Source organism: Pseudoalteromonas sp. SWYJZ19 (assembly GCF_015864375.1).
Lineage (GTDB): Bacteria > Pseudomonadota > Gammaproteobacteria > Enterobacterales > Alteromonadaceae > Pseudoalteromonas > Pseudoalteromonas arctica.
This window is the reverse complement of record NZ_JADYXI010000005.1, coordinates 1-230,686: the sequence shown is the minus strand read 5'-3', so window position 1 is coordinate 230,686 and position 230,686 is coordinate 1. Positions and strand designations below refer to the sequence as shown.

The following is a 230,686-nucleotide window of genomic DNA, read 5'->3' as shown; positions in this document are numbered from 1 at the left end:
ATTATATGCAAATAAAATCTCTGAATCGGTTGATACTAATTCATCCGTTGTTTTTATTGCCATTGTTTGAGCTATAGCGCTAATGGGGGTAAGTAAAGTGATGAGTGAATAGCAAAGTGGTTTTATCATGCAAATCCCTTTTTTATATTTAGTTGTATCGTTACATTTTTATTATTCACTTATATAAGCAACATCAGCGCACAACTTAACGTAGGGTCCAGCGCTGGCGGTTTGCTAATTAGCGTAAATTTAAACGTAATACACTTATGTAAGTTGGTTTATATTTAGCCTACGCTAATAACTATGTACTGGGTGTAAGTAATTGTAAGATTATGTTTTAAGAAGGGCTTGTTGACCTTTCAGGATTGAACTTTGTTCAACCCAAGGAAGATTTAATCGCGGCGCGAGGTTTGTAACCTAGTAACAAAGAGTCAATCTCCCCTAGGCAGAACCCTTCGGGCAGCGAATGTTTGGCATTTATGCTGCGTTATCGCCTATTTATGGGGAATAACCACACTACATAGGCTCTGCATTGCCTAAATACCAAACAGTCTGCTGCAAATTTAACCTCGAAAGATAAACAAGCCCTAATAAGAAAGGTAGTGCAAAACTCATATGGCAGTTAAGCGCTTTTAGCGGGTTTTGGTTATCAACGGCACAGCTTATTTTGCTCATTTAAATAAGCATCTACAAAATCTACTTCCATCGGTTTTGAAAAGTAATAACCTTGCAGGTGAGATACACCAATATTAGTAAGCGTGTTTGCTTGTTCAATAGTTTCAACGCCTTCGGCAACAACAGTAAAATCTAAAGATGAGGCCATTTGTACAATTGCATGAATAATACTTAACCCTCTTTTATCCATATTTTGAATAAAACTTCTGTCTATTTTTACTATATCTACACCAATATCAAGCATGCTTGATAGTGATGAGTAGCCAGTTCCAAAATCATCAATTGAAATACAAAAGCCTTGTTTTTGTAGTGCTTTCACGGCTGTCAAAAATGTGAGTTTATCTTCGGCAAATACTGATTCGGTAATTTCTATATGCAGATCTTTAGGCTCTACTTGGTGATTGTTTACTATTTTTAATACCTTAGTTACAAAATTTGGATCTTGTAATTGTATTACCGATACGTTCACGCTTACTGCAATTTTTGTCGGTAAATGGTTGAATTTATTTGCTTGTATACATGCTTGTTCTATGACCCAGAGGCCCATTTGGGTTATTAAACCGTATTGCTCGGCAATAGTTATAAACTCATCAGGGAAAATATTTTCACCGTCTAGTTGCCAGCGTAATAATGATTCGAAAGAGGTTACTTTTGATGTTTTGCTATCTACAATTGGCTGAAATACTAGTCTTAAACTGTTTTCTTCTATGGCACTGGCTAGGCGTTGACTCAACAGGTACTCTCTTTCTTGTTTTAATTTGAGTGAATCGTTATAAATATTGATATTACCTTTAGCCATGCGTTTTTGGTGATACATTGCAATATCAGCAGAGCGAATTAAGGTATTTAAATCACTCCCGTGCTCAGGGTACATGGCCATTCCAATAGTTGCTGATACCCATTTTTGATATTTATATGTTTCATGCTCGGCGCTAATGCTTTGAAGCACTTTATTAGCAAACTCGATAAGCTCAGTTTGGCTTTGATACGTTGCTAAAATTAAAAACTCATCTCCGCCCCAACGGCATTTATAGAGTTGTTGGTTGCATACATTACTAATTCTCAGTGCTATTTCTTTTAATACTTTATCGCCTACTTTGTGACCCAACGAATCGTTGATTTGCTTAAAACCATCTAAATCTACAAATAATAAAGCAAAGGGTTCTTTAGGGTTATCTGCTAGTTGTTTGTTTGCATTTTTTAAAAATGCGGTGCGGTTTAATAGATTTGTGAGTGGATCGGTATTCGATAAGCGGTAAATTTCTTCAGTGCGTTGTTCGACCTTGTTTTCCATTTCATTAAGCAGCTCTCTGTTTTGGTTTTTGAGCTTGATTGCACTGTGTGTAAATGTGGCTGATTTGTACGAAGAGGCAATCATGATTGTGGCAAAAGTTAAACCTAATAACCCCAATACGTGTTGGTAGTGATCGTTTGAAAGCGCTAGCAAAAAAGAGTAGGGCGCCAATAAAGTAAAACTATATAGAACAGCGGTAAAACGACTTCCAGACAGCAAATTTGCAGAGCCACCGGCAAGCGCCGATAAAATAGCAATGGTCGTAGTAACTTCCACCGTAGATGAAGTGCTATGAAACCAAAGAGCATAACCACACCAAGACACGGCTGTTGATATACAGCCAATAGCAAAGCGATTTAGATAAGAATGTGTGTTGTAAGGTTGGCGAGAATTTTGAGCTTTCAAAAAAAGCCCTACATCAATAATACGTAAAGTAAGCACGCACATCATTATGCCTAACCAGACTACTTTATCGTGGTTAGTTTTCTCATTAGTTATATCAAAAGCAAATACTAAAGCAACGCTGACTAGTACAGAGACTGCAATTCCGGAAATAGCATTCGAGTATAAAATTTTGAGCGCTTCTTTTCGCTCATTATTACTTAAATTGTTATATGGCACTAATTAAAACCTTTTTCAAAAACAACCCCTAGGAAATTAAGTAAACCATTTAGCAAATTACACTAATGCAATACTGGTAATACAAAGAGCTTAATAAGCCTTTACGCAGCTAAATAAAACTTTAATGTAAAGTAAATATAGTTTATGGGAGGGATAAAAAAAGTTTAAAAAGTAAAAAGGCCCAAAATAAATATTTATTTTGAGCCTTAAAATTATCAAGCAGGTTAAAGTGTTAACGACTTTACTTGCTGTTCTATAGATTTAACCTTCGAAATCGCTATCGTTATGGCGCTCTGCCATTTGCTCTTCTTCAGGACCCCATGTGCGATTTACGCGACGACCACGCTTTACTGCGGGGCGCTCTGATATTTGCGTAGCCCAGCGTACAACATGGGTGTATGAGGCAACATCTAAAAACTCTGCTGCATCATATAAAGCTCCAAGCACTAACGATCCGTACCACGGCCAAATTGCAATATCGGCAATTGAGTATTCATCACCTGCCATGTATTCATTTTCGCTTAAATGGCGATTTAACACGTCAAGCTGGCGTTTAGTTTCCATGGTAAAACGGTCAATAGGGTATTGCATTTTACTTGGTGCGTAGCTATAAAAATGACCAAATCCGCCACCTAAGTAAGGCGCTGAGCCCATTTGCCAAAATAGCCAGTTACGACACTCAGTTTTAGCTTTTAAATCTTTAGGTATGAGTACATCAAATTTCTCAGCCAAATACTGTAAAATAGAACCAGATTCAAAGATGCGAGTAGGCGGCGTGGTTGAATGATCCATTAGCGCTGGGATTTTTGAGTTTGGATTAATATCAACAAAGTCAGATCCAAACTGATCGCCATCACCTATGTTTATTAAATATGCGTCGTAGTCTGCATCGGTGCAACCAAGCTGTAAAAGCTCTTCAAACATGATAGTCGCTTTTTGGCCATTAGGTGTCGCAAGAGAATAAAGCTGAAATGCGTGCTCACCAATAGGTAGAGTTTTGTCATGAGTCGCGCCTGCAATTGGGCGGTTAATGCTGGCAAACTTACCGCCACTTTCACTTTCCCACGTCCATACTTTTGGTGGCGTGTATTCGTTTTTATCACTCATAAATAACCTCTGTTAGATGAAATACATATATGGTAAATGTGGCCATAAAAAATTAATTAAAGGCCCTAATACTTAATTTACCGACCTTTTAATTTATCGGCTTTTGCTAATCTATAACCTAAAAACAATCCGCTTAGCGCTCCAAATAAATGGCTTTCAAACGATACATGATAGCGCTGGGGTAAAACACCCCATATAAAACCGCTATAAAGTATAGCCACTACAACAGCAATTATAATTGATTTTAATGAGCGTCTTACTAAGCCGTAGCATAGAATAAAGCCCCATAAACCATATATAACACCGCTTAAACCAACATGTATGTTACTGCGCCCAAATGCCCAAACTAACAGTCCACCAACTAGAGCGGTAAAAATAAATACGTTATAAAAACGTTTTACGCTGTACTGGCAAATTAGCCAACTTAACACTACAAATGGAATCATATTACTGGCGAAGTGCCACCAGCTACCATGTAAAAAAGGTGCGCATAGTATGCCAATTAAGCCTTGGATACTGCGTGGATATATGCCTAAACCATTTAGGTTTATACCAGGTAGGCTATTGATCACTTGTAGTACGAAGCAAATAACAACAATACTAAAAATTGCGAAGCGGGTACTCGTTAGTAATGACAGTGTGGTTGGCTTGGTTGCCATATAATCACCCTAATTGACTTTAAGAGTTGCCAGTATAGGAATTGTATTTGCTAATGAAAAGCAATTAAAAAAGCACAGCATAAAATGCTGTGCTTATTTTTAATTTTTACTCACTATTAACCTAGTTTGGTTAATAGTTTTTTGGCTGCTAGTTCAGAGCTTGCTGGGTTTTGACCGGTAATTACTAAACCATCTACTAGCGCTAATACGCCCCAGTCGTCAGTTTTTTGATAATCGCCGCCTTTTTTAATTAGCTCGTCTTCAACTAAAAATGGCACGATATCGGTAAGTTGCACTGCAGCTTCTTCAGAGTTAGTAAAACCAGTTACTTTTTTACCCGCTACTAATGCATTGCCATCGGCATCTTTAACATTTAAAAATGCAGCACTTGCATGACATACCGCAGCAACAGGCTTTTGCTCTTTTACAAAGCTTTCGATAAGTGAGATTGAGTCAGTGTTATCAACTAAGTCCCATAATGGACCGTGACCGCCTGGGTAAAATACAGCGTCAAAATCGCTAGATTTTACTTCACTCAACACTTTAGTGTTTGCCATAAGGGTTTGCGCTGCGCTATCTGCGTCATAACGTTTTGTTGCATCTGTTTGAAAATCGACAAGCGTACTTGTCGGATCAATGGGTGGTTGACCGCCAGCTGGAGACGCTAATGTTACTTCAACGCCTGCATCAACAAATGCATAATAAGGGGCTGCAAATTCTTCTACCCAAAAACCTGTTTTTTCGCCAGTGTTACCAAGTTCTGCGTGAGATGTAAGAACCATAAGTATTTTTTTAGACATTGAATATATTCCTTCTGATGATTTAAATTGGTTTATCTTGCTTACCAATTACTATATGCACTAACAGAGCTTTAAACAACGATGATAAATTTAACTTTATTGGTTTAATAATTGATACAATAGAGGGGTTGAATTTAAAACACGCTACGGAGCACATATGAAGGTGTCGTTTGAGCAGTTAAAGAGCATGGTTGTATTTGCGCAAATTGTAGAGCAGGGCAGCTTAACCGCTGCTGCCAAACAGCTAGGGCTTACGCGAGCAGTTGCAAGTTATCATTTAAAAAAATTAGAAACGCAGCTTGAAGTTACTTTACTAAATCGCTCAACCCGCACCATGGCGCTCACTGAAGCAGGCATTGCTTATTATGAGCGTTGTAGAATAATTACCGAACAAGCTAATGCGGCTAATCAGCAAATAGAAAATATAAAGAGCGAGCCACAAGGTTTACTTAAAATTAGTTGCCCAGTAAATGTGGGAATGCAGTTAATTGTGCCTGCAATAAATACGTTTAAGCGCCAATACCCTAAAATTAAAATAGACTTACAGCTTACTGACGATGTGGTTGATATTATTAAAAATGGGTTTGATTTTGCAATTAGGGGAGTGGCACTGAGTGACTCCAACTTGCAGGCAACCAAGCTGACTACAATGAGCACTTGTATTTGTGGCGCGCCGGATTACTTTACACATTTTGGTAAACCTAAAACACCTTTAGAATTGGCAGATCATCAATGGGTGGTTTATCAGCTAGGAAGTAAAACGTTAACACTTTCAAAAGATGGCAAAAAACACGACATTACAATGCAAGGCGCCTTAAGTACTAATAACGCAGCTGCACGTACTGCCTTTGTAGAAGCAGGGCATGGCATTGGGCGTATTCCGCTTTACGATGCGTGGCCTAAAGTACAAGCAGGGCTACTTGAAATAATATTAGATGATTATAAAAGCAAAGATATTGAACTGTACGGGGTATTTCCGCCAGGGGCTGCGGGTTCTAAAAAACTACGATTATTTATTGATTACCTAAAAGCATATTTTGTAAAACAGCATACCTCCTTGGGTATGCTGAAAAGCGTTTAATTATTTTCGCTTTTTAAATATTTATAAAGCATTTATAAAACACTTATAAAGTACGGCTAAATAATGCAACCGCTTGTTGATACATATTAATTGCAAGGGCTGCATCGTATCGCTCACCTTCATCACGCATAAAGGCATGCTGGGCATTAACTTCTTGCCATTGGTAATTAATGCCTGTGTTTACGCATTGCTGGTATATTTTAGTGCGGCCTTCTTGTGGCACATGCGGGTCTTGTTTACCCCATATAAAGTGAATTTCGCCTTGTATATCAGCCATGCGTTCAAATGAGTTATTACCTGATTTTGCCGGTAATGTATTGCTATGAATATCAGTCGCGTATAAGCAAAAAGCCGCTTTAATTTCAGGATTAAGCGCCGCTCTGTAAGCTAAATGCCCGCCAATACATACGCCCATAGCGCCTACTGTACCTGTGCAGTAATGTTGCTGCTTTATAAAGTCGATCATGGCTTGCGTGTCGCTATCATGATGCTCAAGTGGTTTTGCCCACTTATCTGCATTGCCTTTATCTTTACCTGCATCGTCGTAAGCAAGCACAGTGCCCATAGGATTTAACTCGTGAAATACTTCCGGTACTAATACCACAAAGCCATGGCTTGCTAAAATAGCTGCGCTGCGTGCAATAGGTGCAGTTTGCTGAAAAATTTCAGAATAAAAAATAATAGCAGGGAATTGCCCTTGCGCCTGAGGGCGATATACGGTTGTTCGCATTAAACCTGTAGGTGTTGGCAAGTCTGCGTTATGTTGTTGAATTATCATAAAAGCGCTCAGTTAAATAAAATTATATATAATGATATGGTAACTGAGCGCGATAAAATAAACGACTTTTGTTGTCGAGTATTTATACCAACCTGCATAAATCTTTGATCAATTTAACGAATTAAATTTCACTATAACGTCGTTAAAAATTTTTTATTTAGAACAACTAGATAAAAAATTTTTGCCTAGTTCTAGCGTAATTTTCTTAACGTTAAATAGACCCCATATATAAGCAGATTGGTATTAAATACTTGCAGGCATTTTATTACAACTAGCGTAATAACTTACGGTAGCCGGCCAATCTGAAAATATAGCCATTACACCCACGTCCTTTGCGAGTACATCAACGACCGTCATCATGTCGCCATCGTTATCTATAACATCAGCAATTGATTGATAGTAATAACCACCACCTTCATTAAGCGGACCTGAGCGCTCAAGGCTCCATGCAATAAGCTCTAAACCTGCTGCTTTTGCGTCAATGGCGTATTGTGATGGCACTATATTACTTTCGCTGTCTATTGTTAGCATCATCCAAATTGGAGGCGCTAAAATTTTAACGCCATCGGCAACAAGCTCATCCATGCTAGGTTGCCATGTTTGCGGGTTGTTTGGATCAAATCCTGCTTCGCTGTCGCGACCATCTAGGTATACGCTTTTATCTGCAAAATCAGGGTTGGTATTAATCCAGTATTTTACGTCATTAAGATTAAACGACTGCGGATAAACTTTTGAGGCTGGCACACCCATTTGTGTGTATTCGTCTAGCATTTTTTGCGCGTATTGCTCTTGGGTCATTCCATTAAATGGCATACTTACTTGCGGCGATTTAAGTTCTGGGGTCATTTTTACGCCCATCTCATTAAACAATGCAATACTTTGCTTATGAGTCATTAATGTCCCTTGGGTCGCATATAAGTCAGTGCGCCAATTGGGTGTACCATCCATGTAATCGGCAACGGTGGTTGCATTTGTGTTTGCACCATCCATTTTACCTTCAAGGGTTAAAAACTCCGCTAGACTTATATCACTGGTACAGCATTTAGCTGAAGCGGCAATACCATTAGTAGGGTCGGCTGGTGTAAATGGCACACTGCATTTAGCTGCAAGTTCAGGAGTGGCTAAAATATTAGTTGTGGTGTGTAAGTCGCATTGAGAGTGGCGACATACAAGCTCTTTGTCGTTTGTAAAAGTAACATCGCATTCAACAATACCTGCGCCCATTCTAGCAGCAGCAATGTAGGCTTCTTTAGTGTGTTCAGGGTACTGCATTGACGCACCGCGATGACCAATAGAAAAGTCAGTGCGGTAAAAAGGACCTTCACTACAAGATTCTAATTTTGTTTTTAAAGCGCTGTCGCTCATATCATTGACTAAATAATAAGGACGAGTGCCTAATTGAATATCTGGTGCATCACCACTTGGTACCTCTACAATAACAGGCGTAGGTACTTCAACAATCTCAACTTCGGTGTTGGTAACAACCACTTCTTTTTCTACTATTTCTACATCGTCATCGCAGCCTGCAAGTGTGGCTAACAATATACAGCTTGTAAGTAAGGTAATACGCTTCATTATTTATCCTTAAAAAGTAAAATTTGTACTACCTTAATGATTATTAATGACAATTTAGCTACAAGCTTATTAATTTACTTTTTATTAATTTACTTTTTTATTAATAATTTGATTCACTATTAATGCACCTAACATTATAGCTGCTCCAATATTTAGCCTAACAATGTCAGCGTCTCTGTTCCATATAAGAACATTAACTATAATACCAGCCGGAATAAGTAAGTTATTCATTACGGCTAAAGCTCCAACGTTGACGAGTGTTGCGCCTTTATTCCACATAAAGTAACCAAGGCCTGATGCAACAACTCCTAAATAAATCAGTATTCCCCACTGAGTAGAAGTGCTTGGTAATTTATTTGAATTACCAAATAATGCATAGCAAATTGTGGCAATAATAAGTGCGCCTATAAAAAACCATCCAAATATGGTTTTATCATCAAGCTGATTGTTCATCATTAAGCGTTTATAGGTTACTTGGCCTACAGCAAAACTTATGTTCGCACCTTGAACTAATAATAAGCCAATTATGAAATTGCTATTTAGATTTTCGTAACGAATGGTAATTGCACCAATTACAGCAATAAGTGCGACTATAAAAAAGCGTGGGTTAAAATGTTTGTTCAATGCATCATTTAGCATGGTAATGTACAAAGGAGTCATTACTGTAAATAGCAGTACTTCGGGGACGCTTAAAAATAAAAAGGAGTGGTAGTAAAAGCTATACATAACACCAAGTTGTATAGCGCCAATCAGCATGAGCTTTAAGGCTAAAGGTTTAGGTGTTTGTTTAAACTTTAAAAATGGTAAAAATACGAGGGTTGCTAGTGCTATGCGAATTAACACACTAAACCATGCATCAACCTGACCCGCTAAATACACGCCAATTAAACTAAATGAAAATGCCCAAAGTAGGGTAACCGCAAATAAGTACCGCATAGCTGTCGTCTTTAAATAATTAATGGCAGCAGTTTATCTTTTATAAATTAATGTATAAACAATAAAAGCCCGCAAGCGGGCTTTTATAAAGCAATAATTAATAAACTAAGTTACTAGGGCGTGTTGATCTTTGTGGATTGAAATTTGTTCAATCTAGGGGCGATTTAATCGCGGCGCGAGGTTTGTAACCCAGCGGGCTAAGTAAAAACCGAGTAACAAAGAGTTAATCGTCCCTAGAAAGAACCCAAAGGGCAGCGCATGTTTGGCATTTATGCTGCGTTATCGCCTATTTATGGGGAATAACCACACTACATAGGCTCTGCCTTGCCTAAAGACCAAACATACTGCTGCAAATTCAACCACGAAAGGTCAACATGCCCTAACTATTCAACTAAACCACGGCGCTTAAGTAGTGCGTCGGTCGTTGGTTTTTGACCTCTAAACTCAATGTAGCTTTGCATTAAGTCGCGGCTGTTACCTTTTGATAGGATTTCTTTACGGAACTTATCACCATTTTTACGTGTTAAGCCGCCGTTGTTTTCCATATGTGCAAAGGCGTCTGCTGCAAACACTTCAGTCCATAGGTACGCGTAGTAACCCGCTGAATAACCACCTGCAAATGTGTGGCTAAAGAAGTTTGATTTGTAACGCGGTGGAACAGGGTAGTAAGCAATACCGTGTTTTTCTAGCGCGTCTTGCTCAAACTTTTGAACGTCAGCTACTTTTTTATCAGAACCAAATGAATGCCATTCCATATCAAGTAGTGCAGCGGCTAAGTATTCAGTAGTGCCGTAACCTTGGTTGAATTTTTGCGATTCAAGTACTTTATCAAGTAAAGCTTGTGGAATTGGCTCACCTGTCTTGTAATGCTTAGCATAGTTTGCAAGTACTGTTGGTTCAATCATCCAATCTTCATTTGCTTGCGACGGAAACTCAACAAAGTCACGCGCCGTTGCAGTACCCGCTAGGCTTGGGTATTTAACATCTGAGAATAAACCGTGAGCAGCATGACCAAATTCATGGAACATAGTAGACACTTCATCAAACGTCATTAGCGTTGGCTCGCCTGCAGCAGGTTTTGGAATGTTCTGCGCATTGTAAATAACAGGTTTGGTGCCTTTTAAGCCGCTTTCGCTAACGTATGCACTCATCCATGCGCCGCCACGTTTACCTTCACGTGCATATGGGTCTAAGTAAAATAAACCAATAGCGCTGCCATCAGCGTTAAATACTTCGTATACGGTTACATCTTCATGATAAACAGGAAGATCTTTACGTTCTTTAAACGTAATACCGTACAGTTTGTTCATTGCAAAGAATAAGCCATCGTGAATAACCGATTGCATTTCAAAGTATGGTTTAACAAGTGCTGGGTCTAAGTTGTACTTTTCTGCACGTACTTTTTCAGCATAAAAAGTCCAATCCCATGGTTTAAGCTCAAAGCTTTCGCCTGAATCGTTAATCACTTTTTGAATAGCGGCTGCTTCAATCTTTGCTTTTTCAACTGCTTTTGGTGCTAGGTCATCAAGGATGCCGTAAACGTTTTCAGTTGTTTGCGCCATACGCGACGTCATTACATAAGAAGCCCAATCTTTGTAGCCTAAAAGCTCTGCTTTTTGAGCGCGTAGGTTGGTTTCTTTAATAATAATAGGGCCGTTAGTTTTTGCTGCACGGTTTGCAGAGGCTTTAAAAATTCGCTCACGCAGGTCGCGGTTTTCAAGGCTACTTAAAATTGGTTGTTGCGTTGTATTTACCAAAGTGATCATGTAGCCGTCTTTGCCCGCTTTTTTAGCTGAAGCTGCAAGGCCTGCAATTTCGCCTTCAGAAAGACCTGCTAATTCACTTTTATCTGTAACTACAATAACGTCTTCTTTAAACGATTTTAAAATGTTTTGTGAAAACGCAGTAGATAGCTGAGCTAGCTCTGAGTTAATTTCACGCATTTTAGCTTTTTCAGCGTCATTTAATTTAGCACCTGCTTTTACAAACTGCTTGTAGTAAAAATCAACTAGGCGTTTATCTTCTGCGTTTAATTTATCTTGATTGTCGTAAATTGTTTGTACGCGCTTAAATAATTCACCGTTTAAGTAAATATCATCTGAGTGAGCAGATAATACAGGCGCCATTTTTTCATCAATACGCTGGTATTCAGCATCTGAAATTAAACCTGATAAGTTATAAAAAGCAGCCGATACGCGATTTAATAGCTCCCCTGACAATTCCATTTTAACTAATGTATTTTCAAATGTTGCTGGAGCAGGGTTGTTAGCAATGGCTTGTACTTGTGCCGTGTGTTGTGCGATACCTGCATCGAATGCAGCTTCGTAGTCTTTTGTACCAAATTTATCAAACTCTGGTGCCATATATTGCAATGGGCTTGGCTTAAATAAAACATTGTTTGCGTTCATGTCTTGCACTTGTGCTGCGCCTTCTTTTGCCATGTTTTGTGTATCGTTAGATGAACAGGCCGATAATATTAAGGCACTAGCAATAGTAGTGGCGATCAGGGTTTTACGCATAATAACTCCATAGAAAGATTAGCCGGAATAGGCTTTGCGAGTCGAAAAACCTAGTTAACTTATCAAATTTTGGCGTTTATACAATAAAGTTTATCGGTATTAAGGGGGATTTGAACGCAAATTAGCTAATATTTAGCTTTAAGGGAGGTAAAAGTAGCTCTAAAAGTAAACACCTGAGCTACTTAATAAGTCGTTGAGTCATAATTGCTTAGTTATATCCAAGTACAAATTTTCTCTCAGAGCCAAAGTTGCTAGGTTGTTGTTGGCCAAACTCTTTGTTGATAGATGCCAGTGTTTGCTCTTGTTCTGCAAGAAGGCACAAAATTTTATTTCGGTAATCTAGGCTGCTTTCAAATAAATGTAAGTCTACCTGCGGCTGCAAAGTAGCGAGTCTTTGATTTAAAGTAAGTTGTGTCATATGTGATCTCCAGTGCTTGTACACTATTTATATAGCACTCGGTGCAATAAAGAGTTAATAAATTGTTCATAAAAAGTATATTGAACTTATTAACTTGGCGTTTTAGTTATATTATGACTGCTAAACTTACCCAACACTGAACCGCTTTCACTTTATAGCGATTTAAATTTAAAGCGCTCCTTTGCTTGTTTTGGAAAATAAATGACCTTAGAACACATAAACCAAATTCTTGCCTTTGTTGTATTTAGTTACAGCGATGTACACATTACCGTAGCAAAAATTATTAAAGTGCCTTTAATACTTTTCGCTATTTGGTTTATTGTGACGCGTATTGGCAAGCTAATAACAAAAACATTATTGGCGAAAAAGTTAAGCCAAGATGCCGTGCATTTATTTACACGTATCTACTTTATTTTAAGTATCGCTATTTTAATTTTTACATCTTTAGAAGTATTAAGCATACCGCTTACTGCGTTTGCTTTTGTTTCAGGTGCAATAGCCATTGGTGTAGGCTTTGGTGCTCAAAATATTATCAATAACTTTATTAGTGGCTGGATACTAATGTGGGAACGCCCAATACGTATTGGTGACTTTTTAGAGGTAGGCAATGCAAAAGGCGTGGTAGAAACAATTAATACTCGCTCAACGCGTATTCGCCGAAATGACGGCGTACATATGCTTATTCCTAATTCTCAATTGCTCGAAAATACAGTAACAAACTGGACGCTAATAGATGGCAACGCACGCTCATCGGTCAGTGTAGGTGTTGCGTATGGATCAGACGTGATACTGGTTAAAAAGCTTATTCAACAAGTGCTTGATGATCATGAAGCAATATTGGCTAATCCAAAGTCATCGGTGTTATTTGATGACTTTGCAGATAGCTCGCTCGTATTTAACGCTATTTTTTGGGTGTGCGCCGAGTCTGAAACCATGCTTAGAAAAGTACGCAGTGATATTCGTTTTAGTATTTACGCTGTATTTGAAAAGCATGATGTAGTGATTGCTTTTCCGCAGCGTGATATTCATATCGACGGTGAAATTGCATTTAAGCGCTCATAGTTCAAATATAGTAAATATTAAAAGTCGCTCTTGGGCGGCTTTTAATAAAAACACAGGTGTTTCTATTTTAGGTTAACATGTAAAACAATCCCTTCTTCCTACTCCATTTTATTAAATCCAATAAAGGACATATGTCCTTAATATTAGGATTTTGCATCTAAATAGTGATAAAAACACGTGATTTTGTAGTTAAATGTTGCAAAAAAGTTTCTAATTATGTCTATATTTATGCAGTAAAATTGTCACACAATGGTATAATCTTAATCGTTCGTTCAGCCTTATAACATCGTTTTTGTACTCTCGGTAATAAGGTCCGCGCGCATGACGCAAGTCGCGAAAAATTGAACGAGCCCGCAATGAATACATTGCGCAACACAAAAAACCGTTGAACAAGAGTGCACAAAAAAGGTTAAACCCAACATGAAAGCAATGAAAAGATCTACGTTAGCTACCTTAATCAATGCAACGTTGTTCTCTGCAGTAGCAGGTACTTCATTTTCTTCTTTAGCTGCTGAAGAAAAAACAGCTAAAAAAAGTAATCAACTAGAAGTTATTCAAGTAACAGCTCGTAAACGTGTAGAAAACGCTCAAGAAGTACCAGTAGCAGTATCTGCTCTACAAGGTGATAACCTTGATGCGTATAGCTCAGCTGGTATGGATATTCGTTTTTTAAATGCGAAAATTCCAAGTTTATCTATTGAATCTTCATTTGGTCGTTCATTCCCACGCTTTTACGTTCGTGGTTTAGGTAATACCGATTTCGATTTGAATGCATCACAACCAGTATCACTTGTTGTTGATGAAGTCGTTCAAGAAAATGCAATTTTAAAAGGCTTCCCAGTATTTGATGTTGAACGCGTAGAAGTATTACGTGGACCACAGGGAACTTTATTTGGACGTAACACGCCAGCTGGCCTTGTTAAGTTTGATACTGTTAAACCAAGCCAAGAATTTGATGGTTATGGCTCTGTTTCATACGGTAGCCGTGGCGCTGTAGACACAAGTGGTGCTGTAGGTGGTGCTTTAACTGACCGTTTATCTGCTCGTGTTTCATTATTATGGCAAGATAAAGACGATTACATTGATAACCAAGCGCCAGGCTTTGAAGCTAAAGACGAGCAAGGTGGTTACACTGAAAAAGCGGCACGTGTTCAGTTTTTATATGAAGGCGACGATTTTACTGCTTTATTAAACTATCACACACGTGATTTAGATGGCTCGCCAATTGCCTTTCGTGCAAATGTAATTAAAACGGGTACTAATGAGCTAGTAGATAATTACGAAAGTGATGTTGTTTATCAAGATGCGGCATCTCGCTCTACTCAACAAGTAGAATCTGAAGGTGCAAGCTTAAAGCTTGAGTGGGAACTTAAAAATCACACAATCACTTCAATTTCTGCATGGGAAAGTGCTGAAATTTATTCTCGCGCTGACATCGACGGCGGTTACGGTGCTTCTTATATTCCAGATTTCATGGGGCCTGGTTTTATCCCTTTCTCTTCAGAAAGTGCTGATGGTATTCCAGATCACGACCAGTTGACGCAAGAGCTACGCTTATCTAGTAACTTTGATGGCGATTTAAATTATCAAGTAGGTGTTTTTTACTTCGATGAAGAACTAACTATTGAAAACTACAGCTACGATACATTCTCAACACCCGATGCTGGTGCTTTAAATGGCTATGTTCGTCAACAGCAAGATACTACAGCTTGGGCTGTATTTGGTTCTGTAGATTATACTTTTTCAGATGATTTAAAAGTAACAGCGGGACTTCGCTACTCTGACGATGATAAAGATTTTGTCGCTGACCGAGCACTTAGCCCAATTGGCGGTGGTGCTTTACTAGTAGAACGTGATGTTAGTGACGACCATGTTAGCTGGGACTTATCTGCAAATTATAAAGTAAACGATGATGTTAACTGGTACGGCCGTGTAGCAAACAGCTTCCGCGCACCTAGTTTACAAGGTCGTATTTTGTTTGGTGATGATGTAACAACAGCTGAGTCAGAAACGGTAACATCGTACGAAACAGGCATTAAATCAGACGTGTTAGATGGCCAAGGTCGTGTTAACGCGACTGTGTTTTATTACACAATGGACGACCAGCAACTTACCGCTGTAGGCGGTGGTGCTAACTTTAACCGTTTAGTTAATGCTGATAAAACGACTGGCTATGGTTTTGAGTTAGATACGCAGTGGGTATTAAGCGATGAGTTTAATGCAACGTTTAACTTGAGCTACAATAAAACAGAAATTAAAGATAACGATTTAGCTGTCGCTGTTTGTGCTCAATGTACTGTAACTGACCCAATTAATGGTTCTGGTCTTGCTGTACTTGATGGTAATAGCTTACCGCATGCTCCTGAGTGGATCTCTAACTTTACGCTTCGCTACACTAAAGAACTTGCCGATGGTAACTTCTTCGCAAGCGGTGATATTTCTTATCGCAGTAAAATCAATATGTTCCTTTACGAATCAGTAGAGTTTGAAGGTAAAGAGCTTATTGAAACAGGTTTGCGTACAGGTTACACATGGTCTGAAGGCGATTACGAATACGAAGTAGCCGCTTTTGTTCGTAACTTATTTGACGAGCAACAAGTTATTGGTGCTGTAGACTTTAATAACAATACGGGTATTGTTAACGAAGAACGTTATGTAGGTGCTGAGTTTAAAGTTAGATTTTTCTAACTAATAGCTAAAAGTATTTATTTTAAAAGCCTGCATTGCGCAGGCTTTTTTATTTGTATAACCCCTTTTAGAGCTGCTAAAGTAGCGCCTAATTGGTTTATTTAAAGAGAAGAGCAATGGCTGGATTTTGGAATTACCGTGTAATTTTTTGTGAAGCAACGAAAGATGAAGCAGCGCAATATCAAATACACGAAGTAGAATATAACCTGAACGGTAAAGTGACTAACTGGTCAGAAACAGGCGCAGCCCCTTTTGGTACAACACTTGATGAGTTGAAAGATGACTCAGATCGTTTAAAAACAGCATTTGAAAAGCCTGTACTTAAAGTTATGCGTAAAACGCGTGGCTACGAGCTTGTTGATGTTGATACGGGTGAAGAAGCAACGGGTGAGCCACCAGCTGGCTTAACGCAATAACAACAATTTAATAAAAGGTGCTTAAGGCGCCTTTTTTATTGTCAAAATTTGGCTTAGGTTAAATAAGGAATGAGGATGACATTAGAAGCAGTATTATTTGATATGGATGGCACATTAGTTGATTCAGAAAGCATGCACTTTGTATGTTGGAGTAAACTACTTAAGCCTTATGGTGTTAGTTATTTAGAAAGTGATTTTTGTCAGCGCTTTTCAGGACGACCCACTTTAGAAGCTGCAATCGAAATTAAGCAAGAGCATAACTTATCAGTAAGCGCACAGTTTTTAGCGGATGAAAAATACCGTTTATTTGGCGAATATGTAATAACACATTTACCACCACTGATGCCGTTTACTGAGCAAACGTTGAAAGCTGTAAAAGCGAGTGACTTAAAAATAGCGCTAGTAACGGGCAGTGCTAAAAGTGAAGCTATGCCAATACTTAAAGGTTTAGGATTTTATGAGCTGTTTGACACGGTGGTAACAAAAGACGATGTAACTAATCCTAAACCTGCTGGAGACCCATATTTACTGGCACTTAAGCAGATAAATATACAGGCAGGCAATGCAATTGCTGTCGAGGATACATTTACCGGTGTTACGGCGGCCAACAACGCTTTGTTACGTGTTGTAGCCATTGCCAATAGCCATACTAAAGATCACGACTTTAGCCAAGCTACCTATAAAATGAGTAACTTAGATGAGTTTTGGCAATGGGTGCAATCTCAACTATAGTTTAAGCCAACTTTTACTTGCTTGGATGCGCCAATGTTTACTATTAAATACCTGTTTTTAATTGTTGTTGTACTTTTTACGCAATGTATAAGTGCAGCACAACCCTCTGTTTTACTGGCTAAAGTATATAACGAAACTAAACATTACGATGTAAGTAAGTATTTAGTCAGTGAAAAATATGATGGCGTAAGAGCTATATGGACCGGCACGCAGTTTGTTACTCGCAAGGGCAATATTATTAATGCGCCGAGTTGGTTTACAGCGCCATTGCCAAATGTATGGCTTGATGGTGAGCTATGGACCAAGCGTGAGCACTTTTCTAAGCTTAGTGGCATAGTAAGAACTAAAAAACCTAATAATCATGATTGGCAAACTATTACTTATAAAGTATTTGATATGCCAGATGAAAATCTGCCTTTTAGCACTCGTTATAAAAACTATAATGAGCTTATTACTAGCCTAAACTCGCCGCACATTAGCGTTGTAGTTCAATATAGCTTTACTAATAATGAGCAGCTCACAGAGTATTTTGAAAACATAACTAAGCAGGGCGGCGAGGGCGTAATGCTTCATTTGGCCAGTGCTAAGCACAGCAATGGTCGAAGCAATGCATTACTAAAATTAAAACCTTACTTAGATGCAGAAGCGGTTGTGATTGCGCATTTACCAGGTAAAGGAAAATACCAAGGTATGTTAGGGGCATTAAGGGTAAAAACAGCACAAGGGCAGGTGTTTTCTATTGGTACTGGGTTTAGTGATGCAGAGCGCTCCACGGCGCCTGAGATAGGTAGCACTGTAACGTACCGATTTCATGGATTAACAAAAAACGGTTTACCGCGTTTTGCTAGTTTTTTACGAGTAAGAGATAGTTTATAACATTTATAATTTTTACAAAGTGTGCTAAATTGCGCGGCCTTTTTGGTAATGTATGGTGAAGTATGTTTGTAGGTTTTGATTACGGTAGTTCTAATTGTGCTATGGGTGTAATGAGCGAGGGTAATGTTCAATTAGTACCGCTAGAGCAAGGAAAACATTACTTACCGTCTACACTTTACACTCATCACAGTGCCTTGGTTGTTGACTTTGTTGCTAAGCACTTACATGGCACAGCCCATGAGCATGACTTTTTAACGCAGCGCCAAGCATTATTAAATACCTTACCTCGTATTAAGTCAGACCTTGATTTACAACCTTCAGATGAAACCCTATTTATTGGTCGTGAAGCGATTAGCGAGTACGTGCAGTTTCCTGAAGAAGGCTACTTTGTTAAGTCCCCTAAATCATTTTTTGGCGCAACAGGTTTAAAGCAAGGTCAAATTAACTTTTTTGAAGATATTGCAACCGCGATGATCTTAAAAATTAAACAACGCGCTGAGCTCTCTCTAGGAAAAACACTTACACAAACAGTGATTGGTCGCCCAGTAAACTTTCAAGCTGTGGGTGGTGAGCAATCAAATCAACAAGCGGTCGGTATTTTAGAACGCGCTGCTAAACGCGCTGGTTTTAAAGACGTAGAGTTTTTATATGAGCCACTTGCTGCGGGTATCGATTACGAGAGTGATTTAACTCAGGATCAAAAAGTACTCGTTATTGATATTGGTGGTGGTACGAGTGACTGCTCGTTTGTACAAATGGGCCCGAGTTTTAGAGGAAATAGCCAGCGCGATGGCGATTTTTTATCTCACAGTGGTAAACGTGTTGGCGGAAACGATTTAGATATTGCTTTGAGCTTTCATGGTTTAATGCCGTTATTGGGTTTAGGCAGTACGTTTAAATCAGGTCTACCTTTGCCTAATCAAGCGTTTTGGCAAGCGTGTAAAATTAACGATGTAAACTTACAAAGCCAGTTTTATAGTGAAAGCCATACCCGAGAGCTAAATGCACAATTACGTGATGTAAGTGCACCTGATCTTTATAAGCGTTTAATACATTTACAGCAAAACAAGCAAGGTCATCAGTTAGTACAACAAGGTGAAGCGGCTAAAATAGCACTTTCATCAGCTAGTGCGTTTGATTGTGATTTAAGCTTTTTAGATAGTGGGCTGAATAAAAATGTATCGGTAAGCGATTTAGCTGTTGCCGTTGAGAGTAGTATTAGCCAAATAGTTACTTTAGCAAAACAAGCAATCAGCGACGCTGCGACCACGCCAGACATTATTTACTTAACAGGCGGTAGTGCACAGTCACCATTGATTAAAGCGGCTTTAAGTGAGCACTTAGGTAATATAAAAATGGTTAACGGGGACCACTTTGGTAGTGTAACTGCTGGCCTGACTAAATGGGCCAGCATGCTTTATAAATAACCTAGATTACAATTGAGGTTTAAAGATCTATTTGTCGGGTTGCGAGGTATTTTTCGTAATCTGGCAATGTACGTTCAAGCTCTACATCCATAAGCGGTGAGCTTAATAACATATCTGCACTTACCTCATTACACGCCACCGGAATATTCCAAACAGCGGCTAAACGCAGCAGTGCTTTAACATCAGGGTCATGAGGCTGTGATGCTAATGGGTCCCAAAAAAATATCAAAACATGTATCTCATGTTCAGCTATTTTAGCGCCAAGTTGTTGATCGCCGCCCATAGGACCACTTAAAAGCTGAACTACATCAAGTCCCGTGGTTTTTTGAATTAAATGCCCGGTAGTACCTGTGCCATATAAAGTGTGCTTACTTAGTATTTCTTTGTGCTTTTCACACCATAATTTTAATGCTGCTTTTTTACCGTCGTGGGCAACTAAAGCAATATTTTTTTGTGCGGGAAGAGATTGTGTTTTTTGTTCCATGCTGATTCTTTTTTATTAGTTAGCTTAAACTCTGGGTAATAAATCTCTTAACCAAAGTGCAGGTTAGTTAAAATAATAGATTGATAGCAAGGGCTATAAATACAATGCCGGTGATCCTATCAATCCAAAGTTGGCTATTTGGGTTACGTCTAAAAAACTGTGCAATTTTGTCGCCAAAATAAATATACGTGCAGTCAATCGGAAAAGCAAAAATAGGGTAAAGCAAGCCAAAAAAAGCGAGTTGAAAAGTAGCAGATGAAAGCGTTGGATCTACAAATTGCGGAATAAATGCAATAAAAAACAGCGCCACTTTAGGGTTTAGCACTTCAGTCATCATGGCTTGAAACATGACATTACTTTTTTTACTGGTACTTATATGCGGTTTATCGGTTTGCTTGCCCTCAGATATAGGCTCTGGCTGCTTTAGCGTGCCTTTAATCATCATAAACCCCAAGTAACATAAATATGCTGCGCCTGCATATTGCACTACGGCATAGGCACTTGGGGAAGCTTTTAGGACTGCGCTTAGGCCTACAACAGCAAAAAAAGTATGAACAACGCCACCTAATGCAAAACCAAAAGCACTTTGCATACCAGCGCGGCGACCATTAGCAAAGGTTTGTGCCATCAAAAATGCATTTGATGGCCCAGGTGCTACTGCCATTAAAAAACTAGCCAATAAAAAAGAAGCTAAAAAGTCAGGGTTGATCATTGAGTGCTGTTAGTTGGATGCAAAGTATGGGCTTTTTTGCTCATTAAAATAAACCAAAGCGGAGCTAGTAATAATAAGTGAAAAGCAATTAGCCATGGTGTGCTTAGCCCTAAATACTGGGTCAATACTACCAATATGCTAGCGCCACTCATTTGCATTGCACCGAGTAGCGCAGAGGCTGTGCCTGCTTGTTTAGGAAAGCTAGATAGAGCCATACCTGCAGCCGACCCTAAACTTAAAGCAAAGCCTAATGCTGCAATTAAAATAGGTAACATAAGCGCAAATGCAGTTTCTATACCGCTAAGCGCGAGCATTAATAACCCTGAGAAAACCAGTATACTTACGCCTACACGCAAAGCGCGCTGGCTATTTCGTTTAATGTACGTTGGTAATATAAAACTTGCGACAATACTTATTACGGCATTTAACGTAAACCAAAAAGTAAAGTCGGCTACAGTGCCGCCTAAATGCGTAATAAGCCAGCCTGGAGCTAGCGTCACATAAACTAATATTGCCGACATTGAGACCATGCAAATTAGGCTATTAAACAAAAATACCGGTGTTTTAATAATCGGTGTAAAGCGACGTAAATCTAAAATATGACCCTGGTAATGGCTATCAGCAGGACGAGTTTCTCTAAAAAAGAATAGGGTAACAATAAGACCCAAAATGGCAAACGCGGTTAAAAATAAAAAGTTCATACGCCAGCCAAATTGAACGGTAAGCCATGCCCCTAAAATAGGCGCCATTGCCGGAATAAAGCACACAATCCCGTTAAGGTAAGTGATCATTTGTCCGCTTCGTTCGCTCCCATATTTGTCACGCACTATCGCAAATGCAACAACAAATGTGGCACAAGCGCCAAAACCTTGAAGCGCACGTGCAATCATCAATATTTCAAAAGAAGGTGAGTAATAGGCAAGTAATGCTGAGCCTGCATATAAACTTATACCCACTATAGCCACTGGTTTTCGGCCAAATTTATCAGCCAAAGGCCCCGCAATTAACTGGCCTAAACCCACTGTTAGCATAAAAATAGCAACGGTTTGCTGTACTTGTTGTTCTGTTACTGCAAATTGTTCTGCAATAGTTGGAAAAGCGGGTAAGTAAATATCGATTGCCATAGGGCAAAATATAACGAGTAACGCTAAGATAAGTAATAAAGTCATATTTGGTTTAGCGGGCTGTGTTTGCATTGAGTCTCCTTTTGCCGAGTATTTTAGGTGGGCACTCGTAAAAAAGAAAGGGCTTATGGCCCCTGCATAGGTTGTCGTTCTCATTATTTGATTAGATTAAGCTAAAAAGGCAGTATAAATGCGCTTTTTAAAACTGGTCTGATGTGTTAATTTGAAAAAATTAACTGTTGATGGAAAAAATAATAATGAGTAATAAATCTGCACTTGTAAAAACATGGCATAAATTTAAGCGCCTACCTTTTGGGAATTGGCTTTTTACTAAAGCTGTTTGTTTTAAAGCGCCATACTTTGGCTCGATGAAGCCTTACGTACTTGACCTTCGAGAAGGGCATTGTAGCGCAGTGGTTAAAAATCGTCGTAGCGTTCATAACCATATTGGAACTATTCATGCTATTGCGCAGTGTAACTTAGCGGAGTTGTGTGCGGGCGTAATGGTTGATGCAACAGTGCCAGTTAAAACCCATCGTTGGATCCCAAAAGGGATGACTGTTTGCTACTTAGCAAAAGTAGATACTGATGTGACTGCAATTGCGGAAATTGATTTACCACATAAGTGGATTGATAAAGAAGATTTAGTAATACCGGTTAAGCTTTATAATACCCGCAATGAACTTGTTTTCACTGCAGATATTACCATGTACATTACTGAAAAAAGGTAGCTTACGTTAAGCTGATTCTACTTAGTTTTTATCAGCGGCTTGTTTATTTACAAACGATAAGTCGCTGCCATCTTCCTTCAACAATGCTTTAACTTCTTTTGCGGGTTTAAGCTCTTTCGAAATTAGTTCAGGCTCTTCTTTTTCAAAGCGTTGCTTTAAACTGCCTTCAATTACTGCACCTGCATCAATACTCAATGTATCGTGAAACACATCGCCATGAACATGAGCGCCACTTTGTACTTTTACTTCACTGGCATTAATTGAGCCAATAACTTTGCCTTTAACAATGACGCTTTTAGCTTCAACAATACCTTCAACAACACCCGTTGATCCAATAACTAAATGTTGTACTTTTATGTCGCCATCAATTTGGCCATCAAGCTGCACTTCGCCTTGGCTAACTAAAGTGCCGGTAAGGCGTACGTCTTGTGAAATAATAGACGGTGTGTGATTTACTCTTTTTAGATTAGAGCTCACTGTTTTTTGTTTTTTTCTACCAAACACGAGAAAGCGCCTTTGTTATTTTTAGAGGGTTGACTTGTTTACCGTTAAGTAATACTTCGTAGTGTAAATGAGTGCCTGTGCTTCTGCCTGTGCTGCCCATTAAACCAATTATGTCGTGTTTAGTGATCAGCTGACCTTTTTTCACTTTAATTTTATTTAAGTGTCCAAACCGTGTCACTAAGCCATTTTTATGTTCAAGCTCGATAAAGTTACCATAACCACCATTACGACCTGCACGAAGCACTACAGCGTCTGCTGGGGCAAATATTTCGGTTTTATGCCAACCAGCTAAATCAATTCCTTTATGAAAGGCATGATTGCTATTCATTGGATCTTTTCGGAGGCCGAAGTTGCTCGAAATATAATATTTAGCTTTAGCTAAAGGTAGGGTATTTGGTAGCTCAGTTAAAAAGTTTTCTAAATTATTTAATATTAATAACTTATCAACGATGGCTAAAAAGTGACTTGGTATTTTTGTTTCGTTAAAAGTATCAAGTGGTCCACCTTGTGCGGTTGTTTGGGCGCTTAATATTAAATGTTGCTCAAGCGCTGATTCAATTCCTGCGCCTTTGACCATAGCTAAAATGGCTTGGTGACGTTCACTAATTTGGTTATCTAAATAGGTAAAGCTTTGCTCATAATGATTATTTAAGTTGGCCACTCTTGTTGCGAATGTAATTGGAGCGATTAACTGCGCTTGTTTACCTTTTTGATTTTCATCGACTAATGGCTCATGAAACTCATTGCCATTTTCATTGATTGGTACGTCAAGTTCTGTATCAAGCTTAATGACATCTTTGCTAATTGAAGCGGGAAGGGATTCTATCATGCTTTGCAGTAGTGCCTGCTTTTGCTCAAGTATCGCAAGTTGTTCTAGCTGCGTTGCTTGAAGAGCTTGCTGTTCACTGACTTTTTGTTGCCAAAGTGTTTGCTCGTTTATTTGACTTTGTTCTATGTCAGAAATTTTATTTGTTTGTGTGTAAACACGAAAGCTAGAAATACTCAGCCAAGTGAAAGTGACTAAAATAAGCAATGCTACAAGAAGTTGAAACCAAGGTGCTAAAACAACGTGCTTAACTTCGCCATTTTGACGAATAAGTAGCTGTCGGGCTGGGAAAAATTTATGATAAAAAGACTTTATAAATACTGACATGGCATATAAACACTGGCTATTAACCGAATTAAGATAGCAATTTGAGTTAAAAAAGCTAGAAAAAAATTGTAACTGTTCAAAAATTAATAAAAAAGGGCTGCTTTTCACAAGCGGCCCTTTTGTATTTAATTTATGGAAATGTATTACTTTGTAGGTAGTACAGTGCTCTCTACTGAGCCAAAACCTATACGTACATAACCTTCTTTTTCACACCAGCCACGCATAATAACGTTATCGCCATCTTCTAAAAAGCTACGTTGTTCGCCATTGCTTAACGTAATTTTTTCTTTACCGCCACGAGATAGTTCAAGTAAAGAACCCGCTTCTTCGTGCGTTGGACCAGACTGAGTGCCCGAACCTAACATGTCACCTGGCATAAAGTTACAGCCATTTACTGTGTGGTGAGTAACCATTTGTGCCACAGTCCAGTAAGAGTGCTTAAAGCTAGATGTTGATACACGCGTTGGGTTATGGCCTTCGCTACGCATTTTTTGCGTTTGAATTTTAACATCCATTTGAATATCAAAAGCACCTTGGTCGCGATTCGCTTTTGATTCTAAATAGTCCATAGGCTGCGGATCGTTTTCATCACGCGTCCAGCTTGTTCTATAAGGCGCTAGCGCTTCGGTTGTAACAATCCAAGGCGATACAGTTGAAGCAAAGTTTTTAGCTAAAAATGGACCAAGCGGTTGGTATTCCCACGCTTGCAAGTCACGTGCTGACCAATCGTTAAATACACAAAAGCCAAATACGTGGTTTTCAGCATTTTCAATCGCGATTGCATCGCCCAGTGCATTGCCTTTACCTAAGTAAATACCCAGCTCTAGTTCGTAATCAAGGCGCTTACAAGGACCGAATGATGGCACTTCTGCATCAGGCGCTTTAGTTTGGCCTTTAGGGCGATGAAATGTTTGACCTGATACGTCAATAGATGAAGAACGACCATGATAACCAATAGGTACCCATTTATAGTTAGGTAGTAATGGGTTATCAGGGCGAAACAAACTACCCACAGCAGTAGCATGATAAATAGAAGTGTAAAAGTCGGTGTAATCACCGATGCGACAAGGTAGTGAAAACTCTATATCAGATTGTGCAACAAGTGTATTGCTAAGTGCTTGTTGGTGCTCAGAGCCTGCTCGTAGTGCTTTTGAAAGCGCTAAACGAAGTGCTGACCAATACTGCTCCCCTAAACCCATAAATGTATTTAGGGTTGCTTCACTTGCTGCATCAGCGGCTGTTTTTGCGTCACCTTTTAAAACGTCTAATTTGCTCAGTTTTGCTAAATCAATTACTTGGTCGCCAATTGCAACACCACCACGAAAGGCCTCATCAGACCCTTTACGACGAAACTCTGCAAACGGTAAGTTTTGAATAGGGAAGTCACAATTATCAACATTAGCTGACTCTACCCAGCTGGTTAAATTAATATCATGGGTTTCGTTAATTAGGCTCATTACATTTCCTTTGGATTTTACTGTATGGCGACAAGGTATAGTTTATTTAATCATACTTGTACTCAGCGCAATACTTTTTAAATATTAAAACGACAAAAAGCAGCGAAGTTCGCTGCTTTTAATTTACTCAAATATTTTATAAAACGCCGCGACGCTCTTGGTCGCGTTCGATTGATTCAAATAATGCTTGGAAGTTACCTTCACCAAAGCCACCATCATCAACACGTTGGATCATTTCTATAAAGATTGGACCGAATAAGTTTTTAGAGAAAATTTGTAATAAGTAGCAATTTTCACTTTGGCTATCTACGAGTATCTGATGCTGACGAATTTTTTCTTTATCTTCTGCAACCCAAGGTACACGGTCAAAAATAGTATCGTAGTACTCTGGAATAATATCCAAAGTAGCAATTGTTGATTTATCAAGCTTATCAAGAGAGCTTACTAAATCATCTGTTAAAAATGCTAAATGTTGAACGCCTGGGCCGTTGTACTCACCAAGGTATTCGTCAATTTGGTTATTATCGTTTCCTTTACCTTCATTAATTGGAATAGAGAAGGTGCCACAAGGGGACTTAAGTGCATACGAAATAAGCGCTGTTTTTTGACCTTTAATGTCAAAGTAGCGTACTTCTGTAAAACCAAATACGTCTTTATAAAAGTTAGCCCATTTTTCCATGGTGCCTTTATAAACGTTATTAGTTAAATGATCGATTCGGATAAAGCCTTTATCTTCTACAACATTTTGCGTTTCTAAATCTTCAAAATCACTTTCGTAAATAGTGCCTTTGTCGCCAAAATTTTCAATAAAGTAAATTAGGCTGTCGCCAATGCCATAAATTGCCGGGTAAGGCATGTTTTTATGTGTTGAATCAGTGGCTGGTTTTGCACCACGCTCTACTGCAGTTTCAAATGCTTTTTGCGCATTCTCAACACGCCAACCCATTGAACAAATAGCAGGACCATGGCTTTTAGCAAATTCGGCAGAAAAACCTTCACGCTCGTTATTCAGTAAAAAATGAATATCGTTTTGGTTGTAATAAACAATGTCTTTACCTTTGAATTTTTTAAGCTTAGAGAAGCCAAAATCAGTAAATACTTTATCCATATAATCAGCATCAGGTGTTGCGTATTCGGTAAATTCAATACCGACTAAACCTAAATAGTTATTTACTTCACTCATTATTATTACTCCCGCAATTAAGCACTGCGATTATGTGTTGTTGTCATATTGCAGTAGATAATCAACCAGATTTTTGATTTGGGGAAGAGGGGAGCACTATTTAGTAAATGTGGTACGTGTAAATTTAATAGGACGGTTATTATAAAGTTACGTGTTTGTAATACAGTTAAGTGAAATGAAAAAATATACCATAGGATTGAATGGTGAGTTTTTATTTTTAGCTTGTTGTTTTTAAATGATAAAAAGGGGATTTAACCTGCGTTAAACCTCCTTTTGTAATGAACAAGTTAAAGCCTATTTGTATTTAATTGTTTACACTTTGAGAGCCGTTGCCAAAAAACTTGTTTCGCTGCTCTATCCATAAGTTAGTTTTTATTGCTGGAGCTGCTTGATAATGGCGTCCAATGGTTTGATTTAACACACGCATCGGTTGCTCAAAGGTCAATTTTTTTTGCGCAGCGCCCATACTTTTAATTTCGCCACGGGTCATAGCACGACCAGCATAAAGTAATGCATTTAAATAACCAGGGACTGTTTCGTAGTTATTGTCAGTAAATAAGAGCGCTGCTTTGTTGAGAGCCCAGCGTCGGTCTATTTCCCCAAATTCTTTTACACCCACTAGTTCACCATCAATATATACTTCATATACGCCATTTATTGGTGCTGTGTAAAACACAAACGCTACACGATGCCATGTTTCTGGTTTAGTATCGCCAAAATACCCACTTTTAAACGTCGCTTCACCATAACCGCCACTGGGATCAATAAATATATCTGCATCATCGTCTAAATAATTTACTGTTTCAGTTTGCATTATTGCACGATAAGAATCGCTATCTTCTGATGGCCAATATAAATCCATTATTAGAGTGTAATCAGATACCATACCGTCACTTGCAAAGTCACCATTTGCTGGTGTGTTTAATTCAATTTTAAAACCCTCTGTAGGTGAGTGATCAGTAAAAGCCATTACACCAGAAGGGCCATCAGTTAAATCCGCAATATTAAGAGCAGTGGTTGTCTCATAACGGGTGTCTTCTGGGCCCCAACCGTCATTTTCTGGGTCAAAGTAGTTTAAAACCGATGGACCAAAGTCTGGGGCCAGTGGGTTTGTTGGATCGTCAAAGTTCCAAATTGTTATATTAGCCACATCTTGGCAAGCATTAAGTTGTGTGTCTGTATCAAGGTGAAGACATTGAGTTGTTCTAAAGCGCGCGTATAGATCAAGTAGCCACCATGCTTCGGCAATTGGTTTTACATCGTTAAAAGTAACACTACTAAAAAATAAATCAGGGTTAAGTGCTGCGCCCTTAAATAAAGCGACATTGTAATTTGTCGTTACTTGAATATCTTCTGGTTTGAGCACAAACCAATCGGGCTGACTGGCAATCATTGTATTTAAATCAGTGCCCGTAACAGTTACTTGATACAGTGAATTAAATCCTGGAGTATTTGATGGTTGTCTTTCAACATAAAATGCTTTGTGAAAATCTTCTTGTGTAACGGTACCTGGCGTCCATCTTTTTTGCACAAGCTCAGGATTGAGCAGTGCTGCATTAATTGAGATTGAATGTTTAGTTGCAAGTGCAGTAATACCCGCAACTTCAAAGTCACTTGGATAGTTTTCTGAAATAGCAATTTCGGTATCAGCATCGGGTGCGTAACGTCCCATTATTTCATCGATAGCTAGCTTAGTTTCTTTGTCAGGCTCTATAGATGTTCGTGTATCTACATGTTGATAGTCGTAGCGACTTAGTGCTTTATTAGCAGTATTAAATACTAAATTTAAATCGGTGACACCGCGTGCATAAAAATCTGGTTGAATGATTAAAGCGTTATTATCAAGCTCTATAAAATCCTCACCACCATGAGTATGCCCGCCAAGTACTAAATCTATACCGGGTACATTGGTTGCTATCTCAACATCAGTTCCTTTGCCTAAGTGGCTTAGCATAATCATGTAGTCAACTTCATCGCTGTATTGGCTTACAATACTTTGTGCGATTTGTTGCCATTTCCAACTCATTTTAAATTGTTTTATAAAGTCAGGAATAGGGTCATCTTCAATTGGTTCGTCAAGCTCATCCCATGGTACTGACGTCATCCCAAACACACCTAATGTTATGCAACCAACCTGTACCTTAGCAAAGTCGACACCACCAAAATTCTGACTATTTCCCCCCTCAAAGCGGGTATTACTGGCAAGTACAATAGCATTATCGTCTTGTGAAAATTCAAGTAGCTTTTCAGGACCCCACGCATAGTCATGGTTCCCTAAAACACGTAAATCAAAAGCCATTAGCTTTACGGTTTCATCAGAGGCTAACCCTTGTGATATTTGCTCTGCTACAGTTCCTTTTTCGTAATCATCGCCACCATCGGTAAATAATGTATGCGGTGATTCGCTTAGCGCTTTTTTATAATAAGCTTTAATGCGACTAAAATATTGTTCTTGATACCCAAAGCGAGCATGCATGTCGGCAACATGAACAAATCGTATAGATTGCTCTGTTGCATTAGCATCACATGTAGGGCCAACATCAGAAAACGCGATAGTACGTTGCATTTCTATAGCATAGCTACCTAGTTGGTTTACTTGTGCACTAACAAAGCCTTGCGATACCGTTGAATTAGTAATATTTAACCAAGAATCTCCGCTTAAACGAGCAATAGTTAATTGGCCGCCTAATACATAGTCGTCAGGTATTTTTATAGTGACAGTCATTGGGCTAGAAAGTTGAAGTGTATCTGGGGTAAGCGTATGTATATCTGAAATGATATTTTTTGCTTGATTACTCTCATCTAGGACTAATTTTTCGTAGGTTATTTCAGTATCACTAGCCACTATTTGTCCTGGGGCGTTTATAGTAAAGTTACCTTCATCTAATGACGTTTGTAAGCCATTAACATTGGTAATAATTAACCCACTAGGCTCGGGCTCTATAGGATCATTTGGATTTACTGTGACTTCATCACCGCCACCACAGGCAGATAAAAAAATAAGGAGAAATACTATTAGAGTGGCACGTGATAACGTTAATAAATGCATATACTGCTGTCCCTGAGTCTATTCAATAATCAATCAGGGCATAATATCAGTTAACGAGAGTGGGGCAAAGTTGAATAAAAAAATTCCCCCATAGACGCTATGGAGGAATGTTTAGGCTATGTTGTTATATTTAAAATAGACAACAATTAAGAGGCTTTCTCTTCTAACCCTTGTTTTTCCCATACTTTAGCTTTAAAAGTCATTAGTACTAAAACAACACCAACACCAATGCTAAATAATGCAATTTGTAAATATAAGTTAGGAATTTCATCAACATTATTCGGATCGAAATTACCAGCAAGTAAACCTGCAATAATATTACCGATTGAGTAAGTTAATACAAATACACCCATCATTTGACCTGTGTAACGTTTAGGCGATAACTTACTTACAGCACTTAATGCTACAGGACTTAAACAAAGCTCACCCACAGTATGTAAAAAGTACGTAGTAACAAGCCAGTAAGGCGCTACTTTTAAGCCTTCAGCTGCGTAATGAGCCGCCATAAACATAACTAAAAAGCCTGATGCCATGATAATTAAACCAATAGCACACTTAACGCTGTAGCTAGGTGACACTAAGCTTTTAGATAAGTTAATCCAAAGAGCTGCAAAAAATGGCGATAAAGCAATAATAAACAGTGAATTTAATGATTGAAACCACGTTGTAGGGATTTCAAAAGTACCAATAAGACGATCAGTATAATCGCGAGCAAATAAGTTTAATGATGAACCTGCTTGTTCAAAGCCAGACCAAAAACAGGCAGATGCAATACAAACTAAAAATAGTGCCCACATTCTTTGTTTTTCAGCATCTGTTAATTTACCTGTAAAGTAAATAACACCAAAATAAACAAAAAAGATAATCGTGAATACAACAGCAACATAGCCTGCAACCACTGTTGGGTTGATTACAATTGCGCCGGTCATTGCAGCCGTAGTAACTGCAGCTGCAGCAATTATAAATACAGCAATACCACCCCAGGCGCGTGAAGTGCCTTTTGGACCTAATGGATTAGCTGGTAAAGCGCTGTGCTCAGGTAAATTATTAAGTGAGCGTTTATACTGCACCAAACCAATAGCCATACCAACAGCTGCTGCACCAAACGCCCAGTGCCAACCTACGTTTTCCATAAAGTAACCACAAACGTAGTAACCAATTAAAGAACCTAAGTTAATACCCATGTAGTAAATAGCATAACCGCCATCACGACGCTCATCAGCATCACTGTATAGTTGGCCGACCATTGCGCTGATATTTGGTTTTAGCAAACCAGTACCTGTTGCTACAAATATTAAGCCAATGAAGAAAGAATAATCATGTGGAATAGCCAAAATAATATGGCCAATCATAATAATTATGCCGCCATACCAAACCGCTTTTTGACCACCGAATAACCTATCGGCAAGCCAGCCACCTGGTAAACCTAAAAAGTATACCGCACCTGTATATAGGCCATAGATTGCAGCAGCTGAAGCAACAGTAAAGGCTAGGCCTTCTTCTTGTAAGCTTGCTGTCATGAATAGTACGAGCATAGCTCGCATACCGTAATAACTCATTCGTTCCCACATTTCAGTGAAGAACAATGTTGAAAGTCCTTTAGGGTGGCCAAACCAGCCACTATCTGGAGCTGAACTCATATTTACTTCCTAACTTTAAGTATTGTTATGATGGCCTTATAATTTTTTGCTTTAGCTATTTTAGAATTTGTAACCACTAAAATGCTCGACCATCAGTATATTATTTGTAGCTAAGATAATGATTTGCTATATGGCAGTAACACCACAAGGTAAGAGACACACCCTTATCCTAGTTACAATTGCGCTCAAGTATACATATACCTTAGTGCTAGGGGAAGTATTCGCGGTATATCACCTTATGCCAAGTTAAAACTCAGCATAAGGAACAATAGGAGTACCCGGGAACTCAAGTGTTCCGTACACAGGATTAAAGTAATAACGTATATAAAGCTGACCAAAATTTGGTTCGTAAAAGTCAGAGCGATCAATAGCTAAGTAACCACCAAAGAACCAATTAGGCGTTATTCTATACTCAAAACTACCTTCAAGATTATATGAAACACCAGAACTTGTTTCACCTTCAAATACAGGATCAACACCTGTTATTGACTCTCTATCATATGCAGCTATTTGCAAATCGCCATCGTTAGGGAAAAAGTCAATAGACTGAGTTTTTGTTTGCGAATAAGAAACACCGGTTTTTAATCGATAAACAAAATCATCGCCCCAACGCGCGTCATAAGTGAGTGGCACAGATAAGCCTACATAGTTTTGTGGACTGTAATAACCACCATGGCCCCATGTTTCTTCACTTAAATTATACTTGTATGCCCAGTGTAATAAGCTCGCGCCTACGGTAAATTCACGCTCTTGATTGCTAATTACACGGTAATAAGTACCGCCCATCATACGGTAGCGTTGGTTGTCTTTTACATTTTGACCTTTATAAAGAGTAAAGTCGGCGCTTGACCAAAAACCCCATTTGCCGCCTAAGTCATGCGATACATTAGCAGTTAGGCCTGTAGAGCGAACACCACCCCAAACTTCACCTGTATTTACATCTTTAAGACCTGCATAAGAAAGTACTGAGCTTGTAACTGGGCGTTTTTCGAGCTCTAGGCTGTATCCAAAGTCGCCAAAACTGTCTGCGTAATTTACACCCCATACAATGTCTTCAATTAAAAAGCCAAGTGGAGTCGTTCCTACATCAATACGCCAGTTTTCATTTTGCCAACCAATACCTACATCTACACCACTTTCTTGTGGTGTTACTTCATCAATTGAACAAGTAAAAATACACAGTGCACCTTGTCCATAGCGGCTGCCAGCAAATTGCTCATCAAAGCGCGTTGTTTGTGCGCTAATAGTTGTAGGGTCTACTTTAATAAACCCTTGGCCTTGCCAAAGTGGAAAATAAGCTTCAATCGGGACTAAGCCCGCACCAAGTGTTGCTTCGCTTTCAGTACTTGTTTGTCCACTAAAGTTAACACCAATGGCAATGTAGGCTTGGTTTTTGTTTTGCTCGTTTACTAGCTCTCGTTTAGCACCGTTTACATACCATTCATCGTTTTCATTTATTTTTAAAAGCGCTCCGTAAAGCTCTTTTTCATTTAATGTACGATTAGGGGATAGGGTTTGTGCATACCAAGATTGTGCTTGTTCTGTTTCATTAAACTTACTGGCTACTTGAGCACCTAAATAACGTAGTTCTTGATCGTTGGGTGACTTTTCAACAAGTTGCTTAGCTAAGTAAAGTGCATCGCCTGAGTAATTAAACTCATTAAGAGATGACATGATTTGGCGTTGTAAATAACCTTCTTGCGACGTGGTTTGCGTTATCGCTTTTTGCGTTACTTCTTTTGCTTGAAAGTCGTCCCCAAGTTTTATGTATGCATTAGCAATAGCGAGTAGTGCTTGAGGCTCTATGGTTTTTTTGTTTTGTACTTTTTGTTGATACAAAATAACAGCCGCTTCGCGCTGTTCAAGTGCTAAGTTTGCATTAATAAGGGCAGTAGTTGTTGCTGGAGTATTTTTATATTTTTGATCCAGCTGGTTAAGCTTAGCGATTAAATCACTACCATTGTAATACTGAGTAATATAGCTATTTTGTAGCTGTACATATTGAGTTGTTTCATTTTCAGTGGCGCTCTCTGGTAGTACGTAATTTTCAAACCATTGCTTCGTTTTATTCTCATCGCCCTGATCTAGAAGCCATTCACCATAAAGTGTATGCCAATAAGCAGAAAGCGAAGGCTCAGCTTTCAGTGCTTTGTTTATAAGTTTTATAGCGTGTTTTTTTTCGTCGATTCTATACCAGCTTCGTGATAATTCCGCCTGCATAGCAGGTGTTAAGCTCTGTGCTTCTAAGTTACTTAAATGATAAATCGCAGTGGCTTTATCTTTAGCGTCAAGGTGGCGCTCACTTTGTGTTAAAGATTCATTAAGTTGCAGCTGTTGTTCAAGCGCAATAATATCTTTATCTCTGGATTTAAATGGAATGTACTGCAAGGTTTTAAGAGCACCTTGATAGTCATCAAGAGAGCGTAAAAAGAGCGCGTGGCTATAACGAATCTGAGGATTTAGCGGAAACTGCCACAGCACATTATTAAATAAAGCGCGGGCCTCTTCTGTCAGCCCTTTTTGTTGATATATAAAGGCTAAATCGTAGTATAACCAAGGCTGCTCTGGCGCTAGTTCAATAGCGTCTTTTAATACTTTTTCAGCTTGCTCTAAATCTCCTGACTGCGTAAACGCATTTGCTTTTGCACGGTACTGACTGCTTAAAGAGATAGAATAAGATTCTTTAATTATTTTTTTTTGATTAAATGATAGGCCGTTATAAAAAGAGGTTAGGGCTTGCTCATTTTGTTCTAATTCAGCTATTTCAAGTAGGCCTATTAAAGCGCTGCTATTAAGTGGATCACTTTTTAAAACAATTTGATAAGTAAGAGCTGCTTGTGAATATTGTCCTTGAGCAAATTGTAATAAACCTCTGTTATATACTACGGTATTAGTTTCTTGTCCTAAGGTAGCTGCTAAATCGAGCTTAAGCTTAGCCGTTTTAAACTCTTTATTATTAATAGCATTTTTAGCTTCGCGTATATAAAGCCAAAGCTTAGCTGTTTTTGCAAGCTCTTGTAGTGTTTCACGCTCAGCGAACTCAGTTGTGTACTTTTGTGCACGAGTAAAATATTGATACGACTTTTGGTTTTCACCAAGGCGTAAATAGAGTGTGCCAAGGCTTCGCATTATAGCGCCGTCTTGCGGGCGGCCTCTTAAAGCTTTTAAAAGTAGAGGTTCTGCGGCGGCAAGTTTATTTTTCTCAAGTAATCTATCGCCCCTAACCCAAAGCTGATAGGCAGGATCAGCAAGCAGTGTTTGGCGTTTTTTATAATCTTTTAGAAAATCTTGATATTGTAACTCACCTTTACTACTAAAAGGATAAAGAGTGAAATAACGCTGATACTGCTTAACTGTATCATTCGTTAAAGGCATTTCCGACAAAGCCCCAAGCCAAATGTATTCAACTTCATTTATAAAAGTAGGGCCAGCGCCATATTTACTTAAAATATCAATAGCTTTCTTATCTGTAAGATTACGCCTAAGTAAGTGGCGTGCATAAGCAACTTCTACCTGCGCAATACTTGGATAGTTTTGAGCTAATTTATCATAGCCTTTCTTAACACTTTCCCATTGGTCGCTGTCTTGTCCGTACCAGCTTAAATGCTCAAGTTCGTAATCTAATGTAGGGTAAACGTTTTTAAAAATTTGATTATAGATTTCGCGAGCTTGTTCATAACGACCGGCACGAGCGAGTAATCTAGCTTGTTGAATTGAAGATTTGTCTTTGCCTTCAGTACGAGAAAGTACTTTTAGCTTTTCAACGCACGGAGCCTGTTTGGTAAGCCCATTATCTATTTTACTTAGTAATTGGTTAGCTTTCGCTGATTCGCCATTAGCAAAATCATAACGCGCTACCGCGCACTGTGTTTCTATGCGGGCAGGTGCAATAGCAACTAACTTTCGTAAGCTATCTTCAACTAGTTTATTATTTTGCTGTGCTTCACCAATACCTATTTGGCTTAGTAACCAATCAACAGATTGCGTATCAATATCGTTGACTGTGTTAGCGCTTAATCCAGAGCTAAGCGCTAATGTGCAAGCTAGGGCAAACCTTAACGGCATTCAGTGCTCCATACCGGTTGTAGCGTCCCATCTGCTGTAATTGAAAAACGTTTATTTAAAGCACTTGCACCAAACAAGTTAAGTACGCTGTCGTAGTAACGAGTCTGGGTAAATGATTTATCAACCATTAGCTTTTGCTGAATTGCCATAACTGTAGAGTTATCGTTATTAGTCGCTAGTAAAGGTAATAGAGCTGAGTTAAAGCCTAGCGGGCCTCTTTTTTCAGATTTTCCTGACTTAGCAAAAGTATTTAAAGGCACGTAACCACGTTTATTAATTGTTTCTATAAAAGGATTAAATTGCGCTAATAGCTCTTTTTTATAAGGTGCGTTGTCTGCCATCATACTTGCCCATAAATAAACTCTAATAGCGTTGTAGCTTCCTAAATCGCTTGTTTTTTTATCGTAGTAAAAACCGTTATTTGCATCATACATTACCCAGTCAGGGCTAACACCTTGCTTTGCTGTATCTAAAATTAGCTTTGCTGAGCCTTCGTGCAATTGATGCCAAGGGGAGTGTGGGTAGAGCTTTTTAAACTGCTGGTAAATAAATAATGGTGAGTAGCTCGGGTTTAACTTAAAACGTTCATTATCAAATTCAAAACCGGTAGGAGCAGGTAGTAATGATAAGCCTAGGCCCGAAATATAGGCTGTTTCTTCACGCATTATTCGCTGTGCAAGTACGGCTGCTAATATGCTGTAGCGGCGGTCATCCCAAAGAATAGCAGCTTGCGATAAGCTATACGCTATCCATAGGTCAGAATCAGACGCTGGATTTGAATCTAAAATACCACCAATATTTTGATTGTTAACACCCCATTGCCATGCCGGTAAACGAGTGCTTAAATCACCCTCAGATAAATGCTCTTGGGTCCAATCCAGGACTAGGTCAAACATTGCTTTGTCATTTGCTACGACAGCAAAAAATAAGGCATAAGATTGGCCTTCAGAGGTTGTGATTTTTTGCTCACTCCCCAAATCAATAACGCGACCATCTTGGCTTATAAAGTTACTTTTAAACGTTTGCCATGCATCCCATGGTTGGCATTGCTCTATTTGTGCATTGGCATTAAAGGTAAATAATGCAATCACGGTAAAAAATACATTAATGAGTGACTTCATTACTTATCTCCTTCAGCTAAGCGCTTGTATGTTAATGCTTGTAATAATCGCCATATAATAAATGAGATCAGCAGTAGTGTTAAAATAGACAATAGTGCCAGTACAAATGGGTGATCCGATAAATGGAACCAAATTAGGGTATGCACAGGAATGTGACCAACAAAATATTGTTCATCAGTTTTAATTGTCTTAATGCCTTGAGAATTTATGACCGCAGCACTGCCTTTAATTTGCGCAAGAGCTTCTGAACTCATTAACGCATCATCTAGTAGAGTAAAGGCTTTTTGTGATGTTGCACTAAGCGATACAATTGAACGCTCTGAATCAAACGGTGATTGAAAGCCAGTAATAACGGCCATATCACCACTACTTTTTATACTTACTTGGACTTTATCTGTTGTCTGCTCATCGTAAGCACCGTTGTATATGGCTTGTTTTATAGCGCGCTGATTATTATCAAGCAGGATATTAGTTTGCGCATCTTCATCTAAGTTATTAGCAATGCTATTAGGTTTTGCGATTACTAAGATGTCTTTATCATCTAAGTTGGCATCTTCATTTAAATGAGCAACACTTATTCTATGAGCTGGGTAGCCTGTAATAGCACCAAAGTGGCCTGTTAAATTAAACAATACAGATAGTGCTTTAGGTGATGGAACTTCATCTATCAATACTAAAGTTTGTTGTAAGTCTGCGTATTTTGTAAATGGGAATCCGCTGTTTGCAAATACATTTAAATCAGGTAAAGCCATGTAATGATCAAACCCACTTACATCAATGTTAGAGTTTCCATCAATTACTCCGTATTCGCCACCAGGTGGAGCAATGGCACATTCGCCTTTTTTAAGTACTGCAAATCTAAAGTCAAAATTTAACTCATTTCGGCTGGCAAGATTAATACCGTCTAATGAAAAGTCTTCAGCGCTTTGCGTTGTGTCTGTATTAGCAATTAAAGGAAGCAACGTTTTAGCGGTAGTTAACGATGTGTCTTTTTTATCAAGTAAAAAACCACTTATAAATTCTTGGTTTATTAGCATGTTTAAACGTGAATTTAATGTTTCGCTCTCTGGCGTATTACGGTATTGCAAAGTAATAGGAATACCTTTTTCACGCCAAGTAAATAAATCAGGTGCAAAACGAACATTTAATTTTATAGGGCCGTTGTTAAGACCCTCAGCTTGTAACTGAGTTGGGTAGTCAATAAGCTCGTCAAAGTGCACGGGACGATCGTTTCTTAGCCATCTCGGCGCATCATAAGCTTTACGCAGTGGGAGTTTGTTAATAGCCTCGATGCTTGCACTTCGGCCAGTCATAATTTTATGACCAAATACAAGACCAGTGACCGCTGTTTTTAAGTCTTTTTCGTCACGCCCCAAAATTAACAGCATTTTATTGTATCTGTGAATAGGGCTTGAAATTAGCTCGACGGTTGGCTTTTCAACATCTGGATAATCTTTTAAAAAATCAGGTTTTGAGTCATTAGTAATAAACACCACACTGTGCTGCTCTGGTGCTTTATTTAAAACTACTGGAAAGTTAGCGCCACGCCAGTCAGCTTGTGCGCCAAACCAACTAGATAAAGTGGCTGCAGCTTCTATTGCTTGTGTATTAGGTGTGCTTGCAAATACAAAAGGTAAGTTTAATTTGTTGTAATCTTTAGCATCAAAAAATGGTTCTGGTAAATATTCAAGGCGGCTATCAATTGCTAACTGTTTTTGATCAAGCGTGATATGGCTTGATTTGTTTATTTCAGTCCAAATTGAGCGGCTAAAGTAATCTTGGCATCGTAAGTCGTAGTAGCCAACTAGTTCAAAGCGAATTTGGTTGTAGTCTTGAATGTATTTAGCATTTAGGTCTAGGCTATGACTTACCGTATTTTTTACAATACTTAATTGCTCATTAATAGGTAAAACAGTAACTAAGTTATCGTTAAAATAAACTTTTAAATGCGATACATTAGCCAGCAATGAAGGTGAGTTGGTGTACGAAAAGTTAAGCTTTAGATTAGTGCTTAATTTATCAATTCTATTTGTGAAATCGACTCGAGAATTATTATTCACGCCGTCGAGTTTATAGTCGTTAAACCCTAACTTTTCAAAGCTAAGACGTAAACTAGAAACCTGAGCGCTCTCAGGGTAGCCATTTACAAACATAGTTTTGTCGTGCATAGGCTCGATAGCGAGCACTTGATATGCGCTACTAATAAGCAACAATGTTAGAAATGTATTAAGTAACTTTTTAATCATAATTATTATGCACTATCGGTTTTTTTGGAGTAAATGAATTTATGTAAATGACGGTATTAGTCATAAACTTAATTATTGGTTGTAACGCTCTTGGAGCATGAAATAGTAAATTACTAAAGCCCCGTAAACTTGTTTTTTGCACTTCTTTAAAGCTATACGATGGACGGTCATGTCTAAAGTTATTTTGCCAATCTAGCCATGCATCTGCTCTTGAAAAAGTACATTGTATAAAAGCTCTTTGTTTTTCTAGCGATAAATCTTTAAGTGTAAGGCCAATTTGTTTTTTACGGGTATTACATACATAAGTTGTAAACGAAAATTGCTTGTTACCGCGACTCATTAATAATTCAATTTTATCGTTAACGCGGCATAAATGTGCGTGTTCAGTCTCTATACCTACACCGTTATCTGAATAATCCGTTATTTTTACTTTTAAAGTATGACCATTTGCTAAACGAACGCCGGCAGGGAAGTTTGCTTTGATACGATGCGAGTGCCTAACTTGGCGTGCTTCGGCAGCAACCGCAACCGCAGCGCCTAAAATAATAATATTATAAAAAGCCCAACCCATACTTATTATCAGTACGCCAATCTGGCTTGAGTCACCTAAAAACAGACGTAATATACCGACTATTATGCCTAGTAAATTAATAAGTAAGAGAATTAAATACGGTTTAGAAATACCCCAGTCGTAATGCTCTTCATCATTTAAACCGCCTTTTTCGGTTACGTTAAATTTACCCTTATTAGGATTAAATAAAGCAACGGTTGTTGGTTTTAATATGTACCAAGCAAGTACTGATTCATATACCTCACCCCAGAAGGAGTAACGGTATTTACCTTGAATGCGTGAGTTAGTTGCTTTTATTTGAATTAGTGTCGGTACCACATAGATAAAAATAGCGATAAAAGGGGCATAAATTATGTAGGCATTAAAATATATCAACGCTAAAGGAGCGGTTAAAAATACAATACGAGGAATACCCGATAGGAAATGCAGCATTGCATTTATATAACATAATCGTTGAGGAATACTTAAACCTTTACCCATTAACGGATTATCAAGTCTAAATATTTGCGCCATACCACGCGCCCAGCGGATACGTTGACCTATATGCGCTGATAAACTGTCGGTAGCAAGGCCTGCGGCTTGTGGAATGTTTATATAAGCTGTTTTATAACCAGCGCGTTGCATACGAAGAGCCGTATGTGCATCCTCAGTTACTGTTTCAAACGCAAAGCCGCCAATATCATCAAGTGCTGCTCGTTTTAATACGGCGCAAGAACCACAAAAGAAGGTTGCATCCCACATGTCGTTACCGTCTTGAATAAGTCCATAAAACAGCATGTTTTCGTTAGGAATTTGGCTGTGGTTATTAAGGTTTCGCTCAAATGGATCGGCTGAGAAAAAGTGATGCGGTGTTTGCACTAAACACACTTTACTGTCTTTTAAAAACTGCCCCATTGTCATTTGTAAAAATGAGCGAGCAGGAACGTGGTCACAGTCAAAAATTGCGATATATTCGCCATCGGTATAGCGCATAGCGCTATTCATATTACCGGCTTTAGCATGATTGTTATCCGAACGCGCTAAATAACCCACTCCAATTTCGGCTGCAAAATCTTTAAACTCTGAGCGCTTACCATCATCTAATATGTAAACATTTAGTTTATCGGCTGGCCAATCGATACTTAAAGCCGCGAGCGTAGTGGGCCTTACAACGCTTAACGGCTCGTTATAAGTTGGAATATATACATCAACTGTTGGCCACAAGTCAGTGTCTTTAGGCAAAGGAACTGGTTTTCGTTCAAGTGGATTAATTGTTTGAAAAAAACCTAAAATAAGCACAAGCCAGGCATACGTTTCAGCAAGTAATAAGCCCCCACCTAGCGCAAGTGCAAGCGGGTCATCCCAGTTTAAAGTTTCAGTGTAACGCCACCATAAATAACGAGAAGACGTAGTTACTGACAAGGTGATCATGACAATGGTTGCCATTTGGCCTTTTACTCGCTTAAGTGCATACGCAACTAATAAAATAAAACTTATAAAAACGGCTTGAGCTTCCAAGCTAAAAGGAATTGTAATGAATATTGCTAATAAAAATAAAATAAACGCGAGGATGACGTATTTAACTAATTTATTTTGCCATACACGTGCATCAGCCATCGCTTTAAAAGCACTCTTTTTAGGACCTTTTTTGTTTTTTGATAGTAGGCGCTTTAATAGTTTACCTAACTTTAAATCAAACCAACGTAATTGCCTTAAAAGGTAACTAACGCCATCATAAAAATAATTAACCGCATCTTCTTTTACAGAACTCGGTTTAAGCTGGTTTTTAAAAAATACTAAAAAAATACTTTGGATAACAAAGCGTAATATATTTGAGTAAATATAGGTTCGATAAGGCAACCTTAAATGAGGGTAGTAGTCATAAAGGGTAAACTCAAAGCTGATTTTATGCTGTTTAATGTTTATAAATAGCGAGCTTAAAAGTGTAATAAAAGGCATTAAGAAAGCTTCAATTACATTTACTTTATGTTGATTAAAGTAGCTGTGAAACTTAAATAATATGTACCGAACTAACTTATCAGTAAATAAAATGCTCAGCAGCAAGTATAAAGTACAGTGGATAGGGCGCTGATAAAATAATGTAATACTCATTTTATAAGGCTACTTTACTAACTAGCCAACCAGCTAGCGTTTCAAAGTCATCATTTGCGACACTATATGGCGCGCAGTTAAGCGCTACATTTCTGTATGCGGTTGACTCTTTAATAACTTCGTCACTGTTAATAAAAAAAGGAGCCATAAGCGGAAGCGTTGATTGCCATAGAGAAAACAAGTCAAATTCTAGCGTAGATGCAGAGTTATATCGGTTAACTAAAAAGTAATGCTTCCAGTCGGTATCTGAATTTTTGAGTGTTTGTAGGCGCCTATAAATTAAGCTGTGACAAATAGCATCACAATTTACCAGTTCAATAACAATATCTTTTTTTTCTAACGGATAATGAGAAATATTAATATGTGAAGGGCAGTCAAAAAGCACCCAAGCTTCGTCACTATAATTTAGGTTTTTGCATTTATCGACCATTTTAGTGATGCTATTGGTGCTCGTGTCATCACTATCACCAAATGGTAAAAATACAATGCCATCGTTATCTTGGTGAAAATGCGCAATTGCATCTTCAAAGCTTGCTTCATTACTCCAGCCTTTGGTGTATTTCCATGGCAAACCAAAATGTAAACCTAAGTCACTTTTTGCATCTAGATCGATTGCAATAACATCAACGTCAGATTTTTTTAGTACGCACGCTAGGTTTGCAACCACAGAGGTACTGCCTAAACCGCCTTTGACACCTTTAATGAAAACTCTTTGCAACTGATGTTTTACCTATTGTTAATTGAACTAGCTTACATGTTTAGTTCGTTGTTTATTTCTTTAAGTAATGCGTACTTATTAATTGTATTATTATTTTGCTGCTTGTTTACAATTTCTATGTAGTCATCACTTTTACCACCAAAACGCAGTGCAAGGTTTTCTATGTCGCTTGATGTTAACGTTTGTGAGTTTTTAGATGTTAAGTTGTTCATCTTTACCTTAACAGTTACGTTAATTATTTTGATTAAATGTGGACAATATTTGGCTATTATATATAGAATAACGGTTAAAACTAGTAAAAAAGTATTTTTTATAGGGCGTTTTAAATGCATAACTTTAACATAACGGGATTAGAGCCTGCTGCAAAAGAGTTAAAATGGGCTTCAAGTTACGCTGTTTTAGCCCCTTTAGACAATTTTTCAATCGAATTGGCGTTACATTCAATTAACCAAAGCTTGGCTAATGATATATATATAGTTTCCCAAGAGATTGAGTCATTTTTTGATTCTTCTTTTTCTGCACCGTTAAACTATGCTTATAAACATAATCGAGTTCACCCTTTTTCGTTGGCCCCACAAACACAGCATTATTCAATTGAGAAAATTAATTCAGCTATTATAAAAGAAATCAGTGCTTATAAACGTCTAAACACGGCACTTGTTTTTGTTCACTTTAGTACAACACAGCTAAACAGTGCTAGCGAAAAAAGCTTAGAGCTGATGATGAAAGAGTATAGAGATTTCACTCAAAAGACGGGTGCTACATTATTACTCTTAATATCTGGACCTGATATTGCTAATTATCGTTTTTTAGTTAGACGATTAAACAATGTATTTGATGGACTAGTTTTTGTTGATAACGATGCTGCGGTGCGAGTACTTGAATATGACTACTGGCGTCATAGTACCGGTGTTATCGCTGGTGAACATTATCAGTTATTGCTAAGTAAAAACCAGTTTGTTGTTCAAAAGGGAATAATAAGCGAGAGTAAAACTGCTAAAAGTTCAGATTTTTCTGATGAAGATGATGTATGGCTAGTGCAAGGTGCGGTGCCCGAAGGTACTAAACTACCGATGCACTATAAAAGTGTGAAAGATAATAATGACTTATTTAATAAAGGCCCAAAGGTAGAGGCAGCTACATTAATTTTTGCAGTAACGCGTTATACCGATTTAGCGTTATTAGGTAAGCAGTGTTTTGAGCTTAGAAAAAACTGTGGACGCTGGTTAAAACTTGTTATTCAAAATGTAGACGGTGTAATTCGTCATCAAGATGAATGCTTATTTTTAACCTTGGGTGTAAACCTTATTTTATATAGTTTTTCAGAGCCTTCTCGGTTGCTCTCACAAGTTCAATCTATTCAAGGTTTTCAGTTTTCAAGACCTTTACCTCCCTCTGTTGAAGATGTGTTAAAATACACTGAAAATACCTTTTCAAAGGGGTATTTACCTTTCATTGAGTTTACAAAACAAGTAGAAATTCATAGTGACTCAGCCGTTAATCTAGGTGTGAGTGGTGTGCTAGTGAAGCTTGAACTACTGCCAAGAATAGACCCTATTCACCCTTTGCATTTATTTCATATTAAGCGCGAAGGTGATGTATTTAGTATTGCAGATAATACAGTTTATTTATATCTGCATGCTTGTAGAGAGAATGACGTTGATAATGCAATTAAGCATTTGTTTAAATTAAAAACAAGCGATTTTTTTGTACAGCAAAATGTAATTTCTGATCACTTTTACATTCAACAAGAATGTAAACAATTAAGGCGTTTTTATAAAGGTAAGAGTGTTGTAGATTTCTCGCAAAAACTTGCCGAGAATGATAGCTATAAATTTGCACCTGATATAGCAAACAGCGTTACTGAAAATATTAACACACCTGAATTTTCTAGCAAAAGCCGCCCAGATGCTAAGCCTTTTATAATGAAATTAAGAGATAACTTATGAGTATGAATCAGCTTTTAATTACCGTGTTTCTTGCAATGGTGCTTGGCGCGGTGCTTTGTATGCTAGGCAAATACATTTTATCTCAAATAACAAAATATTATTATAAGCTTACTTTTAAACATGAAGTACTAGAGCCTTATACACCAAATACAGTAAAAAAGGATAAGAAGTGAAATTATCAGGTTTAGGGGTTTGGAACCTTTATTTTTTAGTTAAGTTTGCTCTGTTTTATTATGGTGCAATTGATTTTAACGTATTAACTAATGCGGCTTTTGCTGCGTTGCTTGCGATTAAATTTAAACAGCCATTAATAGAGAAGGCAAAACATATAGTAGGTGCTGTGTTTGCTGTGGTATTACTTTACCAAGACTCATGGTTGCCACCAATAAACAGGTTGACTAAACAAGCGGGTAACGTTCAAGATTTTAGTTTTGGTTATTTTATTGAGTTATTAACCCGTGTTATTAACATTGATATGTTATTGGCTTTGTTCGTAATTAGTGTGTGTTTTTGGTATACATCGCAATGGATACGCTTTACAACAGTCACTATCGTCGGGCTGTTAGTTGTAGGATGGCAAGGGGGTAACTCTCAATCACAATTCGTTAATAATGTGGCTAACCCTGAGCCGGTTACACAGAGTCAAAGTAATCCTCAAACACAAGTGATCACTCAGGCAGCACAATCTCCTGATCAAAAATTAGCTGATTTTTATCAACAACAAAGCTTATTAATGAGTCACTTTCCAAGCCAAGTAAATGGTGAACTGTTTGATGTAATTATTTTGAACATATGCTCAATGGCTGTTGCTGATTTAAATGCTATTGGTGTAAGTGTTACTGATATGTATAAAGACTTTGATGTGGTGTTTTCAGACTTTAACTCGGCTACATCATACAGCGGACCAGCTGCGGTAAGGCTACTGCGCGCTAGTTGTGGCCAAACTAGTCAAACGGCATTATTTAAAGAGGCACCTGAACAATGTTACTTGTTTAAAAACCTAGAAAAACTAGGTTATCAAAATAATGTTGTGATGAATCACGACGGACATTTTGATGAGTTTAAAGGTTTAATAAATAAGTACGGTGGCCTAGATAGCACGCCATTTAATATCGATTCAATGCCAGTGGCGCTTCGAGGTTTTGATAATAGCCCTATTTACTCAGATGAAGCTGTGCTGGATGGTTGGTTAGAGCAAGCTGATGATTGTAAGCCGTGTGCGATGTACTACAACACCACAAGTTTACATGACGGTAATCAGCTAGAGAATCAACCAAGGGTGAATAGTAAAGAGACATACCCAATCAGACATAAAAACTTGTTTGCTGATATTAACCAATTTGTAAAAAAATTAGAAAAGCGTGGTCGCAACGTTATGTTAATGATAGTGCCTGAACACGGCGCTAACTTAAAAGGTGATAAAGTACAATTTGCAGGGTTACGCGAAATCCCTAGTCCTGCGATTGTGTCTGTACCTGTAGCGATTAAATTTATAGGCCCAGACGTACAAAACTACTCGCAAATTGTGGTTGATGATTCAACAAGTTACTTTGCGCTTTCAGAGCTGGTAAGTAAGACGCTGCAAACTGATGTGTTTGGTGGGAATAATAGTGTTGCTAATTTACTTGAAAACCTACCTAAAGCACCTAAAGTTGCTGAAAATGAAGGCACAATAATGATGTATGTTAACCAAAGACCATTCATACAATTAGATGGTGGTGATTGGTCAGCTTACCCACAAGGTAAGTAGTCTCATAATAAGATTTAATAAACAGCACTGGTATAGTTAAATATAGATATCAGTGCTGTTTTTCTTCGTTTAATTACATCCCACCCTTTGGCTCTAAAAGCTATTTTGTCCAAAAATGTTTACAATAAACTACCTTCTCAAAGCGACTTAGCGTATTATTCGGCTAATATAGTTTTTCCTTCTTTGAGGATGTATGCGTCTAGATATTCACTGTGCTGATCGAATTGGTATTGCTCAAGAAATCCTTAATATATTAGTTAACTACAGCGTTGATTTGAAAGGAATTGAAGTCGATTCTGTAAATTGTCGTATGTACGTTAGTTTTCCCGAAATTGAATTTGAACAATTCCAAAAAATTATGCCATCGATACGTTTAATCGACGGCGTACATGATGTGCGTACCACTGCATTTTTACCATCTGAGCGTGAACACAACGAATTAAATACTTTACTACGTGCATTGCCTGATGGGGTTATCTCTATTGATGCTAAAGGCTGGGTGCGTTTATGTAACGATGCAGCATGTAAAGACTTACAGCTAATTGAAAAAGACGTGATTGGTGCAAATATTAATAACCTGCTTAAAGGCTTTAACTTTACACGCTGGTTAGAAGGTAAAGAAGTACTCGGACAAACTACTCGCGTTGAAGTTGCTGGTGAGGATTTTATTGCAGACATTTTGCCAATTGCAGTGCCTCAAGGTAGTGAAGGTGATGTGCTTGCTGGTGCGGTTATTAACATTAAATCGCAAAGTCGGTTAGGGCAGCAAGTCAGTGCATTTAGACGTTACGGGCAAGAAAGCTTCGCTACTATTCATAACTTTAGTACGGCAATGCGCCGAGTTGTGCGCGAAGCACGCAAAATGGCGCAACTAGAAGCCCCTATTTTGATTACTGGTGAAACAGGAACAGGTAAAGAGTTATTAGCTAGAGCGTGCCATTACGCATCTAATCGTTCTGTTAAACCTTTTATTGCACTGTCGTGTGCTTCACTTCCTGATGATGTTGCTGAGTCTGAGTTATTTGGTTATGCCGGGTACGAAGAAAATGCAGCGCCAAAGCGCGGTGTATTAGAGCAAGCCGATGGTGGAACTGTATTTTTAGATGAAGTTGGCGAAATGTCGACTCAACTACAAACTAAGTTACTGCGTTTTTTACAAGATGGTACGTTTAGAAAAGTAGGCGATGAGAACGAAGTTAAAGTAAATGTACGTATTGTTGCCGCTACTCAAAAAGACTTACCTGCAATGGTACAAGAAGGGGTTTTTAGAGAAGACTTATATTACCGTATAAACGTGCTTACTTTAGAAATAGCGCCACTAAGAGATAGAAAAGCAGATGTAGGACCACTTGCAGAGCATTTTATTCAAAAATATGCGCAACAAAATGGTCATGCAATTCCTGTTTTATCACAAGAGTGTTTGAGCTTTTTACAAGAGTATCCGTGGCCAGGAAATGTTCGTCAGCTGGAAAATGCAATTTACCGCGCAGTGTCGTTACTAGATGATAGCGAGCTTCGCGTAGAGCATTTACAGTTACCAACTTTTACCCATGATTTAGGGTATTTAGAGTCTGATTTTGAAGGCTCACTAGATCAAGCTGTTAAACGTTTTGAAGCGACTTTACTTCGCAAACTCTACCCAGCTTATCCAAGCTCACGTCAGTTAGCTAAGCGATTGGGCCTAAGTCACACCGCGGTAGCTAATAAGTTACGTGATTACGGTATTAACCGAAAAACAGTAAAAGTGTAATTGGCCTAAATAAATTAAAATATGGGGACTAATTTTTAGTGCCCATATTTTTTGTTACCCCGTCAATTGCAATCGTCTCGATACCTTCTTCGTTAAAGTTCATTACAATGCTGGCGTTATTACGAGTGAAAAAATAGCTACGGCCATTAAGTTCAATAACATAATCGCCTTTTACGGGGTCGCTAAATTGCTGCTTTTTTAAAGTGATCTTATGTCCGCCAATTTGCCATTCAAACTCTTCAATAAATCCATTATTAAATTCTTGCACCCATATTTGGCTGTCATCTTTTGAAAGCGTTATAGCTACCGAGTAAGAGCTAGGGATCTGCTCCATATTGTAACTTTTAGAGCCAATAGTGAATTTTTCAGCTTTTTGCTGCCATTCAAAACCAAATTTAAATTCTTTAACTACACCAGTAGGGTAAGTAACAGAGCCTTTACCCGGTAATGAAAAATCGGCAAAAGCATTATAACTAGGCACTAATAGAGTTAGCGCAGTAATAATTTTTAGTTTTGACTTCATGAGTTATCTTTTTATTGTAATAGTGATTTAAGATTAAAGTAGAATATTCGTCTTCGTAAGGGGCTATGCTACACTCGAATAAATTTAACTGGTAAGACCTTTTTTGTGAACCTATATATTCGACTTTTATTATTGTTTTTTAAAATTAAACGTAACAAGCAATATCAAAATTTACTTGATACGGTAGATATTGATTACAAAGCTCTACCTACTGATTGTGACATTAATTTACATTTAACAAACTCACGTTACCTCGCGATGATGGATTTATCTCGAACTTGGATGACTGAGCGCGTTGGCTTGCTTAAACAAATAATGAAGCGTCGCTGGTTTCCGATTGTTAACGCAACTGCTATTACTTATATTCGTGATATTAAGCCTATGCAGCGATATACAATAAGTACTAAGTTAGTTGGATGGGATCATAAATACTTTTATATTGAGCAAAAGTTTCACTCAGAACGAGGCTTACATGCTATTGCTTATGTACGCGGTGTATTTAAAAGTAAAAAAGGTATTATAAGTATTGAAGAAATGCTTGAAGTGGCTGGTTTTGATGGCCAAACACCTATATTGCCAAGTGAAGTTATGCACTGGAAAGAAATGCTAGAGCAGAAAAAGTTAAGTAACCTGCCCTAATCTCTACAAATGAAAAAAAGGCCTTTCGGCCTTTTAACACACATTGTAATTGGGTAACTACGTACTACTTTATATATGCTTTAAAAGCTGTATCTAACACCGAACATAGCAACAACGGGGTCAAGCTCAACAGTTGATGTAAGTGCTTTTGCACCATTAGCATAAACAGTGGCATCGGTATCAATATCCATAATTGATACCATGGCGTGTAGACCCCAGTTTGCATCAATTTTATAGTTAGCACCTACCTGAGCCATAAAGCCAAACGAATCATCTAATTTTACTTCTACATCGTCTGTTCCTAGCGTCGCTTTAAGTGCTTGAGAAGGTTGCTCATCAAAAAATGCAGTGTAGTTTATGCCTACGCCTATAAAAGGTCTTAGCGCATAACTTGTGTCTAAAAAGTGGTATTGCGCAACTAAAGAAGGAGGAAGCTGTTTTATATCTGCAATTTTGTTGCCTGCTAAGCCGCCTGCGCCATTCACATCGTGTGAAAAAGGTGTTGCTGCTATTAGTTCTAACACCCATTGATCGTTAAATGCATAATCTACAGTGATACCTAGTTGAGTATCTGAATCACCTTTAAGGCCCAGCGTAGATGCTTCATTAATTGCTGAGCTACTATTATCAGGGTTTACGTTAATAGCGCCAACATTTACGCTAAAGTTAGCGTGTGCAGCTGGAGATAGTGCTAATAAAGAGGTTAATAATGCGATGCTAATTTGAGTTTTCATGTTGTTCTCCAAGAACTACTGTTTGATTGGCGCTATTATTACCGAGCAATAAAAATGAAAACCTGTTCTAGATCAAAGTTTAAAAAACATTTTAACCTTGTGGAGTGCTTTATTGATTTAGATTAAATTTAGCGTCGTTCTGCTTTTGAAAAGATTGACATATTTATTTCATCAACAGTCATATGAATGTATTAAGGCTGACATCGCTTAGTCATAAACTCACGTTTTAATAAAGGCACATTAAATAATAAAGTGTGTTTAACATGTTTTTAGAAGCATTCGAAAAAAAATCAAAAACAACGGATATTCAAAAAGAAGTTGTAGAGCACTTACAAACACTAATTCGCTTTGAATCAGTAACCCCTAACCAAGCGGGTGCAATTGATTGGCTTGCAGATAAATTGGTGGATTTAGGTTTAAGTTGCGAGCAATTTACTATAAATGGTGTAACCAATTTAATTGCCTGCATAAAATTCAAAGATGGCCCATGTGTTGCCTTTTCAGGGCACATTGATGTAGTACCAGCAACAAGTAGCGGTTGGTTAAGTCCTCCTTTTGAAGGGCGAGTGCGCAATAATGCAATATACGGTAGAGGGGCGGCCGATATGAAAGGGGGTGTTGCCGCCATGCTTAGCGCCACAAAAAAGTTAATTAATAGTAAATCCGCTAAAGCAGGGACACTTTACTGGCTTATCACGTCAGATGAAGAGGGAGAGGCTGAATTTGGTTCTCAAGAAATAGTTAATAAGCTTGCCAAGCAAGGTGTTGTATTAGATGGCTGTATTGTCGGGGAGCCATCAAGTGTGGCACAAGTTGGCGATACGGTTAAGAATGGCCGTCGTGGTGCGCTTTCAGCTCGGATTTTAGTTACTGGTAAGGCAGGTCATGTAGCTTATCCTCAAAACACACTCAATGCTGCTCATATTGCTGCAAAAATAGTAAATAGCTTGAGTGATCAGATCTGGTTACTCGATGTGGCTAGCTCAAAAACCACACTACAAGTGACTGGAATTAACATAAATAATGTGGTCGATAATTTAGTGCCAAGTCATTGTGAGATTACATTTAATGTACGTTATAGCCACGGTTACAGTAGTGCAGCAGTTAAAACGCAATTAATGAATACCCTAAACAAGTTTGCTGAGCATTTTACAATTGAGTGGGAACGCCCATGCGAGCCTTATTATACAAGCCATAATACGGGTTGGAGTTTACTTACTCATATTGAGCAGGCTATTTACAAAAACACTTCAAGTTACCCATTACTAAGTACAAATGGAGGGACATCAGATGGACGATTTTTTGCCAGCCCCCATACTCAAGTTATTGAATGTGGTGTGCGAAACAATACGATTCATCAAGCTAATGAACACGTATCTATTAGTGATTTACTTAAAATTGAAGCTATTTATACAACTTTACTAGAGCAGATATTTATAAATAATTAAATATAAATCGAGTACTTTATAAATATAAAGCACTCTCTTATTATTGGTTATTCTAAATAACGTTTGGCTTTGTTTTCTTTTACATTTTTAAGATCGACCAATACCAATCCATCAATACAATTATTAAAATCGGGATCAATACTAAAGCTTAAAAATTGCACGCCACCTGGTTTACAAAGTTCAGTGTATTGTTTAAATAAAGTAGGGACTTGAGCCCCCATATTAGCTAACACATGCTTTAACTCTACAAAATCTTCTTTTACGTCATTGCCGCAAAAAAGAGTATTGCACTGGGTTAGCTGTTGCTCAGTTAATTTAAATTCATTATTAGGCGTAGCTAATTCAATACCACTTTTATAGTAATGCTGATAGTAATAAACGAGCATGGCTTTTGCTTGCTCGGGTAGAGCATTTGATACACTTACAGCACCAAACAAGTATCTGTACTGTGGATAGCTTTTTATAAAAGCGCCAATGCCATACCACAAATAGTCGAGGCTCTTACGTCCCCAATATTTAGGCTGTACAAAGCTTCTACCAAGCTCAATTCCTTGTTTTAGATAGGGCGTCATAGCGTCGGTATAAGAAAATAAGCTATCAGTATACAAACCTTCGCGGCCATATTTTTGTATTATCTGTTGTGCACAGGCTAATCGATAAGCACCTACCAGCTCTAGCTGCATTGGGTCCCACAGTACAAGGTGTTGGTAATCCATATCGTATTTATCTATATCACGACGCTTACCACTACCTTCACCGACTGCTCTAAATGCTATTTCTCTCAGGCGCCCTAACTCTCTAAAAATAGGTGAGCTACCAGTATATTGGTATAGATGAATATGCATACCGTCTTGCGTTTTACCAAGTAGTTGGCATTGCTCAATTGCTCTTTTTAGCTCTTTTCTGCACTCGGGAACAGCGATAGGTGTTTGTGTTTTTAGCGGCAGTGCTTTTTTTGTTGTAAGCCTATAAAGCTGTTTACGGATGAGGTTTACAACTTCTTTATCTTTAAGATTTTCTATTAAGTAAGATTCAGGAGGGATAGAGGCGCCAATCTCAAACTCTAAAGATTTTTGGCGCTGCTTAAACATTTCGGCCACTAATAGTAAACTTGCTAAAGGTTTATAAATCATTGATGTGCCATAAAAAAGTGGACTGTTTTTGGCTTTAATATAAATAGGTAAAATAGGGCAGTTAGCTTTTTTTGCCATACGTAAAAAGCCACTATTCCATTTGCAGTCTTTAATACCTGTTGGCCCTAATCGCGATACTTCTCCTGCCGGAAATATAAGTAATGCGCCTTCATCCTTTAAATGGTTTTGTATATTACTAAGCTCTTGTTTCTTACTCATGCCTGATAAGTTATCTACGGGGAGTAAAAGTGAGTGCATTGGAGTAACCGACATCAACATGCGGTTTGCCACTACTTTTAAATCCTGTCTTACAGTTGAAAGTACTTTAATCAGTGCTAAAGCATCTAATGAACCAATAGGGTGGTTAGCAACGATAACAAGTTTACCCTCATTAGGAATATGTTCTATCTGCTTAGGTTTATAGCGCGTATCAAAATTGAGTTCATCGAGCACTTGTTCAACAAATTCTAATCCTTGTAGGTGAGGGTAGGCATCACCAAAAGCAACAAACTCTTGTTCATGTAATAAGTAGCCTAGGCCTTTTTTTACTAAACCTTTTACTTTTGGAGAGTTCTCTAGTTGTGGTAAGTTTGCAGCAATTACTTTATCAACACTTATCATATTAACCTCATATTCCGTTTGGGCTATTCGCCATACATGTAAGATTAAAAAAAGGGTGTGACAGTTACTTTGCAGTAGTGTGACTTTTTAAAGTGCTAACTTATAAACTGTGTATTGTTAGGAGAATTTATGTCGGTATTGGTTGCTATAACTGGGCGTGACAACACAAAACTAATAACGAAGTTACAAGAGCGATTACCAAATACGCTGATAGAGCAATGGCCTGATTGCAAAAACGCACATGATGTGGATTTTGTACTTGCGTGGAAAGCGCCAGAATCTATGTGGCCACAGCTACCTAACTTAAAGGCTGTGTCGTCATTTGGTGCTGGCGTAGACAGTATCGATTTAACATTACTCGACGAAAGTGTTGAAGTAGTACGTATTGTTGACATGCAACTAGCTGAAGATATGGCGGAATATGTACTGACACATGTGTTAGCTCAAAAGTTACGTTTAAAAGAGTATTACATTAAACAAACACAGCAAACATGGAAGCCAAAGCGGGCGCATAGTAATAAACATGTCGGCATACTTGGGTTTGGTGAATTAGGTAAAGCATGCGCGCAAAAGCTTATAAATAATGGCTTTAAGGTAAGTGCCTGGGCGCAAAGTAATAAAAACGCGACTAATGTCGAAATTTTTTATGGCGAGGAAGGCCTCAATAGTATGCTTTCTGATGTTGACTACCTTGTATGTCTATTACCCCTTACGCAAGCAACGACAGGCATTATTAATCACTCAATGCTCGCAAAGCTACCTAAACATGCTGTTGTTATTAATGTGGCACGCGGTGCTCATGTTGTTCAGCAAGACTTACTAAGTGCATTAAATAACGATAGCTTACGCGCAGCTACACTCGACGTATTTGATCAAGAACCTTTAGCGTCGAATCACCCTTACTGGGGAAACCCCAAAATAACGCTTACACCACATTGCGCGGCGATTTCTGATTTAAATAGTGTTATAGAGCAAATAGCCGATAATATTGAATGCTTGAATAAGGGGTTAGTACTTAATAATCCAATAGATAGAACTAAAGGTTATTAGCTGATAGCTAATTAGTTTAAAAAACAGCTTGTTAACATTTGTAATTTTCATTAGTGTAAAAGGTATTCTCACTAATAAAAAATACAAAGAGGGTGTTATGAAATCGAGTCAAAGTGGCGTTAAATTAAGCCTAGTTATTATTTCAATTATTATACTTGGTGTTTCAGCTTGGTTTAATCAGGCTAATGCCGAGGATACTCCTTCTAAAATACAAACCCAAAGCGAGTTAACAATAGCGGACTAACCTACTTACTATGTATTCCTCTTTTTTCGTGTTTCTTCTCGTGACTCTTTTTAGCAGTATACAAGCATTATTTTCACAGTAGTGCTTGTGTGCCCCTGAAGCTCTAATTTTCATCTTGATTGAAAGTGCTTTTTAATATTTTTAAATTCTTAACAAAAAAAAGCCCAGTAATGCTGGGCTATTAAATATTCTAGGGAAAAGTTGTTAACTTTGGGTTACATTAAATTGCCCAAATGTATAAACTTTAAACAAGTAAAAAGTATTGATCAACACTAAACTCATATTTGAAATAACACTCGACGACATAAGATCTAAGCTAAATGATAAGAATAATAAACCACACGCACTAATGGCGGCAACGCGCAGCAGTGTTATCTGGTTAATAAAGAATGCACCTAAACCTAGTGCAAGTAGTGTAGTATTTAAAAGCCAATCTAGCTCGTTTAGCATGGTCGTTTCAATAGTTCAGTTGTTGAAAAAAGGAGCGCCATTATGTTGATCTTTTGCGCACCTTTCAACCAAGTAATTTTAAATTTTCAGATTAGTTTTTTTAATGCTAAAAGTAGCTACCGATTGCTGAAAATAAACCATTATCAGCAATTACTTGATACTTTTGGCAGCTCTGCGGTTTTTGTAAGTCACTGCATAAATAAAGGGACTCACGGCTAGAATCATAGGTGGGGTGTAGGTTTGAATCAATTAAAGTAGCCCCCTTGCCAAAGAATCCGGGCCAGTAAACACTCTCACTTACCATCCCTAATTTTTTATAGGTGAGTAAGGTAGGTTTTGGAAAAGCTAAAATTATTACAGCAACGACAGCGAGTGATATAAACAGTCCTTTTTTTTGCGTTGTTTTTTGGCTTATATCATTCTTTGCACTGGAATTTAACTCGCCAGGTGAAGGGCGCTGAGTAGAACGCTGAGGTTTTCTTTTTTGCGCTGTTTTTTTTCTTGCCGGTGCTTTACCTAGCAACGATTGTTTATTTGGGGTTTTAGACATAAAGCAAATCTGGCCTTTTTTCCGTAGGTCTCTATAATTAAATGAGTAAATTTATATACTAAGCTAATTATTATGATAACTTAAAGTTAGCTTATAGCCTACGAGGAATAAAGATGAATACGCAGCTATCAATTTTAATTGTAGATGACGTTAGCACAGTGCGTAGTTTTTTGAGCCAAACGCTCATGCACTTAGGGATAGATAACGTAAAGGAAGCATCTACTGCCTCACAATGTATTAGTGAGTGCCAAGCTGCAAATTATAATATCATTTTTTTAGACATTGAATTGCCAGACGGTGATGGTAAAGATTTGATTGCACAAATCAATGAATTAAGCCCAGAGACAAATGTGGTTATGGTATCTGCACATTCAGGTATTGAGAATGTTAAGGATGCAATTGATAAAGGCGCTAAAGGGTTTGTAGTAAAGCCATTTACACCTAAAAAAATAGCGGCAATGCTTAAGAAGTTTTATCCAGATTTAGAAAATGTCTAATAAAGTAAGTACATTTAAAATTTAAACAAAAAAAAACCGGCAAAAGCCGGTTTTTTATATTCTATCAAAAACAAATTATAGAGCTTTAATCTTAGCTGCTATACGGCTCTTATGACGAGCTGCTTTGTTTTTGTGAATTAGACCCTTAGTTGCGTAACGGTCTAGGATAGGTGTAGCAACAGAAAAAGCTTGCTGTGCAGCTTCTTTATCGCCCGCTTCAATAGCAACAATTACTTTTTTGAAGTAAGTGCGCATCATTGAACGACGGCTTGCGTTGTGCTGACGGTTTTTTTCGCTTGTGATAGCGCGTTTTTTTGCAGACTTGATGTTAGCCAAGGTTTGCTCCTAACAATCTTAAAATAAAGCTTAAATTAAAGGCCGTGGAATATGCCTGTTTCTATCATGGATGTCAATTTAAATTTAACAATCCAAGAAAAACTGCACCATATAACGAGCATCAATTTGCCGCTTTAGCAGTTAATACCGACATTGTAACAAAGCACAGACCCCCAGCCTAGTGCTTTAAAGCGATTTATAAAAAAGACTGTGGCATAATCGCTTATCTTGAGGATTTTTGAGTAGGTTTAAGGTGTCAAAAGGTTTATTTCGCTCCGGTATGATTGTTAGTTGTATGACTATGATATCGCGTATTTTAGGGCTCGTTCGAGATGCTGTTGTTGCCAATTTATTAGGCGCAAGTGCGGCGGCTGATGTTTTTTTATTTGCTAACCGTATTCCTAATTTTTTACGTCGTTTATTTGCAGAAGGTGCCTTCGCACAAGCATTTGTACCTGTGCTGAGTGAAATTAAAGAAAAGCAAGGCGACGACAAGGTCAGACTTTTTGTTGCACAAGCAGCAGGCACATTAGGAACCATTTTACTGATTGTCACTATTATAGGTGTTGTTGCTTCACCCGTTATTGCAGCATTGTTTGGCACCGGTTGGTTTATAGATTGGTGGCAGGGCGGACCCAATGCCGAAAAGTTTGAACTTGCAAGTTCATTACTTAAATTTACATTCCCTTATTTGTTTTTTGTAAGCTTAGTTGCGCTTAGTGGTGCGGTAATGAACGTGTATAACCGTTTTGCTGTTGCTGCATTTACACCTGTTTTACTCAATGTTTCTATCATTACATGTGCAATTTTTTTACATGATAAATTTAGTGTTGGGGCTTATTCACTCGCAATTGGCGTATTTATTGGTGGCGTTGTGCAGTTATTGTTTCAACTTCCATTTTTATACCGTGCAAAAATGTTGGCGCGTCCACGCTGGGCATGGCAAGACGAAAACGTAAAAAAAGTACGTAAACTTATGCTTCCTGCTTTGTTTGGTGTATCTATTAGCCAAATTAATTTGTTGCTTGATACCATGATTGCTTCATTACTGATGACAGGCTCGATTGCATGGCTTTATTATTCAGACCGTTTAATTGAATTTCCATTGGGCTTATTTGGTATTGGTATTGCGACAGTTATTTTACCGGCGCTCTCTAGGTTACATAGCAGTAAAAAAAGTAGTGACTTTCAGCATACCCTCGACTGGGGAGTGCGTTTTGTTATATTTTTAGGCCTGCCAGCAATGATAGGTCTAATGATCATCAGCCCGCTTATTATCACCGTATTGTTCGACCATGGTGCGTTTAAAGAAGACAGTGTTGATCATGTTAAAGCAGTAAGTTTAGGCGTAGTCGCATATTCAGTAGGGCTTGTAAGCTTTATGCTGATTAAAGTACTTGCTCCTGGCTTTTATGCTCGTCAAGACACTAAAACGCCGGTGCGTATTGGTATTATTACCTTGGTACTGAATATGGTATTTAATATTATGTTGGCTCCTTTCATTGGTTATTTAGGGTTAGCACTCGCTACTTCGCTATCGGCTAGTTGTAATGCATTTTTGCTGTATAGGCAGCTTAAAAAAGAAAATGTGTATCAGTTTTCATCAATGAGTATGCGCTTTACACTTAAATGTGTTGTTGCAAGTATGGTTATGGGAGCTGTTACATGGTTTGTGAGCAGTTACTATTACTGGGCTACATGGGCTTTTACACAGCAGGTAGTCTTATTAATAGCACTCGTGGCTTTGGCAGGTATTAGTTACTTTGCAATGCTATTTTTGATGGGCGTTAGACTAAATACGATAAAAAGTGTAGCAATTACTGAATCAAACTAAAAAAAAGATTATAATCGGCAACTCTGCGGCTTTAATTAATTTTTAGTCGTAATTAATAGCTCGCTAAACAAGGCATTAGGTGGCATGGAGTTAATTAGAGGTATACACAATATTCGCCCACACCACTTTGGTTGTGTGTTAACTATTGGTAATTTTGACGGTGTTCATTTAGGCCACGCAGAAGTACTAAAAGGCTTACTTACTGATGCTAAAGCGCATAGTTTGTCTAGCACTGTAATGCTATTTGAACCCCAGCCACAAGAATTTTTTGCTAAAAACAATGCCCCAGCACGGCTAACGCGCTTACGAGATAAGCTACGTTTGCTTAGTGATTTAGGTATTGAGCGAGTTATTTGCATTAGCTTTAATCAGCAATTTGCAAACATGCATGCTGAGCAATTTGTTAATGATATTTTGATTAAAAAGTTAGGTGTTAAAGCTCTCACTGTTGGCGATGATTTTAAGTTTGGAAAGCAGCGCCAAGGTAACTTTGACTTACTTGCTAGCATGGGCAAGCAAGCGGGCATGGACGTAAAAAGCACCGCGAGTTTTCGTCAATTAAATGCTAGAGTAAGCAGCACTTTAATACGAGATGCTTTAGCATCTGGCGACTTAGCAAGTGCTAAAATAATGCTTGGTCACGATTATGCTATTTCTGGGCGTGTTATACACGGCTGGAAAAGAGGACGTGAACTCGGTTTTAGAACGGCAAATATTGCCCTAAAACGCCAAGTATGTCCTGTCAACGGGGTGTTTGCAGTGCAAGCAACGATTGCAGGAAAACAGATTTTTGGAGTTGCAAATGTAGGCAATAAGCCGACATTTAATGGAACTCGTGCATTATTAGAAGTTCACCTTTTTGATTTTGCACAGGATATTTACGGACAATTTATGCATGTGGAGTTAATAAAAAAACTTCGCAATGAAAAAAAATTCGAGACATTAACACAATTAACGGCGCAAATAGCAACTGATGTTGCTGCCGCTAAGCAGTGTTTTGGTTTAAATCAGGTAGCCGATAGAGACGGAATGTAGGATAAATGAGCGACTATAAACATACTTTGAACTTACCGGAAACACCGTTTCCAATGCGTGGCAATTTGGCACAACGTGAACCAAAAATGCTTAAAGCATGGTATGAAGACGACCTGTACGGTCAAATTCGCAGCGCTAAGAAAGGTAAAAAGACCTTTATTTTGCATGACGGCCCTCCGTATGCAAATGGCGATATCCATTTAGGCCACTCAGTTAATAAAATATTAAAAGACATTATTGTTAAGTCTAAAACATTATCTGACTTTGATTCACCATTAGTCCCAGGTTGGGATTGTCATGGTTTACCAATTGAATTAATGGTTGAGAAAAAAGTAGGCAAGCCGGGCGTAAAAGTAACCGCGAGCGAGTTTCGTGAAAAATGCCGTGCATACGCTAAAAAACAAGTTGAAGGTCAAAAAGTTGATTTTAAACGTTTAGGCGTATTTGCAGATTGGGATAAGCCTTACTTAACAATGAACTTTGACTTTGAAGCGAATGCAATTCGTGTACTTGGTCGTATTATTGAAAAGGGTCATTTGCATAAAGGTGCTAAGCCTGTTCATTGGTGTACAGATTGTGGTTCTGCATTAGCAGAGGCTGAAGTTGAGTACCAAGACAAGCAATCACCAGCGATTGATGTACGTTTTACATTTGTTGATCAAGATGCTGTTGTTAGTGCATTTGATTTGGCTGATGGTCATAAAGGTGAAGGCAGTGTTGGTACTGTTATTTGGACAACAACACCGTGGACGCTTCCAGCAAACCGCGCAGTAGCTGTGCATGCCGATTTAGAATATGCATTGGTGCAGGTTGAAGATGAAGGCGTACAACAACGTCTAATTTTAGGCTCTGAGCTTGTTAAAGATGCAATGGACCGCTTTGGTTTTAATCACTTCCACGTATTAGGTTATGTAAAAGGTGCTGCACTTGAAAACTTACAAGTAGCCCATCCTTTTTATGATTTTAATGTACCCGTGATTGTTGCAGAACACGTAACGACTGACTCAGGTACCGGTGTTGTACATACAGCACCAGGGCATGGTCAAGAAGATTTCGTGGCTGGTTTAAATTACAACCTTGAAGTAGCTAACCCTGTTGGCGCTAATGGCGTTTATTTACCAGATACTGAACTTTTTGCAGGTCAGCATGTATTTAAAGCAAATGCGAGCGTAATTGAAGTATTAAAAGAGCACGGTGCATTAATGCATCATCATGCTATAACTCATAGTTACCCACATTGTTGGCGCCATAAAACACCGATTATTTTCCGTGCTACACCACAATGGTTTGTAAGTATGGATCAGGCTAACTTGCGTGAAGATTCTTTAAAAGAAATTAAAAACACGCAGTGGTTGCCAGAGTGGGGCGAAAGCCGTATTTCGAACATGGTTGAAAGCCGCCCAGATTGGTGTATATCTCGCCAACGTACTTGGGGTGTGCCAATTGCATTGTTTGCAGATAAAGATACCGGTGCACTTCATCCAAATACTCAAGAGCTAATTGAGCAAGCTGCACAGCTAGTTGAAAAGTCTGGTATTCAGGCATGGTACGATTTAGACCCTGCTACATTACTTGGTGAAGAAGATGCCAAGCAATACATGAAAGTACAAGATACGCTTGATGTATGGTTTGACTCAGGTGTTTCACATGCATGTGTTGTAGACGCACGTGAAGACCTAGTTGGTCCAGCTGATTTATACCTTGAAGGTTCTGATCAACACCGTGGTTGGTTTATGTCATCAATGATGACATCAGTGGCTATTAATGGTCATGCGCCATACCGCCAAGTATTGACTCATGGTTTTACCGTTGATGAAAACGGCCGCAAGATGTCTAAGTCGCTAGGCAATGTTATTTCTCCACAAAATGTGATGAATAAACTAGGTGCCGACATTCTACGTTTATGGGTTGCCTCTACCGATTACACGGCAGAAATGACTGTGTCGGATGAAATATTTAAGCGCTCTGCCGATCGCTACCGCCGTATTCGTAACACTAGCCGTTACTTACTAGCTAACCTAAATGGTTTTGATCCAAAAACTGATCAAGTTGCTGTTGATGATATGGTTGAGCTTGATAAGTGGATTGTTGGTCGTGCTGCTCAGTTGCAAGACGAAATTTTAGCCGCATACGATAGCTACCAAATGCTATTAGTAACGCAAAAGCTAATGAACTTCTGTACGGGTGAGCTTGGTTCGTTCTATTTAGACGTCATTAAAGATCGTCAGTACACAGCTAAAAGTGACAGCCATGCACGTCGTTCTTGTCAAACAGCGCTTTATCATATTGCAGAAGCAATGACGCGCTGGATGGCACCTATTATGAGCTTTACCGCACAAGAAATTTGGGAAGCTTTACCGGGTGAGCGTAGTAACTACGTATTTACATCTGTTTGGTATGATGGCTTACAAGCGCCAACAAATAGCCAATTTAGTAACGATGACTGGTTAGAAATTCTAACAGTACGCGACGAAGTAAACCGTTTATTAGAAGCTGCACGTAAAGAAGAAGTCATTGGTGCAACGCTTCAAGCAACAGTTAATTTATTTACGGGTAAAGAGCTTGCCGCTAAATTAAATGCGCTTGGTGATGAACTGCGTTTTGTATTATTAACATCGGCCGTAAATGTTTCTGAAGTTGATAGTCAGCCAGCTGATACACAAGCTACCGAAATTGAAGGTTTATTCATTAGTGTTGCTGCAACAGATGCTGCTAAATGTGAGCGTTGTTGGCATTACAGTGAAGATGTAGGTGTTAACCCTGCTCATCCTGAAATTTGTGGTCGTTGTGTAAGTAATGTTGACGGCGAAGGCGAAAAGCGTCAATTCGCTTAGGAGTTATTCTTAGTGAGCAAACTAGCCCAAAAAAGTGGTTTAGTGTGGCTTTGGTTGAGTCTATTACTATTAGTAATAGACTTTGCCAGTAAAACACTTGTTGTAGGGACTATGGCTTATCAAGAGTCGATAAACTTACTCCCTGTTTTTAGTATTACTTATGTGCATAACTATGGTGCTGCTTATAGCTTTTTAAGTGAAGCGGGTGGTTGGCAGCGTTGGTTTTTAAGTGCGATTGCCATTGCTATTAGTGCTTTACTTGTGTGGTGGCTAAAACGCTTACCTGCAACAAACAAAGTACTATGCGGTGCTTATGCACTGGTACTTGCAGGCGCTATTGGTAATTTATACGATCGTATTGCGTATGGTTATGTAATCGACTTTATTCACGTATTTTATAAAGACTCACATTTTCCTGTATTTAATATTGCTGATTGCGCTATTTGTATTGGCGCAGCATTATTGTTATTTGATGCCTTTACCGGCGAGAGTCCGAAGGAGCATAAAGCATGAGCCAAGCTGTAATTGGTGAAAACTCGCAAGTTATTTTCCATTTTTCTATTAAATTAGAAGATGGCTCTGCCGCTGATTCTACCAAGGTGCACAACAAACCTGCTAAATTAACAATGGGCGATGGCAGCTTAACGGCAAACTTCGAAAAGTGTTTATTAGGTTTAACTGCAGGCGAAAGTAAAACGTTTGAATTAGAACCTGAAGATGCGTTTGGTCAGCCAAATCCAGATAATATTTACTACGTTGACCGTAGTAAATTTGGCCCAGAAACACCAGCCAAAGTAGGTGCAATTATTGCGTTTACTCAACCTGACGGTACTGAGCTTCCTGGATTAGTTCGCGAAGTGCAAGGTGAGTCGGTAACGATTGATTTTAATCACCCTTTATCTGGCCAACGTTTAACGTTTGAAGTTGATATTATTGAGGTGGAAGGTTAATGGAAATATTACTAGCTAATCCACGCGGCTTTTGCGCTGGTGTTGACCGTGCTATTAGTATTGTTGAGCGCGCCCTAGATATTTTTGAAAAGCCAATTTATGTGCGCCACGAAGTAGTACATAACCGCTATGTGGTTGATGGATTAAAAAGTCGTGGTGCGGTATTTGTTGAAGAGCTTGATCAAGTACCTGACGACAGCATTGTTATTTTTAGTGCACATGGTGTTTCGCAAGCTGTTCGCAGTGAAGCAAAACGTCGTGATTTAAAAGTATTTGATGCAACGTGTCCGCTTGTAACTAAAGTACATATGGAAGTTACACGTGCGAGTCGTAAAGGTATTGAGTGTATTTTAATTGGACACCATGGCCACCCTGAAGTAGAGGGAACAATGGGACAATATGATAACTCAGCCGGTGGCATTTATCTTGTTGAAACCGTTGATGATGTTGTTGCGCTTAATGTAAAAAATGCTGAAAATCTTTTTTATTGCAGCCAAACAACACTCTCAGTTGATGACACAGCAGATGTTATTGATGCACTACGCAATAAGTTTCCATCAATTGACGGACCTCGTAAAGATGACATTTGTTATGCAACGCAAAATCGTCAAGACGCTGTTCGTGACTTAGCTGATAAAGTTGATGTGCTATTAGTTGTTGGCGCTAAAAATAGCTCTAACTCTAATCGCTTACGTGAACTTGCAGATAAAATGGGCACAGTTGCTTATTTAATTGATGACGCAACTGATGTACAAGAGCAGTGGGTTTCAGGCTCTAAATCAGTTGGCGTAACTGCGGGAGCATCTGCGCCAGAAGTACTTGTACAACAAGTAATAAGCCGATTAAAAGAGCTTGGTGGCACACAGGTTGTTGAGAACCCAGGTGAAGTAGAAAATATAGTATTTGCTGTTCCTGTAGAGCTACGTTAATTTAAATATATTAAACATTTAGATTAAAGGAGAGTCGTTATGAGCAAGTCACTTCAAAATGATGGTTTGCTTTTTTCGGCTCTTTTTAATGAGCGAGGCGTATTAGCCACGCTTATTGTTTCTCAAGTTATTGCTATTGTTTTAGCTTTTGCACCTAATGTAGAAGGAGATATTTGGCTACGACTTGGGATCATTAGTTTGTTTATGCATTTAATTGTTTTAGTCGGTACTTCTTCTTTATACTTTTGTAGATTTTTCTTACAAAAACGTACTCAAACTTTTCAATTAAGTCTATTTTTTGTCTTTTTTTTATTATCTACCTGTATTTTTAGTATTTTATTTTCTCATTTTGCTTTTGATATAGATGATACAAATAACCTAATTTATTTCACACTTCGCAATTGCATTATAGTGGCTTTACTGGCGGCTTTATTCGTCCAGTTTTTATTAATTCATTTTGAAAAAGAGCAGCAAACTAAAGCTCTTTCTCGTGCTGAGCTTGATGCCCTACAAGCTAGAATACGTCCTCATTTTTTATATAATAGTTTAAACACTGCTGCAGAACTTACTCATCATGATGCCGATGCGGCAGAACAGGCTATTTTAGCATTAGCCGCATTATCGCAGGCTGCAATGCACTCGGGGAAGAATGTATCTCTTGAAGATGAAATAACGCTGAGTAAGCAATATATCGCACTTGAAACGTGGCGTTTTGGTAATCGCTTAAGAGTTGATTGGCAAATACCTAATGAACTACCCGCATTGAGTATTCCTTGCTTAACCCTGCAGCCATTAATTGAAAATGCGGTATGCCACGGCGTTGAAACAAGTGAGCATGGTGCAGAAATAAAAGTAGAGCTACATATCACTACCGGCTATATAACCATGATTGTTTCTAACCCTATAACAATTTCTAATGCTCAAACTAGGCCTAATAACGGAATGGCGCTTGAAAATATTCGCCAGCGATTAAATATTTATTATAAAAATAAAGCGCAGCTAACAATTACTAATAAAAATGATGTGTTTAGGGTCAAGGTCGTTATCCCTAAGCTAATTGAGGGCAGTGTATGAATGTACTCATTGTTGATGATGAACCTCTTGCGAGATCTCGCTTAATCCGTTTGTTGGCACATGATAAAAGCATAGTTGTACAAGGTGAGGCAAGTAATGGTAAGGAAGCTCTAGTACTTGCTAAAAAGCAAACACCTGATTTGATTTTTTTAGATGTAGATATGCCTGGTATGAATGGTTTACAAGTTGCTAATGAGCTCAATAGTCTAACTCTACCTCCTGCTATTGTTTTTATAACTGCCCACCCTGAGCATGCCTTCGATGCTTTACAATTAAGCGCTGCAGGTTATTTAGTTAAACCTATTTCAGAGCAATCACTGCAGAAGGTACTTAAGCAAGTAGGCCGTTTAAATAAAGTACATATTCAAAAACAACAAAATGTAAAAGTATCTTATCAGTTAGCGGGTACTCTACGTAGTGTTGATATAAATGATGTTTTGTATTTTAGTGCCGAAGAAAAGTATACCAAAATGATATTCTCGGGTGGAGAAGCTTTACTGGAGCAAAGCCTAAAGCAATTAGAGCTGCAATATCCCGCATATGTTTTACGAATTCACCGCAATACTTTAGTGAATAAACAAAAAGTAATAGCCTTGCATTCAAAAGGGAATGGCAATCATATGATTGAGCTACAAGGGTGCAGTGAGTTATTGCCAGTGAGCCGCCGCGAGCTTAAATTAGTTAAAAATACGCTTTAGACTTATTTCGCAATTAAGTTGCCTCTGACTTAAATGCATTTACGCTTAATTACTACTGTTTTGTTGAATGAGCCGATTTAATTAACCGTTTATCAACAAATATAACCGCTTGTCTTAGTCCTCATTGATTCCTCAAATAAATAGCATAAACTTATAATCAGATAATTTTTATTTGGTTCTACTATGCAGTCATCTCAAACAAAAGTGCAAAGAGGCTTCACTCTAATTGAAGTGTTAATTGCATTTATTATTCTTAGTTTTGGCCTTCTAGGCGCAGTTGCCCTGCAAGCAAAAGCAAAGCAAGCAAGCTTTGATTCTATGCAGCGTGCTGCTGCAGTTGCACTTGGTAATGATATTGTGCAGCGTATCCGTGCTAACGATACCCCTCAAATAGCCGGGCTGTACACACAAACATTTGATAGTGAAACTGCTACGACAACCTCGCAGGCGTGCTTCACAAACACTTGTAGCGCAGCGCAAGTTGCGGCCTTAGATCTTGAGCAGTGGAAAAGGGCTATAAGAGCTCGAGAAAATACGGGGTCTTTAGATGGTGCTACCGTATGTATTGCACCTACAGTAGTTGCTGGCTCGGGTGGTAAGGCATTTAATTTAGAAGTAATTGTTTCGTGGCAAGGTCGACAAGAGTTTAATGCAAATGATGCTACTGGCGCAATAAAGTGTGGAACGGCTGACAAAAAGCGCCGCTTAGTTGTATTAACTAGTTACATTTACCTTAGGAGCTAACATGAAGCAAAAAGGTTTTACACTTGTAGAAATGATGATTTCATTATTTATTGGTGGATTAATACTAGGTGGCGTTATGTTCACCTATATAGGTATGAAAGTAACCACTAAAGATACGATGACTATTGGTGAACTTCAAGAATCAGGGCGCCTTGCAATTAACATAATGCAACGTGATATTGAACAAATTGGCTTTTGGGGAACTTATTATGACGATTCGTTCACTGCAGTAAATACAGATACACTAGCAAACCCTGGAACAGACTGCTTTGAAGGATTAAATAATGGGAGTTTTCCTGATTTTGCTACAGCTAGTAATTTTAGAACTATTTACGCAAAGGTTGCTGGAGAATCAAAAGAGCTTAACTGCCTAAATAATCCAATTAAAAGCACTGACATTATTCAATTAAAATTTTTACAAGGTAAGAGTTTAACAGTTAATACAGTAACTAATGAGACTCAGGCCGATGAAAACTACTTTGTAGCTGAGCAAGAGAAAGCTCAATTTTTCCGTGGAACGGTTAACGCTGCGACTCTTAATGTTAATGCAACCGTTTGGCCATACAGCCATCATGTTTATTATCTATCAGAACAAACTTATAAAGTTAATAATAAAAATTTAACTGTACCTGCATTAATGAGAAAGCGCCTGGTTGGTGGAAGCATCAACACAGAAACTATTATGGAAGGTGTTGAGAACATGCGGTTTGTTTTTGGTCTTGATACTAACAGTGATAATCGTGTAGATACCTACCGAAGTATTCAAGATATGAAGTATACAGATTGGGAAAATCGTAAAGGTATTTTAACTGTTCAGGTTTTTTTATTAATACGCGCATTACAACCAGACCCAGGAGTTAAAATTAAAAACCAAACTTATACATTAGGTGAGGATGAAGATAAGCGTGTATTAACATTTACCGATAATTTCAGACGTACTGTGTTTACTACTACTATTCGATTAAATAATGTTGGATCAAATTTATGGCGTATCTAAAACAATCACAAAAAAAACAGCAAGGTGTAGTTCTAATTACAGCTTTAATAATGGTTATTGCAGTGACCGGTATTGCTGTGACACTTATGAGCAGTAGTAGTATTGATATTAAAATTACCAATGCAGCACAAGAGCGCGAAGTGGCCGAGAATGAACTCATTGGTGAAGTGCAGCGCATGATCTCTGATGAGGCAAATCAAGGCGCTAATAATCAGTTCTTCCTGACTCCCGATGAAGTAACTGCAATCGCGGATGGTGATGACAAAGGTATGGTGATTGCAAATCATGCAGATATGCAAAGCAAAATGACTAACCTGAACAAGGGGGCGTTAGATTTAGAATGTCCTCGACGCTTTAATTTTACTGCAGGTATATCGTGCAATATGTTACAGGTTGCCACAACAATAGAATATGGATCTAAAAGTAAACATGAACTAACTATTGTTACAGGTATAGCACAAGAAATGGCCAGCGTAAGCAAGGGGATTTAAGATGAAATTTAAATTAAACAAAGTGTTAGCCTCTTTGCTTGGCTTAACAATAAGTATGTCGGTATTCGCTGAGGATATTGAGCTTTATGTAAATCATGATGTAGAGACAGACGAAAATCCAAGAGTGTTAATGATATTTGATACCTCTGGCAGTATGGATTGGAGCGTTATCAATGGTGATGATCAAGTCTGTTACACAAAGTATCAATATGAAGAGACAACTGGACGTGGCAGAAATCGTCAAACTGTTACATATGATGCTTACCAACAGGTTACATGCTTTGCAAGTAAGCCAGAATATAATGAATACAATGAGCAATGCTATATAGGTGTAAATGGCGTTGCAGTTGCAGATTGCCATGACCGAAGAATCGATGTAGCTAAAAATGCGATGACACAATTAGTCAATGATAATGATGATATTGATTTTGGTTTGATGCGATTTAAGGATAGTGCTGGAGGGTATGTAGTAGCTAAGGTTGGAGCTAATAAATCAAATATTTTACAAGACATTGATGATTTACCTGCCAGTGGTGGAACTCCAATAACAGAGACATTATGGGAGGCTTATCGCTATATAACAGGGCAAAACCTTGATTATGGTCGATTCTATAATGATCGAGATAAAAGTATCGATAACAATGTAACTTATAGATCACCTTTTGAGCAGAGTAATGGTGAACCATTACGCTGTGATAACTCAATTAATATTATTTTAATGACAGATGGTGATCCAACTAATGATGATGGAAGGGACGCTTCAATTGCAGCTGTCCATAACAACCTTTTTACTGATGCCATCCCTTTTGACAGTGGTCGCTATAGCGGAAGCTATTTAGTTGCTATGGCTAAAATATTACATGGTACCTCGGACACAAAAGTGGATTTATACACTCCAACAAGTGATGTATTAGATACAGGCCGTGTATACACAATAGGTTTTGGTACAGGAATGAGTCAAGGGGGAATTGCTCTACTAGACAAGGCGGCAAGTGTTGGTGGAGGGCAGTATATAGAAGCAAGAACTGCAGAAGCGCTTTCAGAAGCATTAAAAAATACTATTTCAAGAATTAGAGAAGTAAATGATAGTTTTTCATCGCCTTCAGTTGCGAGTAATAATGTAGATCAAACTCGTAGCCGGGATGCTGTTTATTTTGCCATGTTTTACCCTGAAACCGGTGCTCGCTGGCGTGGAAACTTAAAAAAACTGAAAGTATCAGGGAATCAAATTGTTGACTCAAAAGGATTGTCGGCACTTGATGAGAATGGTTTAATTGACGAAAATGCAGAAACATTTTGGTTGCCAAGTGGGGAGCCAGCAGATGGTAACTTAGTTGCACAAGGTGGTGTGAACCTTCATTTAACGACATTAGATTCAGATAGCCGTAATTTATACACTGACAATCAGGGATCTATAGTAAATTTTAATACCTCAGTTGTGAGTGATATTCTCAATTTAGTCGATAACAATCCGCTAAGCTTATCGAGTAATGATATCAAATGGGCAATGGGTATAGACGTTGATGATGAAGATGGCGATGGGTCTAAGGTTGACCAGCGCAAAGATATTTTTGGTGACCCTCTGCATTCTAAACCTGTTGCAATCGATTATGGTAATGATGATATTCGAGTTTTGATAGGAACTAATGCTGGCTTTTTACATATGTTTAAGGATTCAGATGATAGTGTAAGTGAAAGTTGGGCATTTATACCGTCTGCTTTATACAACATTATTGAACCTCTACGTGAAAATCAAGCCGATACGAAAGTATATGGTATGGATGGTCCTATTAGTATTTATTTTGATAATAAAAACTTAAATAGTGATGGTTTAAATGACGGTATTATTGATGCGAGTGGCGACGATAAAGTGTGGGCTTTTGCGGGGATGCGTCGCGGTGGTAAAAATTACTACGGACTTGATATAACAAACCCGAACATACCGAAAAAATTATGGGACGCTCCAATCGAAGGTGGTAAAGGTGATTTTAAAGAGCTTGCACAAACCTGGTCAAAGCCACAAATAGCCTACATTAAAGCATTTGGGGATAAACCCTTATTAGTTTTTGGTGCTGGTTATGATACTAATAAAGACGCAGCTATCCGTAGTGAAGATGGTACAGGGCGAGGTATCTATATTGTTGAAGCCGAAACAGGTAAAAGAGTATGGGCATTAACACCCGATATTAATGGCTTTAAAGGTAAGCATAGTATTGCTGCAGATATAACCACGCTTGACTCAGATTATGATGGATATATAGACCGAATTTATGCGGCAGATACAGGTGGAGATATTTGGCGTATAGATATGCCTGGTAGTAATACTAGTGAGTTTAGCCACTTTAAATTAGCTGAGCTTGGTAGTAATAAAGCAACTGAGGACCGACGCTTTTTCTATAAACCACTCGTAGCACGTACAATTTATAGTAAAGTAAGCGAGTCAACAGTTAATGGTAGTACCGTTATAACACGCTTAGATACACCGTATGATGCCATAGTTATCGGCAGTGGTAATCGCTCAAAACCAACCGGCACCAATGAAAAAGATCAATTGTTTATGATCAGAGATGAAAATACGGTTACTAAATCGTATAAAACGAATGCACCAGATACTATTGTGCCTGCTGATTTGATGCAAATGAATTCAGACCCATTTGGCAATGCTCTAGATGACGTTGATGATTTTGTTGACTTAGAAGTGGGCTTGGCTAAATTTAATGGCTGGAGATATGAGTTAGGAACGGGTGAAAAGTCGCTAGCTGCTGCTACAGTTGTTGGAGGTGTTGCCTATTTTACAAGCTTCACTCCTGCATCAGATACATCGACTGAAAATCAATGTTCGCTAAGTGGTGGTGGTGGTTCTTTATACGCTTTTCACTTACATTACGGTACTAAAGTGTATGACGACCTTAAATTTACAACCAGCTATGATGTACCAGACACACCTCAGTTATACTTTGGTGAAAGCCCTTCATGTGTAGATGGTAATGGCGATGGTAAATGTGATGACGACCCAACAGTTGACGTAATACAAGAAAGTCAGTTTTATTTAATTGGGCCTGGTATTAAAGGTGAAAATGCGGAAAATCCAATGAAACCTGTAGAAATAAAAGGTCCTGGTTTAACTGTTGTTGATGGTAAAGTTGTGTTGGTTAATGACAATGCAGTAGGGTTTGGCTTTAAAACCCAACAAACATATATCTATAAACGTGAAGAAAATGACGAAGTTAATAATTAAGGAAATTAGATGAAAAAACAACACGGGTTTACCTTAATTGAGCTGATGATAGCCGTTGCTATCGTCGGCATACTCGCTTCAATTGCGCTGCCTAACTATACTGAATATGTAAAGCGTGCTTCGCGCGCTGAAGCTGCTGCAGCATTGTTAGATGCTGCAAACAAGGAGGAGCAGTATTTTGTCGATAATAGGGAATATACAGAGACATTTACTGATTTAGGATTGCAAAGTAAGACCGAAAATGGCCATTTTGAGCTATCCATAAAGGTAGTCGATAGCAATACTTTCACTATTACAGCTAAGCCTATAGCCGGTGCTGTAAAGGGGGATAACGATTGTAAAGAGCTTACAATTACTGACACAGGCCTCAAAGGTGCAAAAGGAAGTAAAGGTAACTCTGATATTGATTATTGTTGGGGTCGATAGCCTAGATTACTTCTTCTGACACTTATCAGTTGATTTGATGCGAATTCTACCCGTTTGACTTACAGATAAAGCCAATCCTTCGAGATTGGCTTTATTGCTATTGGGGCAATATATAAAAGTCCCATTTTGAAAACCATTTAAAGAACCATCTGGACGAAATGTAATGGCGTTGCGCGGATACTCTAAAGTATCAGCATCATGGACATCCTCGAAAGTGCTTAAGAGTAACTCATCATCATCTAGAGTCGTTGATTTATCTTTATCGATAAATAGTGACATTTGACCATCCCACTCGTCCTTTGTACATTGACTGCCTTTTAGTGCGCAAAGCGTGACGTAAGTACCATTTTCAATTGCGTAAAGGCGGCCATAATTTATATTTCGATGTAGTAGATTCACATGGTTATCTAATCGGTTTTTAGCCAAGAAGTCTGGATAAAACCACATCGATAATTGACTGATTACAATGACAACAGCCATTGAAACCATTAATTCAAGAAGTGTCACTCCCTTGTTTTTTGATATTGATAATCTCATCCTTGAAGACCTGAGTTAATAAATGATTAACTAAGTCTAGTAAATGATACAAATATGACAAGATAGATTTGTATGTTTTTTAACCGCAAGTCTGAGCTGTATCACCAGTATAAAAAGATGTACCAGATTGAGATACTGTTAACGCTTTATTATTCTCACTACCGTTATTAGGACAAAACACAAAATCACCAGGGTTTGTTGTTATTCTCCCACTTGTGTTAAACCGTAATCGCCTATCGTTACCAGTATATTTTATTTTGTCATTAAGACTTATTTTTTCCATAACTCGTAGTAGGGAATCAGTAGAGCTGTCGTAATGACCGTTGTTATTTTTATCAATAAATACAATGATAGTTTTATTTCTATCCCATTTGTTTCGGCATTTTAAATAAGCGTCGTTGTTCTTAACTTCAGTATGTTGAGCAGCACAAATAACGACTATTTCATCTGTACTTGCTGCTTGAGAGCGAGCGTAGCTAATATTTCTTTTTAGTTCCAACAAGAAATTCTCAGCTCTATTTTCTTCTAACATATCGCTGCTATTCCAAATCGCAATTGATGCAATGATCCCAACAATAGCCACGGTTACCATGAGTTCTAAAAGAGTGAATCCGTTTTGTTTGTTTTTCATATTAATCTCATTTACTGCTAGTCATTTAAGTATAGCTATTTTTATATAATAAATTATACCATGATCGGTTGTTTTATCACCGTAATTCAATCGCTTTGTTTGCTATGAACATCATGATTGTCTAAAATCGAGGCAACTGGAGCTTTCAAAAGTAATCAATATGAAAAAAATAGAAGCAATTATCAAACCTTTTAAGTTAGACGATGTGCGTGAAGCGTTGTCGGATGTGGGTATTACTGGTATGACGGTAAGCGAAGTTAAAGGCTTCGGACGCCAAAAAGGTCATACAGAGCTTTACCGTGGTGCAGAATACATGGTTGATTTTTTACCGAAGGTTAAGCTTGATATTGTGCTAGGCGATGAAGATGTTGATCGCGCGATTGAAGTTATCGTAAAAACGGCGCAAACAGGAAAAATCGGTGACGGTAAAATATTTGTCACTGATGTTGAGCGCGTTATACGTATTCGTACTGCAGAGGAAGATGAAGAAGCTATTTAATGTAACTTCTTAACATGCAGTAAAAAGGCGCTTACTAAGCGCCTTTTTTGTTTATTTAGTTCTTTTATTTAGTTCTTTTATTTAGTCTTCGTGTTTGTTTTGCATGTTCACTAAGTTCAGTTAAACCTAATTGGTTGTAACTTTTTTCCATCATTTCAAGAGCTGGATCTAAGTAACTGCTTTGTGAATAATGCTCAACAACGAACTTACCTCTATTAGCAGCAGCTAAATAAGCTTCACGTTCGTAATAGTAAGTTGCAACTTTTAACTCATAACGTGCCATGCGGTTTAAAAGCCATACTAGACGGCGTTTCGCTTCAGGTGCGTAATCACTTTTTGGAAAGCGTTTTACTAGTGTCGATAAATCGGTAAATGCAACACGTGTACGGTTAGCATCACGATCGGCTCTATCTACACCAAAGTATTCTTGGAACGCATTTTTATCTGCTTTAATGTTTACTAAACCACGCATGTAATACATGTAATCTAGGTCTTTATGGTTTGGATTTAAGCGAATAAAGCGGTCAATGGTTGCAAGTGCTTGTTCAGTATTACCTGATTGGTAATGTGCATACACTAAGTCCATTTGTACTTGTTTAGAGAATGGGCCAAACGGGTAGCGAGAATCTATTGCACTCAAAAGTTCAATTGCGCGAGCATATAAACCAGAATCTAGTGTTTCTTTTGCATCTTCATATAAAGCGTGTGCAGACTTATTAGGCACACGTTGAATATCTTCTTGGTCTGGAGCAGACGAACAAGCACCTAAACTAAGTACAGAAACTGAAAAAACAATGGCAAATGCACGTTTCCCTATTTTATTTATCATTTTATTTGTTACCTTCGATGTCTTCGGCTAGGCCAAGTCGGTAAAACCGAGTAAACTATGCGTATTATATAATGCTTTTATTAAAAGCGATTCTAACCCAGTCGAGCAAAGCTTGCACTGGTAAATTGGGTAAAGTTACTAATGTCAGAGCAAATTTCTCTTCAAGCCGACGTTCCAACCGAATTAGGTGGTAAACGTCTAGACCAAGTATTAGCACAATTGTTCCCTGATTATTCACGTTCTCGTATAAAAACGTGGATATTGGATGATAAAATCACCGTAGACGGTGAAATATTCAACACTCCACGCGAAAAGCTACTAGGTGGTGAAGTTGTAAGTGTTGAAACAACAATTGAAGCACCACGCGAATACGAAGCACAAGATATCAAATTAAACATTGTTTATGAAGACGATGATATTTTGGTAATTAATAAACCAATGGGCCTAGTGGTTCACCCTGGTGCAGGTAATCCTAATGGAACAGTGCTAAACGCATTACTACATTACTACCCTGAAATAATTAACGTGCCACGCGCAGGTATTGTGCATCGTTTAGATAAAGACACGACCGGCTTAATGGTTGTAGCTAAAACGATTCCAGCACAAACGCATTTAGTGACAGCGCTGCAAAAGCGTGAAAACTTTACGCGTGAATATGAAGCACTGTGTAATGGCACTATGACCGCAGGTGGTATGGTTGAAAAAGCGATTGGCCGTCATCCGACTCAGCGTACTCATATGGCAGTACATGAACTGGGTAAACCGGCTATCACGCACTATCGTGTTGCTGAAAAATTCCGTGCTCATACACGCTTGCGCTTACGCTTAGAAACAGGGCGTACTCACCAGATTCGTGTGCACATGGCACATTTAAATCATCCACTAATAGGCGATCAATCTTACGGCGGCCGTCCGCGTCCACCTAAAGGTGCAACACCTGAATTGTTTGAGTTACTTCGTAGCTTTAGACGCCAAGCATTGCATGCTGTAAAATTGAGTATTGCGCATCCAATCACGGGTGAAATGATGACATGGCAAGCACCTATCCCAGATGATATGGTTGCTATGACACTTGCATTACGTGAAGATACTAAAGCTAATCCTGACATCGATAGATAATGCACTTATTGTCAGCGACGTGGCAAAACCTTCATAAAGTAGCAACGTTAAGTACTACTTGTGGAGGTGGTGTTTCAAAAGTCCCCTTTAAAAGTTTTAATTTGGGATACCATGTTGGTGATAATAAAAGTGATGTAGCAAAAAACCGCTCACTATTAACCGAACTCCTACCTAAACCTGCAGTGTGGCTAAATCAAGTTCATAGTTCTGATGTTGTTATTGTTGATGAACATTTTGATTTTGATGAGTTACATAATGCTGATGCGCTTTATACTCGGTTATTAAACCAACCTTTGGCTATAATGACCGCCGATTGCTTACCTATTTTATTAGTGAGTGATGATGAAAAAGAAATCGCAGCTATACATGGTGGCTGGCGAGGGCTCGAGCAGAGAATTATTAAAAACACATTAGAGTGTTTTAGTACAAAATATGAAAATATAAGTGCGTGGCTAGGGCCTGCAATTGGGCCAAACCAATTTGAAGTGGGCGCTGAAGTATTTGAGCAATTTAGAAAGAAATCCACTTCATTTACGCAAGCTTTTAAACTACAAGCAAATGATAAATATCTAGCTGACATTTATAGTATTGCTCGCATATTACTTATCCAGTCAGGGGTTAAAAATATTACGGGCGGCGACTATTGTACAGTCTCTCAAAGTGACTTGTTTTTTTCATATCGACGAGATAGACAAACTGGACGTATGGGAAGTTTGATCTGGCTCAAATAATTCACATCTTTCAACATTATATTTCCCTCCACACCTTGAACAAACACCTAAACAGACCCATTAATTAAGCAACTATATTATTTAATAGGTAATACCATGCGTTTAGATAGATTTACAAGTAAATTTCAATCTGCGCTTTCTGATGCGCAATCGTTAGCTCTTGGCCGTGATCATCAATTTATTGAACCAGTACATTTAATGTATTCATTGCTTAAGCAGAGCGGTTCTAGTGTGCGTGCATTACTTGCACAAACGGGTGTCAGTGCGGACGAACTTAATACTAAGCTTTCTCAAGAAATAGAAAAGTTATTTAAGGTTGAAGGCGTAGGCGGCGACGTGCAGCTATCAAATAATATGGCTTCACTTATTAACCTGTGCGACAAATACGCACAAAAACGCAAAGACAAATACATTTCAAGTGAGTTATTTGTACTCGCTGCATGCGACGATAAAGGTCCGCTTGGCGATATATTCAGATCGTTAAATATTACCGCAACTAAAATTGAAACCGCGATTAAAGCTATTCGTGGTGGTCAAAAGGTTGATGACCCAAATGCCGAAGAAACACGCCAAGCGCTTGAAAAATTCACAATTGATTTAACTGAGCGGGCTGAGCAAGGTAAGCTTGACCCGGTTATTGGTCGCGATGACGAAATTCGCCGTACGATTCAAGTATTACAACGCCGTACTAAAAATAACCCTGTGTTAATAGGTGAACCAGGTGTTGGTAAAACAGCAATCGCCGAGGGTTTAGCACAGCGTATTATTAATGGTGAAGTGCCTGAAGGATTAAAAAACAAACGCGTACTATCACTTGATTTAGGTGCGTTAGTTGCAGGTGCTAAATACCGTGGCGAATTTGAAGAGCGTTTAAAATCGGTATTAAACGAGTTGGCTAAAGAAGAAGGCCAAGTCATTTTATTTATTGATGAAATACATACTATTGTGGGTGCAGGTAAAAGTGACGGCGCAATGGATGCGGGCAATATGCTAAAACCAGCATTAGCGCGCGGAGAATTGCATTGCGTAGGTGCAACCACGCTTGATGAATATCGTAAATATATAGAAAAAGACGCAGCCCTTGAGCGTCGATTCCAAAAGGTACTTATTGAAGAGCCGTCGGTTGAAGATACCATCGCAATATTACGAGGCTTAAAAGAGCGTTACGAGCTACATCATTCAGTAGAAATAACTGATCCCGCTATTGTTGCTGCAGCTCAGTTATCTCATCGTTATATCAGCGATCGTCAGTTACCTGATAAGGCGATTGATTTAATAGACGAAGCGGGTTCTTCAATTCGATTACAAATTGATTCAAAACCAGAGTCGTTAGATAAGCTTGAACGCCGTATTATTCAATTAAAGCTAGAAGATAACGCGCTCGCTAAAGAAAAAGACGAAGCAAGTCTAAAACGCCGCAGTGAAATGCAAGAGCTAATCACAGATCTTGATGCACAATACCGCGAGTTGGACGAAATATGGAATGCTGAAAAAGCATCGCTTCAAGGCACGCAAGTAATTAAAGCTGAGCTTGAACAAGCAAGATTAGACTTAGACGTAGCGCGAAGAGCAAGCGACTTACAGCGCATGTCAGAGCTTCAATATGGGCGAATCCCAGAGCTTGAACGTAAACTCGATTTAGCCTCACAAGCCGAAATGCAAGAAATGACATTGCTTAAAAACCAAGTTGGTGAGGATGAAATTGCTGAAATACTCTCGCGTTGGACAGGTATTCCTGTGGCAAGAATGCTACAAGGTGAGCGTGAAAAGCTACTACAAATGGAAGATAAGCTACACAGCAAAGTAATAGGGCAAGATGAAGCGGTTGTGGCTGTTTCTAACGCAATACGCCGCTCACGTGCTGGGCTTGCAGATCCTAATCGTCCTATTGGTTCATTTTTGTTTTTAGGCCCAACAGGTGTGGGTAAAACAGAGCTGACAAAAGCACTCGCTGGTTTTATGTTTGATACCGAAGATGCCATGGTGCGTATCGACATGTCTGAGTTTATGGAAAAACATTCAGTTGCACGTTTAGTCGGGGCACCTCCAGGTTACGTGGGTTACGAAGAGGGCGGTTATTTAACCGAGGCAGTACGCCGTAAACCTTACTCAGTAATACTGCTTGATGAAATAGAAAAAGCACATCCTGATGTATTTAATATTCTACTGCAAGTATTAGATGATGGCCGGTTAACCGACGGGCAAGGTAGAACGGTTGATTTTAAAAATACCGTTATTATTATGACCTCTAATCTAGGCTCAGATATTATCCAAGAGCAAGCGGGTAATAATGACTACACGACCCTTAAAGCTAAAGTAATGGAAGTATTAATTAATGAGTTTAGGCCTGAGTTCATTAACCGTATAGACGAGACTGTTGTATTTCATCCGTTAGCTAACGAGCACATAAAAGAAATAGCTGATATTCAGTTAATGAAATTACGTGAGCGTTTAACTGAAATGGGATATTTACTTGAAATAAGCGATACGGCTCTTGAGCGAATTGCAGAAAGTGGTTTTGACCCTGTGTATGGTGCACGTCCACTTAAACGCGCTATTCAACAAACGATAGAAAACCCACTAGCACAAAAGCTACTTAATGGGGACTACATACCTGGTTGCGTTATTGTTATCGACGCAAATGACGAAGGCTTGGTATTTACTAAGCGTTAATTGTAAATAATTAAAGTCAAAAGCCGCTCATAAAGTAGCGGCTTTTTTATGTCTACTATATTGCTAGGTCTAAACTTTAAACGTAAGTAATAAATCGTTCACCCTACGCGAACCTTCAACAAGCTCAGCTGCTCCCGTAGCCACATTAAAGCTTAAGCTTAAGTTTTCATCACCAAAGTCTTTAATTTGCGAAACATTATTACTAATGTCGTTACTAACCATTTGTTGCTCTTCTGCAGCCGATGATATTTGTATTGCCAAATCAGATATTTCACTTATTTGTATAAAAATACCCTCAAGTTCAACTTGGGTTTTATCGGTTGTCAGCACACAGTTATCGGCTTGTGCTTTAGTGCTTTGCATTACTTTAGACCAGCTAAATAACGTATCTTGTATTTCTTTAATAGAACTGTGGATTTGTGTTGTCGCATTTTGAGTACGAGACGAAAGAGTCCTTACTTCATCGGCGACTACAGCAAAGCCTCGGCCATGTTCTCCCGCTCTAGCTGCTTCTATTGCTGCATTTAGGGCAAGTAAGTTAGTTTGATCGGCAATTCCCTCTATTTCACTCATTACCTTACCAATTTTATCGGCTTCAGAGGCTAAGCTGGTGGCTGTGGTTGCAGCCTCTTCTACTTGAAAAGCTAAATCAGATACCATTTTACTATTATCGGCAATATGCTCTTTTATTTCAGAGCAGCTTTGATGGGTGTTATTTACTTTATCAGCTGTTTGAGAAGTATTTACTGATATTTCCCCAATGGTAGAACTCATTTGAGTCATCGCTGATGCAATTTGCTCTAAACGTTCACCTTGTGAAGAAATACCTTTTTCAGTAAGCGTTGATTGTTTATCTAGATTAGTGGCGATACCATTTAAGCTTAGTGTAGAGTCTTTCATACGGCCAAGAACAGTACGCAATTTTGCACTTAGCATTTGCTCTCTATAATCACTTACGCTATGCGGTGTATGGCCGCTGTAAATATAGCGAGAGATTGAATCGGCTTTTGCTTTTTGTTCGCGTAATATTTTAGGGGTAACAATCAGTTCGTCATAATTTAGCGCAATAACTAAGGCGCACATCAATAGGCTAATTACAGCTAAAGAGATTGATCCCGTAACAGCAATAAAAATCAGCCAAAGTAATAGGCATATAAAAGTAATGCCTTGTCTTATTGTGGTGTGTTCTCGTAGTTTAAATGATGACTTATTGGCATTTATTTTGTTGTAAAGAGCGTGTGCACGTTGCTTAAGTTGAGAGCTTGCTTTAGTTCTTACTGATTGATAACCAACAAGTCGGCTATGCTCAAAAATAGGGGTTACAAAGGCATCTACCCAATAATAACGGCCATCTTTACAGCGGTTTTTAACCATGCCGCGCCACGAGTGCTCTTGTTTTAATGTTGCCCACATTTCTTTAAAGGCCGCTTTTGGCATATCAGGGTGACGAACAATATTATGATGCTGACCGATAAGCTCTTGTGCGCTATAACCTGCTACAGAGCAAAACTCTTGATTGACGTATGTTATTACACCCTTGAGGTCGGTAGTAGAAACAAGCTCTTGTGACTCATCAAAGTATACTTCTTTATTTTTTAAGCTTTTATCATTGTGCATTATGTTTATTATCATCCTTTATTGTTGCTGTCATTATATTGGTTACACACTACAAAGCAAAAAATAGCGTCTTTCCTTTTATGCTCATAAGGCAAATAATTGTTTTTATTGATCTAGATCAAATTTAAATATCGAGTAGCTAAATTGAACTCATTTTAAATAAGTTCCGGTCTATTATTTTAGGCTTATATTTTGCGTATTTAATTTATACTTAAATACGCATTTAAAGCATTTGTATAATGCCCAGAGCAATGGCAATATTACGACTTAATATAATGATGTTGGTCATATTGAGCGCATGTATAGAGTGGGTAAATAATTATTAACTTAGAAAAATTATATTGTTCTAGCAATTTATACCAGTTGCATTAAATAAGTGATCAATTATAGCGCTAAGAAAATAGCACAATAACAAGGCGAAAATTATGACATATAGTTGTTCTATATGAATAATTTTTAACGCAGTGAGTGCGCTATTTAATGCGATAGAATGATCATATTTTCAATAAAATTGGTATTAATCTTGAGTCTAAGTAATTAGCCCCCATAACCTTATGATTAAGCCACGTGGCCCGAGGAAAGATTTTTTGACAACACATGATTTAACTAACGCACTTGAAGCGTTATCAGTAAATGAGCACCAACATGCAGTTAAAGGCATTAAACGTGGCATAGAGCGAGAGTCGCTAAGAATACAAGATAATGGTGCAATATCACCTCAAGGTCACCCAAAAGGTGTGGGCAGTGCGTTAACTAACGGCCATATCACAACTGATTTTTCTGAGTCTTTACTTGAATTTATTACTCCAGTTAGTGAATCGTCAACGCAAACGCTTAAGCAATTAAAAGACCTTCAAAAGTTCACTCTAGAAAAAATGGGCGATGAACTACTTTGGCCCATTAGCATGCCGTGTTTTATTGAGCACCAAGACGATATAGTGCTAGCTCAGTTTGGTAGTTCAAATACTGGTCAAATGAAAACACTATACCGTGAAGGATTAAAAAATCGCTACGGTAGTATGATGCAAGCAATTGCAGGTGTTCACTTTAATATTTCATTCCCAGATACGCTTTGGCAGTCACTTCATTCTTTACAAAAAAGCAATGCAAGCCTTCAAGATTTTATTTCAGAAGGCTACTTATCGCTTATTCGTAACTTTAAACGCGAACTATGGCTAATAAGTTACATGTTTGGCGCATCGCCAGCATTGTGTAACTCATTTTTGCAAGGTCGAAAAACTGACTTACCATTTAAAAAACTAGGTAAAGGCACGCTTTACTTAGAAGTTGGTACAGCACTGCGTTTAGGTAATTTAGGTTATACAAATAGCGCTCAGTCGTCACTACGCGTAATGTATAACTCGTTAGATGAATATGTAGCGGGCCTTAAAAAAGCAATCAACACACCATCAGAAATTTATGGTGATCTTGATGACTACAAGAGTGAAAACCCTAAGCAGTTAAATAAAAATATTCTGCAGATTGAAAACGAATTTTACTCGCCAATTCGTCCTAAGCGCAATGCGAAAAGTGGCGAAACGCCAACGGATGCATTGCTTCGAGCAGGCATTGAATACGTAGAAATTCGCGCATTAGACGTTAACCCGTTTAGCGAAGTTGGTATTGATATTGAGCAAATTCACTTTTTAGATGTGTTTTTAACGTATTGTTTATTAAAAGATTCAGCTCCAATGGATTGGAAAGAACAAGCACGTAGTACTGAAAATCTCGACACAGTAGTAAACCAAGGTCGAGAAGAAGGGCTAATGCTTAACTTTAATAACACACAGCGTAGCCTTCAGTCGTGGGGCGATGAAATATTTACCCAGCTTACAGATGTCGCTAAATGGATGGATAATGCTTATGGTGTTAACTATTACTCAGATACTATAAAGCGCATGGCAACGTGGATACATAATCCAGAGCTTACTTACTCTGGACGTTACGTGTCACAATTAAAAGAGTCTGGTTTAGACAACGGTCACTTTGCACTAGCATTGGCTAGTAAATATAAGCAAAGCCACGCAGATACTGACTACAGCGAGTTTTTAAAGCCTTGGCTGGAACAACAAGTTGTAGAGTCTAACGAAGCACAAGCTGCAATTGAGCAAGCAGATACCCAGTCATTTACCGCGTTTTTAGATGCGTATTTTGACGGTAAATAACCTTAGTATTTAGCAACATTTAAGCAAAAAAACGCAGCCTAAGTTGGCTGCGTAAATATATTCAGGGATGAATTAATGCTGTACTGGTGCATTCATTGAGTCAGACCCACACTTTTTAGAAAAGTTCTGTGAGATCTTAGAAAAATGAAAAAAAATGCAATTATCCTATCTCTCGCCATTACTTTAGCCGGTTGTGCTACAGCGCCCCCAAAGCAACCTAACGATTTATGTAAAATCTTTGAAGAAAAGCCCGATTGGTATTTCGATGCAAAAGATGCACAAGAAAAATGGGGTTCTCCCAAGCATGTACTCATGAGTATGATGTACCAAGAAAGCTCATTTAAGCATGATGCCGCTCCGCCTATGGAGTACTTCTTATGGATAATTCCTACCGGTCGCGCAAGTGATGCCTATGGTTACTCGCAAGCTAAAACACCAACATGGTCTGATTATATTCGTGAAACAGGCAACAACGGTGCTGATAGAGATGACTTTGACGATGCAATTGACTTTATGGCGTGGTTTGTTTATAAAACGCATAAAGTAAATAAAATATCTAAATGGGATGCTTACGCACAATACCTTAATTATCATGAAGGTTGGGGTGGGTATAAGCGTGGCACGTACAAAAAGAAAAAGTGGCTAATGGGTGTTGCGAACAAAGTTAAGCACAGAGCGAGCCGTTATGGTGCACAATTAAAACACTGCGAAGAAGAGCTTGATAAAGGTTGGTTTGAACGTCTTATATTTGGCTAGATAATTATTAATGGATATAAAAAAGGAGCCAATTGGCTCCTTTTTTATTTAGCGAGAACGCTTATTCGGCAGTATCTTCACTTGTTTTATCATATTTTCTTTTACTTCGAGTACTTCAATAGGATATCCCGCGATACGCAGACTAATATTTGCATCAGGAATATTCTCCAAGTATTCAACAATTAAACCACTCAAAGTTTTAGGTCCATCGAGCGGGAAATCCCAACCCATTTCTTTATTTAAATCGCGTACGTTAGCGCCGCCATCCACAATACATGAGCCATCAGTTTGTGTTTCTACTTCTTCGCTCGGCGTACGAGTTTGCGTAGTTGTAAAATCGCCAACAACTTCTTCTAAAATATCTTCTAGGGTCACTAGGCCTTGGATGTCGCCATACTCATCTACCACTAAGCCTATGCGTTCTTTAGATTGCTGAAACTTTAATAGCTGAGTATTTAGTGATGTTCCTTCAGGGATAAAGTAAATTTCACGTACAGCCCGTAGCAAAGAGGGTTTATCAAATTGCTCTTTTGTAAGTAGACGAAGCGCATCACGTGAGTGAATAAAACCTACTGCATCATCTATATTATCGCGATACAACAACACACGAGTATGTTGCGCATGGGTAAGCTGGCGACTAATTAGTTTCCAATCGTCATTAATATCAATGGCCACAATTTCGTTTCGTGGGATCATAATATCTTCAACGGTTACTTGTTCTAAATCTAAAATTGAAGTCAGCATACTTTGATGACGAGCAGGAATAAGTGCGCCTGACTCATTGAGTACTGTTTTTAATTCTTCTTTACTCATGCTGTGTTCGTCGATTTGTGCGGCACTAATACCAAATAATCGCAATATTCCGTTGGTCATCCAGTTAATAACAACCACAAAAGGGAACATTATTTTAAGTAGCCCTTTTAAAATAATAGAGCTTGGAAAGGCAACTTTTTCAGGATAAAGAGCAGCAAGGGTTTTAGGGGTTACTTCTGCAAATATAAGCACAACTAGAGTTAACACGCCCGTTGCTATAGCAATACCTAGGTCACCGTAAAGGCGAATACCTATAATGGTTGCAACTTGGGCTGCTGCTATATTAACAAGATTATTACCGATTAAAATTAAACCGATGAGCCTATCTGGACGGCTAAGTAATTTACTGACTCGTTTAGCTGCACGATGATCCTCTTTAGCGAGGTGTCGCAGGCGTATACGATTGATTGACATAATTCCGGTTTCTGAACCAGAAAAATAAGCAGAAAAAAGCACCAAAAAACCTAAAATGATAAATAGGGTACTTGTCGATATGTCGTCCAACGATGGATCCTTTTCTTATAAATCAATGCGTATTAAGCTAGAGTGAGCAAGCAGAGTCAAGTTAAAACTTATTTAGTATCACTTCTTGTATGAAACGGCTGCCAAAATAAGCGAGTGTGAGGACAAATGCAGCGACCATGATTGTAATAACCACCGGTTTACCGCGCCAACCCTTTTTCATATGCCCGATAGCTACAACGGCAAAAATAGCCCACGCAACTAACGATAATATTGTTTTATGAATGAACTCTTTAGCGAACATTCCATCAAGAAATACAAACCCTGAAAGTAATGCAAATGTGAGTAATATAGTGCCTAAATTAAGAAGTTGGTAAAGCTGGCGCTCCACAACCATTAAAGGCGGAAGATGGCTATGTACAATTGCTAAATCTTTACGTTTTAAACGTTTATCAATAAAGTAAAACTGTACACCGTATAAAGTAGCGATAATTAAAATACAGTAGGCTAACAAAGATAAAGAGATGTGCGTTACTAAACCCACCTCAATATTGATACTTTGCAATAAAATATGATGAGGTATAAATAAACTGGCAATGGTTAGTAAGGCACCAAAACCATAAACAACGGGCAACAATAAAGTTGCAGGGAATTTTAGCGAGACAGCCGTCACCGAGACCACAATCACCCAGCACGTCAAAAGAGCGACGTTTACGATACTTAAATCTTGACCGTCGGCTCTAAAAACAGAGTTAACTAACAGCAGCATGTGCGCCACTATAGCAACCGTGCTTAAAATAACAGTTACTTTTTGGCTTGGGCCTTGTTGATGAAACAGGCGTGAAAGCACGTGAGACGTTGCTAACACATAAAATAAACTGGCAATAATAGTTAAACTAATAATCAGCATTGTGCTTGGGCCACTTAATTTGAGACAAAATAAACCTTGTTGTTATATAGCCATTGTATTTTATAGCAAAGCAAATGCATAGACCTTAAAAAAAGAAACTCATCAAGGTGCACTTGAACACTATATTGTAAGACGCCATATACGGTATACTACTTTTAATTGAAACTTAATAAGTCAATCTAGGTTAATTGAAAAATCAAATTAATCGTAAAATTTAAATGGATTGATATAAACGTCTTATCGGAACCGTTACATGTTTGAGAACCTCCAAGAACGATTAGGTAAAACCTTAAAAAATATCAGTGGCCGTGGCCGTCTGACGGAAGACAACATAAAAGACACACTTCGCGAAGTGCGTATGGCATTTTTAGAAGCCGATGTGGCATTGCCTGTTGTTCGCGACTTTGTAAAACAAGTTAAAGAACGCGCAGTTGGGGTTGAAGTTACAAAAAGCTTAAGCCCAGGCCAAGTATTTATAAAAATAGTGCGTGAAGAACTAGAAAAAGCAATGGGCGAGGCTAATGAAGAGCTAAGTCTAAATGCGCAACCGCCAGCCGTTGTAATGGTAGCGGGTCTACAAGGTGCGGGTAAAACCACCAGTGTAGCTAAGCTTGCTAAGTTTTTAAAAGAGCGAAAAAAGAAATCAGTACTTGTAGTAAGTGCCGATGTTTATCGTCCTGCGGCGATTAAACAGCTAGAAACGCTTGCAGCAGAAGTTGATGTTGATTTCTTCCCAAGTGATATTTCGCAAAAGCCAGTTGATATTGCAACCGCTGCAATTTCTCATGCTAAAAAGAAATTTATAGATGTAGTACTTGTTGATACTGCAGGTCGTCTACATGTTGATAGCAACATGATGGATGAAATTAAAGATCTTCATAAAGCAATCAATCCAATTGAAACCTTGTTCGTTGTTGATGCAATGACAGGTCAAGATGCGGCGAATACAGCTAAAGCATTCGACGAAGCATTACCACTTACCGGTGTTATATTAACAAAAACCGATGGTGATGCGCGTGGTGGTGCTGCTTTATCTATTCGTCACATCACTGGCAAGCCTATCAAGTTTATGGGTGTGGGTGAGCGCACTGACGCACTTGAACCTTTCCACCCAGACCGTATAGCGTCGCGTATTTTAGGCATGGGTGACGTACTTTCATTAATCGAAGAAGTCGAGATGAAAGTAGATAAAGAGCAAGCTGCTAGAGTTGCTGAAAAAGTATTTAAAGGCGCAGGTTTTACTCTTGATGATTTTGCTGACCAATTAAAGCAAATGAAAAGCATGGGTGGCATGATGTCAATGCTTGATAAGCTCCCTGGTATGTCTAACTTACCAGATGCTGTTAAAGGTCAAATGGGTGATAAAACATTTATCCAAATGGAAGCTATTATTAGCTCTATGACTAAAAAAGAGCGTGCACGCCCAGAAATCATTAAAGGTTCGCGTAAAAAACGCATAGCAGCTGGCTCTGGTACACAAGTACAAGAGATTAATAAGTTGCTTAAGCAGTTTACGCAAATGCAAAAAATGATGAAAAAAATGAAAGGTAAAGGCGGCATGACTAAAATGATGCGCGGTATGAAAGGCATGTTACCACCTGGAATGATGGGCGGCGGCGGTCCTAAATTTTAAAAAGTACCATTAAGTTACTTTTTAAAATAATAGCGAATCATATTTAAAGGAGCAAATAGCTCCTTTTTTGTTGAATAAATTATGCATGTAATACACCTTTAACTCTTATTTGTCGTTGAGATCACGGTTTAACCTACTAAACTGCCTTTTTGGTTCACTTCTTACTTGCGTTATTGCCAAAAACTCGTACAATTCCCCAGCTCCCCATTCTGGGGAGTAAATCTTATTAATGAAAACAGTCAATCTTTATAGAGGACGGTATGGTAACTATTCGTTTGCAACGTGGTGGCGCTAAAAAACGCCCTTTCTATCAAATTGTGGTTGCGGATAGCCGTTTCTCGCGTGACGGTCGCTTCATCGAGAAAGTAGGCTTTTTTAACCCAATTGCTTCAGGTCAAGAAGAAAAAATTCGTTTAGATTTACCACGTGTTGAACACTGGGTAGGTCAGGGCGCATCTCTTTCAGATCGCGTAGCTAAGTTAGTAAAAGACGCTCGTAAAGCGGCTTAATAGGCGTAAGTGTAACCATGAGTCAAGAGAACACCTCATCAATAATTGTCGTAGGAAAGCTCGGTGCCCCATATGGTATAAAGGGCTGGCTTAAGGTACATTCATTTACTGATGATCCCGTAGGGATCTTCGATTTCAGCCCGTGGTTGATAGGGCAGCAAGGTAAATGGCAGTCCTTAGAAGTGGTCGACTGGCGTCGCCACAACAAAGGCTTTATCGCTAAATTTGCGCAGGTAAACGACCGAGACGAAGCAATGGCTTATACCCATGCTGAAATCTCAATGGATGCAGCGCATTTACCAGAACTCCCGCAAGGTGAGTTCTATTGGCGAGATCTCATTGGCATGTCTGTTGTAACCGATAAAGGTTATAGCTTAGGCATTGTTGATGACCTGATGGAGACAGGGTCAAATGACGTACTGGTTGTTAAAGCAAACAGTAAAGACGCATTTGGTCAAGCTGAGCGTTTGATTCCTTTTTTAACTGATTCAGTTATTAAAGAAGTTAAATACGACGCAAGAGAAATTACCGTAGACTGGGATCCTGGTTTTTAATGACGCAAACTAGTTCATTATGGGTAGGGGTGATAAGCCTTTTTCCAGACATGTTTGACGCTATTACAGACCAAGGTGTTACCGGTCGCGCAGTAAAAAATGGCTTAATTGATTTTAACTGCTGGAATCCGCGAGACTACGCTTTAGATAAGCATAGAACCGTAGATGACCGTCCTTACGGGGGCGGACCTGGTATGTTAATGATGGTTGAGCCATTAAAAAAAGCGATTGCCGAAGCTAAAAAAGCAGCTGGTGATGGTGCTAAAGTAATTTATATGTCCCCGCAAGGGCGCAAACTTGATCAGCAAGGTGCTAGCGAACTCGCTAACTCTAAAAAACTGATTTTGATTGCCGGTCGCTATGAAGGTATAGATGAGAGAATAATAGAATCATATGTTGACGAAGAATGGTCAATTGGTGATTTTATTTTGAGTGGTGGTGAACTACCTGCCATGACATTAATTGACGCAGTAGCGCGATTAGTGCCAGGTGTGTTAGGTCATAACCAGTCAGCGGAACAAGATTCATTTTCGGATGGCTTGTTAGATTGTCCACACTATACACGACCAGAAACATTGGACGACAAACAGGTTCCTGCTGTATTACTCAGTGGTAACCACCAAGAGATAGCAAAATGGCGGCTTATGCAGTCATTAGGCAGAACTTGGTTACGACGTCCTGACTTGTTGCATAACCTAGCTCTGACTGAGGAGCAAGCGGTATTACTCGCGAAATTTCAGCAAGAGTACCAAAAAGCTTGTGGCTAGAAGACAGTTACACCTAGGAAAGTGAGAAACATAATGGCAAAAGTAAACCAAAATATTATTAAAGCGCTTGAAGATGAGCAGCTTAAAACAGACGTACCTGCATTTGGCCCTGGTGATACAGTGGTTGTACAGGTAAAAGTAAAAGAAGGTGCTAAAGAGCGTCTACAGGCCTTTGAAGGTGTTGTAATCGCTAAGCGTAATCGTGGTCTTCACTCAGCATTCACAGTTCGTAAAATCTCGAACGGTGAAGGCGTTGAGCGTGTATTCCAAACGCACAGCCCTCTTATTGATAGCGTAACAGTTAAGCGTCGCGGTGCAGTTCGCCGTGCTAAGCTTTACTATCTACGTGAGCGTTCTGGTAAATCTGCACGTATTAGAGAAAAACTTAACTAATACGCGCTGTTTATCAACGCAAAAAAACGGGTTGCATCCTTCGGGTTGCAACCCGTTTTGGTTTTAGAATATTATTTTCTCAATTCTCAATTCTCAATTCTCAATTCTCAATTCTCAATTCTCAATTCTCAATTCCTCATTAGTAAAATTTCCGCTTTAGCCTTTTCTCAGTTAGCTGATCCTGTTAGTATTTATCGTATTGATTAGTTTACTTTTATGTAAATTTATATTTACGTTATTTGGTTTTTTAAGGTGGGACGAACGTGGCTGACATAAGTGATTTAGCACAGCTAAGAGAAGGTATAGATGAATGCGATGCACAACTTGTTGCCTTACTTGCTAAACGTAATGGTATTACGCAAAAAATTGGTGAGATAAAACAACAAACAGGCGCACCTTTACATGCACCTGCCCGTGAAGCAGAGCTATTAGCGGCAAGACGACAAGAAGCAATAAATCAAAATGTAAGCCCAGATCTCGTTGAAGATATACTTAGACGTATGATGCGAGAAGCCTATCAAAACCAACAAGCAAAACTTGCATGCGCAGCGCCAGAGCTTTCGCCAATTGTAATTGTGGGTGGTCAAGGCGCCATGGGCCAGTTATTTGCACAGCAGTTTATTCGCTCAGGTTACGAAGTTAAAATTTTAGATAAAGATCAGCAAAACGATGCTAAAAGTATTTTAAAAGGTGCCAAGCTGGTAATGATTAGCGTACCTATTAATGCATTGGACGCTGTCGTTGCTAAGTTACCTAAACTAGATGAAGACTGTTTACTAGTTGATATTACATCGGTAAAGCAATCGCCTATTAAAGCACTAAAAGCTGCGCACAGTGGCCCTGTGGTTGGTTTACATCCTATGTTTGGGCCTGATATATCACACTGGGTAAAACAAACAGTTGTTGTATGTGAAGGGCGAGAACACCAAGCGGCAAAAGGTTTGTTACAGCAGTTACAAGTATGGGGTTGTCAGCTTGTTGAACTTGATGCTAAAAAGCATGATGAAGCAATGCAAATTATTCAGGTAATGCGCCATTTAACGACATTTGTGTACGGACAATTTCTAGCAAAACAAAGTCATACACTAGAAGAATTACGTAGCTGCTCGTCACCTATATATCAATTAGAACTGATGATGGTAGGGCGTTTATTTGCGCAGTCGCCTGAGCTTTACTCAGATATTATGCTAGCACAATTCGATGATGTAGAAACCTTACTTGCACAGTACCAAGATACCTTCGCAAGTACATTAGCAAAATTAAAAGCGGGAGATAAAGCAGCGCTTATTGACTCTTTTGCTGAGGCTAAAGTTTACTTTTCTGACTCGACAGAACACTTTTTAACGCAAAGCAGGAGCTTATTAAATAAAGCGAATGATTCAAAAGTTTTAGATTAATATTTGTTATACCGTTTGCTTAAGTATGGGGATTTAATTCGTTAAATTGCTAAAATATTTATGCAGACTGGTACTAGTTAACGAAAAAGGGCCGATATCGGCCCTTTTTGATTTGTAAAATTGCTTATTAAGTATTTACGCTTACTGCCTGTAGTGACTCGCTTTGGTAGCATCCTAAAATACGTACATATTGGGTGTGCTCTTTAAGTTCTTCTAGCGCTTCTTTTACTTGGCTTTCAGCTAAGTTTGCTTCTAGGTCAACATAAAAAACTTCTTCCCACGGATTGCCCGGAGTAGGGCGAGATTCAAGTTTTACTAAATTAATCTTATGCTGCTTAAAAATCATTAACGCATCGGCTAGTGAGCCCGCTTGTTGTTTTGTCGACATGATCAAACTAGTTTTAGTTGGAATTTGGTTAGACACTTGTAGAGGCTTACGTGCAACAACAATAAAGCGGCTATGGTTTTCGCTTTGATTAGCTAGGTTTGATTTAATAACCTCAAGCCCTACGTTTTTCCCCGCTTGTGCAGAGCCAATTGCAGCACTGTATGGTGTGTTCAGAGCTGATTGTAGCGCGCTTGATGTTGAGTCACATGTTTCGTGTTGTAAATCACCTAAGCCCTGTAAAAAGCGGCTGCACTGCGCAAATGGTTGTGGGTGTGCAAATATTTTTGTTAGTTGACTAAGTTCAGTATCGGGGTTGGCGAGTAAGCAATGCTCTACACTGTGAGTTACTTCTCCAACAATAGACACTTGCGCGTGCTGTAATAAGTCAAACACCTCGTTAATACTGCCAGAGCTTGTGTTTTCAATGGGTAATAAACCAAAATCAGCTTGGCCGTTTTCTACTTTACCTGTTATTTCGTCAAACGATGTACAGCCAATTTCAACTAATTTACCCGGGCGGCGGCTAAAATATTTATGGCATGCTAGTTGGCTATAAGAACCCTGACCACCTAAGTAAGTTACACGGTGTGTTTCACTAAGGGCATCTGGATTCAGGTTTTTTTGTAGCATTGCTTGTTGGTGTAAAACAGAGTCTTCCAAAATAGTTTGAAAAACATTATTCACGTAGTAAGCATCTAAACCTAGTGATTTACCATAACCAATCAGTTTCTCTAAAAGTGCGAGTTCACGTGCTTCATCGCGAATTGGCTTGTTGTTAGCAATTTTATACTCAACCACACCGTGGCTAATACGACGACGTTTAGCTAATAACACGAGTAAATCGGAGTCTATTTCATTTATATCGTGTCTTAGTGCATTTAATACATCATTTGTCATTTTGGTATCCTCATTCCAAAAGTAGGCTGTTATTACACAGCAAAAACAAAAAAGCCTCCCGGTTGGGAGGCTTTACTATTCGATTGATTTTATCTCACAAACAGGGAAGCCTCTTCTATATAAAGAAGCTAAAAAACGAAAAAAAAGTGCGAGAGATAAATATATTCATACAGTTAATGTATGGAGAGTTGCTAACAATGTCAATAAAGATCTAAATAAGCTTAGAGTACTATTTATTTCCCTATATTAGTTTTTATAGAAAGTTTACAAATAATTTATAAATATGAATGCGGATCTGGTATATTTCGTTAACTGGTTCAAATAATAACAATTATTAATAATTAAGGTTGACCCGTGGTTTACAGACGCCCTCCATCGCGTTTTGGATTGAATTCTTTAAGTGTAAAACTATCGCTACTCATATCCGCTATTTGCTTAATAGCTGGGGTATGTGCGGCTGCCTTAATGCTTAAATCTGAAGAGAAACAACTCGTTTTTGAAGAACACGAAGTTTTAAAAAGCTCGACAGATTTATTAGTGAAGCAATTTAATGAGCGCATTAAAACAAAAGTAAATATTGCTCAGCAAGCTAATAACGTAGTAACACAACAACTTTTTCAACCCAATTCACCAATTAATTTAAGTAATAAATCACAGTTACAATTTAATAGTGACGGTACGATTCGAAGTGCCTCGGCTGATGGTTTATCAGCAGCATTTTTACCACAGCAAAATTACTCTCCTTTTTATAAACGCCTATTTAATGATTCTGAGATGCTGTGGCGTATAATTTCTCCTACACTGGTACACGACTTTTTTAACTTTTATCTAATAACAGATGATGATTTTATTCGTGTTTCTCCTCCAAATTGGGCATTAAACGCACCTGCCGACTTTAGAGCAACGAATGGCTCAACCTATAAATCGATTAAAAGCACGCTTGAAACAGTAAGAGAGCCTGCATGGTCAAAAGTCTATTACGATACAGTATGGCGCAAATGGGTTATTAGCTTACTAGTGCCAGTTTATGTCGATAATGAGTTTTTAGGTGTGACGGGGAGCGATATTTCCCTCAACAAACTTATTTCGTTTTTACCTGTTGGTGATAAAGAAAAACACCTACTTGTGTTTGATAGTAAAGGGCAATTGTTAGCACACCCAGATCTAAATCCGACCTTACTAGCCGACTATGGTAGTGATAATAAAGCACTCGCTACTAATGAATTTGTAAACCCAGCGCTGCAGTCGATTATTGACGATGTAATTGCGGTGAAGTTACCTGAATACGCAAATTCGTTTGAAAAAAATGACGAAGCTCATATTATCAATATTCGTAAGATTGATGACTTAGATTGGTACATAGGGGTATATAAAAAGCGTTCATCTACGTTATCTGCATTACAAGATTTAAAACTGAAGTTTTTTGGTCTCTTTATTTTATACGCAATATTAGTTGCCTTATTGCTGCATCAAGCGCTTTATCAACTAGTCCTTCGCCGTTTACATACTTTGGTTTATGCAGTTACAAGTTTTGGCAAAGGTCAATTAACTACAGAATTCCCACCAGAAAACAAAGACGAAATTGGCACGCTTAATGGCTCATTTAGAGACATGACGGTAGAAATTCGCAAACTTATCGATGGCTTAAACCAGAGAATCACAGAAAAAGAAATTGCTGAAAAAGCAGCTAACCGTTTATCTAAAGCGGTAGCATTCTCTGGCACTGGGGTTGTGATCACCGATGAGAATTTTGTAATTGAATACGTAAATCCAAAAATGCTCGAAATGACCGGCTACCCAGAAAGTCATTTTAATAGAGCACCATTACTTAATATTATTGCCTCAGAAATGTCTATTTTAGTTGAAGATATAGACATAGATTTACGCAGCCGTAATTACTGGCGCGGTGATACATTAATTCAAGGCTTGAATAAAGAGCCAATTTGGGTATCTTTAAGTGTTTCGCCAATTCGTGAAGAGGGCGGTGAAATAACCAGCTATGTAGCATCTGCACAAGACATTTCGTTTGTAAAAGAAAGCCAGCGTAAAATGGAGCAGCTTGCTTACTTTGATACCCTTACGGGCCTTGCCAACAGAACGTTTTTTAGAATGCAATTACGTAAGTCAATGGCATTAGCAGAACGCGGGCACTATGCATTTGCATTGTTTTACTTTGATTTAGACGAATTTAAACGTATTAACGATACATTAGGTCACGATGCCGGCGATCAATTATTAATTGAAGTGGCAAACAGACTTAAAAAACGTTTACGAGCCGAGGATACCATAGCGCGCTTAGGTGGTGATGAATTTGCAGTATTACTCAGTGGTATAGAAAGCCAAGCTCACGCGACTGATGTTGCCAATACAATTCAAAAAACACTGAATGTGCCTATAAAACTAGGTAGTAATGAAGTTATTGTGAGCGCGAGTATTGGTATTACAATGGCTCCGTACGATAGCCTAGAAGAGGATCAGTTATTAAAACATGCTGACTTAGCAATGTATGAGGCAAAAGCAAAAGGGCGTAATACATTCCATTTTTATAGCCAAGAATTGAACGCAGCTGCTAATGAGCGTTTATTTATTGAAAATGAGCTACGTATAGGACTAAAAGAAAAACAGTTTGTAGTTTACTACCAACCTCAAGTTGATAGTCGTACTCATCAGGTCATTGGCTATGAAGCGTTATTAAGATGGTTCCACCCAACTGAAGGCGCAATCCCTCCAGATAAATTTATTCCTATTGCAGAAGCGACAGGCCTTATAGTTGAATTAGGCGAATGGGTGCTTCAAGAGTCTTGTGATTTTGCCGTAAGATTAACAAAGCAAGGCTTAGAAAATAATATATCGATAAACTTATCGGCTCGCCAGTTCAAAGACTCAAGCTTAGTCTCAACACTGAGTAAAATGATAATTAGGACGGGTGTTTCGGCTAAGCGCCTTCACTTAGAGCTGACTGAAAGTATGCTAATGGGAAATGTAGAAGCTGCAATTACACAACTCCACGAGCTTAAAGCCTTAGGTATATCTATTTCTATTGATGATTTTGGTACTGGCTATTCGTCACTCAGTTACTTAAAACGATTCCCGGTTGATATATTGAAAATTGACCGTTCATTTGTAAAAGATATCCCTGAGGATACAAATGATATGGAAATTACTGCCGCTATTATTGCCATGGCGCAAAAGTTAAAGCTAGACGTGGTCGCAGAAGGGGTTGAGACAATAGAGCAGATGCAGTTTTTACAAAATAATAATTGTTTCATTGTACAAGGCTATTATTTTAGTAAACCAATTGCTGAGCACGAACTACCAAAATTGTATGAAAGGTTAAATGAACTCTCAAATAGCGAAGTAAGTAGTTAATAAAATTGCGGGTTAACCACCCGCAATTTTAACTTTAAATTTTAACGCTTCTAAAATGGCTTTTAGTTTATCGCGGTCATCACCTTGCACTTCAATAATGCCTTCTTTTACTGCGCCGCCTTGACCCATTTTGCTTTTTATAGTTTTAGCTAACTTTTTCAAATCATGATCTTTTGGATCAATGCCTACAACTAACATTACGCCTTTGCCTTTACGTCCTTTTGTTTGACGCTCAATGCGAATAAAACCATCTTTAAAAAGCTTAGCTTCTAACTCTTTTTCTGGTTTTGGCTGGTCAATGCGCCCCGTACTTGTTGAATATACTAAGTGACTATCACTCATACCTTACCTTTATGGATAAAAATTAATTAAATATTGGCGTAAATGATAGCAAATTTGAAGTTGTGTGTTTTTCTTTTTGCTAAATACTTTTAACAGGTTATATTTAGTTCAAAGGAAATATTATTGGAGTTTAATATGAGTTTAACTAAGAATGAATCAGTCGATGGCACTACATTAACAATACAAATCAAAGGTAAATTTGACTTTAATTTAGTGCAATCTTTTCGCCAAGCTTATGCCCAAATGAGCGAAAAAACAGTAAAGGTTATTATCGATTTAAGAGAGACTGACTACATGGATAGCTCAGCACTTGGCATGTTACTTAACATGAAAAAAACAATTGATAGCCAAGTGAAAACTATCGAAATAAGCAATTGCCAACCACAGCTTAGAAAAATTCTACAAATTTCACGTTTTGATAAAAAGTTTGATATTAGCTAATGATACATGTGTTAATTGTAGATGATCAGGCGCTCAATCGCATTTTACTAAGTAAAATGCTTGAGCAAGAGGGTTATAAAATATCAGTGGCTTATAACGGGCTAGATGCACTTAATGTACTTAAAAGAGAGCAAATAGACGTTGTTTTACTTGATGTTTTAATGCCTGTAATGGATGGTTTTGAAGCTGCTGAAAAAATAAAGCAGCAGTATAGTGAAGTTTACTTACCGATTATTTTTATAACCTCCTTAGAAGATCAAGCAAGTTTTGAGCGCTGCCTCGAAGTGGGTGGCGATGACTTTATTCATAAACCATTTGAAAAAGTAATTCTGCATGCAAAAATTAAAGCACATATTCGCACCAGAGAGCTAAGTAAAAAAGCAAACCAACAAAAGAAATTGCTTGAATATCATCACAACCAAATTGAACGTGAACACGAAATAATTGAGCACATTTTTAATAACTCATTAGAAAACCAAGGTAAGTTTAAAGAGTATTTAGATTTTAATTTATCACCTGCCTCTATGTTTAACGGCGATATGTTTTTAGTAGCGCAAAGCCCAATCGGTAATTTGTATTGCATGTTGGGAGATTTTACGGGCCATGGCCTTGCTGCAGCTATTGGTGCATTACCAACTTCTCGTGTGTTTTATACTATGGTACAAAAAGGCATGGCGGTTAACGATATTGCCTGTGAGCTAAATACACTACTGTACAACCTACTACCTGGGCATATGTTTTGTGCTGCAACCATTATAGAGCTTAGTGCATCAGGTAAAAGTGTTTCTGCATGGATGGGCGGCTTACCCGATGCCTACCTAATAGATAAAGACGGTAATGTAAAACAAACATTAGAATCGCAGCATATGGCGCTGGGGATTTTAGATGAACAAGAATTTGAATATGAAGTTATTCATTTTGAAACAAATAGTAATACACGCCTAGTATTAGCAACCGACGGTATTATAGAAACGGCAAACAAAGAGGATATATTTTTTGGGGAGGAGCGTTTTTTACAAACCTTAAAAAGTAAATCGATGATTAGTAGTGAAGACATAGTTGCTAATGTTACTAAGTTTGCAGATGGTACTAAGCAGCAAGACGATTTAAGCATTGTTTTACTAAACTGCCTGCCTTTAATTCCTGAGGAACAAGAGCGAGAAGCATTTTCTACTTTAGCTTTTAATTTGTCTTTGAGCTTAAACTCAGAGCAAATAAAAAAAACAGACCCCGTTTACGACGTCGTTAATATTTTAAGCAGTGTTGAGGGGTTAAATACTCATCGTTCTAATATATTTTTACTGTTGTCTGAGGCTTACAACAATGCGCTTGACCATGGTGTATTAGGACTTAACTCAGAAATTAAAAAACAAGAAGACGGCTTTTTTCGGTATTACGAGTTGAGAGAGGCTGCCCTTGCTAAACTTACCGATGCTATGATTATTATTGATATGCGCTATTGCCCCGACACGCTCAGTTTATATTTTATTATTTGTGATTCAGGTCGAGGGTTTAGTAGTAAGCACGATGAGTTGGCAAAGGCTAATAACGAATTTGGCAGAGGGGTGTCTTTATTAGAAGAAATAGCCGAAAAAGTCACCTATAACGCCAGTGGTAACCAAGTTGAAATGTGCTACAAGTTGAGCTAGCTCTGTAAAAATATCCATGCTATTATTCTCGAAACTTTAGATGTATGGATGGCCAAATGATTTCTTCTTACTTAAAACAAGCACAACTTAGTACTAATCCAGCTTTGATTTTAACAGAGCTTGAAAAGCTTGATCTACATTTAGCAAACACTGCTTTGCCTGATGTGTGTTGGGAGTATCAAATACCTGAGCTTGGCGAGGGCGGTGCATGTAGTTTATTTGGTTACTTACAAGATGAGCCATTCAAATTAACTGACTATATTAAAAATGATGAGCAAACACAGTTTAAGCTGGCTACTTTACAAAGTATTGTAAGCTACATTGAGCAGCAAACGGGCGTTGATTGGTATGGTATTTATCAATCAACTAATACCCCTGAAGGTAATCAACTATTAAAATTGGCTTATCATGGAGCGCCTAGTCGTCCGTTGTTTCCTTTAACGCAAGCATTTGCGGCTGGCAGTAACAACGTACAGGTTGCGCTATCTCACAAGGGCCGCATTATTAATAACGTTGAAACGTATTTATCACAAGGTGGTGAATACTACACATGCGATCCTAAAGTTAAATCAGAAACCTGCCTACCTTTATTTAATGCACAAAATGAATGCGTTGGTATTGTAGATGCAGAAGCCTTTAAAAATGATTTTTTTGATGAAAAGACGCTTGCCGTTTTAATTGCATGTTGTATTAAAATTCCTCACTTTCTAGTGTAAATAACGCTAGTCAATATGATGTGCTTTTATGTTAAGCTTAGCTTAACAGCTAACCCCTAAATAACGATAAGAGATAGCCAATGTTCTCAGTATTAAAACCATTACCAACAGATCCTATTCTTGGCCTTATGGCGGCCTATAAACAAGATACAAACCCTAATAAAATTGATTTAGGTGTAGGTGTCTACAAAGATGAGCAAGGCAATACACCGGTTCTTAAAGCGGTTAAAAAAGCTGAAGCGTTTCGTCTTGAAAACGAAATGAGCAAATCTTACATTGGTTTAGCGGGTAATTTAGATTACTGCCAAAAAATGGAGCAGTTACTATTAGGTGAGCATCAAGTATTACTAGCTAACCGCGTACGTACTGCGCAAGCTCCTGGTGGTACGGGTGCACTTCGTGTTGCAGCTGAATTTATTAAGCGTTGTAATACAGACGCGACTGTTTGGGTAACTAACCCAACATGGGCTAACCATATTAGCTTGTTTGAAGCTGCAGGCTTAACAGTAAAAGAATACCCATATTACGATTACGAAAATAAAGATTTATTGTTTGATGAAATGATCAACACACTTAAACAAGTGCCTAAAGGTGATGTGGTTTTACTGCATGCATGTTGTCATAACCCAAGCGGTATGGATTTAAACGAAACACAGTGGAACACGGTTGCCGAACTTGCAAAAGAAGTTGGCTTTACACCACTTGTTGATATTGCGTACCAAGGCTTTGGTGCCTCACTTGAAGAAGATGCACGTGGCTTACGTATTTTAGCCGATGCAGTAGAAGAGCTAATTATTTGTTCTTCATGTTCTAAAAACTTTGGCTTATACCGCGAGCGTATTGGTGCATGTTCACTAATTGCAAAAGACAGCGCAACAGCAGATATTTCAAACTCTGTAATGCTAAGCGTTGTACGTAGTATTTACTCAATGCCGCCAGCGCATGGTGCCGATATTGTTAATACTATTTTAAGCAGTACAGAGCTTACACAATTGTGGCACTCTGAGCTTGATGAAATGCGTAGTCGTATAAATGGCTTACGTAGCTTAATTAAAGAAAGCTTAGCAACGAAAGATATTGCTCAAGACTTCTCATTTATTGAACGCCAAAACGGTATGTTTTCTTTCTTAGGTATTAATAAAGAGCAAATTGCTCGCCTACAAAAAGAATACGGCATTTACATTGTTGGCTCTAGCCGCGTAAATGTTGCAGGTGTTAGTCATTCAAATATTGAATACTTTTCAAATGCTGTAGCTGACGTTTGTAAATAAACGTATTTAATATAAAAAACCGCACATCATTACTAATGATGTGCGGTTTTTTATTATCTAAATTTAAACAATTAGCAGCAACCTTTAACCGATAGCAGGAATAAGCCCCGCCATTTGCATAAACTGCGCAGCAATAATCGTTATGCCACATATAGCTGCTATACCAAGCCCAACATTCCCACTTTTAACTTGGTAACCTGTTTTATTTGATGTTGTACGCTGTTTATAAACCATTGCTACAGGCAAAAATATTGCCAGTACAACAAGTGCTATTGCTGCGTAACCTAAGGCCATAATAAAGCCTTGAGGATAAAATAATGCAAAGCCAAGTGGCGGAATAAACGTAATTAAGGCCGTTTTAATTCGGTCTGTTTTATTGTCACCCTTTTTAAATGCATCAGCAAAAAAATCAAATAACCCTAAACTCACCCCTAAAAATGATGTCGCAAGTGCTAAATCAGCAAATAACTTAACGGCCGTTGCCACACTTGAGTTATGCGCAATACTTGCCACGCTAGATACAAACCCATTAAGACCTTGGCTGTTGAGTAAATCAGCTTGGCTCATAATACCTTGGCTAAGTAGTTGCCAAAAAATATAAATGACTAAAGGTAGGGCGGCTCCAGCAATCATTACTTTGCGCAGTACTTTTATTTCAACACCAACATATTTAACAATAGAGGGGATAGATCCATGAAAGCCAAACGAAGTAAATATAACCGGTATAGCTGAAAGGATTAACCCTTGCTCCACAGGCATCTCTAATAAATGCTTACCTTGCACATAAGGGGTAAGCATGTAAAACAAGCTAGCTAATACAATAATTTTTATTGTAAATAACACTCTGTTTAGTTTATCTACCTTGCTAGTACCTAGCGTTACCACACTTGCAATAATAACAGCGAGGATTACAGAGCCAAACTGTGGGGCTATATCTATATCAAAGCCTATATTTATACGCGCTTGGAGTTGTACACCACCACCTGCAATATAAGCAGCGCATAAAGCGTAAAATAAAAAAACCATCGAAAAATTCGCAATATATTGTCCGCGTTTTCCAAGCCATAATTTAGCCAATGTATTTAATGTAGCATCGCGTGGTGCATACTGGTGTAGCTCTAACATGAGTAGTGCGGTGTAGGTCATTAGTAACCAGCTAGCAATTATTAATGCAAGCGCAGTACTAAACCCAAGCCCGGCAGATGCAATTGGCAATGCCAACATACCCGCACCAATAGTGGTGCCTGCAACAATTAACATGCTTCCAGTTGTTTTATTTTTAAGCACTTAATTACCTTAATTATTATTAATATACATGCACGATATAACTAGTTACTCAAATCTCAAATAGTTTTGTAATAAAAGAGCAGTATTAAAATGTAACTTACAATTTACAACTGTATTTATTAAGGACTTGTATGCATTTAAAAGTATTAAAATAGGGTGGTGAGGGTATAATTTTATGTACGTTGGATTGCGTTATAAAACGCTAAGGATTGGCATGTGCCGGTAAAAGCATCGTATTTTTTTATGGTTCTCATTTGGTCTACTACACCTCTAGGGATTGTGTGGAGCAGTGAAACAGTATCGCCAACGCTTGCTGTATTAATGCGTATGCTGGTGGGGTTGTTTTTAGGTGGTTTAATTGTTGCCATAACAAACATTAGAGTACCTTGGAGCAAAAATGCGTGCTTACTTTATTTTTATTCGAGTATAGGTATTTTTGGCGGTATGTTGTTGAGCTATATGGCAGCTAAAACAGTCCCTTCGGGTATTATTTCGCTTATGTTTGGCCTTGCACCTATTTTGTCGGGGTTACTTGCTCAGCAGTTATTAAATGAACCTAAATTTAGCCCGATTAAATTAGTTGCGTTAGCGTGCGCCTTAATTGGCTTATATTTTGTTAGTTATAACCAAGTACAAAACTCGCAAACTCAAGGACTTGGGTTGCTTTATGTGTTTATGGCTGTCTGCTTTTTTAGTTTAAGTGGTGTGATGATCAAGCGTGTGCAGATTGCGATTCATCCTATGGCAACAACATTTGGTGCCTTAGTTTTTGTAACCCCACTCTTTTTTATTGCTTGGTGGTTATTAGATGGTGAGTTGCATATACAAAACTGGAGTGCAAAATCATTGTGGGCTATTGGTTATCTAGGAATATTTGGATCTTTAGTAGGGGCTTTGGCGTATTTTCATGTGCTGCAAAACCTTAATGCAAGCACGGTATCACTTACTACACTTATAACTCCTAGCTTTGCGTTAGGCTTGGGAGCTTGGCTAAATAATGAGTCATTAAGCCAAGAGTTAATAATTGGTGCGGTTATTATTTTAATTAGTCTGGGCTTTTTTCAATTTGGTGATAAGTTTTTAAAACGCAGTAAAGTAAGCGCAAATTAGCTTTACTACATTTTTTCTATTTGAATAATTAAACGACGGTTTTTGTCTCGGCTTAAAATGTTATCGTTATTATCAACAAAGCGTTTTTCGCCCAAACCGGTTGTTTGTACTTTGGCTTCATCAACACCCAAGCTCACCATATAATCTTTTATAGTTTTGGCGCGCTTGCGCGATAAATCTAAGTTATTCCAGCGTCCGCCATAGCTATCAGTGTATGAGTCAATACTAATAGACTCTATGCTTGCATCATTTTTTAAATACTCAGCAATTTTATCAAGACGTTGTTGCGACGATTTAGTTAATTTACTGCTGTTAGATTGATAGTTCATTACAGTAAACGAAATATCTTCAAAGCTGTAAGGGAGTAGTTCATCGCGGCACTGTAAAAAAGCCCAGTAAGCTTGTTTAAAGTTTACGCTCGATATACCAACGGCAATTTTATCGGCACTGTTTTGCCAGTCTTGATAATAAAAAGTAGGGTAGTAGCCTTTTTCAAGCTCGGTAAGCATTTCCCATGCTGTTTTATTGCCTAGCTCGCCATCAAACTTTTTAAGTAATTTCATGTTTGCAATATCGCGAGCGGGCAATCCTGCACGCCATGTAGGTGGCACTGCTTTTAAACCTGCAATTGCGTAGTTATCTGGGCGAACAACCATATCTAAATTAAACGTTAAGTTTTTATTTTTACTTGCTGAAGCTTTAAAAATAGCTTCACCGTAATAAGGAACCTCATGATTTAATTGGCATTGTAAGCGCGTTGTTTTAACGACTTCCCAGTTGGAGTTGTCTTGGGTTGCTGTATATTGGCGCATAGCAGCTTGCGAGTGAGTACTGCAAAGCACTGCACTTATACTAAGGCTAATAAATAACAACTTATACTTCATGGTGCTCTCCAGCTATCCGGGAATGCCAATAATTTGGCAAATTAACGACTGCAATGATTAGTTTGTTCTCTATATAACTAACTCATAAGTTAAAGCAAGTTATGTGCCTACAATTTTAAAGCAATAAATACTTAAATCCCCTAGCCTAGGGGGCATCAATTTTGACATAATAGTCAGCTTACACGTATAAACAAAGAAGACTATGGCAAATACTGAGCAAACACCTTTCGCAAAACGCTTTCGTGGATTTTTTCCTGTTGTTATTGATGTTGAAACTGCAGGTTTTAACAAAGAAACAGATGCCTTATTAGAAATAGCAGCCTCTGTTTTAAAAATGGATGACGAAGGATTGCTCAGCATAGATCATACTGTTCATTTTCATGTTCAGCCATTCGAAGGCGCGAATATAGAACAAGCAGCCATCGACTTTAACGGCATAGACCCGTTTTCACCACTACGTGGCGCAGTACCTGAAGATGAAGTAATTAAAGAAATATGTAAAGTAGTGCGCAAAGCGCAAAAGGCCGCTGGGTGTCAACGCTCAGTTATTGTGGCGCATAATGCCGCATTCGATCATGGCTTTTTAAATGCAGCAATAGAGCGTAATAACATTAAGCGTACGCCATTTCACCCGTTCGTAAGCTTTGATACAACATCTTTAGCGGGTTTAGCGTTAGGGCAAACTGTATTAGCAAAAGCATGTAGAGCGGCTGGTATCGAGTTTGATAACAGCCAAGCGCACTCAGCGCTTTACGACACAGAACGTACAGCCGAGCTTTATTGTTTAATAGTAAACCGCTGGCAGCAATTAGGTGGTTGGCCATTAGCGCCGCTAGATGATTGCGACGCTGATGCCGAAGTTGAAACTGAAACAAAAAATGACGAAGAAACTAAAACGTCTGAGTAATTTTACCCTCAGTTAGCTTAACTAGGTGGGGCGGGTAAATACGCGAAAATTGTTTAGAATCTTTCGCTATTTTAAGCTCCACACCAGGGTGCATTAATTCATTTACTTTTAAACGACTGCTGGCAAGTAATTGCACTATTTTTTGCTTAATAAGTAGTTTTTGACGATGAATATGCGCAGAGCGTATTTTTATATGCTTTTCATTTTCAGTTATTTTATTCATGAATTGCTGACGCTGAGCAGCCCCCGCAATTTTACTCGCTTTTTCACGAGCCTGTTGTAAAGCGGTTACTTTAGTCGCAAGTACTTTTTCAAAATCGGTTATTTGTGTTTGCTTTTGGCGAAGCTCAAACCAGAGTTGTGCTAAAAATACGCGTGTTTTAGTACCGGCTGGCGCGCCCAGTTCACCCGTTTCAATGCGCATAGCATCTAAAATATTACCGCCAATAATTTTACCTCGCGGGTCATTTGCTTTGCCTACACGTATTAATCGCCTAGCACTTAAATCACAATGCAGAGCTTGGCGTTCAATAAATAAATCTTGTTCGGATTTAATATTGCAGTACTGGGCATAACCAATCGAAATAGTTCGTTGAGCGGTTATACAGCACGTAAATGCTTCCTCGCCTTCACGTTTTCGGCCAATTGCGCCAAGCATAATGGTTACCGCACTTTTACTTTCAACAGTTCCTGATTCCACAAAACCAAGTACCGTAATATCACCGTTGGCTTTTACACGCATGCCATCTTTAATATCGCCAGTAATAATTACGCTACCATCAAAATCAACATGGCCTGTACTTACATCTACGTTATCAAAGCATAAAACATCATCTACACGCATACCACGGGGTAGGGCAACGGGCACACCTTTGCAGTCGGCAATAAGCATATTAGGATTATTAGGATCTACTTTTGTACCTTCGAAAGGCTGGAGTTGGTGATCTTTACCTGGTTTTGCACTAATTGAATCGCCAAATACCGTATAGCCTTCTTCTCCAGGGGTCGCTGCAATACGCTGCATTAAGGGAGTGCCAGGTTTTACGGTGATAATAGCGCCAAGGTTTTTCATATCAACCTTACCGCCTTCTTTAGCTTGTGGGCTAAGTACTCGGTCTTGAGCTGTTGAGCATAAACGTACAAATTTGGCATCGCTGCCTTCTTTTGGATTGCGCCCATGTGCAATTATGGCACTGTAAGAGCTTCCTGCTGGTTGCTCAAACTGCTGGCCTAAAAAGGTATCAAGCGCACGAGGACTTATTCCTTTTTTAACACCTACATCAGCAAGTGCTTTTTGCGCGCCTTCCATAGACAAAAGTGCGCCACCTTTAGCGGTAGTTAATGTTGCTTCTGCGACCATGTTTTTTTCATCAATATTAATGACAAGCGACGCATCTACAGCTTTAGCAACGACAAGCGATACTTCCTGATAATTTTTAGTTGGCGCAAAAAGCTTTCCAATATTGGCAATGACAGCTTCGTACTCACTAAACTCAGATTGCTCTAGCATTTGCGTTAACTGAGTACTTGTAACAGGAAAACCACTATCAATAGGGTGACTTTCTAAAGAGACAAACCCTGTACTTTTATCAAATGAAAAAACCGACATTTATTAATTCCCTACTCTATGCCTGTTATTATTTTTATTTTTTACAACTAAAGGTTTAGAAATAGCAAAAACCTTAACTCCTCATTTGAACACAGGTTAAACACATTGTTAAGTAAATGTTTATATGGGCTTGCATAAACTAAATTTTGGTTACTTAATGCGCGATTGGGGCATGCAATTAAAATAAAGCGTTACTAGGCCTTGAGTATCAGTACTTTACTCAGTTATACTGTTTGCACGCTCTGAATTGAGTTACTAATTCAGGGGCTGATTAGGATTCGACGGAATTCAAGAAGCCCAAGGTGCATGTCGAGGTGCGGTTTGCCTCGTTAAACAGCCGCAACCTAAAGTAATCGCAAACGACGATAACTACTCTCTAGCAGCTTAGGCTGGCTAGCGCTCCTTCCATGTATTCTTGTGGACTGGATTTTGGAGTGTCACCCTAACACCTGATCGCGACGGAAACCCTGGCCGGGGTTGAAGCGCTAAAACTAAGCGGCCTCGCCTTTATTTACCGTGTTTGTCCGGGACTTAAAGGTTAATTAAATGACAATACTAAACATGTAGTACCGACGGTCGAGGCTTTTCGGACGGGGGTTCAAATCCCCCCAGCTCCACCAATAAAGGTTTTTGAACTCGTTATTCGAAAACCATAAGAAACCCGCAAATTTGTTAACCCAAGTTTGCGGGTTTTTTTATGGTTATAATTTAATTATTAATAATTGTGGCAAATAAGCTTTAGCTGTTATTTCAGCGTTTTACAGTACAGTAAATAAAACAGATATTAATTTGCCGAAAGGGCAGTGTAGCCATGTTTTAAGGCATACTTTTGCAAGTCATTTTATGATGAACGAAGGTAATATTTTAGTGTTACAGCAGATACTTGGTCATGTAAAGATTGAGTAAACTATGGTTTACGCACACTTTGGAGCAAGTCATTTAGAGGATGCTATTAGATTGGGCCCAAGAGTAGATATATAAGTTATTTTGGGGTTATAGCCAAGTTCAAAGAGGTATTCTATTGTTTTTTAAAAAAGAGCCTACGATTACCGAATAATCTATTATTGAACGTATTATTAAATCGCAAACGCCAAAAGAAGATTGCTCTTTTTCAAAATAAGAGATCATTTTAAGGATATCTTGTTCGCTATAAAGTCTTCTTTTCTTGTCTTTATAGACTTTTAGCTTTTTAAACTCTTCAACATGAAGATTATCAATAATGGGGCTGTTTAGTTCAAAAATCATTTCAGGCTTACGTGGCGAATACGCTCTAAAATTGGTAACTCCAAGTGAACTATTTGAAAGGTGAATATTATAATTTCTCAAAATTTTTAAAAAATGGAATACAGGGTTTTCATTTTTTATCAATGAATAACATTCAATATCAGCATTATTAGGATAATTTACTTTAAGTAGCTCTTCTATTGTTATGAATTCTGCTAAGGCAGCCCTTAAATAAGCAGTTTTGATATTATTGTTAGAAATAATATGATTCGATTCATCAGTTCCAATATGACTTGCTAAATATATGGCAGAACAGAATCGCGTATATATGTCAATATCCAATTGAGTTCGTTCATCTGGTTTAGGGATAATCATATAACCTTCATCCATATTTGGAAATAACTCGTAATTTAAATTCATAAAACTGCTTAAGCTCTTAATTTTTTAACTTTTTATTTGGTAAATTCATAGAGATTAGTGGCTTACTAAATCAAAATTGATATTGATAAAGCAAGAATTATATAGAAAGATAAATCTAATTTATATCGCCAAATTGTTCTTTTTTGCGAGTTCGTTTCAAGGCATGAATCCTATAGTTAAAAAATAATCTGTTATATTAGTTTTTTCTCAATAATTGCCGGAGTGCTAATTTAAGTAAAGCATAAAGAGTACCGCTTCTGAATTGGTTCGATGAAGTGGTCCACTATCAGCTAATAGTCATAAGGTTAATGTTTAATAGGATTTAGGTCGCGTATTTTCATGTCCATATATTGCCCAGCTACGATAGTTAACACAAGACCTAAGTAGATATTACTAGTGTATAACACCCTGATTTTATAGTAAGTTGTTGTTTTTAATAGTTACATGTAACAATCGAGGCTTTCGGGCTGGGGGCAAATCCTCCCAGCTCCACCAATAAAGGTTTACGAACTCGTTATTCGAAAATCATAAGAAACCCGCAAATTTGTTAATCCAAATTTGCGGGTTTTTTTATGAAATTTATAAAGTAAAAATAGAGTTTAAGAATTTCTAATTGCACGTAGCTTCATCTTTATCGCAATTATAAAAATACTAAATAACGACAGCATACTTATTAACAACGTTAGGTTAAGTATGGGGTTACTTGGCTCATCGGTGGTGACAGGAGAGTTGTTTGTAGTTTGCGAGTTTTGATGTTGCCTAATATAGCTTTGGCTGATCCAATCTACCGCGTTTATCCATTGTACTTTGGCGGGATCAGTATTGTTTAGCATCCCTATTGCGTGCTTATCGTTATCTAAGCTTTTTGAAAGTTGTATCAGTTGCTGCCAAAATTCATTTTTAGGGCCTAGGTCGTCTATTTCTTGTAGGTGCTGTTGTAATTTATCGCCCCCCATCGTTTTTATATCAGCTTGTCCTGTACTTTGCGCGTAGCTATTTATTAGCGATGAAAAGCGACTAAAGTACTCATTGCTTTTTTGCTGTGTAGGGTTAGCTGTTCGCTCGTTTGTTACTTTTTTTGTTGGTTTATTTAGGCTATTTTGATCAATCAAATATTGTTTATAGTTTTGGTAACTTAAGTTATTTGTAGTTCCATTATTTAGAGTGCCAAAGTTATTTTTAAGTGCATTAACACTGATCACTACGCCTATTATGGTAATAATACAAAGTGCGCAATAGCAAAAATACAATGCGCTTTTTAAAGTGTTACGCAGTAGTTTATATTTATTATAACTTTGCTTAACAGCTGCAGCTGTATTTGGGGCTTCGTCTGTATCTAGGCGTTCATTTTGTATTGAAATACTTTTGCCGTCAGTACTTTCATTAATGTGTTTATCTGTATTTTTACTGTGCTCAGTGAGTGCTATTTGATTATTTTGAGATTGAGAGATTACAGTAATGAGTTGAGGTTCTACTTTAGTAATCAAACCTAGCTTTTTAAGTGAGGATTCTGTTTTAACAGCATCAATACTCGATAAGTCTTTTTTTAAAGCGTAAGCTTTTCCATCAAATAACTGAATAACAATATTATGAGGAATATTAAGAAGTTGGCTGAGTTGTTCTTGGGCAGAGGTAAGGTCAGTATTTTGGTATAACTGACCATTAAAAACAATTTTAAATGTAGCGCTCACGTTAGTACCTTGCTTGTGTAATTCCATTTTTGGAATTTTATTTTTATTATTTGATACACAAAGCTAACTTAACAGATAAAGGGTATGCTTTCTAATGATTTGCGATTAAAAAAGCCCTAACAAACAGCGTTAAGGCTTTGGCGTGTAGCTGTTACTTTATCGTTTAGCGAGTGATTTTACAGATTGCTTTTGATCACTTGCTGGTTGGGTTGCTTTGTCTATTAATGTTTCAAGTGGTTTATTTCGAACGCACATAAGCACCTTGTTCATTGCTTGGCATGTGCCTGTCGCTTTTTTATCATGGCTTGTGTAGCTGCAATCTTCATTAATGGCTTTTGCTTCACATGCTTCCCAAGGCGCATTTGAGCCGTGGCCTGAATGGCTTAGCGCTGAGCATGAGGCAGCAAGTAAAAAGCCAGTGGTTAGTGCTTTTATCACGTTAAATATTTTCATTAGTATCTCAGTTAATTATTTAGCCAGAATGCGAGTTATCTTGCGGTAGCACCTTTAAAACAACCAATAAACATGTTTTCAGATACATCGGCTGCATGGTAGTGGTATCCGCGTGTATCGTCGTTGTGGCCTCTACATTCGTCTAAATCAGTGGGTTCTAATCCATCTTCGTTAAGCATGCCAAATATACCAAATCCATCGAGTGCATAACCCATCATGGCGGCATGACCGTCTGATTGGATTTGTGTTTGGCTACAACCTGCTTCACCGTGGTAGTGATAACCTGCTACTAAGTTAATATGGCCAGCGCAATCATCAAAGGCTGCAATAGTGTATGCGCCTAAAATAGCCTCAACAGGCGCGGGTGCAGCAAGTACAACACCATTGAGAGCAACACCTACATTGGCGTTACCAATACTGCTATTTTGAGTGGTTGCAACAGGCGTTATTGGAATTAAAAATGATTCTGATATACCGCCATCAACATAATCAATAGAGCATTCTACGCAGTGGTTTTGGTATTGTTCTTCTACGTTTGGGCGTGCAGCGCCATCACACGATTCTTGTGTGTCGGTTACATTTACAAGGCCTGTACCTTCGTCGTATAGTTGCCAATGACTATCGTTATATAATGTTGGTAGATTTAAAATAAAGTCTCCGGTTATATCGTAAACCTCACCGGTGCCGTCAAACCAAATACCGGCTTCGTCTGCTGTTGAGGTGATATTTTGAGGGCAAAATACACCAATCTCGTAATTTGAAGGCGCACCGGCAATATCAATTTTGTAGCATGAGGCTTCATCGCCATTACTTAGCGTACATGTTTGAGTGGTAATTGATGAAATGAGCGCATCGCTTTCAAAGTTAAAAGGGTCAACTTCTACAACAAAATCGGTTGAAGTATCTGTTGTAGTTCCCTCATCGGTGGTTGTTTCAGTTACAACTGTGCTTTCAGCATCGCTACCGTTACAGGCAGCTAAACCCAGTGCAAGTATACACACTGCAAGCGGTGTCAAAATTGGTGTGTTAAATCTTCTCATCAAAAATATCCGGTAATGAAGTTGAATGTATAATATTTGTTAAATGTGCAAACAAAGTGCAAAAACAACGCAACATAGTACATAGCACGAGATAGAAGCTGATAAGGTTGCTATAAATGTGTTTAGTACCTTTTTTACTATTTAAATACTGCGACTTAAAAGTACTTAAATAGGCAGTGGAGTTTTATGGACTTTTTATTTCCCGGCAGCATGTCTTTATTTTTGTTTTTATTGTTAATAATCACAGCAGGGTTTACCTCTTTTGTATCTGCTGCATTTGGCGCTGGTGGCGGGTTAATGCTGCTGGTAGTTATGGCGTCGTTTATGCCAATGGCAGTTGTTGTGCCTGTGCATGGTTTAGTACAGCTTGGCTCTAATGCAAATAGGTTTTTACTCAGCTTTAAGCATATTGATAAAAGCATGTTTGTATATTTTGTGTTAGGCGGCTTAGTAGGGGCGGGGTTATCAAGTTTTGTTATTGATGATATATCGCTTGATGCTATGAAGTTAGTGGTCGCTATTTTTGTTATTTATTTACTGTGGGGTAAAACGCCACCTATAAAATTAACCTCTAAGGTGTGGCGTATGGTCGCCGGTGGAATAACTACTTTTATTTCTATGTTTGTGGGGGCAAGTGGCCCATTAGTTGGTAGCTGTTTATATATAAATAATTACGAAAAGTTAAAATTTACGGCAACGTTTTCGAGCATTATGAGTGTGCAGCATTTATTAAAAGCGATAATTTATGGCGCTGTTGGCTTTAGTTTTTGGCAATGGATACCGCTTGTAATTGCCATGGTAATAAGTGGCGCTGTAGGAACTTGGTTCGGAATTAAATTACTTAAAAGGATGTCTGGGGATAAATTTAAGCATATTTTTAGGATAGTTTTAACGTTATTAACGCTACAACTTGGTTGGCAAGGTATAAAAATATTACTCCACTAATTTGCTTAGTGGAGTAAATTTAATTTTATTAAACATAAATTATTTAAGAGGATTAAATAATTCATTGCGCCAAAAAGTTACTGATATAGAGCGACTACACTGTAATTTTTTGCCTTATCGATGAATTACATATTCTTTGTAATAATTGTTCATACGTTTAATTAAATTGGTATTAAAGCTTATTTAACAGCGGCTTTAATTGGCTTGTCGCCATCAAACAACTTAAAAATGCGGTTACTAATAAATGAGTTGGTCGCAATATGTAATAATGCATTGGCTACGTTTTCGCGGCTAATTTTAGCTTCTGAACGATCACTTGGTTGCTGCGTAGTTACTTGCATTGAAGCACTATCGTCAGTCAATGTACCAGGGCGAACAATGGTATAATTTAAACCACTGTTTATTAGGTGCTCGTCAGCCATATGCTTAGCAACTAAGTAAGGTTTTAAATCACCTTGAATCGAATCTGGATCGTCAGCACCAATCGAACTGACCATAATAAAGTGATTAACGCCGTGCTCTTTAGCGAATGTAGCTGCTTTTGTTGCAGCCCATAAATCAATGAGTACAGTTTTATCATCGCCTGTACTTCCACCAGAACCAGCAGCAAAAATCACTTGGTCACAGCCTTTCATTGCATCACCAAAATCGCCTTCAAGATCTTGCTCAACAATAGTTAAAAAAGAGCTGTTTAAATCGCTTAACTTATTTTTGTCACGCACTAATGCCACAACATTTTGCTCATTTTCTAAAAGTAGCTCAGTTGTCATTTTACCTATTTGTCCGCTTGCGCCAATAATTAGGGTCTTACTCATAATTAACTCCTTCCAATAAATAGTAAAAGTAATGTGCTTACAAACAGACCTTGGGGTAGGGGATTATTTTTAAAGGGTAAAAAAGAGTTTAAATGAGCTAATTTCAAAAAATACTTTAATTAAAGTGCGATACTTAACTGAGTATTAAAATTAGCTGCTTTTGGTGTGTTTTTTTAGACCTTTTTATTCAACCATTATACTCACTTCGGTCACATAACTACGGCGGTATAGACTAATACGGACTTTACGTTCTTGGTAATTATAAAACAAAGTGCGATATGTACTATTGCCATTTTTTTTTAAAGGTTCACCTAATTTTTGCTGATAAAAGCGAGTGATATCAGAAATTGAATCGGTTAAATAACCAGTACGTACCATTGGGTATTCGCTTGCTACGTCCATCGTTGTAACAAACTCTTCAGGAAGTGGGATTTCAGTGACGTTTTGGCTGAGTACGTTAAACGATAGAGTGCATAGCAATATTATTAAAAATGCTAAAGTTTTCATTAGAGTCCTTTGAGTAATAAATTCCTTTTATTGGTACTTATTTTACCTCAATAAGCACCAATGTCATTTAAATTTTATTACGAATTAAGTCTCGCACTATAAACCGGGCGGGGTGAATAGCTTGGCTTACACGTTCGCTTAATGGGCGGGGTTCGTTATTTAAACAACTTACGAGGTGGTCTGCACTTAGCGGTGCGCTGCATAAAGCGCGTGCACCAAAACCGGTAAAAATATGCAGACCTTGTTGTGGTTTATTAAGTTGCTCATATTGGTAGCGTTTACCTAAACGTAGATTAGCAAAAGCCATTGTATAATCACTTTGCTCGCACCATTGCCCAGCCATTGGTAGGTGATCTATAAATGTGCAGCGAACAGCCGCTTTTGCCGAGTTTATATTGCCAAGGGTGGAGGCAAATTCACTTTGCTGATAAAAGCTAAGTAGTTGCTCTTGGTTTAATTGGTTGTCGAGCGCTGTAACTTGGCGGCTTTTAGTGTTTTTTTCAAATGTGGCACCCATACAGTGATGATCTAAATAAGCCGGCGTAAAATACCCTTTATGGCATAGCACTGTTTTAAGTTTGCGTGATTGCTCACTTGCCTCAATATGTGAAACCTGACCGCGTACGCCTACTATAGGTAGCGCTTTTGTTTGCTCAAATGAATCGCTGTGCTCACCTGCACAAATAATTACATCGCTAAACGGGCCTAGCTGCTCATCATTCGTTAATAAAAACCAACCGCTTTCAGTTTTTTTAAGCTGTTTTATATCGCAGTTAAACACGCTTTTAAATGGGTTTATGCTATTTGCAGCCTTTAGCATAGCGCTTACTAATTGCGGTGGATTAACCCAGCCGCCTTGTTCAAAAAATACGCCTGAATAACCTGTTGTTACTCCTGCTATTTTGTCGCCTTGCTCTGCGGTTACGTTATGCATTAGCTGGGTTGGCCACAGTTGTTTTTGTGCTAAGTTTTGATGTTTATCGGCGAGAGGCTTTTTTACTGCATGCTGTAATACGCCGCACCAATCGTAATCAAAACTAAAGCCGTTATTGAGCAACTGGTTATACAAACGTTTGGCGTATAAAAAGCTATGTGCAAACAATTCGCTGTGCGGCGAGTTTTTAGCTTGTAGGTGAGGGTAAATAGCGCCTTGCACATTGTGCGATGCCCCCATTGCAGGCTTTTTATCTTGGCAGAATAATTGGCTGGTTATGCCTCGTTTAGCCAAGCTGTATAAAATACAGCTACTGGCAATACCACCGCCAATGACCGCTACATTTTTTAAAGTACTGCTATCTTGATTAAAATAAGCGGGGGTTGATTGAGCGCTATTAACATGTTTAAGTTGGCCAATAAGCATATTTTCTTTTTGATTAAAATCTTTGGCTTTTTTAATGCTAAAGCCAGCCTCTATTAATCCTCGTTGAACAAAGTCAGCGGCAGTAAAAGTCGATAAGGTTGCATTAGCTCTTGTTATATCAGCCATGGAGTTAAATAAACTTTGCTGCCACATATCAGGATTTTCACTTGGCTCAAGCCCATTTAAATACCAAGCATCAACAATTCCTGTTTGCGGGTAGCTCATTGCTTGTATTGATTCAAGCGCATCACCAAAGTATAAATCGAGAACAACATTGCCATTATTAAATTCGAGCCGGTGGCATCCTTCTAAATTAATTGGGTAGTTTACTGTTAATTGCTCAGTAAAATAACTTAAGGTAGGCCAAGCGGTTAATGCTTGTTTTAAGTCTGTTAATGTTAAGGGATACTTTTCAAACGAAATATAGTGTAGGCGTTTTACGCTTTTTTCACATTCATTTTGAACTTGCATCCGCTCAAGGTGGTCTTTAAAGCGTTGCCACGTATTTAAAAAGTTTAAACCGGTGCCAAAACCGGTTTCGGCAATAACAAAATGTGATTGGTCATGATTTTGTAATCGTACATCTATATTATTTTGCTCATAGTACACATAATGCGATTGAGCTAAGCCATCGTCATTAGAAAAATAAATATCACCGGAGTCATTAGTCAAAGGTGTACCTAAATTATTAATGTGACTATGTGCGTTCTTAATCATAATTTTTTAAATTTATAGATATATTTTTAATTATTTTACGGGTTTTCTTTGTAATAGTCTGGCGTTATTTATAAGCTAGCAGTTCAGAGTACAAGTGTACGCTAGAAAGCTGACCACTTAGGTGATTAAATTCGCGTAAAATAGAATGCAATTAAGTATTAAGCTAAGGGAATTACCCATGAGAAGAGCTGTAATTACAGGTATCGGTGTTGTATCAAGCATTGGTAACAACAAAGAAGAAGTATTAGAATCGTTAAAAACGGGCAAAAGCGGCATCGCTTTTAACCAAGAATTTGCCGATTATAAGTTACGTAGTAACGTATCGGGTAAAATTGATATTGACGTTAAAGCACATGTTGACCGCAAAGCAATGCGCTTTATGGGCGATGCTGCTGCATATTCTTATATTTCGATGACTCAAGCAATTGAAGACTCAGGTTTGTCTGACGACCAAGTATCAAATGAGCGCACGGGTATTATTGTTGGCTCTGGCGGTGGTTCGTCTAAATGGCAGGTAGAAGCTGCTGATATTTTACGTGAAAAAGGCGTAAAACGTGTAGGGCCTTATATGGTTCCACGTACTATGGCGAGCACTACATCTGCTTGTTTAGCAACACCCTTTAAAATTAAAGGTGTTAACTACTCAATTAGCTCTGCATGTGCAACATCTGCGCATTGTATTGGTAATGCAGTAGAACAAATTCAATTAGGTAAGCAAGATGTTGTATTTGCTGGTGGCGGTGAAGAACTACACTGGACATTGGCAATGGAATTTGACGCTATGGGCGCACTTTCTACTAAGTACAACGAAACACCAGAAAAAGCGTCTCGTACATACGATGCAAATCGCGATGGTTTTGTTATATCTGGCGGCGGCGGTATTGTTGTAGTTGAAGAACTTGAACATGCACTTGCACGTGGCGCGCACATTTACGCTGAAATTGTTGGCTACGGTGCAACATCAGATGGCTACGACATGGTTGCTCCATCTGGCGAAGGTGCTGCACGTTGTATGCGCCAAGCTATGCAAGATGTAGATAGCATTGATTACTTAAACACACATGGTACATCTACACCAGTAGGCGACGTTAAAGAGTTAGGTGCGATTCAAGAAGTGTTTGGTGGTAAGTCACCAATGATCAGCGCAACTAAAGCAATGACAGGTCATGCCCTAGGTGCTGCGGGTGTTCACGAAGCTATTTTCTCATTATTAATGCTAGAGCATAGCTTTGTAGCGCCTTCAATTAATATTGATGAGCTAGATGAGCAAGCGGCAGGTTTGGATATTATTACTGAGCGTCGTGATGTTGAGTTAAATACTGTAATGTCTAATAGCTTTGGCTTTGGTGGCACAAACGCGACTTTAGTTATGAGTAAGTACAAAGGTTAATTTGAGCTTATAAGCCCTAAATATGTAAACACATATCAGGGCTAAATAGCTTAAAACAAAAAAGGAAAGCCGAGGCTTTCCTTTTTTATTATCGAAAGTTAAATTAACCTTCGTTATGTTCTTTACGCGCTTGCTCAATTTCGTCAGCAATTTCTTGCGCTTTCTGCTTAGTTTTTTCAGTTAACTCGCCAGCAGCTTCTTTGCTTTTAATCCATGCATCAACCGCAATCTCTTTGCCGTCGTCGTACATGTCTAAGCCCATTGTTTTACTTTGCTCTAATAGCTCGTTTAAAGACTCATCATTTTTAAGATCGTTAGTTGTCTCTTTAACGTCGTTCCATGCATCACCAAGCTTTTCTTGCATTTGTGCGCTTTTATCTTTTGCATCTTCTTTTACTTCGTTGGCATCTTCACAACCAGTTAATGTAATTAAAGTGCCTAATAAAGCTAAACCTGCTAATTTATTCATGTGCTATCTCCTTTACAGACTGATAATTAATTCGAGGCAGACTATACAACAATGAAAATGAACGCCCCCGTAACAAAACGATTAAATTTTAAATTAATGAATGAGCACGATTGGCCTCAATTATTTGAACTCGACCAAGACCCCGCCGTAATGCAGTATTTAACGCGAGGTGTACCTACCTCTTTAGAACAAATAAAAAATGAGGGAGTGCCTCGTATGCTCGCATATCGAAATGAGCTAAAAGGCTGGGGGCTGTGGAGTATCACTCTAAAGCAAACCAATACATTTATTGGCTGGGTATTAATAAGACCTATGAATTTCTTTAGTGATGCACCAAATTACAGCGATATTGAAATAGGTTGGCGCTTTAAACAAGCGAGTTGGGGGCATGGTTATGCAACCGAGGCGGCTATAGCATTATGTGATGAACTCATTAAGCAAGATGACGTTAAGGCGATAAGCGCAACTGCACTAAAAGATAATACGGCCTCTATAACAATAATGAAAAAGTTAGGCCTGCAATTTATAAAAAATTATATACATACAGATGAGCAAGGCGACTTACCCGCGGTACTTTATTCAAAAAACGTTTGAAGATGATTAAATATCAACAGCATAAAGATTGACCTGTCCTTAAGTGACGTGCATTAATATGGGCAACAAAAATAATAAATTAAGGATGTTGTATGGGATTGTTTTTTTCACCACGTAAATTAATCGTCAAAAGTGTACTGGTTTTACAGTTCACTACTTTTAGTGTTTTGGCGCAGCCTTTAGCGCAAAGCGCGGTCGCAATGCCAGACTCGTTCAGTGCCGATGCTGCTAAAAGTATATTAGAGCAAGGCGGTAATGCTGTTGATGCAGCTATTACGGCACAATTTGTACTTGCAGTGACGCTTCCTGAAGCCGGAAATATTGGCGGCGGGGGATTTATGCTTATTCAAAAAGATGGCAAAGGCGATTTTATAGATTATCGCGAAACAGCGCCAACAGCGGCTCATCGTGATATGTATTTAGATGAGCAAGGTAATGTTATTGCAAACAAATCAATATACGGCATTCACGCAAGCGGTGTACCTGGCAGTGTAGCGGGTATGTGGCTTGCACATCAAAAGCATGGCACTTTAAAGTGGGAAACACTAGTACAGCCTGCTGTAACGTTGGCTGAGCAAGGGTTTGTAGTTCCGCCTAAGTTAGCAAAAGGTGTTAGCCATTATATAGCCCATCTAAAAGAGCAAAAAATAAATGTAAACTTCGAAAAATATTTTGCTGATGTAAAAGCCAATAAAGTCTTTAAGCAACCCGAGCTAGCGGCAACGCTAAAGCGTATTCGTGATAACGGCCAAGATGGATTTTATAAAGGCGAGACTGCAAATATTATTGCTAAATTTATGCACCTGCATGGTGGTATTATTAATCAAGATGATTTAAAAAATTATACCGCTAAATCACGTACACCCATTAAAGCAAGTTGGAATGGTTATGAAGTACTTACTTCGCCACCGCCGAGTTCAGGTGGTATTGCTATTTTACAGTGGCTCAAAATGTATGAGTTACAAAAACCAAATGCAGGCTTAGCGCATAACTCGACTCAGTATGTGCACTTACTTTCTGAAATAGGTAAACGTGTATTTGCAGATAGAGCAGAGTATTTAGGCGATCCTGATTTTTTTGATGTACCAGTAAACGCGTTAACTAATATTAACTACCTCAAAGAGCGCAGTAATGGCATTTCGTTAACCGCTATCTCGACTACCGAAAATATTAAACCGGGCCTTAAAGAAAGTGAGCAAACTACGCACTTTTCAATCGTTGATAAAATGGGTAACGCTGTCGCAAATACCACCACAATAAACTTAGGGTTTGGTAGCGGTGTAGTTGTTGAAGGTGCAGGGTTTATTTTAAATGATGAAATGGACGACTTTAGCGCCAAACCAGGCGTTATGAATGTGTTTGGTGCAATAGGCGGTAAAGCTAATGAAATACAGCCACACAAGCGTATGTTGAGTTCTATGACGCCTACAATACTACTTAAAGACAACACCGTTAAAATGGTGACAGGTTCGCCTGGTGGCACAACCATTATTAGCTCTGTGTACGAATCTATCTTAAATGCGATAGAGTTTGATATGAGTGCAGAGCAGGTTGTAAATAGTCCTCGTTTTCATCATCAATTGTGGCCTAAAAATATAATTAGAACGCACATTGGTTTAACCGATAGCGTAAAAGCAGAGCTTACAAAAATGGGTTACACCATAGACGAGAGACACTTTGGTGACTTACACGTTATTATTAATAAAAATGGGCAATTAGATGCTGCTTCTGAAGCATCAGGGCGCGGTAAATCAATTGTTTTTTAAATAAAAAAACACCGCGCTAAAAAGCGCGGTGTTTAAAATAATAAAAGCTTATTGAGTATCAATTAAATCTTCAACACCCACTATTAGCCATGGAGCATCGTCTGAAATTAGACGCTCTAAGTGCCAAATTTCTAAAATAGGCTGTTCTTTTTTATCGCCTAAATCACGGTACTTACCTTTAAAGCGAACACTAACCTGCCACGATTGCGCATTTGTATCTGCACGCACAAGTTCGGCATCAATAAACATTACTTCAGTGTCTACACTCTGTATAGCTTCACGCTCAGCTTTAAATTCGGCAACAAGTGCAGGGCTTAAGTATTCAGCCATTGTGGTGTAATCAGCATTATTCCATGCAGTTTGTAGTGTATGGTAATGACTACGGGCACCTTGCAAAAAGCCATTAACGTCAAAGTTAGGTGGTAAATTAAAAGGGACACTTTCATCTTGTGGGGCGCTGTTAGCAAAGCCTGTACTTGTTGGTTGCTCGATAGGTGCTTGTTTAAAAGCATTTTGCTGAGCACTTGTACCTGCACTGGCATTTGCAAGTTGTGGGGCACGATTAGCACGTAAAAAGCCTGTTACTAGCTTAAATAAAATAAATAGTCCGCCAGCTAATAAAATCATTTCTAATAGCTGAAAACCTTCAAAATCGTCGCCTAACATTGCTGCAATTAAGCCACCCGCTAAAAGACCACCCAAAACGCCAGCCATAATGCCTTTTTTATTTGATGTGGCTTTAGGTGCTGCTGTTGGGGGTGTTGTATCTGCTTTTTGTTTTTGTGCTGTTTGTTGTGTTGCAGGAGTTTGTCCACGTTTGCTACTGCCAAACTTTTTACGTGCGTGTGCATCAAAACTGGCAGTACATAATAATGCCAATAATGAAAAAATAACGATGATGTTCTTCATGAAATTCCCTAATTAAAATCGAGCCGCGATTATAATTTACTTTCTTAAGGAGTTTAATTAATTACTTTAAAAATCAGAGGTTTTGAGTATAAAAGAAAAGGTTTATTGGTGGGTATATAATCAAAAAACCGCTTAGTAGGAACTAAGCGGTAAATTTGTTTATTTTAAAGCCAACGAATAGCGCCAGTAACGCGTTCGTTATAAGTATTTAGAGGTGCTCCAACACTTGCCACTAAAATAGTATCTGCTTGTGAGCCTCGGTTAATATGACCTTCAAAGCGCTCGTCTTTGAAATTATCATCACCAAAACCAAATGATTTATTTTCAGATGGCACTATAAATACAGTCATTGGGCCAAAGTCAGACTCAAATATCAAATGCAGCCCTTTTTCGCCTTTAAAATCACAAAACATAGCGTAAGTTACATCACCAGGAAGTTCATCAAGATGACCACCTAATACTGCAAGCTTGTCGTTAACGCTTTGTAGGCTAATGGGCTCTTTTTTGTCAAGCGCACTAATTTCGTAGTACACATGGGCAAGCGCATGCTCACCCGCTTCGTGTGCAATATTTTGCTCTGTACTAAAAAAGAAGGCACTAATAGCCACTACAAAAGACGCTGCTAATGCAAGATGCACTCGGTCAAACTTAAAACGCGAGCGGGCATCAACCACGTTCTTTCCCGTTGCTTGCTCTTCTTGTAGCGCTTTTTCTTTTAACGATGTGTTTAAAAGAATGCGGTCTGCAAGGTTTTCAGGCACAGGTATATCTAAAGAGTCTTGAATATACTTATCAAAATCTTTCATATCGTTAATAAAACTTTGTCGCTCAGGGTTATTGTTAGCAAACTCCATGAGCTCCTTGTCAATGTCGTTTGGCTGCGCAATAGTGCGGCGACGAAACTCAAGTTCATCCATTATTTTGATGCCCCTTTAAGTTGTTCATCATCACGGCTTAAAGCCTCTTTAAGTTGATTTCGGGCACGGTATAAACGAGTCATTACCGTGTTTTTATTTAAATTAAGTATGCCTGCGATCTCTTCACCAGAGCAGCCCATTACAACTTGTAGTAATAATGGCTCTCGGTATTCATCAGATAGCAGGGCAATCTGGCGTTGAATAACCGTTTGCTCCATTTCATCATCTAATGAGTGGCTGGTTTCATCAACAAGCGTATCGTTTTCTACGTCGCTGTAATCAAACTGTTTACGTTCAAATCGGCGCGCATTTTCTCTTCGTAATATAGTAAGCAGCCAAGGTTTAGCTGCCTTTTGATCAAGTAAAGAGTCGAGAGAACGCCACGCGCGTAAAAACGTTTCTTGTACTAAATCATCTGCTATGTGCGGATCACGGCATAACCAATAAGCAAAGCGATAAAGCTCTTTATTGTAAACGTGGACCAAGGCTTCATAACGCTTTTGTTTCTCTGCCATATCGATTAAGACCTGATTGTTTGATTTTTTCTTTCCAAGCATAAGCACTTTTTTAATTAAAAATTATTATTTATTGCAAAAAAAGACCTGAGTATCGTAGTTATTAATCATAAAGGTCTTTTAATACAGCTTGTTGCGACTTTGATGCTTGAGTTTGATAGTTCTCAAGAATTTTAATAATAGCATTAAGATCCGTGTTTGCGCCTTTATTACTATAAAGTTGTGCCTGCAATTGGCTAATGAGGCCATTAAGCTCGCTGCTCTTTACGCGATAGCAAAGCTCATCAATAGCGCCAACATTTTTGTGAGTCACCTTTACAGAAAAACTATTTAATGCGGTGTAAAAAGCTTTCACATCGTGTGTTTTAGCTAAAGCTTTAAGCTCATTCAAGTTTGGCTGAACAATACGCCCACTATTAATCTGTACTTTTTCAGTCGTATTTTTAGAAGAACGGGTAACTAGATAAAAAATTACAGTACCAATCCATAAAATATATCCTAAAACGGCAACTACAATTAACCAAAGAGGAGTATCTCTTTTAATTTCAATGTTTTGTGTGCCTAGATCTTCATTCGATATATTTTCAATAGCAGATGAATTATTTATATTTGGCTGCGGATTTGCCACAGCTGTATTAGCCGCAGTGCTACTAGGCGTTACCGTTATAGTGCGCTTTGGTAATGTAGCTACGCTAATACGATTCATTTTAGTGTTAAACCAAGGCAGTTTTATTTCAGGTAGGGTATAAGTACCTGGTTTTTGCGGCAGTAATGCATACGATGCGGTTTGCTGCGATACAACGCGTCCGTCACGTACTGCATTGTTATTTTCTTTTTTATCAGGGTAGCTGCGTATGCCATCAATGGTAGGCATAGAGATTTCAGGTAATTGCTCTTTTGTAACTCCAAGCGCAGTAAGTGTAATAGTACGTGTTATAGGCGTACCTACTTCTACGGTGTTGTCGTTAGGTTGCCATTCTTCATCAAGACTAACCAGCTCGCTTGGTAACCATGCACCTTTATAATCACTCGGAATTGGTTTAATTTCTATTTGCTGATCGTCGCCAAGAGCTGATACTTCTAATTGACGATAATTTTGTTGTACTCGCCCTTGAAAAGCGGGGCCTGCAATAGTGTACGCACCACTTTTTTGTGGCTGAATCAAATACTCGCGAGTAATAACAAGGTAGCGTTTACCATCAACAAGCTCATAGCTTTCAGTTTGCTTACCCAATTGGGTTAGCTGAGCATCTTCCATACTTGGTGTGCTTAAGCTGCCATCAAGCAGCTCTTTCGCAAGGTAAAGCTTAATAGTGTAAACACCGGCTTCTTGGACAAACAATGAATTACTCGAGAGCGACGTTTTTAAAAATATTTCGTTATTTTTATCTGCATCAACTGAGCGTTTTGCCACTTTTAATTTAATAGGCTGTGAGGTTAACCCTGCAACGCTAAATGCCGGAATAGTGTAATCACCCTCTGCACGGGTCATTAATTTAACTGACCACGTGGTTTGTTTATTAATGCTGCCATTAATAATGTTGGTACGAGAACTTAAGCTTGTTGGGCCTACCACAAAGTCTTTTAACAGCGATGAGGTGTCTGGTTGCTCGCCTTTAACTGTATCGTCTACGGATATATTAAGCATAAAAAATTCACCCGCTAAAACAGGGTTTTTATCTACGCTGGCTTCTAATTTGGTGGCAGCCCACGAAGGCATCGCACTTAATAGCAATAAACAGCAAAATAATCGCATTACCATGATTTTTCGACTCCTGTAGGGCGACGTTTATATTGTCTTTTTTGGGCTTCTAATTGCATTTTATTCCGTAATAAAATAGCCGGATCGTCCGGGACTTTTCTAAGTAGTTGATTAAGCTGTTGTGCTTTTTCTTTTTCTTCATTAGTGAGCTCACTTGCTTGGGCTTGCATAGCTTGTTGCTGAGCATTTTGTTTTTGCTCATCAGTAGCAGGTTGCTCATTCATTGCTTGTGGCTTACTTTGTTGCTGCTCGTCTTTAGGTTGGTCAGCGTCTTTATTTTGCCCTTGCTCACTTTGTGGCTGGGCTTGCATATCAGGTTCATTTTGCTTGTCTGATTGCTCGCCAGGCTCACCTTGTTGATCTTTTGATTGTTCAGACTCTTTATCTGATTCTTTATCAGATTTTTCATCGCTTGAGCTTTGACTTTCGTTTTCGCCTTTTTCAGAATCGCTTTTATCACCATTTTGTTGCTTATCCTGTTTTGACTCATCAGAATTTTGCCCTTGGTTTTGCTCATCTTTTTTCTGGCTATCATCTTGGTCTTGAGAGTCGTCGCCGTCGCTTTGCTGATCTTGTTGATTGAGTAATTGTTCAACTAAAGCTTGGTTGTCAGTTGCTTGTGTAAAGTCGTCTTGTAAGGTTTGGGCTTGTTTGTAGGCTTCAATGGCGTCCTCAAGCTTGCCAGCTTTGGCGAGGGCATTACCGTAGTTGTATAAACCGGTAGCCGACTTATCATTACTAAACTCATTAAGTGCAGCATCAAAATTACCTTGCTGGTAAAGCGCCGCGCCTTTTAACTCACTCGATTGCGCCTGTGTTGCTGCATCGTATTCTTTATTTTTGTAAGCCTCTAATGCACGTTGATCTGAATTTTGCAAAAGAGTAGGAAGCTCTACGGCATACGCATCTTGCTGCGGTAAAAAGCTAAAGGCTAAAAAAGCCCCCAGCAAGGCAGCGCGTCTAAATAAATACAAGCCAAATGGCAATAACAGTAACAGTCCGTATATACCGGCATCTATTCGCCAAAGTGCATGGCTTTGTTTTTCGTCTTTTAACAATTCGCTTTGCGCGCTTGGAGCAAATATATTTATGTCGTTATTGCTAGGTTGGTAACTGGCAAATTTACCGCCGCTGCTTGATGCTAAATTTTTAAGCTGAGTGGCATTAAGTGTAGGTACTACAATTTGGCCGTATCTGTCTTTCAAAAAACCACCTTCAGGTAATTTTATCGGTGCGCCTTGAGCGGTACCTACACCATATATATTTAATCTATATTGGGTGTTATTGGTAAAGCTACTCACGTCGCTTTGTTCTTGTTGGTCAATACCGTCGGTCACTAAAATAATGTCGCCATCAATATAACCCGCTTGCGTTAATAGCTCTTTGGCCATATCAAGACCGGCTAAAACGTTTGAGCCTTTGTCTGGCATTATTTCAGGGCTTAAGCTTGGAATTAAATTACTGAGTGTTGTGGCGTCGTTTGTTAGTGGCGATATTATATAGGCCGTGCCTGCGTAAGCTACAAGCGCGGTATCACCTTCTTTAAATAGCTCAATCATATCAAGCGCTTTAAAGCGTGATTGCATTAAACGATTTGGTAAAATATCGGTGCTGTACATTGAGTACGACATATCCATAACAATTACACGGGCACTTTTACTTTGAAATACAGGAACTTGTTTTTTCTCAAAGCTAGGCCCAGCACTAAATAAAATGCCAAGGCTGCAAAACAAAGCAACTAACCAAAGTGGTTGGCTGGCTTTAGTGTTTGCTTCGCTCATTATAAATTGTGCTAAATGCGGTGCAATTAGCTGCTCACTAGTCGTTTTTTTATCCTTAATTAAGGCGACAAAAAATAATGCCACAGCAGGTATGAGTAACCATAAAAGAGCGGGGCGAATAAATTCAAAATCCATTAGTTTGGCTCCTTTAATGCACGCAGTGTACTAAGCATTACTTTTAAGCTAATAAGTAAAATAGCGATAAGTAACGTGTAGTAAAATAATGAGCTTTGTGGGCGAAATGTTTGCTCGTCAGCGCTAATAGGTTCAAGTTTATCAAGCTCTGCGTAAATTTGTTGAAGGCCTGCTACATCTTTGGCTCTAAAGTATAATCCGCCAGTTTGCTCGGCAATCTTTTTAAGTAAGCTTTCATCTAAATTACTGCCACTAGAGCCACCCATATTAAAGAGGCTAAAACCGCGCGGATTATCTGAGCCAACGCCAATGGTGTACACTTTAATACCTTCTTCGCGGGCTAGCAGTAAGGCATCTTCTGGGTTTAGGTTACCAGCGGTGTTTTGTCCGTCGGTTAATAGCACCACAATACGATTACTTTCATCTTTATTGGCAAAGCGCTTTACCGAAAGACCCAATGCATCACCAATGGCTGTTGCGCGTCCCACTAAACCAATTTGCGCTTCACTGAGCATTTTACTTACTGTTTTAACGTCGCGCGTGAGGGGGGTTTGTAAAAATGCGGTGTCGCCAAATAATATCAGCCCAAGCCTGTCGCCTTGGCGCTGCTCTATAAAATCACTGAGTACGGCTTTTACCATGGTAAGGCGGTCAACATATTGGCCATTGTAAGCCATGTCTTGCTCGGTCATAGAGCCTGATAAGTCAACAGCTAGCATTATATCGCGGCCTTCGTTTGGCAATGAGATTGGCTCATCTAACCATGTTGGATTGGCAGCGGCAGTCACAAGTAATAACCAAATTACCCACTCAAAAGGATTTAAACGTCGTGCGAGTGGCTCAATACTTTGGCTGGTTAAATTGTGCTTTGCAAAACTGGGTATACGTAAACGCGTACTGGCATTACTTGCTGCGGGTTTTAATAGTAAAAGTAATAAAGGTAAGGGTATTAATAAAAATAACCATGGCCAGCTAAATTCAAACATGTACTGACTCCTTTATTTTAAATTGCTTAATACCTTGGCGAAATTTTTCGCACAGTGTTGTATCTTTTTGGCTGGGATTATATAGGCTTAGTATTTCTTGTTCTGTAAAGTTCAAACCGGTGAGTGTATTAAGTGTTGTGCACCATTTAGAGGTAGATTGCGCAGCAAGGCGCTTGTCGTAATATTCAATCACTAAACGTTTTAAAATAATATGCAGTTGCTGAGGATTTTGCTCACTTTGGCTTAATTGTATTGCGTAGCGTTTAGGCTTTTTAAATTTATGTTTTTTGTAAAATATATAAATAGCCGCGCACAGTGCTAAAAACAGCAGTGCAATAATAACCCACCAAGCAGGGGCGAGTGGCCACCAATTAACTTGGTTTGGCGCTATTATATCGTGCAGGCCATCGAGTGGATTGGTTTGCATGGTTATTTTCTCACTAATTGCAGCTCAAGCGGTGTTGCTGCATTGAATGATATTAAATTAAGACCCGATTTAGTTAAGCGATTAAAGCGCGTACTAAATGCTTGCTCAGCATTTTTAGCAAAGCGTTCTCTAAAGCTGTTATCCATTAATGGTAGGGCAAAGTCTTGACCATTTGCATTAACGGTGACTGCTTGCTTAAACGCAGGTAACTGATGCTCAAATGGATCGCTTATGTGGCAACCAATCAGCTCGCAGTGGCGGCTTAATATTTCGAGTTGCTTAAAGCTGGCATCATCCAGAGCATTAAAATCAGACACTAAATACACTAAGCTGCCTGGTTTTGCTAAATGGTTAAGGCGCTTTAGGTTATCGCTAAAGTTGTTAGGGGCTGTTTTATCAATGTTGTTGAGTGCTTGCTGGTGGTTGTCGCATAAATTATGACAAAGCTTAAGCACGGCTTTTTCACGGGCGCTGGGCTTTAACTCCAAATGCGAGTGCTGATTAAACACAATACCGCCAATTCTATCGCCGCGCTGACATGCCGACCATGCAACAAGAGCGCTTATATGCGCAGCTTGCACCGACTTTAACAGTAACTTTGAGCCAAACAGCATTGAGTTTGAAAAATCAGTGAACACAAACACAGGGCGTTCTTTTTCTTCTTGAAAGAGCTTTGTGTGAGTTTCGCCGGTACGCGCAGTAACTCGCCAATCAATAGAGCGAATATCGTCACCTTGCTGATAATGTCGGACTTCGGCAAATTCCATTCCCCGGCCTTTGTGCGGTGCAAGGTATTGCCCTGTTAAGGTATTTTTTATTTTTACCTTAGGGGCAAGTTCAAGCAATTGCGCTTTGGCTTTGTAATACATCAGCTCTTTGAGTGCTAAATTAACACCGTGGCTATGGCTCTGTTTGAGCCATGCTTGGGATTCTAATTGTTTTTGCATAACTTATGGTACGGCTACAAGTTCAACTATACGGCTTATTACTTGATCTTTAGTAATGCCATCGGCTTGGGCTTCGTAACTTAAAATAATGCGGTGACGCAGTACGTTATGCACAACAGCTTGAATGTCATCAGGTGCTACAAAGTCACGGCCTTGAAGCCATGCATGAGCACGAGCACATTTATCAAGTGCTATTGTTGCACGCGGACTTGCACCAAACTCAATCCAGCTACCTAGTTGCGCATCTAATTTAGCGCCTTCACGGGTGGCAATAATAAGTTGTACTAAATATTGCTCAAGTGGCTCTGCTAGATAAAGGCCTAATATTTCTTTACGAGCTGCAAATAAATCGCTTTGACTAATTTTTTGCATTACTGGTTGTTGCTCGTTAAGCGCTTCGCCACGTGTTAAACGTAGTATATCAAGCTCATGCTCTGCGCCAGGGTAGCCAATACTTAGGTGCAGTAAAAAGCGATCCAGCTGGGCTTCTGGTAACGGGTAAGTCCCTTCTTGCTCTAGCGGGTTTTGTGTTGCCATAACTAAAAATAGTTCGCTAAGCGGATAGGTGTTTTTACCCACGGTCACTTGGCGCTCTGCCATGGCTTCTAATAGTGCTGATTGTACTTTGGCTGGTGCACGGTTAATTTCGTCAGCTAAAATTAGGTTGTGAAAAAGAGGACCTTTTTCAAATACAAACTCGCTAGTTTGTTGGCGGTAAATATCGGTGCCTGTTACATCAGCCGGTAATAAGTCTGGCGTAAACTGTACGCGCTGAAACGATCCTTCAATACCTTTAGCAAGTGCATTAACTGCACGTGTTTTTGCAAGCCCAGGAGGGCCTTCTACTAATAAGTGACCATCAGCTAAAATAGCAATAAGTAGCGCTTGTGTAAGCTCTGGCTGGCCAATGATTTGTGTATCTAAGTACGTTTTTAATTGTGAAAATGCGTTAGCTGCCATAATAAGTGGACTGTCCTCGTCAGCTGGGTTTGTACCTAATAGTGTTAGGTGATAAATACTGACCTATTTATAAGGTTTATAATTGGGTAACTCAAGAGTTAGACTGTATTTTTTAAAATAGTTCGTTATTTTTTAACGATTTTTAGCGTACCACAAAACTTTGTAAATGCGTCTAAAAAAGCCTATTGTGATAGTCGTAATTAAACACTGTTTATATAAATTTGTGTTTTTCTATTGGCTTTAGCACACGGGTTGTTTAGAATCGAGGAAAACAAACAGGTCAGACCTGTCAGCGGGAGAGCATAAATGTCTGAGCAAAACATACTAAAAACACCAAAGGGCGACCGTATTGCCATAGTTAGCGGCTTACGTACACCTTTTGCAAAGCAAGCAACAGCGTTTCACCATGTACCAGCACTTGATATGGGTAAGTTGGTGGTTAACGAAATGCTTGAACGATTAAATTTCAATAAGTCAGAAATTGATCAACTTGTATTTGGTCAAGTAGTACAAATGCCAGAAGCGCCAAATATTGCACGTGAAATTGTATTGGGCACAGGTATGCCAGTATCGGTTGATGCATATTCTGTATCGCGCGCATGTGCTACCAGCTTTCAGGCTATTGCTAATGTAGCTGAGTCTATTATGGCGGGATCTGTAAGTGTAGGTATTGCAGGCGGCGCAGATTCGTCATCAGTATTGCCAATCGGTGTAAGTAAAAAGCTAGCAGGCAGCTTAGTTGATTTAAATAAAGCGCGTACGCTTGGTCAGCGCTTAAAAATATTTTCAAAACTGCGTTTAAAAGATTTATTACCAGTTCCACCTGCGGTTGCAGAGTACTCAACAGGCCTTTCAATGGGACAAACTGCTGAGCAAATGGCTAAAACACATAATATTAGCCGTGAAGATCAAGATGCATTAGCACATCGTTCTCACTCACTTGCAACGCAAGCATGGGCTGATGGAAAGTTAAAAGATGAAGTAATGACGGCGCATTTACCGCCATATAAAAGCTTCATTTCAGAAGACAATAATATTCGTAAAAACTCAACGGTTGAAGGCTACGCTAAGCTTAAACCGGTGTTTGACCGCCAGCACGGTACAGTTACCGCAGCAAATGCAACACCATTAACAGATGGTGCAGCGGCAGTGCTTATGATGAGCGAAAGCAAAGCAAAAGCATTGGGTTACGAAATACTAGGTTATGTACGCAGCTTTGCATTTTCAGCAATTGGTGTAGAAAAAGACATGCTAATGGGCCCAGCTCATTCAACACCTATTGCACTAGATAGAGCGGGTATTACCCTTGCTGATTTAGATTTAATTGAAATGCACGAAGCGTTTGCATCGCAAACACTTGCCAATATGAAAATGTTTGCTTCAGACAAATTTGCACAAGAGCATTTAGGTCGCAGCAAAGCAATTGGCGAAATTAACATGGATAAGTTTAACGTTAACGGCGGCTCTTTAGCATATGGTCACCCATTTGCAGCAACAGGTGCACGCTTAATTACGCAAAGCTTACACGAGCTTAAACGTCGTGGTGGCGGTTTAGCATTAACAACAGCGTGTGCTGCTGGCGGTTTAGGTGCAGCCTTTGTATTGGAGAGCGCGTAATGACAGATTCAGTATTTAATTTAGCGGTAGATGAAAATAAAATCGCCGTGGTAACGATTGATGTGCCGGGTGAGAAAATGAATACCCTGCGCAGCAGTTTTGCCGATGATTTAAAAGCATTACTAGAAGACGCTAAGTCGCAAAATGTAAAAGGCATGGTATTTATAAGCGGAAAAAGCGATAACTTTATTGCTGGCGCCGATGTGAAAATGCTCGATAGCGTTCAAAAGCGTGAAGATGCTTTAGCTATTAGCGAGCTATGTCATCAAGCGTTTTTTGATATGACAAAACTGCCATACACAACAGTAAGTGCGATTCATGGCGCTGCATTAGGTGGTGGTTTAGAGTTTGCTTTAGCATGTGATTACCGTGTTGGTACCGACAGTGATTTAACAAAAATTGGCTTACCAGAAGTACAACTTGGTTTACTTCCAGGTGGCGGCGGCACCCAGCGCTTAACCAAAATTGTTGGTATTCAAAAAGCACTTGAGTGGATGCTAACAGGTAAACAAATTCGCCCTACGCAAGCTAAAAAAGCAGGCGTGCTTGATGATTGTGTACCGCACAGTGTGCTGCTAAAAGTTGCAAAAGAATTTGCCGCGAAGAAAAAGTCACAAGCAAAAGAGCCAAAGCTCGACAATATTAGTAAATTACTAGAGTCAAACCCGTTTGGTCGTAACTTTATCTTTAAAAAAGCAAAAGAAAACGTACTTAAAAAAACGGGCGGGCACTACCCAGCACCACTAGCTATTATTAAAGCAGTGCGAGCTAGTGTAGAGCTTGATGAGCTAAAAGCGTATAAAACAGAAGCTGAAAGCTTTGCAACACTTGTAATGAGTGACGAATCGAAAGCGCTTCGCGGTATTTTCTTTGCAACGACTGAAATGAAAAAAGAGTGGCGCAATGATGACGCACCCGCAATAAGCAAAACTGCTGTTTTAGGTGGTGGACTAATGGGCGCAGGCATTGCGCACGTAAGTGCTGTTAAAGCTAAAGTACCGGTACGTATTAAAGATGTAGCAGAGCAGGGCATTAGTAATGCAATGAGCTACACCTATAAAATTTTAGATAAGCGTCTTAAGCGTCGTATTATGTCTAAAGCTGATGTGCAGTTAACGATGAACCGTATTACAGGTACAACTGACTACAGTGGCTTTAAACACATTGATTTAGTAATAGAAGCGGTGTTTGAAGACCTTGCACTTAAGCAAGGTATGGTTGCAGACGTAGAGCAGCAATGCCAAGCAAATACAATTTTTGCAAGTAACACGTCATCATTACCAATATCGCAAATTGCAGCGCAGGCAGCACGTCCTGAAAATGTAATTGGCTTGCATTACTTTTCACCAGTGGAAAAAATGCCATTAGTGGAAATTATTCCACACGAAGGTACGTCTCAAGAGACCATTGCCCGCGTTGTTAACTTTGCACGTAAGCAAGGTAAAACGCCAATTGTTGTAAAAGACATGGCCGGTTTTTACGTCAACCGTATTTTAGCGCCTTACTTAAACGAAGCTGCTAACTTAATGTTAGCAGGCGAGCCAATTGAAAAGATTGATGCAGCGCTTGTTGAGTTCGGTTTTCCGGTAGGCCCGCTGGCTCTACTTGATGAAGTAGGTATTGATATTGGCTCTAAAATTGCCCCAATTCTTGAAAAAGAATTAGGCGAGCGTTTTAAAGGCCCTGATGCATTTATGCGTATGATTGATTCAAAACGCCTTGGCCGTAAGTCTGGTCGTGGTTTTTATGAATACGATAAAAAAGGCAAAAAGGTTGATGAGTCAGTTTACGAACTATTGGGTGTTACCCCGGCTCCACGTTTAAACAAGAGCGAAATTGCTAAGCGTTGTGTATCGCAAATGCTTAACGAAGCAGTACGCTGTTTAGATGATGGCATTATTGCCAGCCCACGTGATGGCGATATCGGTGCAATATTTGGTATTGGTTTTCCACCATTTTTAGGTGGCCCGTTTAGCTATATGGATAAATTAGGCGCAAGTAAAATAAGCTCTGATATGTCTACATTAGCTAACAGCGATGCTAACTTTGCACCATGTGAATCACTGGTAACAATGGCAAGCTCTGGTGCTACTTTTTATAACGCAACACATGTTGAGGTTGTAGCTCCTGAAGTACAAAGCACTGAGTCACAAGAGCAAAGTGTAACTGAGCCTGAAGTTACCAAAGAGATTGAAACGAAAGAATAAAGTTTCTGCTATCTAAAAAAACCGCATTTAAATGCGGTTTTTTTATAGTTTTTATAAATAAATGAGGAGCTTAATGACATTATTTACACAAAGATTGAGCATATACCAAATGGAAGAATCTGATTGGCCTCTTTTTCTTGCGCTTCATCGCGATCCTCAAGTCCTCAAGTATTGTTTTGATATGCCAATGGAGTCACTGGTAAGAAACCGCTTTGAGATACGCTTGCCTAAGTGGAATGCTAAATCACGTCATCCCCTGTGTTTACTCATTATTAATAATCAAACAAAACAACCTGTGGGTGTTACAGGTTTTGCCTATGACGGAGAAACCGCAGAGCTTGGTTATTTATTATTGCCAGAGTATTTTAATAAAGGCTACGCGACAGAATCCCTAAGAGCTGTGATTGACTGGGCTTGGAAAGAATGTGGTATTAGGCAGTTTAAAGCAGTCGTAACGCGTGGCAATATTGGTTCTGAAAAGGTGCTTGGTAAGTGCGGTTTAACCCATACCGATACACTTTTTAAAGTGCATACAATAGGCGAAAAGTTATATGACGATTTAATTTATACGCTTAAGGTGTAGGGTTTTAATGGGCTAGTAGCCTAGCCCAAAAAGTGTTTACAAGTGAAGTGAAATAGCTTTTCGGTCTTTTTCTGGCATGTTTTCTACGACTAAATTAAATGAGTTATCAATCATTCTCTCAATTTCACCTTGTGGAATTGTGCCGTCTAAAATTACTGTGTTCCATAAGCGTTTATTCATATGGTAACCAGGGATCACTGCCGGGAAAATATCACGCAATGATATTGCTTCATCAGGATCGCACTTTAAGTTAAGCCACCAAATAACCTCACCATCATCATTAGTTTGACCGTCATTGCCAATAGCAAGAGTCGCAAACATTTTATGATTCACTTTATATACATCAACCTCTTGCGCAAATGGTTTTGTAACCTGAACAAGTGGTTTTTTAACTAAATACTCATGTACTTTTTTCTGGTCCATGATCCATTCCTTGAAGTCATACTCGGTAAAGCTACCATAGCAGTTTTTTTCACATTTGATTATATGTATTTTAGTATAAATTAAAATTTTACAAGCTAATACAACATGTAGCGTAAAACCAACGTAATTTTAGTTGAACAAAATCCAGTTCGTGGTATGTTTCTGGCAATCAAAAAAATAATAGGAATTCACACATGCCAAAGGCGAGTGATGTTAAAAAAGGTACTGCTATTGACTTCAATGGCCGCGTTTTAGTTGTAAAAGATATTGTGCGCTCTGTGCCGCAAGGTCGTGCTGGTGGTAGTTTATACCGTATGCGTTTATACGATGTGGTAACCGGTGGTAAAGTTGACGAAACATTCAAAGACAGTGACATGCTAACGCTGGCTGATTTAACACGCCGTGAAGTAATGCTATCGTACATTGATGGTGACGAGTATGTGTTCATGGATAATGAAGATTACACGCCTTATAACTTAAGCAAAGATGCTATTAGCGAAGAAATTTTATTTGTTAATGAAGAAACACAAGGCGTACACGTAATTGTTATTGATGGCGCGCCAGTAGGGCTTGATTTACCGTCAAGTGTTGAACTTGTTGTTGAAGAAACAGACCCATCTATCAAAGGTGCATCTGCGAGTGCTCGTTCAAAACCTGCACGTATGTCTACTGGCTTAAATATTTCTGTGCCAGAGCATATTTCAACAGGTGACCGTATCCGTATTAATACTGTTGAACACAAATTTATGGGTCGTGCTGAAAAGTAACGCGTAAATTATAATTTTAAAAGCCGAATCTGTGTTTAACAGCTTCGGCTTTTTTGTGCGCGCGGGGGATTTGTTGCTTTAAATTTAATCACGTTAGCGTTAGAATAAGTGCCGTATTTTTGAGCAACTTTAAAGGGTAATTTTGTTTATAGTTTTACTAAGCAGTGCATTTATAGCTTTAATGTATTTAGAAGCCATTAAAAAAGGTATGCCAATTAAGCGATGGCTTATTTTAGGCGGTTTACTTGGGCCTGTGGCCTGGTGCTTATTTAATCTACATTATCGCCGTGCTTTAGTAAGAAATGTAGGTATAAATGCGTGTATATGGCGCCCTTAATTTATCGACGCCACATTTTTATTTTTTCTAATTAAGCTTGGGGCTGCTTTAGTTTGTTGCTGCTTTAAAAATTCAGTAAATTCACTTTTTGATAGTGGCTTAGAATAGTAATAACCTTGTACTGTTTCGCAATTAAGCTTTTTAAGTATATCAATTTGATGAGCTTGTTCTACACCTTCAGCAACTACATGCAAATCAAGGTTATGCGCAATAGTGACTATTGAGTCGACCATATTACGCCCACGTTCGTTGGTCATGTCATCTATAAATGCTTTATCTACTTTAAGTGTATTAAGCGGAAATTGCTTTAAATACGCTAATGATGAATAACCAGTACCAAAATCATCCATTGCTAAATGAATACCTCGGGCACTTAACGAACGCATAATTGCAATGGCTTCTTTAGGGTCGTCCATTACAGTACCTTCTGTTATTTCAAGCTCTAAAAAGTAAGAAGGTAATTCGTTTTTTTGCAAAATAACGTCAATACGAGAAGTTAAATCGGGGAGGCTAAATTGCTTTGCTGATAAGTTGACAGCTACTCGGCCGCTAAATAAACCGCTATCTAGCCATTCTTTTACGTCTCTGCAGGCTTTGTTTAATACCACTTCACCAATTTCAATTATTTGGCCAGTTTCCTCGGCTATAGGTATAAAAACTCCCGGACTAATAATGCCTTTTTTGGGTGTAATAAAGCGCACTAATGCTTCCATTCCGGTTAGCTTGCCTGTGCGAATATTCATTTTTGGTTGGTAGTACACTTCAAAATGGTCTTCTTTTAAACCAAAGCGCATGAGGTTTTCAATTTGCAGTCGTTTAACGGCTTGACGGTTCATCGTGTCGTTAAAAAATAAGTAGCTGTTACCTTTCTTTTTAGCATGATACATCGCGGTATCTGCATTTTTTAAAAGCAGTTCAGGCGTATTACCGTCTTCTGGAAATAATACAATGCCTACACTTGAGGTGATTGCCAGTTCGTGGCCAGCCATTTTAAATGGTGTAGCAATGGCTGCTAAAAACTGTTTTGCCATACGTGTAATTACATGTATGTCGTTAGTGTCAGACATTACAAGAGCAAACTCATCGCCGCCTAAACGATAAAATACATCATTTTCGCGGGTTAGTTTATTTAAGCGCATTGCTAGTTTAGCTAATAAGCTGTCACCTAGTTGATGCCCTAACGAGTCATTTATTTTTTTAAAGTTATCTAAATCGAATACAAGCAAGGCGTGATGCGAGTTGAGCTTTACTAGCTTTTGCAAATCAGTAAAAAATAAATTTCGGTTAGGCAGACTAGTTGTGCGATCTCGATTCGATAAGTTATGTAACTGCGATTCGGCTTTTTTACGCTCTGTTAAATCTGAATAAACAACGACATAATTAGTTATTTGATTTTGATCGTTTTTAATTTCATCTATCGATATTTCTATAGGCAATAAAACACGCTCACTATTACGAAGCTTCACTTCTTGTTGGATATGTTCGCGCTCTTTTACTATTTCAATAATTCTGTTTGTGTAGCTTGGCTCATACCCAGATAGGTTGAAATCTTTTCCTAAGTATTGCTCGCGTACGCCACCAAACAAGGTTAAAAAACTCGGGTTTATATCAACCAGTTTAAAGTTTTTATCGTAAATTGCTAAGGCGTCAGTGAGTGATTCAACACATTTAGCAAAAAGGTTTAAGCGCTCTTCCGTTGATTTTAACTGTGATATATCGCGAACGGTACCTGTCATTCTAAGGGGTGATAAGTTGGCGTCTTTTTCAATTATTTTTCCGCGATCGAGTACCCAATGCCAACGACCAAATGTATCTTTGATTCGGTAGGTGGCTTCAAAAAAAGCAGACTGCTCTGCAAAGTGTACTTTTAACAAGTGCTCAACGTTATTAATATCGTGAGGGTGAATAAGGCCTTTGTTTGGCGGAAACCCCATTAAGGTAGTCGAATCCATTAAGTACTTATCGTTAATACGAATAACTTCGCCTGTTTTTATGTTCCAGTCCCAAAGTGTATCGCCGCTACCTTCTACAGTACTTTTAAGGCGTTTTTCCGAAAGACGGAGTTGACGGCGTGAGCGTCTAAGTTTGTGGATTACAAATAACAGGTAGGGCAAAGCAAGCGCTATAATGGCGCTTGCTAGTATAAGTATATTGTCGGAGTTGTAATTAAATGATGACTCAAAGGCAAAAAGCTCAAATGAGTAAGCAAGTACTACAAGCATGCTTAGTTTTATTATTATTTTTATCATTTTTTTATTACTTCTAATTTACAAATGATAATTTAAAACAAGCTAAACCTAGTGTCAAAGAGATTGAGAGTAAACGGGCATATTTTGAGATTTATTGACTTTTGCCGAGCTTAAAAGCTCATATCTTGGTCTATTATCATCAAATAGGCTTAGTGCATAAACTTTTAGTTCTTTTAGGGTTAGCGCATTTAAGGCATCTAAAAGTCGTTGTTGCATATAAAATTCATGATCTCTGTTACCAATAGCAAGCCATAACCGTTGTGAGCGCAGGCGCAGGTTTTTATCTTTTTCTGCAATATGAGTACTAAGGCCGTGTTTTTGCTGTTGCCAATCGTTTTCATCAAGTGCATCAATATTATCAAGGTAGTTTTTAATAAAACGGTTATGTCGATGCAATAATGTTTTTGCATCAAACTTAGGTGACTGCACATAAAATGCTATACCAGCACGCGTGTTAAATGGTGCATAACCAGCGCCTACTAAATAACCAAGTTGCTGTGTAGTTCGTAATTCATTAAAGTAATCTTGATTAATTAAATGATTTAACGCCATCATTTTTACTTTTTCGGCCACGCAATCCGTTTGCGCTTGATAGTAAATAACCATTGCATGGTCGTTACAAGGAAGCTCTAACTCGTAGCGAGTTACTTTTTTAATTTCAAAAAGAGGGCGTCTTAAATCTTCAATTATGGTTGCGTTTTTTAAGTGATTTGCGACCTTTTTTTGAAAGGCTATTGCATCACTTTGCTGCCAGTTACCATGTAAAAATGATTCAACATGTAGTGCTTTAAAAAAGTCTGTTCTGAACTCATTAAATTGCTGAAAACAGGTGTTTTTTAATGCCGATGCAAGCTCCCCAGGTTGTGGGTTCCAAGGCATTATTTTTGCGCCTAAAATGCTAAATAACTCACTGACTGGTTTGTTTTGGTTGCTATTGCGCCAATGCCTTACAAGCTGTTTTTTATATTCAGCAAAGCGTTTTGCACAGATCTCTACATTAAATAAAGCATCTATTAATTGATCAACAAGCTCTAACTGGCTAGATGAAAGCCCCGCGGTATGTAGAGTTAATCCACCTTGATGCGAGGTTAAGTGGTAGCTAAGTCCCGCAAGTTCTGCTGGATAAAATTGCTCGCCCACACTATCCATAAATAAATCTGTAAATAAGCGGGTGAGTGCCATATGTTTTACATCTTTTACGGCAAAATCAGAATCCATGGCCAAATAAAAATGGCCTTTAGCAACACGAAATGTGTTGTCTTGTTTAAACCAAAAGTCAAAACCGGGTTCTTTTACTAATAACTCGGGTTTTGTTTGTGGTTTTACGACATCAAATAACACCACTTCTTTTGTTAAATAAGGATTAGCTGTAGGTAGCAGCATTTCGCTCAACGGCTTATTTATCTCGCTAAGGGCATCAAGCCAACTAGGTGAAATATGTTCTACTTTATATGGTGTGTTGTACCATGCCGTTTTATGTTCAGGCTCTACATCTGGATGTATAAGTACGATGCGCATATTATGTGGCGTTAACCACTGCATGGCCATTTCGTGGGTCGCTTTTTTAAAGCCTTCCATTAAATAGTCGCCTTGCACGTAATTTGCTTCATCGTAATGCTGCATATTAATGCTTAAATTACTGACCCAATCAATTAAGCGTGATTTTTCTTGGTTATCGAATGCTATTTGTAATAGATTTTTTTTATCTTGATATAAGCGCGGCAATTTTTCGGTGTTATCGTTAATTAAACAAATGTATTCAAACACCATTTCAATAATATCTTCAAAGTATTCAATACCCTCATCGGTAAGCGCTAAGCTAATATTAAAATCTTTAAAGTTGCTGCCATTAATACCACCGCCAGCAGAAAGTGCATTGATCCAGCCTTGTTCTTTTAAAATAGAATAAAGAGAACCAGCGCCTTCATAGCCAAGTAAGTGGGCAATAAAACTTACTGTTTTATGGCGATAAAAGTCGTCAATATTAGGCATAGCAAAACTTATAATAAGTTTTTGCATATGCTTATGTGGCTCAATATGGAGTATTTTTCCTATGTCTTGTTTACGATAAAGTGGCTCACTGATCTCTGGCTTTTTAAGGTTTTTGTTGCCGTTAATTGCGCCAAAGTAAGTTTGAGTCCAGCTTTGTAGTGTGTCTAGTGTTTCGTTTGCGCAAATAACTAAAGTCATCCACTGAGCTTGGTACTGGCTATTAAAAAAGTCACGAAGCTCATCACTAATACAGCGCTCTCTGTCAGCTAAGGTTTGTAGGTTTCCTACAGAAAATTTAGCAAATGGATGAGCTGGATTTACCGTTTCTTTGTGGGCTTGATAAATACGGCGACCGTCGTCTTTTATTTTTAGTTTAAACTCGGCTTCAATTGCGTTACGTTCTTTTTCTGTTTCGGCTGAATTTAAAAGAGGCGCAATAAAAAAGCGGCTAAATTGGGTAAGTGCTTGTTCAAATTCTTGATTGTTAATATCAAAAAAGTAACAGGTATGCTCAGTGCCGGTCCACGCATTGGTGTTGCCGCCAGCTTGCGAAACAAAATTATTAAAACTACCTGAATCTGGATACTGGTCAGTGCCTAAAAAAAGCATGTGCTCTAAAAAGTGTGCTAGGCCTTGCCTGTCAAGAGGGTCGTCAAAATGTCCGGCGTTAACTGCCATTGATGCTGCCGCTTTTGTAGAATCTTTATCTTGCACTAATAGTACTTTTAGACCATTGTCCAGTGTAAAGGCGCGGTATGCTCTGTTATCATTGCGGCTGATATTCAAATGATGCTCCTGAAACTAAACGTTTACTTGTTAACAACAGATGATGGCTTCAGGAAAGCGAAGTACAGCTTAAAGATTTACCTGAATCTCATGAAAGAACTATTTTAGAAATAAATAGATTTATATTGTTAATATAGCTGACAAACGGGCAAACTGGCTACTGTTTTATATTCTTTAATCGGTTGATTTTTTATGAAAACAATCCTAATAATGCGCCACGGCGAAGCAACACCCATGCAGGCTGATGATGCAGGTAGAAATTTAACCCAAGCAGGGCATGATGAAGCTGAAAAAATGGGCCTTTGGCTCAGTAAAGCACATTACCCTGATGCACTGTTAGTTAGTCCTTACATTCGAGCACAGCAAACAGCTGCAGGTGTGGCTAAAAATAACGTATTTAAATTTAGCGAAACCACGTCTGATATAATTCCCGAAGGCAAACCTCAAATTGCTGCTGACTACATCGAAACACTTATTGCTACTCACACCCAATGCAATACATGGCTTATAGTGGCACACATGCCTATTGTAAGTTACTTAGTGGACCAATTAAGCCCTGGCAATATGCCCATTTTTAATACGGGGGCTGTTGCTGTTATTAGTTACGATGAGCAAACCCAGCGTAGTAGTTATTTAAGTATAAATGCCCCAGAAAACGTTTAAATATAAATAATTGAGTAAAGTAAAATGACAATAGAACGTTTACAAACAGGTGCGCGCATGAGCCGCATTGTAAAACATAACGGCACTGTGTATTTATGTGGGCAGGTATGCGCCGACGCGCAAAAAGATATCAAAGAACAAACTCAAACTATGCTTGATAAAGTAGAGGCATTGCTTGATGAAGCGGGAAGTTCAAAAGAACATATGCTTAGCGCGACTATTTATGTAAAGAGCATGGAATACTTTGCTGATATGAATGCAGTATGGGATGCATGGGTACCCGAGGGTTGTGCACCAGCACGTGCCTGTGTGGAAGCTAAAATGGCACGTGATGCACTGCTTGTTGAAATTTCAGTAGTCGCAGCTTTAAAAGAATAATAGCTTTAATGACTCGCTCCCCCGTTGTACTTATCACAGGCTCTAGTCGAGGTATTGGCGCAGCTACTGCACTATATTTTGCAAAGCATGGTTATGATGTTTGCATTAATTATAAAGCTGATTTAGCTAGTGCGAAGCTAGTAGCCGATCAAGTCAGAAGCTCTGGCGTTAGGGCTCAAGTTATAAAAGCAGATGTGTCGAAAGAGGCAGATGTTTTGGCGTTATTTGACTTTATTGATAAAGAGTTAGGTCAACTTGATGTACTAATAAATAACGCCGGTATTTTAAAACCACAAATGCCTTTGTTAGAAATGAGTGCTGAGCGCATAAACGAAGTTTTGACTACAAATATTACCAGTGCTTTTTTATGTAGTCGTGAGGCAATAAAGCGAATGGGAAATGGCGGTAGTATTGTTAATGTTTCATCGGGGGCCGCTAAAACGGGCTCTCCTAATGAGTACATTGATTATGCAGCATCTAAAGGTGCAATGGACACATTTACTATTGGCTTGGCAAAAGAGGTGGCAAGTAAAGGTATTCGTGTTAACTCTGTTAGACCTGGGCTTATTTACACTGATATGCATAGTGATGGCGGCGAAAAAAATCGAGTTGATCGTCTTAAAAGTAAATTACCCCTTGGCAGAGGCGGTACACCCGAGGAAGTTGCTGCAGCAATTTACTTTTTAGCTTCGGAGCACGCTTCTTTTACAACGGGTAGTTTTGTTGATGTAGCCGGCGGTTTGTAAGCTAAAGTAATAAAGCTAGCCAAAACGTAAAGCTAATAACACTTAAGATAGTAGAAAGTACGACAGCCCCAGCAAGAGTAGCTTCATGCTGCTTTATTTGACTCGCAATAAGATAAGCATTTACGCCAACAGGGGACGCACTTAAAAGTACCAATACATTAAGTATTTGCGTGTCTAGCTTAAATACATAGGTGCCTACCAATAAAACTAACGCAGGCAATAAAAATATTTTTAAAATTGATGCTATTAACGCGGGTTGCCAATTTGCTGCTATTTTATAAAAAGCTAAATTAGCACCAAGTACAAATAGCGCACAGGCAATTGCTGGTTTAGCTAATAGATCCAAACTATTTGCTAAGTCGGTGAATAGTGTTACTCCTAAAATGTTTAATATAAGCCCGCATCCAATACTCAGTACTATTGGATTTAACACCATACTTTTTCCAAAGTGCGACCACGAAAATTTATCGCTGCTGCCTTTAGCGCCTATTAAAAAAGTAAGTGCAAATAACAATGTGCTATGAAAAGTAATGATCATAAACGCAATGGCTATCATCTCTTTGCCAAGCGATGCAATAACAATAGGAATACCCACTAACACCATATTTGAATAGCTAGAAGCAAGTCCAAAGACGCCGTGTTGTTGGTAATTTTTTAAATACTTTTTATTTAAATAAAAGCGGTCAATTAAAATACCCACCCCAAATACACTCAGAACCGGTATGTAAAAACTCAAAAATGCAAAAAGGCTAATGCTTTGCTGTAAGTTAATTTGCGACATATTTAACAATAAAAAAGCAGGCAAACTAATATAAAAAGTAAATTTACTTAAGCCTGCAATATGCTGCTTTTCGAAAAATTTTAATCGGCAACAGCTGTAACCAAACGCCACAATAAAAATGAGCGGAAAAATAATTGAAAAAATATGCACGAAGTTACATCCTAGTAATAGCTAAAGTTAGCGTCTAAATTCATCATTTTGCGGTAAATTAATTAGTATGAGTACAGCGCCTCTACCACCATATTCGAGAGGGGCTTGGTGCATCGCTATTACGTCAGGGTGCTGTACTAAGTACTGAGGCACTTTGTGCTTTAGTACGCCGCCGCCAATACCGTGCACTACACATGCACAATAGTAATGCTGCTTTTTACATTCGTGAATGAGTCCAGCGAGTTCATCTTTAGCAAGTTCTTTATTTAAGCCATGTAAATCTAGCGTCAAATCGGGTGCAAAGTCACCACGGCGAAGCTGTTTAGCTAGGAAGGTATCTTGGCCTGGTTTTACATATTTAACTGTGCCGTGGGTGTCTATATCGGGAATATAAACGTCTGAGAAGAAAAATTCAGATTGAGCCTGCTTTTTTTGCTGGGCAAATTGCTTAGCTTGTGACACCTTAGGCTTTGTATCAAAACGATGAGTATCTTGTTTAAATACTTTGGCGCCTGTGATCGTTTGACGAAATAAGCTTATGTCGTCATTGCTTAGGGACGAATGTGATGGAGTGTCTTTTTTCATAACTATTACCTAAACAAAAAAACGTAAAAACGCAGCGCAAAAGGCGGTACAATACTTAAATGAGGGGCAATTGTAATTTGCCCAGCGCAGATAGGCAATGCAATCGTCTTAAAGACTCAAAACAGTCAGTAAGCTAATACAGGTAAAAATATATGAGCGATTTACAAATAGAAGAAGCAACACTCGAAGAAGCCGTTGCAGAACTGTCAACTTTACATGACTGGTTACGTTGGACTACAAGCCAATTTGCAAGTAGTAGTATATTTTTTGGACACGGTACAGATAACGCATGGGATGAAGCTGTAAGCTTATTACTGCCTGCGCTTAGCTTGCCTGTTGATGCGCCAAAAGAATTAATGCACGCGCGTTTAACAAGCACAGAAAAAAACCGACTTGCGGGTCTTATTGCAGAACGTATTAACGACTGCACACCAGTACCTTACTTAACAAACATTGCATGGTTTGCGGGTATGCCATTTTATGTGGATGAACGTGTACTTATACCTCGCTCACCGTTTGCTGAGCTTATCAGCAACCGCTTTACACCCTGGCTTGAAGAGCCACAATCGGTTAACCGTATATTAGATTTATGTACAGGTTCGGGTTGTATCGCAATTGCACTTGCGCAAGCTTTTGAGCAGGCACAAGTTGATGCGGTAGATATATCGTATGAAGCGCTTGAAGTGACAGACATTAACATTAACGATTACATGTTAACTGATCGTGTGTTACCTATTCAGTCTGATGTATTTAGCGGTGTACCAGGTCAAAAATACGACCTAATAGTAGCAAACCCACCATATGTTGATGCAGAAGATATGGCTGACTTACCACGTGAATTTCATCATGAACCAGAGCTTGGGCTTGCATCAGGCCACGATGGTTTAGATGTAACCCGTACTATTTTAAGTGAAGCGAGTGAACACCTAACTGATAACGGTTTGTTATTTGTAGAAGTTGGTAACTCTATGGTACATATGGATGCACTGTATCCGGGCGCGCCGTTTGAATGGATTGAATTTGAACAAGGCGGCTTAGGTGTATTTGTAATTAGCAAAAAGCAGCTAGATGAGTATTTTGCAAAATAAGTAAAAAATGAATAGCCAAGCCGTGTGCTTGGCTATTGGTAGTCATTAGGAATGAGGAAAGTTAATGGCAGGAAATAGCATTGGACAGTTATTTAAAGTGTCCACCTTTGGTGAGAGCCACGGCGTTGCATTAGGCGGCGTTGTTGATGGTACTCCCGCAGGTCTTGAAATCACAGAGGCCGACTTACAAATTGATTTAGATCGCCGAAAACCAGGCCAAAGCCGTTATACAACGCAGCGCCGTGAAAGCGATCAAATAAAAATATTAGCAGGCGTTTTTGAAGGTAAAACCACAGGTACTAGCATTGGTTTATTAATTGAAAACACCGATCAACGTTCGCAAGATTACGGCAAAATTAAAGATGTATTTCGCCCAGGTCATGGCGATTACACGTATTGGCATAAGTACGGCCTGCGCGATTATCGTGGTGGCGGCCGTTCCTCTGCACGTGAAACCGCAATACGCGTAGCGGCAGGCGCTATCGCTAAAAAATACTTAAAGCAATTTCATGGTATTGAAGTTAAAGCATGCTTAAGCCAGCTAGGTCCTATTAAGGCGGAAACGTTTGATTGGGACGAAGTTGAAAATAACTTATTCTTCTTCCCTGATGCAAGTAAGCTTGAAGCGCTTGACGAATATATGCGTGACCTTAAAAAGCAAGGTGACTCAGTTGGCGCTAAAGTAAAAGTAGTGGCAAGCAACGTACCAGTAGGTCTTGGTGAGCCAGTATTTGACCGCCTTGACGCTGAACTTGCACACTCATTAATGAGTATTAATGCAGTTAAAGGCGTGGAAATTGGTGATGGCTTTGATGTAGTTGAGCAAAAAGGCTCTGAGCATCGCGACGAGCTAACCCCTGAAGGTTTTACATCAAACCATGCAGGTGGCGTACTTGCGGGTATTTCGACAGGGCAAGATATTATTGCTTCTATTGCGCTAAAACCAACGTCGAGTATTACCATCCCAGGTAACAGCATTAATACAAGCAACGAAGCGGTTGAGATGATCACCAAAGGTCGTCACGATCCGTGTGTGGGTATTCGTGCAATCCCGATTGCTGAGGCAATGATGGCTATTACATTAATGGATCATTTACTGCGCCAACGCGGACAAAATCCACATGTAAACCACGAACACGGGCCAATTAACGGCTCTGTGTAAGTATTTATAATTATAAAAAACGCGGACTACCGCGTTTTTTTATGTCTGTAATTTAGTTTAAAGCCTTTCAGGAGTTGTTCAAGTAGGCCCTATATACTGCAAGAAGGAGGGTAGTAATCATGAACGATAATATTAATGAACACTCACAAATGAAAGCCCAAGCTGCAATAGCCCGCTTAGAGCGATTCAGTAAGTTAACTGATAGCAGCATTGGCATTCCTTTTACTAAATTTAATATAGGTTTGGAGGCTGTGATTGGTTTAATTCCCGTTATAGGTGATGCCGCAGGGCTAATTTTATCAAGTTATGTGCTGATAGAAGCCCAGCGTTTAGGTGTGAGTAAACGTATAAAGACTAAGATGATTATCAATATGCTCATAGACTTTGTGGGCGGTTTAGTGCCATTTTTTGGTGATATTTTTGATGCCTTTTTTAAAGCTAACACGCGTAATACACAACTATTAAAAAAGCATTTAAACAAGCAGTTGAGTGAGTAATTAATAGCTTTAAGTAACAGTTAGCAAAGAGACTTTAAACAAAATGTTGTTGGTTGTTAAATCACCTAGTATGGTAGGAGCGTCTATTCACTTTGGTATTTACAATATGCAATTATTTATCGGTAATAAAAACTACTCTAGCTGGTCATTACGCGCATGGTATTTAATGAGTAAATTTGATGTTGAGTTTAGTGAAACCCAGCTAGTACTCGACACCCCCGACTTTTACAATGAACTAAAAAAGACCTTTGCTTTGCAAAAAGTCCCAGCGTTAATTGATGGCGATTTACAGGTATGGGATTCGCTAGCAATTTGTGAATATATTAACGATGCTTACTTATCAGGCGCTGCATGGCCAAAATATATTACCCAAAGAGCTAAAGCGCGTGCACTAAGCGCTGAAATGCATTCAGGCTTTGTGGCACTGCGCAGTGAAATGCCAATGAATATAAGAGCAACCCGTAAAGTAGACCTATCGAGCGAAGCACTAAAAGACATAGCCCGTATAGACGAAATATTTGCACAGCAACAAGATGTGTTTCCAAATGAGTGGTTTTTTGGTGACTTTAGTATTGCTGATGCCATGTATGTGCCTGTTGTACTGCGCTTAAAAACCTATCAAATTACGTTATCGCCAGAGGCACAGCAATATTGTGACTTTGTTATGCGCTGCCCAGTATTGCAAGCATGGATCACTCAGGCATTAACCGAGACCGATATTGTAGAGTGTGATGAAGCAGGAACGCCTGTATAATTATTGTTTTCTTATATGGCATGTTTTATACCTTAAAATCATAAGTTTAAACTAGGCAGCTCATGTATCTAAATCACCCAAGGTATGGCAATACACCAATAACTACCAATACCCCAGTGACAATAGAGGCGATAGAGAATGCGCACTGGCGTTACTCGAGCCTTAAATACTTCCCTAATACGGTAATATTGGCTGATATAAAAAAGCAAAACTATGCCATTTATCCTCGGGCACTTTATGTTGATATTGAAGAGAAGTGCGGGACTTGCTCTAAGGCATTTATTTTTTTTGCTCAAGAGCAGCAATATTGGTTTGAAACATTAAGATTTTGGGTCGATTCACACTGTACTCATTGCTTTGAATGCCGTAGACATGCCAGATATATACTAACTCTACGTAAACGGTACGATATGTTAACTAGCTTAGCCAATAAAACCTCAGGTGAAAAAACACAGCGTAAAGAACTTGGTAATACTCTTTACTGTTTAGGTATTATTAAAAATATCAATAAAGTGAAAGATTAGTCCGCTTATATTTTACTATCACGCCTTATTTTTACTTTAGTTGTAAAAGCCCGTACAATTCGTCTCGTTTTTACTGCGCAAAATAGCGCTATAACCGAGAAAAATTAGCCTAATTTTATGCATCAAATAGCTGATCTAATTTCAATTTTTGAACGCACTTTTTATCAAAGTCATAATACATGTCTGATAAAAGGCGATTTTGAACCTGTGTATTTACCAGCAACAGAGCACGTGCCATATCACCAAGTTGTATTTGCGCATGGTTTTTACGCGAGTGCATTACATGAGGTTGCACACTGGTTGGTTGCAGGCGATGAACGTCGTTTATTAGAAGATTACGGCTATTGGTATTGTCCTGATGGGCGCGACAAACAAAAACAAGCTGAGTTTGAAAACGTAGAAGTAAAGCCTCAAGCTATAGAGTGGTTATTAAGCACCGCAGCAGGGTTTAATTTTAATGTGTCGGTGGATAACTTAAACGGCGAGCAAACATGTCGGTTTGATTTTCAGCAGCGAGTACATGCACGTGTATTATCGTTAATCGAAAATGGCTTTAACTCTCGTACAGAGTCACTTTTAAAAGCACTCTCTGATTTTTATAATACACAGTGGCCATTAACAGCGCAGCAATTTAATTGGCAACATCCGAAGGAGCTTTGTAATGGCGTTTAAATTAGGTTTAATTGTAAACCCAGTAGCAGGTTTAGGCGGAACAGTTGCCTTAAAAGGTAGTGATGGCGCACACACAGCCGCTAAAGCAATCGAATTAGGTGCAGAACCCAAAGCAAATAGCCGAACAAAAGCAGCGCTTGAAGTGCTATTGCCTTATAAAGAACGCTTAACCATTTACACCGTTAACGGTGACATGGGTGAGCAAACAGCAAAAGCCTTGGGCTTTAATGTGGAGGTTATATACAACACTGCTGCTATAACAACCCCAGACGACACAGAACAAGCAGCAAAAGTACTTAGAGACTTTGGTGTTGATTTAGTTTTATTTGCTGGAGGCGATGGTACAGCGCGTAATATTTGCCATGCAATCGAAGATACCATTCCCGTACTTGGTATTCCTGCAGGCTGTAAAATTCACTCTGGTGTGTACGCCATTACACCAAAAGCTGCAGGGCGCGTAGTCGAAATGCTGGTTAAGGGGGAGTTAGTTACCTTAGCTGATGCAGATGTAATGGATATAGATGAAGATGCCTTTAGACAAGGCACAGTAAAAGCAAAGCGCTACGGCGAAATGCAAACACCTAGCGAAGTACGCTATATGCAAGCGGTTAAAAATGGCGGTAAAGAAACCGACGAACTCGTACTTGCCGACATTGCAGCGCATGTTGTATCGCAAATGGATGAAGACACATTTTATATAATGGGTAGCGGCTCAACGGTTGAGGCCATAATGGAAGAAATGGGACTTCAAAATACGTTGCTTGGCGTTGATTTAATAAAAGATCAAACCTTAGTTGCTCAAGATTTAACGGCTAAGCAATTACTTGAGCTTACACATGATCAAAGTACTAAGTTAGTCATTACGCTCATTGGCGGGCAAGGGCATATATTTGGCCGTGGTAATCAGCAATTGAGCCCTGCGCTTATACGTGCAATTGGCAAAGAAAACATTATTGTAGTAGCAACAAAAACAAAACTACAAGCGCTTAATAGCCGCCCCCTTATTTGTGACACCGGCGATGGCGAATTAGATGATGAATTAACGGGTTATATTAAAGTAACCACCGGATTTAACGACCATATTATGTATGCAGTAGGGCACCAAAACCTTGAAAATACAGGTGCTTTGCAAAACCAGGAGATTAATAAATGAGTTTAGTGAACTATATCGATGCAGCCCAGCAGTACTTCGATGATTTAGTAATAAAAGCAACTGACGATGAGTTATTCGCAGGCGGCTATTTACGAGGTCACTATGATCTTGCAGTAGGCTATGCCGAAGTAGAAAAGCTGACAATCAGTATAGATGAACTAAACGAAACTGTAGAGCAGAGCTTAGTTAAAGCGTATCGTAATGGTGAGCTTAACGAAGAAGATAAGACATTAGTTGCACGCTTGTGGGAAGAAGTTAAAGCCCTCGCTTAACAGTAAGTGGCACAAAAAACACGATTTTTTTATCACTATCGTGTTTTTTTGTGCCCAAAACTTTTCAAGCAGATTTTCATGTTAATTTACTGTTTTGTTTTTATGCGATATTGTTACTAAAATAAATTTTAGGAACAATAAGAATGAATAATAATCAAGACGCTTTACCTTCAGGGGTTGTAGCGCGTTTTTTAAATTTTGTTGAGCGAGTAGGAAATAAGCTTCCAGATCCAGCCGTAATATTTCTGTTTGCAATGTTATTAATTTGGTTTTTGTCGTGGTGGTTTTCAGGCGTAAGCTTTGATGCAATAGACCCACGTACAGGTGAAGCGATTATTATTAATAATATGCTGGCAAGTGATTCGCTCGCTACCTTTTTATCCTCTATGGTAAAAACCTTTACCGGCTTCGCTCCCTTAGGTGTCGTTTTAGTAGCTATGTTAGGTGTCGGTGTTGCAGAGCATTCGGGCTTCATTAATACCGGTCTTAAGTTAATGCTTAAAGTGACTCCTAAAAAGCTATTAACGCCTTCAATCATTTTAGTGGCTATTGTGAGCCATACCGCTACTGACGCAGGTTATGTATTAGTTATTCCACTTGCCGGTGTTATATTTTTTGCTGCAGGGCGCCATCCGCTTGCGGGTATTGCAGCTGCATTTGCAGGAGTCAGTGGTGGTTTTGGGGCTAACTTTATTCCATCAGGGATTGATCCATTGCTACAAAGCTTTACCCAAAGTGCGGCGCAAATAATTAATCCTGCAATGACAATTAACCCGTTAAATAACTGGGCATTTGCTTCAGCATCTAGCTTATTTATTGTGGCATTAGGCTGGTACATTACCGATAAAATTATTGAACCACGTTTACAAAAAACAGCGGTTGATGGTGCTAAAGAGGATTTACCTGTATTTGAAGATGCACGTAGTGATGAAAAACGTGCCTTTTATATAGCCAGTACCGTGATGATTGCAGGACTTGCGTTATTAGCATTTGTCTCTGCTCCAGACGATTCTGCAATGCGCAGTAGTGACGGATCCCTTACTAATTTTAGCTCTCCTTTAATGCAATCAATTGTACCACTAATATTTTTACTTTTTTGGCTACCTGGCACAGTATATGGTTTTACGGTAGGTACCTTTAAAACTTCAAAAGATATGATTGATGCAATGAGTAAAGCGATGAGCGGCATGGCATATTATATCGTCATGGCATTTTTCTGTTCGCTATTTATTGCTGCATTTAGTAAATCAAATTTAGGTGCATTACTCGCAATCGAAGGTGCGCAGTTATTAAAGGCGATGGAATTGCCAAGTGCAGTAACGGTTGTGGGAATTATCTTTTTAACCGGCTTTGTTAACTTGTTTGTAGGTTCAAGTTCAGCAAAATGGGCATTACTTGGCCCTATTTTTGTACCGATGTTAATGCAACTTGGCATTTCACCAGACTTAACTCAAGCCGCTTATCGTGTAGGTGACTCAAGTTCTAATATTATTACACCGTTAATGCCTTATTTCCCATTAGTGGTGGTGTACTGTCAAAAGTATGTGAAAGGCACCGGTATAGGTACTTTAATTGCTATTATGCTACCGTACTCAATCGCCTTTATGATTGGCTGGAGTATCTTTTTATTAGGTTACTGGGCACTTGGTATTCCACTAGGGCTTGATGCAAGCTACATTTATCCAGCATTGCCTTAACCTAAACCTTGATTTATGAACCTCACTCACTTGAGTGAGGTTTTTAAATAAAAGTTCTGTAATGTAAAAGTAAGTCTAAGTTACCTTTCTAAATCTCTCACTATATAGCCAAATAAGTTGGCCTCACCAACAATATACACATAATCGTTTTTGTTGTTCATTATTGTAGACTTAGCGTCGTACCACCTAAAATCATGAATTTTATTCGTTTTAGGGTCTTTGAAGTATAAATGAGTACAACTATCTTCATACTCGGTGCCACATTTTTGTACATCGGTCAGTATATATTCCTTATACCAATAGCCGCCTTGCGTGTAGTAAGCCCATAATTTAATGGGATCAGAGATAAAAATATAGAGTATTCCATAGATTAATAAAGGGGATAATGGGTACATGAAAATGGATGCCAATTTCATTTTTGTATCTGAAAAATTGTATTTAAGTGATTCTCTATATTTACTGCAGCGTTTGTATTTATTGAATATAAGTATATTTAAATAGATAAATAGTGCGCAACAGATAATAGGGACGGCTATAAAGAAAACAACGTCGTATAGCTCATTTGAGATGAATGGTGGATCTGTAAAGTCCATTAAAATAGGAATAGTGATGCATAATAAAATGGAGAGTATTATTGCTACAAAGAGCAAGTTGTCGTAAATCTTTTTCAATTTTTAATTCATCCGTGAACTATAGCCTTTGTTTAGTTTACAGAATTTTTGTTATTTTAAAAATCAGAGGAATATATTTTTAGACATTAAGTAACCCGAACTCAGGCTAAAAAAACTATCTCAAGCTGCTATTGAATTGACGCGAAGGTTTACTTTGTATTCACTGTGGCAGCAGCTTAAAAACAAAAAAACCTTGTCACTTTCGTGGCAAGGTTTTTTTATTAAAGAGTCGTTGCTTATTTAGCTGTGAAGCTTACTGGGCGACGTTCTTTACGAGGGCCAGTACGCTTATCACCGCGTTGGCTATCGTCTTTATCTTTACTAAAGGTGCGCTTTTTGTCACCAGCTGGACGCTCAGAGCGTTCTGCACGTGGCTCAGCAGGGCCTTGATCTTGTGTAATTGTTAAGCCCATAGGACGTTTACAAATAAACACTTTTTGGAAATGATCAAGTACATCTTTAGGCATGTTTTGCGGTAATTGAACCGTACTGTGATTGTCGTGTAAACGAATATCACCAATAAACTTGCTTGAGATGTCAGCTTCGTTAGCGATAGCGCCAACAATGTTCTTAACCTGAACACCGTGTTCACGACCTACTTCGATACGGTAAGTATCCATAGGGCCTGCATCACGACTGTTACGTTCGCGAGGTTTACGCTCAGCGCGTTCACCACCACGTTCGCCGCCACGTTCGTTACGACGTCCACGGTCACCACCGCGATCATTGCGGTCGTTACTACGTGGGTTGCGATCGTTACGCTCGTTACGTTCACGAGGTTGAATCTTAACTTCTTCAACTTTAATTGGAGACTGTTGCTGTGCTAAACACAGTAACGCACCCGCTAAGCTTTCAAGAGGAAGTTCAAGTTTTTCAGCCATGTTAGTAGCTATCTCGTTAAAGAATGTAATATCTTTGTTTTCAAGCGCAATAGTTAATTTTGCTTGTAACGCTTCAATACGTTTTTCTTCAACGATTTTTGCAGTTGGTAATTCAACTTGTGCAATTTCAGACTTCGTATGACGAATGATATTTTTAAGTAAATAACGTTCGTTATGTTTTACGAATAAAATTGCTTTACCAGTACGACCAGCACGACCTGTACGGCCGATACGGTGAACGTAGGCTTCAGAATCTTGTGGTATATCGTAGTTGATAACTAAGCTTAAGCGGTCAACATCTAGACCACGAGCAGCAACGTCTGTTGCAATAACAACATTTAGCATGCCGCTTTTTAAGCGTTCTACAGTGCGTTCACGTGCTTGCTGGTTCATATCACCATTAAGTGGAGCAGCAGAGAAACCTTCGCGCTCTAATAACTCAGCAAGTTGTACTGTATCGTTACGCGTACGTACGAAAACAATAGCACCTTCATACTGTTCAGCTTCTAAGAAGCGAACAATAGCTTTATTTTTATGTACGCTTGCATTCCAAAACACTTGCTCAACAGATGATACTGTAGAGTTACGCGCAGAAATATGAACCTGTTCAGGATTGTTCATATACTTGCTGCTGATGTTTTGAATTTGCTTAGGCATAGTCGCAGAGAAAAGACATGTTTGCTTTTCGCGCGGTGTTTTTTCCATGATGCTTTCTACATCATCGATAAAGCCCATACGTAACATTTCATCGGCTTCATCAAGTACAAGTGCTTGTAGAGCATCAAACTTGATAGTGCCACGGTTAATGTGATCGATTAAACGACCTGGAGTTGCAACAATAACCTGAGCGCCACGACGAAGTGCGCTTAATTGGATACTGTAGCTTTGGCCACCATATAGTGCCAATACTTCAATACCACGAACATGTTTAGCATATTGTTCGAATGCCTCAGCAACTTGGATCGCAAGCTCACGTGTTGGTGTGAGTACAAGGATCTGTGGCTGTTTCACAGACGGGTCAATATTATTTAGTAATGGCAGTGCAAATGCTGCGGTTTTACCTGTACCCGTTTGAGCTAGTCCCAGTACGTCCTTTCTTTCTAGCAATAACGGTATACATTGAGCTTGGATTTCAGATGGTGTCTTGTAACCCAACTCTTCAACTGCCTTCAAAATTGCAGGAGAAAGATTTAGAGATTCAAACGTGACTGGTTCTGACATTAATACGCCTCAACGAATTTAAAGAGGCGCGCATTATATAGGATTCGCGAGGAAAATGCTTGTATAAATTGAAACTAATTTGTATGTATTTGATGTTGGTCGAAATTTAACCAGCTCAATATAGGGTTTATTAAACTGGTTAACATATTTAATACAAAGCTTATTTATACAAGCCTAGGTTTTCTTTTGCGTAAGCTTCAAATTCTGTAAATCCACCAATGTGATTTTGGTCTACAAAAATTTGTGGAACAGTAGGGCAAGGCTTACCCGCTGACTTTTCAAGGTCGGCTTTACTAATGCCTTCTTTAATTATGTCGATGTAACGAAATTTAAAGTCATCACGTTCATTTGATAATTGCTCAGCAACATCTTTCGCACGAACACAAAATGGACAACCTTCACGGCCAAAAATTACGGTTAACATAGCTTTCTCCTCAATTTGATTAATATCAGTTTAAATGAATGAAAAATTATTTAAAGAGAAAAAAATCGATTGCACCATTCTAATAAAAGCATAAATCATATTATGCATAGCAATATGATTTGCAAAATGCGAATGAAAAACCAGAGCCCTGTTTGTCTAATACTTAAGTCTATGAATGCAAGTGTGTTTATAAGAATTAATTTATGGCACATAACTTGATGATGTAGAGCTATACATTGGGTTAACGAGAATGCATTATGAATACTAATAGTCACGTTTTAGAAATTATCCAAGGGGTAATAGGTAAATATTGTGAAACCCAAAGTCAAAAATTCTCTATTACCTTAATCAACAAGTTGCAATGTAACTACGTCTGTTTGCAAATTCCGCCAGAGCAAATGATTGCACAATGCGAGGCGTTTCTTACTCCGGCGCTAGCAGCAGTAAAGCAGTGCTTTTTATTGACGCTCGAAGCAAATATTCAGGGAGTTAGTATTCACTATCAGATTGATGATTCTGAACAAGTAAACACGTTGGATTTTCACGGGCTCTTAGCAACTAAAGAGTCTGTTAGTTTAGCGCTTGATGTTAGACAAAATGTAGACGTTTTAACTGACTGCGAAGCGTTACTCAAAAGCTGTTTAAAAATGTCAGCTAATACTCACGATCGTTTTGGTTTAAATTTTAAATTATTTAATAGCACGCTTAGAGAGTCTGCACAGCTAGAGGATTTACGCCATCTTAGTGGTAACGCATTAATTGATAAATTAAATAGTGACAGCTTAAATACACACATAAAGCTGTGCTCTATCAACGACATTTACGAGCTGAGCCAAGCTCATAAACTATCTAAAAAAATATTAGGCTGGCCATTTTTTGATACCGACTTAATTACTATTTTAACAACATTTCACACACAAACACGTTTATCGGTATTAGTAGCAGACGACAGCTTACCGAGCCAAATTGCTACAAAAGTAATGCTTGAAATGCTGGGCTGCTTAGTAACGTGTGCAGAAAATGGTGCCAGTGCATTAACACTTGCTCAAAATGAACCATTTGACTTGCTACTTTTAGATGAGCGTATGCCAGGAATGTTTGGTAGCGATGTGGCGCAGCAATTAGTTAGGCAAAATACACCTAATAACAATACTCCTAAAGTTATTTTAACGGGGTTAACAGGCGATGAGCAAATAGCTGAGTTGTTTGATAAAGGAATTACTCACTATTTACAGAAGCCAGTGACAAAAGCGGTACTTGAGAAATTTATTAAACCTTGGCAGTTAGCCTCTTAAATTGATTAATAAGGAGAGAGTTATGGATGATTTCTCTAAGACAGCACCTATTTTAATTGGTTTTCAAAACAATTACTTTTTGCCAAAAGGCATTTTGTATGACGAGGTTGAAGAGTCATCAAGAATTACTGGCGTGGGGGAAAATACACTCTATTTATTGACCTTCTGCGCAGAGCAATTTGCTTTAGTTATTAATACACCCATTCACTTTACGCAAAACTATAGCGAGCTTAAAAATCCGATTGGTATATTAAAAGTCATTGCGGTGGGGGCATTTAAAGCAGGTTCGTACTGTGCTCAAACCATTAAGCAGCTAGACCTTTTTAGTAATATTATAGAGGTGGTATTTGGGAAAAGAAGTTTAAATGCTTTTACACATATAGGTTTAGCCGAAAACATCAAAAAACATGGGGCCATTAATATAATTTTAGCGGGTACTGTGTCTTCTATCTGTATTGATTCAACTGTGCGCACTGCTGTTGCACTTGGTTCTAATGCCACTATTTTAAGTGACTGCACACCGAGACGCACTCCTTTTGAACAAGCATTCTACCGTGAAAAGGTTTCCCTTCTTTATGCACGAGTTTGTCAGAGTAATACTTTTATAAAGTATTGGAGAGATCATGAATAATAATGATGAGCTACAAGTTCAAATCCAATATGCACTAGTTGAAAAACTTTCCAATAGTAATCGACGTCAAGCAAAGCTATTAGCTATTTTAGATGAGTGTATTTTTGAGTGTGATAAACATTTGAATTTTACTTATATTAATGAAGCTTGGGGGAAGAAGTTAGGTTACTCAACCGATTCATTAATTGGCTCCAATATTACTAAGTTAATGAATTGCGATGATATTATGCATTTTGTCGCATACAGCTGTTGTTTACTAGAAGGGAAGCAGGCTCCCAGTGTAGAAATACAAATTAAAAGCAGCATCGGGCTCATGAACTGGTTTGAGTTAAGGTTAGTTTATGATGAAAAAAGCGGCTTTATAGGCTCGTTCTATGACATTCAACGTCATAAAGATTCTCAATTTTTGCTCACACAACAACAAAAATATGTAAAACGCTTATCGCTTGTTGCGAGCCATACAAATAACTTAGTAATAATTACAGATAAATTTGGCGTAATTGAGTGGGTTAACAATAGTTTTGAAGTACTTACAGGCTACACCTGTGATGAGGTTATAGGCACTAGCCCAGGTCAATTGCTACAAGGGCCAAAAACATGTGAAAAAAGTCGTAAGGTTATGTCTCACGCTGTAAAAAATGGGCTTCCTTTTCAAGTTGAAACCACAAATTACGATAAAAATGGTAACGTTTATTGGGTTGCTATTGATGCAAATCCAGTGCGAGATGATGAAGGTAAAGTAAAGCATTTTATCGCTATAGAAACTAATATTACGCAGCGAGTTAAAGCTGAACAAGCAATGGCAGAGATAGAATATAACTACCACTCTGTCGTCGATAATATTCCTGATATTGTTTTACGCCTTGATACATTTGGCAATTTATTATTTATAAATCAAGCATGGCAACGCGTTTTACACAGCAGTGTAGATGAGAGCCTTGGCTTACCTATAATTAAGTTTATAGCAAAAGAAGATGTCGAAAAAATTAGTAGCACTTTGCTTGATTATAAACAAGGTAAGCGTGATATACGTCGCTTTGATATACGTTTGATTAATGCACAAGGCATAAATAATTGGGTTGAAATGACACTTACTCCCATTGTGGGTGGCTACGAAAGCGATTTGTTATCTATTGCCGCAACACTTGTTGATATACAAGAACGTATTGAAAGCGAGCAAATATTGCTTGAAGCTAAACATCAGGCAGAAACATTAGCTGAGTCTAAAAGCCGATTTATGGCAAATATTAGCCATGAAATTCGCACGCCATTAAATGCCGTTATTGGCTCTGCAGATATTTTGCATCATACCGGTTTAACTTCTGAGCAAATGCGTTACACGCAAATGATTAAAACAAGCTCTGATGCATTACTGAGTGTATTGGACGATGTATTAACGTATTCGCGTTTTGAAGCACAAGCTATAACACTCGATAATCAGCCATTTAGTATTGATACGTGTATTGAAGAAGCAATAGATATTATTACCCAAAGTGCTTTGCAAAAAGGGCTTGAGGTTGTTTTTGATTTTTATCCTGATGTACCAGCTCAAGTAATTGGTGATCATGTACGTATAAGGCAAATAGTCATAAATTTATTAGCCAATGCGATTAAGTTTACTCAGCATGGTGTAATAACGGTTACTGTTAAGTGCACTCATATTGAAGGTAATAATTTAAACCTTTATATATCTGTAAAAGACACTGGAATGGGAATCGCAAAAAATAAAATAGAAAGTATGTTTATGCCTTTTATTCAATCAGATAATTCAATTACCCGAAAACATGGTGGTAGTGGCTTAGGCCTTGCGATATGTAAGCAAATTTGTGATGTAGTAGGGGGAGATATTTCGGTTAACTCTGAGCTCAATAAAGGGAGTGAGTTTATCGTTAATTACCCGTTAAAAATAGACACAACCGACTCAATATTGCGAGAGGGGTTTGCAGCACGAAGTAAAAAGCCAAGAGTATGGATTGTAGGACATAATCAAATTTTAAAAACCGCGTTGGAGCACACACTCACTCGGTTTTCTATCGCTTTTGAGCACTATGAAATATGTCCAGATATCCCTGAGTATGATAGTTTTCCTGATGCAATTGTATTAACTGATCCTCCAATGCTAGCCCAAACACGCGAGTGTATAAATACATATAACTCCCTTAATTCACCATGTTTACTTATCTTAGACTTACTAGGTGAAAGCTTATTACCGCAAAATCTTAACGACAGAGAGCTTAGGTTAAATGGCCCTTTTAAAGTATCGCATGTACCGCGAGCAATTAGTTTATTGGAAGAGCAGTTATTTCATTTAGATATTATATTTACTAATCGTGAACAAAAAAAAGCCTTAGAAAGCTCTTCAGAGTTAACTCAGTTGAATGGGACCAATGTATTGGTTGCTGAAGATAATACTAATAATCAAATAGTAATAAGACAGTTTTTAGAGCAAAAAGGTTGTCGGGTATATATTGCTAGCGATGGGCAAGAGGCAATAACGAAGGCTAAAAACAATAAAATTGATATTATTTTTATGGATATCCAAATGCCAATACTAGATGGGATCTCTGCAACCAAAGCAATCAGAAAGTTAGGTATAGCCACCCCTATAATAGCGCTCACAGCAAATGCAATTCATGGTGATAAAGAGCGATTTATAGAAGCGGGGATGAATGATTACTTAGCTAAGCCAATTGTAAGTGAGACACTTTATTTATTGCTTGATAAATATGCACCAAAGCAGGCTATTGAATCTAAGCATTTAAAGCTTACTCGTTTAGCGCAAGTGTGGGAGAAGCTGAGCTGAGCAATGAAGGGCAATATAAAAAGTGGGTTTGTGTTGCATAAAACTTGATAAACGAAGAAATTAACCTAGTATTTTAGGAGTAAGTTAAATTTATTGTTTAGTATTTAATGAGTGTTTTTATTATAGTTTTTCAATTTGATTCGCAAATTGCAATTCAAAATAAAAATACAACGTTACGAATTATTTTTGGATTCTAAATTACATTTTTAATTTTATTAATACTTTGATTTTGTTGTTTATTTTATCTTTCGTTTGTTTTTGTTTAGTTGGCACGGCTTTCGCAACATATTAAATATCAAATCAAGACAATTTAGTTAAATTTTTAAGAGGTGCAATATGCAAACAAATACAAAAGCCAAACAACAACCTAAAAGTAATAATTGGGTACTTACACCTGAAATCATGGTTTTGTCTATTTTGCTTGTAGCTACCTTAGTAATAGGTATTACAGTTCTACGCGGTAGCGATTCTGTAGAGCCGTTAACGGACATACAGCCGATTACTTTTACACAAGCTGATGTTGAAAATGCACAGTCGATGAGTAATACGTTTGACTCGCAAAATACTAACTATGCACAACATGTAACAGCCCCTAAAAACGAAAATAACGACACTCTTTCAAACTAGAGACTTTTGCGCAGGTAACTATTTATTGTTGCCTGCGTTTTTTTTATGTTTCCTATCACCGTTTTAACTTTTTCTCCCTAGCTTTAAAATTACGTGTACGCTTTTTAATTCAAGCTGTGCGTAACCAAATTAGTCTTATCAAGCCTTTCTTTATACTCATCTTCAATTACTAATCCTTACTTTTAGCCAACAATTACTAACTGGTTTCTCTGTGCTGTTTGGGCTTGAGTAAGCTCTTATTTATTAATTTAGGTGCATTGCAAATTGAATTGCAAAATGCAAATAAAATGGAAAAATTTAAATACTCAAATAACTAAACTTAACCTTTTGAATTTGCTGTTTTTATTTTTGTTTTATTCACTTTCTAAATGGTCTGTAACTTGCTCTTGATTACATAAGTCACTAAGAGTGAAAATCGGAGCAAAACATGAATGCATTTAAGTACCTAGAATCAGAAAGCCCAGTCAATCTCGCAAGATGGCATGAGTTAGAAAGAATCATGTCGGATGCAATGCAAAATAATTATTTTAAAATGGTTTATCAACCGCTCGTATCATTAGGAACGGGAAAGTTGGTCGGCTTTGAATCGCTAGTAAGGTGCCAATCACCCCGCTTTGGTATTGTAGGCCCTGATGAGTTTATCCCTCATGTAGAGCAATCGGGAATGATTTTAGAATTAGGTGACTGGATTTTTGAGCAATGTTTATCTGATTTAAAACAGATGCGACATTTTGGTATGACAGATATTGCTGTTTCTTTAAATATTTCACCGGTACAAATTTTAGATGGTGATGTGTTTTCAAAAGTAATGGCTTTGCTAGAAAAGCACCAAATACCACCACAAGCTATTAAAGTTGAATTAACGGAAACAGCGCTCATTCATAGTCCTGATAAAATAGCTAAGGCGTTTGAAAACTTCCATAAAGAAGGCGTAAAGGTGTGGATTGATGATTTTGGCACTGGGTACGCGTCTTTAGGTCTACTTCGTCAATTTGATATCGATGGTTTAAAAATTGATCGCAGTTTTGTAAGTGGTATTGCAACTAATAACGAAGACTTTACGTTATGTAGCGCAATTATTGCGATGGCTCAACGATTGGGCTTACAAACTGTAGCAGAAGGCATTGAAGAGAATGAGCAATTACAAATATTAGAACAACTTGGTTGTGATATTGCTCAGGGGTACTTGCTCGATAAGCCGCAAACATTAACAAAAAGTATTGATACCTGGGCTCTGTAATTGTTTATATTCATTTTGATTTGCAAAATGCAAAAAACAAATTACTCTTAAACTACAATTCTTACATTTTATTAGTGTACGAAGCTTTAACTTACACAAAGGTTATCTATGCCTATATCAGAGCAGTTTATCGATAAAAGTATTACGGAGCTAAATGTTTTAATTCAACTTGAAAAGGATGTTGGAATAAGCGTTTTAGCTCGATTAGTAAACTTATTTATCGATGAATTAGTTACTATGGCTAACCAATTAGATACGGCAATTAGTAATGCAGATATTATAAAAATTAGAGAAATAATGCATGTTTTGAAAAACTCGGCTGCCTTATATGGAGCCGCTCCTTTAGCTGCATTGGCAACACAGTTACACGATTCACCACCACCAACCACAGAAGAAAATTTGCACGCAGCGCTTGTTATTAAGCATAACTTGGATAAAACCCGAGATGCATATCAAATAATGAGTAAGAGTATAGCTATCTAGGAGAAAGCCGTGTCAGATATAATGGGTAAAGGCCTTGTTTATATTGTTGAAGATAGCATCGCAAGTGGTGCTTTGTACGCAAGTCAGCTAGAGCAAGTAGGTTTTGAATGTAAGCATTTCGCAGATGGATATTCTGCTTTGGTCGGTATTAAAGAAAAAATGCCTGCGGTGATAGTACAAGATGTATGCTTGCCTGATATAAGTGGGCTTGAAGTTTTACAATTTGTAAATAAACAAAAAAATCCTGCTAATGTAGTCATGATCACCTCAAATAGTTCTATTGATATTGCAGTGGAAGCTATGCGTTTAGGTGGCTTCGATTTTTTAGAAAAACCCTTCACAAGTCAGCGACTTATTAGCTCAGTAGAAAGTGCGTTAACACCCAAAGAGCAAGCTAAAGTACAACCTTTGGTTCAAAGCAGTGAAAAAAGCCAAGATTTTGTTGGTGAATCTCTCGCAATGAAAACCGTTTTTAGATTGCTAGATAGCGCAGCTAGAAGTAAAGCATGCGTATTTATTACAGGTGAAAGTGGAACCGGTAAAGAAGTATGCGCACAAACCCTTCATGATTCGAGCCCTCGCAGCCAAGGCCCTTTTATTGCTATAAACTGTGCTGCGATCCCTGCTGAATTATTTGAATCAGAATTTTTTGGTCATGTTAAAGGGGCGTTTAGTGGGGCGTTAAGCGATCGTAAGGGCGCTGTTGAAGTGGCCAACGGCGGTACGTTATTTCTAGATGAACTATGTGAAATGGAGCTTAACTTACAAGCTAAGTTATTGCGCTTTTTACAAACCGGCATATTTAGCAAGGTTGGTAGCAGCGAGGTATTACACAGCGATGTTCGCTTGGTATGTGCAACCAACAGAAATCCAATAATAGAGGTAGCAGAGGGGCGCTTTAGAGAAGATTTATATTATCGTTTAAATGTTATCCCCGTAAAGCTCCCGCCTTTAAGGGAGCGCGGAAACGATATTTTGCTGCTCGCTGAGTATATTTTAAAACAAAAAAGCGATAGCAACGCTAAACATTTTATTGGCTTTTCTGATGAAGTTAAGGCGCTTTTTTGTAATTACGATTGGCCAGGAAATATACGCGAACTGCAAAATGTAATTGAAAATACAGTCGTTATTAATGATGGCGATGTAATAGAAAGAGATATGCTACCAAATTCATTTGGTCTAGGCGCTGTAAAACACTCAAGCTCAACTAAGTCAATTCACAATACAAACGATCAGAGTGTTCAATTATCTCCTATGTCGGTTCACGATATAGAACCATTATGGCAAGTTGAAAAAAGGGCTATTGAAAACGCAATCAAAAGCTGCGAAGACAACATTCCTCTTGCTGCTGCTTATTTAGGGGTAAGTGCATCTACCATTTATAGAAAAATAAAGGGATGGTCTTAAAGCTTTAATAGATTTTTAATTGCAATTTTAGGTTGAATTAATAAAAGTTACCCTAAACTCTATGTGTAAGAGCAAAATTAATTTTTAATCTGAAACAGTAAAAGGAGATCGCAATGAGTAACACTAGTTTAAAACCTGCGGATATTATGCCATCACTAGTAGTGAGTGATGTTGATGAGAAAAAGGTAGATTTAGTTGACAGAATAAGTGACTCTCCGTGGAAAATGATTGTTGTTTATCGAGGCCAGCACTGCCCTAAATGTACTGCGCAACTCAACGAGCTTGCTAAAGTTCATAAAGACTTTAAAGAGGCTGGAGTTGAAGTGGTTGCAGTAAGTGGTGATAGCCATGAGCAGCTTAATAAACATCTTGAAAAAATAGATATTAACTTCCCAATTTACTATGGTTTAACAATCGAACAAATGACTGATTTAGGGCTACATATTAGCGAGCCTCGCAGTGGTGCAGAAACTGATCATCCATTTGCTGAACCAGGAATTTATGTGCTTAATGAAAAAAATCAGCTTCAAATGGTAGATATATCAAACAGCCCGTTTGTTCGTCCTGATTTAGAGCAACTGCTAGGTGGGATTAAGTTTTCAAGAGAAAACGACTATCCAATCAGGGGCACATTTATTAAATAGTATTCATTTTAAATGGTTTCAAAAAAGGCACTCTTCAGTGCCTTTTTTATTTATTTTTAATAAATTTACTTGAAAACAATTTTACCGTCCATATATAGTTAAGTAGGACGCCTGATGGGTCCTAAATTAAACTTAAACAATTGAAATTTATATTATTAATTAAACTTTGCTTGAGCTTGTTCAATAGAAAAGCACATGCAAAATATCGCTTAAATATGAGGATATTATTATGCGTACAGTAGACTTATCACCACTTTATCGTTCATTTATCGGCTTCGAACATTTAGCATCACTTATGGATGCGGCAGCTAATACAGACAAGCAGCCGAGTTTTCCTCCTTACAATATAGAAGCACTCGATAAAGACAAATACAGAATCACTATGGCCGTTGCCGGTTTTAGTGATAGTGAATTAACCATTGAGTCAGAAAACAACACATTAAAAGTTGCAGGTATTAAAGCTAATAAAGATGAAAATAATGAACGTAAGTTTATTCATCAAGGTATAGCAGAGCGTAACTTTGAACGTAAATTTCAGCTTGGAGACCATGTAGAAGTACTTGGTGCCGATTTAGCTAACGGCTTATTGAGCATAGAGTTACAGCGTGAAATTCCTGAAGCACTTAAACCACGTAAAATAGAAATTGGTAATAGCAATCTAATAGAAGGTAAATAGTCTTCTAAAGTACATATTCCCCTGATTATTTAGCCGCCTCATTTGAGGCGGTTTTTTTACTTAAAGCGCTTCTAAATTATTAAGGTAGTAGGTTGCTTGTTGCAGCGTTTGTTCTTGAAGTGTTTCATCTTGTTTATCCCAGTTTTTATATACCATACCAATACGTGGGTTCTTCTCTAGCCTGTCTCTGTGTCTATTCATGAAATGCCAATACAAGCTATTTAGCGGGCAGGCTTTATCTCCTACTTTTTGTTTAACATCGTACTGACAGCTTTTGCAGTAATCGCTCATTTTATTAATGTAGTTACCGCTTGCAGCATAAGGCTTTGTTGCAATTATTCCATCATCGGCAAACTGACTCATGCCTCGGGTGTTGGGCATTTCTACCCATTCTATGGCATCTATATAAACGCCTAAGTACCAGTTGTCTACGTCATCAGGGTTTATTCCTGTGAGCATGCAAAAGTTCCCAATAACCATTAGGCGCTGAATATGATGAGCATAAGCAGTTTCAAGGCTTTGCTTGAGTGAGTGGCTTAGACAATTCATTTTTGTAGAGCTGTTCCAAAAATAAGATGGCAGTTTATTTTTGGCTTGTAATTGATTTTTAACTGCGTAGTCGGGCATGTTAATCCAATAAATGGCACGTACATACTCTCTCCAGCCTAATATTTGCCTGGTAAAGCCCTCTACTTGCGAGAGGGATATTTCATTGGGTCTTTGTTCGTATTCGCTTATTACACGTTTGATTACATATAACGGGTGGAGTATTTTTGCGTTTAGGGCAAACGATAAACGGCTATGGTACAGGCTGGTATTGTTTTTACTTTGATCTGTCATCGCATCTTGAAAGTGACCAAAGCGACTAAGTAAGTGCTCACAAAAGTATTCAAGAGATTCAATCGCTTGTTTACGCGTTGTTGGCCACTCCAGTGAATGTTCATTTATTTCACCCAAATAAGTGACGTTGTGTTTATTTAAACGAGAAATAATGATGCTAACATCAGTATTGAATAACTTAGGCTCTGGGATGTCGGCTAAGTCTTTTTTAGAAAATTTATTACGATTATTACTATCAAAATTCCATTTGCCACCAGTTGGCTTTGCATCATCAATTAATATATTAAATTGCTTACGCATAGCACGATAAAAGTGCTCCATTGTTACATGCTTGTTTTTTGTAAAGCGTGTTTTTATATCGGTGAACGGTAATAAAAAGTGTTCAGTATCTGTAGCAATTACATTTAATGAGCTATCACTTTTAAACTTAGCTAATTGAGATTTTAGCCTAAACTCGTCAGGGTATTGATATTCAATAGAGTCGCATTGGTATTTATCGGCAACTCGCTTGAGTAATTCAATCAAGTCCTTGTCGTCATCGGTATCATCAAGTGTTAAATGCAAAACATTAAAACCTGCCGTGTTTAATGCAGTTGCAAAGTTTTCCATAGCATTAAAAAAAGCACACAGTTTTTGAATGTGATGTTTAACGTAGTCAGTTTCTTGTTTTAGTTCTGCGATGAGGTAAAGCGTGTCGTCGTCTTTTTGCTTGTACCATGAATGAGATGGGTTTAGCTGATCGCCTAGTATTAGTCTGAGTGTTTTGTGATGGGTCATAGTAAAGCCAAATTTTTTTATACGGACGTATTTAATTAAAGGATCGTTTTACTATTTAACTACGAGTGAATAGAGCAAAAAGGCTTAACCGATTATCAAGGCAATAAAGGCGTGTTGGATCATGGTGTGCAAATGAGTTTAATTAATGGGGAGGTTAAGTAAGTTAAATTGCCACCCCTAAAATTTTATATTTAAATTTTATTACTTTGCTTTTGCTGCATTTTTTGTTGTAACGAAACCACATTAGATACATTAAATAGAATATTGCTGGCAAAGTTTTCAAAATATTTAAGGGCTTTTTTCCAAGCGAGCTGGCTCTCAGGAGTAAAGTGTTTACCAAGGTGCTCTTTAAGGGTTTCGTAAAACGCATCAGATAATGGTGCAATGTCACTTTGCGAAACACTGCTTTTTTTTAGGTACATTAAATGATGTGCTAAAAAAGGAGCTACCGATGCTGGCTTATCTAAATGTTTAACAATTCGTTCTAACACACAAAAAAGGGTAAAACTCTTTTCGTTAAATTGTAAGGCTGTTGGGTAATTCATTTCAATGCTAGATTCAGCCAATTTACTGTGAAATCGAGCCGTGAATGCATGAAAATTTGGCTTAATAATTGTTAAGTTATTTAACAATGCTGATTGTTGTTGGTTCATTTTTATCTCGCTGCAGTGAGTAATAACTATTATTATTAAGTGGCATAAAATTGATTATAGCGGGCAGATAAAATTCTGCACGTTTTTTTAGTGTTAAAGTATGGGTTTTAGTTATATCAATTTATTTTCTAGTAAATTGTAAGCATCTAGAAGGTACTAAGGTAGCTCAAATTTAGTTTGTTTGATTTTCACTCAAAAATAATAAGCTGTAATATTTAATAATTTAGAGACAGCATTTTATAAAATTGATTGATTACTTATGTTACTTATATATACATTAAATTAGCATCTTGACGAATTGGAAATTTTATAAACTAATTGCGTATTATAGTTGCTAATCATCCCGTACATCCTTATAATAGCGGCCATTGTTTAGCATGTTGTAAAACAGCTAACAGCGATATTAAATTTAAAGTTTGATATCTATTGGCGCGGGATGGAGCAGTCTGGTAGCTCGTCGGGCTCATAACCCGAAGGTCGTCGGTTCAAATCCGGCTCCCGCAACCAATTCTACTAGTAGGTATTACCTTACTAATTTATATCGCGCATTCTAAGTAATGCGCGTTTTGCGTTTTAGACTATGTAGTTTAATTAGGTCAGTTTACTGACTCGCAACCAAGCTTGGCCCTAGGCCACACAGTTTTATGCTTTATTGGTGTGACGCCCCGCTTGGTTCGGGGCGTTGTTGTATCTGCACCTTGCGATTTGTGGCAATTGTCATCAAATTAAAACTTAAACTCAGTATTTTAGGGCTATAAGCCCTTTTTTTGTTTGTATGGAGGATTTTCGTGACAAAACTTGAACAAGATTTAGTAACCATGTTAACGCCTGCGGTAGAAATGTTAGGCTTTGAATTGCATGGTCTTGAATTTGTGCAAGCGGGTCGCCATTCTACCTTAAGAGTATATATTGCTCATGAGGATGGGATCTCAGTTGATAACTGTGCGGATGCAAGTCGCCAAATTAGTGCGATTTTAGACGTCGAAGACCCAATTACAAATGAATATGATTTGGAAGTATCGTCTCCTGGTGTTGATCGTCTATTATTCAAACAAGATCACTACGAGCAGGCGCAAGGAGAGGAAGTACGCGTGCGTACTAAACTTCCACAGGATGGTCGTCGTAATTTTAAAGGCGACTTAGTAGCAGTTAGCAGCGATATGATCACACTATCTAGCGATGGTGCAGAGCATCTGATCATGCTTAGTAACATCGAACGTGCGAATTTAATCGCGAAGTTTTAAATTCGAGTGCGAAGGAATAGGGCAAGCGAGGCATTACCCATGGCAAAAGAGATATTATTGGTTGCTGAAGCCGTTTCCAATGAGAAAGCGGTTCCAAAAGAAAAGATTTTTGAAGCTCTAGAGTTCGCTTTAGCGACAGCTACAAAGAAAAAACACGATGGCGAAATTGAAGTACGCGTAGCAATTGACCGTAAAACTGGTGATTACGATACGTTCCGTCGTTGGCAGATTGCCGCTGTATTAGAAGATGGTTCTTTAGAGAATCCATACAGCGAAATCACTCTAGAAGCAGCACAGGTTGAAGAACCTGATTTGCAAATGGGTGATTATGTTGAAGAGCAAATCGACTCAATCAAATTTGACCGTATTACAACACAAATGGCTAAGCAAGTTATCGTACAAAAAGTACGTGAAGCTGAGCGTGCTTTAGTTGTTGAAGCATACAAAGATCAAGTAGGTGAGTTGGTAACGGGTGTTGTTAAAAAAGCAACGCGTGACTCTATTGTTCTTGATTTAGGCAATAACGCAGAAGCAGTAATTTACCGTGATGACATGTTACCACGTGAAAACTTCCGCCCGGGTGACCGTATTCGTGGCTTTTTATATGAAGTTAAGCCTGAAGCACGCGGTGCACAATTATTTGTAACGCGCTCTAAACCTGAAATGCTAATGGAATTATTCCGCATTGAGGTGCCAGAAATTGGCGAAGAGATGATTGAATTACGTGCTGCAGCACGTGATCCAGGTTCACGCGCTAAAATTGCTGTTAAATCTAACGACAAACGCATTGACCCAATTGGTGCATGTGTTGGTATGCGTGGCGCACGAGTGCAAGCTGTATCGTCAGAACTTGGCGGTGAGCGTGTTGATATCGTACTTTACGATGACAACCCGGCACAATTTGTTATCAATGCAATGGCGCCAGCAGAAGTTGCTTCAATCGTAATGGATGAAGACACTCACTCAATGGATATCGCTGTAGAAGCAGATAACCTAGCGCAAGCAATTGGTCGTAATGGTCAAAACGTTCGTTTAGCAAGTCAGTTAACTGGCTGGGAACTAAACGTAATGACTGTTGAAGACATGCGTACTAAAAATGAAGCTGAATCTGATAAGTTACTTAACTTATTCACTGAAAATTTAGAAATTGATGATGAGTTTGCATCATTACTTATCAACGAAGGTTTCTCTACACTTGAAGAAGTGGCGTATGTACCAGCGTCTGAATTTTTAGAAATTGATGGTCTTGATGAAGAGACTGTAGATTTACTGCGTTCACGCGCAAAAGATGCATTGACTACTAAAGCACTTAAAACGGAAGAAAGCTTAGATGGCGCAGAGCCAGCTGAAGACTTACTTGCGCTTGAAGGCTTAGAACGTCACTTAGCATTTGTGATGGCAAGCAAGGGTGTTGTTACACTTGAAGACTTGGCAGAACAAGGTATTGACGAATTAGTTGATATCACAGAAGTTTCATCTGAAAAAGCGGGTGAACTGATTATGGCTGCACGAAACATTTGTTGGTTTGCAGACGAGTAATTTATTAACGGAGGTATTACACACTATGGCAGAAGTAAATGTTGAAAAACTAGCCGGCGATATAGGTACGACTGTTGATAAATTGCTACAGCAGTTTTCACAAGCAGGTATCACTAAGCAAGCAACTGATAATGTAACAGAAGCTGAAAAAGCAACGTTACTTGATCATTTAAGTAAGCATCATGGCGGTACAGGTTCAGATGGCCCTGCGCGCATGACTTTACAACGTAAGAGCAAAAGCACGCTAAGTGTGACTGGCTCTACGGGTAAAGCAAAAGATGTTCAAGTTGAAGTTCGCAAAACACGTACTTACGTGAAGAAAAGCGCAATGGAACAAGAGCAAGAGCAAGCACGCTTAGCTGCTGAAGAAAAAGTGCGCCTTGAAGAGCAGCAAAAAGCTGACCAAGAAGCCGCAGAATTAAAAGCGAAACAAGAGGCAGAACGCAAAGCGAAAGAAGACGCTGACCGTAAAGCCAAAGAAGAAGCTAAACGCAAAGCTGATGCAGAGCGTAAAGCGAAACAAAAGCAGATGACCCCAGAGCAAAGTGCTAAGTCTGAGAAAGATCGCATAGAAGCTGAGCGTCTGCAAAAAGAAGCAGAAGAGGCCGCATTGAAGAAAGCTGAAGAAGAAGCGAAACGTCAAGCAGAAGAAGCAAGAAAGCTAGCTGAAGAGAATTCAGCACGCTGGAAGAAAGAAGAAGAAGAACGTAAGAAACGCGAAGAAACAGCGGATCACCATCTTACGACTTCTACTTATGCACGTGAAGCAGAAGATGTTGCCGATGCTCGTGATGAGCAAGGTACACGCCGTGCTAAGAAAAAGAAAAAAGCGCCAGCAAAAGATAAATTTGCAGCGTCAAGAGGCCGTAACAAGTCTAAGCTAAAAGCGCCAGCATCATTACAACATGGTTTCCAAAAACCAACTGTTGATGTTAAAAATGAAGTGCGTATTAGCGAAACAATTACAGTAGCCGAGCTTGCATCACGCATGGCCGTTAAAGGCGCTGAAGTTGTTAAAACAATGATGAAAATGGGTGACATGGTTACTATTAACCAAGTGATTGACCAAGAAGCTGCACAATTAGTTGCAGAAGAAATGGGTCACAAAGTTATCATTGTTAAAGAAAACGAATTAGAGCAAACAGTACTTAATGACCGCCATGAAGATGGTAAGTCAGAGCCTCGTGCTCCAGTAGTAACTGTAATGGGTCACGTTGACCATGGTAAAACATCTACGCTAGATTACATTCGTTCTGCGAAGGTTGCTTCTGGCGAAGCCGGTGGTATTACACAGCATATTGGTGCATACCATGTTGATGTAAACGGCAATATGATTACGTTCTTAGATACTCCAGGACATGCTGCATTTACATCAATGCGTGCTCGTGGTGCTAAAGCGACTGATATCGTAATCCTAGTGGTTGCAGCAGATGATGGCGTTATGCCACAAACTAAAGAAGCGGTACAGCATGCACGTGCAGCTGGCGTTCCTTTAATCATTGCTGTAAACAAAATGGATAAAGAAGGCGCAGATCCAGATCGTGTTAAAAACGAACTTGCTGTACTAGACGTTATTCCAGAAGAATGGGGCGGCGATACGCAGTACGTTCATATCTCAGCTAAAACTGGCTTAGGTATTGACGACCTTCTTGAAGCAGTATTGAACCAATCTGAGCTTCTAGAGCTTTCTGCACCGACTGAAGGTATGGCGGCTGGTGTTGTTATTGAATCTCGTCTTGATAAAGGCCGTGGTCCAGTAGCATCAGTACTTGTTCAATCTGGTACGCTTAACCAAGGTGACATTGTATTATGTGGTCTTGAGTATGGCCGTGTTCGTGCAATGCGCGATGAAAACGGTAAAGACATTAAGTCTGCTGGTCCATCTATTCCAGTTGAGATTTTAGGTCTTTCTGGTATTCCAGCTGCGGGCGACGAAGCGACTGTAGTTAAAGATGAACGTAAAGCGCGTGAAGTTGCTTTATACCGTCAAGGTAAGTTCCGCGATGTTAAACTAGCACGTCAACAAAAAGCTAAGCTTGAAAACATGTTTACTAACATGACTGAAGGCGATGTTTCTGAAGTTAACGTGGTACTTAAAGCTGACGTTCAAGGTTCTATCGAAGCAATCTCTGATTCACTAACTAAACTTTCTACTGATGAAGTAAAAGTGAAGATTGTTGGTTCAGGTGTTGGTGGTATTACCGAAACTGATGCAACACTAGCTGCAGCGTCTAACGCAATTGTAGTTGGCTTTAACGTTCGTGCTGATGCTTCAGCTCGTAAAGTTATCGAGACTGAAAACTTAGACCTACGTTACTACAGCGTAATTTATGCCTTGATTGACGAAGTTAAACAAGCAATGTCAGGTATGTTAGCGCCAGAGTTTAAACAAGAAATCATTGGTCTTGCTCAAGTTCGTGACGTATTCAAGTCTCCAAAAATTGGCGCAATCGCTGGTTGTATGGTTACTGAAGGTGTTATTAAACGTAGCGCTCCAATCCGTGTACTACGTGAAAACGTTGTTATCTATGAAGGTGAACTTGAGTCACTTCGTCGCTTTAAAGACGATGTTGCTGATGTTCGTAACGGCATGGAATGTGGTATCGGCGTTAAGAACTACAATGACGTACGTGTTGGTGACCAAATCGAAGTATTCGAAACAGTTGAAGTACAACGTACTCTATAATTGTTACTAGGGAGTATTGAACGCTCAGGTTAACGCCGGACGTTCTACACACCCTACGCTAAGATTTTAAATGGGGGCTTAGCCCCCATTTGCATATCCATTATTTAGTTAACTTATTATTTAATTTCAATAAGTTATTATTTTAGGACAAGTATAATGAGAGAATTTTCTCGCACTGATCGTGTTGCACAGCAAATCCAAAAAGAGATTGCTGTAATTTTACAACGCGAAATTAAAGATCCACGCTTAGGTATGGTGACAGTGTCAGCGGTAGAAGTATCGCGCGATTTATCTTATGCCAAAATTTTCATTACTGTGTTTAACACACAAGATGAAGACGCAGCAAAGCAAAGCGCAAAAGTACTTAATGAAGCAACGGGCTATATTCGCTCGTTACTTGGTAAGCGTATCCGTGCACGTATAATGCCTGAGTTAAAGTTTGTAGTTGATAACTCATTAATGGAAGGTATGCGTATTTCTAACTTAGTGGATTCTATTATCCGCGAAGATAACGCAAAGCATGTAGATGAAGACGTAGAAAGTGTTGATGCTGCTGATGTTTCAGATAGCGAAGAAGGTACTGATCACGTAGACGATACAGATAGCGAAGAAGGCACTGATACAGATGGCAAAGCGCAGTAAAGGCCGTGCAGTTGACGGTATTTTGTTGTTAAACAAACCTGAAGGCATTTCATCAAATAAAGCATTACAGCAAGCAAAAAGTGTTTATTTTGCGCAAAAAGCTGGACACACAGGTGCTTTAGATCCACTTGCCACAGGTATGCTGCCAATTTGTTTTGGTGAAGCGACTAAGTTTACGCAGTTTTTACTCGATACAGATAAAACCTATATCGTTCGAGCACAACTGGGTGAGCGTACAACAACATCAGATTCTGATGGCGAAATTGTTAGCACTAAAGATGTGAACGTTACGCGTGAACAGCTAACAAAAGAAATAGCTGCTTTTGTTGGTGAGTCTGAACAATATCCGTCAATGTACTCAGCTCTTAAGTACCAAGGTAGACCGTTATATAAGTACGCGCGCGAAGGTATTGAAGTTCCTCGTAAATGCAGAAAAATAAACGTGTTTAGCTTATCGTTTGACGAATTTGATGAACAAAGCAACGTATTACAAATGACGGCCCATGTATCTAAAGGGACCTACATTCGTACAATCGTTGATGATTTAGGCGAAAACCTAGGCTGTGGCGCACACGTTATTATGCTCCACAGAACCGCTGTTGGTCAGTATCCGGCAGATAAAATGGTCTCGCTTGATGAGATTGAAGCGTTGCTTGCTAAAGCGAAAGAAGAAGAGCTTGCGCCTTCAACTTATTTAGACTCGCTATTGCTACCAATTGATACTGCTTTAACTGATTTACCCGTTGTTGAAATTACAAAAGAACAAGGGGGGATTTTTAGTCACGGGCAAGCTGTAGAATTATCAATCGCTTTACCTGATGGTGCAATTAAAGTTGTTGCGGATAATATATTTATTGGTACTGGTGAGCGCAACTCAAACGGTCATTTAAAGGTTAAACGTGGTCTTGCTAGTCAGCAAGACGATTACGTAAAGCCTGAATAAGCAACTAATGTGCCTAACGGTGGCTTATTAGTTGTAGTTGGGGATAATTAGCTTGTAGTTATTCCTACAGTTGGTAGAATACGCCCGCTTAATCGTTTTGGCTGAATTAGTGATCGGCTAAGACACCTTTTAAATTTAATTTTTGGAGTTACTATGTCACTAAGCAATCAAGAAAAAATCGATATCATTGCTAAATTTGCACGTGCAGAAGGCGATACAGGTTCATCAGAAGTACAAGTAGCATTACTTACTTTTGACATCAACAAGCTTCAAGGTCACTTTGCTAATCACAAGCATGACTTCCACTCACGTCGTGGTCTGCTTCGTAAAGTAAGCACTCGCCGTAAACTACTTGATTACCTTAAAGGTAAAGACATCACTAGTTATACTGCGTTAATCAAAGAACTTGGCCTACGTCGCTAAGAACTAGATTATAGAAAAAGGAGCTTTTTAGCTCCTTTTTTTGTGCCTAAAATTTGTGTTTCCAAATTAAGAAAATTCTTAAACCTATTGAATTATAATATAAAACCCCCATTTCATAGACTACCAATAGCTGTTGTATTTACCCGCTAATTAGCCCAGTTTAAATCTAGTAGCGAGTGTGTGTTGACCTTTCGTGATTAATTTTGCAGCTGTATGTTTGGTCTTTAGGCAAGGCAGCGCCTATGTAGTGTGGTTATTCCCCATAAATAGGCGATAACGCAGCATAAATGCCAAACATGCGCTGCCCTGCGGGTTCATCCTAGGGGCGATTAACTCTTTGTTGCTCGATTTTTACTTAGCCCACTAGGTTACAAATCTCGCGCCGTGATTAAATCGACCCTAGATTGAACAAATTTCAATCCACAAAGATCAACACACCCTAGACTCGCATTTTGAAGCAGCTTTGGTATATACTATGCGCGTAGGTAAAAAGGTTTATCTACGCTTATTCACATCATTGCCAATTGTAGTACTTAATTGATTTCCAACTGAATACAATTATGTACTGTAATTGGTACTTTGATGACAACTTATTAGAATACATTTAAGGAATATTTTAAGTGCAAGCAATTATTAAAGAATTCAAACTAGGTCAACATACAGTGACTCTAGAAACTGGTGCAATCGCTCGTCAAGCAGACGGCGCTGTACTTGCAAGCATTGGCGACACTTCAGTTTTAGTAACTGTTGTTGGTAAGCGTGAAGCACAACCTGGCCAAGACTTTTTCCCACTAACAGTTAACTACCAAGAGCGTATGTATGCTGCTGGTCGTATCCCAGGTGGTTTCTTAAAGCGTGAAGGTCGTCCTAACGATGGCGAAACACTTATTGCACGTCTTATTGACCGTCCAATTCGTCCACTTTTCCCAAGCGGTTTTGTAAACGAAGTACAAGTTATTGCTACTGTTGTTTCTGTTAACCCTGAAATCCAACCTGATATGGTTGCGATGATTGGTACTTCAGCAGCACTTGCTATCTCTGGTATCCCGTTCAGTGGTCCAATTGGTGCATCTCGCGTTGGTTACATCAACGGCGAATATGTACTTAACCCTACATTAAAAGAGCTTGAAGAAAGCCAACTTGATTTAGTGGTAGCCGGTACTGATAAAGCGGTACTTATGGTTGAATCAGAAGCTAACGTACTTGCAGAAGACGTAATGCTTGGCGCTGTTGTATATGGTCATGAGCAATCTCAAGCGATCATCACTGCAATCGAAGAATTTAAAGCAGAAGCAGGCAAGCCTACTTGGGATTGGACTGCACCAGCTAAAAACGTTGCACTAGAAGATAAAGTTGCAGCAATTGCTGCTGATAAAGTAGGCGCAGCTTACTTAATCACTGATAAAGTAGCGCGTAAAGAAGCACTTGGCGTAGCTAAAGATGAAGTTGTTGCAGTGTTAACAGCTGAACTTGCTGAAGGCGAGTCTTTAGATAAGCAAGAAATTGGTAAAATCTTCGGTTCACTTGAGAAGAAAATCGTTCGTGGCCGTATCGCTTCTGGCGAAAAACGTATCGATGGTCGTGAACCAGATATGATTCGTGCACTAGATGTAATGACTGGCGTATTACCGCGTACTCACGGTTCTGCTATCTTTACTCGTGGCGAAACTCAAGCGTTAGTAACAGCTACACTTGGTACAGAACGTGATTCACAGTTAATCGACGATTTAACGGGTACTCATAAAAACCACTTTATGCTTAACTACAACTTCCCTCCATTCTGTGTAGGTGAAACTGGTTTTGTTGGTTCTCCTAAGCGTCGTGAAATCGGCCATGGTAACCTTGCTAAGCGTGGTATTGCTGCTGTAATGCCAACATTGACTGAATTCCCATATTCAATCCGTGTAGTATCTGAAATCACTGAATCAAACGGTTCATCTTCAATGGCTTCTGTATGTGGTACTTCACTTGCACTTATGAATGCCGGTGTACCAATTAAAGCGTCTGTTGCTGGTATTGCGATGGGTCTAGTTAAAGAAGACGATAAATTCGTTGTTCTTTCTGACATCTTAGGTGATGAAGATCACTTAGGTGACATGGACTTTAAAGTTGCTGGTACAGCTGCAGGTATCACTGCACTTCAAATGGATATCAAAATCGAAGGTATCACTCAAGAAATCATGCAAATTGCGCTTAAACAAGCAAAAGCTGCACGTTTACATATCTTAGAAGTGATGGACGAAGCAATTTCTGCTCCTTCTGAAGAGCTATCAATGTTTGCTCCTCGCATATACACAATGAAAATCCCACAGAAGAAAATCGCTGAAGTTATCGGTAAAGGTGGCGCAACTATTCGTCAGCTTACTGAAGAAACTGGTACAACGATTGAAATCGGTGACGACGGTACGATTAAAATTGCCGCTACAGATGGCGAAAGTGCAGCTAATGCAATTAGCCGTATTGAGCAATTAACAGCTGAACTTGAAGTAGGTACTATCTACGAAGGTAAAGTTGTACGTATTGTTGATTTCGGTGCGTTTGTAAACATTCTTCCTGGTAAAGATGGTCTAGTACATATTTCTCAAATTAGTACTGAGCGCGTTAATAACGTGGCTGATCACCTTTCTGAAGGTCAAGAAGTTAAAGTTAAAGTACTAGAAGTAGATCGCCAAGGCCGTGTACGTCTAAGTATTAAAGAAGCAATGGAATCAGCAGCACCTGCAGCTGACGCGCCAACTGACGCGTAATTGTTAACTTATTAATCTAGTTATATTAGCTAGATGATAAAAAAGGGGCTGTTTAGCCCCTCTTTTTATGCTTTAATGAAACCTTATTGGACAAGGTCTGTCTTATATTAATCGCGATATATCTTGGTATTAAGGATTTTAATGATACTCAAACATTTAGCTTTGGCATCTTTTGCTATTTTGTCTTTAAGCGCTTGCCAAACTACAACAGAATCAGAACCAACCCCGATTGTTAATGTGCCATTTACTGCACCTTTAGCCTCTGACTTTAGAAGTGAAATTGCTATTGCACGCTACTCAGAGTTATTGAATAGGGCTGACTTAAGCGAAGAGCAACAAGCTAAGCTTTATTACGACCGTGGTGTACTTTTCGATAGTCTAGGTATGACCACTCTTTCGCGTATTGATTTTAACCGCGCAGTAAAACTTAAGCCTGATTTAGCTGAAGTGTATAATTTTTTAGGTATTCAACATACGCTTATGCAGCAGTACGAAAAAGCCTATGAGTTTTTCGATTCAGCTCTAGAACTTGATGAAGAGCATGAATACGCCTATTTAAATCGAGGAATTGCACTGTATTACGGCGATAGAGCTGGCCTTGCTAAAAATGACTTTAATGAGTTTTTAGCCCGTTCTCCTAACGATCCGTACCGTGTTTTATGGGTTTATTTAGCCCAGGCACAAGAGGATAAAGTAATCGCACTTGATGCCCTTAAACAAAATGCGACTGCGCTTGATGATTCACAATGGGCGTATCAGTTAATTTCTCTTTATACGGGCGATATGAGTGAACATGCATTTTTATCAGGCATTAGTGATGGTGTTAGAACTGAGCAAGAATATGCGCAACGTTTATGTGAAGCTTATTTTTACCTAGCTAAAATGCATCAAGCAGCGGGTGAGCTGTACTTAGCATCAGACTATTTTAGGCTTGCGCTAGCAACCAATGTACATGAGTTTATTGAGTACAAATATGCGCGTTTAGAACTTGAGTTGATGGAAGGTGTTGACGCAAGTTAAGCGTTTTAAATTAATAGGTGTATTACTATGTTGTTTGTTAATTACAGGCTCGAGTAATCACCTTGGCGCTATTGGCTTTTGGCATGTTTTAAATACAAAAGCCAATGCTCTACAAAGTTATTGGAATTCACCAGTTTATTTTTCTGCTCACCTAGAGCAGTTACCAAAGACCTCTTTAGCTATACTTGCTCGCAGTAAAATTTCCTCAGCACAATATATGTATTCTCTTAAGCTTATTAAAAGCAGTCAGAGTGATACTGCAAAACAATTTTGGCTCTCCGCTATAAATGACTTAACAATCCCAGAGCGTAAAATATTAGCAACAAAGTTACTTGAGCAATCACGTTGGAGCGATTTAGAGTTACTCGCTAGTAAAAACAAATTACCAGCAGGGGATGTACTAAATCATCTAAAACTTCAGTTAAAAATACCACAGAGTAAAATATCTACCGCGTTTATCCACGATCTCGGTTTTTCATCTTTAAGAAATATAAGCAAACCTAATAAGCAATGTATGTTTAACGTGCTGACTATGAGCGATCATCGCAGTGGCTTATATAAACTTACAGAGTTTATTAATGCTTATAATAAACAACCAGAGCCCCGTGAAAATATTTTTTGCTTTTCAAAACCCGTTTACGTTGCGGGTATGCTTGAGTGTAAAAGTAGTACTAGTCAAATAGCAAAGTGTGACTGGCAATCATCTAAACTTAATAGCCAGCTTCCTAACAATTTTGATTTTATAGTGATGATGCCTAAAGATGGAACGGCTAATGTCACGAAGGGAACAATGCTAATAAACTCAAAAGCAAAATACAGTATATTTTTGCATGAGCTGATGCATTTTAACGGTTTTGAAGATGAATACGCTTTGCCTAAAACTAAGCAAGCATGGTTGTGTGCAAAAACGGGTTTTGTTGCACCTAATTTATTTATTTCTCATGGTGAGTCACCGCCAACAGGTTGGCATAAAGCAAAGAGTTGCCAGGTAGGAGGTATTGCTTATAAACCTAGTGAAAATTGGTCTATTATGCAATATCAGCAGTTAGGGCTCTCAGCGCAGTATAGACAACTTTGGTTGAAACATTTAGATATGACCAATGGTAACTTTCATCGTCACCCTGGCGCGCTTACATTTGCAAATAAGGCCATATTAAATTAACAATTATCAGTATTAATTAATTGTTTTTTTAGGCTTAATAAATTGTTAGTTCTTGTTTAAAAAACACCCATACAGAACCGCTTTTTATAGACAAAATCAGTGTTTTTCAGTATAACTATAGTCATTAATGTCGTTTAAAAACAGGCAGTAAAAGCATCACTTAGTATTAAAAAGAGATGCCCTAATAAACTTATGATAATAAAAGGCCCTACATTATGACTTTGCTCTGGATACCCTTGTTATCCTTAATTGGCAGTGTTATTTCTGCATGCACAGGTAAGTTATCCCGCAATTTAAGCACTAGTTTAACGGCTCTTGCGCCTTTGACGGCTTTGGGGATTACTCTATACCATGCACCTGCCGTTTTAGCGGGCGAAACCATTCGTTATTCTTTAGCTTGGATCCCGTCAATAGGACTCGATTTGTCTCTGCGGTTAGACGGCCTCAGTTTATTGTTTATGTTTATGATTTTAGGCATAGGCTTGCTCGTTATCCTCTACACCCGTTACTACCTAAGCGCTAATGACTCAATGGCTAAGCTATATAGTTACTTAATGCTATTTATGACTGCAATGCTTGGTATTGTTATGTCTAACAACGTCATTCAACTGTGGTTGTTTTGGGAATTAACGAGCATCAGCTCATTTTTATTAATTAGTTTTTGGTGGCATAAATCAGAAGCGCGAAAAGGCGCACGTATGGCGCTTGCTGTAACAGGCGCGGGCGGCTTAGCGTTACTTGCTGGATTGATGCTATTAGGTGATATTGTTGGTAGTTACGACCTAGATGTTATTCTAGCGAGTAAAGCAATAATTCAATCTCATGATTTATACGAAGTAGCATTGGTATTGGTGCTACTGGGTGCGTTTACTAAATCGGCACAATTTCCATTTCACTTTTGGCTTCCTCATGCAATGGCAGCGCCTACGCCAGTAAGCGCGTATTTACATTCTGCGACGATGGTAAAAGCCGGTATATTTTTGTTAGCACGTTTTCATCCCGCTTTGGCAGGCACCGATACTTGGTTCTTGCTCGTTGGGTTAACGGGTTTAGCTACGCTGTTGTTTGGCGCTTATATAGCACTATTCAAACACGACTTAAAAGGCTTGTTAGCCTATTCAACAATAAGCCATTTGGGTTTAATAACGCTATTACTCGGACTTGATACTGAGCTTGCGACTGTTGCTGCTATTTTTCACATAATTAACCATGCAACGTTTAAAGCGTCGTTATTTATGGCCGTTGGTATTATTGATCACGAAACGGGCACGCGCGATATGCGTAAATTAAATGGTATGTGGCGATACTTACCATACACTGCAACGCTTGCGATGGTCGCGGCGGCTGCAATGGCAGGAGTTCCTTTACTAAATGGCTTCTTGTCTAAAGAAATGTTTTTTGCAGAAACGCTACACCAGCAAGTGCTTGGTTCTATGTCGTGGTTAATTCCAGTACTGGCAACTGTTGCAGGTGCATTAGCTGTTGCGTACTCAGCACGCTTTATTCATGACGTGTTTTTTAATGGTGAACCAATTGATTTACCTCGTACGCCGCATGAGCCACCGCGCTATATGCGTGTACCAATAGAAATACTCGTTGTGATTTGTTTGTTAGTGGGTATGTTCCCGCACTTTACAATTGATGGCATTTTATCTGCGGCGTCTTTAGCTGTACTTGGAAAAGAAATGCCAGTGTACGAATTGGCTATCTGGCATGGGTTTAACTTGCCTCTACTAATGAGTGCGATGGCGATTGCTGGCGGCTTATTTATTTATATTAATCGTAAATATCTATTTCAATTTCAAGCATCACTACCACCTCTAAACGCTAAAAAAACGTTTGAACGTGTAATCTTAAATATTGTTGCTTGGTGTCAGTCAAAAGTAAACAGTACAGAAAATGGATCGCTGCAGCGCTACCTTGTAATTATGTTAGCGGTAGTATTACTGTGTGCAGGTTGGCCGTTATTTGAAATGCAACAACTTGCCGGAAGCATGCCACTTACCCCTGTTGATGTGCACAATGCAATTGGTGCAGGCTTATTGATTATTGGTGCTCTTGCCACCGTTATTTGGCATCGCTCTCGAATGGTATCGCTATTAATGCTCTCAATTGTAGGATTAATGGTGTCGGTTGTATTTACACGCTTTTCTGCTCCAGATTTAGCGCTTACGCAGCTAACCGTTGAGGTTGTTACTATTATTTTACTTATGTTGGCATTGTTTTTCTTGCCGCAGCATACGCCAAAAGAATCAAGTTCATTACGCGTACTTCGAGACTTAGCAATAGCCTCTACGTTAGGTGTAGTGATAGCGAGTATTTGTTACGCATTACTTACACGTCCATTAGATTCAATCTCAGACTTCTTTATTGCTAACGCTAAAATAGGTGGCGGTGGTACCAACGTGGTTAACGTTATTTTGGTCGACTTTAGGGGCTTTGATACGCTTGGAGAAATTACCGTATTAGGTATTGCCGCATTAGGTATATTTAAAGTACTTTCTCGAATTCCATTATTTATGCCAGCAAGCGACAGCGAAGGGCGCCCATGGGCTAAAGAACGTCATCCAATATTACTGGCGAGTATTTCACAAAGTTTATTACCGCTTGCGTTATTAGTTTCTGCATATATTTTCCTACGTGGACATAACTTACCTGGTGGTGGCTTTATTGCAGGACTGGTAACGTCAATCGCGTTTATTTTGCAATACATGGCGCATGGTACAGCATGGATAAACGAACGCTTTGATGTTAATTATCGCAAAATTATAGCCTCAGGCATCGGTATTTCTTTGTTTACAGGTGTGGGTAGTTGGTTCTTCGATAAGCCATTTTTAACAACTTGGTTTGACTACTTTGATATTCCGTTTGTCGGTAAAACAGAGCTTGCCAGCGCGATTGCATTTGACCTAGGTGTTTACTTAACTGTTGTAGGCGCTACGTTAATGATTTTAGCAAGCTTAGGTAATATGACAGCAGATACCCAGAAAAAAGAGGTAAATATTTAATGGAATTATTGTACGCATCTTGCGTTGGAGTATTGGTCAGTTGCGGTGTGTTTTTACTGCTGAGAGCTCGTACATTCCCTGTAGTACTTGGGCTTACTATGATTTCATACGCTGTTAATTTATTTTTGTTTTCAGCAGGTCGCCTTACTATTAATAAAGCGGTAGTACTTGGTACTGGCACAGAATACGCCGATCCTCTACCTCAAGCATTAGTACTAACTGCAATAGTGATTGGTTTTGCGATGACCGCATTTGTGGTTATTTTGGCAATACGTGGGCGCGCCGATTTAGGTAGTGACCATGTTGATGGTTATGTGCCTAACACCTCTGCAGATAATAAGGAGCAAAAATGATCCAACATTTAGCTTCGCTACCTATTTTATTACCTATGTTGACGGCAGTTATTTTATTGCTGCCGCCATGTGGTAAAAGCGTCAAAATTCGCCGCTTAGTTTCAATTGTAATGGCAATAGCTACTTTTGCCATTAGTGTGCTTTTACTTGTACATATTAATAATACAGGTATTAATGTTTACGCTATTGGTAGTTGGTCTGCACCATTTGGGATAGTCTTAGTCGCTGACATGTTATCTACCTTATTGGTTACGTTAACTTCACTTTTAGGTTTGGGCGCTATTTTATATGGTAGTGCTGGCGATGATGAAAAGGGCAGCTTTTATCATCCACTTGTTCATTTTTTAATATTGGGTGTAAATGGCGCGTTTTTAACTGGCGATTTATTTAACCTATTTGTATTTTTTGAAGTGTTACTGATTGCATCATATGCACTGTTAATGCACGCAGGTGATAAACAAAACACTCGTGCGGCACTGCAATATGTAATATTAAATTTAGTTGGCTCAAGCGTATTTTTAATCGGTTTGGGTATTTTGTACGGTGTACTTGGTACGCTTAATATTGCAGATATGGCGCAAAAAGTATCACAGCTTTCGGGCGATGATGTATACCTAGCAAAAGCAGGTGGTTTATTACTATTAATTGTATTTGCTTTAAAGGCCGCACTATTACCTCTGCATTTATGGCTTCCAAATACGTATTCAAGCGCTAAACCTGTGGTTGCTGCATTGTTTGCGATTATGACCAAAGTAGGCGTTTACGCCATGCTTCGTGTTTACACGGTGATATTTGGCGAACAAGCAGGAGCGCTTGAACATATGGCGCAGCCTTGGCTTTGGGGCTTAGCAATTGCCACCATTATAGTGGGTGCCATTGGCGTTATGGCAGCGCAAGACTTACGTAAACTCACCTCTAACTTAGTATTAGTATCGGTAGGTACGTTGGTTGCGCTAATTGCATTGCAAAATGTAAATGCCACTGCTGCACTTTTATATTATTTAGTGCATTCAACACTTGTTAGTGCCGCACTGTTTTTACTAGCAGACTTAGTTTCAATCCAGCGCGGTAAAGTTGGTGATAGGCTAGTAGCGGGTCGCTCTGTTAAACAACCATTTTTATTAGGTGTGTGCTTTATTGTTGCGGCTTTAACTGTAGTTGGTATGCCGCCACTATCAGGCTTTGTAGGTAAAATTTGGATACTTAAAGCCACATTAAATAGTGAGCAAGCTTTACTATTTTGGCCTGTATATTTAGTAACAAGCTTTGCGTTGTTGGTAGCGCTTTCGCGTGCTGGCACGACCTTGTTTTGGGAGCATAAAAGTAAAAATAGCGAAAACGCAGATTGTGCAAATGCACACCCGTTGCAGGTAATTGTAATTATAGGTTTACTTGCGTGTTCGCCATTGCTCGTTATTTTTGGCGGACCAATAAGTGAATACATGCTAGGTGCTGCTACTCAGTTACATGATATAAGCGGCGGTATTAATGCTGTACTTAAAGGAGGCATGTGATGAGATTACAAGCCCGTTTTCGTTGGTTACCAACGCCATTTCGTAGCTTATTTTTGTTTATGGTTTGGCTATTGTTAAATAATAGCGTGTCGGTAGGGCACTTAGTATTAGCGACTATTTTTGCAATACTTATCCCGATATTAAGTTTTTCGCTTCGCGAGCCTCAGCCACTAATTTTAAAGCCGGGCTTGGCTCTTAAGCAGTTGCTTATTGTGCTGTACGATATTGTCGTAGCAAATTTACAAGTGGCTTTACTTATACTTGGGCCATCTAAAAATTTGCGTCCGGCATTTATAAAAGTACCGATAGATTTAACTCATGATATGCCAATTACCATATTGGCCAGTAGTGTATCGCTTACACCCGGTACAGTGAGTGCAGAGGTTTACCCAATTGCTGAATCGTTACCTGAGGGTGAAGAGCCAACACAACGCTACTTATTAATACATGTGCTTGACCTTAAAGATGAAGAAGCACTTATCAAACAAATAAAACAACGCTACGAAGCTCCACTAAAGGAGATATTTCAATGTTAGACACCGTATTACTCATTGTTTTTTCGATGATTGGCTTATCATTATTGCTTAATTTATGGCGATTGATCATTGGTCCATCAGTGCCTGATCGTGTTTTAGCGCTCGATACAATGTACATTAACGTCATTGCACTGATTATTTTATATAGCATTAGTATGGATACAGGGCTTTATTTTGAAGCTGCACTGCTTATTGCCATGCTAGGTTTCATAAGTACAGTTGCAGTGTGTAAGTATTTACTACGTGGCGATATAATTGAATAAGGTGAAAACATGATCAGCGAATGGGTTGTATCAATATTATTGTTATTTGGTGGTACGTTTATTTTAATTGGCTCAATAGGCTTAGTTAAACTACCTGACTTTTTTATGCGTTTGCATGGGCCAACTAAAGCAACAACGTTGGGCATGGCAAGTATGCTAATTGCAGCTATGGTTTATTTTGCAAATTCAGGGCATGGCCTAAGTGTTAAAGAAATACTCATTACTATATTTTTACTAATTACGGCACCGATTAGTGGTTACATGCTAATAAAGTCAGCTATTCATCATAAGCTAAAAGCCAAAGAAGGCACTAAAGGCCTAGATAATGTAGAAGACGATTAACATAAAAATATATTTATAAAAGGCCGAATAAATTCATTTTACTCGGCCTTTTTAGTGATTGCTTGTACCCTTTACAAGACTAATTAATAATGTAACTATAAAACGATTATTTATATGAAAGGATATTATTATGGGTAAGGTACTACTTTTATCATTACTGATTTTTTCTAGTAGTTTATATGCTGAACAAAATACTAAGCAGCAAAAAATAGATGAACTTATTAGTGTAATGAATTTAGATTCAATGGTTGACTCTATGTACGGCCAGGTTGAAGGTATGATGAAAGGCATGTCAGACCAAATGGGCGTTAAGCCTTCTGAGCAGCCAATTTTTGATAAATACTACGCAGATATGACAGCAGTATTAAAAACGCAAATGAGCTGGGCTAAAATGCAGCCAATGATGGTTAACGTGTACGACAAGCATTTTAATGAACAAGAAATTGCCGATATGTTAGCTTTTTATAAAACAGATACTGGGCAAAAAATACTCGCTAAAATGCCAGTTGTAATGCAAGAATCTATGCAAATGTCACAAAGCTTAATGCAAGATGCAATGCCTAAAATACAAGCTTTAGCGCAGCAACTAAGTGACGAATTAAAAGTATCTCGCGAGGGTGAAAATAAGTAAGGCTGATATTTATCTAAACTTTTATTTTTCATCACATGGGCAGGGTTTACCAATATGGTAGCCCTGTACATAGTTAACACCGATAGTCTCAAGTATTTGGTTAATCTGTTCATTCTCTACAAACTCTGCAATGGTCTGCATTCCCATCATATGGGCTATTTCATTAATAGATTTGACTATTTGTTGATCTACTTGGCTGCGTTCAATATTTTTAATTAAACTGCCATCTATTTTAAGATAATCAGCTGGTAGGTTTTTTAAATATTCGTAAGTAGACGCGCCACTGCCAAAATCATCGATTGCGAACTTAATACCAAGTACTTTCATCTCTCTTATAAAATTTTGAACTTTAGTTATCTGAGATATAGCAGCTGTTTCGGTGATTTCAAAACAAATATTCTTAGCATTGATATCACTTTTTTTTATGAGTTTAATTATGTGTTGTACAAACGCCTCATTACTTAGGCTAATCCCAGATAAGTTAATAGATACAAGGGTATTATTATCAGGGAAAAACTCTCTATATCTCACTAATAAAGTACTCACTACCCATTGATCTATTAATGTTATTAAGCCATTTTTTTCTGCAGCTGGAATAAATAAATCAGGGGGAATTAGTTTATTATCAAGCGCTTTAAAGCGAATTAAAATTTCGTAGTGGGCTTGTTCACTTATAGAAGAGCTTAGTGGAGCTATTTGCTGTTTAACTAAAAAAAACTGATTATTAGTAATAGCTTGGCTAATATTCGCAATATAGCCTATTTGAAGTGCTTCGTTGTATAAACTATTGTTACCGTGATCGGTAATATAAACACGACCTCGGCCTAGTTCTTTAGCTTTATAGCACGCTAGATCTGCTTTACTAAGTAACTCTGTCGCATTTAGTCCATATGTTATAGGCACCATACCTATACTAATACCTGAGTCAAAAATTCGTTCATTCCATATAAACTTATAGCTTCTAATCGTACTAATTATTTTTTCACAGGTGAGCTGAGCTTGCTCTAAAGTTGAATCATTAACTAATAAAGCAAATTCGTCCCCGCCTAAACGTGCAAGTAAGTCTTTATTAGTAATGCTTTGCTTTATAAGTGTCGCGACTTCACATAACATGGCATCACCAACTAGGTGACCTGCGCTGTCATTAACTAATTTGAAGCGGTCTAAATCGAGTATACATAAAAAGCGTGGAGCTTGATTATTTTGCTTATTAGATAAGTAAGCTTTCAGTTTTTCATTAAAGGTTTGGCGATTTATAAGCCCAGTAAGTTGGTCATAGCTTGCTTGATATACGACTCGTTCCGAAAGCTGATGTTGCTGTGTGATATCCTTAATTATTCCGCGGTAACCCGAAAAATTACTGTTTTGATCAAAGGTTGGCTTAGCCACGAGCATTAAAATTTTAAGATCTTTACTGGATAATTTTATTTTTATAATTAGGTTTTTTATTTTATTTTTTTTCTCAGTAGCTACTTTATAATTTTCCCAAGGAAACTCAATATTATTGTTATTTTTCAATAATGACTCAAAGGTATGATTAAGCATTTTTTGCTGAGATAAATTAAAAAATAACGTTGTATTACCAGAAATATAGCAAAGTTCACCTAATTGATTTGTTTCCCAAAATACATTTGCGCCAGCTTGAGCTAAGTCTTTATAACGCTGTTGATTTATATTTAATATTTTTTGGTTTTGCTTTGTACGTCGAATTATTTCAGCCATTAATATAATGATGCACAGTGCTGTGCTAAATGCTGTAATAGTAAGCCAAACGTAGGTTTTGTACTTTTTATAAAAGCTTGTTTTTTGATTAATAAGAACTTTAGGTGTGGGGGTTAAAGCTAAATTAATACCAATTTCTTCTAATTTTCCAACATCTAAAACCCATATGCTTTGCGCCTGTAAAATAGGCTGTAACAGTGAAGCCTCAGTACCATTTAATATTTTCTTAATGAGCTGACTCGTCTGCATTGCGTGCTGAATACCGTCAAGTTCGTGTGCGCCAGTTGCGCCATTATTTAACGTAACTTTTGCAATAGTGAATATGGGTCTAGTAGTATGCTTAGCTAGTAAAGAGCTACTCTCGCTCCAGCGAATAAGTTCATTTCTTTGATTGGGATTAATGAGTTGTCCGATCACCAGTATTGGAATGTTTTTAGAGTATGGGGTAAGTGTTGTTGCAATATCTATTTCATTTAAATCGATGACCTCATAAATATGTTTAGGTGCTTTTGGGTCCTTATTAATTGCTCTAATTTTATTTAAGTTTATTTTACCGGTTATACTGCTGTCGGAAATAACAATTAACTGTTCTTTCCCCGTCATTCTCTTTATATCGAATACTGTTTGGGCAAGGTTTCTATTTTCGAAAACACCTGTCATGTTTTTTTTTGCTAAAATTTCAGGTGTAACTTGGTTAATACCACTGTATACAATTGGTAATGAAGGGAAAAATGTAGCCCTGTGACCTGTCACCCACTCGAGTGCAGAGTCATCTGTTACAGCAATAAGGCTTAAATTAGTAGATATGTATTTGTGTTGGAGGTAGGTCAAAAATTGTTCTTTAAATTTTCCTTGAGGATAGCGCTTAGCATCCATAAATTCATGGAATAAATGCGTACTTTTTTCTTCTTTAAAAGAATCTTCAAATCCTTTTTTAAGCATACTGGTCCACTCATGCTCACTATGATAAGAATGAATGATCAGAATATTATTTTTAGCATTTTCTGCTATGCCTAGATTGCTATATAGGCAACCTATAAAAATGATAAGGTATTTTAGCAAAACATAAAATAATCAATTTGTTAGGGAGTTTATAGTATGCGTTTAATTGCACTATATCCAACTTTCGATTAAAAATACGAGTTAAGTTTATACTATTATATTTTTTGTAGGGAAAAGTCATTGCATTTTAATGATGCTATTGACCTATGTGTTGCACCTAGGTTTATTATGAAACTACTGAAACATGACGGAGCTAAATTATGTATGTTAAACAACTCGCCAAGTTAATGGGCGTGACTGCCGATACTGTTCGTCATTACACGCGTGTTGGGTTACTTAATCCAATACGCAGTGAAGAAAATGGCTATCAAGAATATACAAAGCGAGACCAGCAACGTTTAAAGTTTATTATTAGCTCTCGTCAACTTGGTTTTTCACTCAAAGATATTCAACAGATTATAGGCGAGTCAGAGCAGGGGAATTGTCCTTGTCCGTTAACGCGTAAACTCATTACTAAACGCCTAGAAGAAACCGAAGCACTATTTCAAGAAACATTAAAATTACGAAACAGAATGCATGCAGCTCTGGAGCAATGGGATACATCAGCCGATGGTGCAAATACCAGTGACGTGTGTAGTTTAATAGAATCTTTTGTTGATCCAATAAACGATTCTGCAAATAAGGAGCAGCGTAATGACGACTAATACAAAAGACACCGCGCAAAACTTTATTATTGAAGGTGCTAATTGTGGCAGTTGTGTGGCCAAAATTGAAAAAGCCCTCAATAGTGTTCAAGGTGCGCAAAGCGTAGAAATGAACTTTGCTGAGCGTACTGTACGTGTAGAAGGTAAAGCCGACGAAAGCACGCTTATTAAAGCAGTCGAAAACATTGGTTATTCAGCTAAGCCAATGAGTAACGAATCTGATCAAGATGCACTTGATGAAAAAGCAAAGTCAGACGAGGCACATTACAAAAAGCTAATGCGTAATATGATATTAGCGTTAGGAGTCGGTACACCGTTAATGATATACGGGCTTATTTTTGACATGAGTGTAACCACCGACACACAACGAATAGCGTGGTTTTTAGTGGGTATAGTCACGCTTGTAGTTATGGCTATATCAGGTAAACAATTTTACAACGGCGCATGGCAAGCATTTAAAAACCATGCGGCAAATATGGATACATTAATAGCGCTTGGTACAGGTACTGCGTGGTTGTATTCAATGTTTGTGGTAATAGCACCAAACTTATTACCGGAAGTTGCAAGACACGTATATTTTGAAGCATCATCGATGATCATCGGTTTAATTAGTTTAGGGCTCGCTTTTGAAGTAAAAGCACGTGGGCGCACCTCACAAGCAATTAAACGCTTAATTGGCCTGCAACCAAAAACTGCACGCGTGATTCGCGATGGGCAAGAGCAAGACATCGACATTAGTGATGTTGTAAAAAATGATGAAGTACGCGTACGCCCGGGTGAAAAAATCCCTGTAGATGGCGACGTTATTGAAGGCAGCAGTACGGTTGATGAGTCAATGCTTACTGGTGAGCCAATGCCTGCCCGCAAAAAAACGGGCGACAAAGTCGTTGCCGGAAGTATTAATAAAAGTGGCACTTTATTATTTAAAGCCACGCACATTGGTAGCGAAACCACACTTGCCAATATTATCAATATGGTAAAGCGTGCACAAAACTCTAAGCCATCAATAGGGCGCTTAGCTGATGTTATATCAGGAATATTTGTACCAACAGTCATGATTATTGCAGTACTTGCGGGTCTTGCATGGTTAAACTTTGGACCTGAGCCATCAATTGCTTATGCCGTTGTTGCAATAACCACTGTACTTATTATTGCGTGTCCTTGTGCGCTAGGACTCGCAACCCCTATGTCGGTTATGGTGGGTATTGGTAAAGCCGCTGAGTCGGGAATATTAATTCGAAATGGTGAGTCGCTGCAAACAACATCTAAAATCACCACCATGATTTTAGATAAAACAGGCACTATTACTCAAGGTACACCGCAAGTTACCGATGTAGTTACGTTTAATAACAGTGATGAAAATACAGTAATGCAACGTGTTGCAAGCCTTGAAAGTAGCTCAGAGCATCCACTGGCAGAAGCAATTACGGCACACGCTAAAAAGCAGGGCTTAGCTTTAAGTAAAGTAGCCGATTTTAACGCAATTACAGGTAAAGGTGTAACTGGCAGTGTTGACGGGCAAACATTGTTGTTTGGTAATAAAGCGCTAATGGATAAATACGATGTAGCCGTTGATGATGCAACCGAGCAAGCTCAAACACTTGCCAGTGATGCTAAAACGCCCATGTATTTTGCAAGTAATAATAAGCTCCAAGCTATTATTGCAGTAGCAGATCCTATTAAAGAGGATTCAGTTGAAGCTATTAAACGCCTGCAAGATAAAGGTATTCACCTAGTTATGCTAACAGGTGACAACAAAGCCACTGCACAAGCCGTTGCTAAGCAAGTTGGTATTGATGACTTTATTGCAGAAGTCATGCCTGATGACAAAGTAAACGAAGTAACAAAGCGCCAAGCAAACGGTGAAATAGTGGGTATGACAGGTGACGGTATTAACGATGCCCCCGCACTTGCGCAAGCCGATGTAGGGTTTGCAATTGGCACAGGTACCGATGTTGCAATAGAAAGTGCAGACATTACCTTAATGCGTGGTTCGTTACATGGCCTTGCTGATGCAATTGCAGTGAGTAGTGCAACTATTTTAAATATTAAACAGAACCTATTTGGTGCCTTTATTTATAACGTGGCGGGTATTCCGATTGCAGCCGGCGTGTTGTATCCATTTTTTGGCATCCTACTTAACCCTGTTGTTGCCGGTGCAGCTATGGCACTTTCATCGCTTACAGTGGTAAGTAACGCTAATCGCTTACGTTTTTTCAAACCAAATAAATCGTAATTTAAGCTAAGGAGTACATTATGTTGATGATTAATATAGGTGGTGCACTGTTAATAGCCGCAATTATTTATTGGTTTTGGCTATACAAGCCAGAGCAAACACAAAGTGATGACAACAAAGTAACGATAGTTGTTGATAACGGTGTTTATAAGCCAGGACACATTAAAGTGGCAGCCAACAAAGAGGTTGTACTTACCTTTGATAGAAAAGATGGCGCGCCGTGCGCCGAAACAGTGGTATTTCCACAGCTTGATATAAGTAAAACGCTGGCAATGGGTGATGGCAATACAGTTAAACTACCTGCGCTTGAAGCCGGTGAGTATGACTTTCATTGCCAAATGCAAATGTACAAAGGCAAGCTAGTTGCGCAGTAGTCTGAACTAAGTAGGTGTTGGGGTCGTATAATTGCCTTATATAAGTTATGAGTAGTTACATTAAATGAATAAATTAAACCCTAAAAAATTATTGAATAGTAAATGGACCGCAACACCTTCTATAAATAAAGAAAAACACTTCATTATTGTTGAGGTGGAATTTGATGAAGATGGCAACGTAATTGAATGTATTACCGAGGCTGTTATGTCAAAAAATCAATATCCAATTAGTTGGCGAGATTTAAAAGATAACCAAAAGTGGCTGCAAGGGTGGAAGTAGTTTAAATCTACATAGTTTACCTCACTCCAATAGCGGCACATTTGCAGATAGCTGGCACACGATGTAGGTTTGCTTAACTCAAGCGAACCTATATTTTACGGCGCATTAAGTTATGAACTCAATGCTATAACTTAGCTCATATATCACATTCTTTCTGAGTAATTCGCCATTTGGCAACAAAACAGTTAATTTCAAAATATCCTTTCAAAATTTTTATAATAAATCTCAAAAATAATGTAACTGACTAATTATAAATGAATTAATTATTTAATAGTCGCGAACAAATCCTATGTTACTTCCATGTTCATATTCAGTTTATTTTGAAGACTAACCCAAACACCCCCCTTATTGGCTTTTTAGCAAAAGTGTGTCTTTTTAACTAAATCTAACTAATTGATTTATATCGGTTTATTGCTTTTAGGTAAATGGCTGTTGCTAAATAGCAACAATAACACCTCCTCAAATTAAGCTTCTCTCGCTTTATATTGTTTAACTCATTGTTTTTAAATAATAAATAAAAAGTGGCACCGAAGTTGTAATACCTAGAGTGTATTAAGCAAAACGTGATGAAAGCCAAAGGCCTTAATTGCAACAACCCAATGAAGGAATACTATTATGAAAACATTTCAATCAACACTAGTACTAATGGCGCTAGCTTCTTCATCAGCGGCTTTTGCAGCAACAGATTTTGATACGCTAGACGTAGATGGTAATGGCGCAATCAGCCAAGCCGAAGCTTCAGTAGATGCTGAGCTTTTAAGCAAATTTGAAGAACTCGATACAAACCAAGATGGTGAGCTATCTGAAGATGAGTTTTCTAAGGCCTAAAATTAAAGCCTTAAGCAGTTAATGCTCTGTAATGTTATCTAAATTCTGAGTTGCCAAAGACAACCTAAGTAGGCAAGGGAGCCTACTAAAAAGAATAACCAGGAAGTGACTAGAGAGCACTATAGAGCAAATTTATTTAGGACACCGCATACTTTTGAAGGATTAAATTATGAAAAAGCTACAATCAACATTTGTACTTATGGCTATTGTTTCTTCGTCAGTAGTATTTGCAAACACAGACTTTGAAACACTCGACGCAGACGACAACGCTTCAATTAGCCAAACTGAAGAATCGGCGCAAGTGATAGAGCAATTTGACGAGCTGAATGTTCAAAGTAGCGATGGTCCGACAGAAAATGATTTTTTTGAATATTAATTTATAAACACTTTACTCCTAAAGGATCTTTGAAAAGGACTTCTTACCTCTAATCAGGTCACCCCTAATCAGGCTCAAAGCCTAAGGAAACGATTATGAAAACATTACACAAAACTTTAGGGCGTATTGATCTTTGTGGATTGAAATTTGTTCAATCTAGGGACGATTAAATCGCGGCGCGAGGTTTGTAACCTAGTGGGCTAAGTAAAAACCGAGCAACAAAGAGTTAATCGTCCCTAGAAAGAACCCAAAGGGCAGCGCATGTTTGGTATTTATGCTGCGTTATCGCCTATTTATGGGGAATAACCACACTACATAGGCTCTGCGTTGCCTAAAAACCAAACATACTGCTGCAAATTCACCCACCAAAGATCAACACGCCCTACCACTTGCAGCCCTTGCTTCTTCTTCAGCGGTAGATTTTGGTTCTTTTGATACTGATGGCGACGGCGTAATTAGCAAATCAGAAGCACAAGTAAACTCGCAACTAGTACAGTTATTTGATCAACTAGATGCAGATGGAAATGGCGAGTTATCTAAAGAAGAGTTTTCAAAGGTTCAATAACAGGCTCTATATTTGAGTTAGTTGTAAAACCTTACCAGTCATACTCACAAAGCAGCTAAGTAATTAATACTTAGCTGCTTTTTTGTGCATTTAATTTAATATATTACTTTTTAGTCACCAAAATAGTGCAAAACACGAGTTTGAATATCATTAAGTTGCTGATTGTTAGGTTATTTTATTATTGGTTTTAAACTTGCAAATCTATTTATAACTTAGGTTAATGAGTATTTAAAATGGCGCGAATGAGTTATATCAGTAGTGTTGAGCGCTACCATGAATATGAGCATGTGATACACAGTTTACTTGAATCTATTTTGATGAGTATTGAGGATGGGTTAACTAAGGAGCGTGATACCCGCTACCTGATTAAGCAGTACCCATTTTTAGAATTACAATATTGTTTAAATGCAGAAGGTTTGCAGCAGGGTAATAATGTCTGCTTTAAACGGGCATATAGCAAAAAACTAGGTGAAAGTGGTAATCAACAAGATTTAAGCGAGCGCCCCTATTTTTTGAACGCTAAAACAAGTGATAGGGTGTGCTTTACTGATCCCTACATTTCTATAGCGACTAACCATTTATGTATATCGGCGATTAAAGAACTAAAAAAACCAATTAATAATCAACATTACTTGGTCGTTGATGTGAGCTTAACGCAGCTTATTGAGTTTGTAATGGGTGATACTGCGCGCGCTAATATGTCGCCTTACTTTAAAGCGGGTTACGGTATTATTGTTGCGTGCTTATTTTGCTTAGTATTATTTTTACTGAATATCGTTTTTAATGATATATACGCGCTATTAACCCATGTAGATACCTCATCAGACCCACTTGAACCCTTTAGTATCATTATTTACATCACCCTAGCATTAGCAGTATTCGATTTAGGTAAAACAATACTCGAAGAAGAAATCCTTATGCATAAGGATATTTTTAGGCACTCATCTACGCGGCGCACTATTACACGGTTTATATCTACCGTGTTGATTGCTATATCAATTGAGGCGCTGTTAACTATGTTTAAAGCGGCGCTGGGGCAATCGGAATATTTAATGCCTGCAATAGCGATGATGCTTGCAGTAGTGGGGCTTTTAATTGCACTGGCTATCTATGTTTACTTAGGGGCAAAGGCCGAAACGCTATTAATGCGGGCTCGTTTAAAACAAAAATCCTCCAAGTAGGAGGATTTTTATATTACATAACTATTAATAGTTATTTATTGTTTATCTTGCGCGCGTTTGGCTTTAAAGTCAGACTCGCTCGTCCACTTTGGCCAATCGCCATTGTTTGCAAGTTGAGTGGCTATATCAACAATAAGATCTATATCTTGCTTAACGCCACCTAACGACCAATCAGCTGAGTAGTCGTCTGCTTCTTTATGGTACTTATGCGCTATGTATTCAGGGTCGGTATCGCCCAGGCTCATAAATAATAGACTAGGCACACCTTGCTTAGAAAGTGAGAAATGATCAGATCTAAAAAATAAGCCATTTTGCGGGCGAGGATCCATTTTAACAACACGGCCTTGTGATTTTGCAGCCTTTGCTAAATAGTTTTCCATTGTCGATAAATCTTTACCGTATTGTAAAATGTAGTCAGTGCCATCAAGCACGTTCATGCCATCAATATTTAATAGACCGACCATTTTTTTTGTAGGTACAACCGCACCCGATGCAAATTCTTCAGAACCAATTAACCCCGTTTCTTCTGCTGTAAAGTTAGCAAAAATAATTGAGCGTTTAAATGGTTTTTGCTTATTCATTTTGCTCATGATGCGTGCTATTTCAAGCGTGGCTGCAGTGCCTGAAGCGTTATCTACTGCGCCGTTATAAATCTTAGGGCCAGTATCCGTTTGTTTAGTACCAAAGTGGTCCCAGTGAGCGCTAATAACAACGTATTCGTCAGGTGATTCGCTACCTGTAATTTGTGCAACTACGTTATGCGATTTTGCATGAGATACTTCGTTTTTAAAGGCAAGGTTTGCTTTTAAGTTAAGTGGCGTCGCTTTAAAGTCATCATTTAATGCTGCTTGTTTTAAATCTTGATAGTTAAGCTTTGCGGCGTTAAACATTTTCTCAGTCGCATCAAGTGTTAGCCAGCCCATAACCGGTAATTTAGACGCGTTTAAATTGTTATCCGTTAACGTGTATTTAGTGCCGGTGTTTGAACTTTCAACTACGCCCCAAGGGTATGCCGCAGGTGCTGTTTCATGAACAATAAATACAGCCTTTGCACCTTGGCGAGCGGCTTCTTCATATTTATAAGTCCAGCGACCGTAGTAGGTCATTGCATTACCAGTAAAAAGGGCATTGTTTTGAGTAGCAAAGCCTGGATCGTTAACTAGCACAACCACTGTTTTATCTGTTACATCAATATTTTTATAGTCATTCCAGCTATATTCTGGCGCATTAATGCCATAGCCAACAAATACAACGTCAGAGCTTCTTACATCAATTAATGGCTGAAGTTGCTCGGTACGTGCGGTAAAGTCTTTGCCTGATTCAAAGCTCAAATCACCTACCTTTAACTGCATGTCCTGATTAGCTGTCACCATTGCCATTTTTACAGGCTGTAAGTATTTACCTTTATAAGCACCGGTTAAACCCAGCGCTTTATATTGCTCGCTTAAGTAGCCTACTGTTTTTACTTCGCCATGAGTAAGCGGGCCTCGGCCTTGAAAGTCATCAGAGGCTAGCGTTTTAATATGCTGTTTAATATTGCTAAGGCTTACACCGGCTGTATTTTCTAATGGGGTTTGTTGGCTTGCAGGCTCTGAGCAGCCAAAGAGTGCAACTAGCAGGCTTAGGCTAGCGCTTTTTAAAAGAGTAGATGCCATAGTCTTCATATTGTTATTTAATTAGGCTTTCAATATAAAGGAAGCACCGCAGCGATGTCGAATTTTTATAGAGAACTTTTCATTCAATTGCAGATTGATTTATTTATGTGTATAAATAACGAACAACCTAAAGGAGCACATAATGAGCCAATGTAAAAAAAGTGGGTATTTATTTATAGCTAGTGGCATTGCATTTTTTGCTGCTGCAATATTAGCTGAGCAGGAGACATTTTTTGTGCTGTCTGCTTCTTTTATAATATTGGGCACTATAAGTATAAAAAAAGCGGCTTAATAACCGCTTAGTTTTTTTAGCTAAATATAAAGCTTAAATACAATACTTGGCACTAAAAGCAAAAAACCAGCATTAGCTGGTTTTTTAGTATAAGTTGCAGTTAGCTTTATGCGTCTGCAAGCTTTACGCGGATCTTACTTTTATCAACAGTAGATTGGTTAAGTGCTTTAATGGCGCTTTTACTTTCTATGTCGTTTGGCATTTCTAAAAAGGCAAAGCCTTTAGATTGGCCAGTTTCTTTATCAAGTACCAAGTTGCAGGTAGTCACTTTACCGTGCTCTGCAAATAAAGTACGAAGCTCATGCTCAGTGGTAGCACGAGACAAGTTACGAACTAATAGTTTCATAATGAACCTAAATAATTATGTCAGTATTAATTATCTCAAGTAACTCAGCTTTAACCTAATTTTATTTTAAAACATATATAAATAAACGTTCTATAGGAATAATTGTTTGTATCACACTGAAAAAACATAGCTTTTATAATTTTAAATAGATTGCCATCAAATTGGTCATGTTAATTGGTAATTGAGTTGTGGTTATTTGCATAGTTAATTGGTAAGTTTATGTTTTATTAACTTACTATTAACTATAAAACTAACAATGCCTAAATATAATCTTAAACTGCGTAATGTAATTACAACCGCACTTCTATCTTGTTTAGTTGTTGGTTGTGGCAGCTCTGGCTCTGATTCTACGGTGCAAAATAATGAAGCGGTTACTTTACAAACTCCTGCAATAATTGGTGGTAATAGCCGAGGCGAAGTTATTAGTGATAGTAATGATGCAATAACAGGCTCATTAACCATTACTGATCAACAATCCGGTGAGGCTGCTTTTATAGCACAAGAAAATAGCGCTACAAGCTATGGTTTTTTTAGCTTAAATGCTGGTGGAGATTGGTCATACACACTTGATGATTTAAATGCTTCAATAACATCTTTAAGTGAAGATGAAACACTGCAAGACACAATAACTGTAAACTCTTTAGATGATACTAGCGTGCAAGTTGTCATAACAATTGTTGGTGCACCAATAGCTCAAGCTGATGGCTTTGAGAAAATATCACACGTTTTATTGCAATCAGATGGCGTTAATTCGGGGCTTGACGCATACACGCTTATTGAAAATGCCTTCGGCGAAGGGTCAATTGAATCCCCAGATTTATACGCTGGCAATCATGAAAGTGTTGTCCATATTATTGAAGATACCGATACGATAATTGGTAACCATTTTGTCTTTTTAGCTCACCGAGATGATGACCAAGATAAAGACAAAGGCGTAAGTGATAGACAACGTAACGAAATAAAAACCTACGATAAATCACCACAAGAAACACTGGCGTTTGAGGGTGAAACATTTCAATACAGTTGGAAATTTAAAGTAAGCAGCGAGCTTGAGCTTACGAGTAAGTTTAGCCATTTTTTTCAAATGAAAGCCCGAAATGATAGCAACGACAACACCAATGGTAATGACGATCAGCCTATTATCACGCTTTCTGGGGCGCAAAAAAACAGTACAGGTAATCAGCTGCAAGTGCGATATAGTGCAGGCTTTGATGAAAACGGTAACAGCACGGGTCTGGATAGAAACTTAATTGAAACCGACTGGTCAGTTATTACTGATGAATGGGTCGAAGTATTTGTACAAGCTACATTTAGTGAAAATGGCAAGTTTGATATGGCGTTAACGCGCTTAAGCGATAATGCAGAGATATTTAATATAAGCGAGCAAAACATAGATATGTGGCGCGGCTTTAGTGATGATGATTTTGCTCGTCCTAAGTGGGGAATATACCGCTCGATTGTTGAAACCGACAGCCTTCGCGCTGATGAAGAACGAGTTAGATTTGCTGATTTTTCTATTACAAAAGGTAAGTTAGCGCAGTAAGCTATAGCATTAACATGAAAAAGCCGTTAATGATTATGCATCATTAACGGCTTTTTAAATTTTTTGAGAAAAGTGATTATTTCACTTCTTTACCTGCAGCTTGTTGATCAGCATGGTAGCTTGAGCGTACAAACGGGCCTGAAGCCGCGTGAGTAAAGCCAATTTCGTCTGCATACGCTTTTAAGCCATCAAACTCTACTGGTGGCACGTAGCGCTTAACCGGTAAGTGATGCTTAGAAGGTTGTAGGTATTGGCCTACAGTAAGCATATCTACGTTGTGAGCACGTAAATCGCGAAGTACTTCTTCAATTTCGCTAATTTCTTCACCTAAACCAACCATTAGGCCTGATTTAGTTTTTACTTCTGGGTGAGCTTCTTTAAAGCGACGAAGTAATTCTAAAGACCATTTGTAGTCAGCACCAGGACGAGCTAGTTTATATAAACGTGGCGCAGTTTCAAGATTGTGGTTAAACACATCTGGTGGCGTCTCGATTAGTATCTCTAGTGCGCGGTCCATACGGCCACGAAAATCTGGTACTAAAATTTCGATAGTGATTGTTGGATTGTGCTTACGAATTTCGCGAATACAATCAGCAAAGTGTTGTGCACCACCATCACGTAAATCATCACGGTCAACCGAAGTGATTACAACGTAGCTTAGCTTCATATCTTTAATCGTAAGTGCTAGCTTTTCAGGTTCAGTGGCATCAGGTTTTAATGGGCGACCATGGGCAACATCACAAAATGGGCAACGGCGAGTACATATTGCACCTAAAATCATAAAAGTAGCTGTACCGTGGTTAAAACATTCTGATAGGTTAGGGCACGAAGCCTCTTCACATACCGAGTGTAAGCCATGTTTACGTAGCGCTTTTTTAATGCCGTCAATGCGATCGGTAGATTTAGGTAAGCGAATTTTTAACCATTCTGGCTTACGTAACATTTCAGTTTTTTCTGTAGGTAAAACTTTTACTGGGATCAACGCCATTTTTTCTGCGTCGCGTAGTTTTACACCTGGTTCCATTTTGACTGGTTTATTCATTCGTTTTCAAACCCTTCAGTATGCTTAACCTGTGTTGCATTAAGCTTATTGATCATGTGTTTTACCAATCCTTCACCCGCACTTTCTAGGTTTTGAGGACCATCTAATTCTTTAGTTTGCACCATATTCATGCCCGCATAACCACATGGGTTAATGCGTAAAAATGGACTTAGGTCCATATTAACATTTAATGCTAAGCCATGAAACGAGCAACCACGACGAACTCTTAACCCAAGAGATGCAATTTTGCTGTCGTTAACGTAAACACCTGGTGCATCAGCTTTAGCATACGCCTTGATACCGTATTCGGCGAGTGATTCAATAATGCACTCTTCAAGCCACGTAACCAGCTCACGTACACCAATTTTTAAACGACGTAGATTAAATAATACATACATCATTTGCTGGCCTGGACCGTGATAAGTTACTTGTCCGCCACGGTCAACTTTAATCACCTCAATGTCGCCAGGAGCAAGTAAGTGTTCGTCCTTACCAGCTTGACCTTGGGTGAATACACTCTCGTGCTCTACAAGCCAAATTTCATCTGGCGTATTTTCATCACGGGTGTCGGTAAAGTCCTGCATTTTTTGCCAAATTGGCATATAACGCTGGCGACCCAGTTGGCGTACGATCAAAGTGTTTTCGTTCACAACAAATCTCAACTATGGATTAAAGCATGTGGCGTACGTCATCAATATTGCTGATCACGTTGTAAATTTCTTCAATGTGTTTGCCACTAGTAACTGTTGCTACAAGGCTTACTGACTCGTAATTACCTTTGCTGCTTGGTTTTACTTTAGGGGCGTAATCGCCAGGTGCTATTGGTTGTAACTTAGCTAAAATTTGATCAGTTAAGTTTACATTAGCTAAACCCATTATTCTGAATGTAAATGGGCAAGGGTACTCTAGGTACTCATCAAATTTAGTATCTTTAACAGGTTGAACCACGACGGTGACTCCTCATACAAAAGTGTGGACTCTATGCAAGCTCGAAGCTTAATACAGATAGGCAATTAGCAGTCTTGCTTATATGGGGCGCATTCTAACATTTTTCAAGCAAAAAAAAACGCCTCACAGTGGAGACGTTTAAATTAGTTACCCACGTTAGTAGGGCAACTGTAAATTACTGCATTATCTGTAAACGTAAGTAATCATAAATTTTGCTAAAGAAGCTGCCTTCTTCCACTTCTTCAAGTGTTACTAGCGGGTATTGAGCAATATCTTCGCCCTCTAGTTGTAAGAATAACGTACCTACTTTAGTACCTTTAGCAAGTGGTGCTTCAAGCGTGTTATCTAGCTCAAAGTTAGCTTTAAGGTTTTTATGCTGACCACGTGGGATAGTAATCGGTGTATCTTCTAAAATACCTAAAGATACATTTTCTTTGTTACCCATCCAAATACGTTGTTCTGCAAAGCTGTCGCCTGCTTTGTACGGAGTAATTGTTTCATAAAAACGAAAACCATAGTTAAGTAGCTTTTTACTTTCTACTTTACGAGCACGTTCGCTGGTAGTACCCATAACAACAGCAATTAAACGCATATCGTTTTTAGTTGCTGAGGTAACTAGGCTGTAGCCTGCTTCTGATGTATGGCCAGTTTTAATACCGTCAACATCTAAGCTTTCGTCCCACAATAATGAGTTACGGTTATATTGCTTAATGCCGTTATAAGTAAATGACTTTTGCTTATAAAGTGCGTATTCGTCTGGCACATCACGAATAAGTGCAGCGCCGAGGGTTGCCATATCGCGCGGAGTTGTGAAGTGCTCGTCAGTATCAAGGCCGTGGCTGTTGATAAAGTGGCTGTTGCTCATACCTAATTTAGCAGCATGGGCATTCATTAAATCAGCAAATGCGCTTTCGCTTCCAGCAATATGCTCAGCCATTGCAACACATGCATCATTACCAGATTGAATAATAATCCCGTGGTTAAGCTGATCAACACTAATTTGCTTACCTACTTCAATAAACATTTTAGAAGATTCTGGGAAGTTTTTAGCCCATGCTTTTTCGCTTACCGTTACCATATCGGTATTGGCAATGTTACCGGCTTTAATTTCAGTACCAATTACATAACTGGTCATCATTTTAGTTAAACTTGCTGGTGCTAGCTGTGTGTCAGCTTCACCTTCAGCAATTACTTTACCAGTTGTAAAGTCGACTAAAAAATAACCTTTTGCATTAACTTGAGGTGGTGCCGGAATAATTTGGGCGCTGGCTGAGAATACGGCGGCTGTACAAACGAGGCCGCATACACCTTTGAGGATTTTATGTTTAATAGATTTCATCATACTCATTAATGGTTAAAGTTAAAGATTCGCGTTACGCTATTTTATACCCAAACCAGCCCGAGATGCGAGCATCTTGGGCTGGTTTGGGTATTAGTCTTACTGAGTGTAAAGCAAGAACGCGTTTTGAAATTGATTTTGTTTTAATTTTTTTAATACTTCGTCTGCATGAGGGGTGTCTTTTATTGGCCCTAAATGCAGTCTGTAAATGTCGTCTTTTTGAACGATATTTGTTGGTAATTTGTATTGATCTCGCAATGTACTGGCAAGTGCTTCAATATTGGCAAGTGTACTACCTGCAGCTACTTGAATATAGGTTTGACGCGCAGTTGCGCCGGCAAGGGTAACGGCCTCTAGCTTAACCTTTGCTGTACCATGAGTGTAATAGCCAAGCTTATAAGCGGCAGCATACGAAAGGTCAATCACTCTATCGTCATGAAACGGGCCCCGGTCGTTTACGCGTACTATTACCGATTTACCATTTGCGGTATTGGTTACTTTAACAAAGCTAGGTAATGGCAGTGTTTTATGCGCTGCGGTCATGGCAAACATATCGTAGGTTTCACCATTTGAGGTGTGATAACCATGAAATTTTCGACCATACCACGAGGCAATGCCTTCCTCAGAATAACCTGTTTCATCAAGCATAGGGGAATAGCTTTTACCAAGCACTGTGTACGGGCGGCTTGCGCTGGCACTTTTAGTGGTTTCGGTTACTATCGCGTCTTGCATTTCAAGCGTAGTAGGAGCTCTAAGTGGTGCTGCATCGTGGCGCATGCTATAACGGCTACCAGAGCCACTGCTACAAGCACTTAAAAGTAAAATTAATAATGTAGTAAATATAAGCTGATTAGTGTGTCGCATTATTTTAAAAGCATCCTTTTATCTGTCGCAATTGACATAATAATGCCAAATCCTGCCATGAGCGTCACCATTGAGGTGCCACCATAACTTATAAGTGGTAAAGGTACGCCAACAACAGGTAATAAACCCGATACCATGCCTATGTTAACAAATACATATACAAAGAAGGTGAGGGTGAGTGCGCCTGCGAGCAATTTACCAAATGCATCTTGTGCATTAACAGCAATGTATAAACCACGGCCAATAATAAATAAATAAAGGCTAAGTAAAACACATACACCAAATAAACCAAACTCTTCGCTTAAAACCGAAAATATAAAGTCAGTATGGCGCTCGGGTAAAAATTCTAATTGCGATTGCGTGCCAAGCAGCCAGCCTTTACCTTCTATACCACCTGAGCCAATAGCAATTTTAGATTGAATAATATGATAACCCGAACCAAGCGGATCGCTCTCAGGGTCTAAAAAGGTAAGTACACGTTGTTTTTGGTAATCGTGCATACCGTAGTGCCAAAATGGCCATGCGGCAAGCGCTACAATTGAGCTTAAAAAGCCGATTAAACGCCAACTTAAGCCCGACAAAAACAATACAAATATACCTGAACTAGCAATAAGTATGGCGGTACCTAAATCGGGCTGTTCTTTAATTAATAAAGTAGGGAGCATTACAATCATAAAACCAATAATTAAGTGCAATGGACGAGGAGGTAGGTGATTACGCCCTATATACCAAGCAACCATCATCGGTACTGCTAATTTCATTAGTTCAGCAGGTTGAAACCGTGTAACGCCTAAATCAAGCCAGCGCTGTGCGCCTTTTGAACTTACACCAAACAAAAGTACACCCACTAGCATTAATAAACCAACGCAATAAAGTGGGATTACTAAACGCTTTAGTGTGGCAGGCGAAAACTGGGCTAAAACAACCATAGCAACAACCGCACCGCCCATACGGGTCATGTGCCTAATCATCATTGAAGAGTCTTGGCCGCTGGCACTGTATACAACCATTATGCTACCAGCCATCATGATAAGTAATGCAATCAGCAGCGGTAAATCTAGGTGCATGCGCATCCAAATAGAGCGTTTATCGTGCAAGTCGGTCATGGTGTATCGTTCCTTGCAAGATTAACTGGATTGGCTGCAAAGTAATAATCCATAAGTTGACGAGCAATTTGAATACCGCCGTGGTTGTTTTCTAATACAACAGAAACCACAATTTTTGGATCGTTATAAGGTGCAAAACCTACATAAATAGTGTTGTCACGTTGGCGCTCTTTAAGCGATTTAGCATCGTAACGTTCACCTTGTGCAATACTTACTACTTGCGCGGTACCGGTTTTCCCCGCCGAATCGTAGTTAGTGCCTTTAAATGCTTTGTGCGCTGTACCAGATATTTTTCGGACCGTGTTATGCATAGCATCTAACGATACCTGCCAATGACGTGGATCTTTTAAAATAACAGGGGGTTTTTCTTCGTTATTTATTTGCGTTACATCGCTATCTTTTTTAACCACTTGCACTAAATGAGGCGGGTGATTAATACCACGATTAACCAATATGTTAGTTGCGTTTGCAATTTGAATTGGTGTAGCAGTCCAATAACCCTGTCCAATACCTACCGAAATAGTATCGCCGCGCCACCAAGACTCTTTAAAGCGACCTTCTTTCCATTCTTTTGAAGGTAGAATAGCGGTGGTTTCTTCGTGAATATCAATACCAGATAAATCGCCATAACCAAAACGCGCCATAAAGTCGCTTATTTTAGTTATGCCTAATCGATAAGCCGCATCGTAAAAGTAAGTATCGCAAGACTCTTCAATCGCTTTGTATACATCAACATGACCATGACCCCACCGTTTCCAGTCTCGCCATTTGTGTTCAACGTTTGGAATTTGAAAAAAGCCAGGATCCCACATCGATGTTGTTTCATTTACTATGTTTTCTTCAAGCGCTAACACAGCCATTAACGGTTTTACTGTAGAGGCCGGTGCGTAACGGCCTTGCGTAGTACGGTTTATTAATGGGCGATCTTGATTCAAAAGCGCTTTATAGTTTTTACTGCTAATGCCGTGTACAAATAAGTTTGGGTCGTAACTTGGGTTTGAATAAAGCGCAAGCACGCCGCCATCTTTGGCGTCCATAACTACCACAGCGCCACGCATATCTTTAAGCCCATGCTGTGCAATTTGTTGTAAGCCAATGTCTAAGGTCAATACTAAATCGCTACCGGGTTGTGGCTGGGTCATGCTTAGGGTACGAATTACACGGCCACGGTTATTAACTTCTACCCGTTGTGAGCCCACTTTACCGTGCAATGTTTCTTCATAGTATTTTTCTAATCCGAGCTTGCCAATATCATATGTAGCGCGGTAATTGGTTGCACGATCTTCTTGTTCTAGTTGGTTTAGCTCTTTTCTATTAAGTTTGGCAACATATCCAAGCGCATGCGTTAGCGTGTCACCAAATGGGTAGTAGCGAGCCAGACGTGCCTCAATACTAAAACCAGGAAATTTATGCTGATTAACCGAAAATTTCGCCACTTCTGTTTCGTCTAAGCGGGCTTTTAATACTTGTGACTTAAATCGACGGGTGTGCTTTATATCTTTTAAAAAATCTTGTTTATCTTGCTCTGTAATCGCAATTATTTTACTTATTTGATTAAGCGATTCGTTAAGGTCGTCTACTTCTTCGGGGATGACTTCAAGATTGTAAACCGGTTTGTTTTCAGCAAGTAGTACACCGTTACGGTCGTAAATTAAACCACGATTGGGTGCAATAGGAATAACTTTAATGCGGTTGTCGTTAGAGCGGGTTTGGTAGTCTTGGTGATCTTCTACCTGAATAGTATAAAGATTAGAAAGCAATACAGCGACTAATCCCAATACAAAAACAAAACCCACGAATGCTCGCCTAGCAAATAAGTTTGCCTCTGCGGAGTGGTCACGAATAGTGGGTCTATGTTTTAGCATGGCAAGGCGTTACTCGCGATGATAAGGATGATTGTTATTTAAGCTCCAGCCTCGGTAAAGGCTCTCTGCAACAATAATACGCACCAATGGGTGCGGCAATGTTAAATTAGATAACGACCATTTTTGCTCAGACGCTGCAATGCACTCTGGAGCAAGTCCTTCAGGTCCGCCAATAAGTAAACTTACATCGCGGCCGTCGAGTTGCCATTTTTCCATATTTTTAGCAAGTTGGTGAGTATCCAGCGCTTTCCCTGTTACCTCTAACGTTACAATACGATTGCCTTTTGGAATAGCCGCTAATGTTTTTTCACCTTCAATGTGTAAAATACGCTTTATATCTGCATTTTTACCACGTTTTCCGGCTTGAATTTCAATTAACTCAAGGGCCATATCTTTAGGGAAACGGCGCTGATATTCTGCAAATCCCGTTTCTACCCATGCTGGCATTTTGGTGCCAACAGCAATCATTTGTATTTTCACGTATTACTTCCAAGCATTGTCTAAAATAAGTGAGCGTTTAGCCCCACAGTTTTTCTAGATCGTAATAGATACGTGCTTCGCTTTGCATCACGTGTACAACCACATCACCTAAATCAACCAGTGCCCATTCGCCGTCGCCTTCACCTTCATAACCTAGTGGTTCTGAATCTGCATGACGCGCTTCTTTTGCTAAGTGATCAGCAATTGACTGTACGTGACGTTTAGAAGTACCAGAACAAATTACCATGTAATCTGTGATATCTGATGTCTTAGTTACGTCAATATGAACGATGTCACGCGCTTTCATATCGTCAATTTTATCCATTGCAAAGGCGAGTAGTTGTTTTGAATCCAAGGTTTTGTCTCAATTTAAAAATTTAATGGCGCGCATTTTAACACGCTAGGAGTTTTTAAGCATCAATTTGATAGAGCTGATGCATTTGTATGTAATGACTCACTGCATCGGGCAATAGTTCATTCTTTTTATTACTTATTTTTAGCTGCTTGCGAATAGTACTTGAGGCCGCATCGAGCATTTCACCGGGTAAAAAATAAAGTTTACCGGCAAGTGACTGTTTAAGTGTTGCTGCTTCGTCCATATTTGCGTGCTGCATATAGCTTTTTAGCTCGCCGTTAACAGTGCAATGTTGAGCAGGGCGCTGGTACACCACAATATGACAAAGTTGCGTTATTGCTTGCCACTCAAACCATTTATCCAGATTGTTAAAAGAGTCCATACCAATTAAAAATAAAATAGGTGTAGTGGGGTGTTCCTTACGAAGTTCTTGCAAACTAAGTAACGAATACGATGGACCGGTTCGGTTAAGTTCTCTTAAATCGAGTTCAAAATGAGGATAAGGTGCAATAGCTGCATTTAGCATATTAATTCGATGCTGCGTACTAATACCCGGCGCAGCTTTATGTGCAGGGAGTGCACACGGCATAAAATAAAGCGTATCTAAATTAAACGCATTAACGCATTGCTGCGCCATATTTATATGGCCTAAATGGACTGGGTCAAAGGTACCACCAAAAATTGCGATCATTTAACATCCATTAGCTATTTATTAATTAGCCGTGTGGCACGGCATAGGAATGTTAAGCGGCTGGCAAAATTTAATGCAAATATGCGCAAGCGCTTGGTAAGGTGCTATTAACTTACCTTGCTTATAACTGGCATCAAACAACGCTACATCACTATTTATTTGCTCTAGTGTGTGCATGTTTAACCGGTTAATAGCATTTTGAACTGGGCCTTGTTGGTTTTTCCAAATAGCCTTTTGTTTAAATAAATTAGCGATAGGCTCGCCATTTAGTAAACCAAGTTGCACACTTATTAGTGTATTAAGCTCTTTGGTAATTGCCCACAAAATGCTCACCACTTCGGTGTTATCGCTCGCAAGTTTGTTTAATACTTTTATAGCTTGTTTAGCGTGACCATTTAATAGTGCATCACTTAAATCAAAAATATCAAACTTGGCTTGATTTAAAAGCCCTTGCATTACTAATTGCTGAGTAATTAAAGTATTGCCGTGCAGTAGTGAGAGTTTTTCAAGCTCCTGAAAACACGCTAATAAGTTACCTTCAGTGGCATTAATTAAGCTTACTTTGGCGTCGTTTTGTACATTGAGCGATAAACGTTGGCATTGATCGTCAAGCCATCGTTTTACATGCGTGCCTGTAAGCGGGTAACAAGGAACAAATACGCCTAGTTTATCAAGGGCTTTAAACCATGCACCACGTTGTACTTCTTGGCTGGCTTTAGCGCCTTTAACAATTAAAATAGTATCGGGATTAACCAGCTCAACTACTTTTTTAAAGGTGTTGCTGCCTATAACGCCTGGCTTTTGTTGGTTCAAATCAAGCTCAATAATAGTGCGCGCACTAAACAGCGACATGCTTTGATACTGGGCTATAATTTCTTGCCAATCGAACCCTTGCATTAAAGTAAACTTAATTACCTCATCAAACCCTTGCTGCTTAGCAACGTCACGAATTTGCTGTACGCATTGCGTTTCTTGAAAAGGCTCTTCCCCAAACACTAAATAAAAAGGCTTTAGCCCTTTACTTAGTTCACTCGGTAATTGATTAGCGTAGCAGCGCATTATAGTTGCGACAGCTCTCTAACAATACGACGACTGGCTTGCTCACGAATCTCGCTAATGAGTAGCTCAAGCTCTTTTGCTTTTGCTAATGCATGATCCGGATCGTCTTGGTAATTACGGTACAGTTCAAAGCGTTTTTCTATCGCTTTTTCACCTGGTCGTTTAACTACATACGATACGCCATAAGCGAGCTCGTATTCAGCAACCTGACCATTTTGAAACAACGAAAGTGTTTGGCGTTCGATAGTTTCTTTACGTAAATACAATTGAGCTTTATCTTTAGCTGACGATACTAGCTTTACATTACTCGCTTTAAGTTCTTTTTTAAGCTCAGTAAATAAAGTCGATTTTTCGTCATCGCCTACAAGTGTTAGCTGTTTTAAGTTATCAGGCAAGCTAGAGGCTTTTTTTAAATGAAAGCCACAGCTTGATAACAAAAAACAGACTAGCACTAAGGCTAGTCCATTTTTAATGGCGTTAAATGCAGCCATATTAGTTAGCTACCACGTTAAGTAGTTTGCCTGGTACGTAAATAATTTTACGAATAGTTGAGCCATCTGTAAATTTAGTGACGTTAGATTCAGCAAACGCAAGGGCTTCTACTTGCTCTTGAGTTGCACCAGCTGCCACGGTTAACTTAGCGCGAAGTTTGCCATTTACTTGCACGATGATTAATTTTTCATCTTCTACAAGAGCCGACTCGTCAACTTTTGGCCACGCAGCATCTAAAATCTCGCCTTCTTTACCAAGCTCTTTCCAAAGCTCATGTGATAAATGCGGAGTAATGGGTGCAAGCATAATAATTAATGCTTCAAGTGCTTCATTAGCAATCGCTACATCTTGTTTGTCGCTCAGTGGTGCTTTTAATAACTTATTAGAAAGCTCCATAATAGCGGCAATAGCGGTGTTAAAGGTTTGACGACGTTCAACATCATCAGTCACTTTAGCAATGGCTTTGTGTAAGTCGCGACGTAATACTTTTTGTGGGTTAGTTAGCGCTGATTTATCAAGTGCTTGGTAACCTACTGTTTTAACGTCTACCGCGTATTTCCATACACGCTTTAAGAAACGGTGTGCGCCTTCTACGCCCGAGTCTGACCATTCAAGCGTTTGCTCTGGTGGTGCTGTAAACATCATGAATAAACGCACTGTATCTGCACCATACTGGGCAATTACATGTTGTGGGTCTATACCGTTGTTTTTAGACTTAGACATTTTGCTCATACCTGATGAGAATACCGGTTCACCATCTTCTTTGTGCCATGCTTTAGTTACACGGCCTTTATCGTCGGTTTCGGTGTTTACATCAGTTGGCGAAATCCAAATGTCGCCGCCTTTTTCATCTTTACGATAAAATGTTTCAGCAAGTACCATACCTTGACAAAGTAAGCGGTCAAACGGCTCGTCTGAATTTACTAAACCAAAGTCACGTAATAATTTATGGAAAAAGCGCGAGTACAATAAGTGTAAAATTGCATGCTCAATACCACCAATGTATTGGTTTACTGGTAACCAGTAGTTAGCAGCCGCTGGATCTAGCATGCCTTCGTCGTAGCGTGGGCTACAGTAGCGTGCGTAGTACCAAGACGATTCCATAAAGGTGTCAAACGTATCAGTTTCGTGAAACGCAGGTGCGCCATTTACGGTTGTTTTAGCCCACTCTGGGTCTGCTTTAAGTGGTGAAGTTACACCGTTCATTACCACATCTTCTGGTAGTCGAACGGGTAGCATATCTTCTGTTGCGGCAAGTTCTTTACCATCTTCATCGCTAAGCATTGGAATTGGAGAACCCCAATAACGCTGACGGCTAACACCCCAGTCACGCAGGCGGAAGTTTACTTTACGCTCACCAACGCCTAGTGCTTCTAATTTGTCGGCAATAGCTTTAAAACCTGCTTCAAAATCAAGACCGTTAAATTCACCCGAATTTACAAGTACGCCTTTATCAGTAAACGCTTCTTCTTTTAGGTTTACTTCAAGGTCTGAACCTTCAGCAGGTGCAATAACTTGTTTTATATCTAAACCGTACGCTGTTGCAAATTCAAAATCGCGTTGGTCGTGTGCAGGTACTGCCATTACAGCGCCTGAGCCATAATGCATTAATACAAAGTTAGCAACCCAAATTGGTACTTGCTCGCCCGTTAATGGGTGAGTGGCGTAAAAGCCTGTTGCTATGCCTTTTTTCTCCATTGTTGCCATGTCTGCTTCGGCAACTTTGGTGTTTTTGCATTCTTCAACAAACATTGCAATAGCATCGCTATTTTTAGCGGCTTCTTGTGCAATAGGGTGGCCACCGGCAACAGCAACATACGTAACACCCATAAAGGTATCTGGGCGAGTTGTGTATACGCTAAATGTTTCGTCGTTATCGGTGCGTTTAAATTCAATATCACACCCTTCAGAGCGGCCAATCCAGTTGCGCTGCATTGTTTTAACTTGCTCTGGCCAATCTTCTAACTTGTCTAAATCGTCAAGTAGCTCTTGTGCGTAGTCGGTAATTTTAATAAACCACTGTGGAATTTCTTTTTGCTCAACCACAGCGCCTGAACGCCAACCGCGACCGTCAATAACTTGCTCGTTAGCGAGTACAGTTTGATCCACTGGATCCCAGTTAACTGTCGACATTTTTTTATACACTAGGCCTTTTTCGTAAAGCTTAGTGAAAAACCACTGCTCCCACTTGTAGTATTCTGGATGACATGTCGCAATTTCGCGATCCCAGTCATAACCAAAACCTAATTGCTTAAGTTGGGTACGCATGTAATCAATATTTTCGTAAGTCCACTTAGCGGGTGCTGTTTTGTTTTTAATAGCAGCGTTTTCTGCAGGTAACCCAAACGCATCCCAACCCATAGGTTGCATTACGTTTTTGCCTTGCAGGCGCTGGAAACGAGAAACAACATCACCAATGGTGTAGTTACGCACATGACCCATATGCAGTCGACCACTCGGATAAGGGAACATAGAAAGGCAGTAATACTTTTCTTTGCTCTCATCTTCAGTGACTTTAAATACCTGGTTTTCTTCCCAGTAGCTTTGTACTTTTGACTCTATATCTTGCGGGTTATATTGCTCTTGCATCTATGGTTCCAGACTTCTTGCAAACTAATAAAAAATTGCCGTTAGGATACCCCAAATAAAACACTATTCACAGCGTCAAAAACATGCTTTTATTAAATTGTAACTTTCAGTGCAGGTTAACCTGCTTTTTTATAGTGTGGTTAGCTAAAGACATAAGTTACAGACTGATTTAACAGCAATTTTGAAGGAGTAAAAAATGACTGATTACAAAACATGGCTTAGCAGTTTTACCCATTGGATAAAAGATGTAAAAGAGCATGGTTTAAAAGATGTGGTTTCTGGGTTTGTTGAATCTGAGCAGGCGCTTAAAGATTTAAGTCAAGAAAGATATGAGCTCTATAAAAGCTATTTAAAGAATGATATTGAACATATAGTAGAGAACGAATCACACTATAATTCGCTTGCATGGCAAGAGCTTAAAGAGTCTCTTTGGTTTGAACTTTCGCATATAGAAGATAAAACCCAGCTTGAGTGGCAATCTTTAAGTCAAGATTTTAAGCACAATGGTGTGTATCACGCAGGCGAATGGATAGCCATGGGCACATTAGTATGTAAGAATTGCACCCATAGTTACGATGTTTATCACGCTACACAAATTACACCGTGTATTGAATGTGATGGAATCTATTTTAGTCGTAAGGCACTGCACCCTTAAATATAAGTATTAAGTGGCTGCGGGCCACTTAATACGCCCAAAGGCCAGCGAATATGCTGGTAAAAAAAGAAGTTAGAATGACGAAAAAATTGCTGCCACTATCTGTTTCAAAGCTCGCACCGAGTATTTCTACTAATCACGTAAACACGTGCATGAGCAATCCATACCCAGAGCAACTTACGTTTATAGGCCAACAACGCGCCCAAAGTGCTTTAGATTTTTCATTAGGGATGGAACTGCCGGGTTACAACGTTTATGTAATGGGCGAGGCCGCTCACGGGCGCTTTACGCTTGTTAAAGATAAACTTAAGCAACACGCAAAAGACCGCTCAACGCCAAACGAATGGTTATACGTAAATAATTACGATGATCACAGAGAGCCCATTGCGCTGTTTATGCAACCAGGGCAAAGCAAGCAACTTAGTGACGATATAGATTCATTTTTAGATGAAGTGCTCGACACCTTTCCAGCTGCATTTGACAACCCAGCGTACCAACGTAAGAAAAAATCAATCGACCGTGAATTTAACGACGCCTACGACAGTGCTATTACCGCAGTAGAAATTGCGGCGTTTGAGCAAAGCGTTGCATTAGTTGAAGAAAAAAATTCAGTCGGGTTTGCACCACTTGTAGATGGTAAACAATTAAGCGACAGCGAATTTGGCGAACTTGAAGAAACGTTACGTGAAGAGTTTTTTGAAAAAATTGAAAAGCTAGAAGATGCATTAATAGAAGCATTAATAGAACTGCCACGTTGGAAACGCGAATCAAAAGAAAAACAACGCAACCTTAAAAAATCGACTGCAGAGCAAGCCACTAAACCACTTTTAAAAGACTTAGAACATAAATATGCCACGCATATTGGTGTACTGCGCTATTTAAAAGATATACGCGTTGAAATTATAGACGCGGTACTTGAATGGCTAGATGACGAAGATGAAAGTGAAGAAAGCAAAGAAGACTTTGATCGCAAAGGCATGCTTACCGACTTTTTTGCACCTAACATTTTAGTTGAGTTTAAAGAGGACGACGCAGCACCGGTTGTGTACGAGCCCAACCCAACGTTTGGCAATATATTTGGCAAAATTGAGTATTCAACATCGCAAGGCTCTTTAATTACCTGTTATCGCTCAATTCAGGCTGGTGCATTGCATCGTGCTAATGGCGGTTATTTAATTATGGACGCTGAAAAAATCATGGCAAACCCACAAGTGTGGGATGGTTTAAAACTCGCGTTAAAAACACATCAAATTAAAAACGATTTACCGTACCAAGACAGCACAGTAGGGACTAGCTTTACACTTCGCCCGCAGCTTATACCGCTTGATGTTAAAATTATTTTATTAGGTTCGCGCGAGTTGTACTACACCATAGGTGAATACGATGAAGAATTTGCAGAACTATTTAGAGTATTAGCCGACTTTGATTACTACTTGCCAAGTAGCGATAAATTGCAATACCAGTTTATTACTAAAGTAACCGAGTATTGCGAGCAAACATTAAAGTGCACTGCAACGCAGGCTGCTATGGTGCGTTTACTTAAATTTAGTTACCGCCAAGCTGAGCATCAAAATAAATTATCAGCGCGTTTTGCTGATGTACTTGAACTTATTGCAGAAGCGAGTTACTACGCAAAACAAGACAAATTAGCCGTTATTGACGCGCACCATATTGACGAAGCCATTGAAGGCAAGCAATACCGTACCGGCCAAATTAGCGAAAATATGCTCAGTGATATAAAAGAAGGTCACACACTTATTGCAACCGACGGCCAAGCCATTGGTAAAGTAAATGGCTTAACCGTATTACACATTGGCGATACCTCATTTGGTACCCCTGCGCGTATTACGGCAACGGTTTATGCTGGCGCCGATGGCGTAATAGATGTTGAACGCGAAGCTGAGCTTGGTAAAGCAATTCACTCAAAAGGTGTTATGTTGCTTACCGGTTATTTAGGTAATAAATATGCGCAGCACTTTAGCTTAACGCTTAGCGCTAATATTGCCATTGAGCAAAGCTATGGTTACATAGATGGCGATAGCGCATCTTTAGCAGAGCTGTGTGCGCTTATTTCGTCTATTACAAGCCTACCTATTAGCCAATCAATTGCGCTTACAGGCTCTATAAACCAACATGGTGATGTTCAAGCCATTGGTGGCGTAAACGAAAAAATAGAAGGCTTTTTTAAACTGTGTAAAATGCGTGGTTTAACAGGTTCGCAAGGCGTTATTATTCCTAAATCAAACCAAGTTAACTTAGTGCTTGATGACGAAATACTTAATGCGGTTGAAGCGGGTAAATTTAATATTTACGCAGTAGAAACCGTAGACCAAGCGCTTAACTTATTAATGGATATAGAAGCTGGCGATATTATTGATGACCAGTATCCAGAAAACTCAGTAAATGGCATTGCGCTTGCTCGTCTTAAAGAAATTGCCGACATAGTTAATGGCGATGATGACGACGAAAAAGACGAAGAGCCAGATAACGAAAAGTAAAACAACGAAAAAGGTTAATGATGATCAATATAATTTTGGCGGTGGTTATCGCCATTTTTTGTTTTTTAATATTTCAAAATAGTAAAAAAGCAAAACAACAAGCAGGCATAAATGCACAAATAGGTGCAGATTACTTAGCGGCTAACGCAAAAGTAGAGGGCGTGGTCGAAACCGCATCTGGCCTACAGTATAAAGTAATCCATAAAAGCGATAGTGAAAACACACCAACCCCAAAAAGTATGGTTAACGTGCATTACCATGGCACGCTAATCGACGGCACTGTGTTTGACAGCTCAGTAGAGCGTAAAACACCGATTAGCTTTGGTTTACACCAAGTTATTAAAGGCTGGACTGAAGGCTTACAGCTTATGAGTCCCGGCGACAAATACACGTTATACGTACCGCATCAATTAGCGTACGGCGAAAAACGTGTAGGGAGTATTCCTCCTGCCTCAGTACTTATTTTTGAAGTAGAGTTACTGGCAATTGAGTCTTAGTGATCAAATAACAAGGAAGTAAATTATGAATAAAGATGAATTACTTAAAATAGCCAAGGGTGATATTAACTTTACCTTTCAATCTATTATTTATGCATTAGCGCTATGCTTACTAATTGCAGCTGTTTTTTTACTAGAGATGAGCGTTAACCTACAAATGGGTTTAATAGTTTGTATTATCGGTGTGTTTGCCATGACTATTTATAATAATTTAAATACTCGCCTAAATGCAGCCCTTGCTCTTATTGCACTCTCGCAAGATAGCCAGAGCACTAAGTAACGAGTTAGTTTAATAAATTGGTATAAGCCCTACTTTAATAAAGTGGGGCTTTTTGCTTTTAGCTAACAATAAAATTTACTTAAGGATTTTAATACGAGGTCGATACCTATAATAGTTACAAAGCTATTTTAGGGATAAAATAATGAAGATTTCACCGACTCCCATTCCATACCAAGTACACAACCCAAATACTCAACCTTTAGCGCAATCAGATAAACTATCTGTTGAAAAAGCGAGTGGAGAAAATAGCGAGGAAGAGAATGAAGAAGAGCCAAAATATGTGTTATCTAAGTTTCTAGATACCAAAGCGCAAGAATATAGTGAAGATAACGCTACGTTTAGCAATCAATATAAAAATCTAGAAAAAGTATACAAGCACTTTACTGGGCGAGTTATTGCGCTGCAAGAACAAATTAGCAAGCTTAAACAAAGTCCCGTACAACGTAGTTTAACTATAAATACTTCTGCAAGTGAGCCGAATAAAAGTGATGCGAGTTTAACTTTAGATGCAGAGCATCTAGGTGCAAAACAATATAAAAACACGCAACAACAAGAGCAAATAGACATGCTAGAGCTGCAACTTGGAGAGCTAAAATCAGAGCAAGCGGCAGTAAAGCAACAAATGGTTGAGTTGGTTATTAGTGAAATGAAAAGGCGAGGTGACGACTATACTATTTAGCGCCATCAACATGCTGGTGGGCTAGCTTTTAAACTCAATTTTACCCACTTCAAGTTTAAACCTACCTTCTTGCTTGCCTGCAATCATAAAGCCTAGCTGTTTTATGTCATCAAAATCAATAATCGGTTGTTGCTCAAGCACGCGACCGCGATACGTTAAAGTAAAATCACTCGGAGCAAAGTTTATATCTACCCATTCATTTTTTACTGTTTTAAATGAGTGGGTGTACGCTGCGCCATCAAGGTAATTGGTAGTTCTGAGTCTAAGCTGATAGGTTTGTCCATCGCCTTTAACACGCAGTGCTATAGCTTTAGTATTTTGGCTTTGTGTATTTAGCTCTGTACGTATTGATGCAAAACCGCCGTTATTATCAAGCGAAACATTGCCTGTAAACAGCAAACTTTCTTGAGTTTGTGTGAATTGGCTATTAGATACACCGCCCATTACTGAGTCGTTAACAACGTACCAGCGCTGGTTTGCATTAGCTTGTGCACTTACAACTAATAAATTAAATACAAAAAGTGATGATAGTTGTTTGGTGATCATGGTTTACTCCTAAGTACTTTAAGCTTACCAATACGGATAAACATATTATTTGTTCACTTATTTAAAGCTAATTATTTTTACGGCTCCATTTTTCCATGATTTTTTCAAACATAATTTCTTTATCAGTTTTATCCTCAGGACAGGGTTTACCGCTACCTTGAGGCATGCCATTACTACCAAATACGGTTGAAGTATCAATTAAATAGCATTTACCGTTAAATTTTTCTAATCGTCGTGTGCCTGCTGTATTTTGGCTAATAACTTCTGAATTAGCAGATTTTACTGGCGTTTTAATAGTGGGATTATTGTTTATCTCATCATTTTCAGAGCTTTTATCTTCACCAAAGGAGACCATTTTTTTATGAGTCATATTATTTACAGGAGAGCCAAATAGCGGCGCGTATGGATTTAGCTTTTTAAATGTTTGAGAAACTTTTGTTGTAGGCTCTGAAGGCGCGGCTAACTGGGGTTCAACAGGTTTTACAGGCTCTTTTTTAAGCTCTGTTTGTGCCTTTTGTAACGTGGTGGTTTTGGCTTGCGTTTTTTTAGTCACCTTTACTTTGGCTTTTGTAGAATCTTTTTTTATAGGTGTAGTGTTAGAGGTCGCTGCATTTGGTGCATCAGTTTTAGTATTTACAGGTTCTATATCAGGCGCATTAGTTGTTGTAACAACTGAGCTTGGCTTAGGTAGGCTTGCTAAATTAACCGTAACATAGGCCTGTATTATTGCGCTTTTTTCCTCCTTTGGCGGCGCAACTTTAATAGATTGCGAAAACAAAGAGTACAACACAATAGCGTGTATACATAACGAGATAACCCACGGCCATGCATTCCCTTTATTCACATCAAACCCTCAACTTAATAGTGCTGTTAAGAGTCAATAAAATACATTTAGTTCACCTAAAGTTAATGTGTTTTACTTTGTAGCTTTATTGCAGATACAACAAAACTATTTTGCAGTTTTTGTTGTTTTTGCAGGTGCTTGGTTACGTTATTATGAGCGCAATCAAACTTAGGAGGCATTATGACATTACTTTTTGAACCAATAGAACTTGCAGGTAAAACATTAAAAAACCGTATCGTTATGCCCCCAATGACTCGCTCGCGTTCAACACAGCCTGGCGATATAGCTAACGACTTAATGGCAACATATTACGCACAGCGCGCAAGTGCCGGGCTAATTGTAAGCGAAGGCACGCAAATTAGTGAGCTTGGTAAAGGTTACGCTTGGACACCGGGTATTTATTCAAATGAGCAAGTTGCAGGTTGGAGTAAAGTAACAAGCGCAGTACATAGCGCTGGTGGCGTGATGTTTGCTCAGCTTTGGCATGTTGGCCGTGTTACCCACAGTGACAACACCGGTGGCGTGCAGCCTATTTCAGCCTCGGCTATTGCTGCAAAAGACGTAAAAGTATTTGTAGATACAAATGGCGCGCCGGGTTTTGTAGACACCCAACTACCACGCGAAATGAGCAAACAAGATATTACGCAAGCCATAGGCGAATTTCGTCAAGCTGCTAAAAATGCAGTTAATGCAGGATTTGATGGCATAGAGCTTCATGCTGCAAATGGTTACCTTATTAACCAATTTTTAGACTCAGAATCAAATGCTCGCACCGATGAATATGGTGGCAGCGTGCAAAACCGTATACGCTTTTTAATTGAAGTAGTAAATGCTGTTAGCGACGAAATTGGTAGCAGCAAAGTAGGCGTAAGACTAGCCCCGTTAACAACTCTTAATGGCACTGTAGACGAAAACCCTGAGGAAACTTATTTAGCGGTTTCTGAGGCATTAAATAAAGCCGGTGTAGGTTACATGCATATAGCTGAAGCCGATTGGGATGATGCACCTTTAATGAGTGTTGAGTTTAAATACGCTATTCGTAAAGCCTACAGGGGTATATTAATTTACGCAGGCAAGTACACCAAAGAGCGCGCAAACAAAGCACTTAGCGAAGGCTGGGCCGACATGATTGGCTTTGGTCGCCCGTTTGTATCAAACCCAGATTTACCAGCACGCCTAAAGCAAGGCTATACCGATTATCCAACGGTATAATTGCTAGTAAGTAATAAACATTGAGTAAAAACATGAAGGGCTGCATTTTATGCAGCCCTTTTTTGTGCACTGATTCTATTAGCTTTACCTTGAGCAAAAAATAAAAAACGCGTAAGTTAACCGGGTTACCTATTTTAATAACAAGAAAACAAATGAAAGCCAAAGAGATAGAACAATTAGAATTATCAAATTCTGAAACCCGAGAAGTTGTTACCCCCTACGCTTTTAAAATTGACAGTGCATTACTAGGCTTGCCTTTAGCTACACCAAGTAGGCGTGCATTAGCGATAATAATTGATGTTGCACTTATATTTTTAGCAGCCAAACTCAGCGCGGCTTTAATAGCATTTGTCGCTGCAATGGCTTTTTATAAAGGTACTGCACAGCAATACCTTCCTAAAATGTCGGATGTGTGGCGAAGAATCTTAAAAATAACGGCAGCAAGTATTTTATTTGTAAGCGCACTTACTGTGCTTTCAATTGGCATTGATTACCTAGAAGACGATAACGCCGATCAAGGTTTAGCTGTTCAGGGCGTAAAAATACAAGATGAAATTCAGCTTACCGCCACAGAAAAACAACACGTAAATACTTATTTAGCGCAAACAGCCGATGACAGCTGTGAGCAACCTTGCCAACAAAACGCGCTTGATAATTTAATTGGGCAAGTTCCCAAATTAGCAGAAATGGATGACCTACAAAACCCACAACTTGCTACCGTATTTTTACATCTATTAGTGCTCAGTGAAAATAACGAAATAAAGCCTGCACAGTTAATAGAAGAAAAGCCAGCACAAACAACTACAAACAGTATTTTGCAGTGGAGCAAAGGCATTATTCAAGATTTAGGTTTGGGTTTTGGCTGGGCTGCTGTTTACTTTACGTTGTTCTCGTTACTTTGGCGTGGCCAAACACCGGGTAAAAAAGCGTGTAATATCCGTGTTGTCGCCCTAAGCGGTGAGCCATTGGGTTTATTAGATTGTTTTGGTCGCTACGGCGGCTATGGTGCAGGCTTTGCCACCGGGCTGTTAGGGTTTTTGCAGATATATTGGGATCCAAACAGACAAGCTATTCAAGATAAAATATCAGCGACAGTGGTTATTAAAGGTAACCAGAATCAAGTTGTGGATGTTGAAACAGTTATAGATGCAGTGAAAGAGTAAAGTAATTATAAAAATATACAGATTGAGTTTAAAAACTTAAAATTAAGCACAGATTTAACTTTATCAGGTGTTTTATGAAAGCGTTATTAGCTGATTGTTCAGCAAGTATTTCAGAACTGAGGAAAAACCCAATTGCGCTCTTAAATAAAGCTGATGGAGAAGCTATCGAGATTTTAAAATATAATGAGCCAGTTGCTTATTTAGTTCCAGCACAATTGTATGAGTTACTAATGGATCAGCTTGACGATTTTGAATTAGCTAAAATTGTTGAAAGTCGTAGAGCTGATTTATCTCAGGAGATTGAAGTTAGCATTGATAACTTATAGCTCTTATCAATTGGATTACATTAATTAGAAAAAGCTAATGCTTAAAGTGACATAAAGTAGCTCAGACTATTTTTCTGTTTATTATTAGGGCGTGTTAGCATATAAAAAAGTAAATATTGAGTACATGGATGAATATGGTCACTTTTTCTCGTTATATAACATTAATTGTATATGGGGTTATTACCTATTTTTTATTTTCAATTTTGTCTTCGATAACGAGTATCCAAGCTCTTTGGTACAGTTGGGCTAATCTTCTCCACAAAACATTTAATACTTCAAATTTTGCACCTCTGTATGGTTACGCTACATTATTATTTTTAGCAGGCTTAGCCGTAAATAAAATTGCAGATAGTTTCTCTATCTATAATTCAAAAAGATATTGGCAATTTCATTGGCGGTATCCTTCGCTAATGCTATCTGTAACATGCACTATTGCTATTTGGTTCTTTTTTGAATCTAAAACGACCAGCATTTTATTTAGTTTAGATTTAGTGCCTATATACTTACCTATTTTAGGTGGATTAATATTTTTACCAGCATTAGAGTTTTTAAAAGTTCTTATTAGGCAAAAAATAACCCCCCTATGTATTGATGACCCAAAAAACAAGGCTTCAACGCGGCATATTGCTAAACAAATTCAAGAAACTTTATGCGATGAGAAAAGTAAAGCGAACAGTAAGCGAATTTTAATATGTGGAGCTTTTGGTGTCGGGAAAACAACGGCAATAAATTTAGCTGTTGATGAACTAAAAAATAAAAAAGAACTGCCTAAATTAGTTCACTGTAATATTGATCTATGGGGTGTTGAGGCTGAATCTATTATCCAATATGTATTGGATGAAGTGCTAATAGCACTTAGCACTGAGATTGACATGTGTAAATTTCGATCTTTACCATCGCACTATATTTCAGCTATGAATGCAGGTAATACGTCTTCTAAAATATTTGCAGCGTTTATGCATAAACCTACATCCCCTGATGCACTTTTAAAAAGCTTAAGTGATGTTATTAATGCAGCAAATTTGAGGTTATTAGTAACAGTTCAAGACCTCGATCGTAATGCAAAGGCGCTAGACAGTCTTCATGCGCTTGCTGGCCTGCTAGATAGATTAGAAGAGCTGCAAGGTATTGATTATATTTTTGCTGGTGAAAACCGCCCAGAGTTTTCTGATACTTTACTGCGTATTTGCCCAATACGATTTGATTTTTCTAAACCAAATTTTATTAAAGAAATAACCGAGTTAGAAAATAAGTTAATAGATAATGATACGCAAATGTATTATCAAAAAGTTCTTTTAAAGCCAGGTGTATCTAGGCGCCCACTACAACTTATAAATAAATTGTTACCTTCATTTAGAGCATTGCATACTCTTGAAGATCAAATTAAATCTGCTTGGCTGGCATTGTGCGGTGAAGTGTTATTTTATGATCTAGTTTTACTTCAGGCATTAAAAAATAATAATTCATCTATTTACGATGTACTTATAGTGTTAGTAAATAATTCAGCCTTTAAAAGCCAACCACTAAATGAATTTATCGCAGATAATTTTTCTCCAGACGATAACTTAGACAAAGAGCTTATAGAAAATTGTTTAGGTTACTTTGGTTTCATTGATATTTTAAAAACTATAGAAGAGGGCACAGGTAGAGAAACATACATTTCAAAGGATAGCGCGCCAGCTCATGTTTTATCATTTTACAAACACGAGAATATAAGTAGCTCGTTAATAGAAGGTAGGCTTGTAAATAATAAACTTAAACAAAGGCAAGTTTTTGAAACGTTGAACAAAATTGCTAGTGACAATAGCAGTGCTATAACAAGCCAGGCAATTACTGATTTATGTAGTGCCGTGGAAAATGATGAGACTTCTAGTTTTTGGCTTGAGTCAATCAAGCGTTATGGTTGGAGTATCCTTTACAACGAAATTAAAGATGAAACGACCGTTAAGCAATTATTTGAAAAAGCTATTAATGTCCGGTCATCAAGAAAATCTTTAGAGCTTTTAACATCCTTTATTACAGGAAGTTATGAGGTCGAGCCAAGTAGTGCATTTATGAGCTACCTTTTTTCAGAAAAAACAATAAACGACTTATTTGAACAACGTACCTCTTTTACATATGGAACCTTGTTTGCGATATTAAAGATCTATAGCAGTTTTAGCTCATTTGGGCGTTCTGGTAGTAAGCCCAAAAATTATAAAGTTCCTATGAATAATCTTATTCTACAATTTATTAATGGTAATGACTCGGTCAGCCAAGCTAACTTATTGTATCTATTCTCAAGCAATGCCGCAGATGTACCCGATTTAGTCCATGCTTTAGATAAAGCGACTTTAAATGAAGCAAAGTCTTTGATTAAAAATATTAAATCAGAAAACACCCGTGTGATTTATAGTCAAATAGCTGAAGCGCGAGAAGCGAATGATGATGAATTTGAAGGTATAAGAAGTGATGCATTAAAATTTATATTGCAAATGTTAAAGCTTTAGTTTCAATTAATTGAGGCGGCTATTTGAGCTTGAAATTAAAGCGCGATAATTATCTTACCGCGCTTTAATTTTAAATATTTCTTTTATCTTTTAGTTTTAGCCCAAAACCACCAACTCCTAGCAACAACACACATCCCCAAACAAACACATTGCCGTATTGACTGTACACGCTGTCGCCTTTTATAAGCTTAATGTTGGCTTTTAATGTAGTAGCTTCAAACTGAGGCATGGTTTGTTGTGTGTGGCTTATAGGGTCGTATACGGCGCTTACACCATTGTTGGTAACGCGCACTAGAGGGCGTTGTAGTTCGAGCGCGCGCATACGGGCTATTTGCATGTGTTGCAAAGGCCCAATGGAGTCGCCAAACCAGGCATCGTTACTTACAGTAAAGAGTAGGTCGGAGTTGCTTTTGTAATTACCGCGTACTAAATCGGCAAAAACAATTTCGTAGCAAATAGCGGGTAGTAGGTTAAAGCCATTGGCGCGTAAGTTGTTTTGCACTTTGTCGCCACGTGTAAACGACGACATAGGTAAATCGAATAACGGGGCAATAGGGCGCAGTAGATCTTGAAACGGTACAAATTCGCCAATCGGTAATAGCTGGTGTTTTTGATAGCGGTTTTTATCTAGGTAACGGTAATGCCCATGCTCGTCGTCGCGTTCTTTATTACCGACCACAATAAGTGTATTGAATATGTTTTTAGTGTCGCGTTGGTAGTCAACAATACCGGTTACAAGGGCGGTTTTATTAAACGAGGCGGCACTGTCTAAATTGGCTAGGTAGGAATCAGCAAGCATTTCTATTTCGGGCACTGCGGCTTCGGGCCATACTATTAAGTCGGCATCCCAATGTGGGCGTGTCAGGTCTTGGTATTTACTCATGGTGGTCCAAAACTCACTTGGCTCAAAGCGCAGGTGTTGCTGTATATTCCCTTGAACGAGTAATACCGACATGTTTTTACCTGTGTAATGAATACTGCCTGTGGTGCTTGCGCCTGCAAAAATAAGCGCAACAGCTGTCGCAGTAACCGCCGGGGTTTTAAAATCTTTTTGGGTAAGTCTATACAGTGCAAAGCCAATAGCGACACAGGTAAGTGTTAAGCCAAACTCGCCAATATAAGGGGCAAGTAGTCTTAAAGGTCCGTCGGTTTGTGTATAGCCAAAACTTAGCCACGGAAAACCTGTAAGTATTGTTCCGCGTAAATACTCACTAATTGCAAAGCAAGCAATGAGTAATGCGCCAAAGCTTTTAGGGCCAGTGGCAAAGCGTGTGGTTGCCCAAAAGGCAAGTGCGGGAAATAACGCTAAGTAGGAACACAAAAAAGCCATTAACGAGAGCGACGCTATAAGCGGCATTCCGCCAAAGGTGGCAATAGAAACATGGACCCAGCTTATACCTGCACCAAACCAACCTAGACCAAATATAAAGCCATATTTAGCAGCGGTTTTTGCGTATGCTTTACCGGTATTATTAGGGTTAACGCAAAAAATTATGGCACCAAGGCTAATAAATACAATGGGCCAAATTTCAAAGGGGGCATAGCCAAAAGTTAAAACAAGGCCCGCAACCAGTGCGAGCCATGCTTTTTTATCTTTTGCTAATAGGGTAAGTCTAGTTAGCAGTTTCTTCACTGTCGTTATCATCATCCTTAGGAACGGTGACTTGCAGTTGCAAAATACGACGATTGTCGGCGTTGGTTACTTTAAATTGGTAACCTTCTATGTCAATCGTTTCACCACGGCTTGGCATGTGGCCAAATGCGTGCAGTACAGTTCCACCAATAGTATCGGCTTCGTCTGTGCTGTAACCTGTTTTAAAATGCTCGTTAAAGTCATCTACAGGTGTGAGTGCTTGCACTACGTGAACATGTTTAGCAAGTCGACGAATATCTTGATGTTCTTCTTCTTCGTCGTGCTCATCTTCGATTTCGCCAACAATTATTTCAAGAATATCTTCAATCGTTACTAAGCCCGATACGCCGCCGTATTCGTCAATAACAACAGCCATATGGTAGCGTTGCTGACGAAATTCGTTTAGCAGTGTATCAACACGTTTGCTTTCAGGTACTACCATTGCTGGGCGTAAATAATCGCGTATTGATGGTAAGTGCTCGTCTTTATTTAAGATCAGTGGCAATAAATCTTTAGCGAGCAAAAAACCTTCTACATGATCTTTATCTTCAATCACCACCGGAAAGCGTGAGTGAGTTGAGTCAACCATCATTGGAATTAGCTCTTCAAGCGGTTTGTCGATCTCAAGAGTGATCATTTGTGAGCGCGGAACCATTATGTCTCGCACTTTAAGCTCAGACACGCCAAGCACACCTTCTATCATCTCTTTTGTTTCTGGATCGATTACGTCTCGTTCTTGCGCATCGGCAATAACTTCGACCAGCTCTTCTCTATTCTGGGGTTCCCCTTGCAACATTTGAGCTATTCTGCCCAACCACGTTTTGCCAGAAGAACCCTGGCTAGATTGCGAGTTACCGTCGCTCATTGCGTCTAATTGCTCCGTTAATTTAAATATCGTCCCGGTATGGGTCTGCTATGTTCAGCTCTGCAAGTAATTGCTTTTCTATGCTTTCCATCTCTAAAGCATCGTCACTCTTTATATGGTCAAATCCAAGCAAATGCAAGCATCCGTGAATAACCATGTGGGCAAAGTGGTCATGAAATGACTTCTCTTGCTCAATTGCTTCAGCTAATACAATGGCTGGGCAAATAATTAAATCACCAACCAAGGGAATATCTATTCCTGGTGGTGCTTCAAATTCGAACGACAGTACGTTGGTCGGTTTATTTTTACCACGATAGTCGTTATTAAGCTGTTGCGATTGCGCTTCGTCGCTAATAACAATACTGAGCTCTGACTCATCACGATATTGGCTAAGGGCTTTGTCGGCCCACAGTGCAAATTGTTCTTCGCTTGGGAGGTTGTCAAACTCACACGCTATTTGTAAATCAAGTTCGGTTGTCAAAGTATTACTCTTTAGTAGTAGGCTGTTGAAGAGCAGCAAGTGCGTCTTTTGCATTTTGCTTTTCAATGCGCTTTAGTCGCTCGCTTTCGTCGTTACGCTCGTAGGCTTCAACTATGCGTGCTACAACAGGGTGGCGTACTACGTCTTGGGCTTTAAAGTAGTTAAAGCTAATTTCGTTTACACCATCAAGTACTTCCATTGCATGGCGAAGGCCTGAGCGTGTACCACGTGGTAAATCAACCTGTGTAATATCGCCTGTAATAACCGCTTTTGAGTTAAACCCTATGCGAGTTAAAAACATTTTCATTTGCTCGGCGGTGGTATTTTGGCTTTCATCTAAAATAATAAATGCATCGTTTAAAGTACGTCCGCGCATGTAAGCAAGCGGTGCGACTTCAATGATATTTTTTTCGATGAGCTTTTCTACTTTTTCAAAACCTAGCATTTCAAAAAGCGCGTCGTAAAGAGGGCGCAGGTATGGGTCTATTTTTTGACTTAAATCGCCAGGTAAAAAGCCAAGCTTTTCGCCCGCTTCTACAGCAGGACGCGTTAATAATATACGGCGTATTTCTTGGCGCTCAAGGGCGTCAACGGCGGCAGCAACAGCAAGGTAGGTTTTACCAGTACCAGCAGGGCCAATACCAAAGGTAATGTCGTGGTGTAAAATATTAGCCACATAAACACCTTGGTTATCGTTACGTGGTTTAATTACACCACGGCGTGTTTTAATCACCATATCTTTGTCGTAAGCACTGCTTGATGCGTCTTGCTCTAGGGCTTTTGATTCGGTAATAGCTAAATGAACGGCTTCGGGTTCTATTTCGCCTAAAACACCACGAACTGGTTGAGTATCAACATAAAGGTTTTTTAAGATTTCTACAGCGCCGGCGCAGTTGTGTAATTTACCGGTTACTTTAAAAAAGTTGTCACGGTGAATTATTTCAACAGCCAGATGGCGTTCAATTTGTTTGATGTTTTCGTCAAACGGGCCACATAAAGAAGAAAGGCGTTTGTTATCGGCAGGTTCTAAATAAATCTCTAATGTTTTTAACTGATTACTCAAAATTGCTTCCTATAGTACTGCGCCAGCGTTAACTGGCGCTAATAGTGTGACTAAGGAACGAAAGTAGCTACGCCAATTTCGTTAACAGTGTCTGGTTTTGGCTCTGCAGCTGCAGCTTTAGTTAAAATAGCTGAAGGCGCGATTTCACGTCGTAAGTTCATTTCTGATTCTGTACGAATTAAGTCACCACGTAAAGAATTAGGTAGTGCTTCGGTAATACGTACGTCAACAAACTGTCCGATCACTGTGTGTGGGCCAACAAAATTTACTACACGGTTATTTTCGGTACGGCCACGTAATTCCATTGGGTTCTTTTTAGAAGGACCTTCAACAAGTATACGTTGCTCTGTATCGAACATTTGGCGGCTAATTTGCTGCGCCATTTGTGTAATACGATTTTGTAGTAAGTATAAGCGTTCTTTTTTCTCTTGCTCTGTTACGTCATCTGGCAAATCTGCCGCTGGCGTACCTGGGCGTGCACTGTAAATAAAGCTAAAGCTCATATCAAAACCAATGTCGCTAATAAGCTTCATGGTTGCTTCAAAGTCTTCTTGGCTTTCGCCTGGGAAACCAATAATGAAATCTGACGACATGCTTAAGTTAGGACGAATTTTACGTAACTTACGAATTGTCGATTTGTATTCAATTGCCGTATGGCCACGTTTCATTAGGTTTAATATACGGTCTGAACCACTTTGTACTGGTAGATGTAAGTGATCTACAAGCTCTGGTACATCGGCGTAAACGTCGATGATATCAGGCGTAAATTCTACCGGGTGCGATGTGGTGTAACGAATACGGTCAATACCATCAATAGCTGCAATAAGACGAATTAAATCTGAGAAGTAACAAATTTCGCCATCGTGCGTGTCGCCGCGGTATGCGTTTACGTTTTGGCCAAGTAGGTTTACTTCACGTACGTTTTGCTCTGCAAGTTGTGCAATTTCAAGTAGTACGTCATCTACTGGGCGGCTAACTTCTTCGCCGCGAGTATACGGTACAACACAAAAAGTACAGTACTTAGAACAGCCTTCCATAATTGATACAAATGCAGATGGCCCATCTGCTTTTGGCTCTGGCAGGCGGTCAAACTTTTCAATCTCTGGGAATGAAATATCAACAACCGATGAGCCTTTGTTGCCTTGCACTTGTTTAATCATTTCTGGTAAACGGTGCAATGTTTGCGGGCCAAAAATAACATCTACAAATGGTGCACGTTGGCGAATAGAGTCACCTTCTTGTGAGGCAACACAACCACCTACACCAATTATTAAGTCTGGCTTGTCGTCTTTTAACAACTTCCAACGACCTAACTGGTGAAATACTTTTTCTTGTGCTTTTTCACGAATTGAACAGGTGTTAAGTAAGATTACGTCGGCATCTGTTGCATCATCAGTTAGCTGGTAGCCGTTGGTGGCATCTAAAAGTTCAGCCATTTTCTGAGAGTCGTATTCGTTCATCTGACAACCCCAGGTTTTAATATGCAGCTTTTTGCTCATTGAAATATTGCCTCGTGTTCAATTCGATAGTGGCACAAAAATGTGCTAGAAACAGGATTAAGGAGCAAGCATGCTCACTTAAAGGAGGCGTATTTTAGCTGGATACCCGCCCAGATCCAAGTATAGTTTTCATGTTTGTGATCTCAAATCAATACAGGGCGAGTTTAATGTGCTGTTAGGGATATCCTCTGGTATAAAACAAATTAATTTTGATACAATCAAAACAGACTCAAGTAATAATAAAATGATGAAAAACATGACCAAAAATAATGTGATAGTGGTTGGCGGGGGCATGGTTGGCGCGGCTATGGCGATAAAGCTGGCTCAGCAAGGCTTTGGCGTGCGCATAATTGAAAAACACCTAATAGACCCATCGCACATTCTTAGTAGCGATAAGGTGGATATTAGAGTGTCTGCTATTAATCGTTTTTCAGAAAATTTACTTGATGAATTAGGGGCAATGCCTCTTTTAAGGCAAAACCGTATAGCGCCTTATCAACAATTAGAGGCTTTTGAGCGCGGTGGTGACAATTTATTATTTGATTGCGCCGACATAAACACGACACATTTAGGCCACTTGATTGAAAATAGTTTAATTCAAGCAAGTTTGTGGCAGCAATTTGGGCATTATAAGATTGAGGTTATTGAGCAATCATTGCCGGTAACTAAAATAGAGCAAACGGATGATTTAATTACGCTTGTTTATGGTGATCAAACCTATACAGCTGATTTAGTAATTGCCGCCGATGGTGGGCAATCGCAGCTGCGTGCTAAAGCTAATATTGGTATTACGGGTTGGCAGTACCAACAGCATTGCATGGGGGTATTAATTAAACTCGATGCACCGCAACAAATTAAAACATGGCAACAGTTTACACCAAGTGGGCCGTTAGCATTTTTACCAATGCAGGCACCGTACGCTAATTTAATTTGGTACGACGATGCAAATACATTGCAAGCATTTAAAGGGCTAAGCCCAACTCAGTTAAAAACGCACATTCTGAATAAATTCCCAGAACTTGCTGGAGACTTTGAAGTACAAACCCATGCAGTATTTCCGCTTACTCGCCAGCATGCTAATAATTATTCGCAAGGGCGCTTGGTTTTAGTAGGCGACGCTGCACATACAATTAATCCCCTTGCTGGGCAGGGCGTTAATTTAGGTTTTCAGGACGTAGTGGCACTTGCTGAGGTTTTAAACGAAGCAGGAGATATAGGTTGCCCACTAAAACTTAAAGAATACGAGCGAGCTCGCCGCAGGGCTAATTTATTAATGATGAGCATGATGGACGCGTGTTACTTTGGGTTTTCTAATCAAATTACGCCACTTAAATGGGCACGCAGCCAGTTTTTAAAAATGGCTAATAATACGGGGCCAATAAAAAACTGGGTTTTAAAATACGCAATTAGTGGTGATTTAGGCTAAATTTAAAGTAGATATTAGAAAGGCTCATTTATGAGCCTTTTTTTATGTCTGTTTTTAAGTCAGCAAATAGTGACTCGGCTATATTGAACACGGTTTTAATTTAACTGGTGTTACATCACTAAATCGCAATTTAATAACTTTAAAGAGCCTGTGTGTGGATAATTTTTTTACAGTAATAATTATTTTAGGTGCGCTACTGCTTGTTGCTAGCTTAAAAACAACCGTTAAAGTTTGCAAAAAAACATCGCAAAGAGCATGGAGTGTACTGCTATGCGCTATTATTTTTTTTATTATAGGGTATTGGTGGATACTTTATTATTTTTCAAACCACGACATTGCACCCGTCGTTATGAATATGGTGGCTATGTTGTTACTTGGCGGTGGTGGGTTTGTTTTTTTAGTTATTAAACTGAGCTTAAAAAGTATTCTTAAAATAGAGCAAGCAACGCAGTATCAAAAATATCAAACTGAGCACGATAACTTAACAACTCTACCTAACCGCGATAAATTTTTTAAATCTTTAAGTAAACAAGTTGAATATCCTTCCCCATTTTCACTATTTTATATCGACTTAAATAACTTTAAACAAATTAATGATGCGTTTGGGCATCAGTGTGGTGACCAACTCTTGGCTGCATTTGCCAATAAACTAAATAAAGAATTATGCGGCATTGCGAAGTTATATCGAATAGGTGGCGATGAGTTTGCTTTTTTATTGCATACCGATACAGATGAAAGCATGAATTATTGTGTAAACATTATAAACTCAGCCGTCAAAAGTCCGTTTTGTACGAATGAGCAAATGGTTAAAATACAATTAAGTATAGGCGTAAGCCGTTTTCCTGATGATAGCCGATTGCCCGATCAGCTATTAAAAAAAGCTGACTTGGCACTGCATGAAGCTAAAAAAACATTTCAACCTTTGGTAAATTACTCATCTGCAATAGGTAAACGAGCTGAGGACTTTTTTGATTTATCAGCCAAAATTAAAGTGGCATTACATAAAGATGAGTTTGAGCTTTATTTACAACCCATAATGGACTCTAAAGATCTGCAATTACATGGCCTAGAAGCGCTTATCCGATGGCCGCAAGATGATGGTAGCTTTATTAGTCCAGAAAAGTTTATAACCGTAGCTGAGCGTACAGGGCTTATTTTTCCTTTATCGAAATGGGTTGTACAAGAAGCCGTTAATCATATTAGAAAGCTCAAGCTATTTGGTTTCACCGGTACTATACATGTCAATTTATCAACGAAAGATATTGAAAGCAGCGAGTTTTACGATTTTATAATTAGTTTACTCGCAACCGACCCTACATTAAGCGACTCGTTAATTTTTGAAATTACAGAAGGTGCAATGATGACAAATATACCGGCTGCTAGAAAAATGATGCAACAGTTGAGTATGCGCGGGTTTAAATTTAGTGTTGATGACTTTGGTACTGGCTTTTCGTCACTGTCATTATTAAGAGAGCTGCCAATCAATCAAATAAAAATTGATCAGTCGTTTGTCAAAGATATGCTTACTAACTCGCCTGATTACGCCATTGTAGAATCTACATTGTTTTTAGCGAGTCGATTAAATTGCGATGTAGTTGCTGAAGGAATAGAAACTAAAGAGGTAGAACAGGCGTTGTTGAGTCTTAACTGTGATTATTTACAAGGGTATTTATATAGCAAACCAATAAATATAGATGAATTTATAAATGTTTATTTAAGTGCAGAAAAAGTAAGTTGAATTTAATGAGTATTGAGAAGTTTTAGACAGGGGAATCAAATTGGCTGGGATACCAGGATTTGAACCTGGGAATGCCAGGATCAAAACCTGGTGCCTTACCGCTTGGCGATATCCCAACTATAANAAAACCTGGTGCCTTACCGCTTGGCGATATCCCAACTATAAATTTGAATTAGTTTTAGTTCTTAATAAGAACATGGTGCGGAAGGAGAGACTTGAACTCTCACAACCTAAGTTACTGGAACCTAAATCCAGCGCGTCTACCAATTCCGCCACTCCCGCATCACTAAGTTGCTAATTTAAACTCTAAGCTAGAGCAATTCTTTTATCCAACTTTCCTTGGTAGAAGAAGTTGGCTGGGATACCAGGATTTGAACCTGGGAATGCCAGGATCAAAACCTGGTGCCTTACCGCTTG

206 protein-coding genes, 3 tRNA genes, 1 other RNA gene, 1 pseudogene and 1 other annotated feature (1 of these 212 cut by a window edge) are annotated in these 230,686 nt (G+C 38.8%); of the genes and pseudogenes, 118 read left to right on the top strand and 93 right to left on the bottom strand.

All coding sequences use genetic code 11. The annotated features are described in order from the left end of the window. The 5 genes from I6F45_RS07330 to I6F45_RS07310 all read right to left on the bottom strand — a co-directional run. Positions 1-129, bottom strand: partial view of an FG-GAP repeat domain-containing protein gene (locus tag I6F45_RS07330; RefSeq protein WP_010555359.1) — the 5' portion only. Its footprint begins 1,251 nt before the window's first position; 129 of the gene's 1,380 nt are visible here — the first part of the coding sequence; the start codon lies at positions 127-129; the stop codon falls past the left edge of the window. A 520-nt stretch (positions 130-649) separates the two neighbouring features. After that, positions 650-2,590: a putative bifunctional diguanylate cyclase/phosphodiesterase gene (locus I6F45_RS07325; protein WP_165729026.1), complete on the bottom strand. Its 1,941-nt coding sequence runs from the start codon at positions 2,588-2,590 to the stop codon at positions 650-652. 261 nt (positions 2,591-2,851) lie between these two features. Further along, positions 2,852-3,697 (bottom strand): glutathione-dependent disulfide-bond oxidoreductase, encoded by an 846-nt coding sequence (gene yghU, locus I6F45_RS07320; RefSeq protein WP_007581288.1) that lies wholly within the window; start codon positions 3,695-3,697, stop codon positions 2,852-2,854. A gap of 77 nt (positions 3,698-3,774) precedes the next feature. After that, positions 3,775-4,356, bottom strand: a complete 582-nt coding sequence (locus I6F45_RS07315) for a rhomboid family intramembrane serine protease (RefSeq protein ID WP_010555361.1) — start codon at positions 4,354-4,356, stop codon at positions 3,775-3,777. Between the two features lie 116 nt (positions 4,357-4,472). Continuing rightward, complete coding sequence (locus I6F45_RS07310; RefSeq protein ID WP_165726437.1) at positions 4,473-5,156, bottom strand: type 1 glutamine amidotransferase domain-containing protein; 684 nt, start codon at positions 5,154-5,156, stop codon at positions 4,473-4,475. A gap of 157 nt (positions 5,157-5,313) precedes the next feature. Here I6F45_RS07310 and I6F45_RS07305 point away from each other — a divergent pair, with 157 nt between their 5' ends. Further along, positions 5,314-6,237 (top strand): LysR family transcriptional regulator, encoded by a 924-nt coding sequence (locus I6F45_RS07305; RefSeq protein WP_007581293.1) that lies wholly within the window; start codon positions 5,314-5,316, stop codon positions 6,235-6,237. A gap of 43 nt (positions 6,238-6,280) precedes the next feature. On the opposite strand, the gene I6F45_RS07300 is transcribed toward I6F45_RS07305, so the two are convergent. The 5 genes from I6F45_RS07300 to I6F45_RS07280 form a co-directional block, all read right to left on the bottom strand. Next, positions 6,281-7,015, bottom strand: a complete 735-nt coding sequence (locus I6F45_RS07300; protein ID WP_197160103.1) for a dienelactone hydrolase family protein — start codon at positions 7,013-7,015, stop codon at positions 6,281-6,283. A gap of 243 nt (positions 7,016-7,258) precedes the next feature. Then, positions 7,259-8,590 carry a glycerophosphodiester phosphodiesterase family protein gene (locus I6F45_RS07295; RefSeq protein WP_197160102.1) on the bottom strand — a complete coding sequence of 444 codons (1,332 nt, stop codon included), beginning with the start codon at positions 8,588-8,590 and terminating at the stop codon, positions 7,259-7,261. An 84-nt stretch (positions 8,591-8,674) separates the two neighbouring features. Then, entirely contained in the window at positions 8,675-9,526 is an 852-nt protein-coding gene (locus tag I6F45_RS07290; protein ID WP_197160101.1) for a carboxylate/amino acid/amine transporter, read from the bottom strand. A gap of 383 nt (positions 9,527-9,909) precedes the next feature. Further along, positions 9,910-12,045, bottom strand: a complete 2,136-nt coding sequence (locus tag I6F45_RS07285) for a M3 family metallopeptidase (protein ID WP_007581300.1) — start codon at positions 12,043-12,045, stop codon at positions 9,910-9,912. 208 nt (positions 12,046-12,253) lie between these two features. After that, positions 12,254-12,463 (bottom strand): hypothetical protein, encoded by a 210-nt coding sequence (locus I6F45_RS07280; protein ID WP_024590275.1) that lies wholly within the window; start codon positions 12,461-12,463, stop codon positions 12,254-12,256. A gap of 201 nt (positions 12,464-12,664) precedes the next feature. Here I6F45_RS07280 and I6F45_RS07275 point away from each other — a divergent pair, with 201 nt between their 5' ends. The 6 genes from I6F45_RS07275 to yegD all read left to right on the top strand — a co-directional run bounded on the left by I6F45_RS07275 (position 12,665) and on the right by yegD (position 19,664). After that, positions 12,665-13,525 (top strand): mechanosensitive ion channel family protein, encoded by an 861-nt coding sequence (locus tag I6F45_RS07275; protein WP_007581304.1) that lies wholly within the window; start codon positions 12,665-12,667, stop codon positions 13,523-13,525. A gap of 420 nt (positions 13,526-13,945) precedes the next feature. After that, positions 13,946-16,213, top strand: a complete 2,268-nt coding sequence (locus I6F45_RS07270) for a TonB-dependent receptor (RefSeq protein ID WP_197141133.1) — start codon at positions 13,946-13,948, stop codon at positions 16,211-16,213. Positions 16,214-16,329: 116 nt separating this feature from the next. Beyond that, positions 16,330-16,629 carry a hypothetical protein gene (locus I6F45_RS07265; RefSeq protein WP_007581307.1) on the top strand — a complete coding sequence of 100 codons (300 nt, stop codon included), beginning with the start codon at positions 16,330-16,332 and terminating at the stop codon, positions 16,627-16,629. 75 nt (positions 16,630-16,704) lie between these two features. Then, a complete protein-coding gene (locus tag I6F45_RS07260; protein ID WP_197141124.1) occupies positions 16,705-17,361 on the top strand; it encodes an HAD family hydrolase in 657 nt (218 codons plus the stop codon). 33 nt (positions 17,362-17,394) lie between these two features. Then, a complete protein-coding gene (locus I6F45_RS07255; protein ID WP_165740502.1) occupies positions 17,395-18,237 on the top strand; it encodes a DNA ligase in 843 nt (280 codons plus the stop codon). A gap of 62 nt (positions 18,238-18,299) precedes the next feature. Further along, entirely contained in the window at positions 18,300-19,664 is a 1,365-nt protein-coding gene (gene yegD, locus I6F45_RS07250) for a molecular chaperone (RefSeq protein ID WP_165729036.1), read from the top strand. Between the two features lie 19 nt (positions 19,665-19,683). On the opposite strand, the gene I6F45_RS07245 is transcribed toward yegD, so the two are convergent. From I6F45_RS07245 to I6F45_RS07235, 3 genes are all read right to left on the bottom strand, one after another. After that, positions 19,684-20,148 carry a methylglyoxal synthase gene (locus I6F45_RS07245; protein ID WP_002958191.1) on the bottom strand — a complete coding sequence of 155 codons (465 nt, stop codon included), beginning with the start codon at positions 20,146-20,148 and terminating at the stop codon, positions 19,684-19,686. Between the two features lie 67 nt (positions 20,149-20,215). After that, positions 20,216-20,860, bottom strand: coding sequence for a LysE family translocator (locus I6F45_RS07240; protein ID WP_197160100.1), 645 nt, complete (start codon positions 20,858-20,860; stop codon positions 20,216-20,218). Beyond that, positions 20,857-22,056 (bottom strand): multidrug effflux MFS transporter, encoded by a 1,200-nt coding sequence (locus I6F45_RS07235; protein ID WP_197160097.1) that lies wholly within the window; start codon positions 22,054-22,056, stop codon positions 20,857-20,859. Before I6F45_RS07235 ends, I6F45_RS07240 begins: the two co-directional genes overlap by 4 nt. Before the next feature lie 185 nt (positions 22,057-22,241). Here I6F45_RS07235 and I6F45_RS07230 point away from each other — a divergent pair, with 185 nt between their 5' ends. Continuing rightward, on the top strand, positions 22,242-22,715 hold the full coding sequence (locus tag I6F45_RS07230) for a hotdog fold domain-containing protein (protein WP_197160095.1): 474 nt from the start codon (positions 22,242-22,244) through the stop codon (positions 22,713-22,715). Between the two features lie 21 nt (positions 22,716-22,736). Here the strand turns inward: I6F45_RS07230 and I6F45_RS07225 are convergent, their stop codons facing one another. From I6F45_RS07225 to bcsR, 12 genes are all read right to left on the bottom strand, one after another. After that, positions 22,737-23,219, bottom strand: a complete 483-nt coding sequence (locus tag I6F45_RS07225; RefSeq protein WP_197141114.1) for a bactofilin family protein — start codon at positions 23,217-23,219, stop codon at positions 22,737-22,739. After that, complete coding sequence (locus I6F45_RS07220) at positions 23,209-24,372, bottom strand: M23 family metallopeptidase (RefSeq protein WP_197141112.1); 1,164 nt, start codon at positions 24,370-24,372, stop codon at positions 23,209-23,211. The genes I6F45_RS07225 and I6F45_RS07220 overlap by 11 nt, the downstream gene beginning before the upstream one ends. Before the next feature lie 143 nt (positions 24,373-24,515). Next, complete coding sequence (gene fahA, locus I6F45_RS07215) at positions 24,516-25,829, bottom strand: fumarylacetoacetase (RefSeq protein WP_197160093.1); 1,314 nt, start codon at positions 25,827-25,829, stop codon at positions 24,516-24,518. Between the two features lie 136 nt (positions 25,830-25,965). Beyond that, the gene (gene hppD, locus I6F45_RS07210) at positions 25,966-27,012 is read right to left on the bottom strand and encodes a 4-hydroxyphenylpyruvate dioxygenase (RefSeq protein WP_024589439.1); all 1,047 of its coding nucleotides are present in this window, start codon (positions 27,010-27,012) and stop codon (positions 25,966-25,968) included. 304 nt (positions 27,013-27,316) lie between these two features. Then, positions 27,317-30,061 (bottom strand): metallophosphoesterase, encoded by a 2,745-nt coding sequence (locus I6F45_RS07205; protein WP_197160091.1) that lies wholly within the window; start codon positions 30,059-30,061, stop codon positions 27,317-27,319. Between the two features lie 146 nt (positions 30,062-30,207). After that, entirely contained in the window at positions 30,208-31,701 is a 1,494-nt protein-coding gene (locus I6F45_RS07200) for a peptide MFS transporter (protein WP_197160089.1), read from the bottom strand. A gap of 246 nt (positions 31,702-31,947) precedes the next feature. Next, positions 31,948-35,766: a cellulose synthase subunit BcsC-related outer membrane protein gene (locus I6F45_RS07195; protein ID WP_197160087.1), complete on the bottom strand. Its 3,819-nt coding sequence runs from the start codon at positions 35,764-35,766 to the stop codon at positions 31,948-31,950. Beyond that, complete coding sequence (gene bcsZ / locus I6F45_RS07190; protein WP_197160085.1) at positions 35,757-36,887, bottom strand: cellulose synthase complex periplasmic endoglucanase BcsZ; 1,131 nt, start codon at positions 36,885-36,887, stop codon at positions 35,757-35,759. Before bcsZ ends, I6F45_RS07195 begins: the two co-directional genes overlap by 10 nt. Next, a complete protein-coding gene (gene bcsB / locus I6F45_RS07185; RefSeq protein WP_197119122.1) occupies positions 36,887-39,133 on the bottom strand; it encodes a cellulose biosynthesis cyclic di-GMP-binding regulatory protein BcsB in 2,247 nt (748 codons plus the stop codon). The genes bcsZ and bcsB overlap by 1 nt, the downstream gene beginning before the upstream one ends. Further along, positions 39,126-41,795: a UDP-forming cellulose synthase catalytic subunit gene (gene bcsA, locus I6F45_RS07180; protein WP_197160083.1), complete on the bottom strand. Its 2,670-nt coding sequence runs from the start codon at positions 41,793-41,795 to the stop codon at positions 39,126-39,128. The genes bcsB and bcsA overlap by 8 nt, the downstream gene beginning before the upstream one ends. Before the next feature lies 1 nt (position 41,796). Then, a complete protein-coding gene (gene bcsQ, locus I6F45_RS07175) occupies positions 41,797-42,513 on the bottom strand; it encodes a cellulose biosynthesis protein BcsQ (RefSeq protein ID WP_197141090.1) in 717 nt (238 codons plus the stop codon). Positions 42,514-42,545: 32 nt separating this feature from the next. Then, complete coding sequence (bcsR, locus tag I6F45_RS07170; RefSeq protein WP_165729048.1) at positions 42,546-42,725, bottom strand: BcsR/BcsP family cellulose biosynthesis protein; 180 nt, start codon at positions 42,723-42,725, stop codon at positions 42,546-42,548. A gap of 114 nt (positions 42,726-42,839) precedes the next feature. On the opposite strand from bcsR, the gene bcsE reads away from it, so the two are divergent. From bcsE to tyrR, 3 genes are all read left to right on the top strand, one after another. Beyond that, entirely contained in the window at positions 42,840-44,462 is a 1,623-nt protein-coding gene (bcsE, locus tag I6F45_RS07165; protein WP_197141080.1) for a cellulose biosynthesis protein BcsE, read from the top strand. A gap of 169 nt (positions 44,463-44,631) precedes the next feature. Next, positions 44,632-46,212: a cellulose biosynthesis protein BcsG gene (bcsG, locus tag I6F45_RS07160; protein ID WP_197141070.1), complete on the top strand. Its 1,581-nt coding sequence runs from the start codon at positions 44,632-44,634 to the stop codon at positions 46,210-46,212. Between the two features lie 193 nt (positions 46,213-46,405). Further along, the gene (gene tyrR, locus I6F45_RS07155) at positions 46,406-47,962 is read left to right on the top strand and encodes a transcriptional regulator TyrR (protein ID WP_010555118.1); all 1,557 of its coding nucleotides are present in this window, start codon (positions 46,406-46,408) and stop codon (positions 47,960-47,962) included. A 28-nt stretch (positions 47,963-47,990) separates the two neighbouring features. Here tyrR and I6F45_RS07150 read toward each other — a convergent pair whose 3' ends face one another. Then, positions 47,991-48,485: a hypothetical protein gene (locus I6F45_RS07150; RefSeq protein WP_197141058.1), complete on the bottom strand. Its 495-nt coding sequence runs from the start codon at positions 48,483-48,485 to the stop codon at positions 47,991-47,993. 105 nt (positions 48,486-48,590) lie between these two features. Between I6F45_RS07150 and I6F45_RS07145 the strand changes: the two genes are divergently transcribed. Beyond that, positions 48,591-49,124 carry a thioesterase family protein gene (locus tag I6F45_RS07145; RefSeq protein WP_002958217.1) on the top strand — a complete coding sequence of 178 codons (534 nt, stop codon included), beginning with the start codon at positions 48,591-48,593 and terminating at the stop codon, positions 49,122-49,124. 80 nt (positions 49,125-49,204) lie between these two features. Here I6F45_RS07145 and I6F45_RS07140 read toward each other — a convergent pair whose 3' ends face one another. After that, the gene (locus tag I6F45_RS07140) at positions 49,205-49,858 is read right to left on the bottom strand and encodes an OmpW/AlkL family protein (RefSeq protein WP_197141054.1); all 654 of its coding nucleotides are present in this window, start codon (positions 49,856-49,858) and stop codon (positions 49,205-49,207) included. Positions 49,859-50,121: 263 nt separating this feature from the next. Here I6F45_RS07140 and dapE point away from each other — a divergent pair, with 263 nt between their 5' ends. Continuing rightward, a complete protein-coding gene (gene dapE / locus I6F45_RS07135) occupies positions 50,122-51,306 on the top strand; it encodes a succinyl-diaminopimelate desuccinylase (protein ID WP_197160081.1) in 1,185 nt (394 codons plus the stop codon). Between the two features lie 47 nt (positions 51,307-51,353). Here the strand turns inward: dapE and I6F45_RS07130 are convergent, their stop codons facing one another. Further along, positions 51,354-53,060 carry a GNAT family N-acyltransferase gene (locus I6F45_RS07130; RefSeq protein WP_197160072.1) on the bottom strand — a complete coding sequence of 569 codons (1,707 nt, stop codon included), beginning with the start codon at positions 53,058-53,060 and terminating at the stop codon, positions 51,354-51,356. Between the two features lie 129 nt (positions 53,061-53,189). Here I6F45_RS07130 and I6F45_RS07125 point away from each other — a divergent pair, with 129 nt between their 5' ends. After that, positions 53,190-54,110, top strand: a complete 921-nt coding sequence (locus I6F45_RS07125; RefSeq protein WP_101217798.1) for a 2-hydroxyacid dehydrogenase — start codon at positions 53,190-53,192, stop codon at positions 54,108-54,110. Between the two features lie 97 nt (positions 54,111-54,207). Beyond that, positions 54,208-54,354, top strand: a complete 147-nt coding sequence (locus I6F45_RS07120) for a hypothetical protein (protein WP_010555113.1) — start codon at positions 54,208-54,210, stop codon at positions 54,352-54,354. 204 nt (positions 54,355-54,558) lie between these two features. Here the strand turns inward: I6F45_RS07120 and I6F45_RS07115 are convergent, their stop codons facing one another. After that, on the bottom strand, positions 54,559-54,804 hold the full coding sequence (locus I6F45_RS07115; protein ID WP_002958222.1) for a hypothetical protein: 246 nt from the start codon (positions 54,802-54,804) through the stop codon (positions 54,559-54,561). A gap of 106 nt (positions 54,805-54,910) precedes the next feature. After that, the gene (locus I6F45_RS07110) at positions 54,911-55,354 is read right to left on the bottom strand and encodes a hypothetical protein (RefSeq protein WP_101217800.1); all 444 of its coding nucleotides are present in this window, start codon (positions 55,352-55,354) and stop codon (positions 54,911-54,913) included. A gap of 113 nt (positions 55,355-55,467) precedes the next feature. Between I6F45_RS07110 and I6F45_RS07105 the strand changes: the two genes are divergently transcribed. After that, complete coding sequence (locus I6F45_RS07105) at positions 55,468-55,851, top strand: response regulator (protein WP_002958224.1); 384 nt, start codon at positions 55,468-55,470, stop codon at positions 55,849-55,851. A gap of 75 nt (positions 55,852-55,926) precedes the next feature. Here I6F45_RS07105 and rpsT read toward each other — a convergent pair whose 3' ends face one another. After that, the gene (rpsT, locus tag I6F45_RS07100; protein ID WP_002958225.1) at positions 55,927-56,187 is read right to left on the bottom strand and encodes a 30S ribosomal protein S20; all 261 of its coding nucleotides are present in this window, start codon (positions 56,185-56,187) and stop codon (positions 55,927-55,929) included. 295 nt (positions 56,188-56,482) lie between these two features. On the opposite strand from rpsT, the gene murJ reads away from it, so the two are divergent. The 13 genes from murJ (at position 56,483) to I6F45_RS07035 (ending at position 71,437) form a co-directional block, all read left to right on the top strand. Further along, positions 56,483-58,021 carry a murein biosynthesis integral membrane protein MurJ gene (gene murJ / locus I6F45_RS07095; RefSeq protein WP_374703123.1) on the top strand — a complete coding sequence of 513 codons (1,539 nt, stop codon included), beginning with the start codon at positions 56,483-56,485 and terminating at the stop codon, positions 58,019-58,021. An 84-nt stretch (positions 58,022-58,105) separates the two neighbouring features. Next, positions 58,106-59,056 (top strand): bifunctional riboflavin kinase/FAD synthetase, encoded by a 951-nt coding sequence (gene ribF / locus I6F45_RS07090; protein ID WP_007581368.1) that lies wholly within the window; start codon positions 58,106-58,108, stop codon positions 59,054-59,056. Positions 59,057-59,061: 5 nt separating this feature from the next. Then, positions 59,062-61,890 carry an isoleucine--tRNA ligase gene (ileS, locus tag I6F45_RS07085; RefSeq protein WP_197119130.1) on the top strand — a complete coding sequence of 943 codons (2,829 nt, stop codon included), beginning with the start codon at positions 59,062-59,064 and terminating at the stop codon, positions 61,888-61,890. Between the two features lie 12 nt (positions 61,891-61,902). Then, a complete protein-coding gene (gene lspA, locus I6F45_RS07080) occupies positions 61,903-62,403 on the top strand; it encodes a signal peptidase II (RefSeq protein WP_007376920.1) in 501 nt (166 codons plus the stop codon). Next, positions 62,400-62,840, top strand: coding sequence for an FKBP-type peptidyl-prolyl cis-trans isomerase (fkpB, locus tag I6F45_RS07075; protein WP_002958231.1), 441 nt, complete (start codon positions 62,400-62,402; stop codon positions 62,838-62,840). The genes lspA and fkpB overlap by 4 nt, the downstream gene beginning before the upstream one ends. Next, positions 62,840-63,769, top strand: a complete 930-nt coding sequence (ispH, locus tag I6F45_RS07070; RefSeq protein ID WP_007581370.1) for a 4-hydroxy-3-methylbut-2-enyl diphosphate reductase — start codon at positions 62,840-62,842, stop codon at positions 63,767-63,769. Before fkpB ends, ispH begins: the two co-directional genes overlap by 1 nt. Positions 63,770-63,808: 39 nt before the next feature. After that, positions 63,809-64,843 carry a sensor histidine kinase gene (locus I6F45_RS07065; RefSeq protein WP_197160070.1) on the top strand — a complete coding sequence of 345 codons (1,035 nt, stop codon included), beginning with the start codon at positions 63,809-63,811 and terminating at the stop codon, positions 64,841-64,843. Continuing rightward, positions 64,840-65,541: a LytR/AlgR family response regulator transcription factor gene (locus I6F45_RS07060; protein WP_024607278.1), complete on the top strand. Its 702-nt coding sequence runs from the start codon at positions 64,840-64,842 to the stop codon at positions 65,539-65,541. The genes I6F45_RS07065 and I6F45_RS07060 overlap by 4 nt, the downstream gene beginning before the upstream one ends. A 183-nt stretch (positions 65,542-65,724) precedes the next feature. Next, the gene (gene pilV, locus I6F45_RS07055; protein ID WP_101164149.1) at positions 65,725-66,285 is read left to right on the top strand and encodes a type IV pilus modification protein PilV; all 561 of its coding nucleotides are present in this window, start codon (positions 65,725-65,727) and stop codon (positions 66,283-66,285) included. A gap of 1 nt (position 66,286) precedes the next feature. Beyond that, on the top strand, positions 66,287-67,282 hold the full coding sequence (locus I6F45_RS07050; RefSeq protein ID WP_007581375.1) for a PilW family protein: 996 nt from the start codon (positions 66,287-66,289) through the stop codon (positions 67,280-67,282). Next, positions 67,270-67,773, top strand: coding sequence for a hypothetical protein (locus tag I6F45_RS07045; RefSeq protein WP_024589418.1), 504 nt, complete (start codon positions 67,270-67,272; stop codon positions 67,771-67,773). Before I6F45_RS07050 ends, I6F45_RS07045 begins: the two co-directional genes overlap by 13 nt. 1 nt (position 67,774) lies before the next feature. Then, positions 67,775-71,011, top strand: coding sequence for a pilus assembly protein (locus I6F45_RS07040; protein WP_165740230.1), 3,237 nt, complete (start codon positions 67,775-67,777; stop codon positions 71,009-71,011). 9 nt (positions 71,012-71,020) lie between these two features. After that, a complete protein-coding gene (locus I6F45_RS07035) occupies positions 71,021-71,437 on the top strand; it encodes a type IV pilin protein (RefSeq protein ID WP_024589416.1) in 417 nt (138 codons plus the stop codon). 6 nt (positions 71,438-71,443) lie between these two features. On the opposite strand, the gene I6F45_RS07030 is transcribed toward I6F45_RS07035, so the two are convergent. Further along, complete coding sequence (locus tag I6F45_RS07030) at positions 71,444-71,974, bottom strand: GspH/FimT family pseudopilin (RefSeq protein WP_165729057.1); 531 nt, start codon at positions 71,972-71,974, stop codon at positions 71,444-71,446. 79 nt (positions 71,975-72,053) lie between these two features. Beyond that, complete coding sequence (locus tag I6F45_RS07025; protein ID WP_197160068.1) at positions 72,054-72,605, bottom strand: GspH/FimT family pseudopilin; 552 nt, start codon at positions 72,603-72,605, stop codon at positions 72,054-72,056. Between the two features lie 160 nt (positions 72,606-72,765). Between I6F45_RS07025 and glnB the strand changes: the two genes are divergently transcribed. Next, the gene (gene glnB / locus I6F45_RS07020; RefSeq protein WP_197160066.1) at positions 72,766-73,104 is read left to right on the top strand and encodes a nitrogen regulatory protein P-II; all 339 of its coding nucleotides are present in this window, start codon (positions 72,766-72,768) and stop codon (positions 73,102-73,104) included. A gap of 64 nt (positions 73,105-73,168) precedes the next feature. On the opposite strand, the gene I6F45_RS07015 is transcribed toward glnB, so the two are convergent. After that, on the bottom strand, positions 73,169-73,933 hold the full coding sequence (locus tag I6F45_RS07015; protein ID WP_024598438.1) for an outer membrane protein assembly factor BamD: 765 nt from the start codon (positions 73,931-73,933) through the stop codon (positions 73,169-73,171). A 141-nt stretch (positions 73,934-74,074) separates the two neighbouring features. Here I6F45_RS07015 and rluD point away from each other — a divergent pair, with 141 nt between their 5' ends. The 3 genes from rluD (at position 74,075) to clpB (ending at position 78,456) form a co-directional block, all read left to right on the top strand. Continuing rightward, the gene (rluD, locus tag I6F45_RS07010) at positions 74,075-75,052 is read left to right on the top strand and encodes a 23S rRNA pseudouridine(1911/1915/1917) synthase RluD (RefSeq protein WP_007581384.1); all 978 of its coding nucleotides are present in this window, start codon (positions 74,075-74,077) and stop codon (positions 75,050-75,052) included. After that, complete coding sequence (gene pgeF / locus I6F45_RS07005) at positions 75,052-75,783, top strand: peptidoglycan editing factor PgeF (protein ID WP_197160061.1); 732 nt, start codon at positions 75,052-75,054, stop codon at positions 75,781-75,783. Before rluD ends, pgeF begins: the two co-directional genes overlap by 1 nt. Positions 75,784-75,879: 96 nt before the next feature. Beyond that, the gene (gene clpB / locus I6F45_RS07000) at positions 75,880-78,456 is read left to right on the top strand and encodes an ATP-dependent chaperone ClpB (RefSeq protein WP_197160053.1); all 2,577 of its coding nucleotides are present in this window, start codon (positions 75,880-75,882) and stop codon (positions 78,454-78,456) included. 69 nt (positions 78,457-78,525) lie between these two features. On the opposite strand, the gene I6F45_RS06995 is transcribed toward clpB, so the two are convergent. After that, on the bottom strand, positions 78,526-80,073 hold the full coding sequence (locus I6F45_RS06995; RefSeq protein WP_197160051.1) for a methyl-accepting chemotaxis protein: 1,548 nt from the start codon (positions 80,071-80,073) through the stop codon (positions 78,526-78,528). A gap of 587 nt (positions 80,074-80,660) precedes the next feature. Between I6F45_RS06995 and gshA the strand changes: the two genes are divergently transcribed. Together gshA and I6F45_RS06985 are read left to right on the top strand one after the other, a co-directional pair. Beyond that, a complete protein-coding gene (gshA, locus tag I6F45_RS06990) occupies positions 80,661-82,238 on the top strand; it encodes a glutamate--cysteine ligase (RefSeq protein WP_165729582.1) in 1,578 nt (525 codons plus the stop codon). Between the two features lie 144 nt (positions 82,239-82,382). Continuing rightward, complete coding sequence (locus tag I6F45_RS06985) at positions 82,383-82,994, top strand: transglycosylase SLT domain-containing protein (RefSeq protein WP_010554629.1); 612 nt, start codon at positions 82,383-82,385, stop codon at positions 82,992-82,994. Positions 82,995-83,042: 48 nt separating this feature from the next. On the opposite strand, the gene I6F45_RS06980 is transcribed toward I6F45_RS06985, so the two are convergent. Together I6F45_RS06980 and I6F45_RS06975 are read right to left on the bottom strand one after the other, a co-directional pair. Beyond that, complete coding sequence (locus I6F45_RS06980; protein WP_007581396.1) at positions 83,043-84,311, bottom strand: HlyC/CorC family transporter; 1,269 nt, start codon at positions 84,309-84,311, stop codon at positions 83,043-83,045. Between the two features lie 61 nt (positions 84,312-84,372). Next, a complete protein-coding gene (locus I6F45_RS06975) occupies positions 84,373-85,179 on the bottom strand; it encodes a cytochrome C assembly family protein (protein WP_024593585.1) in 807 nt (268 codons plus the stop codon). 253 nt (positions 85,180-85,432) lie between these two features. Between I6F45_RS06975 and ffh the strand changes: the two genes are divergently transcribed. The 6 genes from ffh to tyrA all read left to right on the top strand — a co-directional run bounded on the left by ffh (position 85,433) and on the right by tyrA (position 90,432). Next, positions 85,433-86,812, top strand: coding sequence for a signal recognition particle protein (ffh, locus tag I6F45_RS06970; RefSeq protein WP_007581399.1), 1,380 nt, complete (start codon positions 85,433-85,435; stop codon positions 86,810-86,812). A gap of 260 nt (positions 86,813-87,072) precedes the next feature. Beyond that, entirely contained in the window at positions 87,073-87,321 is a 249-nt protein-coding gene (gene rpsP / locus I6F45_RS06965; protein ID WP_002962192.1) for a 30S ribosomal protein S16, read from the top strand. A gap of 17 nt (positions 87,322-87,338) precedes the next feature. Next, on the top strand, positions 87,339-87,875 hold the full coding sequence (gene rimM, locus I6F45_RS06960; RefSeq protein WP_010554631.1) for a ribosome maturation factor RimM: 537 nt from the start codon (positions 87,339-87,341) through the stop codon (positions 87,873-87,875). Further along, complete coding sequence (gene trmD, locus I6F45_RS06955) at positions 87,875-88,642, top strand: tRNA (guanosine(37)-N1)-methyltransferase TrmD (RefSeq protein ID WP_007581405.1); 768 nt, start codon at positions 87,875-87,877, stop codon at positions 88,640-88,642. The genes rimM and trmD overlap by 1 nt, the downstream gene beginning before the upstream one ends. 33 nt (positions 88,643-88,675) lie before the next feature. Beyond that, positions 88,676-89,035 carry a 50S ribosomal protein L19 gene (gene rplS / locus I6F45_RS06950; protein ID WP_007581406.1) on the top strand — a complete coding sequence of 120 codons (360 nt, stop codon included), beginning with the start codon at positions 88,676-88,678 and terminating at the stop codon, positions 89,033-89,035. A gap of 263 nt (positions 89,036-89,298) precedes the next feature. Then, positions 89,299-90,432 (top strand): bifunctional chorismate mutase/prephenate dehydrogenase, encoded by a 1,134-nt coding sequence (gene tyrA / locus I6F45_RS06945; protein ID WP_010554632.1) that lies wholly within the window; start codon positions 89,299-89,301, stop codon positions 90,430-90,432. A gap of 127 nt (positions 90,433-90,559) precedes the next feature. Here tyrA and I6F45_RS06940 read toward each other — a convergent pair whose 3' ends face one another. Then, the gene (locus I6F45_RS06940) at positions 90,560-91,717 is read right to left on the bottom strand and encodes a chorismate mutase (protein ID WP_007581410.1); all 1,158 of its coding nucleotides are present in this window, start codon (positions 91,715-91,717) and stop codon (positions 90,560-90,562) included. 44 nt (positions 91,718-91,761) lie between these two features. Next, positions 91,762-91,879, bottom strand: a sequence feature (Phe leader region). A 192-nt stretch (positions 91,880-92,071) separates the two neighbouring features. On the opposite strand from I6F45_RS06940, the gene I6F45_RS06935 reads away from it, so the two are divergent. Further along, on the top strand, positions 92,072-95,086 hold the full coding sequence (locus I6F45_RS06935; RefSeq protein WP_021032079.1) for a bifunctional diguanylate cyclase/phosphodiesterase: 3,015 nt from the start codon (positions 92,072-92,074) through the stop codon (positions 95,084-95,086). A 12-nt stretch (positions 95,087-95,098) separates the two neighbouring features. On the opposite strand, the gene I6F45_RS06930 is transcribed toward I6F45_RS06935, so the two are convergent. Next, positions 95,099-95,428, bottom strand: a complete 330-nt coding sequence (locus I6F45_RS06930) for a translation initiation factor (RefSeq protein ID WP_007581414.1) — start codon at positions 95,426-95,428, stop codon at positions 95,099-95,101. A gap of 135 nt (positions 95,429-95,563) precedes the next feature. On the opposite strand from I6F45_RS06930, the gene I6F45_RS06925 reads away from it, so the two are divergent. The 4 genes from I6F45_RS06925 (at position 95,564) to I6F45_RS06910 (ending at position 99,505) form a co-directional block, all read left to right on the top strand. Further along, entirely contained in the window at positions 95,564-95,869 is a 306-nt protein-coding gene (locus I6F45_RS06925; protein ID WP_002962948.1) for an STAS domain-containing protein, read from the top strand. Further along, positions 95,869-97,518: a SpoIIE family protein phosphatase gene (locus tag I6F45_RS06920; RefSeq protein WP_121954292.1), complete on the top strand. Its 1,650-nt coding sequence runs from the start codon at positions 95,869-95,871 to the stop codon at positions 97,516-97,518. The genes I6F45_RS06925 and I6F45_RS06920 overlap by 1 nt, the downstream gene beginning before the upstream one ends. Before the next feature lie 56 nt (positions 97,519-97,574). Continuing rightward, a complete protein-coding gene (locus I6F45_RS06915; protein ID WP_165741580.1) occupies positions 97,575-98,234 on the top strand; it encodes a GAF domain-containing protein in 660 nt (219 codons plus the stop codon). Between the two features lie 80 nt (positions 98,235-98,314). Then, a complete protein-coding gene (locus tag I6F45_RS06910; RefSeq protein WP_010554636.1) occupies positions 98,315-99,505 on the top strand; it encodes an amino acid aminotransferase in 1,191 nt (396 codons plus the stop codon). Positions 99,506-99,589: 84 nt separating this feature from the next. Here I6F45_RS06910 and I6F45_RS06905 read toward each other — a convergent pair whose 3' ends face one another. After that, positions 99,590-100,792, bottom strand: coding sequence for an aromatic amino acid transport family protein (locus I6F45_RS06905; RefSeq protein ID WP_197160049.1), 1,203 nt, complete (start codon positions 100,790-100,792; stop codon positions 99,590-99,592). Between the two features lie 216 nt (positions 100,793-101,008). Between I6F45_RS06905 and I6F45_RS06900 the strand changes: the two genes are divergently transcribed. Beyond that, positions 101,009-101,902 carry a DMT family transporter gene (locus I6F45_RS06900; protein WP_166376786.1) on the top strand — a complete coding sequence of 298 codons (894 nt, stop codon included), beginning with the start codon at positions 101,009-101,011 and terminating at the stop codon, positions 101,900-101,902. Between the two features lie 5 nt (positions 101,903-101,907). Here I6F45_RS06900 and I6F45_RS06895 read toward each other — a convergent pair whose 3' ends face one another. Beyond that, positions 101,908-102,786 (bottom strand): flagellar protein MotY, encoded by an 879-nt coding sequence (locus I6F45_RS06895; RefSeq protein ID WP_010554639.1) that lies wholly within the window; start codon positions 102,784-102,786, stop codon positions 101,908-101,910. A gap of 202 nt (positions 102,787-102,988) precedes the next feature. Here I6F45_RS06895 and rnt point away from each other — a divergent pair, with 202 nt between their 5' ends. Further along, the gene (rnt, locus tag I6F45_RS06890; protein WP_165741305.1) at positions 102,989-103,693 is read left to right on the top strand and encodes a ribonuclease T; all 705 of its coding nucleotides are present in this window, start codon (positions 102,989-102,991) and stop codon (positions 103,691-103,693) included. Here the strand turns inward: rnt and I6F45_RS06885 are convergent. After that, positions 103,677-105,302, bottom strand: a complete 1,626-nt coding sequence (locus I6F45_RS06885; RefSeq protein WP_197160048.1) for a DUF342 domain-containing protein — start codon at positions 105,300-105,302, stop codon at positions 103,677-103,679. The two genes, rnt and I6F45_RS06885, sit on opposite strands and share 17 nt — an antisense overlap. A gap of 263 nt (positions 105,303-105,565) precedes the next feature. On the opposite strand from I6F45_RS06885, the gene ssrA reads away from it, so the two are divergent. Together ssrA and I6F45_RS21610 are read left to right on the top strand one after the other, a co-directional pair. Further along, positions 105,566-105,922, top strand: a transfer-messenger RNA (tmRNA) gene (ssrA, locus tag I6F45_RS06880). Between the two features lie 127 nt (positions 105,923-106,049). After that, positions 106,050-106,208 (top strand): tyrosine-type recombinase/integrase, encoded by a 159-nt coding sequence (locus I6F45_RS21610; RefSeq protein ID WP_442961178.1) that lies wholly within the window; start codon positions 106,050-106,052, stop codon positions 106,206-106,208. Positions 106,209-106,307: 99 nt separating this feature from the next. Here I6F45_RS21610 and I6F45_RS06870 read toward each other — a convergent pair whose 3' ends face one another. From I6F45_RS06870 to I6F45_RS06855, 4 genes are all read right to left on the bottom strand, one after another. Continuing rightward, positions 106,308-106,946, bottom strand: coding sequence for a hypothetical protein (locus I6F45_RS06870; RefSeq protein ID WP_197160047.1), 639 nt, complete (start codon positions 106,944-106,946; stop codon positions 106,308-106,310). Positions 106,947-107,545: 599 nt separating this feature from the next. Then, positions 107,546-108,637: a hypothetical protein gene (locus tag I6F45_RS06865; RefSeq protein WP_331460641.1), complete on the bottom strand. Its 1,092-nt coding sequence runs from the start codon at positions 108,635-108,637 to the stop codon at positions 107,546-107,548. A gap of 156 nt (positions 108,638-108,793) precedes the next feature. Further along, the gene (locus I6F45_RS06860) at positions 108,794-109,090 is read right to left on the bottom strand and encodes a hypothetical protein (RefSeq protein ID WP_197160045.1); all 297 of its coding nucleotides are present in this window, start codon (positions 109,088-109,090) and stop codon (positions 108,794-108,796) included. Positions 109,091-109,125: 35 nt separating this feature from the next. Beyond that, positions 109,126-110,130 carry a YHYH protein gene (locus I6F45_RS06855; RefSeq protein WP_165729165.1) on the bottom strand — a complete coding sequence of 335 codons (1,005 nt, stop codon included), beginning with the start codon at positions 110,128-110,130 and terminating at the stop codon, positions 109,126-109,128. Between the two features lie 186 nt (positions 110,131-110,316). Between I6F45_RS06855 and I6F45_RS06850 the strand changes: the two genes are divergently transcribed. Then, the gene (locus I6F45_RS06850; protein WP_197160044.1) at positions 110,317-111,075 is read left to right on the top strand and encodes a sulfite exporter TauE/SafE family protein; all 759 of its coding nucleotides are present in this window, start codon (positions 110,317-110,319) and stop codon (positions 111,073-111,075) included. Positions 111,076-111,254: 179 nt separating this feature from the next. Here I6F45_RS06850 and I6F45_RS06845 read toward each other — a convergent pair whose 3' ends face one another. The 3 genes from I6F45_RS06845 to mnmC form a co-directional block, all read right to left on the bottom strand. Beyond that, the gene (locus I6F45_RS06845; protein ID WP_007581997.1) at positions 111,255-111,890 is read right to left on the bottom strand and encodes an NAD(P)-binding oxidoreductase; all 636 of its coding nucleotides are present in this window, start codon (positions 111,888-111,890) and stop codon (positions 111,255-111,257) included. Between the two features lie 183 nt (positions 111,891-112,073). Further along, positions 112,074-112,397: a hypothetical protein gene (locus I6F45_RS06840; RefSeq protein ID WP_197160043.1), complete on the bottom strand. Its 324-nt coding sequence runs from the start codon at positions 112,395-112,397 to the stop codon at positions 112,074-112,076. A gap of 67 nt (positions 112,398-112,464) precedes the next feature. Then, positions 112,465-114,474, bottom strand: a complete 2,010-nt coding sequence (gene mnmC, locus I6F45_RS06835) for a bifunctional tRNA (5-methylaminomethyl-2-thiouridine)(34)-methyltransferase MnmD/FAD-dependent 5-carboxymethylaminomethyl-2-thiouridine(34) oxidoreductase MnmC (RefSeq protein WP_197160041.1) — start codon at positions 114,472-114,474, stop codon at positions 112,465-112,467. Positions 114,475-114,652: 178 nt separating this feature from the next. Here mnmC and fabB point away from each other — a divergent pair, with 178 nt between their 5' ends. Next, entirely contained in the window at positions 114,653-115,864 is a 1,212-nt protein-coding gene (fabB, locus tag I6F45_RS06830; protein WP_007582000.1) for a beta-ketoacyl-ACP synthase I, read from the top strand. A gap of 103 nt (positions 115,865-115,967) precedes the next feature. On the opposite strand, the gene I6F45_RS06825 is transcribed toward fabB, so the two are convergent. Further along, positions 115,968-116,333 (bottom strand): hypothetical protein, encoded by a 366-nt coding sequence (locus tag I6F45_RS06825; protein WP_008169794.1) that lies wholly within the window; start codon positions 116,331-116,333, stop codon positions 115,968-115,970. A gap of 51 nt (positions 116,334-116,384) precedes the next feature. On the opposite strand from I6F45_RS06825, the gene I6F45_RS06820 reads away from it, so the two are divergent. After that, positions 116,385-116,927 (top strand): GNAT family N-acetyltransferase, encoded by a 543-nt coding sequence (locus I6F45_RS06820; RefSeq protein ID WP_166419200.1) that lies wholly within the window; start codon positions 116,385-116,387, stop codon positions 116,925-116,927. 92 nt (positions 116,928-117,019) lie between these two features. Then, positions 117,020-118,693: a gamma-glutamyltransferase gene (ggt, locus tag I6F45_RS06815; RefSeq protein WP_197160039.1), complete on the top strand. Its 1,674-nt coding sequence runs from the start codon at positions 117,020-117,022 to the stop codon at positions 118,691-118,693. A gap of 48 nt (positions 118,694-118,741) precedes the next feature. On the opposite strand, the gene I6F45_RS06810 is transcribed toward ggt, so the two are convergent. The 9 genes from I6F45_RS06810 to I6F45_RS06770 form a co-directional block, all read right to left on the bottom strand. After that, the gene (locus I6F45_RS06810) at positions 118,742-119,602 is read right to left on the bottom strand and encodes a Tim44 domain-containing protein (protein WP_165729171.1); all 861 of its coding nucleotides are present in this window, start codon (positions 119,600-119,602) and stop codon (positions 118,742-118,744) included. A gap of 164 nt (positions 119,603-119,766) precedes the next feature. Then, positions 119,767-120,519, bottom strand: coding sequence for a DUF3379 family protein (locus I6F45_RS06805; RefSeq protein WP_165741872.1), 753 nt, complete (start codon positions 120,517-120,519; stop codon positions 119,767-119,769). Further along, the gene (locus tag I6F45_RS06800) at positions 120,519-121,076 is read right to left on the bottom strand and encodes a sigma-70 family RNA polymerase sigma factor (protein WP_032827217.1); all 558 of its coding nucleotides are present in this window, start codon (positions 121,074-121,076) and stop codon (positions 120,519-120,521) included. The genes I6F45_RS06805 and I6F45_RS06800 overlap by 1 nt, the downstream gene beginning before the upstream one ends. A 61-nt stretch (positions 121,077-121,137) precedes the next feature. Next, a complete protein-coding gene (locus I6F45_RS06795) occupies positions 121,138-122,796 on the bottom strand; it encodes a BatD family protein (protein ID WP_165741875.1) in 1,659 nt (552 codons plus the stop codon). Beyond that, complete coding sequence (locus I6F45_RS06790; protein WP_197160027.1) at positions 122,790-124,712, bottom strand: VWA domain-containing protein; 1,923 nt, start codon at positions 124,710-124,712, stop codon at positions 122,790-122,792. Before I6F45_RS06790 ends, I6F45_RS06795 begins: the two co-directional genes overlap by 7 nt. Next, the gene (locus I6F45_RS06785) at positions 124,712-125,698 is read right to left on the bottom strand and encodes a vWA domain-containing protein (protein WP_197160025.1); all 987 of its coding nucleotides are present in this window, start codon (positions 125,696-125,698) and stop codon (positions 124,712-124,714) included. Before I6F45_RS06785 ends, I6F45_RS06790 begins: the two co-directional genes overlap by 1 nt. Then, positions 125,691-126,125, bottom strand: coding sequence for a DUF4381 domain-containing protein (locus I6F45_RS06780; RefSeq protein ID WP_165729176.1), 435 nt, complete (start codon positions 126,123-126,125; stop codon positions 125,691-125,693). Before I6F45_RS06780 ends, I6F45_RS06785 begins: the two co-directional genes overlap by 8 nt. A gap of 2 nt (positions 126,126-126,127) precedes the next feature. Then, positions 126,128-127,072 (bottom strand): DUF58 domain-containing protein, encoded by a 945-nt coding sequence (locus I6F45_RS06775; RefSeq protein WP_010554656.1) that lies wholly within the window; start codon positions 127,070-127,072, stop codon positions 126,128-126,130. Between the two features lie 3 nt (positions 127,073-127,075). Then, entirely contained in the window at positions 127,076-128,032 is a 957-nt protein-coding gene (locus I6F45_RS06770) for an AAA family ATPase (RefSeq protein WP_004335627.1), read from the bottom strand. A 306-nt stretch (positions 128,033-128,338) separates the two neighbouring features. On the opposite strand from I6F45_RS06770, the gene fadI reads away from it, so the two are divergent. From fadI to I6F45_RS06755, 3 genes are all read left to right on the top strand, one after another. Then, entirely contained in the window at positions 128,339-129,649 is a 1,311-nt protein-coding gene (fadI, locus tag I6F45_RS06765; protein ID WP_004335629.1) for an acetyl-CoA C-acyltransferase FadI, read from the top strand. Then, a complete protein-coding gene (fadJ, locus tag I6F45_RS06760) occupies positions 129,649-131,856 on the top strand; it encodes a fatty acid oxidation complex subunit alpha FadJ (RefSeq protein ID WP_197160023.1) in 2,208 nt (735 codons plus the stop codon). Before fadI ends, fadJ begins: the two co-directional genes overlap by 1 nt. A gap of 73 nt (positions 131,857-131,929) precedes the next feature. Further along, entirely contained in the window at positions 131,930-132,439 is a 510-nt protein-coding gene (locus tag I6F45_RS06755; RefSeq protein ID WP_007580595.1) for a GNAT family N-acetyltransferase, read from the top strand. A 36-nt stretch (positions 132,440-132,475) separates the two neighbouring features. Here I6F45_RS06755 and I6F45_RS06750 read toward each other — a convergent pair whose 3' ends face one another. After that, the gene (locus I6F45_RS06750) at positions 132,476-132,862 is read right to left on the bottom strand and encodes an MmcQ/YjbR family DNA-binding protein (protein ID WP_007580596.1); all 387 of its coding nucleotides are present in this window, start codon (positions 132,860-132,862) and stop codon (positions 132,476-132,478) included. 194 nt (positions 132,863-133,056) lie between these two features. Between I6F45_RS06750 and efpL the strand changes: the two genes are divergently transcribed. Beyond that, positions 133,057-133,629 carry an elongation factor P-like protein EfpL gene (efpL, locus tag I6F45_RS06745; RefSeq protein WP_007580599.1) on the top strand — a complete coding sequence of 191 codons (573 nt, stop codon included), beginning with the start codon at positions 133,057-133,059 and terminating at the stop codon, positions 133,627-133,629. A gap of 142 nt (positions 133,630-133,771) precedes the next feature. Further along, the gene (locus I6F45_RS06740; RefSeq protein ID WP_007580601.1) at positions 133,772-133,966 is read left to right on the top strand and encodes a hypothetical protein; all 195 of its coding nucleotides are present in this window, start codon (positions 133,772-133,774) and stop codon (positions 133,964-133,966) included. On the opposite strand, the gene I6F45_RS06735 is transcribed toward I6F45_RS06740, so the two are convergent. After that, positions 133,963-136,215 carry a sensor domain-containing protein gene (locus I6F45_RS06735; protein ID WP_007580604.1) on the bottom strand — a complete coding sequence of 751 codons (2,253 nt, stop codon included), beginning with the start codon at positions 136,213-136,215 and terminating at the stop codon, positions 133,963-133,965. The genes I6F45_RS06740 and I6F45_RS06735 overlap by 4 nt on opposite strands. A gap of 54 nt (positions 136,216-136,269) precedes the next feature. After that, complete coding sequence (locus tag I6F45_RS06730; protein ID WP_165729178.1) at positions 136,270-138,993, bottom strand: insulinase family protein; 2,724 nt, start codon at positions 138,991-138,993, stop codon at positions 136,270-136,272. Positions 138,994-139,185: 192 nt separating this feature from the next. On the opposite strand from I6F45_RS06730, the gene sixA reads away from it, so the two are divergent. Genes sixA through I6F45_RS06715 form a run of 3 tightly spaced genes read left to right on the top strand, consistent with a single transcriptional unit; the run spans position 139,186 to position 140,780 of the window. Continuing rightward, positions 139,186-139,656 carry a phosphohistidine phosphatase SixA gene (sixA, locus tag I6F45_RS06725; RefSeq protein ID WP_165729179.1) on the top strand — a complete coding sequence of 157 codons (471 nt, stop codon included), beginning with the start codon at positions 139,186-139,188 and terminating at the stop codon, positions 139,654-139,656. A 24-nt stretch (positions 139,657-139,680) separates the two neighbouring features. Then, positions 139,681-140,034, top strand: a complete 354-nt coding sequence (locus tag I6F45_RS06720; RefSeq protein WP_165729180.1) for a RidA family protein — start codon at positions 139,681-139,683, stop codon at positions 140,032-140,034. 8 nt (positions 140,035-140,042) lie between these two features. Beyond that, positions 140,043-140,780 (top strand): SDR family oxidoreductase, encoded by a 738-nt coding sequence (locus tag I6F45_RS06715; RefSeq protein WP_165729182.1) that lies wholly within the window; start codon positions 140,043-140,045, stop codon positions 140,778-140,780. Position 140,781: 1 nt separating this feature from the next. Here the strand turns inward: I6F45_RS06715 and I6F45_RS06710 are convergent, their stop codons facing one another. Then, complete coding sequence (locus I6F45_RS06710) at positions 140,782-141,711, bottom strand: AEC family transporter (protein ID WP_007580614.1); 930 nt, start codon at positions 141,709-141,711, stop codon at positions 140,782-140,784. A gap of 27 nt (positions 141,712-141,738) precedes the next feature. Next, entirely contained in the window at positions 141,739-142,296 is a 558-nt protein-coding gene (smrB, locus tag I6F45_RS06705; RefSeq protein WP_197160019.1) for an endonuclease SmrB, read from the bottom strand. A 152-nt stretch (positions 142,297-142,448) separates the two neighbouring features. On the opposite strand from smrB, the gene prmB reads away from it, so the two are divergent. The 9 genes from prmB to I6F45_RS06660 all read left to right on the top strand — a co-directional run bounded on the left by prmB (position 142,449) and on the right by I6F45_RS06660 (position 150,115). After that, positions 142,449-143,384: a 50S ribosomal protein L3 N(5)-glutamine methyltransferase gene (gene prmB / locus I6F45_RS06700; protein ID WP_165725676.1), complete on the top strand. Its 936-nt coding sequence runs from the start codon at positions 142,449-142,451 to the stop codon at positions 143,382-143,384. A 64-nt stretch (positions 143,385-143,448) separates the two neighbouring features. Continuing rightward, a complete protein-coding gene (aroC, locus tag I6F45_RS06695; RefSeq protein ID WP_008138551.1) occupies positions 143,449-144,546 on the top strand; it encodes a chorismate synthase in 1,098 nt (365 codons plus the stop codon). A gap of 119 nt (positions 144,547-144,665) precedes the next feature. Further along, a complete protein-coding gene (locus I6F45_RS06690) occupies positions 144,666-145,043 on the top strand; it encodes a DUF4112 domain-containing protein (protein WP_007583361.1) in 378 nt (125 codons plus the stop codon). 106 nt (positions 145,044-145,149) lie between these two features. Continuing rightward, positions 145,150-145,797 carry a glutathione S-transferase family protein gene (locus tag I6F45_RS06685; RefSeq protein WP_165725678.1) on the top strand — a complete coding sequence of 216 codons (648 nt, stop codon included), beginning with the start codon at positions 145,150-145,152 and terminating at the stop codon, positions 145,795-145,797. Between the two features lie 62 nt (positions 145,798-145,859). Continuing rightward, positions 145,860-146,321 (top strand): zinc-ribbon domain containing protein, encoded by a 462-nt coding sequence (locus tag I6F45_RS06680; protein ID WP_010554668.1) that lies wholly within the window; start codon positions 145,860-145,862, stop codon positions 146,319-146,321. A 117-nt stretch (positions 146,322-146,438) separates the two neighbouring features. After that, entirely contained in the window at positions 146,439-146,993 is a 555-nt protein-coding gene (locus I6F45_RS06675) for an elongation factor P hydroxylase (protein ID WP_010554670.1), read from the top strand. Next, the gene (locus tag I6F45_RS06670; protein ID WP_197142245.1) at positions 146,983-148,146 is read left to right on the top strand and encodes an ATP-NAD kinase family protein; all 1,164 of its coding nucleotides are present in this window, start codon (positions 146,983-146,985) and stop codon (positions 148,144-148,146) included. The genes I6F45_RS06675 and I6F45_RS06670 overlap by 11 nt, the downstream gene beginning before the upstream one ends. Then, positions 148,143-148,418, top strand: coding sequence for a YfcL family protein (locus tag I6F45_RS06665; RefSeq protein ID WP_008138544.1), 276 nt, complete (start codon positions 148,143-148,145; stop codon positions 148,416-148,418). Before I6F45_RS06670 ends, I6F45_RS06665 begins: the two co-directional genes overlap by 4 nt. Positions 148,419-148,561: 143 nt before the next feature. Then, entirely contained in the window at positions 148,562-150,115 is a 1,554-nt protein-coding gene (locus I6F45_RS06660; protein WP_197142247.1) for an AbgT family transporter, read from the top strand. A 907-nt stretch (positions 150,116-151,022) separates the two neighbouring features. Here the strand turns inward: I6F45_RS06660 and I6F45_RS06655 are convergent. Next, a complete protein-coding gene (locus I6F45_RS06655; RefSeq protein WP_007585469.1) occupies positions 151,023-152,888 on the bottom strand; it encodes a DEAD/DEAH box helicase in 1,866 nt (621 codons plus the stop codon). A 160-nt stretch (positions 152,889-153,048) separates the two neighbouring features. After that, a complete protein-coding gene (locus I6F45_RS06650) occupies positions 153,049-153,312 on the bottom strand; it encodes a GrxA family glutaredoxin (protein ID WP_007585470.1) in 264 nt (87 codons plus the stop codon). A gap of 257 nt (positions 153,313-153,569) precedes the next feature. On the opposite strand from I6F45_RS06650, the gene I6F45_RS06645 reads away from it, so the two are divergent. The 9 genes from I6F45_RS06645 (at position 153,570) to I6F45_RS06605 (ending at position 163,118) form a co-directional block, all read left to right on the top strand. Then, complete coding sequence (locus I6F45_RS06645; RefSeq protein WP_197160018.1) at positions 153,570-154,607, top strand: response regulator; 1,038 nt, start codon at positions 153,570-153,572, stop codon at positions 154,605-154,607. Between the two features lie 22 nt (positions 154,608-154,629). Then, on the top strand, positions 154,630-155,238 hold the full coding sequence (locus I6F45_RS06640; protein ID WP_197120218.1) for a cysteine hydrolase family protein: 609 nt from the start codon (positions 154,630-154,632) through the stop codon (positions 155,236-155,238). After that, the gene (locus I6F45_RS06635) at positions 155,231-158,041 is read left to right on the top strand and encodes a PAS domain-containing hybrid sensor histidine kinase/response regulator (protein ID WP_197160017.1); all 2,811 of its coding nucleotides are present in this window, start codon (positions 155,231-155,233) and stop codon (positions 158,039-158,041) included. The genes I6F45_RS06640 and I6F45_RS06635 overlap by 8 nt, the downstream gene beginning before the upstream one ends. Before the next feature lie 336 nt (positions 158,042-158,377). Next, positions 158,378-158,668, top strand: coding sequence for a hypothetical protein (locus I6F45_RS06630; RefSeq protein ID WP_007585474.1), 291 nt, complete (start codon positions 158,378-158,380; stop codon positions 158,666-158,668). Positions 158,669-159,095: 427 nt separating this feature from the next. Further along, on the top strand, positions 159,096-159,908 hold the full coding sequence (locus I6F45_RS06625) for a putative bifunctional diguanylate cyclase/phosphodiesterase (RefSeq protein WP_165729193.1): 813 nt from the start codon (positions 159,096-159,098) through the stop codon (positions 159,906-159,908). Positions 159,909-160,016: 108 nt separating this feature from the next. After that, positions 160,017-160,391 carry an Hpt domain-containing protein gene (locus tag I6F45_RS06620; RefSeq protein ID WP_024591627.1) on the top strand — a complete coding sequence of 125 codons (375 nt, stop codon included), beginning with the start codon at positions 160,017-160,019 and terminating at the stop codon, positions 160,389-160,391. 9 nt (positions 160,392-160,400) lie between these two features. Next, entirely contained in the window at positions 160,401-161,798 is a 1,398-nt protein-coding gene (locus I6F45_RS06615; RefSeq protein WP_197142251.1) for a sigma-54-dependent transcriptional regulator, read from the top strand. A gap of 113 nt (positions 161,799-161,911) precedes the next feature. Further along, positions 161,912-162,442 carry a peroxiredoxin-like family protein gene (locus I6F45_RS06610; RefSeq protein ID WP_007585494.1) on the top strand — a complete coding sequence of 177 codons (531 nt, stop codon included), beginning with the start codon at positions 161,912-161,914 and terminating at the stop codon, positions 162,440-162,442. A 229-nt stretch (positions 162,443-162,671) separates the two neighbouring features. Beyond that, the gene (locus I6F45_RS06605) at positions 162,672-163,118 is read left to right on the top strand and encodes an Hsp20 family protein (protein WP_197160015.1); all 447 of its coding nucleotides are present in this window, start codon (positions 162,672-162,674) and stop codon (positions 163,116-163,118) included. A 60-nt stretch (positions 163,119-163,178) separates the two neighbouring features. On the opposite strand, the gene I6F45_RS06600 is transcribed toward I6F45_RS06605, so the two are convergent. Further along, positions 163,179-164,735 carry a cryptochrome/photolyase family protein gene (locus I6F45_RS06600; RefSeq protein WP_197119608.1) on the bottom strand — a complete coding sequence of 519 codons (1,557 nt, stop codon included), beginning with the start codon at positions 164,733-164,735 and terminating at the stop codon, positions 163,179-163,181. Between the two features lie 191 nt (positions 164,736-164,926). Next, positions 164,927-165,388: a globin domain-containing protein gene (locus tag I6F45_RS06595; protein ID WP_197119607.1), complete on the bottom strand. Its 462-nt coding sequence runs from the start codon at positions 165,386-165,388 to the stop codon at positions 164,927-164,929. 430 nt (positions 165,389-165,818) lie between these two features. Here I6F45_RS06595 and I6F45_RS06590 point away from each other — a divergent pair. From I6F45_RS06590 to I6F45_RS06510, 17 genes are all read left to right on the top strand, one after another. After that, a tRNA-Met gene (locus tag I6F45_RS06590) sits at positions 165,819-165,895 on the top strand. A gap of 281 nt (positions 165,896-166,176) precedes the next feature. Continuing rightward, on the top strand, positions 166,177-166,632 hold the full coding sequence (gene rimP, locus I6F45_RS06585; protein WP_002958482.1) for a ribosome maturation factor RimP: 456 nt from the start codon (positions 166,177-166,179) through the stop codon (positions 166,630-166,632). 39 nt (positions 166,633-166,671) lie between these two features. Further along, positions 166,672-168,171, top strand: a complete 1,500-nt coding sequence (gene nusA / locus I6F45_RS06580) for a transcription termination factor NusA (protein WP_197141540.1) — start codon at positions 166,672-166,674, stop codon at positions 168,169-168,171. Between the two features lie 25 nt (positions 168,172-168,196). Continuing rightward, positions 168,197-170,857: a translation initiation factor IF-2 gene (gene infB / locus I6F45_RS06575; RefSeq protein WP_197141542.1), complete on the top strand. Its 2,661-nt coding sequence runs from the start codon at positions 168,197-168,199 to the stop codon at positions 170,855-170,857. A gap of 156 nt (positions 170,858-171,013) precedes the next feature. Next, a complete protein-coding gene (gene rbfA, locus I6F45_RS06570; protein ID WP_007585506.1) occupies positions 171,014-171,499 on the top strand; it encodes a 30S ribosome-binding factor RbfA in 486 nt (161 codons plus the stop codon). Further along, a complete protein-coding gene (gene truB, locus I6F45_RS06565) occupies positions 171,483-172,442 on the top strand; it encodes a tRNA pseudouridine(55) synthase TruB (protein WP_007585508.1) in 960 nt (319 codons plus the stop codon). Before rbfA ends, truB begins: the two co-directional genes overlap by 17 nt. A 153-nt stretch (positions 172,443-172,595) precedes the next feature. Beyond that, complete coding sequence (gene rpsO, locus I6F45_RS06560) at positions 172,596-172,865, top strand: 30S ribosomal protein S15 (protein WP_197160014.1); 270 nt, start codon at positions 172,596-172,598, stop codon at positions 172,863-172,865. 620 nt (positions 172,866-173,485) lie between these two features. Beyond that, positions 173,486-175,612, top strand: coding sequence for a polyribonucleotide nucleotidyltransferase (pnp, locus tag I6F45_RS06555; RefSeq protein ID WP_007585511.1), 2,127 nt, complete (start codon positions 173,486-173,488; stop codon positions 175,610-175,612). A gap of 141 nt (positions 175,613-175,753) precedes the next feature. Next, entirely contained in the window at positions 175,754-176,632 is an 879-nt protein-coding gene (nlpI, locus tag I6F45_RS06550) for a lipoprotein NlpI (RefSeq protein WP_010554683.1), read from the top strand. Continuing rightward, positions 176,619-177,794, top strand: coding sequence for a hypothetical protein (locus tag I6F45_RS06545; RefSeq protein ID WP_197160010.1), 1,176 nt, complete (start codon positions 176,619-176,621; stop codon positions 177,792-177,794). The genes nlpI and I6F45_RS06545 overlap by 14 nt, the downstream gene beginning before the upstream one ends. 215 nt (positions 177,795-178,009) lie before the next feature. Then, positions 178,010-180,802: a monovalent cation/H+ antiporter subunit A gene (locus tag I6F45_RS06540; RefSeq protein WP_165728932.1), complete on the top strand. Its 2,793-nt coding sequence runs from the start codon at positions 178,010-178,012 to the stop codon at positions 180,800-180,802. Beyond that, positions 180,802-181,155 (top strand): Na+/H+ antiporter subunit C, encoded by a 354-nt coding sequence (locus I6F45_RS06535; protein ID WP_010554685.1) that lies wholly within the window; start codon positions 180,802-180,804, stop codon positions 181,153-181,155. Before I6F45_RS06540 ends, I6F45_RS06535 begins: the two co-directional genes overlap by 1 nt. Next, on the top strand, positions 181,152-182,669 hold the full coding sequence (locus I6F45_RS06530) for a monovalent cation/H+ antiporter subunit D (protein ID WP_010554686.1): 1,518 nt from the start codon (positions 181,152-181,154) through the stop codon (positions 182,667-182,669). Before I6F45_RS06535 ends, I6F45_RS06530 begins: the two co-directional genes overlap by 4 nt. Further along, complete coding sequence (locus tag I6F45_RS06525; protein ID WP_007585523.1) at positions 182,669-183,205, top strand: Na+/H+ antiporter subunit E; 537 nt, start codon at positions 182,669-182,671, stop codon at positions 183,203-183,205. Before I6F45_RS06530 ends, I6F45_RS06525 begins: the two co-directional genes overlap by 1 nt. Then, positions 183,199-183,468 (top strand): K+/H+ antiporter subunit F, encoded by a 270-nt coding sequence (locus tag I6F45_RS06520; protein WP_007378493.1) that lies wholly within the window; start codon positions 183,199-183,201, stop codon positions 183,466-183,468. The genes I6F45_RS06525 and I6F45_RS06520 overlap by 7 nt, the downstream gene beginning before the upstream one ends. A 9-nt stretch (positions 183,469-183,477) precedes the next feature. Next, complete coding sequence (locus I6F45_RS06515) at positions 183,478-183,810, top strand: Na+/H+ antiporter subunit G (protein ID WP_007585525.1); 333 nt, start codon at positions 183,478-183,480, stop codon at positions 183,808-183,810. A 130-nt stretch (positions 183,811-183,940) separates the two neighbouring features. Continuing rightward, entirely contained in the window at positions 183,941-184,441 is a 501-nt protein-coding gene (locus I6F45_RS06510; protein WP_165742258.1) for a DUF2059 domain-containing protein, read from the top strand. 21 nt (positions 184,442-184,462) lie between these two features. On the opposite strand, the gene I6F45_RS06505 is transcribed toward I6F45_RS06510, so the two are convergent. Beyond that, a complete protein-coding gene (locus I6F45_RS06505) occupies positions 184,463-187,105 on the bottom strand; it encodes an EAL domain-containing protein (protein WP_166419157.1) in 2,643 nt (880 codons plus the stop codon). A 320-nt stretch (positions 187,106-187,425) separates the two neighbouring features. Between I6F45_RS06505 and I6F45_RS06500 the strand changes: the two genes are divergently transcribed. The 8 genes and pseudogenes from I6F45_RS06500 (at position 187,426) to I6F45_RS06465 (ending at position 193,709) form a co-directional block, all read left to right on the top strand. Then, positions 187,426-187,869 (top strand): MerR family transcriptional regulator, encoded by a 444-nt coding sequence (locus tag I6F45_RS06500; RefSeq protein ID WP_165741484.1) that lies wholly within the window; start codon positions 187,426-187,428, stop codon positions 187,867-187,869. Continuing rightward, entirely contained in the window at positions 187,859-190,105 is a 2,247-nt protein-coding gene (locus tag I6F45_RS06495; RefSeq protein WP_197160009.1) for a heavy metal translocating P-type ATPase, read from the top strand. Before I6F45_RS06500 ends, I6F45_RS06495 begins: the two co-directional genes overlap by 11 nt. 20 nt (positions 190,106-190,125) lie before the next feature. After that, positions 190,126-190,479: a cupredoxin domain-containing protein gene (locus I6F45_RS06490; RefSeq protein ID WP_024593887.1), complete on the top strand. Its 354-nt coding sequence runs from the start codon at positions 190,126-190,128 to the stop codon at positions 190,477-190,479. Between the two features lie 64 nt (positions 190,480-190,543). Next, entirely contained in the window at positions 190,544-190,759 is a 216-nt protein-coding gene (locus tag I6F45_RS06485; protein WP_007585532.1) for a TIGR02450 family Trp-rich protein, read from the top strand. Positions 190,760-191,374: 615 nt separating this feature from the next. Then, entirely contained in the window at positions 191,375-191,587 is a 213-nt protein-coding gene (locus tag I6F45_RS06480) for a calmodulin (RefSeq protein ID WP_007585535.1), read from the top strand. 169 nt (positions 191,588-191,756) lie between these two features. After that, positions 191,757-191,963 carry a calmodulin gene (locus tag I6F45_RS06475; protein ID WP_197119601.1) on the top strand — a complete coding sequence of 69 codons (207 nt, stop codon included), beginning with the start codon at positions 191,757-191,759 and terminating at the stop codon, positions 191,961-191,963. Between the two features lie 382 nt (positions 191,964-192,345). Then, positions 192,346-192,528: pseudogene (locus I6F45_RS06470) on the top strand (calmodulin); the annotation flags it as partial. Between the two features lie 233 nt (positions 192,529-192,761). Next, the gene (locus I6F45_RS06465; RefSeq protein ID WP_024591129.1) at positions 192,762-193,709 is read left to right on the top strand and encodes a PDC sensor domain-containing protein; all 948 of its coding nucleotides are present in this window, start codon (positions 192,762-192,764) and stop codon (positions 193,707-193,709) included. A 35-nt stretch (positions 193,710-193,744) separates the two neighbouring features. Here the strand turns inward: I6F45_RS06465 and I6F45_RS06460 are convergent, their stop codons facing one another. Continuing rightward, positions 193,745-195,364 (bottom strand): M28 family metallopeptidase, encoded by a 1,620-nt coding sequence (locus I6F45_RS06460; protein WP_197119600.1) that lies wholly within the window; start codon positions 195,362-195,364, stop codon positions 193,745-193,747. 142 nt (positions 195,365-195,506) lie between these two features. Here I6F45_RS06460 and I6F45_RS06455 point away from each other — a divergent pair, with 142 nt between their 5' ends. Beyond that, positions 195,507-195,656: a hypothetical protein gene (locus I6F45_RS06455; protein ID WP_007585545.1), complete on the top strand. Its 150-nt coding sequence runs from the start codon at positions 195,507-195,509 to the stop codon at positions 195,654-195,656. Positions 195,657-195,762: 106 nt separating this feature from the next. Here the strand turns inward: I6F45_RS06455 and I6F45_RS06450 are convergent, their stop codons facing one another. Further along, positions 195,763-196,002, bottom strand: coding sequence for an RNA recognition motif domain-containing protein (locus I6F45_RS06450; RefSeq protein WP_007585551.1), 240 nt, complete (start codon positions 196,000-196,002; stop codon positions 195,763-195,765). Positions 196,003-196,258: 256 nt separating this feature from the next. Between I6F45_RS06450 and I6F45_RS06445 the strand changes: the two genes are divergently transcribed. Continuing rightward, entirely contained in the window at positions 196,259-197,545 is a 1,287-nt protein-coding gene (locus I6F45_RS06445) for a VCBS domain-containing protein (protein WP_197119599.1), read from the top strand. A 76-nt stretch (positions 197,546-197,621) separates the two neighbouring features. Here the strand turns inward: I6F45_RS06445 and lipA are convergent, their stop codons facing one another. From lipA to leuS, 13 genes are all read right to left on the bottom strand, one after another. Next, positions 197,622-198,587, bottom strand: coding sequence for a lipoyl synthase (gene lipA / locus I6F45_RS06440; RefSeq protein ID WP_002958515.1), 966 nt, complete (start codon positions 198,585-198,587; stop codon positions 197,622-197,624). Then, on the bottom strand, positions 198,584-199,237 hold the full coding sequence (gene lipB, locus I6F45_RS06435) for a lipoyl(octanoyl) transferase LipB (RefSeq protein ID WP_166419152.1): 654 nt from the start codon (positions 199,235-199,237) through the stop codon (positions 198,584-198,586). The genes lipA and lipB overlap by 4 nt, the downstream gene beginning before the upstream one ends. A 19-nt stretch (positions 199,238-199,256) precedes the next feature. Beyond that, positions 199,257-199,535: a DUF493 family protein YbeD gene (gene ybeD, locus I6F45_RS06430; RefSeq protein WP_002958517.1), complete on the bottom strand. Its 279-nt coding sequence runs from the start codon at positions 199,533-199,535 to the stop codon at positions 199,257-199,259. A gap of 175 nt (positions 199,536-199,710) precedes the next feature. Further along, positions 199,711-200,874, bottom strand: a complete 1,164-nt coding sequence (locus tag I6F45_RS06425; protein WP_165728924.1) for a serine hydrolase — start codon at positions 200,872-200,874, stop codon at positions 199,711-199,713. Positions 200,875-200,973: 99 nt separating this feature from the next. Beyond that, a complete protein-coding gene (locus I6F45_RS06420; RefSeq protein ID WP_197160007.1) occupies positions 200,974-201,738 on the bottom strand; it encodes a septal ring lytic transglycosylase RlpA family protein in 765 nt (254 codons plus the stop codon). Further along, positions 201,738-202,844, bottom strand: a complete 1,107-nt coding sequence (rodA, locus tag I6F45_RS06415; RefSeq protein WP_165728922.1) for a rod shape-determining protein RodA — start codon at positions 202,842-202,844, stop codon at positions 201,738-201,740. The genes I6F45_RS06420 and rodA overlap by 1 nt, the downstream gene beginning before the upstream one ends. Continuing rightward, positions 202,841-204,709, bottom strand: coding sequence for a penicillin-binding protein 2 (mrdA, locus tag I6F45_RS06410; RefSeq protein WP_197160005.1), 1,869 nt, complete (start codon positions 204,707-204,709; stop codon positions 202,841-202,843). The genes rodA and mrdA overlap by 4 nt, the downstream gene beginning before the upstream one ends. A gap of 9 nt (positions 204,710-204,718) precedes the next feature. Beyond that, positions 204,719-205,189: a 23S rRNA (pseudouridine(1915)-N(3))-methyltransferase RlmH gene (rlmH, locus tag I6F45_RS06405; protein WP_007585562.1), complete on the bottom strand. Its 471-nt coding sequence runs from the start codon at positions 205,187-205,189 to the stop codon at positions 204,719-204,721. Positions 205,190-205,226: 37 nt separating this feature from the next. Then, entirely contained in the window at positions 205,227-205,544 is a 318-nt protein-coding gene (rsfS, locus tag I6F45_RS06400; protein ID WP_165728920.1) for a ribosome silencing factor, read from the bottom strand. A gap of 55 nt (positions 205,545-205,599) precedes the next feature. Further along, positions 205,600-206,235 carry a nicotinate-nucleotide adenylyltransferase gene (gene nadD / locus I6F45_RS06395; protein WP_197160003.1) on the bottom strand — a complete coding sequence of 212 codons (636 nt, stop codon included), beginning with the start codon at positions 206,233-206,235 and terminating at the stop codon, positions 205,600-205,602. Positions 206,236-206,256: 21 nt separating this feature from the next. Next, positions 206,257-207,294 (bottom strand): DNA polymerase III subunit delta, encoded by a 1,038-nt coding sequence (holA, locus tag I6F45_RS06390; RefSeq protein WP_197160000.1) that lies wholly within the window; start codon positions 207,292-207,294, stop codon positions 206,257-206,259. After that, entirely contained in the window at positions 207,294-207,785 is a 492-nt protein-coding gene (locus I6F45_RS06385) for an LPS-assembly lipoprotein LptE (protein WP_197159992.1), read from the bottom strand. The genes holA and I6F45_RS06385 overlap by 1 nt, the downstream gene beginning before the upstream one ends. A gap of 1 nt (position 207,786) precedes the next feature. Beyond that, positions 207,787-210,375, bottom strand: a complete 2,589-nt coding sequence (gene leuS / locus I6F45_RS06380; RefSeq protein WP_166419146.1) for a leucine--tRNA ligase — start codon at positions 210,373-210,375, stop codon at positions 207,787-207,789. Between the two features lie 196 nt (positions 210,376-210,571). Here leuS and I6F45_RS06375 point away from each other — a divergent pair, with 196 nt between their 5' ends. The 5 genes from I6F45_RS06375 to I6F45_RS06355 all read left to right on the top strand — a co-directional run bounded on the left by I6F45_RS06375 (position 210,572) and on the right by I6F45_RS06355 (position 214,984). Beyond that, positions 210,572-211,030 (top strand): zinc ribbon-containing protein, encoded by a 459-nt coding sequence (locus I6F45_RS06375; protein ID WP_007585575.1) that lies wholly within the window; start codon positions 210,572-210,574, stop codon positions 211,028-211,030. A gap of 77 nt (positions 211,031-211,107) precedes the next feature. After that, complete coding sequence (locus I6F45_RS06370; protein ID WP_231609626.1) at positions 211,108-213,528, top strand: Lon protease family protein; 2,421 nt, start codon at positions 211,108-211,110, stop codon at positions 213,526-213,528. Positions 213,529-213,548: 20 nt separating this feature from the next. After that, positions 213,549-214,025 (top strand): FKBP-type peptidyl-prolyl cis-trans isomerase, encoded by a 477-nt coding sequence (locus I6F45_RS06365; RefSeq protein WP_197160109.1) that lies wholly within the window; start codon positions 213,549-213,551, stop codon positions 214,023-214,025. Positions 214,026-214,050: 25 nt separating this feature from the next. Then, positions 214,051-214,305, top strand: coding sequence for a hypothetical protein (locus I6F45_RS06360; RefSeq protein ID WP_197159988.1), 255 nt, complete (start codon positions 214,051-214,053; stop codon positions 214,303-214,305). 142 nt (positions 214,306-214,447) lie between these two features. Beyond that, entirely contained in the window at positions 214,448-214,984 is a 537-nt protein-coding gene (locus I6F45_RS06355; RefSeq protein ID WP_197159986.1) for a hypothetical protein, read from the top strand. A gap of 21 nt (positions 214,985-215,005) precedes the next feature. On the opposite strand, the gene I6F45_RS06350 is transcribed toward I6F45_RS06355, so the two are convergent. Together I6F45_RS06350 and I6F45_RS06345 are read right to left on the bottom strand one after the other, a co-directional pair. Next, positions 215,006-215,530, bottom strand: a complete 525-nt coding sequence (locus I6F45_RS06350) for a CIA30 family protein (RefSeq protein ID WP_197159981.1) — start codon at positions 215,528-215,530, stop codon at positions 215,006-215,008. A 67-nt stretch (positions 215,531-215,597) separates the two neighbouring features. Beyond that, positions 215,598-216,374, bottom strand: a complete 777-nt coding sequence (locus tag I6F45_RS06345; RefSeq protein WP_197159980.1) for a hypothetical protein — start codon at positions 216,372-216,374, stop codon at positions 215,598-215,600. Between the two features lie 180 nt (positions 216,375-216,554). Between I6F45_RS06345 and I6F45_RS06340 the strand changes: the two genes are divergently transcribed. The 4 genes from I6F45_RS06340 (at position 216,555) to I6F45_RS06325 (ending at position 221,564) form a co-directional block, all read left to right on the top strand. Further along, positions 216,555-217,586 carry an alkene reductase gene (locus I6F45_RS06340; protein WP_197159979.1) on the top strand — a complete coding sequence of 344 codons (1,032 nt, stop codon included), beginning with the start codon at positions 216,555-216,557 and terminating at the stop codon, positions 217,584-217,586. 152 nt (positions 217,587-217,738) lie between these two features. Further along, on the top strand, positions 217,739-218,749 hold the full coding sequence (locus tag I6F45_RS06335; RefSeq protein WP_197159976.1) for an RDD family protein: 1,011 nt from the start codon (positions 217,739-217,741) through the stop codon (positions 218,747-218,749). A 74-nt stretch (positions 218,750-218,823) separates the two neighbouring features. Further along, complete coding sequence (locus tag I6F45_RS06330; protein WP_166419138.1) at positions 218,824-219,075, top strand: type II toxin-antitoxin system Phd/YefM family antitoxin; 252 nt, start codon at positions 218,824-218,826, stop codon at positions 219,073-219,075. Positions 219,076-219,209: 134 nt separating this feature from the next. After that, on the top strand, positions 219,210-221,564 hold the full coding sequence (locus I6F45_RS06325) for a P-loop NTPase fold protein (RefSeq protein WP_197159974.1): 2,355 nt from the start codon (positions 219,210-219,212) through the stop codon (positions 221,562-221,564). 70 nt (positions 221,565-221,634) lie between these two features. On the opposite strand, the gene lnt is transcribed toward I6F45_RS06325, so the two are convergent. Genes lnt through miaB form a run of 5 tightly spaced genes read right to left on the bottom strand, consistent with a single transcriptional unit; the run spans position 221,635 to position 227,105 of the window. Next, positions 221,635-223,197 (bottom strand): apolipoprotein N-acyltransferase, encoded by a 1,563-nt coding sequence (gene lnt, locus I6F45_RS06320; RefSeq protein ID WP_197159972.1) that lies wholly within the window; start codon positions 223,195-223,197, stop codon positions 221,635-221,637. Further along, the gene (corC, locus tag I6F45_RS06315) at positions 223,178-224,062 is read right to left on the bottom strand and encodes a CNNM family magnesium/cobalt transport protein CorC (RefSeq protein ID WP_165728904.1); all 885 of its coding nucleotides are present in this window, start codon (positions 224,060-224,062) and stop codon (positions 223,178-223,180) included. Before corC ends, lnt begins: the two co-directional genes overlap by 20 nt. 22 nt (positions 224,063-224,084) lie before the next feature. Continuing rightward, entirely contained in the window at positions 224,085-224,543 is a 459-nt protein-coding gene (gene ybeY / locus I6F45_RS06310) for an rRNA maturation RNase YbeY (protein ID WP_002958542.1), read from the bottom strand. Positions 224,544-224,547: 4 nt separating this feature from the next. Then, positions 224,548-225,606 (bottom strand): PhoH family protein, encoded by a 1,059-nt coding sequence (locus tag I6F45_RS06305; RefSeq protein ID WP_197159970.1) that lies wholly within the window; start codon positions 225,604-225,606, stop codon positions 224,548-224,550. 50 nt (positions 225,607-225,656) lie between these two features. Continuing rightward, on the bottom strand, positions 225,657-227,105 hold the full coding sequence (gene miaB, locus I6F45_RS06300) for a tRNA (N6-isopentenyl adenosine(37)-C2)-methylthiotransferase MiaB (RefSeq protein WP_165728902.1): 1,449 nt from the start codon (positions 227,103-227,105) through the stop codon (positions 225,657-225,659). Positions 227,106-227,274: 169 nt separating this feature from the next. Here miaB and I6F45_RS06295 point away from each other — a divergent pair, with 169 nt between their 5' ends. Both I6F45_RS06295 and I6F45_RS06290 read left to right on the top strand, forming a co-directional pair. Further along, the gene (locus tag I6F45_RS06295) at positions 227,275-228,531 is read left to right on the top strand and encodes an FAD-dependent monooxygenase (protein WP_101216149.1); all 1,257 of its coding nucleotides are present in this window, start codon (positions 227,275-227,277) and stop codon (positions 228,529-228,531) included. 154 nt (positions 228,532-228,685) lie between these two features. Then, complete coding sequence (locus I6F45_RS06290) at positions 228,686-230,269, top strand: putative bifunctional diguanylate cyclase/phosphodiesterase (RefSeq protein WP_007585601.1); 1,584 nt, start codon at positions 228,686-228,688, stop codon at positions 230,267-230,269. A 41-nt stretch (positions 230,270-230,310) separates the two neighbouring features. On the opposite strand, the gene I6F45_RS06285 is transcribed toward I6F45_RS06290, so the two are convergent. Continuing rightward, positions 230,311-230,385, bottom strand: a tRNA-Gln gene (locus tag I6F45_RS06285). An 81-nt stretch (positions 230,386-230,466) separates the two neighbouring features. Further along, positions 230,467-230,551: transfer RNA gene (locus tag I6F45_RS06280), tRNA-Leu, on the bottom strand. Positions 230,552-230,686 lie beyond the last annotated feature (135 nt).

What these genes read in the sequence shown, in the direction of transcription:
- I6F45_RS06515 (WP_007585525.1), top strand. Translation starts at nt 183,478, where the DNA reads ATGATCAGCGAATGGGTTGTATCAATATTATTGTTATTTGGTGGTACG.
- fahA (WP_197160093.1), bottom strand. Translation starts at nt 25,829, where the DNA reads ATGAGCCTAATTAACGAAACCCATGATATTAATTTAACCAGCTGGGTA.
- I6F45_RS07030 (WP_165729057.1), bottom strand. Translation starts at nt 71,974, where the DNA reads ATGAGATTATCAATATCAAAAAACAAGGGAGTGACACTTCTTGAATTA.
- I6F45_RS07060 (WP_024607278.1), top strand. Translation starts at nt 64,840, where the DNA reads ATGAATGTACTCATTGTTGATGATGAACCTCTTGCGAGATCTCGCTTA.
- I6F45_RS06785 (WP_197160025.1), bottom strand. Translation starts at nt 125,698, where the DNA reads ATGTTTGAATTTAGCTGGCCATGGTTATTTTTATTAATACCCTTACCT.
- fadI (WP_004335629.1), top strand. Translation starts at nt 128,339, where the DNA reads ATGTCTGAGCAAAACATACTAAAAACACCAAAGGGCGACCGTATTGCC.
- I6F45_RS07230 (WP_197160095.1), top strand. Translation starts at nt 22,242, where the DNA reads ATGAGTAATAAATCTGCACTTGTAAAAACATGGCATAAATTTAAGCGC.
- I6F45_RS06625 (WP_165729193.1), top strand. Translation starts at nt 159,096, where the DNA reads ATGAATGCATTTAAGTACCTAGAATCAGAAAGCCCAGTCAATCTCGCA.
- I6F45_RS06920 (WP_121954292.1), top strand. Translation starts at nt 95,869, where the DNA reads ATGATACATGTGTTAATTGTAGATGATCAGGCGCTCAATCGCATTTTA.
- I6F45_RS07065 (WP_197160070.1), top strand. Translation starts at nt 63,809, where the DNA reads ATGAGCAAGTCACTTCAAAATGATGGTTTGCTTTTTTCGGCTCTTTTT.
- I6F45_RS06975 (WP_024593585.1), bottom strand. Translation starts at nt 85,179, where the DNA reads ATGCTGATTATTAGTTTAACTATTATTGCCAGTTTATTTTATGTGTTA.
- I6F45_RS07280 (WP_024590275.1), bottom strand. Translation starts at nt 12,463, where the DNA reads ATGACACAACTTACTTTAAATCAAAGACTCGCTACTTTGCAGCCGCAG.
- rnt (WP_165741305.1), top strand. Translation starts at nt 102,989, where the DNA reads ATGGCAAATACTGAGCAAACACCTTTCGCAAAACGCTTTCGTGGATTT.
- I6F45_RS06475 (WP_197119601.1), top strand. Translation starts at nt 191,757, where the DNA reads ATGAAAAAGCTACAATCAACATTTGTACTTATGGCTATTGTTTCTTCG.
- I6F45_RS07310 (WP_165726437.1), bottom strand. Translation starts at nt 5,156, where the DNA reads ATGTCTAAAAAAATACTTATGGTTCTTACATCTCACGCAGAACTTGGT.
- rpsO (WP_197160014.1), top strand. Translation starts at nt 172,596, where the DNA reads ATGTCACTAAGCAATCAAGAAAAAATCGATATCATTGCTAAATTTGCA.
- I6F45_RS07295 (WP_197160102.1), bottom strand. Translation starts at nt 8,590, where the DNA reads ATGAAGCGTATTACCTTACTTACAAGCTGTATATTGTTAGCCACACTT.
- I6F45_RS07195 (WP_197160087.1), bottom strand. Translation starts at nt 35,766, where the DNA reads ATGCCGTTAAGGTTTGCCCTAGCTTGCACATTAGCGCTTAGCTCTGGA.
- clpB (WP_197160053.1), top strand. Translation starts at nt 75,880, where the DNA reads ATGCGTTTAGATAGATTTACAAGTAAATTTCAATCTGCGCTTTCTGAT.
- I6F45_RS06660 (WP_197142247.1), top strand. Translation starts at nt 148,562, where the DNA reads ATGAATAATAATCAAGACGCTTTACCTTCAGGGGTTGTAGCGCGTTTT.
- I6F45_RS07255 (WP_165740502.1), top strand. Translation starts at nt 17,395, where the DNA reads ATGTTTACTATTAAATACCTGTTTTTAATTGTTGTTGTACTTTTTACG.
- I6F45_RS06525 (WP_007585523.1), top strand. Translation starts at nt 182,669, where the DNA reads ATGAGATTACAAGCCCGTTTTCGTTGGTTACCAACGCCATTTCGTAGC.
- I6F45_RS07275 (WP_007581304.1), top strand. Translation starts at nt 12,665, where the DNA reads ATGACCTTAGAACACATAAACCAAATTCTTGCCTTTGTTGTATTTAGT.
- rpsP (WP_002962192.1), top strand. Translation starts at nt 87,073, where the DNA reads ATGGTAACTATTCGTTTGCAACGTGGTGGCGCTAAAAAACGCCCTTTC.
- I6F45_RS07120 (WP_010555113.1), top strand. Translation starts at nt 54,208, where the DNA reads ATGAAATCGAGTCAAAGTGGCGTTAAATTAAGCCTAGTTATTATTTCA.
- I6F45_RS07315 (WP_010555361.1), bottom strand. Translation starts at nt 4,356, where the DNA reads ATGGCAACCAAGCCAACCACACTGTCATTACTAACGAGTACCCGCTTC.
- rplS (WP_007581406.1), top strand. Translation starts at nt 88,676, where the DNA reads ATGGCAAAAGTAAACCAAAATATTATTAAAGCGCTTGAAGATGAGCAG.
- I6F45_RS06645 (WP_197160018.1), top strand. Translation starts at nt 153,570, where the DNA reads ATGAATACTAATAGTCACGTTTTAGAAATTATCCAAGGGGTAATAGGT.
- nadD (WP_197160003.1), bottom strand. Translation starts at nt 206,235, where the DNA reads ATGATCGCAATTTTTGGTGGTACCTTTGACCCAGTCCATTTAGGCCAT.
- I6F45_RS06455 (WP_007585545.1), top strand. Translation starts at nt 195,507, where the DNA reads ATGAGCCAATGTAAAAAAAGTGGGTATTTATTTATAGCTAGTGGCATT.
- I6F45_RS06595 (WP_197119607.1), bottom strand. Translation starts at nt 165,388, where the DNA reads ATGAACCAACAACAATCAGCATTGTTAAATAACTTAACAATTATTAAG.
- I6F45_RS06325 (WP_197159974.1), top strand. Translation starts at nt 219,210, where the DNA reads ATGGTCACTTTTTCTCGTTATATAACATTAATTGTATATGGGGTTATT.
- bcsB (WP_197119122.1), bottom strand. Translation starts at nt 39,133, where the DNA reads ATGATTAAAAAGTTACTTAATACATTTCTAACATTGTTGCTTATTAGT.
- I6F45_RS06840 (WP_197160043.1), bottom strand. Translation starts at nt 112,397, where the DNA reads ATGAAAACTTTAGCATTTTTAATAATATTGCTATGCACTCTATCGTTT.
- pilV (WP_101164149.1), top strand. Translation starts at nt 65,725, where the DNA reads ATGCAGTCATCTCAAACAAAAGTGCAAAGAGGCTTCACTCTAATTGAA.
- I6F45_RS06805 (WP_165741872.1), bottom strand. Translation starts at nt 120,519, where the DNA reads ATGGATGAACTTGAGTTTCGTCGCCGCACTATTGCGCAGCCAAACGAC.
- rluD (WP_007581384.1), top strand. Translation starts at nt 74,075, where the DNA reads ATGTCAGAGCAAATTTCTCTTCAAGCCGACGTTCCAACCGAATTAGGT.
- I6F45_RS06530 (WP_010554686.1), top strand. Translation starts at nt 181,152, where the DNA reads ATGATCCAACATTTAGCTTCGCTACCTATTTTATTACCTATGTTGACG.
- holA (WP_197160000.1), bottom strand. Translation starts at nt 207,294, where the DNA reads ATGCGCTGCTACGCTAATCAATTACCGAGTGAACTAAGTAAAGGGCTA.
- murJ (WP_374703123.1), top strand. Translation starts at nt 56,483, where the DNA reads ATGACTATGATATCGCGTATTTTAGGGCTCGTTCGAGATGCTGTTGTT.
- infB (WP_197141542.1), top strand. Translation starts at nt 168,197, where the DNA reads ATGGCAGAAGTAAATGTTGAAAAACTAGCCGGCGATATAGGTACGACT.
- ispH (WP_007581370.1), top strand. Translation starts at nt 62,840, where the DNA reads ATGGAAATATTACTAGCTAATCCACGCGGCTTTTGCGCTGGTGTTGAC.
- ggt (WP_197160039.1), top strand. Translation starts at nt 117,020, where the DNA reads ATGGGATTGTTTTTTTCACCACGTAAATTAATCGTCAAAAGTGTACTG.
- yegD (WP_165729036.1), top strand. Translation starts at nt 18,300, where the DNA reads ATGTTTGTAGGTTTTGATTACGGTAGTTCTAATTGTGCTATGGGTGTA.
- I6F45_RS06600 (WP_197119608.1), bottom strand. Translation starts at nt 164,735, where the DNA reads ATGACCCATCACAAAACACTCAGACTAATACTAGGCGATCAGCTAAAC.
- I6F45_RS06720 (WP_165729180.1), top strand. Translation starts at nt 139,681, where the DNA reads ATGACAATAGAACGTTTACAAACAGGTGCGCGCATGAGCCGCATTGTA.
- I6F45_RS06465 (WP_024591129.1), top strand. Translation starts at nt 192,762, where the DNA reads ATGGCGCGAATGAGTTATATCAGTAGTGTTGAGCGCTACCATGAATAT.
- I6F45_RS06540 (WP_165728932.1), top strand. Translation starts at nt 178,010, where the DNA reads ATGACTTTGCTCTGGATACCCTTGTTATCCTTAATTGGCAGTGTTATT.
- I6F45_RS06485 (WP_007585532.1), top strand. Translation starts at nt 190,544, where the DNA reads ATGAATAAATTAAACCCTAAAAAATTATTGAATAGTAAATGGACCGCA.
- ileS (WP_197119130.1), top strand. Translation starts at nt 59,062, where the DNA reads ATGAGCGACTATAAACATACTTTGAACTTACCGGAAACACCGTTTCCA.
- fadJ (WP_197160023.1), top strand. Translation starts at nt 129,649, where the DNA reads ATGACAGATTCAGTATTTAATTTAGCGGTAGATGAAAATAAAATCGCC.
- hppD (WP_024589439.1), bottom strand. Translation starts at nt 27,012, where the DNA reads ATGAGTGAAGTAAATAACTATTTAGGTTTAGTCGGTATTGAATTTACC.
- I6F45_RS06800 (WP_032827217.1), bottom strand. Translation starts at nt 121,076, where the DNA reads ATGCTTGGAAAGAAAAAATCAAACAATCAGGTCTTAATCGATATGGCA.
- yghU (WP_007581288.1), bottom strand. Translation starts at nt 3,697, where the DNA reads ATGAGTGATAAAAACGAATACACGCCACCAAAAGTATGGACGTGGGAA.
- smrB (WP_197160019.1), bottom strand. Translation starts at nt 142,296, where the DNA reads ATGAAAAAAGACACTCCATCACATTCGTCCCTAAGCAATGACGACATA.
- fkpB (WP_002958231.1), top strand. Translation starts at nt 62,400, where the DNA reads ATGAGCCAAGCTGTAATTGGTGAAAACTCGCAAGTTATTTTCCATTTT.
- leuS (WP_166419146.1), bottom strand. Translation starts at nt 210,375, where the DNA reads ATGCAAGAGCAATATAACCCGCAAGATATAGAGTCAAAAGTACAAAGC.
- I6F45_RS06505 (WP_166419157.1), bottom strand. Translation starts at nt 187,105, where the DNA reads ATGCTTAAAAAAGGATTTGAAGATTCTTTTAAAGAAGAAAAAAGTACG.
- I6F45_RS06885 (WP_197160048.1), bottom strand. Translation starts at nt 105,302, where the DNA reads ATGTCGGTTTTTTCATTTGATAAAAGTACAGGGTTTGTCTCTTTAGAA.
- I6F45_RS06780 (WP_165729176.1), bottom strand. Translation starts at nt 126,125, where the DNA reads ATGCAAACCAATCCACTCGATGGCCTGCACGATATAATAGCGCCAAAC.
- I6F45_RS07035 (WP_024589416.1), top strand. Translation starts at nt 71,021, where the DNA reads ATGAAAAAACAACACGGGTTTACCTTAATTGAGCTGATGATAGCCGTT.
- I6F45_RS06510 (WP_165742258.1), top strand. Translation starts at nt 183,941, where the DNA reads ATGGGTAAGGTACTACTTTTATCATTACTGATTTTTTCTAGTAGTTTA.
- I6F45_RS06910 (WP_010554636.1), top strand. Translation starts at nt 98,315, where the DNA reads ATGTTCTCAGTATTAAAACCATTACCAACAGATCCTATTCTTGGCCTT.
- I6F45_RS07040 (WP_165740230.1), top strand. Translation starts at nt 67,775, where the DNA reads ATGAAATTTAAATTAAACAAAGTGTTAGCCTCTTTGCTTGGCTTAACA.
- I6F45_RS06870 (WP_197160047.1), bottom strand. Translation starts at nt 106,946, where the DNA reads ATGAATTTAAATTACGAGTTATTTCCAAATATGGATGAAGGTTATATG.
- bcsR (WP_165729048.1), bottom strand. Translation starts at nt 42,725, where the DNA reads ATGAACAACTTAACATCTAAAAACTCACAAACGTTAACATCAAGCGAC.
- I6F45_RS06445 (WP_197119599.1), top strand. Translation starts at nt 196,259, where the DNA reads ATGCCTAAATATAATCTTAAACTGCGTAATGTAATTACAACCGCACTT.
- I6F45_RS06330 (WP_166419138.1), top strand. Translation starts at nt 218,824, where the DNA reads ATGAAAGCGTTATTAGCTGATTGTTCAGCAAGTATTTCAGAACTGAGG.
- I6F45_RS06635 (WP_197160017.1), top strand. Translation starts at nt 155,231, where the DNA reads ATGAATAATAATGATGAGCTACAAGTTCAAATCCAATATGCACTAGTT.
- I6F45_RS07290 (WP_197160101.1), bottom strand. Translation starts at nt 9,526, where the DNA reads ATGCGGTACTTATTTGCGGTTACCCTACTTTGGGCATTTTCATTTAGT.
- I6F45_RS06450 (WP_007585551.1), bottom strand. Translation starts at nt 196,002, where the DNA reads ATGAAACTATTAGTTCGTAACTTGTCTCGTGCTACCACTGAGCATGAG.
- I6F45_RS06685 (WP_165725678.1), top strand. Translation starts at nt 145,150, where the DNA reads ATGCAATTATTTATCGGTAATAAAAACTACTCTAGCTGGTCATTACGC.
- I6F45_RS06350 (WP_197159981.1), bottom strand. Translation starts at nt 215,530, where the DNA reads ATGATCACCAAACAACTATCATCACTTTTTGTATTTAATTTATTAGTT.
- glnB (WP_197160066.1), top strand. Translation starts at nt 72,766, where the DNA reads ATGAAAAAAATAGAAGCAATTATCAAACCTTTTAAGTTAGACGATGTG.
- I6F45_RS06790 (WP_197160027.1), bottom strand. Translation starts at nt 124,712, where the DNA reads ATGGATTTTGAATTTATTCGCCCCGCTCTTTTATGGTTACTCATACCT.
- I6F45_RS07270 (WP_197141133.1), top strand. Translation starts at nt 13,946, where the DNA reads ATGAAAGCAATGAAAAGATCTACGTTAGCTACCTTAATCAATGCAACG.
- I6F45_RS06810 (WP_165729171.1), bottom strand. Translation starts at nt 119,602, where the DNA reads ATGAAGAACATCATCGTTATTTTTTCATTATTGGCATTATTATGTACT.
- I6F45_RS07285 (WP_007581300.1), bottom strand. Translation starts at nt 12,045, where the DNA reads ATGCGTAAAACCCTGATCGCCACTACTATTGCTAGTGCCTTAATATTA.
- prmB (WP_165725676.1), top strand. Translation starts at nt 142,449, where the DNA reads ATGAGCGATTTACAAATAGAAGAAGCAACACTCGAAGAAGCCGTTGCA.
- I6F45_RS06860 (WP_197160045.1), bottom strand. Translation starts at nt 109,090, where the DNA reads ATGAAAATATTTAACGTGATAAAAGCACTAACCACTGGCTTTTTACTT.
- I6F45_RS06495 (WP_197160009.1), top strand. Translation starts at nt 187,859, where the DNA reads ATGACGACTAATACAAAAGACACCGCGCAAAACTTTATTATTGAAGGT.
- I6F45_RS06370 (WP_231609626.1), top strand. Translation starts at nt 211,108, where the DNA reads ATGACGAAAAAATTGCTGCCACTATCTGTTTCAAAGCTCGCACCGAGT.
- I6F45_RS06690 (WP_007583361.1), top strand. Translation starts at nt 144,666, where the DNA reads ATGAACGATAATATTAATGAACACTCACAAATGAAAGCCCAAGCTGCA.
- I6F45_RS06855 (WP_165729165.1), bottom strand. Translation starts at nt 110,130, where the DNA reads ATGAGAAGATTTAACACACCAATTTTGACACCGCTTGCAGTGTGTATA.
- I6F45_RS06500 (WP_165741484.1), top strand. Translation starts at nt 187,426, where the DNA reads ATGTATGTTAAACAACTCGCCAAGTTAATGGGCGTGACTGCCGATACT.
- I6F45_RS06385 (WP_197159992.1), bottom strand. Translation starts at nt 207,785, where the DNA reads ATGGCTGCATTTAACGCCATTAAAAATGGACTAGCCTTAGTGCTAGTC.
- I6F45_RS07045 (WP_024589418.1), top strand. Translation starts at nt 67,270, where the DNA reads ATGGCGTATCTAAAACAATCACAAAAAAAACAGCAAGGTGTAGTTCTA.
- I6F45_RS07220 (WP_197141112.1), bottom strand. Translation starts at nt 24,372, where the DNA reads ATGTCAGTATTTATAAAGTCTTTTTATCATAAATTTTTCCCAGCCCGA.
- I6F45_RS07235 (WP_197160097.1), bottom strand. Translation starts at nt 22,056, where the DNA reads ATGCAAACACAGCCCGCTAAACCAAATATGACTTTATTACTTATCTTA.
- bcsA (WP_197160083.1), bottom strand. Translation starts at nt 41,795, where the DNA reads ATGAGTATTACATTATTTTATCAGCGCCCTATCCACTGTACTTTATAC.
- I6F45_RS06845 (WP_007581997.1), bottom strand. Translation starts at nt 111,890, where the DNA reads ATGAGTAAGACCCTAATTATTGGCGCAAGCGGACAAATAGGTAAAATG.
- lipA (WP_002958515.1), bottom strand. Translation starts at nt 198,587, where the DNA reads ATGAATAAACCAGTCAAAATGGAACCAGGTGTAAAACTACGCGACGCA.
- I6F45_RS06715 (WP_165729182.1), top strand. Translation starts at nt 140,043, where the DNA reads ATGACTCGCTCCCCCGTTGTACTTATCACAGGCTCTAGTCGAGGTATT.
- I6F45_RS06670 (WP_197142245.1), top strand. Translation starts at nt 146,983, where the DNA reads ATGGCGTTTAAATTAGGTTTAATTGTAAACCCAGTAGCAGGTTTAGGC.
- I6F45_RS07110 (WP_101217800.1), bottom strand. Translation starts at nt 55,354, where the DNA reads ATGTCTAAAACCCCAAATAAACAATCGTTGCTAGGTAAAGCACCGGCA.
- aroC (WP_008138551.1), top strand. Translation starts at nt 143,449, where the DNA reads ATGGCAGGAAATAGCATTGGACAGTTATTTAAAGTGTCCACCTTTGGT.
- I6F45_RS06850 (WP_197160044.1), top strand. Translation starts at nt 110,317, where the DNA reads ATGGACTTTTTATTTCCCGGCAGCATGTCTTTATTTTTGTTTTTATTG.
- I6F45_RS06605 (WP_197160015.1), top strand. Translation starts at nt 162,672, where the DNA reads ATGCGTACAGTAGACTTATCACCACTTTATCGTTCATTTATCGGCTTC.
- I6F45_RS06825 (WP_008169794.1), bottom strand. Translation starts at nt 116,333, where the DNA reads ATGAATAAATTAGCAGGTTTAGCTTTATTAGGCACTTTAATTACATTA.
- I6F45_RS06365 (WP_197160109.1), top strand. Translation starts at nt 213,549, where the DNA reads ATGATCAATATAATTTTGGCGGTGGTTATCGCCATTTTTTGTTTTTTA.
- miaB (WP_165728902.1), bottom strand. Translation starts at nt 227,105, where the DNA reads ATGAGCAAAAAGCTGCATATTAAAACCTGGGGTTGTCAGATGAACGAA.
- I6F45_RS07140 (WP_197141054.1), bottom strand. Translation starts at nt 49,858, where the DNA reads ATGAAAACTCAAATTAGCATCGCATTATTAACCTCTTTATTAGCACTA.
- ffh (WP_007581399.1), top strand. Translation starts at nt 85,433, where the DNA reads ATGTTTGAGAACCTCCAAGAACGATTAGGTAAAACCTTAAAAAATATC.
- I6F45_RS06940 (WP_007581410.1), bottom strand. Translation starts at nt 91,717, where the DNA reads ATGACAAATGATGTATTAAATGCACTAAGACACGATATAAATGAAATA.
- I6F45_RS06655 (WP_007585469.1), bottom strand. Translation starts at nt 152,888, where the DNA reads ATGTCAGAACCAGTCACGTTTGAATCTCTAAATCTTTCTCCTGCAATT.
- I6F45_RS07200 (WP_197160089.1), bottom strand. Translation starts at nt 31,701, where the DNA reads ATGAGTTCAGCTCCAGATAGTGGCTGGTTTGGCCACCCTAAAGGACTT.
- trmD (WP_007581405.1), top strand. Translation starts at nt 87,875, where the DNA reads ATGACGCAAACTAGTTCATTATGGGTAGGGGTGATAAGCCTTTTTCCA.
- I6F45_RS06355 (WP_197159986.1), top strand. Translation starts at nt 214,448, where the DNA reads ATGAAGATTTCACCGACTCCCATTCCATACCAAGTACACAACCCAAAT.
- I6F45_RS06480 (WP_007585535.1), top strand. Translation starts at nt 191,375, where the DNA reads ATGAAAACATTTCAATCAACACTAGTACTAATGGCGCTAGCTTCTTCA.
- I6F45_RS06460 (WP_197119600.1), bottom strand. Translation starts at nt 195,364, where the DNA reads ATGGCATCTACTCTTTTAAAAAGCGCTAGCCTAAGCCTGCTAGTTGCA.
- I6F45_RS06610 (WP_007585494.1), top strand. Translation starts at nt 161,912, where the DNA reads ATGAGTAACACTAGTTTAAAACCTGCGGATATTATGCCATCACTAGTA.
- I6F45_RS06680 (WP_010554668.1), top strand. Translation starts at nt 145,860, where the DNA reads ATGTATCTAAATCACCCAAGGTATGGCAATACACCAATAACTACCAAT.
- I6F45_RS07260 (WP_197141124.1), top strand. Translation starts at nt 16,705, where the DNA reads ATGACATTAGAAGCAGTATTATTTGATATGGATGGCACATTAGTTGAT.
- I6F45_RS06335 (WP_197159976.1), top strand. Translation starts at nt 217,739, where the DNA reads ATGAAAGCCAAAGAGATAGAACAATTAGAATTATCAAATTCTGAAACC.
- I6F45_RS06375 (WP_007585575.1), top strand. Translation starts at nt 210,572, where the DNA reads ATGACTGATTACAAAACATGGCTTAGCAGTTTTACCCATTGGATAAAA.
- I6F45_RS06985 (WP_010554629.1), top strand. Translation starts at nt 82,383, where the DNA reads ATGAAAAAAAATGCAATTATCCTATCTCTCGCCATTACTTTAGCCGGT.
- I6F45_RS06895 (WP_010554639.1), bottom strand. Translation starts at nt 102,786, where the DNA reads ATGAAGTATAAGTTGTTATTTATTAGCCTTAGTATAAGTGCAGTGCTT.
- I6F45_RS07025 (WP_197160068.1), bottom strand. Translation starts at nt 72,605, where the DNA reads ATGAAAAACAAACAAAACGGATTCACTCTTTTAGAACTCATGGTAACC.
- I6F45_RS06755 (WP_007580595.1), top strand. Translation starts at nt 131,930, where the DNA reads ATGACATTATTTACACAAAGATTGAGCATATACCAAATGGAAGAATCT.
- tyrR (WP_010555118.1), top strand. Translation starts at nt 46,406, where the DNA reads ATGCGTCTAGATATTCACTGTGCTGATCGAATTGGTATTGCTCAAGAA.
- I6F45_RS06775 (WP_010554656.1), bottom strand. Translation starts at nt 127,072, where the DNA reads ATGCAAAAACAATTAGAATCCCAAGCATGGCTCAAACAGAGCCATAGC.
- truB (WP_007585508.1), top strand. Translation starts at nt 171,483, where the DNA reads ATGGCAAAGCGCAGTAAAGGCCGTGCAGTTGACGGTATTTTGTTGTTA.
- I6F45_RS07305 (WP_007581293.1), top strand. Translation starts at nt 5,314, where the DNA reads ATGAAGGTGTCGTTTGAGCAGTTAAAGAGCATGGTTGTATTTGCGCAA.
- rimM (WP_010554631.1), top strand. Translation starts at nt 87,339, where the DNA reads ATGAGTCAAGAGAACACCTCATCAATAATTGTCGTAGGAAAGCTCGGT.
- sixA (WP_165729179.1), top strand. Translation starts at nt 139,186, where the DNA reads ATGAAAACAATCCTAATAATGCGCCACGGCGAAGCAACACCCATGCAG.
- I6F45_RS06915 (WP_165741580.1), top strand. Translation starts at nt 97,575, where the DNA reads ATGATTTCTTCTTACTTAAAACAAGCACAACTTAGTACTAATCCAGCT.
- I6F45_RS06620 (WP_024591627.1), top strand. Translation starts at nt 160,017, where the DNA reads ATGCCTATATCAGAGCAGTTTATCGATAAAAGTATTACGGAGCTAAAT.
- I6F45_RS06650 (WP_007585470.1), bottom strand. Translation starts at nt 153,312, where the DNA reads ATGTTAACCGTAATTTTTGGCCGTGAAGGTTGTCCATTTTGTGTTCGT.
- rbfA (WP_007585506.1), top strand. Translation starts at nt 171,014, where the DNA reads ATGAGAGAATTTTCTCGCACTGATCGTGTTGCACAGCAAATCCAAAAA.
- I6F45_RS06630 (WP_007585474.1), top strand. Translation starts at nt 158,378, where the DNA reads ATGCAAACAAATACAAAAGCCAAACAACAACCTAAAAGTAATAATTGG.
- I6F45_RS06360 (WP_197159988.1), top strand. Translation starts at nt 214,051, where the DNA reads ATGAATAAAGATGAATTACTTAAAATAGCCAAGGGTGATATTAACTTT.
- I6F45_RS07015 (WP_024598438.1), bottom strand. Translation starts at nt 73,933, where the DNA reads ATGATAAATAAAATAGGGAAACGTGCATTTGCCATTGTTTTTTCAGTT.
- dapE (WP_197160081.1), top strand. Translation starts at nt 50,122, where the DNA reads ATGTTTTTAGAAGCATTCGAAAAAAAATCAAAAACAACGGATATTCAA.
- I6F45_RS07245 (WP_002958191.1), bottom strand. Translation starts at nt 20,148, where the DNA reads ATGGAACAAAAAACACAATCTCTTCCCGCACAAAAAAATATTGCTTTA.
- I6F45_RS06420 (WP_197160007.1), bottom strand. Translation starts at nt 201,738, where the DNA reads ATGCGACACACTAATCAGCTTATATTTACTACATTATTAATTTTACTT.
- efpL (WP_007580599.1), top strand. Translation starts at nt 133,057, where the DNA reads ATGCCAAAGGCGAGTGATGTTAAAAAAGGTACTGCTATTGACTTCAAT.
- I6F45_RS06665 (WP_008138544.1), top strand. Translation starts at nt 148,143, where the DNA reads ATGAGTTTAGTGAACTATATCGATGCAGCCCAGCAGTACTTCGATGAT.
- nusA (WP_197141540.1), top strand. Translation starts at nt 166,672, where the DNA reads ATGGCAAAAGAGATATTATTGGTTGCTGAAGCCGTTTCCAATGAGAAA.
- fabB (WP_007582000.1), top strand. Translation starts at nt 114,653, where the DNA reads ATGAGAAGAGCTGTAATTACAGGTATCGGTGTTGTATCAAGCATTGGT.
- mrdA (WP_197160005.1), bottom strand. Translation starts at nt 204,709, where the DNA reads ATGCTAAAACATAGACCCACTATTCGTGACCACTCCGCAGAGGCAAAC.
- I6F45_RS06490 (WP_024593887.1), top strand. Translation starts at nt 190,126, where the DNA reads ATGTTGATGATTAATATAGGTGGTGCACTGTTAATAGCCGCAATTATT.
- I6F45_RS07130 (WP_197160072.1), bottom strand. Translation starts at nt 53,060, where the DNA reads ATGATAAGTGTTGATAAAGTAATTGCTGCAAACTTACCACAACTAGAG.
- pgeF (WP_197160061.1), top strand. Translation starts at nt 75,052, where the DNA reads ATGCACTTATTGTCAGCGACGTGGCAAAACCTTCATAAAGTAGCAACG.
- I6F45_RS06770 (WP_004335627.1), bottom strand. Translation starts at nt 128,032, where the DNA reads ATGGCAGCTAACGCATTTTCACAATTAAAAACGTACTTAGATACACAA.
- rodA (WP_165728922.1), bottom strand. Translation starts at nt 202,844, where the DNA reads ATGACCGACTTGCACGATAAACGCTCTATTTGGATGCGCATGCACCTA.
- I6F45_RS07150 (WP_197141058.1), bottom strand. Translation starts at nt 48,485, where the DNA reads ATGAAGTCAAAACTAAAAATTATTACTGCGCTAACTCTATTAGTGCCT.
- I6F45_RS07205 (WP_197160091.1), bottom strand. Translation starts at nt 30,061, where the DNA reads ATGCATTTATTAACGTTATCACGTGCCACTCTAATAGTATTTCTCCTT.
- I6F45_RS06535 (WP_010554685.1), top strand. Translation starts at nt 180,802, where the DNA reads ATGGAATTATTGTACGCATCTTGCGTTGGAGTATTGGTCAGTTGCGGT.
- I6F45_RS07105 (WP_002958224.1), top strand. Translation starts at nt 55,468, where the DNA reads ATGAATACGCAGCTATCAATTTTAATTGTAGATGACGTTAGCACAGTG.
- I6F45_RS06795 (WP_165741875.1), bottom strand. Translation starts at nt 122,796, where the DNA reads ATGGTAATGCGATTATTTTGCTGTTTATTGCTATTAAGTGCGATGCCT.
- I6F45_RS06750 (WP_007580596.1), bottom strand. Translation starts at nt 132,862, where the DNA reads ATGGACCAGAAAAAAGTACATGAGTATTTAGTTAAAAAACCACTTGTT.
- bcsE (WP_197141080.1), top strand. Translation starts at nt 42,840, where the DNA reads ATGCATAACTTTAACATAACGGGATTAGAGCCTGCTGCAAAAGAGTTA.
- I6F45_RS07240 (WP_197160100.1), bottom strand. Translation starts at nt 20,860, where the DNA reads ATGATCAACCCTGACTTTTTAGCTTCTTTTTTATTGGCTAGTTTTTTA.
- I6F45_RS07300 (WP_197160103.1), bottom strand. Translation starts at nt 7,015, where the DNA reads ATGATAATTCAACAACATAACGCAGACTTGCCAACACCTACAGGTTTA.
- I6F45_RS06735 (WP_007580604.1), bottom strand. Translation starts at nt 136,215, where the DNA reads ATGATAAAAATAATAATAAAACTAAGCATGCTTGTAGTACTTGCTTAC.
- I6F45_RS06340 (WP_197159979.1), top strand. Translation starts at nt 216,555, where the DNA reads ATGACATTACTTTTTGAACCAATAGAACTTGCAGGTAAAACATTAAAA.
- I6F45_RS07265 (WP_007581307.1), top strand. Translation starts at nt 16,330, where the DNA reads ATGGCTGGATTTTGGAATTACCGTGTAATTTTTTGTGAAGCAACGAAA.
- I6F45_RS06820 (WP_166419200.1), top strand. Translation starts at nt 116,385, where the DNA reads ATGAAAATGAACGCCCCCGTAACAAAACGATTAAATTTTAAATTAATG.
- I6F45_RS07125 (WP_101217798.1), top strand. Translation starts at nt 53,190, where the DNA reads ATGTCGGTATTGGTTGCTATAACTGGGCGTGACAACACAAAACTAATA.
- I6F45_RS06925 (WP_002962948.1), top strand. Translation starts at nt 95,564, where the DNA reads ATGAGTTTAACTAAGAATGAATCAGTCGATGGCACTACATTAACAATA.
- I6F45_RS06675 (WP_010554670.1), top strand. Translation starts at nt 146,439, where the DNA reads ATGCATCAAATAGCTGATCTAATTTCAATTTTTGAACGCACTTTTTAT.
- ribF (WP_007581368.1), top strand. Translation starts at nt 58,106, where the DNA reads ATGGAGTTAATTAGAGGTATACACAATATTCGCCCACACCACTTTGGT.
- nlpI (WP_010554683.1), top strand. Translation starts at nt 175,754, where the DNA reads ATGATACTCAAACATTTAGCTTTGGCATCTTTTGCTATTTTGTCTTTA.
- mnmC (WP_197160041.1), bottom strand. Translation starts at nt 114,474, where the DNA reads ATGATTAAGAACGCACATAGTCACATTAATAATTTAGGTACACCTTTG.
- corC (WP_165728904.1), bottom strand. Translation starts at nt 224,062, where the DNA reads ATGAGCGACGGTAACTCGCAATCTAGCCAGGGTTCTTCTGGCAAAACG.
- I6F45_RS06930 (WP_007581414.1), bottom strand. Translation starts at nt 95,428, where the DNA reads ATGAGTGATAGTCACTTAGTATATTCAACAAGTACGGGGCGCATTGAC.
- I6F45_RS06520 (WP_007378493.1), top strand. Translation starts at nt 183,199, where the DNA reads ATGTTAGACACCGTATTACTCATTGTTTTTTCGATGATTGGCTTATCA.
- I6F45_RS06425 (WP_165728924.1), bottom strand. Translation starts at nt 200,874, where the DNA reads ATGAAATCTATTAAACATAAAATCCTCAAAGGTGTATGCGGCCTCGTT.
- I6F45_RS06995 (WP_197160051.1), bottom strand. Translation starts at nt 80,073, where the DNA reads ATGCACAATGATAAAAGCTTAAAAAATAAAGAAGTATACTTTGATGAG.
- bcsZ (WP_197160085.1), bottom strand. Translation starts at nt 36,887, where the DNA reads ATGAAGTCACTCATTAATGTATTTTTTACCGTGATTGCATTATTTACC.
- I6F45_RS06640 (WP_197120218.1), top strand. Translation starts at nt 154,630, where the DNA reads ATGGATGATTTCTCTAAGACAGCACCTATTTTAATTGGTTTTCAAAAC.
- I6F45_RS07050 (WP_007581375.1), top strand. Translation starts at nt 66,287, where the DNA reads ATGAAGCAAAAAGGTTTTACACTTGTAGAAATGATGATTTCATTATTT.
- I6F45_RS07115 (WP_002958222.1), bottom strand. Translation starts at nt 54,804, where the DNA reads ATGCTAAACGAGCTAGATTGGCTTTTAAATACTACACTACTTGCACTA.